This is a genomic window from Methylocaldum sp. RMAD-M (genome assembly GCF_017832375.1).
Taxonomy (GTDB): Bacteria; Pseudomonadota; Gammaproteobacteria; order Methylococcales; family Methylococcaceae; genus Methylocaldum.
In genome coordinates this window covers 57,128-287,813 of sequence record NZ_JAFIBZ010000005.1, presented here as the reverse complement: position 1 = coordinate 287,813, position 230,686 = coordinate 57,128, and the positions used below count along the sequence as shown (strand labels likewise).

Below are 230,686 nucleotides of genomic sequence, written 5' to 3'. Positions count from 1 at the left end.
GCGGCCATCGGATTCGATCAAGAGCCCGCTCGACACTGGCGGCGCGCTGCCGTCCTTGCGCCTCAGCTGGAAAAGCAGGAGCTCACGGCCATCGTCGAGCTGCAATTGATAGCGGTTCAGGACCAGTTGTCCGCCCGGCGGGGCTAGTTTTCCCCAACTGCGGCTGAGCCAGGCCTCGCCGGTTACCTTATGTCGATGCTCGCCCAACCGAACCGTTCCGGATATCGCCATACGGCTAAGCAAATATGCGCGAAGACGGCCTCCCGCAGCAGCCGGGAAGCTTTGCCCAGCCGGCACGACAGCGGGCTTTCGGGCCTCCAATCGGAGGTTGAGTTGCGTCCCGTCGGCGTCGGCCTGCAAGGCGAAGAACGTGGTTTCTCCCAGCGGCACCCTTAGCTTCCAGTCGTCCAGCCAGACCAGCCCGGAAACGGGATCATACCCGCTCATGCCCAGTGCCGCTCTTGCAAAACGCTCGGATGCCCGATAATGGCCATTGCTCGCATCGAGAAATGCAAACAGCCCCCGATACACGTCGCGGGTGGCCCAGGCCGATGGCCTTTCGGGCTGTTCCGGCTGAAGACCGAACCGCGTAAAGCTCAGTAGAAAGCCGTATCGGTGACCGTCCGGCGTGTTCATTTGGCCGGTGAATTCCCAGATTTCCATGGGGACGTCCGGATGAATCCCGTGATCGAACGGAAAAGATAAGGACCGGTCGGAACGGTCCTCCGGAAACCTGTCCGCAATTTTTCGCAGCGTTTTCGAGAAAGACGAAAAAGGCATCGCATCGCCGGACGAAACTCGCTCCGGGGGCTGCCGGAGTGTCGACGACGGTACGAGCGACAGCATGACTGCGAGCAGAACGGCGGCTATCCGCACGATAATATTGCCGCGGCCAGTTGCCATATCACTGTTTCCGGCTGCTCCAAACTGTCTAATGCCTAACAAAGATCGTGGTCAGCATGCAAATCAAGCTTTTCAACCCCATCAAGCAGGCGCGCCAAAAACTCGACTCTTTCCACCGGCTCCGCGGCTTGGCGGCTTTGGTGTCCGCCTGGATCAAAGCGCTAGTCGGAGCCGTTCGTAGCGAAGGCTTGGATTATCGCGCCACGAGTCTCGCCTACACCACGCTTTTGGCCATCGTGCCGGGTCTCGCCTTGTGCTTTTCGCTCCTGAAGGCTTTCGGCATCAACAATCAGCTCGAGCCGTTCTTGCTGCAAATGCTCGCTCCTTTGGGCGATAAGGCGGGCGATTTGACGAAAGCCATTCTCGGCTTCGTGACCAAGGTCAACGTGGGCGTGCTCGGCTTCGTCGGTTTGGCGGTGCTCATCTACACCATTATTTCGGTGCTGGAAAAAATAGAAGCCGCATTCAATCACATCTGGCGAGTCACACAGGCCCGCAGCTTCGCCCGCCGGGCCAGCGACTACCTCAGTGTGATTCTGCTCGGTCCGGTGCTGATTTTTTCGGCCATCGGTCTCACGGCCTCGATGCCCCATGCCAGCGCAGTCCGGCGACTGATCGCCCAAGAACCTTTCGGCACCCTGTTCTATCTGGGCGGCAAGCTCCTCCCTTATTTGATGATCATCGTGGCGTTTGCGTTCGTCTACATTTACATTCCGAACACGCGGGTACCTTGGCGGGCCGCGTTATTCGGCGGTACCGTGGGCGGCGTGGTATGGAAGCTGGCGGGCCTGCTGTTCGCCAAGTTCGTGGTCGGCTCGACCAGTTACCACGCCATTTATTCGAGCCTGGTCATCGTCATTTTGTTCATGATCTGGCTCGATCTCAGCTGGCTGATCCTCCTGCTGGGCGGGCAAGCCGCCTTCTATTTCCAGCATCCCCATTACGTGCTGGGAAAAAGCCGTTTCTTTCAGCTCAGCAACCGCTTGAAAGAGAGGGTCGGACTCGCCGTCATGTACTTGATCGGCGAGCGTTTCGTTCATGCGGATAAACCCAGGACCATCGACGAGTTGGCGGAGCGATTGTCACTGCCGTGGGAAACGGTAAAAGACAGCCTGGACATACTGCAAGCCGGCGGGTTGGTCGTGGAAGCGGGAAAAGGCGATGAAAGCTTCATTCCGGCCCGCGATATCGCCGGAATCACCGTCTGGGACATTCTGACGGCCATGCGCACGAAACGCGAGGATACCGCCCTTTCGTCCCATGCTGCTTTCACGTTGCCGGAACTCGCGAAAATCGCGGAGGATTTGGAAAATGCCTCGGCGACGACCGCTTCGGCCCGCCGTTCGCTGCGGGATCTCATCCTGGCTCAATCGCCGTCGACGCAGGGAGATTCAGAGCAGCTTCGTTCTTCGTGCTCTTAGCCATGCCGTGATGTCGAGAATTTTCTCGATTGACGTAACGCCCAGAGCGTCACGCCCTCCCGCACCGAATCGGCGCTCGGATAGCAGCGGACGGTCGTGACGCAAGGCATCACGGAGAGTAAAACGCGATAAATCCGTCACTGATCGGAACATCCGTGATTGCCCTCTGTCACAAGGCAGATACTGCCCATGAATCGTGCTCAGCGACGGCCAAGTCGCGGTACGGTTGGTAATCATCCTTCACGTAATGGAGTACGTCATGTGCCGTTTTCGCAACCCGCCTTTCATCATTTCCGCCTTAATCCTGTGGAGCGGCGCAGGCCTCGCTGCTCAGCCCGCCGATGCCGTGGCCACGATCACCGCCCACAATCAGGTGCGCTCCGCCGACGGGGTGCCGCCGCTCGTCTGGTCGGACGAGCTCGCCACCATCGCCACCGACTACGCCGCCACGCTGGAGCAGCAGGGCTGTCCGCGCGAACTGCCCCACAGCCCTGCCAGTGATCAGGGAGAACTGGGTGAAAACCTCTACTGGGCCGGCCCGGTGATGTGGTCCGATGGCCGCACCGAACCGCAGCAGCTTACCCCGGCTCAGGTTGTCAATTCGTGGGCAGCCGAAAAGGCCAATTACAACTACGAGACCAACAGCTGCGCCCCCGGCAGGATGTGCGGCCACTATACCCAGTTGGTGTGGGCCGCAACCACCGAAGTCGGCTGCGGCTATGCAGTCTGCACCAACAACGCCCAAGTGTGGGTCTGCAACTACCGCCCCGCCGGCAATGTTACCGGCCAGAGTCCTTACTGATCTCCCAGGCGCACACGCACCGCGCGATTGAACGTATTTCTCGCCTCCTACTTTGCGAAGGAGGCGAGACATGGTTGCGGCGTGCCGCCCGGATCGCCTGCGGTCCCACCCGCCACACTACATTGAGCCGTCGAGCGGCTCACCAAGGAGCCAGAGCATCTTCAGGATCGGTTTAGCGGTCCAGGGGATAGTAGGTCGGGAATCCTGTCCCAATCGCAAACGGACCTTTAGTCGGTCCCTTCCAATCGCAAACGGCCTGGCCAATCCGCCAAGTCGCGCTGTCGCTCGCATCACGATTTTTCCTGATGTCCTCCGAATTGCCAGCGCAAGGCGGACAGGAACTTGTCGGCAAACTCGCTGCGTCCGCGGGACGAGAACCGCTGAAACAGCGCGGCGCTCAACACGGGAGCGGGGACGCCTTCGTCGATGGCGGCGAACGCCGTCCACCGCCCCTCGCCGGAATCGGACACATGTCCCGAGAATCTCTCCAAATCCGGTGATTGCAGCAAGGCCGATGCCGCCAGATCGAGCATCCAGGACCGAACCACGCTGCCTCTCCGCCACAATTCGGCGATCTCGGGCAGATCGAAATCGAAACGGTAATACTCGGGATTGCGCAAGGGCGCGGTTTCGGCATCATGGGATTGGCGTTCGAAGCCGATTCCGGCGTTCTTCAGAATATTGAAGCCTTCGGCATAAGCGGCCATGAGACCGTATTCGATGCCGTTGTGAACCATTTTGACGAAGTGGCCGGCTCCATTGGGACCGCAATGCAGATACCCCTGCTCGGCGCTGGCCAACCCGGTGTTTTCGCGTTCCGGAATACGCGGGGCCGCATCCTGGGGCGGTGCCAAAGCCCGAAAAATCGGATGCAGTTTTCGAACGGGCTCCTCGTCGCCGCCGATCATCAGACAGTAACCCCGCTCCAGGCCCCATACGCCGCCGCTGACGCCAACATCGAGGTAATGGACGCCGCGCGGCTTCAAGCGTAGCGCTCTATTCATGCTGTCGCGATAGTGAGAATTGCCGCCGTCGACCAGGATGTCTCCGCTTTCGAGCAAGGGCGAAAGCTTGTCTATCAAATCGTCGACGAAGCCCGCCGGAATCATTAGCCAGACGACGCGCGGCTTGAGCAGTTTGTCCGCCAAATCCCGCAGGCTGTCGGCGGCTATGGCACCCTCCGAAGCCAACATCTCAACGGGTTTTCGCGAGTTGTCCCAAACCACGCAGGAATGATTGCCCCGCATCAGCCGGCGCACCATGTTGGCACCCATTCGCCCCAGACCGATCATACCGATTTGCATGGGCTGTCTCCTTTCCATTCGAGAGATATCGGTACGTATGCGCTACGAAATCTTCCTTGCGCGGAAGAACGAGCGCACGGTTCTCAATGCACGATCGCGTATCTCAATGTTGACAGTTCGGACACCAATAAGTTGAGCGCTGCCCTAGCCGCTGCGTTCGGATAAGCTCGCCGCATCGGCGGCATAGTTCGCCGGTCCGTCCGTAAATTTGCAGGGTTTGCTGGAAATACCCCGGACTTCCGGTTTCGTTGACGAAATCGCGTAGCGTGGTTCCGCCTTGTTCTATCGCTTCGGAAAGGACCTCCCGTATCGATACGACCAGTTTTTCGTAGCGAGGCAGAGCTATGCGGCCGGCCGGTCGGCGCGGATCGATGCCGGCCCGGAACAAGGCTTCGTTGGCGTAGATGTTGCCCACACCCACCACGATGCGGCTGTCCATGATGAAGGATTTGACGGACACGCTGCGGCCCCGGGCTTTTCCATGAAGATAGGGCGCATCGAAGTATTCACTTAAGGGTTCCGGCCCGAGTTCGGCCAGGAGGGGATGAGTCGAAGGATCGTCTTCCGTCCAGACGACGCAGCCGAAACGGCGCGGATCGTGGAAGCGGAGACAGGTTCCGTTGGCGAGGATGAAGTCGAGATGGTCGTGCTTTCTGGGCGGGCTGTCCGGGGCGAGGATGCGGAGGCTTCCGGACATGCCCAAATGAACGATCAGCGTTCCGCGGTTTGTGCCGATCAGGATGTATTTGCCTCGGCGCTCGACCGTCCGAATGGTCTGACAATCGAGCTTTTCCGGCAGATCCGGCGGAACCGGCCAGCGTAGCCGAGGCTGGCGAACGACTATCGCCTGAACGGTCTGCCCGGTTAGATGAGGCGAAATGCCGCGCCGCGTGGTTTCGACTTCCGGCAGTTCGGGCATGGCGGCGTTATCGGGCAGCGTCCGACAGCTTGAAGAAGCGTCAGTCCGCCGCCTCTTCCCCTTCTTCGCCCGGCTCTGCCGATTCTGCCGGTTCTTGCTGTTCTTCCGCGTCCGCTGGAGATTCTTCCTCGGTCTCCTCGTCTTCGGCTGGGGACAGTTTCGGCTCCTCGGGCTTGAGTTCCGGTTTTTGCAGGCTGAGCAGCTGTTTTGCGGCGTTTCCGGTCACTTCGTACTGAAGCCCCAGATCCGGTCGGACAAGAAGGAGATCCGGCTCCCGCTGCATGATGAAGAACTCGACCGGATTGCCCTCGGCCAGGGTAATTCGGATTACATCGCCTTGAGCGGGCTGTTCCACCCGCTTCACATCGATGGCTCTCGCCGTATTCCAGGCGTTGAGGAGATCCGAAATGCTTTGATTGGGTTCGGCCGACGGCTCCAGAATCCATTTGCCGTCCTGCCCCAAGGTAGCTTTCAAGCCCGGTATGAAAATCTCTTTGATTTTCGCGTCTTCGGGCAGGAGCTTCTTGTCCACGTAATCCGTAGCGGATGCGGTGAGGTGATGAAAGAAATCGTCGTTGACCAGGTGCAGGGTATCCCCGATTTGCACGTAACGCCGCATGTTGATGGGATCCGAGCCGCCGAACTTCATCGTGGTCGCATCCAGAATCAACGTGGCTTTCGGCTTGTCGAGCTCGAATTTGGGGAGGTCCTCGGCACTTACCGGGTACTGCGCTTCGCTGTTGGCCTCGGCGATGCCGATCAGCTGCCGGACGCGAATGTCGTTGGCCGGGGCATAAAACGGCTTGGTCAAGCGCCAGTGCCCGTTTTGCTTTTCGAAGGTGATGGCGTCCTTATTCTGCAAGGTGATGGCGGTAAGCGCATTTTCGTCGATAGCCGCGAGAGGCGTAGTCTCGGGCTTTTCCTTGCCGGGCTCGAAAAATGCAACGGCGGCAAGGACGGCTATGACGATCAATAGCGCTAGATTCAGGATCAGTCTCGATTTCATTAACGTCTCCGGCGTTTAAACCAAATGGCAGCTCCCGTGCCGATCAGCCCGGCGGGCAAGGCGATCAGGAAACCGATGGCGATCACGCCGGAAGCGACGGGCGACAGTTCCAGCTTCCGGTCCGGCGCCGTCTTGGCTGGAATATTGATCAAAGCCTCGTTTTGGCTCAGCCAATGAACGATGTTGAGGCCGAGATCCAGATTGCCGCCGTTGCCGAGAAAGGCATTCGACAGGAAGTCGCCGTCGCCGATCACGACGATTCGCTGTTCGGACGGCTTTTCACCAGCATCCTTGGCCGCCCCGGCTTCCGGTTGTCCGGCTTGTTCCGCCTTCGATCCTTCGTTCGGCTTAGCTTCAGACGGCTTTGCTTCGGACTTGCTTGCCGAAGCGGCCGGCTCCGTCTTATCCGTCGGTTTTATCTCGCGGGTCAAGGTGTAACCGATCTGGAGCGGGCCTTTGCGCTCGCCTTTGTCCGCGTCGAACTGGATTTTTCCTTCGATCGCTCCGGTCTCGGTCCAGGAGCGAGCCAGAGTGCTGAGCAGAGGTTCCCGCTGGAAATCTCCGTCTGCGCTTTTGTCCAGCGCCGCCGTGGCCGGGAATAGCGTCATCGTCTGAAAATTGAACGTGATCGGATGCGCCGGATATTCCGCGACAAGGGCGAAAGTGGGGTCGTCTATGCCGAAGAGCTGGGTGGATGCATCCACCACGGTTCCGGGCAGGAACTTGATTCCCAGCTGCTGGGCGAGCGGATCCAAACCATGCAGTTCGCCGGGGTCGGTCAGCCACAACAGATTTCCGCCGTTTTTCACATAGTTCTGGACCAGCGTAATTTCACCGGGAAGGAAGTTCGCTCGCGGCCCCGCCAGGACAAGCACGTTGGTGTTGTCCGGAATGTCGGGCGTCACCGCCAGATTCACCATCGACACCGTGATGCCTTTCCGCTCCAGTTCTTCGCCGAACTGGCCCAGATCATGGTTGGCCTGGCCTTGCGGCGACCGTTCCCCATGACCCTCGAGGAAGACCACGTGCCGTTCCTTGGCCACGGCCAAGCGCTGCAAGGCATTGGTCAAGGTGGCCTCTTCGGCGTTTTGAATTTTTTCGGTGCGGCCCTGGTAATCCACCATCATTTCGCCGTCCATGGTGATACCCAGTTCCCTGACTTTATCGGGCTGAGTATCCGGATTGACGAAATTCAGCGTCAGATCGTTCTTGTAACGGCTGTAGCGTCCGACCTGATCGCGAATCTGGTTTCGCAGCTGGGCGTTTTCCCGAGCGTACGCGGTAATCGTTACCGGTTCTTTCATCAGGTCCAAGACCTTGCGGCTGGCCTCGGAGAGAGTGTGGCGGCCGCCCGCGGTCCAGTCGAACTGGGCCGTGTAGCGCGTGCTCAGCCAGGCCACAAGGCCGACGACGGCCAGAAACAGCAAGGTGAAGAGAAGGTTTTGCAGGCGTAGTTCGAGGTGCGTCTTGCGGTTGATCTTCATTTTTGCAGGCGATCGTTATCCAGACGATGGACGCTCAGAACGAGAAACGTGAGCGTAAAGAGCAGGAAGTAAATCAGATCGGTCGTCGATACCAGACCTTTCAGCAAACTCTCGTAATGGCGCAGGATCGAGAGATATTCGAGCACGCCGCCCGCCGAGTTGCCGGTCCAGTCGATGATCCACAGCAGCAGCAATGCCCCGAACGTGCTGACGGCGGCGATGGTCGGCTGGCTGGCGAGCGCCGACATGTATAGCCCCACGGCGGCAAACCCGGCCAGCAGCAACACGAGGGCGATGATGCAGGCCGCCAGCTTGCCCATGTCCAGTCCGCCCCCGACCAGCAGCGACAGCGGCATCAGACCGATCATCGCGACCATGATGAGCAGGAAGGCGAACACGCCGAGATACTTCCCGAGAATGATCTCGGTCATCGACACCGGAGCGGTAAACAGAAGGCTCAGCGTGCGGTTGCGGCGCTCCTCGCTGATCAGCCGCATCGTCAGGAGCGGCGTCACCAATAGGAGAATGACGCCGGCATTGCCGAACAGCGGGACGGCGATCAGGTCGGTGACTCCGGGCGCATCCTCCATGCCGGCGATGCGGGCTTGCAGCATCACGTAGTAGTCGAGCTGCGCCAGAAACATGTAGCCCAGAATGATCTGGATCACGCCCAGGATCGACCAGGCCAAAGGCGAAAGAAACAGCGTGCGGAGCTCTCGCCCCGCGATGACTAAGGCCATCATGCGGCTTGCTCCTCCATAACGGGAGTGTGTTGGGTGATGTCTATGAAGATTTCTTCCATGCTGCGCCGTTCGGGGGTCAGTTCCAGCAGTCCCCAACCCAGCGATACCGCAGCTTCGGAGATCCGTTCGGCCGGGTTTTTGTCCTTGTCGTGAAAGATTCGATAGCGCCGCTCGCCGAGGTCGTCGATCTTTTGAACGCCGTCGATGGCATAAAGCTTCATGAGATCGGCCCCTAAACGGGTTTCCAGCACCACGCTGGACGCGCGCATCTGCTGTTCCAGGCCCTCGATGCTGTCGCTGAGCACCAGCTTGCCCTTGTGAATGATTTGCACGCGGGTGCAGGATTCCTGGACTTCGGGAAGGATGTGCGTCGAGAGAATAATCCCGTGCTGCTTGCCGAGCTCGCCGATCAGTTCGCGAATCTCCCGGATCTGGATCGGGTCCAGCCCCACGGTCGGCTCATCGAGAATGATGACCGACGGGGAATGGAGAATGGCTTGGGCGATACCGACCCGCTGCTGATAACCCTTCGACAGATTCCCGATCAATCGCTCGCCGACGTCAGTCAAGCCGCAGCGTTCTTTGGCGCTATCGACCGCTGTCGGGATTTTTTCCCGGGGAATCTGATGCAGTTTCCCGCAGTAGTCCAGGTATTCGTCCACCGTCAGCTCCCGATAAACCGGTGGTATTTCGGGCAAATAGCCCAGCTCCCGCTTGGCCTCCTTGGGATTGTCCAGTATGTCGATCCCGTTGATGAGGATCTGCCCGGAGGTAGGCGCGAGATTGCCGCAGATCATCTGCATGGTGGACGACTTGCCCGCCCCGTTGGGGCCGAGAAATCCCAGAATTTCGCCCTTTTCCAGGCTGAACGTAACGTTGTTGACGGCGCAGTGATCGCCGTAATAGCGATAAAGTTGTTCGACTTGAATGAGTTGAGTCATAGCGCGCGTAAGATACAAAAATTTTTCCGAAAGGCAAGATACGGGCCACTTGGGCACCAGGTGCCGCACGCCCGTAAAAAATAGCGGAACCCAATAACGGTACCACAGAGCAGTCCTCGCCGTCCTGATCGTGTTATTTGGAAGCGGCGAGTGCGCCGACTGGACTGAGTGTATCCAAAAGCAAGGCGAGCCTGTGCGCCATCGTTTCGGACGCAGCACGCAAGCCTATCGCAAATGCCGTTCAGGACGCTTGCGACCGCCCCTCTCGACCGCTTCGAGCCACTTATCCAGCAAATTCCGATGTTTTCCTCCAGCAAGCTTTTCCCGGACCTCTACACTCTTATGGAGCAACGAACTCCACAGCCTGACTTTTTGAACATTCGTCGGACAATTGATCATTGATGCAGCGGCGGAAAACCGAGCAAGTGAAGTCTATACGGCCTAAGGACAGTTCCGGCCGACGGGAAGCATCGCCGACCATCCGCGGTACCGGGGCCGCAACCAGCCGGGCGGCCGAGTCCTTTCTTCCCGATTTTTGCAGCCTCTCGACCGCCCTGATGCTAGTCGTTTCGGCCGAATTACTGGCTTTCGTTCTGACGCTCGCCGATTCGTCGTCCGATTACGGCTTCTGGTCCGACCTGGGGCTGCGCTCGCTATTCATCGTCTGGATCGCGCTGACCAGCGGAGTCGTCCTTTGCAGTATTCGCTCGCGGCTCGCCCGACTAGACGCCCTCTGGTGCGGAGTGGCGACCTTCTCCGTCATCCAGACCGCGACATTTCTGATTGCCTGGCTAGGCCATGACGGCCCGTTGAATCCGGGACATGCCATTTCCTTTGAAAACCTCGACGGTGTCTATTATTTGAAAATTCTCGGGGCCAGCAGTCTCATTACGGCGGCCTGGCTGCGCTACCTCTATATCCAATCGCGCTGGCGTCTGCAAATCCGGGCCGAAGGTGAAGCCCGGCTCGATGCACTACAGGCGCGGATGCGCCCCCACTTTCTGTTCAATAGTCTCAACACCATCGCCAGCCTCACTCGGAACGATCCGAAAATGGCGGAAGAACTTCTGCTGGATTTGGCCGAGTTGTTCCGCGCGGTACTCAAGAAAGAGACCAAATGGGTGGCGCTGAAAGACGAAGTGGGCCTGACTTGCCAATATCTCAACATCGAGCGGCAGCGTCTCGGCGAACGTCTGCGCATCGACTGGCGTCTGAAGGACGCTCCGGAGGACGCACTGATCCCTCCCCTGAGCATTCAGCCGCTGGTGGAAAATGCGATTTATCACGGCGTCGAGCCGTCTCAGAGTGGCGGCAAAGTGGAGATCGGCGGTCAACTCACGAAACGGCATCTCGTTCTGACGGTAAAAAACACTCTGCCGGAAGCGGATGCGCGCCGCTCGCGCCAAGGTGCAAGGATAGCTCTGGCCAATCTCCGCGCTCGTCTCGAAGCCTGTTTTCCGGGCGAGGCGCGTCTCCTCACCAGCGTGGTCGACAATTGCTACCAAGTTCGAATCGTCTTTCCTTATCTTCCGAAGAATCATGAAAATCCTGATCGCCGACGATGAGGCGCCGGCTCGAAGCCGTTTGCGGGATTTGCTCGGCGAGATCGACTCGTCATTGATCGTCGTCGGAGAAGCGGCCGACGGCGAACAGGCCTTGAGGCTCGCCGCTCAGATCCAGCCGGATGCGGTTCTGCTGGATATCCGAATGCCGTGGATCGACGGCATCGGAACCGCACGCGAACTCGCCCGATTGCCTCAGCCGCCGGCCGTGGTCTTTACGACGGCTTACGACGAACATGCATTGGAGGCATTCGAGGTCAGCGCGGTCGATTATCTCCTCAAGCCGGTGCGAAAGGACCGTCTGGCCGCCGCCTTGCGAAGGGCGGAACGATTTACCGAAACCGCGTGGAATAAACTCGAGACCGCCCTACCTGCCGGACAATCGACCCGTAGCCATTTATGCATCCACAGCCATGGCGACATACGATTGATTCCGGTCGACACGGTGCTTTATTTCCGCGCCGAGCAAAAATATACGACGGTGAGGACCCCCGACGGAGAAACCTTGATCGACGATTCGTTGAAGTCTTTGGAAGAAGAATTCGGAAAGAGCTTCATTCGGATTCACCGCAACGCCTTGGTGGCAATCGACCATATCGTCGCACTGGAAAAATCGTCCTCCGGCGGCACGGCGCTTCGTCTGCGCGGCATCCCCGAGACCTTGGAAATAAGCCGTCGACACCAGCCTTCCGTAAGAAGCCAGCTAAAACAACTCGCTACGATTGGTGAGGACGGCTGATTTGATACAATGGCTTAATTTACGCACGGTCGATACTGATGCCACAACGTATACGCATCGCCACCCGCAAAAGCGCCCTGGCCGTATGGCAGGCGGAACACGTCGCGGCGCGCCTGAGGGCCGCATGCCCCGATATCGAAGTCGAATTGGTGAAAATGGTCACGCGCGGCGACAAATTGCTCGACGCCCCGCTGGCCAAGGTGGGCGGCAAAGGTTTGTTCGTGAAGGAACTGGAGGAGGGGCTGCTGGCAGAAACGGCCGATCTGGCCGTCCACTCCATGAAAGACGTGCCGGCGGAACTGCCCGACGGCCTGCATCTCGCCGCCATTCTGCCGCGCGAGGATCCCCGCGACGCTTTTGTTTCCCTGCGTTACCCGTCCTTCGATGTGCTGCCTCCGCACGCGAAGATCGGTACCTCCAGCCTTCGCCGGCAATGCCAGATCAAGGTCCGTCTCCCCGAATGCGAAACGCTCAATCTTCGGGGCAATGTCGACACCCGCCTAAATAAGCTCGAGACCGAGCAGTACGACGCCATCATCCTTGCTGCAGCGGGATTGAAACGGCTCGGCCTGAGCCATCGGATTACGGAAATACTTTCGACTGAGACCAGCCTCCCCGCGGTCGGCCAAGGCGCCATCGGCATCGAATGCCGCCGGGATGACATTTGGCTGAACGAGTGTCTAAAAGCATTGCACCACGAGGAAACGGCTATCTGCGTCACGGCAGAGCGAGCGCTCAACGAGCGCCTGAACGGTGGCTGCCAGGTGCCCATTGCCGGATACGCGGAATTGTCCGGGGAACATCTGAGACTGCGTGGGCTGGTCGGCACGCCTGACGGAAGATCACTGATTCAAGGCGAAATCGAAGGTTCTTACGCCGATCCGCAGGACTTAGGGATAGCCTTGGCCGAAGATTTATTATCGCGCGGGGCCGATCGCATCCTGAACGCACTCTATGCCTGACATGGCAAGCTCGACGAATGCCCCTCTAGCCGGCATAGGCATATTGGTCACCCGACCGCGGGAACAAGCCGATGGCCTGTGCGCTCTAATTGAAGCCGCCGGCGGCCATGCAATGAGGCTGCCGTTGCTGGAAATCGTCGCTGTCGGCGATCCTACCGCAGCGGCGGAACTTTTATCGCGGCAAGACCGGTGGGATTGGTTGATATTCGCGAGCCCCAACGCCGTCCGCTTCACTCTGGCGATTCACGGCGGGTCGTTCAATCCGCCGCGGCCGGCGCGAATCGCGGCTATCGGCCAGACTACTGCGGAAGCGCTGACCAAGGCCGGAATTCGGGTAGACCTGATACCTAAACCGCAGTTTAATAGCGAGTCGCTCTTGGCGTCGCCGGAAATGACTGATGTATCCGGCAAATCGATATTGATCGTCCGGGGCGAAGGCGGACGGGAGCATCTTGCGCAAACACTCAGGGCTCGTGGTGCGGAAGTTGCTTACGCGGAAGTTTATCGCAGAATTCTTCCCGCGACGGATATCGGTTATTGGATTGACCTGAGGCGCCAAGGCGGTATCGACATTGTAACCATCACCAGCGGAGAGGCTTTGAATAATCTTACGCAGCTCTTGGGCGAGGCCATACACGAGTTCGCCGAGCATACCCCGCTCGTGGTGATCGGCTCGCGCGTCGAAAAACTGGCTCGCGATCAAGGCTGGCGTCATGTGATCAGTGCGGAGCCGGCCTGCGATCAAGCCATAGCGGAGACGATAATTCGTCATGTCGAAACGAAGAGAACCGCTCAAGACCGCCCGGCCAGCCGATAATCGGCCCGCTGATTTCGAGTCCTTTCTCCAATAAAAGCTATTAAGGTTCAATACTACGGGGATACAGCATTGGTTGACGTAAATAACGAATTGATGTCGGCCACCGGCCAGCCCGCCAATGGAGCGGAAACCGAGGCCGTAAAGACATCTGCCGCCCCCCCCAAGAAATCCCGCAGCTTCGCGTGGATCGGTTATCTCATCTTGCTCGGCATACTGGGTCTTACCGCCGGGGGCTGGTACTTTCTTCAAGAGCTACGCTCCAAGCAGGAAGGTCTGGGCGGCCAATTGACCAGCAAGGACCAGCAAATCATGGAGTTCACGCGGCAGTTGAGCGCGATGCAATCCGAGATGGCCACACTGCACTCCCAGCTCGCCACCCTTCAATCTCAGGTGACGACGGAGGATTCGAAATTCGAGCGGCTGATCGGCGATCAGTCCGCCCAGCTCAACGAGAGATTGAACCTGACGCGGAACGAACTGAATGAATCGGTTCAGCGCATCCAACGACAGCTCAACAAGACCCGTGGCGATTTGTTGGTAGCGGACGCCGAGTACCTTCTGAGCATCGCCAACCAAAAACTTCACCTGATCGGCGACGTGAAAGCCGTAATTGCTGCCATGGAGGCCGCGGACCAGCGCCTGCACGACAGCGGCGATCCGGCGGTGTTCAAAGTCCGGGAAGCGTTGGCCGAGGAAATCGAAACTCTCCGGCGGCTCAACGCTCCGGATATCGTAGGACTTTCCTCCAGACTGCTGGCTCTTGAAAGCAAGGCCAAGGATATTCCCCTGTTCTTACCCCATGCGGGCAAAGTCAGCGAACACGACGACACCCCCGAAACGGCCGAACCCGCCGCGGGGGCTGAAGGTGAAGGGCCGCTCGGTTCCGCGCTGGACAATATCAAGGACCTGGTAACGATACGCCGCACCGATCGGCCGGTAAATGCCGTTCTCCATCCGGAACAGGCGGAGGCGCTACGTCAAGTTCTGCTGCTCAAGCTGGAAACGGGCCGAGCGGCGCTCCTCCGAGGCGACGAAGAGATGTACAAAGCCAATCTGGCCTCCGCGCGCGAGTGGCTGAACGAGCACTTCGATCCCGACGCGAAAAAAACCCAGGAGGTCGCCGCGGAAATCAGCGCACTGGCGGACCAGCCGATTCGCATGCCATTCCCGGATATCAGCAAGTCGTTAACTCTCTTGCGGAACATCGAAAAGCTACGTCTGGAAGCCGAGCAGGCCGAGACGAAGGCCACTGGGGAAAGGCAATCCGGCGAGGCACAACCTGCGGGAGCACAGCCGTGAAAAAAGCCTTCATCTATGTGCTGATCGCCGTCTCGATCGCCGTCGGAGTGGGCTTTTTCGTTCACCGCCGATTGATCGCCGGCGACGCGGGCTATGTCATCATCGGCTACGATCGCTGGGTGCTGGAATCCTCGCTACTCGTGATCCTGGTCACTTTGATCGTCGCTTTCGTTCTGTTCTACTTTTTGGTCCGCGTCGTCTTGCAGGCGATGAGCATTCCCAAAGTCCTCAAAAAGCGCGGTGGCGAACTTCGTAACAAGCGTTCCCAGGAAGCCTTGATCACAGGGCTCATCGAAACGGCCGAGGGCAATTGGGAGAAGGCGGAGCGGAATCTGATCCGCCATGCCGCAGACAGCGGCGCGCCGCTCATCAACTATCTGACCGCCGCACGGGCCGCACATGCACGAGGCGCCGTCGAACAGCGGGACGAATATTTGAAGCTGGCCCGTGAAATCGCGCCCGAGTCGGAGCTAGCGGTCGGCCTGACCCGCGCGGAATTGCAGTTGTCCAACAAGCAATTCGAGGAAGCGTTGGAGTCTCTGACTCATCTGAACAAGATCGCCCCGAGCCACGCCGCTGTCTTGAGGCTGACTCACCAAGCCTATGCCCAAATGGAAGATTGGGAAAGTTTGCGCAGCCTGCTTCCCGCCTTGCACAAGAACAAGGTTTTGATGGAAGCGGAGGTCAAACTGCTCGAAACGGAAACCTACAGCGCTCTGATCAGACAAAAATCCGAATCTCGCGACGTTACCGCCTTGCGGGAGGTTTGGGCGACCGTTCCCGAGCACATTCGCGCATCCACGGGAATTCAGTCCCTCTATTTCGCCGCCATGATCGAAGCCGGTGCCGGCGAGGAAATCGAGGACGAGCTGCGCCGCGCTCTCGGCGATGAGTGGGACGAGACCCTTCTAGTTCTCTACGGTTGCATCCAGCTATCCGACCGGGAAAAGCAGCTCAAGCATGCGGAAACCTGGCTGGGACCGCATCCGAAAGATGCCGTTCTGTTCAGGGTACTGGGCAAACTCGCCATCCACTGCAAGCTTTGGAATAAGGCCAAAGACTACCTGGAAAAAAGCCTCAACGTGGAACCCAGCGTCGAAGCCTACCAGCTCTTGGGTGACGTGCTGCATCAGCAAAACGACTTCGCCGCCGCCTGCCATTACTATCGCAACGGATTGATGTTCGCTTCCAGCGAAGTGGTCGCTCAGATCGAGCAGAATCCGTCCGGGGAGGCTATGGAGCCGGTGGAGGAAGAGCTTGTTTCGAGCGCGGCTCAGTAAAAGAGATGTGTTTTGCGACCAACAGAGCAGCCATCCGGATTCCCTCCGTTGAGACACACGCATCTTGCTGCTTCGTAGAGTATACACAAGCGCGGCATGCTATTGTTCCGGCCGTTTAGTGGAATCCTGTTTTGTGCGGCTTTCCGTTTTCCAATGATGGCCGGTATAGGATGGGCTGGGCCTGCGAAGAACGATGCGTGTCCTGAGCCCTGTCGAAGCTGGTATAGGGCGGAATAGCGTACTCGCGTATTCCGCCGCATGGGGAGCCGTCCCATTCGGCGCATTACGCTAAAGCTAATGCGCCCTACACCAAGGTGCCCTAAGCGATCTGCAAGATGGGCGTAAGGAAGTGTACCCCATAGTCGGTACATCGAACTAGAATGTGCTCTACGATACGAATCGATATCTCTTGACCATCGCCTGCTCCCCCCGACATGGAAAACGTCATGAACGACATTCGAGTCGCGAATTGGTCCGAGCTGATGCGGGCTCTGTACGACATCCCGAAAAATGCTCTTCAACGTTATCGATCGGATCTCGTCTACCGAGGCTTGGCCGACGCCTCTTGGGGACTCGAAAACAGCCTGTTGCGGCTCGGGGGTGATTACATCAACGTCGAGAAGCCGATGTTGCGGGGCTTCCGGAAATATGCGGAGCCCGGATCCATACCGGCGGAAACGCTCTGGGTGCAGTTGGCCGTTGCTCAGCACTACGGCTTGCCGACCCGCCTTCTGGATTGGACCATTTCGCCTAAGGTCGCAGTGCATTTTGCCACGGCCGAGGAGCAATATTACGACCGGGATGCTGCGATCTGGTGCATCAATGTCGTCGAGGCCCGATCCCTGTTGCCGGAAAAGCTTCGCGAAGTGCTCAACCGCGAATCCGCATTTTTGTTCTCGGTCGAAATGCTGGAATTCATCCAGTCTCTAGACGAATTCGACCGCTTGGCCGAGAATGGCCGCTTCGTGCTGTTCTTCGAGCCGCCGTCGCTGGACGCCCGCATCGTCAACCAAGGCGCGATCATGTCGGCAATGCCCGGCGCAACCTTGGTCCTCAGCGAATTTCTTTTGAATCATCCAGCCCTTTATTACCGCATCATCATCCCGAAAGAAATTAAATGGGAAGTACGGGACAAACTCGATCAGGACAACGTCACCGAACGGATGCTCTTCCCCGGCCTCGACGGGTTGAGTCGATGGTTGAAACGCTATTACGGACCGGGTCCCTGCCGTACGCACTAAACGGACAGCCGGCTTAAGCATCGCGTTTACAGCCTTACATCAAGCCTTTAATCGCTGACGCCTTACTTGTTTTCACAATCCAGACCAACCGTGTCTCAGCCAGCAATTCTGTTCGATGGCGTCGGAAAAAAATTTCGCCGGTCACTGAAAGCCGATCTGCTCTATGGCTTCCAAGACGCATCCCGGAGCATGCTCCGCCTGAAACCGTTGGAGCGTTTGCGAAGCGAAGAGTTTTGGGCGTTACGCGATGTCTCCTTTGCCGGACGGGTCGGCGAATGCATCGGAATCATCGGCCCCAATGGAGCCGGAAAGAGCACGCTGCTGAAACTGGTGAATCGGGATTACCGGCCCGATCGAGGCCGCATAGCCATGCGCGGTAAGATCAAGTCCTTGATCCGCCTCGGCACGGGGCTTCAGCCCATGCTGACCGGCCGGGAAAACATTTATATCCAGTGTGCGCAACTGGGACTCGACAAACGGGAAACCGACGCCAAACTGGACGACATCGTAGCCTTTGCCGGACTGGAAAAGTCGATCGACGCGCCGGTCAAGCATTATTCCGACGGCATGTACGCACGACTCGAATTCTCGATCGCCACCTGCGTCCCGACCGATGTCCTGCTCGTCGATGAAGTCCTGGCCGTTGGCGACGTCGCCTTCCAGTTGCGTTGCCTGGAGCGGCTCAACAGCCTTAAACACAACGGGACGACGATTCTATTCGTATCCCACTCGGAAATGAATATTCGGCATGTGGCCGACCGCTGCCTGCTCCTCTTCGATGGCGAGGCGCTGGCGTTCGGGGAAACCGACCAGCTGTTTCTCAAGTATTACGAATCGATAGGCTATCTCAATCGGCAACTCAAGCCGTTGGAAAACGCTCCCGAGATGCCGGCGGATTTTACCGGAGCGGCTTCGATACGAACGTTAGCAGTCAAAGGACAGGAAAACACGGACAGCGTGAAGGTTTTCACCGGGCAATCCGTGGATTTTGAACTGAGCTATGCTGCCGCGGTACCGGTGGAATCCGCCGGCTTGGTGCTCCAATTTTGGACCCAGACCGGCATATTGCTCGCTTCCATCTATTCCGAAATGGAGGGCAACCGGGGTTCACTTAAACCGGCTGGCGGACAGTTACGGCTAACGTTGCCGTTCCTGTCGCTGACGCCCGGAATTTACCGCGTCGCGGGCGGCTTCGCCTCGGCCGGAGGCTGGCTCGGCTATTGCGGGAGTCTGCTGACGCTGACCGTCACCCAGAAAGACGAGCGAGCTTACGAAGGACTATTTGTGATGAATGCGACAGTCTCGGGTGCGGATGGGATGGGCTAGTACAATTTTCGCCGCAGCGGTGCGAATTGAGAACTCGGCGCGCCCCCCAGAAGTCAGGCCAAAATAAGTCGTAGGTCGGCAATCCTGTGCCGACAAACCTGCTGTCGACCTGCGGCTTACATCCAAAATGCACACATAGCCCGCAACAAGGGATTGCCGACCTACCTCCGGTGCGGCCTCTCAGGCAGCGACCGCCAACTGATCGGGCAATTCGACTTCCATCGCGATGGGCAGGTGATCCGAGCAGGCAAAATTGATCACCTGGACATTCGTCACTTGAAGACTCGGCGTTACCAAAATGTGATCGAGCATTTTATGCGGGCGCCAGCTCGGAAATGTCTTCAACTCACACATCGGGTCGCAGAGCTCGGTTGCGGAAGTTAAAAGATTGAGCTCCGGCGAATTCGGCTCGCAGTTCAGGTCTCCCATCAAAACGACATACGACAGATCGCGGATCAATTCGCTGATAAACGCGATCTGCTTGAGCCGGGCACGCCTGCTCAACGCCAGATGCAGAATACACAGATATAACGCATCGTCGCCCACCGCCCCGAAGCGGGCCAGCAAGGCGCCCCGACCGGGCAGGCCAGGGAGCTTATAGTCATGAATGAAGTCGGGCTTGATGCGGCTCAACAGCCCATTGCTGTGCAGGGCCAGATTGCCGATGCGTCGGTTGACCTGGTTGTGCCAATAGGCAAAACCGGCGGTTTCCGCGAGATATTGGGTTTGAACGATGTGATGGCTGCGTGCGCCGCCGCCGTCGACTTCCTGAAGACCAACGATATCGAAAGGCTTGAGAAGATGAGCGATTCGAATCAGATTCGGAAGTCTCTTCTGAGAGGGCCAGATGTGCCGCCAGCTTCCGGTGATATAGTCCCTATAACTGGACGTTGTGATGCCCGTTTGAATATTGAAACTTGCGAATCTGACACGCCGCTTGTTAATCGGCGCGGTAGCCTCCAAAGAACTCGCAACAGCCCGAGATGTCATGACAGTACTAAGTGACACGATACCCCCAACCTGCTCGCCGGTAACCCCGGCTGCATAATGTTGATTCTTTCATGTAAACACAATTATTGGGCACCCTTTGCCCCACTGGATTCCTTTTCGATTAAATCGTTCATAATAGCGATCATCCGAGGAAACGATTTGGCCTGCTGAGGAGCGATTCGGTATTTCCCGTTGACAATGACGTTGGGCGTTCCCGTCACACCGTAGCGCGCCGCCATGGTTTCGGCCTGCCTCATCTTCGTATCCACGGCAAACGATTTATAGGCCTTGCGAAAATCGCCGTCGGCGACGCCATGGTCGGCGAAGAACTTGGCCAACTCCGTCTCGCTCTCCAGAGCTTGCTTCTTGTTTTGGATGGCGTCGTACAAATCGGCATGGACCTTATCGAGTACCCCGAGCGCTTCGGCCGTATAGTATGCCTTGGCGTGAGCCGCCCAGCGTGCATTGAAAACGGCAGGTTGTCGAATAAAAACCACGTTATCCGGCTTCTTCTTCAGCCAGGCATTTAAATCCGGTTCGAAGTGATAGCAGTGGGGGCAGCCATACCAGAAGAACTCCATGACCTCGACCTTGGAGGGATCGACAGTTGTTTGCGGCGGATTCACCAACTCGTAATCGACGCCTTGTTTGAACTCCTCCGCCTTAGCCGCTCCAAAAGCCGTAGCCGAAAACAACACCAAGCAAGCCAGCAAACTCAACGCCGATTTCATTAAACAAGCTCCGCTCTGAAATGATCCGAACCGCAAAAATGATCGAGAATCGAGCCGAACTTTCGCCCGGACTCGCCCAATGGTAGGGATTTTAAACCGAAAACCATAAAAAATGTGCCGACAATACCGAAAAATGAGCGATTTCGACTGGCGGATCTCATCGTAATCCCGACGTATAACTGGACACAGCGGTAATTTCTTCGTCGCTCAACTTAGCCGCGATCGCGCGCATGATAGAATTTGCATCGTTGGCTCGAGCACCTGCCTTGAAATCACTCAAAGTCTTTTCGAGATAAGCGGCGTACTGGGCGCGCAGAGCAGGAAATTTCGCGGACGGATTGCCGGCGCCGTCCGGGCCATGGCAACCGGCGCAAGCCGGAACGCCGGACGAGGCATTGCCGGTGCGGTAAATCGTCTCTCCTAGCGGATTAGGCGCCTCTGCCTTTTCCAGCGTGGTCTTTTGCTGGGCATAGTAAGCGCTGATGTCGTCTATATCCGCGTCGGACAGAGGCTCAGCCATCGCGGTCATGGTCGGATTGGCTCTTTTCTCGCTTTTGAATTCGTGCAACTGCTTCGCAAGATATGAAGCATGCTGACCGGCCAACTTGGGAAATATAGGCGCATTGCTGTTTCCGTCGTCACCATGGCAACCGGCACAGGGCTCCGATTTTTCCTTTCCTGCCGCCGCATTTCCTTGAGCATAAGCGAGGGAATGACCACTCAACAAAATGAAACAAACCCATAATGCACACTTCCCCATCATTGACTCCTCGCTCTGGCAAACCAAATAAAGTTCTCTCACGCCGACCTGCGGCTCGTTTTTTAGAGCGCCAATCAAATACAGGTAGACTACAAAAGTCAACAGCTTTCCCGATTCGATTCTCATGAAAACCGCTTATCAAAATACCCGGTACCTGACGAGTGCGCCGAGCGTAAAAAATGCGCCACCGGACGAAGGCTTCGAAATCGCCTTCGCGGGCCGCTCCAACGCCGGAAAATCGAGCGCGATCAATGTCATCACGCAGCAGAAATCGCTGGCGCGGGTCAGCAAAACGCCGGGGCGGACCCAGATGCTCAATTTTTTCCAAGTGGACGATCAGAGACGATTGGTCGATCTCCCCGGCTACGGCTATGCCCAGGTACCCGAGGCGATCCAGAAGAACTGGCGCCAGGCTCTGGAGTCTTATTTCAGCGAGCGCCGATCATTACGCGGGGTATTTCTGGTGATGGACATCCGCCATCCTCTGACGCCTTTCGATCACCGCATGATCGAGTGGTGCCATCACTGGAAGCTTCCGCTGCACATCGCCTTGACCAAGGCGGACAAACTCAGCCGGGGGGCTGCGCTCCAAACCTTGCGCAAGGTTGAAGCCGAATTGAACGCGCAAGAGGGATTAACGGTCAGCCTTCAGCTCTTTTCGGCACTCAAGCGGTTTGGATTGGAGGAAGCCTGGTCCGTGTTGGACCGCTGGCTGGAGATACCTCAATCGCAAGAGGCCAAAGCCCCATAAAAAGAAAAAGCTCCGAGGCAAATGGGGGGACATACCTCGGAGCGAAGTCCCGGCTTGGGGGGGGATGCCGGGCGAATGACACTACTCAAAGGGAGGAGATGAGTAGTTCGCGTCGTTCCTGACACTTAATCGTTGTGACCGCCCCTATGGATAAAAGTTCAACCGCTTTGTCATGAGCTCTCACTTTTCGGGAGACGATGCGCCTCGTTTCGGACGCTAAAAGGTCTGGCGAAGCAGCAGACGCAGTTCCTTCAAGCTGCGGGAATTCAGCACGTCACGGGACTCCAGCCAGCCGCGTCGGGCCTGTCCGACGGCGTAGCGCAGATTCCTGAAGTCCAGGGTGCTGTGCGCGTCGGAGTTGAGACTGATCAGCACACCCTCGTCCTTGGCTAATTTGCAATGAGTATCGGCAAGATCGAGGCGCTCCGGATTAGCGTTGAGCTCGAGAAAACACCTTCGCTCTCTGGCCTTGCGGATGATGCGAAGCATGTCGACATCATAGGGCTCTCGGCGACCGATCAATCGCCCGGAGGGATGCGCCAGAATGGTGAAATAGGGATGATCCATCGCGCGAAGAATCCGCTCGGTCTGTTTGTTCCGGGGCAGATCGAATCGGCTGTGTACCGCACCGACGACGATATCGAGCCGGCTGAGCACATCGTCCGGCAAATCCAGATCGCCATCCTCCAATATGTCTACTTCGATGCCCTTGAGGAGAACGATGCCGTCCAAGGTTTCGTTCAGCCGATCGACCTCGTCCATATGCTTGAGCAAGCGGATCGGATCCAGCCCATGGGCTACCGTCAGCCGGCGGGAATGCTCGGTGATGGCGAGATATTCCAGGCCATGGCTTCTCGCGGCTTCAGCCATCTCCGGGATAGTATTGTGACCGTCCGATGCTTTGGTATGAGCGTGAAGATCGCCCTTGAGATCGGACAGTTCAACCAGCTTCGGCAAACTACCCGCTCGGGCCGCTTCGATTTCGCCCCGATCTTCCCGCAATTCCGCCGGGATAAAGGGCAATCCCACAGCGGCAAAGACCGATTCTTCGGTATCGCCCGCAACCCGCTCGTCGCCTCGAAACACCCCGTATTCGTTGATTTTTAGGCCCCTCTCCTGCCCCAAATGCCGAATGGCGATGTTATGCGCTTTGCCGCCGGTGAAATAATGCAGAGCCGCGCCGTAGCTTTCCGCCGGAACCACTCTGAAATCCACTTGCAGTCCGCCGCGCAGCAACACACTGCCGCGCGTGGGACCTTGTGACAAAACCTCCGCAACGTCCTCGTACTCGACGAAACGCTGCATTACGGGGCTTCCCGATTCCGCCGCCGCCAAGATGTCGAGATCGCCCACCGTCTCCTTGGCACGGCGATAGCTGCCGGCAATCACAACCCGCTCGACGCCGGGAACCCCGTTCAAATAATCGAGCAAAGGCGCCGCGTATTGCTCGGCGGCGACGCGCGTGTAACGCCCGGCTCCGCCACCATGAGCCTCCAGCGCGTCGGCGATGTGCATCTCGGTTTTTTCACCAAAGCCGGGAAGTGCCTGTATTCGATGATCGCGTACCGCACGCCGAAGCTGAGCCAGAGTTTGAATACCGAGTTCGCGGTAGAGCGCTCTGACTCGCTTTGGACCCAATCCGGGGATTTTCAAAAGTTCCGCGATGGCCGGCGGCAGCCGTTTGTGAAGCTCGTCCAGCGTCTTGCAGTGGCCAGTGTCGACGATTTCTTTGATCTTGCCGGCCAAGTCGGCGCCGATGCCCGGCAATTCGGTCAGGTCCTCGCCCTTTTGCACCATCGCGCGAACGTCCTTGCCCAATTCCTGGAGTATGCGGGCCGCGTTGTGATAGGCGCGGACCCGAAACACGTTCGCACCGTCGATTTCCAGAAGATCGGCGATTTCCTCGAAGATCGCGGCAATGTCGGCGTTACGGATGGGCATAGCGGGTACTCACGGATTCGGAAAGACGCGCACCAAACCGGCGGTGGCCGAGGTCGATATCAATTCGACTTCGGCGATACCGAAACGCTCCACCACCCACGCATTGGTCGAAAGATGCCGGGTCATCGGATCGACCGAAAAAACGGACTCGCCGTCGGCCAGAGCGCAAGGCAACACCAATTGATCCGCCAGATGCTCGTCCACCGAGGCATTCGTATGATGGTGCTCCAACAGTTTTGCGCAGGCATCTTCGGCGACTTGCTCCGCCGGCTTCCCCCGCTCGCCCAAGGCGCTGAAACCGGCCAGAGAACGCTCGTAGCGCGCGACGAGGAAAATCCCCGCCCCCGGACAGGCCGCCTGAACGGAAACCGCGTCGATCTCGCAAGACATGTTTTTTCGTCGCAGTATGGTCTCTGCTCGGTCCGCCATGCGTTTGACCACGTGCTCGGGAAGATTGGCGGCAAGCGCCCGGCCGGAAATCTCCACGAGTTCGCCTCGATCCGGCACATTAAGAGAGTGCAGCCTCTTTCTCGTTCCTACTCCGGTTCCTCTCGTCTCCAGCAGCACTTCACCCTTTCCGACCGGGTACCAGCCGGATCGTTCCAGACTGAGTTCGGCGCGTACGCCCATGAGCTTCAAATAAGGGAGCCACACGTCATGAAGATAATCGAACGGCGGGCTCAGGGGCACGTGCGTTCCGCCCCGCAACTCGACCCGTGAGCCGCCTTCGGTCAACGCCAAAGGCAGCAGCACCGTTTGTAGTACCAGCGACACTGCTCCCGCGCTGCCGCCTTGCCTCGCTTTCGCGACATCGAAGAGATAGTCGCCGGCCTTTGGCTTTGTCCGCGGCGTGAACGTCAGAGTCCTGGAACCCAATTCGGTCCCGCTCAGCTCGGCATCGCAAAGCTTAGCCGCCGCAAACACCGCCGTCAGATGCTGGGCAGCCAATCCCGGCTTTTTCCGCCTCGCACGGATGTTTTCGATACGTACCGGACGGCCGGTAATGGTGGACAGGCAGAGCGTGGTCCTAAGAATTTGCCCGCCGCCTTCGCCGTAGGAACCGTCAATAACGATGCGATCCATGGTCTCAGTCATCTATTCCTCAAGAATTTTGATCAATAGAACGAGCGTTCATCATTGCAATGAAATACTCCTCGGTGGCTTAATTAAGATGCTAGGCAAGGCGCCGCATACTTCCCGAGACTGCCGAGCGAATGCTGCCCAGGATAGAAACCACCGGGGCGGTGGTGGTTTATTAATCAGGCCCGTAAATACCCTCCTGGTATTTCGGGCCGCCGCCCAGGCCGGTACACGCCCGGCCTGGGCTCACGCGGCTTGTCGCCGCGCCGGGGCATCCCTGCCCCGGATTAACCCGGCCTATGTTTATAGGCCGGGTTAATAAGTCTCTAGGAATGAGGGTCACCGACCGATTCGGCCCTCACCGGACAGAACCAAGGAGGATTTTCCCATGTCCACAAGAAACTTCGTTATTCCCTTCTTCGCCTGCTTGTTGATGAGCAGCCTGCCCTTCAACGCCTCCGCAGCAGCACCCAGCATGTGGTGGGATCACCTGGACGGAGGAACCATGAGTCAAGCCGATTGCGTCAACAAGGGCGAATCGATATTAAACGCCGAGAAAGCAGGCAGAATCAGCAAGGACGAGGACTCGGTCCGCTCATGGAGCGAACATATCACCGGAGTGGTTGAATGTTTGAAGACGGACGGCGGTTTGATGATCATGGTTTTGGTAGGCAGCGATAACACGGTTGCAGGCAATGCCCTGTTCAACGCGCTGAAAAACGGAATGAAGCGGTAATTTCACTTGCCGGCCTGCCCGACCGCCGGGCGGGCCGGCGGAAACACGGATACCATTCTTTTCGGCCATCGCGCCTGAAAAAAATGGTTCGCGAATACCCGTCGAGTTCAGTAGCGCTTCCTTGAAAACGGACTCGGCGAAGCAGTCTGTCGCCCAATTTTCGCGTTACTCCGACCGCCTGTATACTTACCTCGGCTTCCCCCGGAGAACGCGTCATGCCCGACCAACTAAAGCGCTTCTACGGCAGAATCGGACTGGTCCTGCTGTTCGTCGCCGTGCTGTCCGCCTTCTTCGCTCTCGGAGGAAATCAATGGTTTAGCCTCGAATTCATCAAGGAAAATCGTGATCGGCTCATAGAATTTACCGAGCGGCATTACCTACTCATGCTGCTCGCCTCGGCATCCCTCTACGTCGCTTCGACGGCATTCAGCATTCCGGGTGGAGCGATACTGTCGCTGACGATGGGTTTGCTGTTCGGACGTTGGCTGGGCACTTTGGTGACGGTGATCGCGTCGACCCTGGGCGCTTTGCTGGTGTTTTTGGCGGCACGCTTCGTTTTTGCCGACCTCGCCCGCGCCAAATTGTCGAAGTCTCCGATGGCTACGAAAATCGTGAAAGGATTCGAGGGCGACGCTTTCCGCTATTTGCTTTTCCTGAGACTGGTTCCGCTTTTTCCGTTCTGGCTGGTCAATCTGGCGCCGGCCGTAACCAACATTACTGCCCGCACCTATTTCCTCGCCACGCTGATCGGCGTCATTCCCGGCAGTTTCGTTTACGTCAACTTGGGACAGGCTTTGGGCGAAATCAGCGACATCAAAGATATCTGGTCGCCGGAAGTGATTCTCAGCTTTACGCTCCTCGGCCTCCTGATCGTGCTTCCCGCTCTATTACGAAAAAACCACACTGAACCCGAGTAAACGACGCGGCCGCAACGATACGGCAAACGTGGTTCCACCGTCTTGACAGGGTCGGGAACTCATCGCCTTCCCGCTCTCTCGAAGGAACGAGCCATTCAACAAGCGATCGGAAAAATCCATGAACCGCGCGATCACCCTCAATTTCCATTTTGCCGTCTGGTTGTCGATCCTGGGCGGTATCGCTGTCCTCGGCAATCTCAACCTCGTCATTCCGGAAGCGGAGGGATTCTACGGCCCTATGCGGAACAACCTATTCATCGTCGTCGGCTATCTATTGATCAGCCAGATAGTGCTGTGGTACTTCCGTTATCGCCGGGGGAGCCGCATCGAAGCGCTGCTCATGGGACTCATCTTTCTTCTGACCGCAGGCGGCGTCGAGCTGTACGCCATGCTCAACGACCTGCCCATCAGCCAGATTTTCGTCTTCGCCTTGGTTTACCTGGGCGCCTCGCACATCCTGTATTATTTCGGCGAGCACATGATGGCCGAACCGCGCACGGAACGTACTTCCGAACCGAAGCGGCGGGGCTCAGGGATCTAAAAAAACTAAGGCGCGGGAGCACTCATGAATTGGCTGCTCATATGCTCCTTGAGTTCCTGACCGTCCCGGTAAATGAACAGGGCTTTAAGTCCCTCCGTTTCGGCAATCCGGGCTCCCTCGATTTCACCCACGCATAACAGAGCCGTCGACCAGGCATCCGCCAAAGTCGGATCGTCATGCAGAACGGTGACGGACAGCAGATTGTGGGTCACGGGACGACCGGTCTTCGGATCGATGATATGGGAGTAAGCTTGCCCGCCCGACTCGAAAAAGTTTCGGTACGTACCGGACGTCATCACGGCCGCGCCGTTTTCCTGATGGATGTCCAGAATGCGCTGGACCTCCCGCACCAGCGGCGTGGGCTTTTCGATAGCCACCCGCCAAGCCGCCCCGTTGGCTTTGCGCCCCTTGACCTTCATCTCGCCGCCGATTTCCGCGAGATAATTGTGAATCCCCCGGCTTTCGAGCTGATCGGCCACGGCGGCCACGGTATAGCCCTGCGCGATGGACGACAAATCGATGGTGAGTTCGGGATCCGATTTGCGGATACGCCCGTTTTCCGCATCGATTTCCAATTTGCTCATGCCCACATGAGCCAAGGTCCGGTCGATTTCGCCCTGTTCCGGCACCCGGTTTTCGTGCTTGGAAAAACCCCACAGATCGAATAAGGGCTTTACCGTAAGATCGTAGCAGCCTGCCGAGCGCTGGTTGATCTCCTTCGCGATCGCCGCCAGCCGGATGATTTCCGGAGAGACCGAAATCCAGTCGGTCGTTTTCTGCTGGTTCACTCGGGAAATTTCCGAGTCCTCGCGCCAATTCGACAGTTTTTCGTCGACCAGCTTGAACACGGCTTCGACGTCGGTCTTGACCTGTTCCGGCGCCGCCTCGACCTTATCCATCACCATCTTGATGTGGTAGGTCGTACCCTGAATCGCCCCGGAAAGCTCGGTTTCGGCCGCTCGTTCGCAGCCGGTAAAGCTTAAGATGATCAGCAGACAAGAGATGTATCGAAACGTCATGAGAAAAAACCGAATGAAACGTGCGGCCGGTGCTATGGATGAAACGGCCACACCCAGGGAATGATACTCAGCGCCACGATCCCCATCAGAATGTTCAAAGGAACGCCGAAGCGAACGAAATCGCTGAAATGATAACCGCCGGGACCGTAAACCATTAAGTTGGTCTGATAGCCGATCGGGGTAGAAAAGCCCATGGACGCCGCGACCATTACGGCAACGATGAACGGCCAAAAACTGACATCCAGTTTGTCGGCAATGGCCAAAGCCAGGGGAAACATCAATACCGCTACCGAATTATTGCTGAGCAGTTCGGTCAGCACGACGGTCAAGAAATAAAACAGCACCAGCACCAAAAGCGGATTGTCTCCGGCGAGATTCAGAAAACCCTGCGCGATTCCCGATGCCGCACCGGATACCTCCAGGGCTTTGCCGAGACCGAACGAAGCCGCTATGGCAAGCAACACCTGACCGTCCAGGCTTTTCCTGGCGGTCGGCACGGAGCAGCACCCCGTCAGCAGCATGGCGGCCGCACCGAGCAGGGCCGCTTTCAGCATGCTCAACCATTCGAAAGAAGCGCTCAGCACCACGGCGGCCAAAATCAACCAGGCCATGCCTGCACGCTCGTGACGAACCGGCAAATACTCGGATACCTGACTTATCAGAAGAAAATCGTTGGAATTCCGATGCCGCTCCAGGAAAGGCGGGCGGACATCGAGCAACAGCGTGTCCGCCGGCTCCAAGCGAATTTCGCCGATTTTACCGGAGATACGCTGACCGTTGCGCGCCACGGCGATCACCGAGCCGCCGTAGACCATGCGGAAACGGCCTTCCTTGATGGTTTTGCCTACCAGCGCGCATTGCGGCGAAACGACTACCTCCACCAATACGCGCTCGCGGTGCTTTCTGTCCTCCAGGGTAAACGACTTATCGGCCGACGGGAGCAGACCCTTGATCCGCTGCAATTCCACCACCGAATCGCTCACGCCCGCGAAAACCAGTTGATCGCCGGGCTGGAGGCGCTCGTAAGGTCCGACCGCCGCCAACACTTCATCGCCACGTTCGATTTCGACCAGATAGAGCCCTTGTAAATGGCGAAGACCGGCCTCTTCGATGGTTTTACCCACCAAGGCTCCATTGTCCTCGACCGACATTTCGACCGTATATTCCTTGGGATTTTCGAACACGGCGCTGGCGGGTTTGCGCTCGGGCAACTGCTTGGGCGCCAACAACAAAATGTAGATCATCGTGAGAATCGAACACGGAATACCAACCCAGGCGATGTCGAACAATCCTAGCCCCGGCCTATTGCTGTGCAGTAGAAGCCCGTTGACGATCAGGTTGGTGCTGGTGCCGATCAAAGTGATCGTTCCGCCGACGACCGCCGCGTAACTCAGCGGAATCAGCAGTTTCGAAGGCGAAATTTGCAGGCGCTTGGCCCAGGTGAGAACGGCAGGCAGAAAAACAGCCACCAAGGGCGTATTGTTCATGAAGGCGCTAACCGACGTGACCGGCACGATCAGCCTCAGCAACGCCCCCCGCAGGGACTTCGGACGCCCGAGCACATGCTGGACCAGCATATCGACGCCACCGGTCTCCCGGATACCGGCCACCACCACGTACATCAGCGCGACGGTAATCATGCCTTCGTTGGAAAAACCGCTCAAGGCTTGATCCGGCGTCAGTACACCGGATACGAGTAGCATCACGACTCCGCCCAGCAGTATCAGCTCAGGCGCGGCGGACGTGAAAAGCATTAAGCTTAAGCACCCCAAAACCACGCCGACCGCGAGCCAAGCTTGTCCACCCATAACCGTTTTTTTGCCTCGGGAAAGATCGTTGCCGTTGAAAAACGGCCCATTTTAGACGGGATTCAAATTACAAAAAAGAATAGAAACACTTTTTTTTATAACAGATAATCAGGCATTCAAGCGTTCCTCGATCTTCTCTTTGAATTTGAGAAAGTGAACGGTTTGCAGCTCTTCCGGCGTATCCACGCCCAGAATGGAAAGCGGCAGGTCGATGTCGGTGATATAGATGGGATAGCGTTCCCCGCTCTGACGAAGCCGCATGATATGGGCCGCCGCCATGGAAAATACGTCCTGTCCCGCATCCATGGAAGAAAACTCCGAGTCGTTGCAGAAAATCGTGTAGGCCACGCGGCCAGGCGCGGTCTCTTGAGCGAATACTCGAATTTCCAGCATGCAACTGGCGGGGTTGGGTTGGAAACCGGCGGATTTCACGCTGTATCCGCCGGACGCCTGATGTTCCACCACGTAATATTCGATCCCGCCGGCGGCCAGTACATAGCGCTGCAAGATGTCGCCGAGAAACGAGGCATAAGGCCCCAGCAAGAGTTGGGGTCCGACCGCCTCGTGGCTACGGTAGAACAACGAACCACGCTCGTCCAGAATGTAAACCTTTACCTGCGAGGATTCCGGTTGGCAAAAGATTTGAATAACTCCCGGCCGATTATGGACGTATATCAAAGGCAAAGGGTCATTTTCGAGGGCGGCGCGGTCGAAAATGACCGGCGAAAACATAGATCGGGGAGCGGACAGCTCGCTATACAAGCGATCCACATCGGGTACGCCCCAAAAACGGACGCTCGTTCCCTGATTATCGAATAGGTAGAATTCCGAACCGCCCCGCAGGATATAGCGTAGCGATCGGTCCGGACTCGAAAACGCCGCCCTCAAATCCCGATAAAGCTCCCGAACTCTCAGGGCGATGGTTCGGGCCCGTCCGGCAACGAAACAGAAGCACTCGACGTGCGATTCATTGGAAAGCGATTCGTTGATGAGATCCGCCAGACAATCGAGGAATCCGACCAAACCTTGGTAACGCTTGATCAGGGTTTCCCGCCACGACGTCAAAATGACGGCATCGACTTGATGAATCAGGTTCGTCCGCTCGTAGCCATAACTCAGCGCATCATGACGATCGCTGGCCAGTCTGATTCCGTCGCGGCGCTCGGCATCGACGTCGATCCCCAGGTTGACGAACAACGCTGCGGCAATCACGCGCGGGGCTCGGCCGTAGTCGTCCAGATGTTCCGGCTCGCTCTGGTGCGACGCGAGAAAACGGTTCAACGCACGCAAATTGTTCTTGAGTTCCAAAAGCGTCAATGCGCTTTCGACGGTTTCCAGAAAGAGGTTGGCGCTCCGATCGTAAAGTCCGTTGAACGACAGCCAGGCCAAAAGCTCGACCAGGCTGCGCGCCTTTTTCAGATATGGCGCCTTGCCCGCATCCGCAGATGCCACCCGTCCGGAGTATAAGATCCATCCCATTTCGCCGTCCGCCAGGCGGACTTCGTGCATTGAGAAATCTTTAGGTTCGATGCAGTCGCCGCTATCGAGGCTCAGCCTTTCCACTTTACCGGGTTTAAGCTCCAAAGCGGCTGAAAGTCTGCGCCCCAAAAGCTTGATTTCCTCTCCGGCCGGACCTCCGATCTCGGAATGCTCCGCCGCGAACTGCCTCACGGTTCGATAACTCCGGGTCAATTCGTGGCCGATGACTTTTTGCTCCTGCAAAGCCTTGACCACGGTCCAGTGACGCCGCTCGTCCAGATCCCGGATGCGTTGACGCGGCCATCCCCAGGCGTGGACCATGGCGGTCAAAATCTCTTGCCGACGGCGTTTCTCCGCTTCCGTGCCCCCGCCAAACCTCACCAATTCGTTGAGCTTGAGATAAAAGCATTGCCGCGCCAACTCCAGCCGCTCGCGCTCCCCCCCCGCCAACAAATAACGCTCGACGTCCCGATACATGAGGATATATGAGTCGAGCTCGCGGTCATCCAGACTCCCCTCATACACCGCCGCCTTCAACCGGGCGCAGAGCCATCGGGTGTGGGGATACTGGCTGGCGTAACTCTCCATCAGAAATAGCTTGAGCAATGACTTGTGCGGTGCATCGATCGCCTTGTGCAAATGCCACAGCGTGCCGCCGAGAAATTCGTCGGGCGGGATATATTCAAGCCCTCCGAAATCGATGAAATCGTTTTCGTTGACGAAGCGTTTTTCTCTCAAGTGGTTCAGATATTCTCCGTACCGCGCCTCCTGGTCGGGCGGCACCAGCCACCAGGCGGTGGCGCGACCGGCCAGCCAGACGCTGGTGCGGTAGAACTCTTCGAGCAACAGATGATGCTGCACGCTGCCGCAGCTTTCGGAAGAAATCGGGGTGCCGATGCCGAGACGGAACCGTTCGCTATCGATGAAGAAGATATGGGCCTCCAATCCAAGGGATTGGGCCCATTTTTCCACGCCGGCCGCTTTGCGACGCAATTCGTCCAGTTGACTTTCGTCCAACGAGCGCGAATGACACAGCCAGATATCGAGGTCGCTTTTCCTGGAATAGGCAACACTGCTGACACTGCCCATCAGGTATATGCCATGGATCGGATATTCGGTCAGCGCGCGCCGCTTGTATTCGAAACTCTTGGTTAGCCGCCTGACGGCGAGCAGCGTCCGGCGGGCGGGAACATAGTCCTGGATGCCGGCCGGCGTCTCGGACGAGACGTAACCGGGCAGCATCGGGTGATTGCAGTGAAACAAGAGCGGCAACAAATCGAGAAAATCCCGCTGACGCGGCGTTTGATATTCCTGAATGCGCTGCAACTGAAGCCGATGCAGGTTTTGGAAGCGCCGAACGATGGCGGCCAAACTCTTCCGATCGATTTCCTCGCCGGGTCCGCCGAGCCTTATCGCTCGCAAAGTGGTCGCTGTCACGATAATTTCGGTCCGTATGGCTCGGAATGAAGACGCTGCATGAGTTTTCGCGCGTCGTCTCCTTTTTGCCAGGAGGCGACCGCGCAATCGATCCGCCACATTTCCGCGCCGGCCAAGGCCACGCGTTCTGCGCCGAACTTGGTGGCAAGCGCTTCCGCATCGGTGCGGACGGTTTCGGGAAGAATCAAAAGGAAAGCCGTCTCATCGAGGCGGCCGATTTGGTCGGCCCATCGCAGCTGCGCATTGAATTCCTGAGCGATTTCGCGCAGCGTGGTTTCCGGCAGCGATGCGCCACGGGGCGGCTGCAGGGTGACGCGAATCACCGACAAGGCATTGCCATAGCGCCGGCTGCGGCTCACGTGACCTTCCAAAGCCTGAAGAATCGCGTTCCGGTTCAGAAGCCCCGTTTCCGAGTCCTTGGTGTGCAGGGTGTTGACCAATTCTTGAAGACGGCCGCGAGCCGTTTCGATCCGCACGTTTTCGGTCACATCCTGGAAAAAATAAGCCTCGCTGCCGTCAGCGAGAGCGGCGCACTCGCGCTGCAGCCAAAACTGCTCGCCACTGCGCGTGACGCAAAGCCTATCGTCGCCAGCGAACAGAACGGCCAGCCCGATATCCTCCGCAGTCTTCGGGGCCCATCCGTCCAAATGATGCGCCAATTCGAACCACTGGGCCAAACGCTCGTTCACCCATAAAATTCGCCGATCCCGCATAATCGCAACGCCCATCGGCGCCCGATCCAGCGCCTCGACCAAGGCTGTCTGCATGGGGTTACTCACTAAATTCGATTGAACAGGTTTAATTTTAATCGGCCGCGAAAGTTCTGCCCGCCACACGACCCGAGTAACGGTCTATTAACCCGGCCTATAAATATAGGCCGGGTTAATCCGGGGCAGGGATGCCCCGGCGCGGCGACAAGCCGCGTGAGCCCAGGCCGGGCGTGTACCGGGCCTGGGCGGCGGCCCGAAATACCAGGAGGGTATTTACGGGCCTGATTAATAAAGAGCGATCGAAACGACAGATTACGGCGATGCTTCCGATCCGAGATCTACTCAACCGCATCCGCTGGGATGAAGACTTCGCGCGGGCCGAATTCGCTATCGGCTACTACGACCGCATCGAAAAGACGATTGTGGTGACACCGTTAAAACGGATCGACTTTCCTGGGGATCGCCCCGGCGTATTCGAACTCACCGATTCCGAAGGTGAAACGCACACTATTCCACTCCACCGCATTAAAGTGGTATATCGAAACGGAGAGCTTATCTGGCAACGTACGCACTAATTCAAAGGGGGCCGCATGTCCGCGAATATGTCTCGTTACGCAGAACTTATCGGACGAATTTTCATGTCCATCATCTTTCTGTTGTCGGGCTTCAACAAGATCGGCGGTTTTGCCGGAACCCAAACCTACATGGAATCGATGGGGGTACCGGGCATGCTGCTGCCGCTGGTTATCGCATTGGAAATCGGAGGCGCGATAGCCATCATGATCGGCTGGTACACGCGGTGGTTTGCCCTAGCCCTCGCCGGTTTCTCCATCGCGGCGGCCTTGCTCTTCCACCTTAATTTCGGCGACAAGGTGCAAACCATCATGTTCTTGAAGAACATAGCGATCGCCGGAGGCTTCATGGTCATTTTTGCCCATGGCCCCGGCGATCTGAGTTTGGACAAGCGACAGGGCCGGTATTAAGATTTGCCCGGTCCCATCTGATCAGTGCGTTTTGTGCAGAGAGCTCGGCGCGTTCAGATCGGCGTCGTCGTCGACACCGACGCCCAGCCGGTCTACCAATTCGCCGCCCAGCCATCCGGTGATCAAGACCAATGCGAAACCGGCAAACGACAGAACGAAGGCCCAAGCTCCGGGGAAATCGATATTCCGCCGGAGCCACCAACTGGCGATGAAAAGCAGCAGTACCACCACATTGCCGACACCGTGCATCAGTCCGATATACTTGGCGCGGGTATTAGGCGGTATGGCCAGCCAGTCGATCAAGCCGAACGGCGCAGCAATCAGCCCGCCTATGATTCCTGCCGCGATCATCCAGAAGGCGACCGTCACAAAACTCGGCGAACCCGTCATCAGATAAATGATGTCGAAGACAACACCTGTGGACAGCAACCCGAGCGGAAATACGATCAGTATCGGATGGGCCGGGTGGCCGAGAATCTTAGCTTTGCTTTGCATACTGCCTCCTTGGAACTGGAACACCAGTCGCACGATTTGATGAGTTGAAAAGTCACCGCGGCAATCGCAGCCGTATCGAAGGCGGCTTGCGATACGCCCAAGCGACCCCTCGATTCATGATTTCCCCCAAACGATCTCCATGCCTTCCCTGTTACCCAAAGCCGTCCGCAGCAGACCGATCAACGCTCTATCGAGTCCCTGTTCCTCCAAAAACTCCAGCTGGGCTCGATTGACGAAATAGTCCCTGTCGATCGAGCTTTCTTCCTCCAATACATCCATCAACTGTTGAAGCTGTTGGTCGCTGATTTCTCCGACGAACGCGCCGGTTTCCTTGTCGTGAAGCTTCACCATGGCTGTTTCTCCAACCGCTCGCTGAGCCATTTAGCCGGCTCCGGTCGGCTTACTACTGTTTTTGACCAGCAAGGAACTGCGCCGTTACCGCGACCACGCGCCTGCCCTGAAATTTTGCCGCGGCCATGGCCACATCGTCCGGCTTGAGCTGCCCGTTGTTGCTCGTGAACGATACACCGTAAGGATTCCCGGCTTGGAACTGTATGGGATCGATGTAGCCCGGCGCGACGATGATGGCGCCCCAGTGATAGAAGGTATTGTTGAGGGCGACGATCGTCGTTTCCTGCCCGCCGTGAGGCGTCGCGGTACTGGTAAACGAGGAGACGATCTTGTTCACCAATTGTCCTTGAGTCCACAAAGGTCCCGTCCTGTCGATGAACTGCTTGAGTTGAGCGGTAGGCAGTCCGTAGCGGGTCGGTGTCCCGAAAACAATGGCATCGGCCCACACCAGATCGTCCAGGCTCGCCTCCTCCACATCCCGAGCTTCCTGCCGGTGCTCGGCCCAAAGAGGGTTGGACGCAATGGCATCCTCGGGAGCGAGCTCCTGCACCCTCCTAAAACGCACTTCGGCGCCCGATTGCTCAGCCCCTTCCTCGATACCGCGCGCCAATCGGTAAGTGGTTCCGGTGGCGCTGTAGTAAATGACCGCGAGCTTGACAGCCATGTTTCCTCCTTGACTGTGGGGTATATCCCTTAGAAACGAGGCGGGCCGGAGAGTTTAAGGAACTTGTTTCAAAAAGGGTGAATAGGTCTAGCCACGAAACGCCCGCTCGAACTCCTCCCTGAGTTCGTACTCGCGGTCGTGGTAGATCGGCGAGAAATGGAACGGCACGGGAAACTTGACCCCGGCGCGCTGAGCCAGGCTGCCTGCTTGGCGGGCGGTCAGGTGGTATTTCTGCGCGGCGCGCTCGACGAGTTCTTCGCCGAAAACCGCTTCGATGAAGAACTGGTCGGCGCCCTTGGCCAGTTGAACGATGCGCTCGGCATTGGCGTCGTGATAGACGGCATCGGTCACGTAAGCAATTTTCTGTCCGGTCGAGATGTGGGCGATGGTTCCGGCCAGATAGTCCAGGCGGAACGTAATTTCGCCCCGTCCGCGCCGCCGGGCGGTGATCGGCGTATCGCCGGGCAATCCGTCGAGCACCGAGCGCTTGAAACTTTGAAGCCAGGGCCCTGGCTCGAGATCCAGATCGTCGAGGCGGTTCTTCCAGATATTGACGTGCAGCTTTTCCTGGAGCGCAAAAGCGAGACACGGGATCTTATGATCCAACAGGCCAAACCGGACGGTGTGGTTCTCCTCGTCGAGCAAAACGCCGTCCCTGATAGTCCATTCGTGCTCATTTTCGCGGCGAAATTCGGCCCGACAGCGGAAACGGGCGCTTCGCGCCTCGGTTTCGCTCAAGACCTCGGTCGCATCCAAGGTAAAATCGGTGTCGTAGTTTTCCACCAGATTCCAGGTATAACCCGCGAGCTTGGCTTCCACCTGGCCGAGAAAACCGGCCGGCCCGAACAACCGGATGCGGATTTCCCGCCCTAGGCACAGGCGCAGCAACCAATCGAAACCGAAGAAGTGATCCATGTGAGCATGGGAAACGAACACATCCCGAACCCTGAGGATTTTCCGCGTCGCCAGATTTCGCAAATCGCCCAGATCGAACAGCAGAGCACGCTTCTCGAACAGAAAATCGACATAAACCGCCGGATCGCCGAACACGTCGTTCACCAGCGCGGGATGAAACACCGGTTTCATGGAAGTCTCTCTGTTAAAGCTTTAAAGCCGGCTACGGTATGATGGGTTTGGGGCACGATATTAGACTCACCGGTTCGATCTTTCTCATCCATGTATCTCATCGAAAAAAGTTCGGAAGCCAGCTTCACCGTCAATCACTCGCGCTTCATCGGCTACGCCCTGCCTTGCACCGACGAGTCGCAGCTGCGGTCGCGGCTGTACGAAATCGCATCGGCTCATCCGACGGCGCACCATCTCGCCTTCGCCTATCGGATCAAGACCGAGAACGGCATCATCGCCCATTTCAACGACGCCGGAGAGCCGAGCGGAACGGCCGGAAAGCCGATACTCGCGCATATGTCCGGCTTCGATCTCGTCAATGCGCTGGTCGCGGTCGTTCGTTATTTCGGCGGCATCAAGCTGGGAGCCGGCGGGTTGGTCCGCGCCTATGGCGGCACGGCCAAACTTGCCCTGGAGAAAGCCTCCCTCGTGCCCTATGTTGAATATGCCGAACTCAAATTGAGGATCGATTATCCAAAACTTCAGCCGCTCGCTTATCATGTCGAGAAAGCCGGAGGAAAGATCGTCTCGCGCACATTCGGCGAAAAGATCGACGTGGTCGTGCATTTGCCGGCTTCCGAAGCGCCTGCCATTGATCGGCAGTTTAATGATTCGTAATTTTCAGTGAGACAACGGCATTGTCACCCGACGCTCTGCTCGACCTTTTGGATGCACCGGACACCGTCGTCGCCGTGGTGGGCGCGACGGACGACGAACGAAAATTCGGCCATGCCATCTATCGCGATCTGAAAGGCAAAGGATACAAAGTTTATGCGGTCAACCCGAATCGCGCGTCGGTGGATGGCGATCCCGCATATCCGGATCTTGCGCAACTTCCCGGCACACCGACCCTAGTCAATTTCGTCATACCGCCCGAGGCTACCTTGTCCGTCCTGAAGCAATGTCTCGATCTCGGTCTAAGGAACGTGTGGCTGCAACCCGGAGCGGAGAATGCCGAGGTCCTGAATTTCCTGGCCTCCAACGACTTCAGCTATCTGGCCAACACTTGCATCATGATCAAGAGCCACATCAAGCGTTAACGCCGGAAGGCTCTTACTTCATCTCGACGAGTTTTCCGGAGTTACAGGATTAGCCCACGGTTCTTAGTAAATTTCCCTAGAGACTGGGAAACTACCGTGTGTTAACAATGACTTTCCCGGTCGCGCCGGGAACATGGAACGAACTTTGGTGCAAAGGAGGCACGCCATGCGCTCGAAATTTCTAATCGGCTTACTTTTAGGCGCATTTATCTCATTGCTCGGTCTGAATCCGGCCCTTGCCGCGGATCGACCCATAGGGATCGCCGCTTACGTTAAGGCAGAATTCCAAAACGGCACCATGAAAGGCGATGTCATAGAGATCGTCAGAGAGGCGGCCGGACGGGAAGGGAACGATAACGGCCAGTCGGGCGCCGGCAAGCGCCGGAATAACGAAAAAGGAATGTCCGGCACGGGCAAACGCAAGAATGGCGAACGCGGCACGCCGGAATCGGGCCAACGCCGAGGCACCGAGAGCGGAACCTCTGAACCGAGCCAACGCAAAACTCCCCAACGTCCGACGCCGGGTTCCGAGGAACCGTCGATGCCCGAAGAAATGCCCGAACCCGAAACCGGGAGCGGCGATTTCGAGTAAGCGCATCAGCCCTTGATTCCTGCCGCATTCCTTTCTCGTCCGAGAAAAGCGGCAACCGAGGGCTCCCCAATGACCGTGGAGTATAGGTATGGCCTGTGCCACGCCCGCTGATACGGCGATTTAGCCGTCCGAACATTTTTCACGGAGGAAAAAGCAATGTATTCCAAAATTTTGCTTTGTCTGCTTGCCGGCATAACTACGCAAACACTGAGTCCGGCTGCGGCCGCAGAACGATCCGGAGACAGCGCCGCATATTATGCGCAGTCGCAAACCGAAACCGGCCAAAGCGGAACAGGCGTTCGCGGGACGACCGGCGAAAGTAGCGGAGGCGGTCAACCCTATCCCGGCGGTACCGGGATGACCGGAACCGAAGGAAAAGGCAAGGCCGAAACGGAGGGTATGGAAAGCCATGTCAAGGAAGCGATGAAGCACGCAAAAGCCGCTGCCGACAGCGGCAAGAAGGGCGATGCCGCAGGCGTAGGCAAACACGCCGAAGCCGCAAAACCCCATGTCGAGGCCGCCATGCAGCAAAATCCCAATGAGCATCTGACCGCTGCGATGAAAAGTCTGGACAGCGCGATTCAGCACAGCCAAATGGGCCACGCCGATATGGCAGGGCAGGCCGCTGAGGAAGCGGTTACCCATCTCAAACAGGCCAAAAAATAGTTTTCATGCTGTCGCGACAAAACGGCAGACCGGATGGCATTCCATTCGTGGCTGCCGTTTTTCGTATTAACGATGGACTTGAAATTGACGTCGTGATATTTGTAACCCGCCCCATATTGGGGCATTCAAGAAGAACAACCCTTTAACGGAGAAATGGTTATGCGTGGAAAAATCTTGTCCGGATTACTCGCCGGCCTGTTCACATTGTCGCTAGGTTTCACCGCCGTTGCCGCCGAAGATCACAAAGGGGAAGCGATGAAGCATGCCCAAGCCGCCGTCGATAGCGGCAAACAGGGCGATGCCAAAGGTGTGGCCGAGCACGCGGAAGCCGCGAAAACTCACGCCACGGCGGCGAATCAAGCAAACCCCAATCCACACTTGGATGCGGCAATCAAAAGCCTGGACGGCGCGATCGAACACGGCAAGATGGGGCATGCCGATATAGCCGGAAAAGCGGCCGAAGAAGCGATGACCCATCTCAATGCCGTAAAACAGTAACAGCCACGCTTTCGTACTTTAAAGGAGCGGCAGCTATTTTCACTGCCGCTCCTTTTTTGCCCGATTGCTCCCGCCAACAACGCGGATTTTCTTTGATGATTCGACCTCTGATTCCAAGGTCGCTTTCGATAAAAAATTGGTTTTTGTAGGTTATTCGGCGGGTTACGCGGAGCCTGTCCTGAGCTTGTCGAAGGGCCTGTCCCGAGCGGAGCCGAGGGGCTAACCCGCCACCGATGGGTTTCGCTTCGCTCTACCCATCCTACGATGAATGTTCACTTGAATGTCGAATGGAATAAGCTCGACGTCTATTCATTCAGGCCGCTCAAAACCTCGTCGGATGTCAGTCGCCATTGGTCGCACTAAACTAAATTGCGAGAGCTCGATCCAAGCAAGATAGAAGACTCCGAGGCGGACACCGAACGATTATGAGTATTAACATCTGCCGTCACGGAACTGTCGATTGCCTCTCGTTAGCGATATTGTGGGTATTTAATATCGAAAAATCCTTCTTAGGCTCAAGGGATTCCTGAACGCTTCATCGGATGTTCATCCCGAAAATAGAAACCGAACCCCTTGCTTATTTTCACCCTATTCGGCCCTGGAATGATGAAAGTTATCGATCCCGAAGATTTACGTTCTGGAGTCGCTGACTTAATCTAAGTCTCTTTAGACGGAAGGGGTGACTTTTCCGCGCTAGGAGTCTTATAACGGTTGACTAGCAAACAGAAGACCAGCAGTGCAAGACAATAAATTGACGACCAAATATACCCTGCGTGCTCGCATCAGAGAATTCAAGATTCCGCCCGTTCACGAAGGCTTGGTGTTGGGGCGCCGCGCTACCATAGGCTGCAAAGCCATCCGAAAATCCCTGGAGCTTTTAATGACTTATCCGTTCGCTCACCTCGAATTGGAGGACGAGGTCATCAGCGACATTCTGGTACGCGAAGCGGTTCTGCGGCGTGTCCCCAAGGAACAACTCATCGAATTCGTGCTCCAGCGAATCAAGCCCTTCATGGACGACACCGAAATTCTTCACCTCGATGTCGAAACGGAATTGCACCTAGAGGAAACGTTTTAGTGCAACCGACCATCCTGGACGCTTTGGCGGACGGGCTGATCAAAGTCACTGACGAAGAACGCCCCAGACTCGGCCCAACTTCCACGCCGGCCCTCTTCGCCGTCTTTTCCTCCGGAAACGACCGTTTTCTGGGCTTTGTAACCAGTGAAGAAATCGCCCAATCGCCTCACCGAATCTTTGCCGATCTACTCCCGAGAACGATACCGCCGGCCATCGGACGGGATACATCCATCGTCGCGGCGCTCGCTCTCATGGAACGGGAGAACCACTGGATCTTGCCGGTTACGGACGATAGCGGCGCCTTCGTCGGAGCGGTTACCCGTCCGCGTTTGCTCGAGTTGCTGCTCGATCACTATCAAAAGCTGTCGGCCGAACTCGAAGAGGAGCAGCGGCAGCTTCGCCTGTGGTCGACGCGGCTCGGCGAACTGAATCAGGCGTCCCGCACGCTGATGGCTTTGATGGCTCATGTCGAAGGAGAGGAAAACATGGCGCAAAGCGGCATCAACGTGCTGGCGACTCTGCTGCGCGCACGGTACGGCGCCGTCGGGATAATTGACGAAAACGGAAAGCTGGACGGCTTTTTCGTCACCGGCGTCAGCCAGGAACAGATCGAACGAATCGGCCGCTGGCCGGAAGGGAAAGGACTGCTCGGCGTAGTGGTTCAAACAAACCAGTCGTTGCGGCTCGACGACCTGACCCGTGATCCGCGATCGGCGGGATTTCCGCCCGGCCATCCGCCGATGAAGAGCCTTCTCGCGGTGCCGATCGCCGACGATGGCAAGGTGTACGGCCGCGTTTATCTCTGTGACAAACTCAACGGGGAGCCCTTTTCCGAGGAGGACGAGGTTTTGGCCACCACTTTCGCGCATAGCCTGGCACTCGCTCTGATCCAGTCGCGCGAGCAAACGCAAAGGCGTAAAGCCGAGCAGGAAACCCGGCGGTTGCTGAATGAAAACCGCCAGCTGACCCGAAAATTGCTCAAGGCCCAGGAAGAGGAGCGCAAGAGAGTAGCGCGCGAACTGCACGACGAGCTTGGGCAATATTTGACTGCCATGCAGGCGGACCTCGCGATGATGTCCTCGCTCAGCGAACGAAGCCACCCGGAGATCCATCACAGCGCTCAAACCGTCGAAGCCTTGCTGATCCGCTTTCATGACACCGTCCGCAGCCTGATCGAGAATCTGCGTCCGCCCTTGCTCGATCAACTGGGACTGGCCGAAGCCCTCGAAGAATTAGTCAACGAATACCGATCGCATTATCGCGACATCAGTTGGAAACTGACCATCATCGGCGATCTCGGCGTCCTGGATGAAACGCTTAAGATTACGGTGTATCGAATCGTCCAGGAGTGCATGAATAACATCGGCAGGCATGCCCGGGCGACGCAAGCCGAAGTCATGGTCTGCGAGAGTATCGCGTGCCAGGGAGAATCGTGTCAGCGGCATTTTGGACCTGTGCCCGGCGAGTCGGTTTCCGTCCGCCTGTTGATCAAGGACAATGGCGTCGGTTTATCGTCCCGGGAAACGAAGCGGGGACTGGGATTGATGGGCGTCCGCGAACGGGTCGAGGCGCTTGGAGGACTCTTCAGCCTGGAGAGCCAGAGCGGACAGGGAACCTGCGTAGCGATCGAAATTCCTAGCCAAGCCAGACCATGATCTCCGTACTGCTAGTCGACGATCATCCGGTAGTGCGCAGCGGCTACCGGCGCCTATTGGAGCAAGCGCCCGATATCACCGTCCTGGCCGAAGCGGCAGACGGGGAAGAGGCCTATCAGGCCTATCTGAAACACCAGCCGGACATCGTCGTCATGGACGTGGCCCTTCCCGGCATCAGCGGACTCGAAGCAGCCCGCAAGATTCTGAAACGCGATTCCCGGGCGCGAATTCTGATGTTTTCCGCTTATGAAAGCGAAGTGCTCATCGAGCGCGCGCGGGAAACCGGCGTCCGGGGGTATATCGGCAAGCGGAGCGCGGCCAAATTGATCGTGGAAGCGACACGGATCGTCTTCAGCGGCGACTTTTTCTTCGACAAACATCTGAAACGAGCCGCGTCGACTCAATCGCAAAAGCCCGTAGAGCTCTTGACGCCGCGCGAATTCGAGGTTTTCCGCCATCTGGCCCAGGGTCGTTCCGTGGCGGAAATCGCCGAGCTCTTGCACACCAGCCCCAAGACCATCAGCGTGCATCAAACGCATCTCATGCGAAAACTCCGGCTTGCGAATGTCGTGCAACTCACCCATCTAGCCTTGCGCCACGGACTGATTACCCTTTAAAAAATAAGAATTTTCTTACTGCAACCGGCTTAAAATCACTTGATCGATTCACCGATCAAGGGTTTCTTACCATTTTCCGGGCATTTCATGATGGAATTCCTGCTGAAAAAAAAGAACTTCGGTGTATGGCTGGAGTCCTCTTTGGATGGCATGGCGATTACGGACATCAAGGGAAAAATCCTTTTTTCCAATCCCGCGCTGGAGAAACTTTTCGGCTATGCCCGCGAAGAACTGGCGGAACTCACGGTCGAAGACCTCATGCCGGAACGGTTTCGCGGGCGGCATCGAGAAGAGCGTGCGGGTTACGCCGAACATCCCCGCTCCCGCCCCATGGGGGAAGGACTGGATCTTTTCGGCTTGCGCAAGGATGGAACCGAATTTCCAGCGGATATAAGCCTAATTCTCCTAGAGGCCGAGCAAGGTCGTTTCGTATTGGCTACGGTTCACGACATCAGTCGCCGCAAACTCGCCGAGAAAGCCTTGGCGAACCAGACGGTGCGGTTGCGCGCGATTCTCGAGACCGCCGTCGACGCCATCATCGTGATCGACGAGCGGGGGCTCATCGAGACCTTCAATCCCGCGGCCGAGCGCATGTTCGGGTACACCGAAGCGGAGGTAAAAGGTCAGAGCATTACTCTCCTGATGCCCTCCCCTTACCGCGACGAACACAACGCCTACATTGCCCGCTATCTCAGAACGGGGGAACGCCGGGTCATCGGCATCGGCCGCGAAGTCCTCGGGCTGCGTCGGGATGGATCCACTTTTCCCATCGAACTGACCGTCGCCGAAACCCCTCTGGGCAACCATCGCCTGTTCACCGGAATCATTCGCGATGTGACCGAACGCCGAAAAGCCCAGGAACAACAGGCTGCTCTCCTCGAACAGCTGACAGAAAAAAATGCGGAATTGGAGCGGTTCATTTACACCGCCTCGCACGATCTCAAGAGTCCCTTGATTACCATCCAGGGATTTTCAGGCATGTTGGAACAAAGCGCGACGCGGGGAGATTTCGAGCGTATGCGCGGAGACATCCGGCGGATCCGTGCGGCGGCGAGCCGAATGCAGACCTTGCTGGAAGATCTGCTGGAGCTGTCTCGCATCGGCCGCGTCGCGAATCCGCCCGAAAAGGTCTCGATGCGCGCTCTCGTCCATGAGGCGGTCGAGCTTGTCAGGGACCGGCTTTCCGGGCGTAAACTGCGGACCGAGATCAGCCGCGGTCTGCCCGACGCGGTCGGCGATCCGAAGCGGATCTTCGAGGTGTGGCTCAACCTGATCGAAAACGCCGTCAAATTCATGGGTGACCAGGATGAACCCTTGATCGAGATCGGCGCGGAAGCAAGAGAAGGAGAAATCGTCTATTTTGTACGTGACAACGGTATCGGAATCGAGCCAAGCTACCATACGAAGATCTTCGGCCTGTTCGAGCGGCTCGATCCCAATACGGAGGGTACCGGAATCGGACTGGCGATCGTCAAGCGAATCGTCGAGGTGCACGGCGGAAGTCTCTGGGTAGACTCGGAAGGTCAAGGGCTGGGTTGCACGTTTTATTTTTCCCTGAGGGATCCAGCATGAAGGGAGAAGTCCTGAATATCCTGTTGGTCGAAGACAATCCGGATCATGCCGAACTGGTCATCCGCTGTTTTCAGGAACACCGCGTGGCGAACCGGATCTATCATGTCAGCCAGGGCGCGGAAGCCTTGGATTATCTGCTGCGACAGGGCGCGTATGCCGATCCGCAAACCAGCCCGAGGCCGCACGTCGTCCTGCTAGACCTCAACCTTCCCCGCATCAATGGCATTGAAGTCCTGGGTAGAATCAGGGCATCGCCGTCCATTGCGAATCTGCCGGTCGTCATTCTCACCACCTCACGAGCCGAGCAAGACATCGCCAGAGCTTACGGCCAGCATGCCAACAGCTATCTCGTCAAGCCCGTCGATTTCGAGAATTTCACCCGGATGATGGAAGATCTGGGCTTTTATTGGCTGGCCTGGAATCACTACCCCTGGTCCGACCGAACTGTTCATGAAACCTGAGCCATCCGCAGCCGCGCCGATAGCCGACACCATCCTTCACATCCTTTTGGCCGAGGATGATACTAGCCACGCCGAGCTCATACAGAGAGCATTCGAGGCTCAAGGCGAACCCGTTCGTCTGACGGTGGTACGCCATCTCCGCGAGGCGCGGGAGGCGCTTGCCGTCGCCCTACCGGATCTCGTGATCACCGATTTGCGGCTGCCCGACGGGAAAGGTACGGAGCTTTTGCCGCAGGAAGGCTCGAATACGTCTTATCCGGTCATCGTTATGACCTGCTACGGGAACGAGGCGATCGCAGTCGAGGCGATGAAGGCCGGGGCTCTGGATTATCTCGTCAAGTCCGAGGCCACCCTGTCCGCCATGCCGCATATCGTCAAGTGCACCTTGAGCAAATGGCATGAGATTATCGAGCGGAAGCGGGCTCAGGAAGCATTGCGCCAAGCTTACGCCGAACTGGAAACGCGGGTGCAGGAGCGCACCTCCGAACTGGTGCAAGCCAATGAAACCTTAAGGCGGGAGATCGTCCAGCGCGCGCGGGTGGAGCGGGCGCTGCGCGAAAGCAAGCAGCGATTCCGCGCCCTAGCCGAGACAGTGCCGGATATCGTCTTCACGGTTTGTCCGGATGGGCGGGTCGACTACACCAACCCGCGCTTTCATGAATTCACCGGACAGCCGTGCGACTCAGAAAAGGGCTTCAGCTGGATGCGGGCTTTGCATCCCGAAGAAGTGGAACTGGTCAATGAACGCCGAAAGCATTGCCTCCAGACCGGCGAACCTTACGAGATGAAGCATCGGCTCCGCCATCGAGACGGCGAGTACCGGTGGGTGATGTGTCGCGCCCAACCGATCCGCGACGAGGCCGGCCACATCATCAAGTGGTTTGGCTCATGCTCGGATATCGACGATCTGATACAGGCCCAAACATCACTCCAAGAAGCCGACCACCGCAAGAACGAATTCTTGGCCATGCTGGCCCACGAACTGCGCAACCCCTTGGGCCCGATTCGAAATGCGGTGGAACTCCTGCGGCGGATCGGTCCGCAACATCCGCAACATCAATGGGCGGAGGATGTAATCGATCGGCAGACGGCCCATCTGGTCAGGTTGGTGGATGACCTTCTCGACGTTTCCCGCATCACGCGCGGCAAAGTGGAACTCAAAAAAGACACGATCGAGCTGAGCGATATCGTGGCCCGCGCCATCGAGGTCACGCGACCTCTCCTTGATGAACGGAAACACGCCTTCACCGTCACTCTCCCCTCCGCTCCCGTATACCTGGAGGGCGACAGCATCCGGCTGATCCAAGTCTTGGGCAATTTGCTGAACAATGCCGCCAAATACACGCCGAAAGGGGGCGCCCTCTGGCTCACCGCAAATCGGGACGGCTCCGACATCGAGCTTCGCGTGCGGGACACCGGTCTCGGCATACCGGCCGAGATACTGCCCCAGGTCTTCGATCTCTTCACCCAGGCCGAGCGCACGCTTGATCGATCCCAAGGCGGTCTCGGCATTGGTCTCACGATCGTCCGCCGCTTAGTGGAATTGCACGGAGGAACCGTGTGCGTCTCCAGTCCCGGTCCTGGCCAAGGCAGCGAATTTGTGGTCCGCTTGCCCGTGCTGCCGGAACTCTCACCTACCGACACGCTGCCCAAAAAGCCCATACGCTTGTAGGGACTCCCGCTTCCCGTATCCCTCTCTGGTCGGTGTCAGAGAGCCCGATAGGTAGGTCGGCAATCCCTTCCCAATCGCAAACGGTCGCTTTAGTCGCGACCCTTCCAATCGCGGCCTGCCCGTTTCAACAAGGTCCGAGCCGCGACCAAAAAGAAAACCGGCAGACGGCTCCGTCGAGCTCATCTGCCGGCTTCGGGAAAATCGCCGGGAGTCTTTAAAAAAGCTAAAGCATCCCGGCCGAAAGGCTAAAGTCGATTACACCGTATTACTGCTGCGCCGGCTGCTGTTGGTCGGAGCTGCTGTCGGACGGAGATGCGCCGGAACCGGAAGGCACATGCTCGCCATGCCCGCCGTGCCCACCACGGCTGACGCCGCCGCCGCTCTGGCCGGGACCCGCACCGCCGCCGCCCGCTGCCGCGCTCGCGCCTTGGCGCTGGCGCAAGCCGATCGCGCCGCCGGACGCCTTGGCGATGTTCGCTTCGGTCAAGCCGCCCAAGGTCATGGCCGAATCGACCACGATGGTGGTGACGTCGGTGATGTCCATACGGTCGGCTAGTGAACTGGTTACCACGGCCTTGACCGGACCGCGACCCGGCGCCGGATTGTTCGGAGTGGCGGTCAGCACGATGGGATACGCAGTGCCCGCGGGGACGGTAATCGAGTACTGGTTCGAGGTGCTCGTAACCTCCGTCGTCGTCACTAACTGACCGTTCTTGTCCCGCACTTCGATCTTGGCATCCGTAACGGGACCGTGTTGATCCTGAACGTTCCCGCTGATTTTCGCTTCCGACATGGCCGGCGCAGAAGAACTGCCGCCGGGACCGGCATCGCAGCCGGCCAATAGCCCAGCCACGGCGATAGAGAAGGCGCAAAAACCATTTCTCAGAACAGAAAAGCGAGTCTTATCGAATTGTTGATTGGTCATACTCTGTAAACCGACTGTTTAGTTGAGTGGGTTCTAACTGTCCGCGTATTGAAACATCGGCGTGATAGCGCGGGGTTTATAGCATATAAGTTCTTTTTCTGTACATATTTCGGCCGCTTGACGAAAATCCGCGAAATTGCCTACGGCGGCCAAGGCGTTTGCTGGATCGGTTCACCCCAAAAGGCGGCATGAAAATCCATCATCTCCAACCCGATCAGGCCTTGACAAGCCTTCATACTCAACCCGAAGGGCTAAGTGAAACCGAAGCGGCCCGCCGGCTCCGTGAATATGGTGCCAACCGGCTTACGGAGTTCGAGCGGGAATCCGTCGCACTACGCTTCGCCAGGCAGTTCACTCACTTTTTCGCCCTGCTCCTCTGGCTTGCCGCGGCATTGGCGTTTTTCGGGGATTGGAAAGCGCCGGGGGAAGGCATGGAAACTCTGGGTTTCGCCATTATCGGCGTGATCCTCGTCAACGGGCTGTTTTCGTTCTGGCAGGAATACCGGGCCGAAAGAGCCATCGCCGCGCTGCAAAAGCTCCTGCCGCTGCAAATCAAGGTGATGCGCGAAGGCAGCGTGCGCCTTGCGGATGCTTCGGACATCGTGCCGGGCGATGTGATCCTGCTGCAGGAAGGCGACAACGTACCCGCCGACTGCCGGGTTCTGGAGGCTTTTGCCCTGAGGGTGAACAACGCCACGGTAACCGGCGAAGCCTTACCCCAAGCCAGAGACGCGCAGCCCTCGGCGACGGACGAGCTCATTCACGCTCGCAATGTCCTGCTGGCGGGCACCGCCGTCGTCTCCGGCGAAGGCCGGGCGGTGGTCTTCCACACCGGCATGCACACCGAATTCGGCAAGATCGCCCACCTCACTCAAACGGCAGGCGAACCCGTTTCCCCTCTCCAAAACGAAATCCTCCGCCTGAGCCGGATCGTCGGCATGCTTGCCGTCTCATTGGGCATCGTCTTCTTTTTCATCGGGCGGGCGGCCGGCCTGTCGTTTTGGCAGGATTTCATCTTCGCCATCGGCATCATCGTCGCCAACGTACCGGAAGGCCTGCTGCCCACGGTTACCCTCTCCCTCGCCATGGCCACCCAGCGCATGGCCAAACGCAATGCCTTGGTACGCCACCTGCCATCGGTCGAAACATTGGGCTCGGCCACCGTCATCTGCACGGACAAGACCGGCACCCTGACGCAAAACCGCATGGCGGCGAGACAAATCTTCTTCGGCAATGAAGTCTGTCATCCGGAAGATATCGACGAACAACTCGCTGCAACCTACCCGAGACTTTGGGAGTGCGCGCGCAACTGCCAGAACCTCAAGGAAACGAGCCGCGACGGAAAGCGGGAGCTACTCGGCGATCCCATGGAGATCGCGCTGGTGCGGATGGCGGAACGGTTCCTGAACGATACCGCCGCCTATCCGAAAATCGACGAGATCCCTTTCGACACGGACCGGAAGCGCCTTTCGATTTTGAGCCGCACGCCGGAGGGGAACCGGCTGTACGCCAAAGGCGCCCTGGAAACCGTGCTGCCGCTGTGCTCCGACGTGCAGATCGGCGAAGAAATCGTGCCGCTGACCGAGGAAATGCGCCGCCGGTTTGTCTATGCCCAAGAAACGATGGCGGAACGCGGACTTCGCATCCTCGCCTTTGCCGATCGCGAAATCCCCGAGACATACGCGCGCGAGCGGCTGGAAGAGCGGCTGACACTGACCGGCCTGGTGGGACTGGAAGATCCGCCCCGCCCAGAAGTACCGTCCGCCATCGAAAAATGCCTTCAGGCAGGCATCAAGGTCATCATGGTCACCGGCGATCACCCTCACACCGCCAAGGCGATCGCCCGGGAAATCGGTCTGCTCCGCGGCAATCACCCCCACGTGATCACCGGCGACGAATTGCGGCGGCTCTCCAACACGCAGCTACAGCTCGCGCTCGACAAAGAAGAAGTCATCTTCGCCCGGCTCGGCGCCGACCAGAAGATGCGCATCGTCGACGCCCTGAAACGCAAACGGCACGTAGTGGCGGTGACCGGCGATGGAGTCAACGACGCCCCGGCGCTCAAGACCGCCGACATCGGCATCGCCATGGGCATTGCCGGAACCGACGTGGCCAAGGAATCCGCCGACATGATTCTCCTGGACGACAATTTCGCGAGCATCGTCAGCGCGATAGAGGAAGGGCGGGCGGTATTCGGCAATATCCGCAAGTTCATGTCCTACATACTCACGTCCAACATTCCCGAACTCGTGCCTTACCTCGCTTTCGCCCTGTTCAGCATTCCGCTGCCCCTGACCATCATCCAGATTCTGGCGGTCGACCTCGGCACCGATATGGTGCCGGCCCTGGGACTCGGAGCGGATCGCCCGGACCCCGTCTGCATGAAAAAGCCGCCCCGATCGGCCAGGGAAAAACTGCTCACCTGGCCGTTGCTCACGCGTGCCTACCTGTTCCTCGGAGTTCTCGAAGCCCTCGCCGCCATGGCGGCCTTTTTCTACGTGCTCCATGGAGCCGGCTGGCAGTACGGCCAAACCTTGGCCCGAGACAACCCGATTTATCTCCGAGCCACCACGGCCTGTCTGTCGGCCATCATCGTCATGCAGGTGATGAACGTCTTTCTGTGCAAACATCCGGACCGCCCCCTGTTCCGCTCTCCCCTTTTCAACAACCGATTAATCCTGGTCGGCATTCTGCTGGAAATCGCCTTGATCCTGTTCATCGATTACACGCCTTGGGGCAACAACATCTTCGGCACCGCGCCCATAGAGCTCGACGTCTGGCTGTTTACTCTGCCGTTTGCATTGGGAATGTTGTTGATGGAGGAAATGCGGAAGGGACTGGCGAGATTAATGGCGGCGCCCTAAACCGGTGGCAGAATCGTACACCGTTTCGAAAGCGCGCGGGTTAGGCATGGATCTTATTCCATTCGGCATTCGAGTGACCATTAATTGTAGGTGGGTTAGCGGAGCGTAACCCACCGATTCGAGGTCGCTCGGTGGGTTACGGCCTCGCGGCCTAACCCACCATCTACAAAATGAATGCCTTATTGAAAGCGATTTGGAATTAACCCACCAAACAGCCGCGGTCTCTGCGGCTCTGCGGAACGAAATGCCGATTGCCCGGTAAATCAGAAATTCTTTCGTTGCCGTGAAGCGGTTTTTGCTCTACTGACTCTTTCGGAGCGATAGATGAAACGCATGCCCATAATGAATGCGCCGAGAACGATCAACAGTACGGCAAACGGTATCGCCAAGGCGGTCTGACTCATGACCACGGCGGCCCCGATCAGAATCAGCACCAAAGGCTTCACTTCGTAAAACATCTTAACTCCTCGTCAACTCTTCTATGGCCGCACGGATCACGCGGGTTCGTTCGGCGCCTCGCGAGAAGTCCCGGTCGGCCGAAACTGGCCGACCGGGACCCACATGTAAACTGAGCCGTCGTTAAGAATAGCCGCAAGCCGATATTTTTATTGCCGCCTGCCCGATAACGAGTTCGTAAGATGCACTGAGTGCCCGAAACGCATTGATCGCGAACGATGCGGTTCGTCCCTCACCGCATCCTACCTTTTGGTATACCTGATAACGTCCACCCTACCTTTTTCTTCCCGTCAAAGACCCCAGCACGCCCCTAAGAAGCTGCCGGCCGAGTTCGCTGCCTATGCTTCGGGCGGCGCTTTTGGCGAAGGCCTCCATCGCGGTTTGCCGTTGTTTGCCCTTACCGCGCGACGGAGTGCCCAGAATGCTCCCGAGCGTATCGAAAATGCCTCCGGCTGCCGAACCGGAAGCAGGACGGCCGGCTTCTTCGGTCCTTTGCTGGAGATCCTCGGCGGCACGCGCTTTGAGCATTTCGTAGGCCGACTCCCGGTCCACGGCTTTTTCGTAATGGCCCGCGATGGGCGACTCGCCGATGAGTTGCTTTCGTTGAGCGGCATCGATGGGGCCGATCTTGCTTTGAGGCGGCAGGATGAAGGCCCGCTCGACGATATGCGGACGGCCTTTTTCGTCGAGTAATGAAACCAAGGCTTCGCCGACGCCCAACTCGGTAATGACGGTCTTCTCGTCCAGGTCCGGATTGTCGCGCATGGTTTCGGCCGCCGAACGAACCGCTTTCTGATCCCGCGGCGTAAAGGCCCGAAGCGCGTGCTGGATGCGATTGCCGAGCTGTCCCAAAACCTTGTCCGGAACGTCCAGAGGATTTTGCGTCACGAAATAAACGCCCACGCCCTTGGAGCGGATCAGGCGCACGACTTGCTCGATCTTGTCCAGCAAAATCTCCGGAGCGTCGTCGAATAGCAGATGCGCCTCGTCGAAGAAAAACACCAGCTTGGGTTTGTCGCGATCCCCCACTTCCGGCAGATGCTCGAACAGTTCGGACAACAGCCAGAGCAGAAAGGCTGCATAGACTTTCGGTGCCTGCATGAGCTTGTCGGCGGCCATGATATTGATTACGCCCTGCCCGTCCGGCGCGGTTTGCATCAGATCGTCGATGTTCAGGGAGGGCTCGCCGAACAGCCGGTCTCCGCCCTGGCTTTCCAAGGCCATCAAACCGCGCTGGATGGCGCCGATGCTGGCGGCGGAGATGTTGCCGTACGAGGTGGTGAATTGGCCCGCATTTTCGCCCACGAACTGAAGCATCGCGCGCAAGTCCTTCAGATCGAGCAGCAGCATTCCGCTGTCGTCCGCGATCTTGAAAACCAGGTGGAGCACGCCCTCCTGGGTTTCGTTCAGATTAAGCATGCGCGAGAGCAGCAAGGGCCCCATCTCGGAAATGGTCGCCCGCGCCGGATGGCCTTGTTCGCCGAAAACATCCCAAAAGGTCACCGGAAATCCGGCGAATTCATGGCCCTGGATGCCGAGCAACGATAGCCGCTCGGCCATCTTCGGGCTGGCCACGCCCGGCTGGCTCAAACCGGACAAATCGCCTTTGATGTCCGATAAAAACACCGGCACGCCGATGCGGCTGAAACGCTCCGCCAGAACTTGCAACGTAACGGTCTTGCCGGTGCCGGTCGCTCCGCTGATCAGGCCGTGGCGGTTGGCCATGGACGGCAGCAGTGAAAGCGAATCCCGGCCTTTGGCGATTAACAATGCGTCGGTCATGAGTGGTCTCCGGCAAATGAAGTGATCCGTTAATAGTAATCGGCAACTAGCCGGTTGACCGGAAAAAGTCCGTACCCGGCGCGGGACAATGCTGTTGAACTAAGCCGTCATACCGGCAGGGAGTGCCGGTATCCAGTCGACAAGGACGTTACTCCGCAAGTCGTCCCGAACGTCTGGGTTCCGGCATTCCCTGCCGGAACGACGAGCCTGAGCCTTAACTCAAAACAGTATCGGCCGGCGGGAGCGGCCGAGCAAACTCAACCATCAATAATGACCGGATGATTGGCGAGCTCGTCGCCGTGCAGATCCGGTCCCGCGAAGTGCTTTTCCAAATGAGAGCCCACGGCTTGAACCCCGGCCACGATACCCGCCTCGAAGTCGCCTTTCCGAAAAGCCGCTTCCATCTCATGGCAGATACGCTCCCAAGCTTCCGCTCCGACCAGCCGGTCGATACCGCGATCGGCGACGATCTCCACGTCCCTATCCGCGAGCAGCAGATAAATCAAAACGCCGTTGTTCCGTTCCGTATCCCAGATGCGGAGATCGGAAAACACTTCCAAGGCCCTTTCCCTCGGCGTCTCCCGCCGCAGCAATCTCCGCCAATCGAGCGAAATTTCCACGGCGACGCGGATTTCTCCGCCGTGCTTCGTCTCGCTTTCACGGATCTCCTCGGCGATGGCTTTAAGCGCGTGGCGCGGCAGGACCCGCCGAAGCCGCCAGGGTCCGTAACACAGATGCTTTAGGATACGACCGAAATGCTTGAACATCACCAGCGCCCCGAAGCTCCGCCGCCGCTGAAACCGCCGCCGCCCCCTCGGAAACCGCCACCTCCGGAGGAGCCGCCGAATCCACCGGGCCCGCCGTACCAGCCGCCCGGCCCTACCCGACCCATGCCTCCGAACACCGTCATGAACACGAAGAAGCCGACGAAAAGCGAAAACAGGATCGGCAGACCGAAAAAGGCGACCAGCAGTCCGGCGCCCGCGCCGGCAATGAGCCCGCCGAGAAAGGGGCCGAACAGAAACCGGAGTATCCGCCCACCGAAGATGCCGCCCAGAATCGAAAGCCCGAAAACGCCGCCCAGATCCTCATCCGGAACTCTTTCGCCATCGGCAGGCGCGGGCAGAGGCTCACCGCGAATCAGGGCGAAAAGACTGTCGATGCCTTCGGACAGGCCGCCGTGAAAATCGCCTTGTTTGAAAAACGGGATCATCACGTCTTCCACGATCCGGTTGGCGACGGCATCGGGGATCACGCCCTCGAGCCCGCGCCCCACTTCAATCCTAACGGTACGGTCCTGCTTGGCCAGGAGGATCAGGACGCCGTCGTCGATCCCCTTGCGGCCTAGCTTCCAGGCATCCGCCACCCGTATGGAATATTGCTCGATGGTCTCGGGCTCGGTGGTGGGCACCAGCAAGATCGCGATTTGGCTGCCCTTTTCAGCCTCGAAGGCCGCCAGCCGGCTTTCGAGTCCCGCCTTTTCGTCCGGCTTCAAGGTCCCGGTCAGATCGGTAACGCGCGCCTGTAGCGCCGGCACCGCAACCTCGGCCCTAGCCTCGGACCCGACAAACGCCAGAAGGACGGCAAGAATCCAAACCGGAAGCATGTTCGGCATCGATATCGACGTTCGCCTACCGGGCCGGAGCGGGGGCGGGGGCGGGGGCGGGGGCGGGGGCCGGGGCCGGCGTGCCGAAATCGACCGTGGGCGGCCGAGAGATTTCGCGTTCGTTTTCCACCGTGAAATTCGGCTTGACCTCCATGCCGAAAATCCGCGCGGTAATGTTGGTGGGGAAGGAGCGGACCGTGACGTTATAGTCCTGAACCGCCGCGATGTAGCGATTGCGCGCCACGGTGATGCGGTTCTCCGTACCTTCCAGCTGCGCCTGCAGATCGCGGAACAAACTGTCCGCCTTGAGCTGCGGATAGTTCTCCGCCACCGCCATCAATCGCGACAAGGCGCCGGACAATTCGCCCTGAGCCGCCTGGAACTGGGAGAAGGCCTGCGGATCGTTCAACAGTTCCGGCGTGGCCTGAACGGACCCGACCCTGGAACGCGCCTCGGTCACCTGGGTCAACACCTCCCTTTCGTGCCCTGCGTAACCCTTCACCACGTTGACCAAATTGGGCACCAGGTCCGCCCGGCGCTGATATTGGTTTACGACCTCCGACCAGCTCGCCTTGATCTGCTCGTCTTGCTGCTGCAGGGTGTTGTATCCGCATCCGCTCAGCAAGAGCACGTGTAATAAGACCAAGCCCGCGATCAATGTGCGCATGTTTTTCTCCCGAAAAGGCTGTCGGACGATGTCCGGAAAACGAATCCATAAAGTGTGCTACGTACAACAGGCATAAGACAATCTGTCAAAAGGCTTATTCGGAGTATCCCGTTCAGGAGTCCCGGCAACTCGTGTTTGTTCCGAAGTACGGATTCGTAGGGTGGGTTAGGCGCGCATCGCACCGAGTCCGCAAAGTTCCTTCGGTGTTTCCGCGCGCCGTAACCCACCAGGGGGGCGTGGACCACACCTTTTGGTGGGTTACGGCGCGCTCGCGGCACAGTGACTAATACCAAATCTGTCGCTATGCGCGCCTAACCCACCCTACGAAATCCGGTTTTCAGGACAAAACGAGGATCGCCGACGAAGCCCGCGCCCATTTGCGGTACCGGCGAGTGCTTTAGTATCCTACAAGGTTTAATTCGGCGACCGAAATCCCCGCGTATGGAAGACATTTACAAGCCGCAGACCATCGAACAAGAAGCCCAGGACGCCTGGGAAGCCCAGGGCGTTTTCCGCGCCGTCGAAGACCCGGCCAGGGAAAAGTATTACTGCCTGTCCATGTTCCCCTACCCCAGCGGGCGGCTGCACATGGGCCATGTCCGCAACTATACCATCGGCGACGTGATCGCCCGCTATCAGCGCATGCAGGGCAAGAACGTGCTTCAGCCGATGGGCTGGGACGCCTTCGGACTGCCGGCGGAAAACGCCGCGATGCAGAACAAGGTCGCTCCGGCGGCGTGGACTTACGCCAATGCCGATTACATGCGCAAGCAGCTCAAGTCGCTGGGGCTCGCCATCGACTGGAGCCGCGAGATCGCCACCTGCAAGCCCGATTATTATCGCTGGGAACAATGGCTGTTCACCAAGCTGTTCGAAAAAGGCCTGATCTACAAGAAGGTCGCCCCGGTGAACTGGGACCCCGTGGACCAGACCGTGCTGGCCAACGAACAAGTGATCGACGGCCGCGGCTGGCGGTCGGGCGCGCCGGTGGAAAAGCGCGACATCCCCATGTACTTCATGCGCATCACCGCCTACGCCGAGGAACTGCTCGCCGGGCTGGACCAGTTGCCGGGCTGGCCCGAACAGGTGAAGACCATGCAGCGCAACTGGATCGGCAAGAGCCACGGCTGCGAAGTGCATTTTCCCTACGAGGACGGCAGTGACGTCCTCAAGGTTTACACCACCCGCCCCGACACCCTGATGGGCGCGACTTATGTCGCCGTGGCGGCGGAACATCCGCTGGCCCTGGCAGCCGCGGAAGGCCATCCGGAATTGGAAGCCTTCATCGAGGAATGCAAACACGGCGGCACGGCGGAAGCCGAGCTCGCCACCATGGAAAAGAAAGGCATGGCGACCGGCCGCTTCGTCATTCATCCATTAACCGGCGAAAAACTGCCGGTATGGATCGCCAATTACGTATTATGGGGTTACGGCGAAGGCGCGGTGATGGCGGTGCCGGCTCACGACGAGCGGGATTTCGAGTTTGCGCATAAATATGGACTGCCGATCAAAACCGTCATCGCGTCCAAATCGGACGCTTATGAGACGGTCGATCCGGAGGGCGAGTGGATAGACGACTATGCCGAGTACGGCGTGTGCGTGAATTCGGGAAAATACGATGGCCTCGATTTCCAGCAAGCCTTCGACGCCATCGCCGCCGATCTCGAAGCCAAAGGCCTAGGCCAGAAGCGCACCCAGTTCCGCCTGCGCGACTGGGGCATCTCCCGCCAGCGTTACTGGGGCTGCCCGATTCCCGTCATTCATTGTCCGAACTGCGGCGACGTGCCGGTACCAGAAGATCAGCTCCCCGTGGTATTGCCGGAAGACGTCAAGATCGATGTGGGCTCTCCGCTCAAGAAAATGCCCGAGTGGTATCAAACAACCTGCCCGAAATGCGGAGGCCCGGCTGAGCGCGAGACGGATACCATGGACACCTTCGTCGAATCGTCCTGGTACTACGCCCGCTATGCCTGCCCGGACAGCCACGACGCCATGCTGGATCAACGCGCCAAATACTGGCTGCCGGTGGATCAGTACATCGGCGGCATCGAGCACGCCATCCTGCATCTTCTGTACGCGCGCTTCTTCCATAAGCTGATGCGCGACGTGGGCCTGGTGGACAGCGACGAACCCTTCACCAATCTGCTCACCCAGGGCATGGTGGTGGCGCCGACCTTCTACCGGGAGCAGGCCGACGGCAAGAAGCACTACTACAACCCGGCCGAAGTGGACGTGCAATTGGACGAGCGGGGAAGGCCGCTGGGCGCGAGCTTGAAGGCCGATGGACAGCCGGTCACGATCGGCGGCACCGAAAAAATGTCCAAGTCCAAGAACAATGGCGTCGATCCGCAAGCGCTGATCGATCGTTACGGCGCGGACACGGCGCGCTTGTTCATGATGTTCGCGTCCCCGCCCGAGCAGTCGCTGGAATGGTCGGACAGCGGCGTGGAAGGTGGATTTCGGTTCCTGAGGCGCCTCTGGAAACAGGTCGCCGTCCATGTCGACCAAGGCCCCGCCCCTAGGCTCGACAAGACGGCGCTCGACGAGGCGCAAAAGGCCATGCGGCGCCAGACGCACGAGACCCTTCGCAAGGTCAGCGACGATATCGGCCGGCGTTACACCTTCAACACGGCGATCGCCGCCAACATGGAACTGCTCAACGCCTTGGCGAAGTTCGACGATGCGAGCGATGAGGGACGCGCAGTGCGCCAGGAAACGCTGGAGCTCGTGGTGCTGATGCTGTCTCCCATCGTGCCCCATATTTGCCACCGCTTGTGGCACGAACTCGGACATCCCGAAACGGTCGCGACCATGGCATGGCCAAGAGTGGACGAATCGGCGCTGGTGCAAAACACCGTGGAGCTGGTGGTTCAGGTGAACGGCAAGCTGCGCGGCAAAATCACCGTGCCGGTGGATGCCGCCAACGACGCCGTCGAGGCCGCCGCGCTCGGCGATCCCAACGTGCAGCGCTTCGTCGAGGACAAACCGGTCAAAAAGGTTATCGTGGTTCCGCGCAAGCTGGTCAACATCGTGGTGTAGCCAATGACAAGACGGTCTCTCGCAAAAGCGGCGGTTTCGGCAATTTTCGCCCTATTGCTCTCGGCTTGCGGATTCCATCTCCGCGGCAGCTTGCCGGCCACGATGGTCGCTAAAACCTTCTACATCGACGGTTTGGGGCGCGGAGACCTGTTCGTTCAGGAGTTTTCGCAGATTTTGTCTTATTCCGGGGGCAACCTCGCGGCGGCTCCCAGCCAGGCCGGCGCGGTGATCCACATCGTCCAGGCGAGGCAGGACCGCCGCCCGATCGGTCTGAGCAAGCAAGGCCGAGCCAACCTGTTCGATTTGAGCTATCGGGTCGTCTACGAGGTGTCGACGCCACAGGGCGAGATACTGCTGCCGCGCCAGGAGCTCGAGCTGAAACGGGATTATTTCAACGATCAGACCTCCCCGCTCAGTCAAACCCAGGAGGAATACCAAATCCAGCAGGAGATGCAGCGCGAGGCCGCCCAACTCCTGTTTCGCCGCGTCGCTTACGCACTGAGCCGCCCGCCTGCGGACAAGTCGTGAAACTATCCGCCGAGCAGCTGGGAGAGCAACTGAAGAAGCGTCTGGCTCCGGTTTATTTCCTGAGCGGAGACGAGCCCCTGCAGCTTGCGGAAGCGGCCGACGCGATACGGCAGGCGGCGCGTGCCGCCGGGTACGGCAGCCGTGAATTGTTCTACGCCGATACCGGCTTCGACTGGGGCAGCTTGCAGGAGGCCGCCGATTCGTTTTCTCTCTTCGGCGAAAAGCGCATTTTGGACCTGCGCCTTCCCGCGAAGCCGGACAAAGCGGCGGCGGCAGCCCTGGCGCGTTATGCCGAGCGGCCCGCGGAAGACGCAGTCCTCATCGTCAGCAGCGCGAAAATCGGGGGCGCCGAACAAAAAAGCCGCTGGTACCAGGCCATCGACCGCATCGGCGTGGTGGTCCAGGTCTGGCCCCTGGAGGGCGAGCAATTGCTGCGCTGGCTCGACCGGCGCTTGAACGCGAAAGGTCTGTTGGCCGACCGCTCGGGCATCCGCATATTGGCCGCCCGCGTCGAAGGCAATTTGCTGGCGGCCGCCCAGGAAATCGAAAAATTGCACATCTTGTACGGCAAGGGCAAGATCGACGACGACCAGATCGTCAAGACCGTCGCCGACAGCGCCCGTTACGATGTTTTCGATCTGGCCGAAGAAGTCTTGCGCGGTCACACTCAGAAAGCCTACCGCGTACTCACGGGACTCAAGGCGGAAGGCGTGGCGCCTGCGGTCGCGCTATGGGCGCTCACCCGCGACGTTCGCCTGATCGGCAACATCATGGCTCTGGTCGCCCAAGGCACCTCGACCGAATCGGCATTGGCGAAATGCCAAGTGTGGGACAAACGAAAATCGACCGTGCTCCAGGCACTGCAGCGCCTGAACCGCGACAGCATTCACCGGACCCTCTTGCTCAGCGCCAAGGCTGACAGAGTGATCAAAGGCATGGAAACGGGCGACCCCTGGGAAGAACTGTTGTCCGTCTGCGTAAGCCTCACGGCACCTTCGGGAACACGCATTACGGCGAAGCCTCATTGACGTTTCATAGCTCACCGCTTTCGATTATTCACCTTTCCTTGAACGACCCATGTTAAACGACCTTCAAACTTATATGCTTAGGGTGGGCGAGCAGGCTCGCGAGGCCGCCCGCTCGATGAGCCGTGCGGAGACCGCCGCAAAGAACAGCGCTCTCCTGGCCATCGCCGACACCCTGCAAAGCAATGCCCAATTGCTGATGGCGGAGAATCACAAGGATCTCGAGGCCGGACGCCACAGAGGACTCGACGGCGCGATGCTCGACCGGCTGGACCTCACCGAAAAGCGCATAGACGCCATGGCTCAAGGTCTGCGCGAAGTGGCCGCGCTTTCCGATCCGGTGGGCGAAATCACCGGCCTCACCTATAGACCCTCCGGCATTCAGGTCGGCCGGATGCGGGTGCCTTTGGGCGTCATCGGGATCATCTACGAGTCCCGCCCCAACGTGACCGCGGACGCCGCGGCGCTTTGCCTCAAATCCGGCAACGCCTGCATCCTGCGGGGCGGGTCCGAAGCCATACATTCCAACAAGGCCATCGCCGACTGCATACGGGACGGTCTTGAGCAAGCGGGACTGCCCCGCGACGCCGTGCAACTGATCGAAACCACCGACCGGGCGGCGGTCGGCGAGCTGATCCGCATGGAACGCCACGTGGACGTGATCGTGCCGCGCGGCGGCAAGAGCCTCATCGAGCGCATCACGGAAGAATCCCGCATCCCGGTCATCAAACACCTGGACGGCATCTGCCACGTCTACATCGACGACCGCTGCGATTTCGACAAGGCCATCAAGATTGCTCTGAATGCCAAGACCCAGCGCTTCGGTGTCTGCAATGCGATGGAAACCTTGCTGATCGCTGCCCCGATTGCGCCCGTTCTCCTTCCGGACCTGGCGCACCTCTTTCGGGAAAAGGGCGTGGAGCTCCGCGGCTGCCCTAGAACCGTGCAAATCTTGCCGGACTGTACGCCGGCAACCGCGGAAGACTGGGACACCGAATATCTCGCGCCCATCCTGTCCATCCGCGTGGTCGAGGGCCTCGACGAGGCGCTGGATCATATCAATCGGCACGGATCGCAACACACGGACGCCATCGTGACCGAGGACTACACCCGCGCGCGCCGTTTTCTCCGGGAAGTGGATTCCAGCTCGGTAATGGTCAACGCCTCCACCCGGTTCGCCGACGGTTACGAATACGGCTTGGGCGCCGAAATCGGCATCAGCACCGACAAGCTGCACGCCCGCGGCCCGGTAGGACTGGAAGGATTGACCACCCAGAAATTCATCGTTCTGGGCGATGGGCATATCCGCGCCTGACTTGCAACACCTAGGGCGGATTAGTATCGTAGGTCGGCAATCCTTTGCCGACGAATATGTCGGGAAAGGGTTCCCGGCCTACTGCTACGGCCTCTCCCCCCAAGAGCGCTCATGATCGGCATATACGGCGGAACCTTCGATCCCATCCACTACGGCCACCTGCGGACGGCCCTGGAAGTCAAAGAAGCGGTCGAACTGGACGAGGTCCGCTTCGTCCCCTGCCGTTTGCCGCCCCACCGCGCTGCGCCGGAGGCCGAACCCGAGCATCGCCTTAAGATGCTGGAGCTGGCCCTGCACGACGCCGAGCCCGGCTTCCGTATCGATACACGGGAACTAGACCGGCCCGGGCCGTCCTACATGGTGGATACGCTTGCGTCCATTCGAGCGGAGATCGGCGCTCGGCCGTTGTGCCTGATCGTCGGGCTGGATGCCTTCCTCGGCTTTCCCCGCTGGCACCGCTGGCGGGAGCTGTTCGATCTCGCCCATATCGTCGTCATGCAACGGCCGGGCGCAGCGCCCGATTTTGCGGGCGATTTGGCATCGCGCATCGCAGAACGCCGTACCGAACAGCCAGGTGCCATGCGCCCTCAGCCGGCGGGAGCAATCCATTTCGTCGATGTCACCCAGCTCGATATTTCGGCGACCCGCATCCGGGAAGCCGTAAAAACCGGCAAGAGCGCCCGTTATTTGATTCCCGAGCCGGTCCGGCGATTCATCCAAAGCGAAGCACTTTACCGGTAGCCCAGAAACGGCAGTCCCGCGCGTCCGCAGGCGCGAGCAAGGATGATTTCAAGCATATCGAACGAAAGCGACCGCAGGTCCAATCCCTTTGCCGCGGTCGGCGTGTGGGTCTTGCGATGCGTTCCCGCATCGAGGCGAAGAGCGGAATGGGCCCGGCCCCGCGCTACTTTTGGCCGAATTCCTCCCGTACCCAAGATACACGCGGCGCTTATCGGCCGATGATGTTTGTTATGCGCGTAAAAGCACGCTGCGGCGCTTCTTGGCGGCCGTCACGCCGCTCAAACCGGCGAGTCCGGAAGCCAAGAGCCACACGGCCGCGGGCAAAGGCACCGGGGCCGGTTCGCCGCCGGACAGAACCGCGCCGATGGTCACGCGGATCGAGTTCAGATCGATCCAGGCCTCACCCTGACTGCCCACCGGAACGGCCCCCAGCATCGTCGTCAATAGGACGTCCAGTTCTTCGCTCCGGGCAATCGACTGCTCGAACAGCGTGGTCCAGCTGCCCGCCTTTTCGCCGCCGCTGCCGCCGAGGCGGAAGGATTTTTCACCCGAGTCGCGGAACAGCTCGTCGTTGGTAAAATCGTCGAGCCGGAGCCGACTGCTGGCCGAAACGCTGCTGTTCTTTCCGGCGAGTGCGTAGTCGCCGCCCTCCGCCAAGTGAAACTGATCGATCAGAAATCCGTCCTTGGCGATGACCTGAAATTCCATGGTTTCCCTTAGGCGCTGGGAAGCCGAGGCGGCAGAACGATCGGAAAAGGCGAAGCTCAGGGTATCGCCGTCGATGGACGGTGTCCCGAAGTAATCCAGGTCCTCGTCCGCAAACTGGAAATAAACCGATTGGCCTTCCAGCAGGGCGGCCTGCGCGGCAGCCCCGCTGAAAAAGAAAAGAATCCCTGTGATCACACCGATAAATGTCTTCATGAGCAATCCACTCCCTAATCAGTCGGTTAAAAAGGCGAATCAGACGGCTTGCCGAAGCAAGCCGCGGATTGTTACAAGCACGTTTCATTCCACATACCGGATCAGCCAGAAATCGCATGCGCAAACGGATTATGGCGCGCCTTTTGCGGGAAATGCCTGGACCATAGGGCAAATGCCTCACCTGTTCGGCGTATTGTCACAAGAATTTAACATTCGTCGACTAGGGTTAAATATTTTTCGAATAATGCCAAGAATGAACGCTTTCACCGTAGCCGTTTCGTCAGCGCTCTCGCTGCTGACTTTCGCCGGTTCGGCCGACGCCGCCCCAACCGTCAAATCGGTCGAATTCATCGGGATGCCTGCTCCCGTCACCGCCGACGAGAAAACGGACATTTACAGCAAAGCCCGGATGAAAGTGATTTACCGGAACGGCAAGAGCCGGACTTACGATCTGAGTTATCACGAACTGATGGGCACCGCCGATTCGATCGCCGGGCATACCGTGGGCGGCTTGTACGACTACCATGATCACCCGCTGGCCGACACCTACGGACAAATCGCCTCGGATTCGCCGGACGGCAACTCCCTGATGGCGATACCGGGCATGAAGGCCCAGGATCCTCTTCGAAACGAAGCCCTGGCCCTGGTCACCCAGTACGAATACAAGGAACTGCCGCCCGCCGGGCAATCGGGACGCTTTTGGAGCAAGCTGCCGGCGACCGCGAGCTTTGCCAAGCTCGATCAAAACAAATCCACCGGCGCCCTGACGGTTGCGGATTACCACAACATCAGCTTCGGCAGCGTGAACGGCCTTTGGATAGCCTGCGCCGCCTCGCTTTCGCCCTGGAACACGCATCTCGGCAGCGAAGAATACGAACCGGACGCCAAGGTTCGCGGCGGCGGCGCCAAGACCGAGGACAGCGACGACACCACAGACATCGACTCGTTCAGCCGGTATTACTTCGGCGATGCCGCACACGCCAATGCCTATCACTATGGTTTGGTGCCGGAGGTAAAGATCGACGCCAACGGAACCGCATCGGCCGTCAAGCACTACGTCCTGGGCCGGTTTTCGCGGGAATTGGCCGAAATAATGCCCGACCGGCGCACGGCTTACATGGGCGACGACGGCGTCAATACCGGGCTGTTCATGTTCATCGCCGACCACCCCGAGGATCTGTCGTCAGGCACGCTTTACGCCGCCAAATGGAAACAAACCACGGCGTCGAAAGGAGGAGCGGCGAAGCTGACCTGGATCAAGCTGGGCTCGGCCGCGGATGCCGAAATCAGGGCCCTGGTCGATAACGGCATCAAGTTCGCCGACATATTCGACGCCAGCAATACCGACCCCCATGAGCATGGCTACAAGAAAGTCACCACCTACACCGGCACCGAATGGCTGCGGCTCAAGCCCCATATGGAAAAAGCCGCGGCTTTTCTGGAAACCCGCCGTTACGCGGCCTATCTCGGAGCCACGACCGAATTCTCCAAAATGGAAGGCGTCGCCCACGATCCGAGCGGACGCAAGGCGTATGTCGCCATCTCGCGTATCGAAAAAGGCATGGCCGACGGCACCGGCGATATTCGCCTGCCTCAAAACGACGGCGGGGCGGTTTACGAGCTCAAGCTGACCGACGGCCATGAAGCCGGAATCGATAGCCGCTTCGTGGCGTCCGCCATGAGATCCGTACCGGAACTCCTGGGCGGGTGGCTGGGCAAGAATGACAACGGCGAAGACAGAAAGGATGCCGAAGGCAACCGCTGCGAGCAGGACAAGGTTTGCGGACCGGACAATCTCAAGTTTTCGCCCGCGAGCCGCACGCTTTTTATCGGCGAAGACACCAGCCGCCGCAACAATAACTACGTCTGGGCCTACAACGTAGATAATCGCCGCTTGACGCGCATCCTTTCCACGCCGATGGGCGCGGAAGCGGCCGGTTTACAGATCGTGGAAAATGCCCACGGCTTCTCCTACATCATGAGCAATTTCCAGCACGCCGGCGAGGAAGTGAATAAAAACTACATGGGGCACGACAAGGATCTCGTGATCGCGAAGCTGAACGAGAAGTGGCACGCCCTGCATCGCGCGGTGATCGGTTACATCGGCACTCGCAAAGGCGCATTGCCCGCGTTGAAATAAGAGACGCAATCGGAGCGTTTTTCCGGTCGGTGCGGCAGTGTGTCGGCAATCCTTTGCCGACACACTGGGTCGACGAGGGCTTTGTCGGCAAAGGATTGCCGACCCACGCATTTCCCAATCCGCACCGCTAAACCGCGGGGAAAAACTCTAGGGCGGGCGCTTACGAGCATCGGAGCCTCAAACAGCGGAAGTTCGATGACTTCGCTGACCGGGATCGGCTCCGGTCATGAACGATTCGCACCCTTTGATCCAGGTCTTTTCACGCAATCGCTCCAAACGGCTCACCAGTTCGTGAACCAGACACGGATACGGGTGAACGTAATGCCGGGGCACCAGCCAGGTTTCCGGGAGTTCGCGCTCCGCAAGCCGGAAAAATTCGTCGCAGAACGCCAAACTGGCATCGGTAAGCCCGGTGAAATCCAATTCGATCCTGCGTTGAGGACAGCGGCGCAGCGCCGCGATGATGCGTTCGGCCTGGTATTCGGTTTCCAGCGCCTTGGTAAGAGGCTCGGCGAACCGGACCAACGGAATCGATAGCGGAGCGAGGGGTATGGCGGTCATTTCGTTCCCGGATCAGCTGCTCTTGACGATCTTGAAGACGATCCGGCGCCCCATGGGCCGCCGCCTTCGCCGTGCGGCCAAGGGATGGTCGGCGTAGGGTTCGTGGTTTTCGAGACCGGCAAGATGGCATTCGCCGCCGTGGTCGCGATAGTCGTGGCGGAAATGGTCGAGGAATTCCATCACCGTATGGTCGATGAGGTAAGCGTCCGCCAGATCGAAGATCACTGTCTGACCGGCGGGCAATTCCGCCGCCACGCGCTTGAGCGCCAGAAAATTGGAAAATATCGCCGACCCGCCGATTCGGACGTGATAGGTGCCGGGCGATGTTTGCTTCAACGCATAATCGAGCCTGGCCAGGTGCTTGAGTTCCACGCCGCGAAAGATGTGGATCATCAGCTTGGCGGCAATGCCGATTGCAACCCCCACCAATAGATCGGTCGTCAGAATGCCCACAATCGTGACGCAGAAGAGCGCCAACTGTTCCTTGCCGATGTCCATGGTCTTGGCGAACTGGCGGGGCGAAGCCAGGCGAAAGCCGGTGTACACCAGAAGCGCCGCCAAAGACGCCAGCGGAATCTCATGGATGACATGGGGAAAAAACACCACGAAGAGGCCCAGCAGGAGGCCGTGAAAAAAGTTGGCCCAGCCGGTCTTCGCCCCGTTGTTGATATTCGCCGACGAACGGACGATCTCGGCGATCATCGGGAGCCCGCCGATCAGTCCGGATAGCAGGTTCCCCACGCCTACCGCGGTCAAATCCCGGTTCAGGTCCGAACGGCGCTTGTAAGGATCGAGCTTGTCAACGGCCGTGGCGCTCAGGAGCGATTCGAGGCTTCCGATCAGGCCGATCGACATCACGGCTCCCCAGAACTCGACCGTCGCGATCTTCGAAAAGTCCGGAAAGTAAAAGCTCGCCAGAACGTCTTCCGGAATCGAGACCAGGAACCTCGGCCCTATCGTGTACTCGTGGTGCGGCAGGAACAGGAAGACATGTTCGTGCTCCAGGTCGAAATACCGGCCCAGGGCCATGCCGACGACGATGACGATCAGGGGGGCCGGGATCATCCTGAGATACGGATTTCTGACCCACGACCAGATTATCAAAATAACCAGCCCCAGCAATCCGATCAGGGCGATTTCAGGGTTGGCGGCCATCACGCTGCGCGGAATCCCGGCGATCGCGGAGAGTATTTCGCCGTCTTCCGGTTTCACTCCGAGCATCACGTGGATTTGCTTGGCCATAATGATGATCCCGATGGCGGCCAGCATGCCGTGCACTACCGCGGCCGGGAAATAGGCGTTGAGCTTCCCGGCTTTCAAGAGGCCCATGAGAATTTGCAGAACGCTGGCCATCACAATGGCGGCGAGAGTGTAGCGGTAACCCGCCATGGCATCGCCTTGGCCCAAGGATTGGACCGCCGAGAGGATCACTACGATGAGTCCGGCGGCGGGACCGTTGACGGTGACGTGAGAGCCGTTGATCCTGGACACCACAACCCCGCCGATCACGGCACTGATGATCCCCGCCATGGGCGGAAATCCGGAGGCCATGGCGATGCCGAGGCACAGAGGCAAAGCGATGAGAAACACCAAAAAGCCGGATACGAGATCCGATCGCCAATGGTCTCTAAGCCCCGGCAGACCGGTTCGGGGCACCCGGCGCAAAGCTTGGATCGAAACCATAGTCGCACTCACAAAACTGCATTAACCGAGTCCGGTGAAGCGACTTCCATGCCAGATGCAGAAAAATTCTATCTTATTGATTTTTCATATAAATGACTTATTTGGCGAGGTATTTGAGTGTGGACTGGTTCAAGACCACCCGCTTAGGCGGTGTATTTGAACCGCATCCGGGTCACCGAATGAACTTCTCCCAGTCGTTCGGGGCGAGAGTTTTCATCATGCTTGTGCGGACACGGCAACGGGCGGGATGAAAACCATTCCGCCCGCCCTCTTTTGCACAGGGGAATCGAGAGGGATTCAAGACGCTTGCCGAAAGCCGGCACTACGTCGGCTCCCTCACCGTACAATCGAACTTAGAGTGCTCCGGCAAACCGGCCAGCAGAAACCGGAAACGGAACGAAAACCAGTCAAAAATGCGATGTCCTGTACCGGCACTGGGACGCGTTAGCCTCGTGCCGGTGCTGAAAGCCGATAGCCGGATCAGCTCGATTCTTTCAACCCGTACTTCCGGATGCGATAGCGCAGCGTTTCGCGGGTCGTGCCGAGGGCGCGGGCGGCGGCGGTGACGTTGCCGTCGTGGCGCTCCAGGGTGGTTCGGATGATGTAGCAATCCATATCGTCCAACGCCATGCTCCCGTCGAGCGGAATGAACAATCCGTCCGCGCTCGCGGCATCGATGCCCGGCATTCCTTTTTCGCCGTGCCGGCGCAGCTGCAACCATTCGACCGGCAACAGCGGCCCCTCGGCGAACAGCACGCAACGCTCGATGACGTTCCGCAATTCCCGTACATTGCCGGGCCAGTCGTGCGCCCGCAATTCCGCCCAGGCCGCTTCCGGAACCACCTTGACGTGCTTGCCGGCCTTGGCGTTGAACTCGGCCACGAAAAGCTCCACCAAATCTTCCAAGTCCTCCTTGATGTCCCTGAGGGGCGGCAGGGTGAGCTTGAACACGCTCAAGCGATGGTAAAGATCGCCGCGGAATTCGCCGCGCTTGACCATGTCCTCCAGATCCCTATGGCTTGCCGCGAGGATTTGCACATCGACCGAGATTTCCTTCTCCGAGCCCAGCCGGCGGATTTTCCGGTCCTCGATCGCCTTGAGGAGTTTGGACTGAAGATCCGGAGCCATCTCTCCAATCTCGTCGAGGAACAAGGTGCCGCCTTCGGCCTGTTCGATCAATCCCCGGTGCCGTGACAGGGCGCCCGTGAATGCGCCGGCCTCATGCCCGAACAGTTCGGATTCCAGGAGCTCGCGCGGCAGCGCCGCGCAATTGAGCTCGATCAACGGGTTTTCCGCCCGTTTCCCGCCATAATGCAGGATGCGGGCCGCGAGGCCCTTGCCGGTGCCGGTTTCGCCGCCGATGATCAAGGCGCTGAAAGGCACTTGGGTCAAGCGCGTCAACATCTCGCGCACCCGCTGCGCCGCTCGGCTCTTGCCGACATAGGCCTCCGGCGAATAACGGCGATAGCGCTGGCGGACTTGCTGAGCCAGGCGCTTTTGGGCTTGGGCGCTGCGGGCGGCGGCGGCGATCACCAAGTCGAGCCGCGACATCTCGCACGGTTTTTCGAGGAAGTCGTACGCACCCAGGCGCAAAGCCCGCACCGAATCCGGCACGCTCCCGTACCCGGTGAGCAGCAGCCATTCGGTATTGGCGATCTGCCCTTGAAGCGATTCCATGAAATCCAGAGCGTTGCCGTCCGGCAGATTCATGTCGGACAGGATCAAGATCGGCTCGAATCCCTGTTCCAGCAGCAACTCCTTCGCATCCTTGAGGTCTTTGGCCCATTCCACTTCCCAACCCGCCTTGCGATAGTGGCGCGTCAGTTCGGAACCGAACAAGGCCTCGTCTTCGATGATCAGCAAGGTATTCAGCACGGCAAACTCAGACCCATTGACAAGGAAGCGTTAAACTCACCCGAGCTCCACGGGGCTCGACATTCGAAATATCCAGCTGCCCGCCCAGATCGCGCGTGAACCGCTGAACCATGGCCAGCCCGAGGCCGGTACCGCCGGGCCGCCCGGTTGCGAAAGGACGAATGCCGGTTTGCAGGATCTCCTCGGGAAACCCAGGCCCATCGTCGGTCACCGTGAGGAGAACGTGGTCATCTCCTCGACAGGCACAAATTTCTATCGTTCCGTTTTGATCTCCGATAGCCTGCGCCGAGTTCAGAATCAGATTGAGCAAGGTCTGGCGCAGACGGCATCCCGGCAGCCGGCAGACCAAATCGTTCGATGCGCTCCAATCGAGCCTGATGTTGGGCTGGATCTGATAACGGGTCAGTGTCACCAATTCGCGGATCAACACGCCGACGTCGCATTCGGCAACGGGCGCCGGGGTATGTCGGCCATTATCGAGCAGTTCGTTGAGGAGCCGTCCCATCCGCTTCAGCTCGGCGATGATCAAATCGACCCTCTCCGCCTGTTCGGTATCGTCGATCTCGTTGCGGAGATTGACGCAGGTCATCTGGATGCCGGCGAGAGGGTTGCGCAATTCGTGGGCGATACCGGCCGCCAGCTCGCCGACCGCCGCCAATCGTTCGGTACGGGACAGACTGGCCTGTTGCTCCAGCAAGGCCCGCGTGGCCGCGCGCACCTCCGCTTCGAGGGATTCCGCGTGGTGGCGCTTGACTTCCTCCAGCTCGGCCAGACGCTTGACCATATCGTTATAGCTATTGAACACCGGCAGCAAGAGCGGGTCGATCCGCGCGGTTTCGATCGGCGTGAAATCTTCGTGGGCGAGGCGCAGCAGCAGTTCCTTGAGATTGTTCAGCGGCGCCAGGATTTGGCGGCGGAAGAACACTCCCCCGAACAGCAGAATGGCCGCCAGTACTCCGAATACCAGCGAGATTTCGGTACGGGTCGCCTGGCCGATCTCCTCCACCAATCTTTCCCGCTCCAGTGTCTCTTGGTCCAGCATGGCGCTGGTTATTTTGAGTGCGCGCAGCAAGAGCGCTTCCTGGCTCTCCGGAGGCAAGCGCTCCCGGCTGATTTCGACGATCAGTCTGCTGACTTCGGTCAGTTTGTTCGGCGTATCGGCCGCGACGTGATAATCATGCCGCGCCAGTTCCGCAAGCCGGGTGGAAAGCTCGGAAAGCTGTTGCGCATGCAAGCGGCGGTTTGACCCGGTCGTAAAGTACCCCGTCAGCGCGTCCTGCAACTTGAATGCGACCTCCTGAATATGATGGGCGTAGCCGACGTAGGCGCGCACGGTTTCAAACCGCTCCAGGTTGCGCCAAATCATGCCGCCGAGGAGGACGAGCACCAACAGCAAAAGGCCGAGCAGCGCCCAGCCCCTTACTTGGGCATAGCGATAGGAAAATGGTTTCACGGTCTGATTCTCAAAGGCGCGAAGATACCCATGCTCTGATTCTGTCCCCCGGCCCATGATTCGGCGGCAGCCGGTCGTTCAGGCTGCGTATTCTAGCCCAGAGAGCGAGGCTCGCTTCAAAAAGCGATCTGTCCGCCAACGGCATTCAAGTGTCGACGCGTCTGATAACGCAAGAGGACAAACAGAAAGCACATCGACAAGGAGTAGCCGTAAGCCGCGCCCACCGCGCCGAATCGCTCGGACAGATAAAAACCGAGCACCAGATTGATGACTACCGCATAACTGGTGGAAACGAATACGCTGCGGCTCTGCTTCATAAACTGTAGGTAATAGGGCGAATCCGAGAAAATGGCGTTGACCGAGGCACCCACCGCAAGCACGCACAGCGCTTCGTAGCCATGGCTGAAATTGGGGCCGAACCAGTCGAGAATGGTTTGTCCGAGCACCACGACGACGGTCAGAAAAGCGATCGCCAGCCCGCCCACCACCATTAGCCTGTGCCGCATCAAACGCCGCAAGGACAAGCCGTCCGCGCGCTCCATGAACATCGACGTCAGCGGCAGATAAAACCGGTTCGCCGTATTGGCCAGAAGCACGATGAAGGTGCCGGTCTGCGCGGCGACGGCATAGGTGCCCACGATCGCGTCGGACGGATAGAGCAGTTCCAAAACGATCACTCCCGATCCGGCCATCACGCTCAACATCCAACTGTTCAGCAACAGCGGCACCGCCCGCCGCACCCATTTGGCCCTCAAAAAGTCGGGCCGAGCCCGCCACGTATCTTCCGGCATCGTGAGCCGGGCCAACTGGTGTATCGCACTCAGGGTCCATAGCCAGGCCAAGCCATAACCGCAGGCGACGCCGACCGCCGTCATCGGCAAATCGAATAGAAAAATCAGGTAGACGAAAAAAAGAAAGCTGGTCGGCAAAAGCAAGCGGTAGATCATGACCGCCTCGATTTGCCTGCCGTTCGCCGTAACCACCTCGACCAGAAACAAGGCGGGGGCGATGGCGGGCAAGAACAGGACGAGAATGACCAGGGCGATGGGAGAATTCGCTCCCGAGGCGATGCCGAGCATCAACCCAATGAAGGCGAGGAGTAGGCTGAAAAGTACGATCGTACGCAGGGAGAAGGTCCAAAACCCCAAGCTGCGCGTCCAATCTCCTCTCTCCCGATAAACCGGAATGCAGCGCAATGCGTACTTGTCGAGTCCGAGCGTGGCCACGGTGGACAAAATGGTGATGGCGGACAGCGCTACGCTGAAATCGTCGAAATCCCGAACCGAAAGGTTGCGCGCCAGCGTGATATTGATCACGTAAAACAGCAGATAATTCACCAACGCAAGAACGCACAAGATCAGAGAGCCGGAATAATCAGCGCGCGATAAGGACTGAGTCAGCATGAATGCGAGTGTGGGTTATCGTGGAGTTCCGGCCAATCCGTTCGAGCCGATTTTGTTCTTGGTCATCGATGTGGATGTTTTGCTTGTTTTATGACCGACTGATGAAATTCGGCAATCGACTGCCCTAAAAGAGCCGCCTTGGCGCATGGTCTCCAGGTTTCTATTATGCCAGTATCGGCTCGATAATTATTCGACATTCGACAAAATCATCGGGGCCTTCCCAGGTTTTCCCTAAAAGAACTTTTTCAAACATTCGTCAAAATCGAATCGCGCCGTTTCGGCGCCGTCTAAGTCAGGAAGACGTGATGAAACGACGCCGACATCCCCGAAAAACGGAGCATGATCATGAAACAGACAGGAAAAGCCCTGGCGATTATCCTGGGCTTGTGCGTCTTGAATCCACTCCTTCCGGCGGAAGAAAAACCGGCTCGACCACAGGCGGGTTCGCCTGAAATCCAGGGAGGAGAACAACAGATAAAACGTCTGAAAGAGCGGCAAGAGTATCTATTGAAAATGCACGACCTGATGCACCAGATTCGAGATGCCAAGACTGACGAGGAGCGGGAGCGTCTCAAATTGGAGCACCTCAAACTCCTCCAGATTCGGACGTCCCCGCACGATCCGGATATGATGCAGGAACATATCCAAAAACTTATGGAACAAGGTACCGAGATGAAGGAGCGATCAAACAAATAATCAAAACCTCGCGGCCGATCTATTCGCCGGAAACGTTCGGCTCTTTGTTCCGTCTGCTTGCCTCATTTCCTCACATGCCTGCCTCGACTGCCGCCGCACAGCTTGGATTTTATTATTATCATTAGTTATAAGTTTTATATTTTTTATTCTTTTTCGTTTTAACCTTCGCTGTTAACATGCCTCCAACGACGATTCGGAAGCATGGCCTTGTCCCTCACAAAGCACACGGAATCAAGGCGCCCGAACGCGGAACCGTAGGATAAAGACTAAACAGGAAAATAGCCAAGGCTTGCGCTATGACGCTCAACAACCGTTTGCCTTATCAAGCTTCACAAACATCGCTGACAACCCAAAAGATCCTGGAAGCCTTGCAGGGGCTACGTTTTGGCTCGGTCGAGATCATCGTGCATGACGGACGCATCGTCCAGATCGAACGCAAGGAAAAGCTTCGCCTCAATCTCGCCTGTCCCGCCGCGTCCGCGGACTAAGACAGCGATCAGCAGTACACATTCTTTTTTCCATTATCGAAATCAGCCCACCGGTTCACCGGAGGTTCAACAAGAAAAATACGACTCGGCACGCTGACCGGATCACCGGAACTGCCTGAATGTGATAAGGGGTCACGATCATGCAAAACCGATGGTCTTTACTGTGGGCGGCGGGGGTGGGCAGCGCCTGGCTGGGGTTCGCACCCGAAGCTTCGGCCATTACTGCCGAACAGCGTTTCGAAAAGCTGGAACGCCACATCCTGGAACTCGAAAGACGACTCGAAGCCTCAGAGGCGGAAAACCAGAAGCTGCGTTCGAAGAAGCCCGCATCCACATCAACGGCATCCGAGCCGGACGTGAAAGCGCTCGATCAAAAGGTGAAAATTTTGGAACGCAAACTGGAAGTCGAACACGAGGTCACCGAAGCCAACGCCAAGAAAACGCCGCGGGTAGAAGCCGGTTCCGCCGGTTTCAGAATCACCTCGCCGGATGGGGACCACCAACTCAGGTTACGCGGCTACGTCCAGGCCGACGGCAATATCTTCATGGACGATTCCTCGGGCGATGCCATCGCGGACAAGTTCACCATCCGCCGAGCACGCTTGAACTTCGACGGCACCTTGTTCAAATACGCCGACTTCCGCATTGCGCCTGACTTCGGCGGAGGTCAATCCCGGCTCTTCGACGCCTACCTGGATCTCCATTACTTGCCTTTCGCCAGTCTCAACGTAGGCAAACAAAAAGCGCCGATCAGCTTGGAGCGTTTGCAGTCGGCCACCGCATTGACCTTCGCCGAACGCGCTTACCCCACGCAATTGGCACCGAACCGTGACGTCGGCGTTCTGCTGCACGGCGAATTCGCCAAACCCGGCTACACCACCCAGTATGGCGGTCCGCACAATTTCAACGACTTCATCACCTATCAGTTGGGCGTATTCAATGGCGCTCGCGACAATGGATTCATCGACACCGATTTGAATGACGATTTCGAGTTTCAAGGACGGGTGTTCGCCCATCCCTTCCAGCACAGCGGCATCGGACCTTTGGAAGGACTCGGTCTCGGCGTTGCCGGCAGTTGGGGACACCCGCGCAACGAAACAAGCATCCCCGGACTTACCAGCCCCGGACAGCAAAGAATCCTGAGGTATAGCGAAGCCAACAGCACGGCCACGGCCACCTCGGTAAACGGCTATCACTATCGGGTCTACCCGCAGCTGTACTGGTATTGGGGACCGTTCGGACTGCTCAGCGAATATGCCATCTCATCTCAGGAACTCCGCCGATCCACAATCACCGGCCCTACCATCAATGCGAAGACGAGGCAGGACAATACCGCTTGGCAGGTGGCGCTCTCCTATGTCCTGACCGGCGAGGACAGCAGCTTCAACGGCGTAAAGCCCCGCCATGCGTTTAATCCGTTCAACGGCCAATGGGGCGCGTGGCAAGTCGCGGGACGTTGGAGCGAGCTGGATGTTGATGACGATACCTTTCGCGATTTCGATCCGCGTGCGACCAGCACGCTCTTTTTCGCCAACCCGGCCCAATCCGTCAGCAAGGCGACCTCCTGGGCGCTGGGCTTGAACTGGTATTTGAACAATAACGTAAAAGTCATGGCCGATTACGAGCAGACCCATTTCGACGGCGGCGCAGCCGGCAACGGCGACCGGCCCACCGAAAAGATCTTTTTCACCCGATTCCAGTTCTCTTATTAAAAGGAGCCAGCCTCATGACACTCAAAAATTTAAGAAACACCTTGAACACCGCTCTGCTCGGCATAGCCTTGGCCGCTTCGTCCACCACCGAAGCCGCCGCCGTCAGCCTGCTTAATGTCTCCTACGACCCCACCCGTGAGTTTTACGAAGAATACAACGCGGCCTTCGCCAAGTACTGGCGCGAGAAGACCGGGGACACGGTTACCGTCAAACAATCCCACGGCGGCGGCGGCAAGCAGGCTCGCGCGGTAATCGACGGGCTGGACGCGGACGTGGTGACGCTGGCCCTGGCTTACGACGTCGACCAGTTGTATCAAAAAGCCAAGCTGATTCCGGAAAACTGGCAGTCGCGTCTGCCCAATAACAGCGCCCCCTATACCTCCACCATGGTGTTCCTGGTGCGCGAGGGAAATCCCAAGGGCATCAAGGACTGGGACGACCTCGCCAAGCCCGGCGTTTCGGTGGTCACGCCCAATCCGAAAACATCGGGCGGCGCCCGCTGGATCTATCTCGCCGCCTGGGGCTACGGACTGAAAAAGCACGGAAACGAGGCAGCCGCCAAGGACCTGGTGCAGAAGATCTACAAGAATGCGGCGGTATTGGACACGGGAGCGCGCGGCTCGACCGTTACGTTCGCCGAGCGGGAAATCGGCGACGTACTGGTCACCTGGGAAAACGAAGCCCATTTGATACTCAAGGAATACAGCCGATCCAGCAGCACGGAACACGGCAGACAGAAGTTCGAGATCGTCACGCCGTCCCTCAGCATTCTGGCCGAACCGCCGGTTACGGTGGTGGATAAGGTGGCCAAGCGCCACGGCACGGAAGAGCTCGCAACAGCCTATCTGGAATATCTCTACAGCAAGGAGGGCCAGGATCTCGCCGCAAAGCATTTCTATCGGCCCGGCGATCCGGAGATCCTGGCCAAATACGGCAATCAATTCAAAAAGATCGAACTGTTCAGGATCTCCGACGTTTTCGGCGACTGGAACAAAGCCCAAAAGACACATTTCTCGGACGGTGGCGTGTTCGATCAGATTTACGGCTCAGGACGCTAAGCGTTTTCCGGTTTGCCTGAGTAGGTCGGCAATCCCTTGCCGACAACAGCGTCGGGAAAGGATTCCAGACCTACTTGCCGACCGCGGGAGCCCTAAACCCGCTGGCAGACCGGGACCGTCTGCCGCCTCTGTGGTTACTTTATGCAAAGGAGCTTTCCCATGCCTCTGCGACAACTCGTGGAATATTTCAATCAGCGCTTCGCCGAAGAGCAAGGACTTAACAGTCCGCCGCTCCGGCTTAAAGGCACGCGGGTCGAAGGATATCTCGGGGATCTGCATGTCGGCAGTATTCTCCAGCCGGTGCGGCTTGCCGAATCGCCGTCGCTGGTAATCGGCCACGACGCATCCTCGTTCGTGCCGGACGAGACGAATGGTTCGAATCGGCCGCTTCACGGCCCGGCCGCGGATGAAGCTCTCAACATCGTGAACCTCGACCGTCTGACCCGCACGGTTCACATGCTCAACTACCTGCCGGTCGCCCACCAGGACGGACACCTGTTCCTGCACGTGCACCCGCGCCATGTCCTCGCCGTGAAACGGGACCATGGCGCTTATTTCGAAGAGATCATCCGACGCTGCGGCCTCTCGACCCGCCGCGTGGTCATCACGCTGCAAGTCAGCCCGATCTACGACCGCCATCTGATTCTGTTGCTCGAAAGGCTGAGAAACTACCGCGACCGCGGCTACTCGACCGCGATCAAATTCGACGACCGCGCAGGCGAAAGCTTCCTCGAACGGTATTGCATCGAATTCCTCTACCGCTTCACGCCAGATTTCGTGCGGTTCGACACCCGATTTTTCCCGAAATTGGCCCGCGATGCCGAGAATTACCGACGGCGCTCTTCCCTGCTGTCGGCTGTTCGCCGCCTTGATACGCAGTTATTGATCGAGGGCGTCAACAGCGAGGCCGATGCCGATGTGGCGAAGCTGCTACAGGCCGATTTGGTCAAAGGAAGCTACTACGAACGGAATGCCGTTCGGGGGGTGGAGCGGAGCCTCGCCGATTGCACGGAATAGCGTCGTGCTCTCGTTGCGGTGGACGGCGTCGGCCATATCCTGTTTCTCGATCGCCTCGTAATGATCGAATCGGATATCCATGAAATCGGTACGGATGCCTGCATAACCCTCGTTCAGAAGCGGAGCGACCGGGGAGCCCGTATCTTCGACCTCGAGCACCTTGGTCCAGTCGGCCCCGAGTAGAGGATCATTCAGATAAAGCGCAATGATGACATTGCCGGCAGCATTGTCCGATATAACCGTTCTCAAACCAATCCATTGGTTGGTAGGAATAAGATTGGGTTTAGAAACGCGGTCATATCCCCCCTGATAGATCCCTACGGTTTTCAGCGTATAGTATTTCCCGTTGAGCTTTTTCTTGATTACCGCATAACCATCGACACGTATTCCGGCGTAATACAGATTATCGCCGTTCTGATATCGATGAAAAAACAATACTCCATTGGATTCGTTCCGATTCGGACTACCCGACGCATTGATCCGCTCGATATTGAAATAGACTTGTTGAGTAAAATTCTTGAATTTCGATCGTGTGACTAGGCGGAATATATTTTGTGGCCGATACCCATCATCGGTATCGACCGGATTGGTCGTGGCATACAGCAACCGCCACTGATCATCGTCGGCAAGCTTTCCCTGCACGGTCATTCCTATTCCGCCTGACCGGTAGAAATAGGCCCCGGAGTTCAGCCACCAATCGTTGTCGTTACTGTCGCTCATGTCGGCCGTCTCATAAAGCACGACATCGCTATCGAATCCGTCCGAAAATCCCGAGGCCGAAGGTGCAGCAATCATCCCGACCGCGGCAACGAACATGGTTAAAGGTTTGAACAAGCTCACTGCGTCCATGTCTGATTGATCCTATTCCTAGTCAATTGTCCCTTGAAGCCGATAAAAATCCTTCAGATACAGCCCGTCGGAATGAGTGTCAAAACTCGATCAAGGCGCCGGCGATGGCAGCAAAGTTAGAATAGGTCGCAGCCTCGTACCTCGAAGCCGTTACATACAAACTAAAGTTGTCGGCCACGTTCCATTTGACACTGCCACCCGCACTCAGCTGAAAACTAAAATCGGTGCCGGCTTCTTTGCCAACACCCGGAGCCACGGTGACCTCTGCGGAGACGGCATCGCCGAGCCGGGTTCTTAAGCTGAAAGGCGCCATCAATCCGAAATAGTTGTCCGGTGTCCAGAACAAGTCGCTCATTTTACGCGTATCGTCGAAGGTGAACTGTGCGCCTATGCTAAAGTCCGGATCTTTCCAAAACCTGTTTTCGATAAGAACTTCAGTCCGGTTACGCTCGTTGTTATCGCTATAAGAGAAGAAATAATGGTTGGCCGCTAAGCTGAGCGTATCCAAGGCCCTGAGCTTGAATCCGCCTACGGCCCTGAAAAACGAGATATGGTTGGCTATGGCACCCGCCGTGTTGACATAGCTGTGATCGGCTCCGATCGAGAAATCGACGTTATCGCCTATGCCGGTATTGAAATGAATCGAGCCCAACGGATAGGTCGGAGAGGAGTCTGGGGAACCGGCGGGAGACGATCGGCTCGAGAAACCGGCAGCCCCCGCCGAAAATGCGATCGCCGAACGCGGCCCCAGCTCGTTCAGCTCATACCGCAGTTTGCCCTCGAATTGGTGGCCTACCGCCTGAAAGTCCGTTTCCACCGGCGCTCCGCCCGTTCCTGACGGCCTCAAATCGACGGTCTGATCGAAATACCGTAATTCACGGATGGCGCAATGCTGAAGTACGACCGATCCGAGTTGTCTTCAAAATACAGTCCCTCGATTTGCATAATGGGTCTGAGACGGCGGTCTAGCTCGGCTAGCTCGTAGCGAATCACCGGGTCATTCGGACGAAGAACCGCCGCCTTCTCCAAACGCTCGCGAGCACCCGCATGATCTCCGCTCCACCGAAGCACTTTTCCCGTCCTGACGAGCAGTTCCGCATCGTCCATCGCCCCTTCCCGCCCTAACCGATCGAAGATCTCCATGGCTTGCGAATATCGGCCCGCACTGGCGTAAAGCAACGCCAACTCATTGGAGGTCGATGCGATAGGATCGATGGCCTTCAAGCGCGCAACAAGATCGTTTCCGGTGTACTCGCGCGGAACTTCAAACCGTGGGAGATAGAATCGAGGAGAATTCCTGGTCAGGAGATAGTCATTCTCCACGTGAAAGGCCATCCGAAAATATTTTTCCGGAAGCTGCCGGTTGAGCTTGAAAGCGGCAGGCTCATTGGACAGCGATTTATGTCCTTGGTCGCTGTAGGGAAACGAAAAGGCGATAATCTTCGAACCCGGCACTTCCCGACTCAGAACATCCCGGCAGTCGCGATAATCCGCTTCGATCCGAGCGGCGTACTCCTCATAGGTTTCCAGTCGGCCCTCCCCGTCCAGCCACATTCGGTTGACCAGAAACCTTCCCAAATGGCCGTCCTTATCGACGGGCACATAGTGCTGTCCTTCGGTACTGTGACATTGCATATCCCAACGTCCCGTCGCAAAGTAGCGCCTGATTTCCGGCCAGGCGACGGTATAGGCGCCGCGGGTGGCAACATCCGCCACCGGCACGAACATCGTTGCCTTGAATCCGGTCTCCGCGAGAACCGGATCCGCATTCCGAAAACTGTCCGAGCGAGCATCATCGAAGGTGATGAGTATCGGTTTAGGGGGCAGATTCACATCTTTTTTCTCGAGAAAATCGAGAAGCTGATCCATGGTGATGGATTGATAACCTTCTTTCTTGAGCGCGATCAGCTGGTCTCGGAATTGCCTCAGCGGCACCGTATCCTCTCGATTCGAGCCGGTGATACCGTGATAGAGAAGAACCGGAATGCTCGGCGATTCGGTGTTTTCATAAAATGCGTTCAGCGCCTCCAACGCGCGGCCCTGTTCGCCGCTATAAAACGTCAACTTGGCCAGATTCTGCTGTAGCGTGACTTTGCCCGGATATAGCGGTTCCATCACTTCAAGCATATCGCGCGCGGCAGAAAAATCGCCCAGCCCCCAATACGCATTGACCAGCTGTTGGAGCGTACGGCCAGAATTCGGATACTTCGCATGAAGCTGTTCGGCGAGCTCGACGGCCTCGGCGATCTGTCCCCGCAAACGTTTTGCCTCTATGAGCTCTATCGGCCCTCCGCTCTTGATCGGATCCAGTGCCACCGCATGCTCGAATTCCTGAAGCGCCACCGCGTAATGAATGGCAGAAGCCTCCTGCTTACCCTCTTTGTCGAGGCGCCCAGCCAGTTCAAGATGCAGATTTCCGAGCCGGATCAACCGGTCCGGAGATGGCGCGACGGCGGTCAGCCGCGTAAGCCAGCGAACGCCAGCCTCGGTGTCTCCGGAGTAGACGGCATCATCTGCAATCAGGCCTAAGGCATTTACATTGTCCGGTTCTTGCTCGAGGACCTGCTTGGCGAGCCGTACCGCGTCCTCATGACGCCCTGCCCAAACCAGAAGCCGAGCAAGCCTGATTGTCCATTTACTGTCTTCCGGATGCTTGGCAACGAGGAATCTCCACTCCGACTCCGCCCGCTCCCAATTACCGAGCGCGGTATAGTGCTCGGCGAGCCTCGCGCGGGCGACATCCTTCTCGGGATGGGCTGCCAAATAGCGTTTCAGGACTTCGACGGCTTCATCGTACCGATGCTCATTCCAATACGCGTGGGCAAGACCCAATGTCGCCAGATAATCGTCGGGCGAAGCCTGCAGACTCTGTTTCAGATAGGCAATCGACTCCTCATTTCTCCCGAGATCGGCCAATAGGGTGCCTAGGCGGCGCAAATGCTCGGGGGCGTGATCAAGTTCCACCAGCGATCGTAAAATGGCCTCCGCCTCCTTCCGATTTCCGGTAGAGGTCAAGTTCTCGACGAGAGCCAGTTTGGCTTCCACATTCTCGGGCGAGCGATCCAGGATGGACCTGATCTCTCGCTCGGCCGAAGCATAATCCTTCTGCGCCGAGAAAATCCTTGCTCTGCCGAGGTGCGCCGCTTCGTCCCCCGGTGCTTTTTGCACCACCTGCGCGTAATAATCGAGCGCCTGAGACAAAAGCTGGTCCTGCTCGCTAGCCCGGCCGAACGCCAAAAGAGTCGGTACGTCGCCCGGAAAATCCTTCAAAAGACCGCGCCAAATCTCATAGGCCCGCTGATGCTGTCCGAGCCGCCTAAGCTTTGAGCCCAACTGACGCCAACCCGCGACCAAATCATCGTCACGCTGAATCTGAAGACATTTTCTGTAATATTCGGCCGCTTCCTCATATCGGCCGAGCTCGGCCAGGGTGTGGCCAAGACGCCGCTGGTTTGCCGGCACCGGTTCCGCCTTTACCAAGGGTCTCAAGATCTCCTCGGCGTCTTTGTACCGCTGCTGGCCTATCAAGGCATCGGCAAGAAGCGAGCTCACTGCGGCATCCGCAGGAGCACGCTTCATCACGGCCCGAATCTCCCGCTCGGCAGGCTTATACGCTCGCTGGGCCAAAAAAATCCGCGCCCTTCCGAGATGAGCCTGTTCCTCTTCCGGATCGTTTTTCATTACCCGCGAATAATAATCAAGCGCCCGGTCCCAATGGCGATCCTGCTCACAGGCCTTGCCCAAAGCCAACAGAATCGACACATCGTCGGGAAAGGCCGCGAAAAGATCCGTCCAGATTTTATAAGCACGCGTCTTCTCGCCCAGCGCCCAATAGCTCCAAGCGAGCCCCCGCCAAGCCGCCACCGAGCCTTTATCGATCGCGATCGCCCGCTCGTACTCGCGGCGAGCGTCTTCATACTTCTTCTCGGAATAGAACGCATCGGCATGGTTCAAAACCGTGTCGGCGGATTCGGAAGTCGACTCCTCTGCCGTGACTGCGGCCGCGAATACGAGGGCGATCAGGCTGAGCAATACACGTTCGAAGATGAGGCTTGCGGCCGACGGGCCGAAGAAATGACAGTTCCCTAACATCACACGCTGACTCTTCTTAGTTTGAATTCGTATCGAGCAACGGAGCCGGATTCACCGCGCGGATACAGCAAGCATCACACAGCGATGAAAAGCCAACGGCAATCCGGCCGTTGTCATTCGCTTGCGCATCCGCGACGGCTAGCCGCCGCGGATGCGCAAGCGCAGAGATGGACTTCACTGAATCCCGAGCGCTGAAGTCATACAAGATCGCCGGGGGGATCGTCGCCGGACGCTGGCAATCGATGCATGAGGCGCCGCCCGGCAAGAGTCCCCGGAAACCGGACGCGCAGCGGCAGGGGGCGTGCGCTGAGGCAGCACATTGCGTGCCCGCCCGGAGAATAAGAATGGTAATGATGAGACGCCGCGAGAGGCATCGCGGGCGAGGAGTATGGCGGCTGCGATAGGCGGCAGCCCCGCCAGCGGTAGATCGAGAATCGACAGTACTTTCCTTTTCCTCCTTGGCCTGCCTACTGCTCCAACCGAAGTCTTCCCCACAGTCATCGTCCTTAAGATCGACAAGCTTTTCATTATTTGACCTCCTCTTCTTGGATAGCCGACACCGCTACCCTCATCCACTCGTACCGACAGCCCGTGTCCAGCCGACTGCCTATCCGATTATAGCCATACTTTACCGCTGGCTGTCCAATACGATGAATCCGATGATTTGTTTCATCTGCTTGCCAAGATCTGTGCCATTGGAAATTTTCTGCGCCACGTTTCCCGTGGCTCCGACTGCCGTCACGGCACAGAAGCCACGGTATATTCATCTTCAGAGACTATGTTGCCCCCATCCTTCACCAGCACCAAGTCGTCGCGGCTGAGAGAGAATACGTCCTGCCCTATGTCGCCAACCATGGTGACGGCCAAGATCTTGCCCTTCGCCGCCATGCGCGCGTCGAGATTGGCGAGAAAGTCTTTCGATTGCCGATCCCCGGCGGTGGAGCGTTTCGTGATGATGTTCAGGCCGTCGAATGCTGGGTCTGCCGCCCAATTCAATGCCTGCTCGGCCAGCGCGACGGTCTCGGATGACCGAATGTTGTCCTCAAGGATCAAGGCCGGCAAAAACTTGAGCCGATGATGGCGGGCGAAGATCTCCACGGCAAGGTCGCGATTCTCTACCTCTTTATGCGTGCCCCCGCTCGCCCAGGTGAAATACTTTGGGCTGAGCATGTAAAGATCATCGACTTCGCGGCGAAGCTTTGTCCAGGCGGCTGCCCCGGGTATCGCGGCCACGATCCCGTATTTTTGCGGCAACGGTTCTGCCTTTACCCAGTTCAGGCGCACGGATGCGCTGCCCGCGCCCGCCGGATCCTCATCGCTTTCGTTCCAGACCGCGAGCGTTAAGGGACCGTAATCGGATCCCGCAGGCATCTCGGCCGGCCGCTTTAACAGCGGACGTCCGTTTACCGATGCGACCACTCGGGAATCAACGACTCGCAACGCTAAGGTGATAGTCCCTGAAAGCACTTCCCGACTCGCGAGTTGATTGAAGCTACCGTCCTTATTGCGTGCCTGGAGCAGAGCCAGCCCCTCGGAAACGCCCAGCCGGACGAACGGCTCGCCTTGTCGTTGCCGCAAGGAAATCCAAAATTGACCTTGCGGTTGTCCCTCGAGTTGCACTTCCACGCCGGCATTTTGCCAATGCTCCGTGCCGCCGAGCATGACCAGCGTCCCCTGCTCTCCCTCCTTGCTGGCCACCCGGAGCGCGCCATCCTCGATGGCGATTTCGCCCCTGTCCACCACCCAGTCCGGGGCAGAACGAGCGGCTTGAAAGTGATCGATGAAAGGCTTCCGGCGCGGTGCATGGGCTTCGAGCCGAGCGAGCAGATCCGCTTCGCTCCACTCCTTCGACACCCGAATTCGTCTGAGACCGGACCAGGGGTCATCCCGGTAGTTGGCTCCCCAAAGACCGGTAACAAAACCCACGGAAAGAGACGCCGCTTTCAAGGTCTGGGGCCAGATGTCGGCTTCGCCGCTCTGATCCGCGTTCCAGGCACGCGAACAATCCGCGGCGATAATGGGCTGTCCGAGCCTCTGCTCCAGTACCTTGCGCTCTCGGGCGTATCTCTGCGCCAGAACTTCGGTCGATGTAAAGCCTCCAACACCGGAATCCTGACAGCCGGATACGCCCACTTCCCAGCGACCGCTCTTGACCAGCTGTTTGAGTCTGTGCCAAGAAACCATGTGGATATTGGCCTGATCCAGCAAGCTCGGATTGACGAATACGACTCCCGTCATGCCCACGGACGCGAACACCTCGTCCGCGGTCTCCAGGGTTTCCCTGTACGCTTCGTCGAATGTCAGCAACAGAGGTTTTTCCGGCAGCGCAGCCTCGTCATCAAGCTGCCACCGGCGCACTTGTGCGAGCCGCACCGTGGAATAACCGGCCTTTTTCAAAGCTGTCATATCAGCCCGGAATGACTCCGTCGGAATCGCGGAGTCGCGCGAGGAGCTGATCTTGCCGAACACCAGCGCGACGAACGCTTCTCTCTCCTGTCCAGCCATAATCGGGGCCGGCGGGGGTGAGGACGACGCGCTAGACATGTATTCCACACCTTGCAGAATCGCTGTCACCGTGACGGCCAAGGCTATCCACCAAAACAGATTGCGCCAATGTCCGACCGGGTGCGCGCTGCTGGGAAACTCGCTTACGACAACTGTTTGCTTCGTGGCCATCACCGCGTCCCCCATCCGTTGTTTCGCTGAGTGGCAATCGCATACGGCATCTGCCAAACCAAGAAGATCATGTAATAAATCGTAAAATAAAGGCCATAAATCCAGTTTCTATCGGATTTCCAGAAAAGGTAATAAGCCGAAAACATAAGCCCTATCATTACCGTGCCGAGAAAGTACACCATCGGCGATATGAAATCGTTATTGGCGATCGGCAGCCATAGACACATACGAAGTATCAGGATGGGAGCCACTATCGGGAACAGCAATTGGGCATAAAAAGCGACGGCTGCAAGCGGAGGTTTTTTCCACATAAAAGTCGCGGCGATTAAACTTTCTCGGAACCACGACTTTTTCCAGCGCAGCTGCTGTTTGAGAAATTTCCGATGCTTTTCGGGGACGATAGTCGTAGCAATCGCTTCTCCCGAGTAAATCACGCGATATTTGCGCAGCAGCATATTGGTCAAGCTGCGGTCATCTCCGAAGGTAGCGCGAACGCCGAGAAAATGCTGGTTGAGCCAGCGATCGAGAACCTCCATCACACAACTACGGCGGTAAGCGGAGAAACAACCGGGACAGCAGGTAACGGCGCCGAATATACTCTCAGCGGCCTTGATAACTCGGAATGCCACATAGTAGCGTGCCTGTTGCATCCGGGTGAGGCCATTTTCTGCGACGTTTGCGACCTCGGTATGTCCGGCTACCGCGGCGACCGTGGGATCGGCAAAGCCCTGGACGATTTTTTTTATCCCATCTCGCCGGACAAAACTGTCCGAGTCCACATAAACCAGGATTTCCCCGCTCGATACGCGGGCTCCGGCCGCCATCGCCTCGCGTTTCCCTTTATTGCGATCGAAGGACACCAGCGTGAGTTGCGGCCAGCGTTCTTGAGCGCGACTGACTTCCCTCAATGTACCGTCGGTCGATCCATCGTCGACGACAATCACTTCGAAATTCTCGGGCGGATAATCGACGGAATAACAGCATTCGACAGTTCGGTAAATCGCTTCTTCTTCGTTGAAAGCGGTAATGATGATACTGACTGTAGGCGCTATACCGACATCCTTCGGCGGTTTATAAAAAACGGAAAGCACGAAGCGCGAAATAATAAATACTCCAACCGTAATCGAGTAGGCATTCACGAACGGCTGGTACCAGTAATAGGTAAAATTGCTCCAGCGTACCCCCAATACGACCGCCATGCATAACGCTATCAATGCTATTGCGATCAGACGAATGAATGTGCGGTTAAATCCCGTAGATTCAGGATTAGTCGGGTGCTGAATATTCTGGTCGGGCAAACTTTCTAAAGACAGGAAATATTCCGTTGTTGACATTCGTTTTCTCCTTAAAACAGCTATTGACCGGCAGCAATAGCGGAATGTCGAAAGCCTCGATGTGGTGGGCCGAGGCCGATCAAAACCCGATCGGGAAATCGAGACAGCTTTTCAATAAGCTTGATTGAAACCTGGCGACGCTCGCGCTATTGAGGACCACCAGACTAGCCCGCATTTCTCACACCCTTTCGTCGCGAGGGCGTCGAGACGCCGCTGTGGCGCGCCGCACGGACTGAGCGACGGCGAAGGCGTAGCTGACACTACGTCGAGCCAGCGAGAGGGGCGAGGCGGAGAAGCCCATCCTCCGGTGAAGGATGGGCCCGCTGAGCGGGCGGCCAAGGAAGGCTGCCCTGGACTTTGTGCGCAGCCGGATGGCGTAGCGCAAAGACGGCGTGTCACAGTAAGTGGAAGGGTCGCGACTAAAGCGACCGTTTGCGATTGGGCGGCGTCCGCAGTAGGAAGGGTCGCTTCGGCGCTCCCGATGCGACCGTTTGCGATTGGAAGGGGCCGACTAAAGGCCCGTTTGCGATTGGAAGGGGTGTGAGAAATGCGGGCTAGTACTTTTCCTGCAATCGTTTTCATACGACATCATCCTTATCCTTGTCGGTATGTAGGCGTGAAGACAGCAAATGCCGATTATTTCGCCCGGCCGCGTCCTTGAGATCCGCGAGTCTCGCTCGACGAATGCCCCTCGCCGGGACGCAATCCTAATAAAAGATGAACGGCCGGATTGCGCACAAAGCGCCTTTTCCAGACGCTGCCACAGTTCAGTCAATTTTTGTGCCAGACATTCATCTATTTGTTCTTCAATACACTTTCTAGGTAACACGGAAATTGGCGCCGTAAAGTCCCTGAAACATCCGGATCCTTCGATGTTTCGTAGAAACCTGATATGCAGTTAGCTTTGAAAGCTCAGCCTTGCCAAAAACCTGACCTGATCTTTCGTAAAAGTTTGATTTTTCTTAATTTCGTGATAGCAAATGCGCTACCGGCGACCGGCCCATGACTTGTAAAATTTTCTGACACCGGGGCGGCGGAACCCTTGCTTTTTTTTATGATGCTTTGAAGACTCAGATCAATGCGCAAGCGGTGGCTCTTCCACCGCCGGTTCGCCTGTCACGAGAACATGCCCATAGGATCGTGCCGGTGGTGGAAGCAAACCAAGCCCGGACGGATCTACCGTCGGCACGAGGACCAGGCACCTGTGCCTGCGGTGACGAATCGCTCTCACCCGCTCGGTAGCGTGTCCCACACAACCGGCGGGCGAGATCATCGCGCTGCCAAGAATCTCTCATACGACCCATGCGGCTGCGTTGAGCCAAAACTGCTTCCGAAATTTCTGCGGCAAGGTGACACTCCAATTGCCGTGCGATCAGATAGCCAAGCCAGGTCGATTTCATTGAGTGACCTTGGCCGGTTGTACCTGCCCAATAATGACTTCTGGTTATAATAACAAGCATTTTTATTATTTTTGAGAATAACCGTGCGCTGTTATCGTACAAGCAAACAACCTCACACCTGATGGGAGCTCTCTTGGCGATGCTGAAAAAACATGGAGTATTGCCCGGTTTTTCGATAACCCTGGGATTCACGTTGACATACTTGAGTCTCATCGTGCTGGTGCCCCTCTCGGCAACGGTTCTGAAGAGCGCCACGCTGGGTTGGGACGGATTCTGGACAGTGATTACCGCCCCGCGGGTTTTGGCCTCTTACAAGCTGACTTTCGGGGCCGCGCTGGCCGGTGCCTGCATCAATGCCGTATTCGGGCTGCTGGTGGCCTGGGTTCTGGTCCGCTACGACTTCTTCGGCAAAAAGCTCGTGGACGCCTTCGTCGACTTGCCGTTTGCCTTGCCGACCGCCGTGGCCGGCATTGCGCTGGCGACACTTTATTCGAGCAAGGGCTGGATCGGCCAGATCTTTACTCCCTTGGGGATCAAGATCGCGTACACGCCGCTGGGCGTGATTCTCGCGTTGACCTTCATCGGCCTGCCCTTTGTCGTCCGCACGGTTCAGCCGATCCTGGAGGATTTCGAGACCGAATTGGAGGAAGCCGCGGCCAGCCTCGGCGCCAATCGCTGGCAGACCTTTCAAAAGGTTATCCTGCCGACGCTGCTGCCGGCGCTCCTGACCGGATTTGCCCTGGCCTTCGCCCGCGCCGTCGGCGAATACGGTTCGGTCATTTTCGTCGCCGGCAATATTCCTATGGTTTCGGAAATCACGCCGCTCCTCATCATCACCAAGCTGGAACAGTACGACTACGCCGGCGCCACGGCCTTGGCCGTGTCCATGCTGATCGTATCGTTCGGCCTGCTGCTGGCCATCAACGGGCTCCAGCGCTGGAGCCAACTGCGCCGCGCTTAACATTTGCAAGGAATACCAAATGTCTTCGATTGCCCTCCCTTCATCGATCAGCCGAACCCGCACCGCCAGCCGTACGAATCGCGAGCCGGCGCTCGTCCGCTGGCTGCTGACCGCTTTGGCCCTGGCTTTTCTGTTCGGCTTTCTGTTTTTGCCGCTGACCGTCGTATTCACCCAAGCCCTCGGCAAAGGCTGGGCTGCGTATGGAGCCGCGCTGATCGAGCCCAATGCGCTTTCCGCCATGTGGCTGACGGTCTTGGCGGCGGCCATCGCCGTGCCGCTGAACCTGGTGTTCGGCATCGCTGCCGCCTGGGCTATCGCCAAATTCGAATTTCCGGGAAAAAGCCTGTTGATGACCCTGATCGACCTACCGTTCTCGGTATCGCCGGTGGTCTCGGGACTGATCTACGTGCTGCTGTTCGGACTCCAGGGCTGGCTCGGCCCGTGGCTGCAAGAGCACGACATCAAGCTGATCTTCGCCGTCCCCGGCATTGTCCTGGCCACGATTTTCGTCACCTTTCCGTTCGTAGCCCGCGAACTCGTTCCGCTCATGCAGGCGCAGGGCACCGAGGAAGAGGAAGCCGCGATCGTCTTGGGCGCCTCCGGCTGGCAGGCCTTCTGGCGCGTCACCCTGCCCAACGTCAAATGGGGCCTGCTCTACGGCGTGATTCTCTGCAACGCGCGCGCCATGGGCGAATTCGGCGCGGTATCGGTGGTGTCCGGCCATATCCGGGGAATGACCAACACCATCCCGCTGCACGTGGAGATTCTGTACAACGAATACAACAGCGCCGCGGCGTTCGCGGTGGCTTCCGTGCTGGCGCTGCTGGCTTTGGTGACGCTGGCGGCCAAGAGCATTCTCGAATGGCGCATCAAACAGCAGACCGTCGATCGATCGTAGGTCGTAGGGCGGGTTAGCGCAGCGTAACCCGCCGAAAGCGTAACCCGCCGAATCAGAAGGTCCATCCCTGCTAAGCCGCTCTACAAAAATCCAGGAGCACTCCGATATGAGCATAGAAATCAACGACGTGGAAAAATCCTTCGGCCGATTCAAGGCTCTTAAGAACATTACCTTGAACATCGGCAGCGGCGAACTGGTGGCGCTCTTGGGGCCTTCCGGCTGCGGCAAGACGACCTTGCTGCGCATCATCGCGGGGCTGGAGGCACCCGATTCGGGCTCTATCCTGTTTTACGGCGAGGATGCGACCAACCGCCACGTACGGGAACGGCAAGTCGGATTCGTGTTTCAGCATTACGCCCTGTTCCGCCACATGACGGTATTCGAGAACATCGCCTTCGGTCTTCGGGTCCGGCCGCGAGGTCAGCGACCTTCGGAAAGCGAAATCCGGCGCAAGGTACACGACTTGCTGAACCTGGTGCAACTGGATTGGCTGGCCGACCGTTATCCCGGCCAGTTGTCGGGCGGCCAGCGCCAGCGCATCGCCTTGGCCCGAGCCTTGGCGGTCGAACCCAAGGTGCTGCTCCTCGACGAACCGTTCGGCGCACTCGACGCCAAGGTCCGCAAGGATTTGCGCCGCTGGCTGCGACGTTTGCACGACGAATTGCACGTCACCAGCGTGTTCGTCACCCACGATCAGGAAGAGGCTCTGGAAGTGGCCGACCGCGTGGTGGTGCTGAACGAGGGCCGGGTCGAGCAGATCGGGACGCCCGACGAAGTTTATGACCACCCGGAAACGCCCTTCGTCTACCACTTTCTGGGCGACGTCAACCTGTTCCACGGTCGCGTCCACGACGGCCATGCCCGCATCGGCGAAACCCAGGTGGACCTCACCGGCGGCTCCGATCATCCGGAATCGGCGATCTTCTACGTACGGCCCCATGAAATCGAGATCCTGCGAGACGGCGGCGGCACCGGCACCATCGCCGCCAAGATACGCGATATCCGTCCGCTGGGAGCCACCGTGCGCATCGAACTGGAACGCATCGACGATCGCGGGTCCGTGGAAGTCGAACTGACCCGCGACCAGTTCGGCCGCAAAGGCTTGAGCGAAGGCGATAAAGTTTACTTACAGCCGAAGCGCCTTAGGACATTCGACGGCAACACGAAGCGGGAAACGACGCTGGAAGCCGTCAATCGGTAGCCGGGGAATCGACATGGCTTATCGACCTGCGCCCATCCGACGAGACGTTGTACCGATAGTTGAGGTTCGCATTCAAAACCCGGTACTCATAGTTCCCGGTATCGGCAACTCCGGGTCCGAACACTGGCAAACCCGATGGGAAATCAAGCATCCCGAGTTCCGCCGGGTTCAACAAAAAGAATGGAATAATCCGGTTTGCGGCGACTGGATCGAGCAACTCGAAATCGCCGTATCGGAATCCGGACCGCACACCGTACTCGTTGCACACAGCTTGGGGTGTCTCCTCGTTGCCCACTGGGCCCAGCAGATGGGGCGTTCGATTCATGGCGCATTGCTGGTCGCACCTCCCGATCCCTCTTTGGCGACTTTTCCAAGTGGCGCCGTAGGCTTTTCGCCGGTGCCCCGCATGAACCTCCCATTCCCGAGTACGGTCGTCGCCAGTCCCGACGATCCCTACGGCAGCCCGGATTACGCTCGGCGCTGTGCGGCGGCTTGGGGCAGCCAACTTGTCGAGATCGCGCCGTGCGGACATATCAATGCATCGAGCGGCTTGGACGATTGGGAAGAAGGATTCGAACTGCTGCGCCGGTTGATTGACGGTTAAAATATGTCGCGGCCGTTATTGGGTCGCCCAAGGTTTCGGCACCAATAATCCTAGAAACGGCAGTTGACCGCTTCGATGCACCAGAAAAGCCCGATGAATCCTGAACGTCCCGCCCTGCATCAATCTCACCTTTTGGGTGAAGCCGCTACGCACCCGATTGCACGGCGGGCGGGCCACCTGGCGGCGTTGCTCCTTCTTGCGGGAGACTACCCCGCGGCGGCGTCGCGCCTTGCCAGGCGACCCGCCCGCCGCACACTCCGTCACGTCCAACTGCCGTTTCTCGGATAATAATGGATCAGCAAAACGGCCCGATCGAATACCTCGCTACAAACGAAAATCCCACCGTCAACTTCGGCGAAGCCTTGCGGTTCTGGCTGAAACTGGGCTTCATCAGCTTCGGGGGGCCAGCCGGGCAAATCGCCATCATGCACCAGGAACTGGTGGAACGGCGGCGCTGGATTTCGGAGCGGCGCTATCTTCATGCCCTCAACTACTGCATGCTCCTGCCGGGGCCGGAAGCCTTGCAACTGGCCACCTATATCGGCTGGCTGCTCCATGGCCTCAGAGGCGGAATCGCCGCCGGCGTCCTGTTCATCCTGCCCTCTCTGGCCATTCTGATCCTGCTGTCCTGGATTTACATGACTTTCGGCAGTCTGCCGGCGGTTGCCGGCGTGCTCTACGGCATCAAGCCGGCGGTGGTGGCGATCGTGGTTTTCGCCGCCTATCGCATCGGTTCACGGGCACTGAAAAACGGCGTCCTTTGGAGCATCGCCGTGCTGGCCTTTCTTGCCATTTCGGTGCTCTCCGTTCCTTTCCCCGCCATCATTCTGGCTGCGGCCCTGCTGGGTGCCCTGGGCGGACGTCTCGCACCGCGATTTTTCCGGGCCGCGGATGATCACGGCAACCCCGACAAGAACTTCGGTCCATCGATCATAGACGACCGCACGCCGACGCCGGATCACGCCAGGCTGTCCCGGCCGAGGCTGATGGCCCTGGCGATCGTCGGACTGATTTCGTGGGGAGGAATCCTGGCGCTCCTGGATCAGGATCGGGGCTGGCAGGGAGATGCCGTTCAGATGGGCTGGTTCTTCACCAAAACCGCCCTGCTGACTTTCGGCGGCGCCTACTCGGTGCTGCCTTACGTTTATCAAGGGGCGGTCGAGCATTACCACTGGCTGACCGCTCCCCAAATGATGGATGGGCTGGCATTGGGAGAAACCACGCCGGGTCCTTTGATTATGGTGGTTACCTTCGTGGGCTTCCTGGCCGGCTGGAGTAAGGATTTGATCGACGGCGCGCCCTTGCTCGGAGGTGCCGCCGGGGCGGTGATCGCGACCTATTTCACGTTTCTGCCGTCGTTTCTGCTCGTCCTGCTGGGCGGGCCGCTGGCGGAAGCGACCCATGGCAACATCAAGTTCACCGCGCCCCTGACCGGCATAACCGCCGCCATGGTGGGCGTGATATTGAATCTTGCCGTGTTCTTCGCTTATCACCTGTTCTGGCCCAACGGCCTGAACGGCCCTGTCGATTGGCTGTCCGTGGGAATCGCTCTAACCTCGGCGACGGCATTGCTCCGCTTCAAGCTGGGCGTTATTCCTCTGATCGGTATTTGTGCCATGGCGGGGCTCGTTTATCGGCTCGCGGTTCTTTGATCGGGTTTCGGCATTTCCGAGCGACCGTCTGCGATTGAAAAGGTGGCTCCGGCGCTCCTGGAAGGGTCGTTCTAGCGCTCCCAGAGAGCGTTTTCCGAATCGGTGTAAGGGATTCGGATATGTAGGTCGGCAATCCCTTGCCGACGTATCGGCTCGGCGAAGGGCTTTGTCGGAAGGGCAGCTCTGGCGCTCCCAGAGATGCCGTTTGCGATTGGAAGGGACCGACTAAAGGTCCGTTTGCGATTGGAAGGGACCGACTAAAGGTCCGTTTGCGATTGGAAGGGTGCGAGACGCAGGCCGGACACAAACGGCTTCCTCATTTGTTCGGGGTTTCCCTAGCTATCGGATGCTATTGTTCTCTATACTTTTCTGGATATTTTTTACCCATCCATCAAGAGAACTTCTATGCGCCGCGTTATTTTCAATCAAAAGGGGGGCGTCGGTAAGTCCACGATTGCCTGCAATCTCGCCGCCATCAGCGCCGCCGAAGGCAAGAAAACCTTGGTTGTCGATCTCGATATCCAGGGCAACTCCACCCATTATTTGCTGGGCCAGAAGGTGGCCGATCCGGACGCCAGCATCGCCCACTTCTTCAAGGACACCTTAAGCCTGAACCTGTTCGGCAAGAGCCCGAACACCGGGCTGGATAGCGCCATACACGAAACGCCGTTCCCTAACCTCTATGTGGTGCCCTCGCATCCCGAATTGGAACCGCTGCAGAGCCGGCTCGAATCCCGTTATAAGATTTACAAGCTGCGCGAGGCGCTGGATGCTCTCGGCGAATTCGAGCGCATCTATATCGACACGCCGCCGGTACTCAACTTCTACAGCCGATCGGCCTTGATCGCCGCCCGGCGCTGCCTGATTCCCTTCGATTGCGACGCCTTTTCGCGGGAAGCGCTGTACAACCTGCTGGCCGTGATCGGCGAGATCAAGGCGGACCACAACGACGCGCTGGAAATCGAAGGCATCATCGTCAACCAGTTCCAGGGCCGCGCCAATTTGCCTCAGCAACTGGTCAACCAGCTGATCTCGGAAGGCCATCCGGTATTGCAGACCAAGCTTTCGCCCTCGGTGAAGGTGCGCGAATCCCATAGCGAATCCAAGCCGCTGATCCATTACGCGCCGGAGCACAAACTCTCCGAGGAATACAAGGCACTGCACCGGGAAATTCACGAGAGGCATCACTAAGGTTTTTCCATAGCCCCATGAGTACGCTCGCATTTCTCGATCGAATCGCGGAAGAAAAAATCCGGGAGGCCATCGCGCGCGGCGATTTGAACGATTTGCCCGGCGCCGGCAAACCCGTACCCGACGAAGAGGAACTGGCCCTGGTGCCTGCCGATCTGCGCATGGCGTACCGGGTTCTCAAGAACGCCGGCTATGTTCCCGAGGAAGTGCGTTTGCGGCGGGAGATCGAAGACGTCGGCCGACTGATCGAGCTGTGCGACGATTCATCGGCGCAATACCGGGAGGGTTTAAATCGGCTGCATCTGCTCGTGCAGCGGCTGGGAGAAATGCGCGGCGGCAACCTGGCGCTGCACGACCGTTATTACAAGCAGGTCGCCGAAAAATTCGGCGAGCGGCATACCGCTTCGAAACGCGATGAATAGCCTATAAGGACCAGAGCCGGTGCAAACGGAGGACATTCAAAAGGCGACCGAAGCCGCCCAACTTTTACGCGCACGGGCCTGGTTTCTCGGGACCCGCATCGATATTCGGGATCTGGAGCGCGGCAGCCGGCTCGCCGTGGGACCGCTGACCATGCTGGTGGGTCCAAGGGGTTACAGCCTCATTTTTCGCTTCGGCGTCGTCGTGCTCGTCGGTCTCACCCGATCCGAAGAAACGGAAATCCTCGAGCGCCTGGCACCGTCGGTCCAAAATCCGTTTGCGCACCCCGAATCGGACGAGGTAGACATCATCATCGATCCCGACCGGCCCGAGCGCTTCGATACAAATGGGCGATTGAGTCTTACCGAAGCGACTACGGGCCGGCTGCAAGTCGTCGCCCACGTGCTGGCGAAAAGCTGCGTGCTGGGTTATTACGAACGCAGCGTCGGAGAGGTCTTCGACCGCGTCGAGCGGCTGGCGGAACGCCTGAGCCAGGGCCTAGGCCCCGCCCGGGACAAGAAAGAGATACTCAACGAAATCGGCAACGTCTTGTTGATTTTGACCCGGACCGTGGGCCGCGTCGAAGTCACCGAAAAGCCGGAAATCACCTGGGAAGACATCGAACTCGACCGCCTTTATGAGAGGCTGGCCTACGAATACGAACTGCGTGATCGGGATCTGGCGCTATCGCGCAAGCTGGAACTGATCTCCCGCACCGCCGAAACCTATCTGGACCTGGTCAACAGCCGCCAGACGCTCCGCGTGGAGTGGTACATCGTCATTCTCATCGTGATGGAAGTCATCCTGTCTCTGCACGAGAAGTTCTTCTGACCGTCCTGCCCCCGTTTTCCGATATTTCAGCGCGCGCAGGTTTTTTCCCGTACCTGCGTATATAGAGATATGAAAGCGTTTTCGCGAATTTCCCCGGTACCAATCTCTTTTGGTAGGTCGGCAATCCTTTGCCGATACATGCGTCGGCAAAGGATTGCCGACCTACGATGCTCGCCTATCGGGGACGCCGATCCACTCACCGCCGTTCCGATCGAATCGGCGTACCTAAACAGCAACTGGTCGTGAACGATTTGTCCTGCTCGATCATGACATCCGGAACCGGATTTCAGTCCCGCCGACAGGAGCAGAACGGCGATACCGCATCGATCCGCGACGAAATCCTCATGAGTCGGGTCGCTCAAGGCGATCACGACGCATTTTCGTTGTTGGTCCATCGCCATACTCCCCGGATGTATGCGCTGGCGCGGCGGATCAGCGGAGTATCGGCCGAGGCCGAGGAAGTTGTGCAGGAAGCCTTTCTGCGGGTTTGGGTAAACGCCGCGGCGTGGTCCCCGCAAAAAGGCACTTTCGCCGTCTGGTTGGGACGGATTGTCGTCAATCTGTGCATCGATCGCCGCCGCAGGGACCGATACGAGCCCTGGGGCGACGACGAACCGCTTATCCAAGCCGCAGATTTGGAATCCGTGCTGACTCAGCAACAGCAGGCCGAACAGATCGCCTCGGCGGTCGAGGAACTGCCGATGCGCCAGAGGAGCGCCCTGGTTCTGTGTTATTACGAAGGGTTCAGCAATGCCGAAGCCGCCGAAATTCTCGAGATCTCGGTGGGCGCTTTGGAAGCTTTGCTGGTCCGGGCGCGCCGCACACTACGCGAACGTCTGGCCCCATTGATCCGAACTTAGGAGGAGTCCGATGCTATTGACCCGCCTCAAACATCATTTCGCCGCCTTCGGCGCCGATACCCGGCGTTGGCCGACAAAGCCGCATGGGATCTGGCGCCGGCTGGCGGGCTCTTCGCGCTTTCGAGCAGAACGCACCGAGGCCGAGCGCATCGACCGTCTGCTCGATCTCTGGCGCATCGAAACGCCATCCGAGCAGCTTGCGCAACATATCTGCCAACGAGCCCTCGCATTGCCGCAGCAGCCCGTTTCCGCTATCGCGCCGCCGACCGACATCGTCGTTTGGCCGTTTGCGTCGTATTGGCCGGGCGTGGCCACCTTCGGTCTCGCGCTCATCATGGGTTGTCTTTTGGGTTGGTACGGCGGAATCAACGGCACGACCTCCGAGGACTGGCTCAACACGGCTGCCCTTACCCCCATGCAAGAGGATTTCAGCGATCGATGAAGCCTTTCAGCTTGTCGTCCCGAACCACCGCCTGGATTCTTCTGGGCTCGCTCCTACTCAACGTGTTTCTGTCAGCCTGGCTCGGCGTCGGCACCTATAAACACACGCACCGGCGTCCGTGGTTGTCGATCGAATCTTTCGAAGAACGGTTCACGTCACGATTGCCGGAGCACGATGCCTCGACGTTCCGCAGCATCCTGGATGCGCAGCGGCCGGAACTCGTATCTCGCATCGAGGCGGTGCGCGCCTCCCGCGACGAGGTCAGACGGACGCTCCAAGCCGAGCCGTTCGACCGGCACCTTCTCGAAGCGGCATTGGAGCGAAGCGACCATGCTATGACCGCCCTGCAAACCACGCTGCACACGGTGATCTTGACGGCCGCGCCCGAATTATCGGGTGAGGGACGCCGGCGCTTGCTCGAAAAACCCGAACGCTAAGAACGCATGAATGCCAGACCACGCCCCGCGTCCGGGCTGAGATTCTTATTGTTGGCCGGCATGCTCTTGGCCGACGATTTGCCGGCGGCGGAACGTCCGCCGTTTCTCGAAGATCCCCTGGACACTCGCAAAGCCGTGGCGCCGACTCCGGCGCGATCGGTCCGGAAACCCGGACTGGGCGATCCCTGCCCGGCGGATGCACGCGCCGGCCAAGCCTGGTCCTTGCTCGAAATCATCGACCAGGCGCTTTGCCACAATCCGCAAACCCGCCAAGCCTGGGCGAACGCACGGGTTCAGGCGGCCCAGTTCGGCGTGGCGGAAGCCGCCTACCTCCCTACCGTCAACCTGAACACCACGGCCTCATACGGCCAGACCGGCTCCGGAAGCGTATCCCAAAGCCAATTGCAAGGCTTCCCCCTGGGAACGGGGGTTAGTGGCGGAACCTTCGGGGGCAGGGAACAATTCCGGATCACGCCCTCGGTAAGCCTCAACTATCTGCTGTTCGATTTCGGCGGCCGATCCGCGCGACTGGAAAATGCGCGGGCGGCGCTCGATGCCGCCAACTGGAGCCACGCATCGACGCTGCAGAACGTGCTATTCACCGCAGTGCAAGCGTATTACCAGTTGTTCGCGGCCCGCTCGGCGCTCGAAGCCACCGAAGCTTCCGAACGGTCCAGCGAGGAAGCATTCGAGGCGGCGGCATTTCGTTACGAGGTCGGCGCGGCAGCTCTCGCCGACAAGCTGCAAGCTCAAACCGCCTACGCGCAAGCCAAACTCAACCGCCAGAGAGCCACCGGCGACGCGCAGAATGCCTTGGGAGTTCTGGCCAACGCCATGGGCCTCAAGCCCCATGCGTCATTGGACATCGAGCCGCCCGCCTTCATCGAGCCGGATGCGGAACGGGAACGCGACGTGCAAGCCTTGATCGAAGAAGCGAAAGCGTTGCGTCCGGATTTGGCTGCGGCCGAGGCCCAGGTCCGAGCGGCCGAGGCGAATGTGAGATCGGCGCGCTCGGGCAGCCTGCCGACTGTTTCGCTGGTGAGCAATTACGCCTACAGCGATTCCAGCATCTCGCAAAGCTTCCAAAGCTGGTCGGTCGGTCTGCAACTCAGCGTGCCGCTATTCACCGGATTCGCCAATACCTACCAGATTCGGAGCGCCGAGGAACAGGTATCGGTCCAGGAAGCCACCCGCGATCAATTGGATCAAACGATCGCTCTCGACGTGTGGCGCGCCTATTTCGATTTGAATACCACGCGGGAAACGCTGTCCAGCACGAACGATCTCTTGGCAAGCGCGACCCAGGCGGAAAAGGTAGCCTTGGGCCGTTATAAAGCCGGAGCGGGCAGCATTCTGGAACTTCTGAACGCCGAAGCCGATCTTGCCAATGCCCGCTTGCAGCACGTCCAGGCCCGCTATAACTGGCACATCGGCAAAGCCCGCCTCGCGCAGGCGATAGGCGCTCTGGATCCGACCGAGATCGGCGCCAGTTCGCGGGCGGTGGAAAAAAAGACCAATTTCCCTTAATCAAGGTTCATGATGTCGCGTTCGAAACTCTTAATCTTGTTGCTCATCTTGGCCCTGGTCGCCGGCGGATTCGTACTGTGGAACAAGAACCGGCATGCCGCCGATGCCTCCGCCTACCGCACGGCTCCGGTCGCCCGGGGCGATATCCAGCAAACCGTTTCCGCCAATGGAACCTTGAATCCCGTGGTGCTGGTCAACGTCGGCACCCAGGTGTCCGGTACGGTCCAGACGCTCCACGCCGACTTTAACGATCGAGTCCGCGAAGGCCAGGTGCTTGCCGAATTGGACCCGGCCCTGTTCCGCGCCCAGCTCGATCAGAGCCGCGCCAACGTGGCCAATGCCCGCGCATCTTTGCAGCTGGCGGAGGCCAACGAGCGGCGTGCTCGCGCCCTGTTCGGGCAGGACTATATCTCCCGCGCCGAATTGGATGCGGCGATACAGGCGTTGGGTGCGGCCAGGGCGCAAGTGGCCGCCGCCACCGCTCAGGTGCATCGCGACGAGACCAATCTGCGCTACAGCGTGATCGTCTCGCCGGTATCGGGCGTTGTGGTGTCGCGGAACGTGGATGTGGGCCAGACCGTAGCCGCGAGCTTCCAGACCCCTACCCTTTTCACCATCGCCCAGGACCTGAAGAAGATGCAGATCGACACCACGGTCGCCGAAGCGGACGTGGGCAAGGTGAGAGTCGGCCAAACCGTACATTTCGCGGTCGACGCGTTTCCGGGACGGGATTTCGTCGGAACCGTGCGCCAGATCCGTCTGAACTCGCAGGTTCTCCAAAACGTCGTGACCTATAACGTCGTAATCGATGTCGACAATCCTGACGAGATCCTGATGCCCGGCATGACGGCTTTCGTCACCATCGTCGTCGACGAGCGCAAGAATGTACTTAGGCTGCCGGTGGCCGCGCTACGCTACGAGCCGACGGAAGGCGCGGAAGACACGAAAACCCCCAAGCCCAAGGGGAAGGCGGTTTATCGCTTGGAAGAAGGAAATCCGGTGGCCGTCCCGGTGCGCACGGGAATCACCGACGGCAAGTTCGTGGAACTGGTCGAAGGCGATCTCAAGGAAGACGATCCGCTGGTCACCGAAGACCAGCGAAAAGACGCTGCCGATTCGGGCCGAGGCAGCGGCGGTACCGGCGGCTCCTTTAGGGTCAGGATGCATTAAGGGTATGCCTCCGTCACTCATCGAAGTCGTCGATCTGGTCAAGACATATCCTGTCGGCGATTCCGGAACCGTACCCGTGCTGCATCGTCTGAACTTCACGATCGATGCCGGCGAGTTCGTCGCCATCATGGGGCCTTCGGGCTCCGGCAAATCGACCTTGATGAACATCCTGGGCTGCCTCGACATTCCGAGCGACGGCCGTTACGTGTTGAACGGCACCGATACCGCCCGACTCGGGCCGGATGAACTGGCCGCATTGCGCAACCGCACCATCGGCTTCGTCTTCCAGGGCTTCAACCTGCTGCCCCGGAAGACGGTCGAGGACAATGTCGCGTTGCCGCTTCTCTATGCCGGCGTGGGACGCGAAGAGCGCGAGGCGCGCGCGCGGAAGCTGCTCGAAGAAGTGGGCCTCGGCCACCGTGTCGGCCATCGGCCGCCGCAACTCTCGGGCGGACAGCAACAGCGGGTAGCCATCGCCCGCGCTTTGGCCAATTCGCCGAAGCTGATTCTGGCGGACGAGCCCACCGGCAATCTGGACACCCATACCAGCGAAGAAATCATGGCTTTATTCGAACGACTCAATCGAAACGAGGGCCTGACCATCGTCCTGGTGACGCACGAGCCCGACGTGGCGCGCCATGCCCAGCGCCTGATTCATGTCGTGGACGGACATATCGCCGAGGACGGTCCGGTGGAAGAGATTCTGGGAGGAGTACATTCATGATGTTCGGCACCTTACTGGAAGAAGCGCTGCAGGCGATGGGCGCCAACCGGCTGCGGAGCGCGCTCACCATGCTCGGCATGATCATCGGCGTCGGCGCCGTGGTGCTGATGATGGCGATCGGACAGGGCGCCCAGGCCATGGTGAGCGAAGCGATCGCCTCGATGGGCAGCAATCTTTTCATCATATTGACGGGCTCGTCGACCTCGGGCGGCGTGCGCATGGGCGGCGGAACCGTGCCCACCCTCACCGTCACCGATGCCCAGGCCATCGGCGAACTGCCCGAGATCGCCTCGGTCGCACCCGCCTATTCCAACATCGCGCAAGTGATCTACGGCCCCAACAACTGGGCAACTTCCATCATGGGCACCACCCCGGCCTATTTCGAAGTGCGCGACTGGCATCCGGTTTCCGGCACCGTCTTCACCGACAGCGACGTACGCTCGGCGACGCGGGTGATCGTGCTCGGGCAGACCGTCGTTCAAAACCTGTTCGGCAATGAGGACCCGGTCGGCAAGACGGTCCGCGTCAAGAACAGCCCGTTCCTCGTTGTCGGCGTCCTGGAACCCAAAGGGCAGAGTCTCGACGGACGCGATCAGGACGATACCTCGATGGTGCCCTTGACGACAGCGCAGCGCCAATTGTTCGGCAATCCGTTTCCGGGGATGGTCCGGTTCATCATGGCGAAAGCCCGCTCCAGCGAAGCGATGCCGCGCGCGGAGAAAAGCCTGATCGAACTCTTGCGCACCCGGCACCGCATCCGGCCGGGCCAGGAAGACGATTTCACGGTCCGCAACCTGACCGCCCTCGCCCAAACCGCCGCCGGAACCACCCGCACCATGTCGGTCATGCTGGGCGCCATTGCCTCGGTATCGCTCCTGGTGGGCGGCATCGGCATCATGAACATCATGCTGGTCTCGGTGACCGAACGGACCCGCGAAATCGGCATCCGCCTCGCCATCGGCGCGCGGCGGCAGGATATTCTGCTGCAATTCCTCCTGGAAGCCCTGATCATCTCCCTGGCCGGCAGCCTGATCGGCGCCGCCATCGGGTTCGCCGGGGCCTGGCTCGCCGCCAGCCTGGGCGGCATGACCGTGGTCGTCACCCTCTGGTCCATCCTGCTCGCCTTCACCGTCGCCGCGGCAGTGGGCATCTTCTTCGGGTTTTATCCCGCCCGCAAGGCGGCCGAACTTCGGCCGATCGAGGCGTTGCGGTATCAGTGATGAACGTGGGTAAACCGCCTTAATTTTCGCGATCTATAGTAGGACTAAGTTCAGTTACGTTTACCAACCGGAAAATCCATGAATTTCTGTATCGAACACGAGCAAGAAGAGGATGGCCGTTGGCTTGCCGAAGTTCCTGAATTGCCGGGCGTGCTCGCCTATGGCGCAAATGCCGAGGAGGCCATGGTCAAGGTTGAAGCTCTTGCCCTGCGCGTCATTGCCGAGCGCCTGGAACAAGGAGAAAGTCGCCCAATTCCGATTCATTTCTCGCTTGCTGCCAACGCATGAGTCAATGGCCGTTTTGCGGAACCCCAGCTTCACTCTGCGTTCGCGGCCTATAAAAACTGGGGCTTGTTTCTCTGACCCAGCCTACAGGCGAATCAGGGCTTTCCCACCAAGCAATCCGACAAGCCGCCAGCCTTCTTGATAAACCGCTCGTCGAATGTTTTCAGGGACGAATACCGCTCGCTATTCGCCAAGTGGAAAGCATCGGCGAAATCCAGACCGGCTTCGTGCCAGTTGATCACCCGCGCGACAAGCTGGGCATTGTTTACATGAACGTTTTTGAGCCCGAATAGCTTTTTGAATGCGGAGCAGATTTCCGCGGGTTTAAAGTCGTACGCATAACGCAGCACCCATTCGGTTTCCAGGATCACCGTATCGGGTATGAAGATCTCGGCCGTCCGGAAGAGCTGGTAGCTGGCCTGGTATTGAGCCTGATCGTCCCGGGTGAGAAGTCGTACGACAATATTGGCATCAATCGCTATCACGCCATTCCTTCCTTACGTGCTGGCGTATCGCTTGATCGATTTCTTCATCGCTCTTGGCTTTCCCTTCGAACCGCAAGCAGCCCGCAACCTCGTCGAGAACGGTTTCCTCGAAAGGCACTTTCGGTTTGAGCAGAATGCCGTCGCCAACCTCGATGGCAACCAGCTCCAGCCCTGCTTCCCAACCGTGGGCCGCTCGAAACCCTTTGGGAATGATCACTTGGCCTTTGCTCGAAAGTTTGGTGGTCTCCATGGCGCATACCCAATGTAAGACAAACGTAAGATTTTGTGCTTAAGAACATCATCCGTCAATAAGCCAACGAAAAGAGATTCTTGCTTTTTGCTCCGATTGGACGAGTCAGTCCGTCATCCAGAATGCAACCGTGCAGAATCCGAGCTCAAACCGGCATCTACAGACCTTGCGAATGTCGGTCTCGTTCGCCGCCCCACTCTACCGAAACGTTTTCCGGAGCTGAATCCTCCCACTCTACCCGGCTTGAACGCTTGTCAAGACAATGACGTGCGGGCGTTCTGTCTTGCTTTCAGCTGTAACACATGCCGGACAGAAAGCCACTTACGTCATGCGAACAGACCGAATCTGGACCTTGACAGGTATCTTTCAGAAGCGCACTGTTGGGTCAAATCCCACGCCCCCTGCTAATTTCCATGGATCGGAGAACATCATGAAGGAAGTGGCCTCCTGCAATGTTTTGATGATCTATCCGCGCTTCAAAGCGGAATCGTTCTGGAATTACCCCGAAGCCTGCGAATTGGTGGGCGCACGTTATCCGGCCGCTCCGCTTGGCTTGGTTACCGTAGCTTCATTGCTGCCTCGAGAATGGAATATCCGTCTCGTCAACCGGAACACCGAGGAGCTTAGCGACGAGGATATCGCCTGGTCCGATATGGTGATGACGGGGGGCATGATTACCCAGCAGCCCGATACGCTCGACTTGATCGAACGAGCCCACATCATGGGCACGCCCGTGGTCGTGGGCGGGCCGGATGCGACCTCGAGTCCGCACGTTTACCGTTCGGCGGACTTCCTGGTTCTCGGAGAAGCCGAGGGCATTATGCAGACGTTCGTGGATGCCTGGGAGAGTGGACAACGATCGGGGATGTTCACCGCCCCCAAGTTCCAGATCGATGTCACGAAGAGCCCGATCCCGCGTTTCGATTTGCTCAAATTCGAGCATTATCTTTACGTCGGTTTGCAGTTCTCACGGGGCTGTCCGTTCACCTGCGAGTTCTGCGACATCATCGAGCTTTACGGACGGGTGCCGCGCACCAAAACCGCGACGCAGGTGTTCGCCGAACTCGATGCACTCTATTCCATGGGTTACCGGGGGCACGTCGATTTCGTGGACGACAACCTGATCGGCAACAAGAAGGTGGTAAAGGCGTTCCTGGCCGAACTCATAACCTGGCAGGAAGCCCATGACTTTCCTTTCGAATTCTCGACCGAAGCCTCGATCAATCTCGCCGAAGACACCGAGCTTCTCGAACTCATGAAACGGGCGAACTTCTTCCTCGTCTTCATCGGCATCGAGAGTCCGGACCCGGAGACTCTGATCGCGACCAAGAAAAGGCAGAACACCCGCCGCGACTTGGTCGAGAGCATCCACAAGATTTACTCCTACGGCATGATGGTTACTGCCGGGTTCATCGTCGGATTCGACAGCGAAAAGGACTCGATCGCCGATGCCATGGCGGATTTCATCGAGGCGGCGGCGATTCCGGTGTGCATGGTGGGGCTTCTGTATGCATTGCCGAATACACAGCTGACCCGGCGGCTACAGCGGGAGGGGCGCCTCCATCCGGGCCATGACATCATGCCGGACGTGGACGCCGGCGACCAATGCACCAGTGGTTTGAATTTCGACACCTTGCGCCCGCTCCGGGATGTGCTTGACGACTACCGGCGCATTCTCCAGCGCGTGTATGACCCGGTCGCCTACGTCGGACGGATCAATCGGCTGGTCAGCCTGCTGGACCGATCCGATCGTCCTCGCGACTTACCTAAAGGGGACGCCCGGCGAAAAGTCGGCGCCGTCGAAACGGTCAACAAGGTTTTCAACAAATTGCCGGAATTGCGCGACGCATTCTGGCAGACCTTCATGAACTGCGCCAAAACCAACCCGCAGGCCTTGCGTCTCGCTGTCAGTCTCATGGCGATGTACCTGCATCTCGGCCCGTATTCGCGTTACGTCATCGGCGCCATCGATCGTCGGATTGACGAACTCGACCGGGACACGAACCAAAACTGGCTTCGGTATCAATCCAGCATATCGGCCGAAGGCTGAGCCCGGCCTTGCAAGCCTTTCGCACGAGGCGACCAGGCCGGTTGTCATGGCTGTTGACTTAAGCAATTCCGCCCCCCTACACTTTAGTTTCGTCACGAAACTATATAACAACAAGACTTGCTGAGGAAACAACCATGCGCAACGTAAAATCCCTTACCTTGACCGTAGCTCTTGCGATCGCCGCCCATGCACCGGCCGGTCACGCGGACGGCTACTTTTCCGAGGTAGGCGACAAGTTCACGAGGGGATTTGCAAATCTGTTTACCGGGATTGGGGAAGTTCCGAAAAATATCGTAGGCGCAAGCAAGAAGACCAATCCCGTCGTCGGGAGCGCTGGCGGCTTGATCATGGGTACGCTGGACACGCTCGGCAGGACCGCATCCGGCGTTTTCGACGTCATCACCAGTCCGATTCCGACCAAGAGCCTGGTCGAACCGGCCTATGTGTGGGAGAACTTCGAAAAATCCACCTCCTATGGTGACGCTTATTTGTAATTCGTAAGCGTTTCGAACGATCCGTCGTCCGACTTCCAGCCAAGAGTCGCGGGATGTGGGTGAAAAACGAGCCACATCCCGCGAACTTCACCGCCTCGCTCCGTCGCTCCTGATCGGCCACCGTTCCGCTCACCGAGGTACCGCCTTGCCGTCCGCCCTTTTACCCTTTGATATACTCCGGCGGCTCGGAGAAGCGGTCGATCCGCGCCCGCATTCGATAAGACGTAAACAGAGGAGGCGTTCATGCCCACAGTCGATTCCCTGCTGAAAACGGTTCGAGAGATCGAACCGATCATCCGCCAATATGCACAGGCGGCCGAACGCGAGCGCAAACTGGCAATACCGGTGGCGAAGGCGATGCAGGAGGCGGGCCTCTATCGATTGTGGCGGCCGAAGGCATTCGGCGGACTTGAGGTCGAGCCGATCTCTGCTTTTCGCGTAATAGAGGAAGTCTCCCGTATCGACAGTGCGGCGGGTTGGAATCTGCAAATCGCCGTTGCCCACGATATGTTCGCCCCATGGTTCGGCGACCAGGCCGCGCAGGAGATTTTTGGGTTCGAGGCAATTCCGGTCGGCTCCTTCAACCCTGCGCGCAAGGCCGTTCCGGTCGCGGGCGGCTATCGCATCTCGGGACGCACGACCTTCGTGAGCGGCGCACACCATGCGACGGCCTTTCTCGGCTTTGCGAATATCTACGATGATGGCGAACTGCGCGTGGCCGCCGATGGCAATCCGGAAATGCTGTTGATCGCGGTTCCCGCGCCCGAAGCCGAAATCGTCGACAACTGGAACACGATGGGCATGCGCGGCAGCGGCAGCCATGATGTCGAGATGCGGGACGTATTCATCCCCGAGCATTGGGCCGCGCCATGGCGACCGTTAGAGAAACCGGGCAGCGCCTATCAGGGATCTCTTTACCGGCTGACGGTCTGGCCGGCGATCGCCGCCCTCGTCCCGCCGGCGCTCGGTATCGCACGCGCGGCCATCGATGAAGCGGTCGAGCTCATCACCCGGAAGACGCCCGCGTATGGAACGAAGACGCTCAAGAATCAGGCCGTCGTTCAATCACAGCTCGCACGAGCCGAAGCCAAACTCGGTGCCGGCCGACTCTATTTCTACCAGGCGTTCGAGGAAGCTTGGAAAGAAGCCGTCGCTGCGAGATCCGTCACGATAGAGCTCAAAGCCAAAATGCAACTCGCGATGACCCACGCCGTTCTCGAATCCGCGGCAGCGGTGGACCTCATCCACGAGATCGTGGGAGCCTCGGGAATCCGAGAAGAATATGAGTTCTCGAAGCACTTCCGCGACATCCACGTCATCACCCAGCATGGCTTCATCAACGCGGGCAAGCTGGAGGCAGTCGGACAAATCATGCTCGGACTCGAACCCGAGTGGCCGTTTTTCCAGTTCTAGCGCCATTGCTGACATCAAGAGGCAACGCTCTCGGGACAAATCCCGAGCACGCCTGATATATTAGAATTCACTAATTAAATAACACCGGAGCATACGTATGGATCAGAGCATGGGCGAACTGATGAACCACACGGCCGACATGGGTCAGGCCCAGATGTTTTCGAAAGCCTGGTACAACGAATATTTTCGGCGTGCAGCCGAAAGCCCGACCCATTCGCGCTTCTGCGAGGCGGTTTACGGCCGGGACTTGTGCCAGCACGGCATGATGGACACGGACGAGATGGATTGCCTGGCTTCGCTGCTCAAGCCGGGTGAGAAGGTTCTGGAAGTCGGCTGCTCCAACGGATACATCACGGAGTATCTCCATCAGCGCACCGCCTGCACCATACGTGGAGTCGATTATTCGGATGTCGCCATCGCTCAGGCGCAACGCAGAACGCAGGGAAAAACGCCCGCGCTGGATTTCCGATGCGTCGACCTGATCCACGACGAGCTCCCCGGCGGGGATTACGACGTCATCCTGGCAATCGATTCCATTTATTTCATGGGCGATTACGGTGCCACGCTGGCGAAGCTCAACGCCAAACTGGCCCCCGGCGGCCGGATGATCGTCGCCGCCTTTCAGGCAAAGGAAGAAAACGATCCCGACACGATCTTGCTCCCCGGTCACACGCGCATGGCCGAAACCTTACAAGGCTTGTCGTTCCGCTATACCCAGCATGACTTCACCGCAAACATCCGAAATCATTGGATAAAGAACTACGAGTTCTCCCGGACACTGCAACCCGAGTTCGCTGCCGAAGGCAACGAATTCCTTTGCGAAGCCCGTATGGCCGAAAACGGTTGGTTCAAGGACCACGCCGAACGGGGAACCTTGGTCCGGTTCCTGTACGTTATCGACCATAACCCGAATCTGGCACCACCCGGACTGCAAAGCGCCCGATAATATGGTGCGGAATCGGTAAAGGGAGAAGCGAAAAAGTATAGTTGATGAAATTCCAATAGTATTTAAATATTCGTTTAAATACTAAATCACTAAGGTAAACACGGGCATAACAAACAGAAACTCGATCGAATTCGACGAGGTTAATTCCGTGTGAGCCATTACGGATTTAGGAGGCAATAGATCCCCTACCATTAGAACGAGACGAGTATTCGCCTCGCTTCCGGGACTTTTAAAGCACGATTGTTCAGGAAACTCGTTTCTTCAAAAAGGTGAACTGAGGATGCAGCGGCAATAAAGCCGCATTCCACGAATCTTGCCCCGCCGCGGGCAGTCCAAAACCAATTCCCGACGGTTTTGTGCTCACCCCGTCCCTGAGGCTCGTTCTTCGGACCGAACTCCGCACTTCCCAATTGACCAAAGCCGTCCCCGGCTTTGGCCCGCTAGGCAAACTTCGTTTGCCCCATTCGGCTCCCGACCGAATGGTTGCTCCTGGCAAATTTGTGGCGGACCAATCCGCCGGGAACGGATTTGCGCATTTTCCCAATGGGCGTAGGATAGTCCGGCGTGATTCCCTGCCGGCATGATGGCTTAACCTATTAATCAGGCCCGTAAATACCCTCCTGGTATTTCGGGCCGCCGCCCAGGCCGGTACACGCCCGGCCTGGGCTCACGCGGCTTGTCGCCGCGCCGGGGCATCCCTGCCCCGGATTAACCCGGCCTATATTTATAGGCCGGGTTAATAAAGGCATTGCCTCGGATCTAGGGAAGCAAATGCACGCCGGCGACCCCATCCTATCTCGAACAGCGCATCGCTAGCGGTTAGCTCTTGCGGGCTAGCCCGTGATCCGGTGCGCCTGCCAATCGCGGGCTGAAGCCTACTCACAAGCGTATAGCCCATTTAGCATGGAAGCGGCCGCAAGCCGACAGAATTCATGCGGCTCATAGATATGCCGCACTTTTCAGTGTTCCGCTCGCGCCAAACCGCTTCCGGCTGATACTTAATGTCCGGTGGGATAAGGGATAAAAAGCACTGGCACAAACCAAGGGTTCGTTGTTTACAAAGGCCTTTTGCCTTGTCAGGCCAATTATCTTCAATATTTAGATGTCGTTTTTCGTAAGGCGGACTATTATTCATTTTTTTCAGGAGAGTTTTGAATCGTAGATCGTGTGACGGACTCGGGGGTTAAATCGGATTACCCTTAATACCGAAAAAGCATTTCCGGGCCGACCTATAACAATACATTCATCATCCATAACGAGAAGGAGAATAATGATGACGATCTTATCCTTGACCTTTAAGGAAACCATGTCGGGGTATTTTGCTTTGGGGGCGAGCGATACCGCGGAAGGCGCGCAGCGGGGAAAACAGGACGGGACCACTCTGGCCATGCACGCGGAGGTCGGTATCGACGATTTGGACCGTTTCGTCAGCGATCCCGATCATTTAGGCTCTCTGAAAGGCACCATCGATTTCGCGCCGCTCGGCATGGGCATCGAGGCGCCCACCGGGGTCTTCAACCTGTTCAAGCCCACCGACAATCCCGACATGACCTATATGGTCTACGAGCTGGCCTTCCATCATCAGGGCGAAGACTACTACCTCGCCGGCCATAAAGACGTCAGGGACGATTCCGGTTTCGATCTGTGGTCCGACACCACGACCCTCTATACCACGCTGCATCAGGGCAAGGACAAGACCGGCCCGGTCATAGGCGCGGGCATTCTGACCTTGGGCATCAAGCAGTTGGCCGACCTGTTGTCGACCATCGAAGTGCCGAACGCCGAAAACCTGGCCGAAAAGGCCGCCGCGGTCGAAAAGTTCGGCCGATTCTTCGCCGGCAAGCTGTGGGATGCCTACGTCATCCCGAAATTCGGTAGGCAGGTCTTCGACAAGAATGTCGACGACACTTTGCATTACGATGTGATCGTGATCGGCAGCGGCTTCGGCGGCGCGGTCACCGCCTGCCGTCTGGCGGAAAAAGGCATGAAGGTCTGCATTCTGGAACGCGGCCGCCGCTGGGATGTGAAGGATTATCCGCGCGGGCCGAAAGATGCTTGGTGGTGGTCCCACGAAGAACCCGAAAAGGACAACGGCTGGATCGACATCCGATTCTACAAGCACATGGCCGTAGCCCAGGGCTGCGGCGTCGGCGGCGGCTCGCTGATTTACGCGAATATCTTCGTCGAGGCCGAACCGTTCGCGTTCGAATCAGGCTGGCCGGCGGAAATCACTTATGACGCACTGAAGCCCTATTACGAAAAAACCGGCAAGATGCTCAACGTCCAGGAAGTGCCGGACAATCAATGGCCGCCGAAAATGAAGCTCATGAAAGAAGCGGCGGAAAATTGCGGCTATAGGGCGCGTTTTCGCAAAATGCCGCTGGCCGTCAATTTCGATCCCGAGTTCAGCTACGACAAGCCCGACGCCTTCGACGACAAGCACTCGAAATCGCACGTCAACGCATTCGGCCTGGAACAGGGGACCTGCGTTCACTGCGGCAATTGCGACATCGGCTGTCAGGTCAAGGCCCGCAACACACTGGACCTGAACTACATCCCTCTCGCCGAAAAGCACGGCGCGGAGGTCAAGCCCCTGCACCTGGTTCAGCGCATCACCCCCCTGCACGGCAACACGGGCTACCGGGTCGACTTCGACGTGATCGACACGAAGAAGAAAAAACTGGTTCCCGGCCATTTGAACGCAAAGAAAGTGATCGTCGCGGCCGGTACCATGGGCAGCAACGAGCTTTTGCTGCGCTGCCGCGATCAGTACGGCACCCTGCCCGAGCTGAGCCCGATGCTCGGCGTCGGCTGGAGTTCCAACGGCGATTTTCTGACTCCGGCAATTTATGAGAACCGCCAAATTTCGCCGACCCGCGGCCCCACCATCACCAGCGCCATCGATTTCCTGGACGGCTTTTTCCGTAAACAACGCTTCTGGGTGCAGGATGGCGGTTTCCCCAACCTGCTCAAGGATTCCCTTCAGGATTTGAGCAAGGATCACCACTTTGGCCATTTCTTCTCGGTTCTGAAATCCCTCAACAAAGGCAGCGATCCGCTGTCTGCGGTCATGCCCTGGTTCGGCCAGGCGGTCGACGCCTCGGACGGTGTGCTGAAACTTTCCCGCAGCTGGATTCCGCCGTTCCGCCACAAGATGGACCTGGAATGGAACATCAAGAAATCGGAGGGCGCGGTTCAGGCGCTGATCGACATGCACAAGACGCTGTCGGAAGCCACCGGGGGCACGGCCATAGTCCCGGCGACCTGGGAAATCCTAAAAGATCTCATTACGCCGCATCCTTTGGGGGGTTGCCGCATGGGCACCAGCATCGCCGACGGCGTGGTCGACCACAAGGGCGAGGTATTCGGCTATCCGGGGCTGTACGTAGCCGACGGCGCCATCATTCCGAGGGCGGTGGGCCTCAACCCGTCCCGCACGATTGCCGCGCTGGCCGAACGCATCGCGGATTTCATCCAACCCTGAACCCCGCCTTCGGGGAAGGAGCGTCCCATGTCTTTGACGGAACGCATCGTACCGTTCACGGCCGGCGACGGGCTGGCCCTCAACCTCATCAACGTCCGCTCGGCGGACCGGGCTCCCACGCGGGAGCCCGTCATCGTGGTGCATGGCGCAGGGGTGCGGGCGAACATTTTCCGCGCGCCCGGCCAGACCACCGTCGTCGATGCGCTGGTGGAAGCCGGATATGACGTCTGGCTGGAAAATTGGCGCGCCAGCATCGACTTCCCTCCCAACGAATGGACTCTGGATCACGCCGCCCTCTACGACCATCCTCACGCGGTGCGCAAGATCCTGGAAGAGACCGGGCAGCGGAAAGTCAAGGCCATCATCCACTGCCAAGGCTCGACCACTTTTACCATGTCCGCTATCGCCGGACTGGTGCCGGAAGTCACCACCATCGTCAGCAACGCCGTGTCGCTGCATCCGGTGGTCCCGGACTGGTCGGAATTCAAGCTGAATTTCGCCGTGCCCGTGGTCAACGCACTAACCCCTTACGTCAATCCGCATTGGGGCGTCGAGGCGCCGACCCTGATCGCCAAAACCATTACCGGCCTGGTGAAGCTGGTCCACCACGAGTGCGACAGCACCGTGTGCAAGATGGTCAGCTTCACCTACGGCAGCGGATTTCCCGCACTGTGGCGGCACGAAAACCTGACCGACCTGGTCCACGAGGATTGGATCAATCAGGAGTTCGGCAACGTGCCGCTACGCTTTTTCAAGCAAATGGCCCGTTGCGTCAAAAAAGGCAACCTGGTCTCGGTCGACGGCCTGCCGGATTTGCCGTCGGATTTCGCCGCTTCACCGCCGAAAACCGACGCGCGCTTCGTATTCTTCGCCGGCGAGAAGAACCGCTGTTTCCTGCCGGAAAGCCAGAGAAAATCCTGGCAATACTTCGACGCGCTGCGGCCGGGTTTTCACGCGCTGCACGTGCTGCCCGAATACAGCCATTTGGATGTTTTCATGGGCAAGAACGCCGCCACCGACGTATTTCCTCTAATGATTCAAGAACTAGCCAAATAACGAACAACAACAAGGTAATCACAATGGGTATTCCAAAACGCATCAAAGCCATCTCGGGGCAACACTCCCTGGTCGACAACATCCCTTTCCAACTGCCCGTTCAATGTGCGCCCTCGCCCGTCCTCATGGCGGTCTTTCCGATCAACCCGGACAAGGCGAAGGCTCTGCTGCCGGCGGAAGTCCATCCGCTGCGGGTGGGCAGCAAGGGCTTTTTGGTCGTCACCGTCATCAATTATCTCGGCACCAATATCGGCACCTACGTCGAATACAGCATAGGCATCGCCTGCACCCATGGCCTGAAACCCGCGCCGTCGCTGTTGCCGCTGCTGTTCATGAACTGGTTCGGCAGCGGGCAGTACGTGGTCGACTTGCCGGTATCCACCAAGATTTCGGTAAAGGGCGGCAAGGGAATCTGGGGCATGCCGAAACATCAGGCCAACCTCGATTTCAAGATCGGCGACGACACCGTCAGCAGCCAGTACGATCTCGACGGCAAACTGGTGACCTATATCGAAATCGGCCGGCCCTCGTCTACGCCCCTCCCGCTGAACATGAACACGGTCAATTACTGCGCGTTCCGCGGCATGCTGATGAAGTCCTACATCTATTTCCAGGGTAAAGCGGGCCTATGCCTGTTCAACTGGGCCAAAGCCCGACTGGTGCTGGGCGACCATCCGCGTGCGGAACCCTTGAAAACCCTGGAAATCGCAGACAAGCCGCTGATGACGGCGTTCATCCCCAATGCCGTCGGCACTCTGGACGATCATATGGATTGTTGGTTCTTGCACCAAGACCAGCCGCCGACGACCGCACCCGAGGGTATGGAAAGCGTCATCAACCTGCCCCTGGACGAAACCTGGCCGCCCGCCCCCACCGCTCCCATCGTCGGACAGACCTTCGGCAACCTGAACCGCTGAGGAGGCCGGCCATGAACTCAGCCAACACGGTTCCGCTAACCGCCCCCTTGAAGTCCGGACAGCCGAAACGGGCACTGGTCCTTCCGGGCGGCGGTCTTCGATTGTCTTATCAGGCGGGCATCCTGCTCGCTCTGGAAGAGGCGGGCCTGGAGTTTCAGTACTTCGACGGCACGTCCGGCGGCAGCCTGAACATGTCCATGCTGCTGTCCGGGCTGAAGCCGGCCGAAATCTGCCAGCGCTGGCGCACGCTCAATCTCAAGGACACCATCGCCTTCCTGCCGCTCAAGGATTATCTGAATGTGGAAAACCTGGAAGGACTGGGGGATTCGAAAGGGTTTCGCACCAAAGTGCTGCCACATTTCGGCATCGATACCGCCCGTATCCGCGTCGTCGACTCGCTCTCCGCCAGCTATAACGTCCTGGATTACGCGAACAAGGCGGTCAAGGTGATATCCCACCGGGACATCGACGAAGACATGATCATTGCCGGCATGTCCCTGCCCGGCGTTTTTCCCCCGGTGCGGAAGGACGGCGGCATCTACCTGGATACCGGCTTCGTGCAGGACGCGAACCTGACGGAAACGGTAAAAAACGGCGCGGAGGAAATCTGGGTCTTGTGGGGTTTGGGCAATACCGGCACCTATCGGGGCGGCCCCTTGCATCTGTACGTCCAGATGCTGGAAATGAGCGCCAACGCCGCCCTGAACAGCCAGTTGGAGGCCGTCCGAGAGATCAACCGGCGGATCGAACACGGCGACAGCCCCTACGGCCAAACCCGTGCGATCCGGGTTCATGTCGTCAAGCCGGAATATCCCTTGCCGCTCGACCCGGACCTTTATCTCGGCAAGATCGATCACGCCACTTTGATCGAAATGGGCTATGCCGACGGAAAATCCTATCTGCGCGCGATACCCGGAACGACCGCCGAAGCGCAGAGCAATCCCTCGCGCATGAAAGATCCCGTGCCCGGAATCCGCTTCCGGAAGTGTTTTCAGGGAAAAATCTCCTTGGCGCAGCAACCGGAATCGAAACAGGATTTGAAGATCGAGCTGTGCATCCACATCGCCGACCTCGAGGCTTTTCTCGCCGATCCCGAGCATGCCGCGCGGATCACCGGCCATCTGAGCAGCCCCGCTTTCGGGCCGATGGTGTTGCTCGCCGATAGCCGCTTTTCCCTGACCAGCCTGCCGAATCGAACCCGGCGCATCGGTTACGAACTCCGCTTCGAGAGCGAAAACCGGCGTTACGGGCTAGTTGCGGAGCAGATTCTGCACGACGATCCGGGTCCCGACATGTGGCGGGATTTGTCCACCGTTTCCGCGCACCTGTTTGCGGCGGACGGGAGTCCGCTCGGCACCGGAACGCTGTGCTTGTCGATGGGCGGCGTCAAGGATTGGCTCGGCGGCATCCGGGCGACGGAAACCCAGACCGTGACCGACGAACTCAAGGTCGTCGCCCGCTTCGCCCGGTTCGTTCTCGGCGAATTGTACGACGTGTACGGATAGCCCCGAACCGCTCCGCCCGCGCCAGGGAAAGCCAGGGCCATCCCTCAGGGACTGAAAACGAATAACAACAAACCCCGGAGGACCGATCATGAGCCAATCCGAAGCGCTCGAATTCTTTCACGAAATCGATATCAGCGACCCGACCAGGCCGAACCGCCTGTGCGTCTGCATCAGCGACGTGCATTTCACCGACGGCACGGTGGGCGTGCAAAGCCGCGACGACTGGGACGATTTCTTCGGTGAGATCACTCTCCTGTGCGAAGACCGAGGAATCGAGGAACTGGTGTTCGTCCTGGATGGCGACGTGGTGGACATGATCCGCACCAAGCACTGGGCGGAGCGAGGAGTCTACCCCTGGGAACGCGATCATCCGGACTTTCCCGACATCGTGAAAACGATCATGCAGGGCATCGTCGACCAGCACGACGGGCATGCCGGCGGGCATTGCAAGTTTTTCCGAATGCTCCAGGAATTGCCGGCCGCGCTCACGGCCAAAGGCGTCAAAAAGGTCGACGTCCTGGTGCTGCTCGGCAATCACGACAAGGAAATCCTGTCCGCGCCCGAAGCGCTCAAGCTCTTTTACGAAGAATGCCTGGGCTGGACGCTGAAAGACATTCCGGCAGACTATCGACTGAAGGTCGGACGGATGTACGGCGACGAAAACCTGTTCAAGAGTCCCGACAGCGCCCCTTGGTTTCCGTTCTACTATGCGGACCTCGGCTTCCGCCTGTTCGTCACCCACGGCCAGTGGCGCGATGGGGACAATTGCCGCGCCCTTCCGGAATGGTCCATCGAGAACGGCTGGCAGATCGAGACCTGGCGGCAACTCCGCTATCGGCCGTTCACCGATCCCTGCTTCGGCGATACGGTCGCGGCGGGCGTTCTGTCCGGGTTCATCTGGAAAGCGAAGCAAGCCTTGGCCGAGGAGGACAGGAAACGCATAGCACGGGCGGAAGCGAAAAGCCTCGGGGTGACCCGTTTGGAACAAGTCCTCGACGAACTCGATCTTTACCGGCCGAGCTATGCGGCGGTTTCACGCATCATCGAAGAAACCCGGAAGCTCAAGGAGCGGCCCGACCTCGCCGACACCATAGAAAAGCTCCTGCAAGACTCGGTATCCGAGTGGCTGAGCTGGGACTTCACCTATGAAAGCTCCCCCCGGAAACGGCGCATCGGCCTGAAATTTCTGCGCTGGTGGCTAGGTGTCGCGAGCAAGCTGCACCGCACGCTCGAACTCAAGGCGATCGAATGGTTCATGAAAATACTCGCCTGGTTCCGCAGCCACCACCGGGAAGAGGCGGTCACTTTCGAAGAGATGAAGAAATTCCCGGCTTTCCTGCCCGAAAATCGAATCTACGGATTCCACATCCACGGCGAAGGCCACACCCATAATCCCCTGGAAGAAGAACCGGATGTCGACAAGGGCCGAAACTATACCTACATCAATTTCGGCACCTGGCGCGACCAGGTCGTGGAAAAGAACGCCGGACATTGGCTCCTCAAGCTCCTGAGAAGAACCAAACCCAGCTACCGCCGCCGCAGCGTCGGCCGCGCCCTGTTCGTCCTCGACCTCAAACCCGCCCCCGGCGACGACAAAAGGATTTTCGGCTATTGGGTCGACGACAACCTGACCTGGAGCGACAAGCTGGATTGGAAGTGAATCATTCGGCGGAACGGGCATCCAGGCGCTCCCTGGATGCCCGTTTGCGATTGGAAGGGTCGCTTCGGCGCTCCCGAAGCGACCGTTTGCGATTGGAATACGCGGGTAGGCTATTCCGCCTTACTAGAGCGTTTTTCATCCCGGTGTACGGATTTGTGTAGGGCGGGAAGAACGTAGGTCGGCAATCCCTTGCCGACAAAGCCCTTTGCCGAGCCGGTACTTGAATCATCGTCTGTCGTTGTCGAGTGGATTGGCACTAACCCATTCGTTCATAACGATCCACGGTATGCCCCGGTAGGTAACTACATGTTCACTACTGTAGATGAGTGGGTCAGACGAGATGCCTAACACTTCGCTCGAGAGGGACGCTCCGCCAGCAAGCTTCGCTTGCTGTCTCCGCGCCCCTCAACTCAAACGTTGGGCATCACTGAATGCGCTGTGATACTTACAACGATCTGCATCAGGTAGTCGCTGCTAGGACGGCTTCTGCAACCGGCGTTGTCGTGATTGATGGTGCCAGTTGTTCGGGAAAATCTACGGCCACCATGCATCTGGCACGTGACCTAAACGGATTCCGAGTGAGTGCGGACAGCTATGTCGAAGCGGGACGAGGTGGTTCCTTCGTCGGTCGGCTGGCGCTCGAATTCTTAAGAGACGATATCGAGCGACTCCAGAAGTACTTTCGTCTCGTATTCTTCGAGGGGATCTGTGCGCGAGATATTCTTGGCGAAATAGGCGTTAAGCCAATAATGTCGATCTACGTTCAGACGATCGCAACCAGCGGTCTTTGGCATTTCCAGTTCCATCTTGAGGACTTCATGAACGGGGCTGAAAATCGAGAAGAGGAGCCCTCCCGCAGTGACTACGAATATCACGCCCGAGTGCGGCCTTACGAGAACGCGGATGTAACGTATGTGCGCGTGGCTGACTGATGTGACGCCCAATCGGGTAACCGGGGGTTTCTAACCCCCAGCTTGTGTATGCTGCATGAGATTTAGCGTAATGCGCCGAATGGGTTTCAAACCCGCTCGCCCACATCGATATCGGATTCCACCCCACCCGCCCAATTTAACGGATACACACCTCGTTCGACGTACCGGTGAAACGTCGAATACGGCCACTCCGACACGCATTGGACATAACCGTGTTTCACCGGATTGATGTGGCAATAATCCACATGAGCCGAATAATCCTCCTCGTCGCGGATGGCGTGTTCCCAAAACCGGCGTTGCCATATCCCACGTTCGCCACGGGCAACGCGAACCTTTGAGCGCCGTTCGGTCGATGGCAAGGCTTTGGAGAAGCCTTGTTTGATCAATCGCCATCGATTGGTGAAATCGTCATCGCCGGGTGGCAGCGTCCACACGCCGTGCAGGTGATCCGGCAAGACTACCCAGGCGTCGATATGGAATGGCCATTTGATTCGAACCGCCCGTATCACAGATCGAAGCAGGTCGATGTGCCGGACGAGCCAATCATTCGGGTAACGTTCGAGCAGATTGACGGTGAGGAAATAGGTTCCACCGGGTACACGATAACGTCGATAATCAGGCATCGGGATTCATCATCCGAAAAGCCAATAACCCAGGGAACAATAGCAGACCGTGGGAACATCGGATTTACGATGGCTTTTCCAATCATCGCTTCATGCGGCGCAATACGCGGGACCGCTATTGCGCCCTACTCGCCGGCGTTAGAGATACAACGGATAACGGACTGTACGCCACGCCATACTTGACTTTTCGCCATTCCGGGTTGCCTTATCTTTTTCCAATCGGCACAATGTAAAACCCGACGATTCCGGGGGCTACTCGATTTACTCGCCCGCCATCCTCGTCTCACGCCTCGCAAGAAGCCGCTTAGCCCCGCTTTCATCTGCACTGCTATGCCACAGAATATGCGCCAGAATGCACTCAATCCAGGCTATCGCCTGCAGTGGTTTTCCATAGAACAAGTTCTGGGTCAGGGCAACTTCGGAATCACCTATCTCGCCCACGACTCCATTCTTGAGCGTCACGTTGCCATCAAAGAATATCTCCCGGTAAAGCTTGCCGTTCGAGACGGCGCCGCTTTGATCCGGCCGGCAACGGAGGATTGCGGCGAGCAGTATCTCGCGGGACTGGAGCTTTTCATCAACGAGGCGCGCATGCTGGCGAAGGTGGAGCATCCCAACATCGTCCGGGTGCTCAACGTTTTCGTCGCCAATAATTCCGCCTACATGGTGATGAGCTACGAGGAGGGCGAAAGCCTGCACGCCGTCCTCGAGCGCCGCAGGACCCTGGAGCAAGGCGAACTCCTCAGGTTCTTGATCCCTATCCTGAATGGCCTGGAGAAAATACATAACGCCGGCTTTATCCATTGCGACATCACGCCGGCCAATATCTTGCTCCGGAAGGACGGGAGTCCCGTGCTGCTGGACTTCGGGTCTGCGCGTCAGTCGCTGGGAGAAAAAACACAGGCCCTCCCCAGCATGCTTTCCCCCGGCTACGCCGCCATTGAACAGTACTATGGGAAAGGCGATCAGCTGGGGCCATGGACCGATATCTACGGCCTTGGTGCGACGCTCTATCGGAGCATCGCGGGCATTGCCCCGCCCGATGCGCTCGAACGCAGCCAAAGCATCATCTTGGCCTCGAAAGAAATTTTCGTTTCCGCCAAACAGGTCGGCGGACCTCGCTACAGCGAAGGCTTGCTTCGCGCAGTCGACCACGCCCTGAGCTTGAATCCGCCTAAGCGCCCGCAGAGTATCGCCGCATGGCGGCGGGAATTTTCCCTGGCGCCGGAGCTTCCCGTCGAAGATGCGCCTGCGCCTAAGCAGCCGGAGGTGAAAGCCGAAACCGTGGCCGCCAACCCGGCCGATGCGCCGGCGCGCCGGCCGACATCCGATGCCGCTCGCTCGCGCATTCCGGCCATCTCGGCAATCGTGCTGATCGTCGCCGCCGGACTCGTTTGGCTGAGTCGCGGCCTATTCTCGGAGCACGAGCAAGCAACCGCATCGTCGGACGCCGAGCAAACCGTTCGCGAAAACGATCCGGCCGGTATTGATCAATTTGCGGAAAGCGCGCCGCAAAAGATCGCTCCGGCCACTCCGCCTTCGCCGCCCGAGGAATCGACTGTCGAAAAAAATGCCGGTGCCCAAGCGGGCTCCGAGCAGCACGCGGCTGAGATCGACGCGCTGTTCGAGCTATTGGCTCGGGCCGGCGAGGACATCAGGGCGGGCCGCCTCATCAGCCCCAAAGACAACAATGCCCTCGCCAAATATCGCTCGGTGCTCGCGTTAGATCCCAACCAGCCGCAGGCCAAGCAAGGCATCCAAGAAATCGTCGATCGGTTCGCCCAGCCGGCCCGCGAAGCCATGGACCGCCGGGACTGGAAGCTTGCGCAGACGCGTATCGACGAAGTCGCCATTGTTCTGCCGGAAGCCGAAAGCTTGCGCCAAGAGCTCGACACCCGCAGAGCCGAAGCCGAAAAGGGGCGCTCCAAAGCCAGTGCCGAACAAAAGTCCGCCGAGCAGACTGCGGCGATTTCTCCCGATCACAAGCAAGCCGCTCAATCGCCGAGTGCTCCAAAAACCCCTGAAGCACAGGGTGATGCCGAGATATCCGACGCGGAGGAAAGCGACCGGCGCAAGCAAGCCGCCGGCAGAACCGTCGGACGCGCATGGCGAGCCCTCAATCGAGAAGAATGGGATAAGGCGCAAGTCTATATCGATCAAGCCGCGGCGACGCTGGGCGATACCGAAGAGGTGCAAACCCTCAGGCGACAACTGATTTCGCGCAAAGCCCAGGCCGCCCAAGCAAAAGAGACCACGGCGGAGGGTGCTCAGGCGACGAATGCAGGAGCAGCCGAACAACCGGCTCCGGTAGCGGATAAAACAGCGGTCAAGATCGAAAGCGCCAGGTCGGCTCCACATCAGGTCAGCCCCGGCGAACGGGTGGAATTCATCACGACGTATGAGTTGACGCTTCCCGCCGGCACCCGAGATGCGGAAGTCGAACTCGGCTGGGTGCTGAAAGCGGGCGGCAGGCAAATCGGCCAGGAAGGCTCCGATTTCAAGCTGGCCAGAACCGGTACCAACACGGCCACGAATGAACTGACCGTCCCTTCGTATATGAAGTCCGGCACCTACACGGTCGAACATAGAGTGCGCGCCGGCGATAGCAGGGCCGTCGCCAGGTCGCACTTTTCCGTCGTTCGCAAGCCTCGACAACGGTCGGACGAAGCCGCGCCAAGCGATGCCCAGCAAGGCGAGTAGGAGGGGCCGGCCGCCTGCCCTCTCGGTAAGAACATCCGAATCGAACAACAAAAGCCCCGCCCTTCACGCTATTTCCGTTCACGATCTCCGAAAAAGCGTCCGCCGCGGCCAGAACGACCTTCGGTCACTCGCTCACGGCCGCTTCGGGTCGCCGTCGTCAAACTCCGAAACTTGTCGGAAACTTGGGCACCCGTTCCCGCTCATATTGGAGGCAGGAGCCGTAACCGGCAATTCGGACCGCCCTGTTACAATCCTATAATTGTGATTCCGTGTTACGCCTTGAGGAGAAATAACGTTGCCGACTTTCGTCCCTGGACAGCGCTGGATTAGCGAGACCGAGCCCGAGCTGGGCTTGGGCATTGTGTTGAACGTCGAAAACAACCGTGTGACTCTGCTCTTTATCGCCAGCAGCGAACGCCGCACTTATGCGGTCGACAACTCGCCGTTGACGCGGGTGAGATTTTCCAAGGGCGATTCCATCGAAAGCGCGGACGGCTGGAAACTCAAGGTTACGGAAGTACGGGAAAAAAATGGCCTGATCACGTACGAAGGCGTGGCCGAGGACGGCACTTCGCGAACCCTGGACGAAGTCGATCTCAACCATTTCATGCAGTTCAACAAGCCTCAGGATCGGCTTTTCACCGGCCAACTCGACCCTTCCGGGCTGTTTCGATTGCGCTATGAAACGCTGCGAAGAATCGGCCAACTCGAGCAGTCTCCGGTGCGGGGCTTGTTCGGCGGGCGCACCAGCATCATTCCGCACCAGATATACATCGCCCACGAAGTCGCTCATCGCCAAGCTCCGCGCGTATTGCTGGCCGACGAGGTCGGGCTCGGCAAAACCATCGAAGCGGGATTGATCATCCACCATCAGCTATTGACCGGACGCGCCGAGCGCATCCTTATCATCGTGCCGGAGCCCTTGCTGCATCAATGGCTGGTGGAGATGCTGAGGCGCTTCAATTTGCGCTTCGCCCTGTTCGACGAGGAACGTTTCTGGCAAGTCGAAGACGGCAATCCCTTTCTAAGCGAACAACTGGTACTGTGCAGCCTCGATTTCTTCATGGACGACGAAGAACGCCAGGAAGCCGCGCTCACCGCCGGGTGGGACATGTGCGTGGTCGACGAGGCGCACCACCTGCAATGGTCGGAACAGAAAGCCAGTCCGGAATATCAGTTTGTCGAGCAATTGGGCCGATCGGTGCCGAGCCTCCTGCTTTTGACGGCGACACCGGAGCAGCTCGGCAAGCGCAGCCATTTCGCCCGCTTGCGCCTGCTCGACCCCGACCGCTTCTACAGCTACGACCGGTTCCAGTTCGAGGAAATGCAGTACGAATCGCTGGCCGACGTGATCAACCATCTGCTGGACGATCCGGAGCTCGACCGGGAGACCCTGAGCCAACTGAAATCCCTCATCTCGCAGGATTTGGCGGACGATTTACTGGACCGGCTGGACGATCCGGAACGCACGGAGAATGCGCGCAGCGAGCTGATTCAGCTCCTTCTGGACCGCCACGGCACGGGCCGGGTCCTGTTCCGCAATACCCGGGCCACGGTCAAGGGTTTTCCCGGGCGGGAGCTGATCGCTCATCCCCTGCCGCTGCCCGAGGCCTACAGCCGGCTGCTGACCGAGACTCAACCCCAGATCGAGGACCTTCTGCACCCGGAAACCCTGTACGCCCGGTGTCGCAAGGATGACGCCGAGTGGTGGCGTCTGGACAGCCGGGTGGAGTGGCTGGTCGAAACCATAAAGAATCTCAAGTCGGCCAAGGTGCTGGTAATTTGCGCAAAAGCCAAAACCGCGACCGATTTGGAGGACGCGCTTCGAGTCCGGGGCGTGCGCGCGGCGGTTTTCCACGAGCAGATGAGCATCGTCGCCCGCGACCGGGCAGCGGCGTGGTTCGCCGATACCGAGAACGGCGCTCAGGCGCTGGTATGCTCGGAAATCGGCAGCGAAGGACGAAATTTTCAATTCGCCCATCATCTGGTGATGTTCGATTTGCCGCTCAACCCCGATCTGCTGGAGCAGCGAATCGGCCGTCTCGACCGCATCGGGCAGTCCGAAACCATTCGCATACACGTCGCGTATTTCGAGCGCAGTGCTCAAAGCATCTTGTTCCGCTGGTATAACGAGGGACTGAATGCGTTCAGCCAGCCCAGCCCGGCGGGACTTCCCGTGTTCGGCCGACTCGGAGGACAGCTTACCGCCTTGTTGCAGGCGCCCGATCCCGAAGGCGAAATGAAACTGGTCGAGCGGGCTCGGAAGCTGGCCGATGCGATCCAGGAGGAATTGCATCAGGGCCGTGATCGGCTTCTGGAACTGAACTCGTGCCGCAGGGACGCCGCGGAGCGGCTGGTCCGGCTCATCGAAGAGACGGATCGCGAAAACGATCTCTGGCCTTATTTGGAAGATGTGTTCGACGCTTACGGGGTTGCCGTCGAGGAACATTCGGATCATTGCCACATCCTCAGGCCCGGCGAGCACATGCGCACCCAGTTCCCGGAATTGCCCGAAGACGGCGTGACGGTCACGCTGGACCGGAGTATCGGTCTGGCGCGAGAGGACATGCTGTTCCTGACTTGGGAGCACCCGATGGTTCGGGGCGCCATGGACCTCATCCTCAACAGCGAGCACGGCAACGCCGCGCTGAGTCTGGTCCGGAACCCCGAACTGGAGGCCGGGCAACTGCTGCTCGAAACCGTCTATCTGGTCGAATGCACCGCACCGAAACGCTTGCAGATCGGCCGATTCTTTCCGCCCACGGTGCTGCGTTTCCTGTTCGACCAGGACGGCAACGATCTCAGTGCCCTACCCTTCGAAAGTCTTGCCGAACAGCCCCAGCAGTTCGATCGCGAGCACGCGCTGGGATTGGTTAAAAGCCGACAAAAGCTCATCAATCGGTTAATCCAGAATGCCGAAAAGAAGGCGCGAGCGCAAATGCCCGGCGTCATCGGCGAAAGTGCAAAAAGAATGCTCGATACGATGACGACCGAACTCAAGCGCCTTGCAGCCCTGCGGCGGGTCAATCCGAACGTGCGCCAGGAAGAGCTGGATCAGCTCAAGGAGAACGCCATCGAGATGAACAATTGCATCCAAGGAGCGCATTTGCGCTTGGATTCCGTACGCCTTCTGATCACGGTCTGAGGGCTTTGGCCGGATGCGCCGCTAATCAACGGAAAAAGCCTCCGCATTCGGCCTTCGCTCGGACCGAAACGTTCCATCGCGACAAGCACTTGCACGAAAATCCCGGCTTATGCCTGCAATGGGATGTCGGTGAAATTTCGCCATTCGCTGCCATACTTCTAAAGCCCCATCCTTTTCAATCCCAGGACAGGTTTATGATCGAAGATCTCAAAGGCAGCGAATCGTGGCGCATGTTCAGAATCATCAGCGAGTTCACCGAAGGCTTCGACAAGCTTTCCGATATTCGCTTTGCCGTATCGATTTTCGGCTCCACCCGGATCAAGCCGAGCAGCCCGTACTATCAGGCCGCACAAACCGTGGCCGAGGTTCTCGCGAGCCACGGCTACGCGATCATCAGCGGCGGCGGACTGGGTATCATGGAAGCCGCCAATAAAGGCGCCCGTCTCAAGAAAGCGCGCTCGATCGGACTCAACATCGCCGGCGAAGAGAAATCGAATTCTTATCAAAACCTCAGGCTGGAATTTCGCTACTTTTTCGTGCGTAAACTCATGTTCGTGAAACATTCCATGGGCTATGTCTGCTTTCCCGGCGGATTCAATACCCTGGACGAACTGTTCGAAGCGCTCACTCTGATGCAAACGCACAAAATCCATCCCGTGCCTTTGATTTTGTTCGGTTCGGATTATTGGAAAGGACTGATCGATTGGATCAATAACACGGTCCTCGCCAATCAACTGGTCGACAAAGCCGATTTGACCCAAATCTCGATTACTGACGATCCCCTGGAAGTCGTCGACATCATGAACAAACACCGCGAATGGAAGCTCAAAAAGATTGTCGAGGCGACATCCGCCGCGTCTCCGGAAAGCTGACGACCGTGCCGTGATCGCTCTCGCCGGTCAGTTTTCGCGCCTGACTTCGATATAGCGAAAAACCGATAACGCGATGATGCCAAGCTGAAGCCGATCGTGCGACCGGCGTCGGCACGTTGATGCAAACGGCGGTGGAATGGAGCCGAAAGATCAACCCGCAGCTCGTGATCGGCATCCGCCGCGGCGAACAGGGCGGCCATTCCACCTCCATCCGGTTTTGCCGACGACACCGGACTGGATTCCGTGTCCTCATCCCCCTCCGCATTCCCATCGCCCGTCTTGCAGCGGTCTATGCCGCGCTGGCAGTACGACGCCAGTCGGCAGTCATCTGACGAAGAGTTCACTCGTTGCCCTTTGGCAGAATCTGATATGTGGCGAACATGCCGGCATCGATGTGATCCGCCACATGGCAGTGGAATAGCCATTCACCGGGGTTGTCGGCTTTCATGTCGGCGGTCACCATGCCGGCCGGGAGCAATTGAACGACATCCGTCCGTTGCGCGGCCGAGCGGCGGCCGATCGTGACGGTCTTTCCGTGCCAGTGCGGCGTGTGCAGGTCCACCTCATTGCCCATCCCGAGCAAGTGCCAGCGCACCTTTTCGCCGTCGCGCATCGTCAATCCTTTCAGGTTGCCGAAGACGTACCCGTTGATGCTGTGCATCAGGCCCGGCTCCTCCCCACCGAGTTTGTCGAAGATAAAGTAAGCGGTCACGAACTCCTGATCGACGTCTTTCGGGCGGCCGTCGCGGCGGGCCTCGCCCTTGCGGGTGACGATGATTGGACCCAACAGCCCCTTGTTGGTATCCGTGGGTTCGCCGATATGGGAGTGATACCACCAGACCTTGGAGCTGAGTTCGCCGCCCGCCGGGCCACTGTCTCCGTCCGCAATCCAGGTGTAGTCGAAGCACTGACCCGGCATGACTTCGGCCCCGCTGCCGGGCTCGGCGCCGGAATTCGCTCCGAAGTAATGGGCCCCTTCCTGATCCTTGGTATAGCGCAGGCCGTGGGGGTGCATGCCGGCGGCTCCCTGAGTGCGGTTGCAAAAGCGGACGTTGATCGTGTCTCCGACTTCCGCGCGGATGATCGGTCCCAGGATGCCCAGCCACTCCGGCTGCGGCACCGGACTTTTGAAGCCGGCGTCCCGATACTGGATGAACCGGGTGACCGGAAAGCTGTGACTGTTGGTCCATGGCTCCGGTATCTCGCAGGGCGCAGCATCGGGATGACAGTGGACCAGATTTTTCCCTGACGGCGCGAAATCCCAGATACCGTCTTCGGCAGCAATAAAGTACTGACGGGTCTGGGCGAAAGCGGCGGTCGCGATCATCACCACCAACGGAAGCGCAAGGAAGCCTATCGGGTGCATGCAGATGGTTTGGCCATTCATGAATTTTTCTCGGAGGAATCGTTTACGGCAGTAATTGCAGTTCCTATGCGACTTTAATAATAATCATTCTCAATCATATTTTCACCATTTAAATATGCCGCGACGAGCCCCGAATTGTCCGTTTTGAGTGGAACGCTCATTTGCTCTGCGCCGTCGGCAGTACAGATAGAGTCCACTCCCGCTCAATCCGAGCAGTACCATCCCGAACAAGGCCGTGAATTTGGGACCGTACGTTCCCCACAGCCGACCGCTGTGGAGCGGATACAAAAGATGGGTCCAGTGAGAAAAAGGCGTGGCGATCTTGAGCACCCGGCCGCCGGCATCGAGATAAGCCCAGCCGCCGTCACGAAACCGGAACTGCCAAGGCGTGCTTCCGTCCGCCGGGAAATAGATCCGCTCCAGCGGCGCCGCGGGATAGGCGCTGGTGGCGCTGGACACGTGGCGGGCAAGAGTTTTCGTCGTCACCGTCGGCTCGCTGCCGGCAAGCCGGGGCGGCGGGTCCAGCCATTGTTTCAAGGGCCCGGCAAAATTGAGAAGGCTTCCCATAACGGCCAGCACGGCGAGGAAACCACCTACGATCAAACCCAGTCCCCGATGCAGGCCCCGGATCGTGAGCGAGTCCCACCTCCCGGTACGATAGGTCGGGCGCCGTTGCCGGAGCAGGAGGCCGACACCCCAGAGGATGGGAACCAAAACCCCGGCGGCGCTGGCAAGGATTTGCCCGGTCAGTCCCAAGGGCTTGCCGCGATGCAGGGCGTAAAGAAAATCCAGCCCGTCCTGTTCGGCGGCATCGCGCATGGCCAAGGTTTGACCGGTTCCGGGATGGATGAAGGCCAGACGCCGGTCCGGCCCGACCAGTTTGGCCCGGGCGGCGCGCTCCGGAGCCGTAGGCAAATAGAGCACCTCCAGCCGATAGTCCGGATAATCGGCCGCGATGCGCTGCTCCAGGACAGCAGGGGGCAAACCCGCTTCGACCGCCCGGTTCAGGCGATACGGCGACTCCGCGTAGCGAAGCTCGTCGTAGAAGCCCAGCAGGATGCCGGTTGCGGCAATGATCATCAACGGCAGCGCCAAAGCCGTCCCCAGGTAAACATGGGTCTTGAACAGCCATCGAATCATTCTGCACCTTTCGTGGGATTACGCTCTGAAGCCTTGCAAATGCGCTTTGAGCGCTCGAAAGGCGACGCCGCGATCATCGCCCAGCAGGAAGGCGCGGACGCCGCGCTCGCTCCAGTATTCACGCTGCCCCGGCAGACGGGGAACCGCGCAGAAGGCGACGCCATGACTTCGGCAGGATTCGGCGATGCGCTCGATGGCCGCCTGTACCGATGGATGCTGGGGCTGGCCGGGCACGCCGTAAGATTGGGAAAGATCGACGGCGCCTTCGAGCACCAAGTCTATGCCGGGCATGGAGAGGATGTCGTCGATCCGCTCCACGCCCTCGCGGTCCTCGATCATGACCGCGACCAGAATCTCGGCGTTGGCGCACTCGAAATAAGTCGGCAGATCCAGGCGGCCGAATCCGGTCGTTCGTCCGCCGCTGATGCCGCGCGTCCCCAAAGGGTGATAGCGGCTGGCCTTGACGATAGCCTCGGCCTCCGCCGCATTTTTCACATGGGGCACGACGATGCCTTGCGCGCCACAGTCGAGAACGCGCAGGATGACGTCCGCCGCGATGCCGGGCACCCGCACCAGCGGCGTGATGCCGGCGCACTCGGTCGCCCGCACCATGTTTTCCAGCGTTTCCGGATTGGTGGAAACGTGTTCCAGATCGAGGATGACGAAATCGTATCCGGCGTATCCGAGCATCTCCGCCAGGAGCGGCGATGGGATCGAGTTCAACAGACCGAATACCGTCTCGCCTCCTCTCAAGGCCTGCTTGAGCCTATTGGTTTGCAGCATGGTGATTTTCCTCTAAGGGCAGATAAATGTGGGCCGGATGGGGGTGACGCAGAAAGTCATGATGGGAGATATGCCAGGCGTAGGCCCCCGCATAGGGAAAGATCAGCAAGTCGCCGACGCGGACGTGCGACACGGCAGCATCGGTGGCGAGCACGTCCTTGGGCGTGCACAGCTGCCCCACCACCGTGATTTTGGCGTCCCTGATCTCGGGACGCGCAAACGGATACGGCCAGCGCTCCACGGGCAGCACGAAAAAGGGATGACTGTGCCCGTGGGCATAAGGCGTCCGGAAGTGATGGGTCCCGCCCCGCCCGACCACGAAGTAGCGGCCGAGGCATGGCTTGATATCGATCACCTGCATGACGTAATTGCCGCAGAATCCGCTGACGTAGCGGCCCAACTCGAAACGGATGCGGTAGCGCTCCATCTCCTTGTCTTGAACCAGGCGCGCAAGGCCGGTGCTGAAGGCGGTCCAATCGAATTGTCTATCCGGCTCCCGATAATTGATGCCGATACCGCCCCCGACGTTGAGGTGCCGGATGTCCAATCGGTGTTCTTCCTGCCACTGCCGCACCTGATAGAAATAGGCCGCGAGCAGACGCAAATGGGCTTCCGCGTCCAATTGGTGGGACAACAGATGAAAATGGAAACCGCGGAGACGGATCTCGGGATGAAGGTCCAGCCAGGCCAGGCACTCGGACAGCCGGCCGGCCTCGATGCCGAATTGGGTGGCGCGGCCGCCCATGGCGAGGGAGGTCGCCGGCACTTCGTCCAAGGGTAGATTGAGGCGCAGCAGCACCGAGGCGGGTTGCCCCGCCTCGCGCGCCAGCCAAGCCAGCCGTTCGAGCTCCCACAGGCTCTCGACATGCAGCAGTTCCACTTTGCCGCTCAGGGCGGCGGCGAGTTCCGAATCCAGCTTGCCGGGTCCCCCGAAGATCACAGGGATTTCCCGGAAGTGTTCACGCACGAGAGCGAATTCGCCGCCCGAAGCCACTTCGAAGCCCGCAACCCAAGGCGCCAGTGTCTCCAGGATCGGCAAATCCGAATTGGCTTTGACGGCATAGAACAGCTCGCAACACGAGGGAAGCGAGGACACCAGATGAGCGACATGGCGGCGCAACGCCTCCAAGTCGTAGACATAAGCGCAGCAGGGTTCGTCGGCTTGATACGTGAAGCGCCGGACGGCGGCGACGACCCGGTCGTGGTTGATCGCCATCCTACGGCTCCCCGGCTTGGGCCAAGAGATGCGGAAGCGGCACATAACCTGCGTCGCGATCGGGACGCTTGAGAAAACGGTTGATGAAGTTGGCCTTGGCCGGCAGCGGCTGGCCCGCCAGAAGGGCGTTGATGCGCCCGGCGGAGCGAAGATCGCCGTAGCGCCACTGATACTCGCGAAGATGATGGCGCAATACGGTCCACAGCCGCCTTTCCAGGCTAGGCCCCATTTCGCCTAGCTGTGCGATGGCTTCGCAGAAATTGTTGACGAACAGGCAATAGGCGATCCGGTTCCACCCTTGCTCTTCGGAATAGAAAAGCGCCTGCCGCGCCCGCTCGCTGACTCCCTCCAGTTCCTGAAAAACCCGCCGTTCCCGCACCAGCTTGACCCCTTCGAAATCGCGCAGCCACACGCGGCAGGGCCTCCCGCCCCGGATGCCGGCCAAGACGTTTTGCAGATGCGGTTCGAAGACGAGCCCAAAGCTAAAGAAACAGTGGAAAACGGGATAGAGGAGATGTTCGACATAAGCATCGAACCAGCTTTCCGCGGCGGCAGCTAGGGACAGACCTTCGCGTTCGGCCAGGCGATTCACTGTTGCCATGAGCCGCACTCGGCCCAAGGAACGGTTGCCGAACAGGGCTCCCGCCAAAAGCGGCGTTTCCCCTTCCGCCAAGCGGTCTAGCCCCTCCCGCAGGATCAGTCCGAAGCCTTCGGTCACGGCCCGGTTCTCCTGCCTATCCGAGCCGTGAAGATCCAGCGAAAGAAAAGCCGGCTCTTCGAGCACCCTGAATTCCGGAAAGAGCCCCCGAATGGCGGGCAGGTATTGCCGCATGATTCGAGTCACGGCAAGGGCTCCCTCCAACTCGTAATGAGCATTCTTGCGCACGCAATTGGTGATGCGGACGTTCAGCGACAGCTTGTAGAAGTAGGGGTTTTCGGGATGGAACAGCGTGCGGATCGAAGAAGTCGGAAAATAGGCCGGCCCTCCTATTCCAAGGTCGCGCAGCCGATCCTCTCGAAGCGCTGCCCGCACCAAGGGATGATCGAACAGGTAGCGCGCCTGCCAGGGATGGACGGGCACCACGGCGAAATCGTCGTCGGTCCTCGACTCGGCAGGCGCCCGGAGCCGTATCAATTCTTCCGCGGATTCGGAGAGCAGCGACTCCTGGACCAAATGCTCGCGGCGTACGGCGAAGTAGTACAGCGGAAACGAGGTCCCAAGCTCCGGCGAATAACGCTGCAGATCCTCCGGCGAAAAGCCTTGGCGGCTCTTGGGCGCGGGATGGAAGGCGTGACCGAAGGTCAAGGATTGTTCGGATTCCAGGTAGGCTGCCAGCGGTTCGGCCGAAAACGCCTCGGGCTGAGATTTCGCGAGAATCGTTGCCGTGACGGCGACGCTATCCCGGATCTGCTCCATCAGCTCGGCATTGAAAGGCAATGCATGCCGCAAGGCCATTTCCCTGAGCAGCAAACTCGAGAGCATTGTCCAATCGAGGAGCGTCCAGGGTCTTCCCGGCAATTTGTAATAGGGTTGGGAGCGGTAGCGGTAATTGCCGGTAGGCGACGGCGCATCGACGACCACGAGCAGGCGGCTTCCGATCGAGGACAAAAGGACGTGCATCACCTGCCCTCCGGTACGGTGCAAGGCGGCGCGCAAGGCCAGCGGCCAATCGCTTTGGCCGAACAGGGGTCCGATGCCGATCTGTCCGGACGGTCCCGCGACTTCTCGACAATAACAGTTCAGCAGATTTTCCATGCAGCGCCGTCCGGCCTGATCTTCGGCGGACAGGATGCGATAGACGCTTTGCAGAGCTCTTTGCGACATGATCATCTCCTTTAGGTATTGCCGCTGGTTAACGGGGAGCAGGCCCGGCCTGTCGAGCAAAAGGCGGCGACGGCGACCACCGCCGCGCCGAGCAAAAACGGGGCATGCAAATTCAAGGATTGAGCGACGAGGCCGGCGGAGAGACCGGCGGCCACTCCAGCCCATTTGGAGCTGCTGTCCAGGCGACCGAAGGTTCGGCCGGCTGTGCGGTGATGAGCCGCACGGGCCATCAGGCTGTGCAGGGCGATGAAACAGGCGGTCATGGCCAGCCCCATCAAGAGCCGCCCGAGTCCCAAAAGGGCCGGCGTCGGGGCCAGCGCCTGCCCGATCAGGGAGACGGCCAGGAGAATAAACCCCGGCATCAGCGTCCTTTCCGGACGAACCGAATCGAGCCGGCGGCTCATGGGAGCGGCGCTCAGCAGGTAGACGAAGTGGGGCAGACCGAACAACAGCCCGGCGAGCGTGGCGGTCAGATCGGAAAACGACGCTTGGGCAAATGGGATGAAATAGGGAAAGGTCACCACCGTGGCGAAGATCAGGGCGAACTGCAAGGCGCAAAGCCGGAATAGCGCACCGTCGCCGGGCATGGAGCCCGATGTGTCCTTCGTCCTGGCGGAAGCTGCAGTCGAGCCGTCCGGAAGCCGCCACAAGAGCAGCGCCGCCGAGAGCGGCAGCAGGGCCAGATAGCAATAGATCCGAACCGGCGAATCCCACGCCATGAACGGCCCGAACACCGCCGGAGCGCCCGCCAGGGCGGCGCGCGCCGAGCCTTGCGTCCAGGTCAGGCAGCGGCTCAGCTGATTGCCGCTGACCACGGTCGCAAGGTAAGCATTGGAGGCGGCGAAGGTGCCGCCCAACACGCCTTGCAGGATGAGCGCCACGAAGAATGTCCAAGGGTTATCGCTGAGGCCGGCGAGCAGGAAACTTGCCGAGAGACCCAACTGGGCGCGCAGCAGGGAGATTTTCTTGCCGACGCGGTCGGCCAGCGCCCCCCACCAGGGACCGGCGAGCGCCGCAAACAGGGCGGGCACGATGTAAAGCCCGCCCACGAGGTAAGTCTCCTCACTGTGGAACGACTTGCCGAGGATCACCGCGAAAAAGGGCGGCAGCCCCAGGGCGGCGAAGGCGGACACGAAGTGACAGGCGAGCACCGCGGTCACCGTACGGCGCTGAAGCGGCGTCATGACGGATCCCGGAGAAAATTGGGGGCGGTTTTCCCGTAGAACTTGTTGACGTCGGCAGCGCCGGTCGCTTGCCTGGTTTGCAGGCTTGCGGCGGTAAGCAGATATTTGAGGTAGTGCCGGTCGTCTTCCAATAGAACCCGGCGGGCCAGGCGGGCGTCTTCCCCCTGCCCCTCCAGCTCGGTCAGGATAGCTTCCAGCTTGCCGCGCACCCCCACATAGAGCTCGCCGGCGGTCCATCGCCCGGTGGCGGTCAGCCCTTCCAGCGGGGCGGCGACGTTGAGCTGAAGAGTGATGGTCAGAAACATCTGTGCCAGCGCCAGCTCCTCGTCGACCACGATGCGGCGGTCCTGAAGACGCTCGACGAATTTCCCGAGTTCGGGCCAACGCCTTTTCAGCATGTCGCCGTGAATACGCGGGGCATCGTTGTCCTTGAGCAAAATCCGGAGCCTTGGGGCCTCTCGGCTTATTACCAGGATCGAATTCTGCTGGTTGGATTCGAGGGCTATACCGTAACGCAGCCACAGCAATAGATGCACGCGCAAGGTAAGATCCCAATACGCGTTCAGAAAATCTTCCAGACGACCGTCGAAAAAGCGCTCCGCCACTTCTTCGGCCACCAGCCGTCCGTCGGGCGTCGCGGCCGCCAAACCCGCGACCGGCAGCAAGGTGGCGTGCTCCAGTCCCGCGGGATAACGGCGGAGAATGTAGCCGAGGAACGGCAGATGATCGACATGGGCGCCGCGGCTTTCGTCGGTCAATAAAAGCAGGCCGGACAGCCAAGGCTCCCGTTCGGCGATGCGGCCGAGCAGCGTCTGCACCGTGTGTCCGTCGGCGATGGTGCTGGGCTTGATGGTGCGGATGTTTTTGCCGCCCAGGGTGCGGATGGTAAGGGGCAGCTTGATGTGGGTATCGGGCTCTTCGCGCACGACCACGGTGCGCACCGAGAGGGTCGGCAACACCGAAACGCGGCTTTCCGGAGCGGCGATGACTTTCGAACGAAGCCCATGCTCGTCCAGCAGACCGTCCAGCCGCCGGTTCCACAGGAACGGATGGACCGGCAGCAGCGCGTAGTCGGCCTCGAGACGGGATGCCAATCCCACCTCCTCGAAAGAAGGCCACCAGATTTCCCTGCCGGGAAACGAGGTTTCTTGGCAGAGATCCTTGGCGACCGCCAGCCAGCGCAACGGGAACGGACGCTGAAATTCAGGTCCGTAAGCCGAGAGATCGGCCGCTTCGAACCCCAGCTTGGCCCGCGCCGTCGGATAAAAGGGGTGATCCAGAAAGGAAGCGAGGCGCTCGTAATAGAGCTGACGCTCCGGCCAGTAGAGGCTATCCGCCGGTGTGCGCGGTGCCGCGCGCAGCTCGGCGAAATAGCGCTTCCGCTCCGCTTCGCACAAGACGCCGTGCTCGATCGCCGCACGGCATTCCGTTTCGAAATCGGCGAACAGCGCGGAGGCCTCCTCATCCAGACCTTGACGGAAACATGCCAGGATGTCGGCGATGTCGGACAATCTTTCATGCCGTCCGTCTCGCCGCCGAATAAGGGGCAATTCGTCCAAGGTCAACTCCTGAAGAAGACCCTCGCGGCGCACCGGAATCCATAAGCTGCCATCCCCGAGATGGTCCGCGACCAGCCATTGCTTCGGCCGTCCGCCTTCCGGTAAGGAGGAAAACGGAGTGGGGCCGGAGCCGACCAGCCGGCCTCGGCTGACAATCTCCCGGAGGTTCTCCCGCAGCAGGGCATCCACGACCCGGCGGCAGATGTAGTCGGCCAGGGAAGACGGCGCCAGCGTTTGCGGTGCCGCGCTCATTATTGGAACTCCCAAACCAGGGAAGCGGCCGCCCGATCCATCGTTCGCCGTATCAGCTCGGCCTTGGGACCGACACCGCTGAGAACTCCGAGATAGTCCTTGTTCGAATGGCTCAATGTGACGGCATCGCCGGTTCGGCGCAAAGGCCGGAAAGCGAGATGAACGCCCTCCTCTCGCCGAGTGAAATCCTGCGGCGCGCTTATCAGCCGGCCCTCCTGTCCCGCCGGAAAATAGCGGATCTCCGCGCTCCGGGCGGTCGGTTCCAGAGTCGGCAGAGCTTCCCCCAGATGCAGACGCAGCACGATCTCGAAGAGCGAGATACCGAGAATCTCCTGAAGCAGAAAATCGCGCCGATCGCCGATGCAACGGTAGTTGATCTCGATCAGGCGCGGACCCTCGGGCGTGGCGACGAATTCCGTATGGCAGGCACCGAAGCCGATGCCGAAGCCGCGGATCTGATCGCAGACTTCCCGTAGCCAAGGAATGGAGCGGCTTTCGTTCCAGCAGGCTTCCAGCTCGATGAAATGGGGCGGCGGCGAGAGACGTACGCGGAATCCGCCGAGCACGTTCAGGTTCTGTCCATCGCCCAGCGTTTCAAGGGTATAAAGAGGGCCCTCGATGTATTCTTCGAGCAGGATGGCCTGGCCGGGCTGAGATTTCCAGAGCGCTCGGCAGTGCCGTTCCAGCTCGCTCGCATTCCGCACCAGACCGACCTCGAGGCTCGCCACCCCGTCGCGCGGCTTGGCCACGCACGGGAAAGGGGCGTCGGACATGCGGCGTGCCAAACCTTCCTCGTCCCATACCACGGCATGCCAAAGCGGATCGATGCCTTTCAATCTCAGAGCGCACCGCATCTCCGCCTTGTTCTTGGCCCGATAAGCGACCCGCCAGTCTTTGCCGGGCAGGCCGAAATATTCCGCCGCGATCGCGGTGCTGGTCTGTAAATGGTCGCTATTGGAAAAGATCGCCGCCGGTTTTTTTCCGCGCCGCGTGATCGCCTCGATCACGGCGATGGGATTGAAGACATCGCAGGCGACCACGGCATCCGGATAGGCCGGCAGCTCGCCTCCTCCGAAATGCTGCCGATGCGCTTCGGCTTGGTCGGTCAGAAGCACGACCGGTAGACCCAAGGCGCGTGCCGCAGGTAAAAAGCCTTCGTTCACCGAGTCCGTTGGGACATGGGCTAGCAGAATCAATTCAGACATGGATGTTCCCTTTTTTCCAAAAAATTAAAGATCGAGCTGCAGGCTGAGCATGACGGAGCGCCCTGGCCCCGGCACTCGGCCAAGGCTGGTGTCCACGCCACGGAAGTAGTAGTTCTCGTTGAACAGGTTATTGGCTGCCAGCCCAGCCCGAAGGTTAGTCCCGTCGATACGGAAATCCTTCGTCACCTGAGCGTTCCAGACCCAATAGGACGGAATCTCGCCCCGGCTGCCCGTGGCGTCCTCCCGCTCGGTGTTGGCGGCATCGGTGAAGGCGGAACTGAGATACAAGCCATTCACGTTGAAGTTGTAGGTACCGATTCGGTAGTTGCCCTGCAGGGTGAATTGATGCGTGGAACTGAAGGGCACCCGGTTGCCTTTGAAGGCGACCTGGGTGGCTCCGCTGAACACGTTGTTGAGCTGCTCCGTATCCACGTAGGTGTAGCCCGCCTTGAGATCCAGCCCCGGCAGAAGCGAGGGGGTCCAGCCTAATTCCGTTTCGTAACCCTGGTGACGGGTTTTGCCGAGATTGCGGAATTTCGTGGTGCCGTTCTCCACGACGGCGACGATCTGGTTTTCGAAATCGAATTGGAAAAAGGTGAAAGCGGCCGAAAGCTCCGGCAGCGGCGTTAAACGCATGCCCGCTTCGTAGTTCCAGGCTTCTTCCACCCCCGTATCACCCTCGAGGGTAATTTGGGTGAACTGAACCGGCTGCAAGGATTTGTGCAGGTTGCCGAACAGGAAAACCTTGTCGGGCCAAAGATGAAACCCCACATCAAGGCCCGGCAGAAGCTCGTCGTTTCGGCTGCCGGCCTCGGTTCCGTTAAGCCGGTTGTGGCTGGTTTGATCAATCCACTCCACGCGCAGCCCCGGCGTGGCGCTCAGACGTTGGTTCCAGACGCTTAGCGTATCGCTGGCGTATAGCGCGACGGCATCAGTGGTAAATTGGAAATCCTGGGCACGATTGACTCGACCGGTGCTCAGACGGCGCCGATCCACCGCTTGATCGACCTCCTCGCTGACGTAACGTCCGCCCAGGGTGAACTTGTGATCCAGCCAACCGGTAGTCGCCCCCACGGTCAATCGAGGCTCGGTACCATAGGCGGTGAACGTGCGCGGACTGGTTTGCACGCCGTTGGACACCCTGGACGGATCGAGACTGCACGAAGTCGCGGTGCTGTTCAATAGGCAGCCGACGGTAAACTCGCGGTCGCTGGTATGGGCGAAGTTGCTCCAATTGAATTCGGCCGGCGCGCCGAAAAAATCGAAATTTTGGTTATAGATCAGGTGCCCTCGCACGGTGTGGCCCTGGAACTTATCAAACGGCCGCTGCGACTGGAAGCGGTCGTCACGATAGGCCTCGGGCGACAAGCCTCCGGGCAGTTCCGTGTCGGTGTTGTAGTATTGCAAACGGGCTTTGATAGAAGCGTTGTCCGTGAGGAACCAATTGGCGTCCGCGATCAGGTTCTCGACTTCGGTGTCGGAATGGGACCGAAAGGAATCGCCTAACACGGTGTTCGCCTGGAACTGCAAGCCCAGCCTGTCGTTCACAAATCCGCCGACCCGAAAATAGCTGTCGGTGAGAACGTTTCCGGTTTCGCTGGAGATCGTCAGCGCTTCCTTCAGCGTGGTACTGAATGTTTCCGGGATCGGCTTGCTGACGAAGTTGATGACACCGCCGACGTTGTTGGGCCCGTAGCGCACCGCCACCCCGCCCCGCGCTACGTCGATGCTCTCCACCGTTTGCATGGTCAGGGGAAACATCGACAGTCCGGTCTGCCCGTAAGGTGCCAGCGCGATGGGTATGCCGTCGACCAGTACCAGCGTGCGCTGGCTGCGCCGGGGATCTAGGCCGCGCACACCGATATTCGGCAGAATACCGGTCCCGCTTTCATCCTGTACGCGGACACCCGGGACCAGCCTCAAGGCATCCTCGACGTTACGCATGCCGGCTTGGTGAAGCTCCCGTTCGGTAATCGCCGTGCGGGCGCCGGGATAGGTTTTGACCGAATCTTCCGTGGGGGCTCCCAGCCAATCGCCCGTAACTTTCACTTCTTCGAGCTCGGTGGTTTCCAAAGCCGCGATAGACCGATTCGAGTCCGCCTCCTGCCCTCCGGCTCCCTCATCGGCAACCCGTTTTTCGCCCTGGAGATCCTGATTGGATTCCTCGCTAAGCGCCGGGAGCGCAAAGGCGGCGAGCCCAGCGAGAATAACGGTGGTAATTTGGCAAGACCCACGCTGCATAAATAAAGCTCCTTTGTTGTTTTTGTAAGCCCGGCAGATCGCCTCATCCCGAGGATGAGGTTTCGTCGCTCTCTGCCGTATTAGTAATGTGAATGCGAACGATTCTCATGTCAATAAAATTTAAGAAAGCGGCATGCCAGACCCCGTTTGGGCGCCAGCGACGCCGTCTAATCCGTTGAAACCTTGAAACTCAGCGGCGTTAGCAGGATATGAACTGTGCTATGCTGGGCGGGTCATGCGCCCCGGACTTGATACATTGCGGCGACTGAATCCTAAACCGTATACTCCGACCAACAACTAGAAATGGAGCGATCTGTGGAAAAACCTTTTATCCTGCATATGTTCACCCCGGAAAAGAACCTCAGCCCGTTCGACGTTAACATGGCTTTGGACGCCGGCTGGATTTCCGCCATTCCGTACCTCCATATCGAACTGGGCGAAGTCACCGCCCTCGTGCAAGATGCGATTTTCTCCAGAAGTCCGAGCGGCGTGAAACGAACCGGCATTTTCATCGGCGGAAGAGATGTAAAGATGGCCATGGACATGCTCCGCACCGCTCAGAAGTCCATGGTTCCGCCCTTCGTGATCTCCGTGTTTGCAGACCCTAGCGGCGCCTTCACCACGGCCGCAGCCATGGTCGCCATGGTGGAGCGGGAACTGGAAAAGCGCCATCAAACCAACTTGCAGGGCAAGAATGTACTCGCTTTGGGAGGCACGGGTCCGGTCGGACAGATTGCCGCGGTGTTGGCCGCCAAGGCCGGAGCCAACGTAAAAATCATCGGCCGCCAGCTGGAAAGAGCCCAGAAGATCGCGGAACTATGCAATGCCGAATTCGGTAACGGTCAAACCGATATTCAAGGCGATGCAGACGCCAACAAACCGGAGCTGATCAAAACCGCCGATGTGGTATTTGCTACCGCCGCAGCCGGAATTGAAGTGCTGAGCGCGGAATTGGTCGCCTCTGCTCCGCAACTCAAAGTCGCCGCCGATGTCAATGCGGTTCCGCCGTCCGGAATCGCCGGTCTCGGCCCTCACCACAAGGGCACGGAAATTGAGGGTTCCCGTAGCGGCGCCGTCGGCGTTGGAGCCTTGGCTATCGGTAACGTGAAATACCAAACCCAGCACAAACTGCTGAATATAATGCGCTTTCAGTTGCGACAATCGGATAAGCCGGTTTTCCTAGATTATAACGATGCTTTCGAAGTGGCTCGGGAATACGCAAAGAAGCTTTAAAGCGTCAAAGCAGAAATTCATTAATATGCTATTTCTTACTATGGATTCAATGGCCACATACTGAGTGGCCATTATCCGGTTGGTAATTAATTATTCGACCATCCGATGGCTAGGGACAATTATCGGGTTCGAGGGTATTTAATTATCCATATAAAAACAATAGTTAACTGGATCAGCCAAGAGGAGCATAATAATGAATAATACCGCCGAAGCCATTAAAATCACGGATGCCGATAATGATCGATTGCTCAAGGAAATGGTGGACAAAAGCTATACACGATGCCGACTAACCGGGACCTTTATAGATGACTTTTATAATGCCTTTATCGCAACATCGCCCAGAATTGCGGAAAAATTTCGGAAAGCCGACTGGGAAGCTCAGAGGCGTTTGCTGGATCACGGCATCAGGCATTTGATTCTGTTTTTTCACGAGCCTAGCCCCGTCACGGCGGAAAAGATGATTCAGCTCGGCGAATCCCATTCAAGAAGCAGACTTAATATAGAACCTGATCTTTATGATTTTTGGGTTTCTGCCCTGATATCGACCGTCGCCGAAAGCGATCCAAAATTCAATCCCGAACTCGACGCAGCCTGGAAAACGGTTGTCGAGCGCGGTATTGCCGTCATGAAATCCATGCATGACGACTAAGCTACCTAAGACCAAGTATCTTTATTACTGACGTAGAGAAACCAACACATGTCCAAACGCAGTGTTTTATACATGCTCGATCCGATGCCCCATAACAGCCCGTTCGATATCAACATGGCGGTCGATGCGGATTTCGACATGATTATTCCGCTCAACAACGTAAAGCTCGAGGAAATCAACGGCCTTACGCAAGACGCCATCTTTTCGCGCGGACCGGAAGGCGTAAAAAGAACGGGCATGTTTATCGGCGGACGCGATATCGGTTTGGCCGTGAGTATGTTGGAAGCTACCCAAAAGGCCATGGTGCCGCCCTTCCAGTTTTCCGTCCTGGCCGACCCCAGCGGAGGTTTTACCACGGCGGCGGCTTTGGTCGCAGTGGCTGAAAAACAGCTCAAGGAGAAACACGGCATGGAGCTGAAAGGGTGCAATGCCGTGGTGTTCGGCGGCACCGGCCCGGTGGGCATAGCCACCGGGGTTATTGCCGCTTTGTGCGGAGCGGAAACGACGATCATCGATCACGCGTCGCTCGACAATGCACTGGAAAAGGCCGATACCTACGGGCGCCTGTTCCAAACTCGCCTGGAAGGCACATGTGCGGCATCCGAGGCCGACAAGGCCCACTTGCTTCACAAGGCGGATGTCGTGTTCTGCACGGCCAAGGCCGGAGTGCAGGTTCTAAAAGCCAGCGCCCTGGCGGAAGCGAACCAACTCAAGGTTGCGGCGGATGTGAACGCGGTTCCGCCATTGGGTATCGAGGGCGTCAAGCGGACTGATTTGGGCACTCCGCTCAAGCATGCAGTCAACTCTCCGGGTGCCGTCGGCATCGGTGCATTGGCGGTCGGCGATTACAAGTACAAGCTGCAACAGCATTTGCTCCGCTCGCTCCTGACCCAGGAAGAGCCCGTTTTTTACGATTTCCGCGAGGCATTCAAAATCGCCCGGACCATGGTCTGACGCGTCGGCTTCGCAGCTTTCCCGAAGTCGAGCAAACCGCCACAAGGGATGCCAATCGGCATCCCTTTTTTCAGCCGACATTCGAAAGTCATCGAAGCTTGTCCGACGTTCCTTTAGAGCGCGTTCATCTCGCTCATACGGCATAACGGGCTTGGCGGAAGTCGTTGGCGCGTTCGGCTAGGGTAAATCGACTCAAGTATTTGTAGGTCGGCAATCCTTTGCCGACGAACCCGTTGCCCTAACGGCGGCGTCGGGAAGGGCGGCTTCGGCGCTCCAATCGCAAACGGTCATCCCAGGAGCGCTGGGATGACCCTTCCAATCGCAAACGGCCTGGCCGGGAGCGCCGGCCAGCCCCTTCCCGAAGACGCCGTTTGCGATTGGAAGGGTCGCGGCTAAAGCGACTGTTTGCGATTGGAAGAGTCGCGACTATAGCGACGTTTGCGATTGGGAAGGGATTCCCGACCTACTCGCGAGTTCCCGTACGGTAGATATGAAAATGCTTTAGTTTTTCCAAACCCGGCGACCGAAACCGCAGCAAAAGGGCTTCCGGGAAGTCCCGAGCCTGGGAGGGTGGATGAACCCCGCTGCGTTTACCGCGGTCTATTCGATATAGGGCCATCCGCCCCCGACCTAGATTATTTACCTCACGCCGAGCGATTCTCCAAAACGCATGAAAATCTATAACCTCTTCCCGCGGCTCGCGGGTCCTTTGAATCGTTGGAAGCCGCATCTGGAAAGAGCGGCGGATATGGGATTCAACTGGATCTTCGTCAATCCCGTCCAGAAGCTCGGACGATCCCGCAGCCTTTATTCCATCAAGGATTATTTTCAAATCGATCCGTGGTTGCTGAATGCCCGCTCTTCCAAATCGCCGGAAGAACAACTGCGCGAGATCGCAAGTCAAGCCGAAAGCCTGGGGCTCGGCATGATCGTCGATTTGGTCATCAATCATTGTGCCTATGATTCGGCTTTGCTCAAGCAGCATCCGGAGTGGTTCGTCAAACAAGGCAGGCGCATCGCCCACCCGTTCTGTATGCATGAAGGAGAAAAGGTCGTCTGGCGCGATCTCGCGCAATTCGATCATCAGCATACGTCCGATCCGGAAGGTCTGTACCGTTACTGCCGCGAAATCGTCGAATACCTGGTCGGCCTGGGCTTTAAGGGACTGCGCTGCGATGCGGCTTACCAGTTACCCAGCCGTTTCTGGGCACGGCTCATCGAAGAAACCAAACGGGCGCACCCCGAAACCGTATTCCTGGCCGAGACCTTGGGCTGTAGTGCCGATCAAACCCGGGAAACCGCGCAAGCCGGTTTCGACTTTATCTTCAACAGCTCGAAATGGTGGGATTTTTCCGGCTCCTGGCTGATGGATCAATACCGGCTCACACGTGAAATCGTACCGTCCGTCAGTTTCCCCGAAAGCCACGATACGGCACGCGCATTCGCGGAGTTCCAGCAGAATGTCGATGCGGTCAAACAGCGCTATTTCTTCTCGGCGCTGTTTTCCGCCGGTGTGATGATACCCATGGGATTCGAATTCGGCTTCCGAAAGCCGCTCCACGTCGTCGATACCACGCCTGATGACTGGGAAAAAACGGATATCGATTTGACCGGCTACATCAAACAGATCAATGGAATCAAGAGTCGGCATCAGATATTCGATGAGGAGAGCGCCACGCAAGTGCTCGACCATTCCAATCCGGAAATCTTGCTGATGCGAAAAACCGCCAGCCGGAAGCGTAGCGAGGCATTGATCATTATGAACAAGGACGCTTGGAATCGGCAGAATTTCTTCTCCGACAATCTGTACCATCTTGTTCAAAGCGAACCGCCGCTGTTCGATGTCTCGCCGGAATGGCCCCTGGATTACTTGCCGACGCCTTTCCAGTTCGAGCTGACACCGGGAATGGGACGGGTCCTGGTAACGCAGTGACGCTCTCTGCCCGCATCGAAAGTGCAACCAAAGTAACGCAAAATGCGGGCTGACCGGTGGAGAGGCCGATCTTCGGCAATCATTCCATCCAATAATCCGTGGCCGTCATCACCCCGATTTCGCGACGCACAGGCCACCCGAGTAAATAGGCTAACTCCTAACTTGAGCCGACATGGCGTTTTTTTCGAAACCCTGGATCGCTTAAACTAGCCTTGTCGAGTTCATGTTAGGCAACCGGACGCAACCTCATGACCCAAAAGACCCCGCCTCAAGATAAGAAAGTAAACGCTTCCGAGTCCCAAAAAGGAAAACCCGGAAAAGCCATGGAGAAGCCCGCGACAAAGGAAAAATCCCAAGCCAAGGCCACTCGATCCAAAGCTGCAAACGCGCGTTCGCCGTCGGAGACCTCCGTTGTTCGCGCGAAGCCTTCTACGAGGTCCAAGACTCCGGCATCCGAGAAAGCAGTTCGCCACGAGCCGGAGAAAGAAACCGTTTCCCTCGCGGCAGCCATGGCGCCGGCCGAAAAAATCGCGCCCAAAGCTTCAGGGAAAAAGCCGGAAAAAGCCGAACCGGAAGTGAAGCTGGTTAGCGCGAAGCTCGGTCGGGCGGATCAAAAGAAGCCGGTCGAACTCGCTTCAGCCGAATCTCCCGCGAAAGTTACGGAAGCTGAGGCATGGTCACGACATTCAAAGAAATCAGAGGACTCTGACGAAATACCGCCCGCTCCGATTTCTGCCGCCGATTCGCTGTCAGCACCTGAGCCGATAGCCCCCGAACGCCTAGAGACTGCGGAGCTATTGCCCTCAGAGACAGCTAGTGCAATTCCGGCTCCGACGCCGACGCCAGAAGAGTTCCGTCCCTTGGAGAAAATGCCCCCGCCCGAACCGGAATCCGTGCCGGTGGAACCGGAACCGCGATCGGCGTCGCAGGCTCAGCTCGCGCCTGAACCCGAACCGATGCCACACCAGCCTGTTTCAGCGATTCCGTCGATGTTTATCGTTCAGATCACGCCCGAGCTCGCGCCCGTCGCCAAAGTCGGCGGCCTCGCCGATGTCGTGTTCGGACTCGGCAACGAACTGGAAATCCGCGGCAATCACGTCGAAATCATACTGCCCAAATACGATTGCCTACGTTACGACCATATCTGGGGCCTGTGCGAAACCTACAAAGACTTGTGGGTGCCCTGGTACGGCGGCGCCATTCATTGCACCGTCTATTTCGGATTCGTGCATGGCCGCAAGTGCTTCTTCATCGAGCCGCATTCCAGCGACAATTTCTTCAACCGCGGCTGCATTTACGGCTTCAACGACGACGTTCTGCGCTTCGCGTTCTTCACGCGGGCGGCCATGGAGTTTCTCTGGAAATCCGGCAAGAATCCCGACATCATTCATTGCCATGACTGGCAGACGGCGCTGGCGCCGGTGTTTCTGTTCGAGATCTATAAATTCCTCGGCATGACCCACCCGCGGGTGTGCTTCACCATCCACAATTTCAAGCACCAGGGAGTCACCGGCGCGCAAGTGCTCCACGCGACCGGCCTCAACCGGCCCGAATACTATTTCCATTACGACCGGCTGCGGGACAATTTCAATCCCCATGCGATCAATCTGATGAAAGCCGGCGTGGTCTATTCCAACTTCGTGACGACCGTTTCCCCGCGCCATGCCAACGAAGCCAAGGACCAAGGCCAGGGTTTCGGCCTTGAACCCACGCTGCATATCCACCACGTAAAATACGGCGGCGTCGTCAACGGCATCGATTACAACGTGTGGAATCCGGAAATCGACCATCATATCGCGCAGCGCTACGGCGTCGACAACATCGAGGAAAAATACAAGAACAAGAAGGCGCTGCGAGACCGCCTGATGATCGCCGACAACGAAAAACCGATCGTCGCCTTCGTCGGCCGGCTGGACCCCCAGAAAGGGCTGGAACTCATCCGCCACGCCATTTTTTATACGTTGCACCGGCGCGGCCAGTTCGTGCTGCTGGGCTCCAGTCCGGACGGACAGATCAACAGCTATTTCTGGAGCCTGAAACACCAACTGAACGATAACCCGGATTGTCACATCGAAATCGGCTTCAACGAGGAACTGTCGCATCTCATCTACGCCGGCGCGGATATCATGCTGGTGCCGAGCCAGTTCGAACCCTGCGGTCTCACCCAGCTGATCGCCATGCGCTACGGCACCGTGCCCGTGGTGCGGGAAGTCGGCGGCCTGGCGGACACGGTATTCGACAAGGATTATTCGTACAAGCCGCTGAACGAGCGCAACGGCTATGTGTTCAGGGATTACGATTACAGCGGGCTGGAATCGGCGCTCGGACGGGCGTTGAGCTGTTACTACGACTATCCCGATCACTTCCGGGAACTGATGAAGAACGCCATGCGCTACGATTTCTCGTGGAAGAATCCGGGACAGGATTACCTCAATATCTACGACCTCATCCGCGAGAAATAAGACTCGCTCGGCAAGACCCGGACGATTATTAACCCGGCCTATAAATATAGGCCGGGTTAATCCGGGGCAGGGATGCCCCGGCGCGGCGACAAGCCGCGTGAGCCCAGGCCGGGCGTGTACCGGCCTGGGCGGCGGCCCGAAATACCAGGAGGGTATTTACGGGTCTGATTAATAACTCAAGATCGCGAAAGCTCGAGCGGCTTGATCAATACCTTGGAGGCGCGTTGGAGGCTATAAGATGCCCGACGCGCCTCGGGCAAATCGGCAGTGTTCGCCGGTTCGAAACCGCGTTCCCGGAACCAGTGCGCCGTTTGAGTGGTCAGCGCGAATAGCCGATCCAGATGCAGGGTGCGGGCCTTCGCCTCCAGATATTCGAGCAAACGCTCGCCCCGCTTTTCGCCGCGGTAGTCGTCATGGAGCGCGAGGCAGGCCAATTCTCCCATCCGTTCTTCCCGGAACACATGCAACGCGGCGCAGCCGATAATCAGTCCGTCCCGCTCGATCACCACGAAATCGTGGATATCGGTTTCCAGCCGTTCGCGGGAGCGCGGCACCAGTACGCCGGCTTGCTCGAGCGGCGCGATAAGATCGAGTACCCCCGCAACGTCCTGAACCTTCGCCGGGCGCATGGTTTCGAACGGCGTTCGGCTAATCAGCGTTCCGATACCGTCTCGGGTGAACAATTCGAGCAGTACGGCGCCGTCGATGTGGCGATCGAGCAAGTGAGCGCGCTGTACACCTTCGCGACACGCCCTGACCGCAGCTTTGAGGTGCGGAATAACCTCCTTGTTCGCTAAGGCGCTTTCGTCTTTCAGCAATTCCTCGGCCTCGCCGGTGGTAAGCTGCCGAATCAGCTTCCCGTCGGAACTGGAGATGCAGTCTTGTTCCGTCAACAGCAGCAGCTTGTCGGCCCTGAGGGCGATGGCGGCCGATGTCGCGACCTGTTCGGCATTGAGGTTGAACACCTCGCCGGTGGGCGAGTAACCGATCGCGGAGAGCAACACGATATCGCCCCGGTCCAGTGCTCCGCGAATCCCGTCGACATCGATGCGCCTCACTTCTCCGGTGTTCTGGAAATCCACGCCATCCCGAACGCCCACCGGCTTTGCCGCGACGAAATTGCCCGAGGCTACCCGGATACGCACACCGGCCATCGGCGAATTGGCTAGGCCTTGCGACAACAATGCCTCGATTTCCACCCGAACCGTTCCCGCAGCCTCCTTGACGCATTCGAGCGCCGTTTTATCGGTGATGCGAAGTCCTTGATGATAATTCGCCTCGACGCCACGGAATCTCAGACGGGCGTCGATTTGGGGGCGAATCCCGTGCACCAGAACCAGGCGCACACCCAGTCCGTTGAGCATGGCGAAATCGTGGATCGCGTTAGGGAATCCGCTATCGGCAACGGCTTCCCCGCCGAACGACACGACGAAGGTTTTTCCCCTATGAGCATGGATGTAGGGCGAAGAATCGCGAAACCAGCGAACGAAAACGTCGGGAGAAGTCGATGAAGGCATTTTCCGCTCAAGCCTCGGGCCGGATGCAAAACCGTTCGATCAAACGGCTCAGGATATCGGTTCCTGCACGGATATGAGTCATCGGAAGATACTCGTCGGGTTGATGGGCCTGTTCGATATGGCCCGGCCCCATGACGACGGTTTGCAGCCCGAGCCGTTTCAGAAACGGGGCCTCGGTGCCGAACGCGACGGCGCCGGAATCGTAGCCGCTCAATTCCTCGCAACACCGGACGATTTCCCCGTTGGCATCGCTCTCGAACGGCGGCAATCCCTCGAACATGCGGCGGATTTCGAGGGAAAGCCCATTGGCTTGGGCCAATACCGGCTCCAGCCGTTTTACCAGCTTCTCGTGCAAATCCTCGAGCTCCATTCCCGGCAACGGGCGAATGTCGATCTGGGTTTCGCAGTGCGCGCAAATGCGGTTGGGATTGTCTCCGCCGTGGATAGAACCGAGATTCAGCGTCGGATAATCCACTTTGAACGCCGGATTGCGGTGCCGAGCCCTGAGCTCGGCACGGAAAGCCAGCAATTCCGACAGTACGGCGTGCATGCCATCGATCGCGTTCGCGCCCAAGGAGGGATCGCTCGAATGCCCGGCCTTTCCCCTCACCACGATGGATTCGAGCATGACGCCCTTGTGCATGCGGATCGGCTTGAGACCGGTAGGCTCCCCAATGACGGCGTAACGCCCGAGTTTCACATTGTCCGCTACCAGGGATTTCACTCCCGACATCGAACTTTCTTCGTCGGCGGTCGCGAGAATGACCAACGGATGTCGAAAGTCCTTGGCTTCGAAGCGGTTTGCCGCCTCCAAGGCCAGCGCAAAGAAGGATTTCATGTCGGCGCTGCCGAGGCCATAAATACGACCATCCTTTTCCACGGCCTTGAAAGGGTCCGAAGACCATAATTCGGGATCGCAAGGAACTGTATCGGTATGGCCTGACAGGACTAGTCCGGTGGGATCCTCGCGACTGCCCAGGGTTGCGATCAGATTGGCTTTGCGATCGCCGATAGCACGGATTTCGACAGAAAAGCCCAGTCCGCCCAGCCACTCCGCCAAAAGATGGATGACCGCAAGATTGCTTTGGTCGTAATGGGGATCTGTGCAACTGACCGAGGGGCGCTCGATGAGCGCCCCGATCATTTCGAGCGTTTCCGGAATGGCCCGGTTCACGACCTTAGATGTCCTCCAGATTCATATCGGTTACCGCACCTTGGGAGGCGGACGATACGAGCTTGGCGTACTTGGCGAGCACCCCTTTGGTATAGCGCGGCTTGGGCTGGCGCCACTCCGCGAGCCGAGAGCGTATTTCGTCCTCGCCGAGGTGCAATGTGATTTCGCGCCTTTCGGCGTCGATGGTAATGGTGTCGCCGTTACGAACGATCGCCAGAGGGCCGCCCGCATAGGCCTCGGGCGTAATGTGACCGACGACGAAACCGTGGGTGCCGCCGGAAAACCGCCCGTCGGTGATGAGCGCCACATCCTTGGCCAAGCCTTTGCCCATGACGGCGGAAGTAGGCGAAAGCATTTCGCGCATGCCGGGACCGCCCTTGGGTCCTTCGTAGCGTATGACGATGACATCGCCTTTCTGCACCGTCCCGTCTAAGATCGCCTTCAGGGCCAATTCCTCACAGTCGAAGACCCGCGCCTGCCCGGTGAAGGAAAGCCCTTCCTTTCCGGTGATTTTGGCAACGGCACCCTCGGGCGCGAGATTGCCTTTCAGAACCACCAAATGGCTGTCCTTTTTGATCGGGTTATCGAGGGGACGTATCATCTCCTGCCCATCGGGATACGGACGCACGTCCGCCAAATTTTCGGCGAGTGTTTTACCCGTTACGGTGAGGCAGTCACCGTGCAAAAGTCCCGCGTCCAGCAACATCTTCATCAAAGGTAAGATGCCGCCGATTTCGATCAGTTCCGCCATGGCGTAGCGTCCGCTCGGCTTGAGATCGGCCAGCATGGGTACTTTCTCGCCGATGCGGGTGAAATCGTCCAGCGTCAGATCGACGCCGCAGGCGTTGGCCATGGCCAAGAGGTGCAACACCGCGTTGGTGGACCCGCCCAACGCGATGACGACCGTAATGGCGTTCTCGAAAGCCGGTTTGCTCATGATGTCGCGGGGGCGGATGCCGAGTTCCAGGAGCTTGAGCACCTGCTGGCCGGCTCTTTCACAATCCGATTGTTTGTCCGGCGAAACCGCCGCCTGGGCGGAGCTGCCTGGAAGACTCATGCCCAGCGCCTCGATGGCCGAAGCCATGGTGTTTGCGGTGTACATGCCGCCGCACGAGCCCGCACCGGGAATGGCCTTGGCCTCGATCTCTTTCAATTGAGCGTCACCGATCTTGTCATTGGCGCGAGCACCGACCGCCTCGAATACCGACACAACGTCGAGTTTCTTATCGCCAAGACAGCCGGGCAGAATGGTGCCGCCGTAGACGAATACCGCGGGACGGTTGAGGCGCGCCAGCGCGATCAGGCAACCCGGCATATTCTTGTCGCAGCCGCCTATGGCCACGACACCGTCGAAGCCCTGACAGCCGACGACCGTCTCGATGGAATCGGCGATGACTTCTCGGGACACCAGCGAGTACTTCATGCCCTCCGTGCCCATCGAGATGCCGTCCGAAATGGTGATGGTATTGAAGATCACGGCCTTGCCGCCGCTTTGATCCACACCGCGGGCTGCGTCGTCCGCCAGACGGTTGATGTGCATATTGCACGGCGTCACCATGCTCCAGGTGGACGCGATGCCGATCTGGGGCTTTTTGAAATCGTCATCCGAAAAACCGACCGCGTGCAGCATGGCCCGGCTCGGCGCCCGTTCCATACCGTCGACGACCTGGGATGAAAAGGAACGGGTTTCTTTATCGCTCATCAGTAATCTCCAACAACAGGACTTAGCCGATTTACGGCTTGTAACACAGTAACAAATCGACTGGCGGCTTAGAGGCCATTATGAACTTTCAAGGATGATCCGAAGAATCGAGCATTCGGCGCAAACGTGGGTAGTCTCGACAGGTTTGCCTGCTTCTGTAATTCAATCCGTTAAGCCGAAATCATTACAGGCGCTAGAACGAACCCCAAGCACTTTTCTTGCGCCAGCTCATGCGCGGCAGGACCACTCCGAGCACGATGCCCCCGAAAAGCACTCCGGCGCCGATCATAAACCAATCTTGACGATGATCCTCATCCAAAGCCTGCTTCTCCCGGCGAATCGTATCCAATTCCCGTTCAAGCTTGATAACGCTTTCCCGCAGCATATCGCGCTCGGCCTGGATTTGGAGAACATTGGCAGAGGCCTGACGTATCGCCATCAGTTCGGTGTTCAGGCGGGTAGTCTCTGCTTGAAGTTGTTGGGCTGTCTTATCGGTACTTTGTTTCCCTGATGTTACGGTAGACAGTTCACTTTTCAGCCGTTTGTTTTCTTCCAATGCTGTCTCGAGTTTTTTGGTCATTTCGTCCAGCTGGTTGATAGCGATTGGCTGATCAGAAAGATACCGACTGAGTATCCATCCCTCCTCACCGCTGTCCAACCGCACGAAGGAATAACCCGTCTGGGGATTTTTCTCGAGCACGTTAACCGCCGTGCCCGAAGGCACCATTCTTACAATCTTGTGTTGTAAGCTCTGACCCCGGCGCAACTGAACTTCCAATCTGTCGGTGACATAGGCCTTCTCGGCGGCGTAAATCGTGACAGGGGCAGAAAGAATAAGTACGAAGAGAATCGTTGTTAACGTATTTTTTTGCATCAGCAGAGCCACTTAACGTTCTAGCAATAGTTAAAGGGTGAGATTTGATTTCTCGCCACGACCGACCCTAGCATGAAAAGCCACAGCGCAGAAGAATTCTCTCGGGCAACATTCGGGCCGGCCCGTATCGCTCTCGCCCGGGCAACGCACATTCCGGCACCGAGAAAGTGTCGCGCTTTTTTTTACCCGCTCGGTTGCGACACTACATTCCCTTGAGCAGGATCTCGGCTTTTTCCCGTTCAGCAAAATTTTTCTTCTCCTTCAACAGGCGCTCCAGTTCCTTGCGTGCCTCGTCTTTCCGCCCAGACTTAGCCAAAGCCTCAGCCAAATGAATACGAATCTGCGCCACATGGGGTGCATGCACGGCAGCGTCCTGCAGTAAATTCAGGCCTTCTTTCTGTTTTCCGTTCTGGACGAAAATCCACCCGACCGTATCCATGACTTCCGGACGATTCTCGGATGCCGGGAGCAATTTTTCGGCTAAAGGCAAAGCCTTGTCGCTGCCCAATTCTTGATACAACCAGGCCAGGTTATTTTGGACGAGCGAGTTTTCCGGCTTCAGGCTTTGAGCTTTTTCGTAAGCCTCCACGGCTTCTTTCCGTCTCCCGGCCTCCTGATAAGCCATAGCTAGCATCATCCAGGACTCGACGTCGTCTTGGGACGATTGCAGCCAATGAGTCAGCCCGTCAAACGCCTCGGTATCCTGCCCCAAAGCATGGCGCGTCTGAAACAACCGCCGCGCCAAGGCCGAGTTCGGAGCCAATTGGAAAGCCTTTTCATAAGACGCGAGCGCTTCCTTGAACAGCTTCTGAGCGAACCGAATGTCGCCATCCATTTGGAAGCCCACAGCTAACTTCGGGTGCTTGGCCTTGATATCTTCCGCTATTTTTAATGCTTCTCGGTAATTCTTGTCCTGAAGGTTGAACTCCGCTTTAGCTAAGAGGGCCGGCATATAATCGGGAGCTTGCTTCAAAACACTTTCCCATTCGACCCTAGCCGCTTGCTTTTCGCCCTTTTTATACAGGACTTGGGCCAATTGATGGCGATATTCCGGATTCCCCGGAACCTTGCTCACCAATTTCTTAAACGTGGCGATGGCACTTGCTCCCTGGTCGTTGGCCGATTGAGCCAAGCCCAGACTTTGAAGCGCCAATGGGTGATCGGGATTATTGGCTTCGGCATCGCGAGCAACCTCCAACGCCTGCAAAGGCTTACCCTGTGCCAGGAAGTATCGGGACAGCAACACCGACGGCTGCAACACCTTTGGATTTCTTTCGCGGGCCTCCTTGAGATGTTTCTCCATATTTTGATAGTCCTTACGCATTTCGGCGATCTGAGCCAGACCGATGAGCGCCGCCAAGTTTTTCGGGTCGCGTTGGAGAATCTGTTGATAACGTTGGGACGCGGCATCATGGTTGTTGCCCCTGAGTTCAAGCTTCGCCAAATTAAGCGCGGCGGTAGCATAATCGGGATTGAGCTTCAATGCCGCCGTCCAGTGCTCGCGCGCCTTATCCGTATCGCCCTTGGACATATAGGCGGTGCCAAGCAAATTATCCGGCATTGGGTCGCCCGGCATCTTGCTCATCAGTTTTCGTGCCGCCTCGATCGCTTCATCCGGCTTCTTCTGCTGGATCAAGGCTAGGACCAACATGACGTCCGCTTGCAACAGGTTTTGATCCAGGTCGACGGCGGATTTGAGATCGACCACGGCCTGTTCCATTTGCCCGGACGCGATACGCCCTAGGGCCAACTGCGCTTTGACCGCCGCTACATCGGGAGCGAGTTCGGAGGCTCGATCCAGATACTCCGTAGCTGAGTCGTATTGTTTGCCCTGGAGGTAAGCGCTGCCGAGAAGAGCGAGAAACTGTGGATCGTTGGATGCCTGATCCTCGACTCCCTTCAATAGTTCGATGGCGTCATGGGCGCGTCCCAATTTCATCCGTGTCGCGGCCAGCAGCTTTGCCGCAGGCAGATGCTTTGGAACGGCTCCGAGAAATTGAGAAAGATTGTTCTCCGCGGACTCGTATTTCCCCTGTTGGTAAGCGATCGTGCCCAAAAGCAGCCTGCTGGGCGGATGATTCGGAAGCGCGTTGGTTACTTTGACGAGGGCGTCTTCGGCCTCTTGAAATTCCTTATTCTGAAAGGCTATGACCGCATGAAGATACAGCGCCAACGGCACATCTCCCGCCGCTTTTCGAACCGCATCGACATCTTTTTGCGCATCGTCCGCCTTACCCGAGGCGAGATAAACCGTAGCCCGCCCGAGCCGTGCCCGTATGTCGAAAGGCTGGACCTCGAGCGCCCTGGTGAAGGCATCGGCCGCCCCGGTCAGGTCGCCATCCAGCCGCTTGGTTTCTCCCAAAATAATCCATCCGCTTACATTCTTGGGATCCTTGACAATGGACTGATTGGCGTATTCGATCGCCTTCTTGTACTGTTTTTGCTGCACCTCAAGCATGGCAAGTCCCAACAAGGCGTCGCTCGCCATCGAGTCGAACTTCAGGGCGGCATCGAAGCTTTCCTTTGCCTGCTCCGGCTCCCGCAGGGCGATTTGAGCCAAACCACGAATGCCGTACACTTGAGCGCGAATCGTACCGGTCAAATCGTCTTCCGGCTTGATTTGGTCCAGAACGGCTTTCGGCTTGTCCTGCAACAGATAGGCCCGCGCCAGAGGAATGATCCACTTTTCTTTTGACGCCCCCAAGTCTCGGGCTTTTTCCAACTCTTTGACCGCCGACGGGCCATCAGCCAACTTGAGATACGACTCCCCGATCAATATGCGCGCGTCGGCATTTTCCGGGTCGCTCTGCAGCAAGTTTTTCAGCTGAATGACCGCCGCCTTAATCTCACCCTTTTGGATGTAATCCTGAGCCTGCTTGAGCAGGTCCACTTCGGCTATCGCCCAGTCGTGACCGATGACCGACGTTAGCAGGATAAGCGCCTGAAGCGTGCGGACCATATCAACCTCCTAAATCTTAAGATTGAATTTGCTCAAGAGTGCATAAAGCGTTGGGCGTGTAATCTCGAGGATTTCAGCCGCTTTGGTGACGTTTTCGCCGGCTTCGCTCAGGGCAGCGCAAATCGCTTGCCTTTCGGCCATGTCGCGAGCCTCCCGCAAACTCCATAAGCGCCGTTTGAATTCACCCGGTGCAAGCTCCATATCCTTGGCATCAATGAGAGGACCCGAGGCCATCACCACCGCTCTCTTGACCTTATGCTCCAACTCCCGAACATTTCCGGGCCAGTGATAGGTTTCCATGGCGGCCAGCGCTCCATCGCTGAAACCGAGGATGTTTGCACGACGCATTTGCTGCGCAAACTTGTCCAGGAAAGCGCGCGCCAAAACCGCCACATCTCCGGTTCTTTCCCTGAGCGGCGGAATGTTGATGATCATTTCGTTGATGCGGAAATAAAGGTCTTCTCGAAACTTTCCTTCACTGATCAGCTTCGAGAGATTTTGGTGGGTGGCGCAAATCAAGCGCACATCGACTTTGATCGGCTGCCGTCCTCCGACCCGCTCGACGACCCGTTCCTGCAGCACGCGCAAGAGCTTCGGTTGTAGCGATAGAGGGATATCGCCGATTTCATCGAGAAAAAAGGTTCCGCCATCGGCCAATTCGAACTTGCCCTTGGTTTGTTGAGTCGCGCCGGTATACGCCCCCTTCTCGAAACCGAACAGTTCGCTTTCCAATAAGCTATCCGGGATCGCAGCCGCATTGACGGCAACAAAAGGCTTTTTCGAACGCGGGCTCAACGCATGAAGCGCGCGTGCGAGTACCTCCTTGCCGGTACCGCTCTCACCCAACAGCAGCACAGTAATATCGGTCGGCGCCAGACGCTCGATCATGCGACAAACTTCGTGCATCTCGGGACTGGCCGCGATGACGCCTTCCAACGGGTTAGTGATGTGCATCCGCCGAAACTGCCGGTTTTCTTCCTCGAGGCTGTAAAGGCGAAATGCCCGCTCCACCACGAAAGACAAGGTTTCCGGATCGATCGGCTTTTGATAGAAGTCGTAAGCGCCGAGCCCGATGGACTTGACCGGATTGACTTGATCGTCGTTACCGGTAATGACGATGACCTTGGTTGTCGGCGCGATGGATAGAATCTCGCTGAGCACCGCGAAACCCTCGCTCACGCCGCCCGGATCCGGGGGTAATCCAAGATCCAGCGTAACAACCGCCGGTTGATTACGCTTGACCGCCGCGATTGCGGATTCTCGGTCGTCCGCCATCAGAACTTTGTATTGCTCGAAGTTCCAGCGAAGTTGACTTTGTAGCCCAGGATCGTCTTCGACGATCAACAGCGTTTGCTCGCTCAAGCGGAATTCACCTCGTTTAAGGCAAGCTCGTCGGAATTGGAAACGACGGGAATCGAGAAGCTGAACAGCGTGCGCTTGCCCGGTTCGCTTGTCACGCTGAGTTCCCCACCCAAAGAACGTATATATTCGCGGCTCTCGTACGCACCGATGCCCATTCCGGTCACTCCCTTCGTGGTTTCGAAAGGCTTGAACAGGCGAGTACGGATAAACTCTTCGTCCATGCCTCGTCCATTGTCCTCGATTTCAACGGCAGCATGGCCGGTCTTACTCATCTTCATTCGAATATGCACCCGACCGTTCTTGCCGGCGGCATCCTGAGCGTTCTGGATAATATGCTCGAAAGAAGACGCCAGGCGGTCGCGATTGGCTCTAACCAGGATCGACTGCCTAAACATATCACACGTGGGAATTGGCGCCTGAGCCTTCCGCGACTCCAGCACCTCACGAACAAGCGCCCCGAGGTCAATCACCTTTTCCGACTGCGCTGAGCCGGAGTTTTTCAATTGGGACATCAGCCGGCTCATTTTCCCGACCGCATGATCCACCGTTTTGATGGCATCTCGCATAAATTCGGGATTGTTGTGATGTCGCTCCGCATTGCGCACCACCAAGCTTAGTTGCGCAATAAGGTTTTTCAAATCATGGATGATAAAAGCGGAAAGCCGGTTGAAACCTTCGAACTGTCGAGCTTCGGCCAGAGCCCGGCCGGCATCCTCGAGCGCCAGATAGCTTGCAGCCAACCGACTGGAGGTCTTCAATAGGTCTATGACTTCCCAATTCCAGTGTATCGGAGTACGAGGACGAGTCAGCAGCAACAGTCCCGACATACACCGTTTCTGCTGAAATAACGGCACCAGCAACCATGCGTCGGAAGCGGGTTCGAGCCACATAGGCCGGTTGAGTCCGTCATAAGCCTCCGGCATCGTCACCATCTCGGGCAAATTGACGATCCACTCCTTATCTTCCATGTAGCGAATTACCGCATCGCCCCCATCGACCAGAGGGACATCGAGCTCCGGTTCTCCGAAGCTCGCCCGCCAGACTAAATGCCCGTTCGATTCCCGGACCCAAAGCACACCGCTAGGACTCTCCACGGCTTGCCCCAAAGCCACGATTATGCGTTCTTCGAGCGCTAACCCGGAGCCGGTATCCGAGAGCATCGTAATGATTCGAAGCCACTCCTCCCGGTAATCGTAGGCATAGTTAAAGAAATTCTTGCTTAGAAAAACTCTCGTGCGGGCCCGCATCTGCCCCGAAAAAAGCAGCAATGCGAGTAACAAGAACGCCCCGACCAGAAAAACGATTTGCGCGACGGTTCCCCATTCCCCGCCGTAAATCTTGATGTAATATCCGGCAGTCGCCATGAGCAACAAATAAATGCCGGCCCCGAGCAGAGTCGCGGAATGAAAGACGACCTGACGGGAAACGAACACATCCACCGACCACTGCGGGTTACGGGCGGCAGAAACGATGAAGAGGGGAGGCAACAGGGCTGAGACAGCGCCGCGCGCCAGCCATAGATCTGGATTGATGCGCTGGAACAACAAGGCGTCCGAGTAAAGATAAAAGTCGTAGGCGAACATTCCTCCCAACGCGAAACACAGGAATTTGATCCGCCACCGAAGATCGGTCCGGATATTGCGAAAATATTGTTCGACCAATACCAGACCGATCAAGGCCAAGCCGACGTGGCCGCAGAGCTGAAACGCAGGCTGAAAAACGTCCGGATAGTATCGTTCCAACCCCGGAGAAATCCAGACATAAACCACCTGGAACCCTACCGCCAGATGAACGCCCCGATTGATGATTCTCGACGTTGTCGAATTCGAATCGGCGCCGGCATCTTTAAGCGGGTTGAACAGCTTGCTGAGGAAGAGCAGCCAGACATAGGTGCGGACGATTTCGACCGACCAAACGACTGCCGCGGGGAAAAAGTGAAAGATTTCCTGTATCGCCAGAACGCCGGACCAGGCCGTGGTCACGAATGATGCCAGGACCAGCCAACGTCCGGTAACATTGCCGCGCCAGCTGACGAGCAATAACGCGCTTAAAAAAAGATAAGCGAAGAAACCTGCCAGATAGCTGGCGGCGCCGACAGTCATGCGTCCTCTGCGTTAAATAAGAATGTTCCGCGAATAAGCGTAGTCAGAATATCCGGAACCAACTTTTCTAAGCGGGCATTCAGCGAGCGCCCTTCCCCCAAACAACCACTTCGATCGTCTGCAACATAATAAGAAAGTCGAGAAAGAGACTGTAATTCTTGACGTAATACAAGTCGTACTGCAGCTTCTCGATGGCATCCTGATAATTCGACCCATACGGATAACACAGTTGCGCCCAGCCGGTAATGCCCGGCTTCACCCGATGGCGTTCCGAATAATAAGGAATGGTTTCTGCGAACTTTTCTACGAATTCAGGCCGCTCCGGACGAGGTCCGACGAAACTCATTTCACCTTTCAGGACGTTGAACAGCTGCGGCAATTCATCAATGCGAGTCTTTCGGATAAATCGCCCCACCCGGGTGACACGATCGTCGTTCCGTGTTGCCCAGCGCGCTTTGCCGTCTTTTTCGGCATCGGTGCGCATGCTCCTGAACTTTATCACCTTGAACAACCGCCAATTTTTCCCAACGCGCACCTGGTGGTAAAACACCGGCGCACGCCAACCGCTCTCGAGCACAATCGCCAAAGCGGTCAGCAACATGATGGGCCAGCTTACCGCGAGTAAAGCAAGGCTTGCCAATACATCGAATGCGCGCTTGGAAAGCTGCTGAAAGCCGCTGTACCGGAACCCGTCGGAAAAAACCAGCCAACTGGGATGCAGACAGTCGACTCGAATCAGCCCCGCCTCACGCTCGAAGAAGTGCAAAAGATCCACCACTTCCAGACCATTCATCTTGCAGTCCAAAATCTCGTCTACGGCAAGCCCTCCCCGGCGATCATCCGGCGCGACAACGATCTCATCGATATCGTGCGCGATGGCGAATTCGTTGAGAGGCATTTCCAACGCACATAGGCGGTGAGGTTCTATCCGACTGACATCTCCACCCATTTGCACAAAGCCGATAACACGAAAGCTCGGATTGGACGCTTTGTTTTCGAACTCTTGAATCATGTTCGCGTTGTAACCGGCCCCTAAAACCAACACCCGGCGCCTAAGCTCCTGCCGGTCCACGAACTTTAGAAACAGGAAACGCGAGAACAGCGTTAAAACCAGGGCCGATAGCAATGCATAGCCGAATACGCCTCGCCCCACGAAAATCGTCGGAATGGCATAAAAGACCAAACCCATCAGAACCGTACCGAGCACAAAACTGGCCAATACGCGAAGCAGCAAACCCGCATCGCCTCCGTGCTGTGCTCGTTGATAAAGCCCCATGCCGGTAGTGCTTGCCAGCATGAACGTGCAGAACAGCGCGGACGGATTGGTCAGTTCGATCGCCGAAAGGCTGCTTTGGAAATCCGGAAAAAATCGTAGAACCGACCCCATATAAAAGGCCGAAAAGAAAATACCGCAGTCCAGCAGGAAAATAACGACATAAATGCTTGAAATATAATGGCGAAAAACGCGGATCATAAATCTTGCCGATTCCTAATCAGATAGTTGCTGCCAGAGCGTACGAAGCTGCCTTATTCCGACAGAGCTACGGGATGAGAATCGGCCGATCAATTTCGAAGAAAAATTGTATCGAGGTCATACTCAAGCAATGTTCAAGACTGCGATTGCGCGGCAAATCAGTGCTGGCTTACTCGATGAATATCGAGTGAACTGTTCTTATTTATGCTCGCCCCCTAGCGCACGGATTTCTCTTATGCCTCAACACTCACCCCAAAGACGAATGCACTCGAGACTAGTCCGGGCTACGCTCGGCGGAGACCTTAAAGTGCATTTGTCTCCGCGATCTTCCAAACCCCAAGTCGACAAGCCGATAGATATTCGGCTTGCGGTCGTAATCGGGCCACAACTTTAACACATTCGCTTCGTACTAAAAGCGCACCTGATTTTGGATTTTTCATTCAGGAATTCGAGCTTACGATGCATGCCAGCCTTTTAAGGCTACCGCTCGGAAACGATGCTTACCGCAAACGGCCGAACAAGAACAATACGTCAACGTCGCCAGTCATTTCCCAATTTCATCTGCATCCCCACAATGCAGGGCGCTTATCGAACGACTCGAAAAACTTCCCGCTTCGATGACCGTCCTTTAGAATTGAAGGCGACATTGCGTTATCGGCGTCGCAAACAGTTCCGTCTTTCATGAAATCGTCTCGCTTTAAATCCGATACCGGCCGACCATGGGACTGAATGCGCGTTGTCAAGGCTTAGTCGTCACAAGACTCCCAAAATATAATCTAAGCTTTCGCTGAATTTCCATGATTTCTCACTCATTTGGAGGCATGATGCGCTCGCTCGCTGAAACGAAGATCGGCATAATCGGACTGGGCTATGTAGGACTTCCGCTCGCTGTGGAATTCGGCAAGCACTTCGATACCGTAGGCCTGGATATCAACGCCCAGCGCATTGCGGAATTGAAAGACGGACTCGACCGATCGCTCGAAGTCGACGCCGAAGAACTCGCCAGCGTAAAACGACTGAGCTATACGGCCAATCCCGCCGATCTCTTGAGCTGCAACGTCTATATCGTTACCGTCCCGACCCCCATTGACGAACACAAACGTCCGGATCTGACTCCCCTGGAAAAAGCCAGCGACACGGTCGGCAAGCTTCTCTCGAAAGGCGATATTGTCATTTACGAATCCACGGTTTATCCGGGAGCAACCGAAGAAGTCTGCGTACCGATCCTGGAGGCTCGATCGGGATTGAGCTTCAACCGGGATTTCTACTGCGGTTACAGCCCCGAACGCATCAATCCCGGCGATAAGGAACACCGCGTGACCACCATCAAGAAAGTCACGTCGGGCTCGACCTCGGAAGTCGCCGACTTCGTCGACGAGCTTTACCGAAAAATCATCACGGCCGGCACTCACAAAGCCAGCAGCATCAAAGTCGCCGAGGCGGCGAAAGTCATCGAGAACACGCAGAGAGACGTGAACATCGCGCTCATCAACGAGTTGGCGATCTTGTTCAACAAGTTGGGCTTGAACACGTTAGAGGTTCTCGAGGCCGCCGGAAGCAAGTGGAACTTTCTTCCCTTCCGTCCAGGTCTGGTCGGCGGGCACTGTATCGGTGTCGACCCGTATTACCTGACCCATAAAGCCCAAGAAATCGGGCATCACCCCGAAATCATCCTGGCCGGTCGCCGCATCAACGACGGCATGGGCGAGTATGTCGCCAGTCGATTGGTCAAACTAATGACTCGGAGGCGCCTTCAAGTCTGTCAATCAAACATTCTCATCATGGGATTGACCTTCAAGGAAAATTGCCCCGACATTCGGAACACACGGGTAACGGACATCATCAAAGAACTTGAGAGCTACAATGCTCGGGTCGATGTTTACGATACGTGGGCGAATCCCGAGGAAGTCAAGGAAGAATACGGCATCGATCTCGTCAGGGAGCTTCCGGCCGGAAAGTACGATGCCGTCGTGATTGCCGTCGCCCACCGGGAATTCAAAGCCATGGGCGTCCAAGCCATTCGGGCGTTGGCAAAACCCGACGGCGTCTTGTTCGATGTCAAGTACGCACTGCCCCACGACATCGTAGATGATTACTTATAATTCACAGGGACATCGCCAATGAAAGTATTGGTCACAGGAACGGCGGGATTTATCGGCGCAGCGCTGGCGCAGGTGCTATTGGCACGCGGGGACGAGGTTATCGGCATTGATAACGTCAACGATTACTACGATGTCGGTCTCAAGGAAGCGCGGCTCGCCCGGCTCAAAAGTCACCCCGGCTTCACGGAAATCCGCATCGCCCTGGAAGACCGCGAGCGTCTGAATCAGGCGTTTGCGGATCACCGGCCGCAGCGCGTGGTGAATCTTGCCGCTCAAGCCGGGGTGAGATATTCGCTGACGCATCCTCATGCATACATCGATGCGAATCTGGTGGGTTTCTGCAATATGTTGGAGGCGTGCCGGCATCACGAGATCGAGCACCTAGTCTATGCCTCGTCCAGCTCCGTTTACGGTGCCAATACCGCCATGCCGTTTTCGGTCCACCACAACGTCGACCACCCGGTGAGCCTGTACGCGGCCACGAAGAAAGCCAACGAACTGATGGCGCACACTTACAGCCACCTCTATGGCTTGCCTACCACCGGCCTGCGCTTTTTCACCGTGTACGGCCCTTGGGGCCGCCCGGACATGGCTTTGTTCATGTTCACCCGGAACATCCTGGCCGGTAAGCCGATAGACGTCTTCAATTTCGGACATCACCGCCGCGACTTCACCTATATCGACGATATTGTGGAAGGCGTAGTCAGAGTTCTTGACAACATCGCGGCGCCCAACCCGAATTGGAACGGCGACCACCCCGATCCCGGCACCAGCAAGGCGCCGTACCGCCTTTATAATATCGGCAATCACCAGCCGGTCGAACTCATGCGTTTTATCGAAGTTCTGGAGGATTGCCTCGGCAAGAAAGCCGAAAAAAACCTTCTTCCCATGCAAAGCGGCGATGTACCCGACACCTACGCGGATGTGGACGATCTTATCCGTGATGTAGACTATCGGCCGGCAACGCCCATAGAAACCGGGATTTCCAATTTTGTCGGGTGGTACAAAGATTACTATCGTGTGTCCTAGCCGGGCGATGAGGAAAACAGACCCTGAATCGCACTTCCGAAGCGGACACCCATTGGAATGTGAGAGTCTGTGCACTGGCGCCCGGCAAAATCGTCGACTTGCCTCTCATCTCATTTGCGATCCGTCTATCGCTCCATCTGAATGCTGAATTTCCGCAATGCGCAGGTGCCGATACTAGGCTTTGCAGCTTTCAGCGGCACCGGCAAGACCACGCTTTTAAAGAAGATCATCCCGCTGCTCCGATTGAACGAGCTTAGCGTCGGACTTATCAAGCACAGTCATCACAGCTTCGAAATAGATTATCCCGGCAAAGACAGCTACGAGTTGCGGAGGGCCGGAGCAAACCCGGTCATGCTGAGTTCGTCGCACCGCCGCGCCATCATCACGGAACACCGGGTAATCCGAGAACCGACGCTAGCCGAGGAACTGGCCTATTTCGACCAGACCGGCCTGGACCTGATCTTGGTGGAAGGATTCAAGCGAGAACGCTTCCCGAAAATCGAGTTGCACCGTCCTGCTCTCGGCAAACCTCTTTTGTTTCCCGCCGACGACACCATCATCGCGATCGCAACGGACGCCGAACCGGCGGTTGAGCCCAACATACCGAGACTCGATATCAACGATCCGGAACAAATTACCCGTTTCATTTACCAGGAATTTCTTGCCCATGCGCGAGTGTGATTGCTGCTCCGAGAAACAGTCGCAACCCTTGGCATTGGACGAAGTGCTGAATCGGATGCTCAATGCCATATCGCCCGCGGCGGGAATCGAACAGATCCCTTTGAAACAGGCGCTCGGCCGTATCTTGGCGGAAACGGTCTACGCATCGACCGACCTTCCTCCTTTTTCCAGCTCGGCTATGGATGGCTACGCGTTAAGAGCCGATGAAATCCAGGAAACACCCGTGCTTCGCGTCGTCGGTACCGCTTGGGCAGGCCAGCCTCATTCGGCTCCGATCTCGGCCGGGGAGTGCGTGCGGATTTTCACCGGCGCCGCGCTCCCGGAAGGCGCCGATGCCGTGATCATGCAGGAGCACGCGCACCGCGACGGGGATCGAATTCGAGTCACCGAAAAAACCAAGCCGGGCGAATGCATTCGGTCTCGCGGGGAAGAAATAAAATCCGGCGACCGGCTTCTTGACGAGGGACAACGTCTCGGCCCCGCCGAATTGGGACTATTGGCGTCGATCGGCAGTCCCTCGGTTTCCGTCCGCCGCAAACCGCGCGTCGCTTTTTTTTCCACCGGCGACGAGCTCCGCCCTATCACCGAACCGCTGGCATTCGGCGAAATTCATGACAGCAACCGTTATGTGCTGGATGCATTGTTAGCCGGGTTGGGGGTCGAAACGATCGATATGGGCGTGACGGGAGATAACAAGGAAGAAATCCAACGCGTTCTGCTGGAAGCATCGAACCAAGCCGATGCCGTCATCACCTCCGGTGGCGCCTCGGTGGGCGATGCCGATTTCATCACTGAAGTCGTAAAAGAAATCGGCCACATCGATTTCTGGAAAGTCGCCATCAAACCCGGAAAGCCCTTCGTTTTCGGCCGGATCAATTCGAGCTTTTTTTTCGGTTTGCCGGGAAATCCGGTATCTATGATGGTGACGTTTCAACAACTGGCTCGCCCCGCACTGCTGCGCCTGATGGGCGCATCGATCGTCGAACCCTTGCGGCTCCGGGCCGTTTGCACCAATCGTCTTCATAAACAGCCCGGGCGACTGGAATTCCAGCGCGGCATTTATCGCCGCGACCCGAACGGCATCTTCACCGTGACCGGCCTGGGCGGTCAAAGCGCTTCACAGATGACCTCCATGAGTTCGGCCAACTGCTTCATCGTTCTTCCCGTCGAAAACGCGGGAATCGAAGCCGGCCAAACCGTGGACGTAGAACCTTTTCACGGCTTCCATCAAGCGATCGGATCCTGAGAAGCGCGCCGTTCACCATGATCACAAACCCCACCAATCCACCAACGAGGAGCACGATATGGAAAGAAAAGGCGTTTTAGTCACGGGCGGTGCCGGTTATATCGGCAGCCATTTGGTCAAGCAATTGGGTGAAATGGGGGAAATGGGGGAACGCCTGGTGGTGCTCGACAATCTCTCCACCGGCTTCAAGGAAGCCGTGCTGTATGGAGATTTCGTCGAGGGCGATACGGGCGACACGAACTTGGTATCGCGAATTTTGCGCGACTACGAGGTCGATTCGGTACTTCACTTCGCCGCCCACACCATCGTTCCGGAGTCCGTATCCGATCCGCTGAAATATTACGGCAACAATACCTGCAAGACGCGCAATCTACTGGAATGTGCCCGCGATGCCGGCGTTAAACATTTCATTTTCTCTTCGACCGCCGCCGTATACGGCATTCCTAACGAACCCTACGCATCCGAGTCGTCGCCGACCGCACCGATCAATCCCTACGGCGCATCGAAGCTGATGAGCGAGTGGATGCTTCGGGACCTCTCGGCGGCAACGGACCTGAAACATGTCATCCTGCGGTATTTCAACGTGGCCGGTTCCGATCCGGAAGGCAGGATCGGCCAATCGACCCGCAAAGCGACCTTGCTGATCAAGGTCGCGGCGGAAGTAGCCGTCGGCAAGCGGGAAAAATTATGCGTTTTCGGTACCGACTACCCGACCGAGGACGGCACCGGTGTGCGGGATTACATTCACGTCAGCGATCTCGCCGACGCTCATATTCAAGCCTTGACCTATTTGCGCAACGGTGGCGACTCGGCCACGCTGAATTGCGGCTACGGACACGGCTATAGTGTCCGAGAGGTCATCAACGCGGTGAATCGAGTAAACGGAAAGCCGATCACGGTGGAGGAAATGCCAAGGCGTCCCGGGGATCCGCCTCAGTTGGTGGCGGCGGTCGGAAAGATCCGGGAATTGCTCGACTGGACACCGCGCTACGACGACCTGCCGTTCATCGTAAAGACGTCCCTGGACTGGGAAAAGAAACTTATCGAACATCCTTGGGGCAATTAGAAGCAACTTGGGCTTGAATACCCTAAACACCGATATTCCCCGCTCCGTTCTACTCTATTGCCGCGGCGGATTTGAAAAGGAATGCGCCGCCGAAATTTTGGAGCGAACCGGCGAACTCGGGGTATCCGGCTATGTAAAGGCGAAGCCCGACAGCGGCTTCGTGGCATTCATACCGCATGCCACCGAAGCCGTTTCGCTACACGACAGAGGTCTTCGGCTCAAAGATCTAATCTTTGCACGGCAACTGGTTTTTGCGTTGGGTCCCTTTACCGAGCTTCCCGTCGCCGACCGCACGCAGCCCTTGCTGCAAGCGGCCCGGCACTTGGGAGACCGGTTTTCAGAGGCATTCCTCGAAACCGCGGACACCAACGAAGCAAAATCGCTCGCGGTCTTCTTGCGCAAATTCGCAGCACCCTTCGATCGCGCATTTAAAGACAGCGGATTGCTCGGCAGCCCATCAGATCCCCGCCTGCACCTCTTTTTTCTTAGCTCTATCGCCGCCTATGTCGGTATTTCGATACCCGGCAACTCTTGTCCCTGGTTAATGGGCATTCCCCGCCTGAAATTTCCCCGCGGTGCACCAAGCCGATCCACGCTCAAGCTGGAAGAAGCCTTTCTGACTTTTCTCGACGATCCGAAAGAGAGCCTTAGCCCCGGCATGACGGCGGTCGATCTCGGTGCAGCACCGGGCGGCTGGACTTTTCAGTTGGTCAAGCACCATATCAAAGTCACCGCGGTCGATAACGGAAAACTCGAACCCGCCTTGCTGGACACCGGTCTGGTGGAACACCTGCGGATGGACGCATTTCGTTATCGTCCTCCCAAGCCGGTAGACTGGCTGGTTTGCGACGTGGTGGAACAGCCTGCCAGAATCGCTGCCCTGATCGGCGAGTGGACTGCTCTGGGCTTATGCCGAAGAGCCATATTCAACCTGAAGCTGCCGATGAATAAGCGTTACGAAGAGGTCAAGCGCTGTCGCGAAATCATCGAAGCACGATTAGGAAGAACACTTAACGATTATTCTCTCGCGTTCAAGCAGCTCTACCATGATCGGGCCGAAATTACTGGCTACATTTCGCGGCATATCCGATGAAAACTGGATTTTCCCATTTGGCGCTTAGGGATGGCAGACCGTGGCGCACGAGCTTTCATGCGCCGGAATGAGTTGATAGAATGCGGGACGGAGACATCTCCGCCGTCGATAACCCCGATCACCCAGCACGATGACCAATTTCTTCGATACCGACAACTTGCATCAGCATATTTCCAAGCAGTATGACCACGAGCTGCTGGACATCCGCAATCGGGTGCTCACCCTGGGCGGGCTGGTCGAGGAACAAGTCGAGTCGGCCGTAACCGCACTCGTGAATAACGATGTAGAGCTGGCCGAACGTGTCATCACCGACGACTACAAGGTTAATTCCCTGGAAGTTTCGATTGATGAGGAATGCACTCAAATCATCGCCCTACGCCAACCCACCGCCCGCGACTTGCGGTTAGTGGTAGCGGTCATCAAAACCATTACCGACCTCGAGCGGATCGGGGACGAAGCCAAGCGCATCGCCCGGCTGTCTATCGATCTTGCCAGCCATTATCCGAAGAAGAACCAGTTGACCGAGGTCGAGCAACTGGCGAAACATGTGCGCGGATTGCTTCGAGAGGCGTTGGACTCTTTCGCGCGCATGGACGTCGATGAGGCCTTGCGCGTCGTTCAGGAAGACAGGATGGTGGATCGGGAATACGAAAGCATCATGCGCCAGCAGATCACGTATATGATGGAAGATCCCCGAGCCATTCCGGTGTCGCTCGATATCATGTGGTCGGCCCGGTCGCTGGAGCGCATTGGTGACCGCTCCTGTAACATTTGCGAATACGTTATTTACTATGCCAAAGGCAAGAATATCCGGCACATCAGTATCGAGCAGGTGGAGAAAGACTTGCGGGAAGCCTGATGTCATCGCCTTGGACTTCAAGGATTTTGGATTCCCTTCCATCAGCGAAGATTGAACTCGCCAGGATCGTCATGGATTTGATCGCAAGCGTGTAATGGGCCATATCCATTAGATTTTCCGAGCTACTTATACCAACCATCCCCTGCGATCCCAACTCCCCTAATCCATGAACCGCTACAAACTAGCGAAATTGCTGTTGTTAGGGATTTTCTGTTCCTTCTCTGCCTGGGGGCTCGAACCGTTCGTGATCGAAGACATACGTGTCGAGGGGTTGCAGAGAGTTTCAGCCGGTACTGTGTTCAATTACCTCCCGGTCAAAGTCGGCGACCTTTTCGACCAGCGGCAGTCGGCGGAATCCATCAAAGCCTTGTTCAAGACGGGCTTCTTCAGGGATGTTCGACTGGAACAGGACGGAAACGTCTTGGTCGTCGTCGTCGACGAGCGTCCTTCCATCGCGAATGTGAAGATCGAAGGCAACAAGGACATCAGCACGGAAGACCTCACAAAAGCCTTAAAAGGCGTAGGACTTTCCGAAGGAAAAGTATTCGATCGCCAAATCCTCGATAAAGTCGAACAGGAACTCCGCCGACAGTATTACAGCCGCGGAAAATACGGGCTGAAAATCGATTCGGTTGTGACCGACCTTCCGCGCAACCGAGTCTCGGTCAACATCAAGATTTCCGAAGGTAAGGTCGCCAAGATCAAACAGATCAATATCGTCGGCAACAATACCTTTGACGATGAAGAGCTCCTGGAACAATTCGAGCTCAGCACGCCGAACCTGCTTTCGTTCTACACCAAGAACGACCAATACTCGAAGCAAAAACTCTCCGCCGACCTGGAGCGTTTGCGATCGTATTATTTGGACAGGGGCTACATCAACTTCGAAATCGAGTCCACCCAAGTTTCCATTACGCCCGACAAGAAAGAAATCTATATTACGATCAATGTCAAAGAGGGCGAGGTCTACTCGGTCAACGAAGTCAAACTGACAGGCAAACTGATCGTTCCGCCCGAAGAGTTGACACCACTGGTCAAGATCGGCCCGAGCGATACCTTCTCGCGCAAGCTGGCTACGGAAACCTCCAAGGCAATATCCGATCGCTTGGGCGATGAAGGGTATATATTTGCGAACGTCAACATGGTGCCCGACATCAATGAGGCGCAAAAAACCGTTTCGATTACCTTCTTCGTCGATCCCGGCAAACAGGTTTATGTTCGCCGCGTCAATTTTCACGGCAACACCAAGACACGGGACGAAGTACTGCGGCGCGAAATGCGCCAAATGGAGGCGGCTTGGGCTTCCACCAGCAAGATCGAGCGATCCAAAACCCGACTGGAGCGGCTGGGCTATTTCCAGGAGGTCAACGTCGAAACGCCGGCCGTCGCCGGAACCACCGACCAGATAGACGTCAATTACAATGTCGTGGAAAAACCGTCCGGTAACCTGATGGCGGGCGTCGGCTTTTCCCAGGCGCAAGGCATCATTTTTAATGCCAACATTACTCAGGACAATGTCTTCGGCACCGGCAAAAGGATCAATTTCACATTCAACAACAGCAGCGTCAATACGATTTATCGACTCGGTTATTTCAATCCGTACATGACCCTGGACGGCATCAGCAGCGGTTTCGATCTCAGCTACAGAAACACCGATGCGTCGCGAATGTACCTTGCTCGTTACAACACCGACGTCGCCTCCGCGGGGGCCAACCTCGGTATTCCGCTGAACGAATTCGACAGTCTGCGCTTCAACCTGGATCTTGAACACACGAAGCTCGATGCCGCATCCAGATCGTCGCAGGAGATTCTCGACTTTATCGAAGAAAACGGCGACAAGTACAACACCTTGACGATGGCGGCCGGCTGGGTTCACGACACCCTGAACCGAGCCATCTTTCCGACGAAGGGTGGATCCCAGCGCCTTTCAATACTGGCATCGGTGCCTATCAGCGACCTGAATTACTATAAAGCCAGCTATAAGCTTCAGCACTATTTCCCGATCGCGAAGGATCTGACCTTCATGCTGGAGGGTGAAATCGCTTATGGCGATGGTTACGGCGATACCGGAAGCCTGCCGTTTTTCGAACATTATTTCGCGGGAGGTCCTCAGTCTGTCCGGGGCTTTCGACCCAATACACTGGGTCCGCTCACCAAGCCCAACAACCAGGGGCTCGGCGGCAACCTCCCTTTCGGGGGATCGAGCAAATTGGTCGGCACCGCCGAACTCTTCTTCCCGGTGCCCTTCATGCAAGACAGCAAGAACCTCCGTCTGGGGACATTCATCGATGCCGGCAATGTTTTTGACGGTACCTATGATTTAGGTGAAATCCGCTACTCCGCGGGACTTTCGGCCAAGTGGCTGTCACCTTTCGGCGCTTTGGGTTTCAGTATCGCGCAACCTATAAACGCTAGTGGCAGAGACGATGTTCAAAACTTTCAGTTCTCGTTCGGCTCCGGATTCTGACGATCCCGCCACGGCACAAGACGATGTCGAGAGTCGCTGGGCGCTGAACAGTTCTTGTATAATCCGTGAGAGACAACTCGGCGAATTTCAATTCCAAGACTATTAAGCTTCAATATTTCTTCCATCAATAACCTTTCCATTAACCGAATTTTCGAAGTGAGACTTAGAACATGTTAAAGAAAAGCATTGGTTTTGCACTGCTTGGCTTATTGGCGAGCATGAGCCTTGAGGCCGCCGAACTCAAAATTGGATTTGTCAATGTCGCTCGGTTATTGGAAAAGGCACCGCAGGCGGAAAAAGCCAAGAAAGAGCTGGAACGGGAATTTGCACCGCGCGACAAGAAACTGGTTACCGAGCAGAAAGCGATCAAATCGATGGAAGAAAAACTCGCCAAGGATGCCGCGATAATGAGCGATTCCGAACGGCAAAAAATGGATAAAGAAATCATCAGCCGTAAGCGCGAAGCCAAGCGCTTGCAAGACGAGTTTCGAGAAGATTTTAATCTCCGCCGTAACGAAGAATTGACCCAATTGCAGAAAGAGATCTTCGAAGCCATTCAATCCCTGGCCAAGGACGAGAGCTTTGACCTCCTTTTGACGGATGGGGTGGTATTTGCCAGCGAAACGGTTGACGTGACCAGCAAGGTCGAGAAAAAACTCAGAGATAGCTATAAAAATTAATTCGGCTGAGCTGTAATCTCATCCATACCCGAAAAAGGAAAAGCGCCTTTGGATATTCAAAAAATAAAAGAGTATCTACCTCATCGATATCCTTTTCTTCTTGTGGACAGGGTTCTTGAGGTAGATCCCGGCAAGCGGCTCTTGGCTTTCAAGAATGTGACCTATAACGAACCTTTTTTTACTGGACATTTCCCGGAACTGCCCATCATGCCCGGGGTTTTGATTATCGAGGCGCTAGCTCAGACGACCGGCCTGCTTGCATCGGAAACCGCACCGGATGTCTTGGGAAAAGGGATGGTTTACTACCTTGTCGGCCTGGACAAGGTTCGTTTTAAGCGCCCGGTCGTTCCAGGCGACCGTCTGATGCTGGAAGCGACTTATCTGCGTCACAAGCGGAATATCTGGGCGTTTTCCTGCCGTGCCGAGGTCGACGGGGAATTCGTAGCCAGTGCGGAAATCATGTGTGCGGCGGCGGAGCAGGAGTCTTGATTCATCCCACAGCTATTATCGATCCTTCCTGTGAGCTAGCGAACGACGTCCGTGTAGGAGCCTACGCGATCATCGGACCCGATGTCCGAATCGACTCCGGCACCGAAATTGGTCCTCATGCGGTTATCAAAGGGCCGACCCGTATCGGAAAACATAACCGGATCTTTCAGTTCGCTTCCGTGGGGGAAGACCCACAAGACAAAAAGTATCATGGTGAAGTCACCTATCTCGATATCGGCGATCGCAACGTCATTCGCGAGTACGTCACGATTCATCGCGGCACTGTTCAAGATCAAGGAACTACCCGTATCGGTGATGACAATTTGCTGATGGCATACACCCATGTCGCTCATGACTGCGTCATAGGCAGCCATGTCATCATGGCCAATGCCGCTTCGCTCGCGGGCCATGTCCGCGTGGACGACTACGCCATATTGGGTGGCTTTTCGCTGGTACACCAATTTTGCAAGATCGGGCAACACAGCTTTTCCGCCATGGGCAGCGTCATTACGCGCGACATTCTGCCTTATGTCATGGTTGGTGGCTGCCCCACGAAACCCCACGGGATCAATACGGTGGGACTGGAGAGACAAGGTTTTAATCCCGAATCGATTCGGCAGATTCGCAAAGCCTACAAGACTGTGTACAAGTCCCGGCTAAAACTCGACGAGGCAATCCAGCAACTCGACGAGATGACTTCCGAAACGCCCGAGATTCAAAAAATGGTGGACTTCCTCAAGCAAACCGGCCGGAGCATCATCCGCTGATAGACGGCGGATAGGCTCGTTCCGAATCGAATGCCATGGCACTGATTGCCGGTTGCGACGAAGTGGGCCGCGGATGTATCGCCGGACCGGTAGTGGCGGCGGTGGTGATCATCGAAGATCGTTTTCACATCTCGGGGCTGGCCGATTCCAAAAAGCTGACGCCGCAGCGCCGCCAAGATCTGGCCGCAGCCATCAGGACCAAAGCTTTCGCTTGGGCAGTAGGCCGAGCCGAAGCAAGCGAAATCGATCGAATCAACATCCTCCAGGCGTCGCTCTTGGCGATGCGCCGGGCCTTTGACGCTCTACCGATAAAACCGGATTGGGCTATGGTGGACGGCAACCAATATCCGGCATTCCCTTGTCCGGGCGAAGCCATTATCGGTGGAGACGCCACCGTGCCGGCGATTTCTGCCGCATCGATACTGGCCAAAGTGTTTCGGGACCGGGAAATGCAAATTCTCGACAGCCTGCATCCCGGCTACGACTTCGCCGTCCACAAAGGCTATCCCACGGCGGTCCATATCTCTCGCTTACGCGAATTGGGACCGACTCCGAGCCACAGGCGATCTTTCGGACCGGTAAGGCGAGCGAGCGTCCCGGGATCGGATTAGCATCAGTCCAACTTTCAACGAGGTGCCGATGGAACTCTTGGCAATCAGCCTAGCCGAGCCGAAACAGGTCGAACATGACGGCCGCCGGATTTTCACTGGCATTTACAAAGAGCCCACGAAGGGTCCGGTCAAAGCCGGCGCCTTCGGGCTAGAGGGCGATGCACAAGTCGATCTCAAGAACCATGGCGGCAAGGACAAAGCGATATATGTTTACACCGTAGAAAACTACCGCTTTTGGGAACGAGAATTGGAGAAGCCGTCCCTGCCTTTCGGGCAGTTCGGCGAAAACTTCACTGTCAGCGGAATGCCCGATGAATCCGTTCACATCGGCGATGTCTTTCGAATCGGCAAGATTGTGGTTCAAGTCACCCAACCGCGCGTCCCTTGTTTCAAACTGGGGATCAAAATGGGCGATCCCTCGTTTGTAAATGTTTTTCTCAGCTCGGGCCGAACCGGATTTTATTTTCGAGTACTTGAGGAGGGCGAGGTGCGTTCCGGCGACACGATTGTTCGCCTTCGGGAGGACGAGGAGCAATTGAATATCAAGGATGCGATGCTCGCTATCGTAAAAGGACCGCGCCAACAAGAGATTATCGAGAAAGCCCTCCGGGTCGAGGCGCTGTCGCAGTCCTGGCGGGAAAGTTTGGAGAAGCGCCGCTCGCGGCCATAAAAAACCGGCTCACGGCTCACGCATCCCGCCCCGCCGGGATCGCGTGCCCGATGGACGGCAGCCATGCACGGAGCCCCGGCGCCGTCATGATCGTACTGGCGATCGCCATGAGCACCAGCATGGTGAAGACCTGAGGAGGAATCACGCCGAGCTCGAATCCTAAATTTATGACGACAAGCTCCATCAGCGCCCTCGTATTCATCATGATGGCGATGTTCCGCGCCTCCGGTCTCTTCAAGCCGGAAATCCGAGCCGCGACGTAACAGCCGCCGAATTTACCCAAAACCGCTAGAAAAACCAGCGCTGCGCACCAAAACCAGAGCTCAGCGGTTTCCAATCCTCCCACATCGGTACGCAGGCCGGTATACGTAAAGAAGATCGGCAGGAAAAACACCGTCACCAAATCCGCGACCTTATGCTTCCATGCCTCCACGAGTTCATGCTGATCATGCAACAGCACGCCCATCATGAATCCGCCGAAGATGGCAAAAATTCCGAGCTTGCTGGTCAACATGGCCGAAGTGAACACAATAACCAGGAGAATCGCCATCAGGTCTTGCGGCAACGCCTGATGATTGAATTCGAAACGACGTACGATGAACCGCAGAGCTTGCCGCACCACAGACCAGCACACAATGACGTAAAGCAGAAGCGAGCCGACCTGCGCCAACATGCCGATAATGGAAAAATGCGCGGTCACCGCAGCGGATATGAACGCCAGCAAAGTCCACCCGACCGCGTCATTGACGGCAGCCGACGAGATGGTGATTACCCCGATCCGCGTGCGCGTCAGATCGAACTCCATCATGATGCGCCCCAAAATAGGCACCGCCGTAATCGAAAACGCAGTGGCCATGAATAAGGCGTACGCCGACGCCGAAATTCCGGAGGCGAGATGGGGAGCGGACCCATAGCCGAATACCAGTCCGAGCGTGAATGGCGCCGCAATTCCCATCACGCTGATTAGGCCGACCGCCCGCTGGTTTTGTCGCGATTTGAGCTGTGAGAAATCGAATTCCAGACCGACTTGAAACATCAACATAATCAGTCCGATCTGACTCATAATGCTGATAGGCGTCGTGTCGGCAGTCCGAAATATCAGCTGGAACGTTTCCGGCGCGAGCACGCCGAATAGCGAAGGACCGAGCAAGAGCCCGGCGACGATCTCGCCCACGGCCCGAGGCTGGCCGACCCGCCTGGCCAAATAGCCCGCCACGCGCGCCGCAATAATGATGATTGCGACCTGTACCAGGGTAAAAAAGAGCACCTGCTCGGTCGTCTGAACACCACCCTGAACCGAATCGATCGCCATTATCCGATATTCCGCTTCCGTAAAATCCGCTACGAGCCACACTGCTCGCAGCTTATCGGGCGCATGGTCAAGCTGCGCCAAAGTCCCTTTAAATAAAGTCCTTTCGTGATCAGCTTCCACGCCACCATGCGCGTAATTCTGAGGATATCCGTCACCGGGCGGAAATGGCTGGGACGCGCATTAGCGCGATAAACGGTACTGACCCGCACCGGCATGGCATAAAACCCCATGCGAGCCCCCTCGATCAGAATTTCGCTCTCAAATACAAAACTCCTTTCTCGAGTACAGGACAATTTCACCGAGCGGATCAAATCGGCGGGATAAATCCGAAACCCCGATTGGCTATCCTCTATCGGTTGCCCGGAAGCCCAAGCGATCCAAAAATTGGCGAAACGGTTGGCGCGGTAGCGTGCCGACGGTATGGCTGCCCTATTCCACAGCCTGGATCCGATCACGATATGGTGCGGGAACCGATGCGCCGCCGAAAGCAGCCTGGGAATTTCAGCCGGATCATGTTGACCGTCGCCGTCCATCGTCATTACGGCAAGGATGCTTTCATCTCGCAATGCGTGCTGTAAGCCACGCCAAAGACTAGCCGCTTTGCCCTGATTCGTTTCGTTCCGGAGCAATTCGATATCGAGCCCGTCCAGTGTCGAGGAAGTCCCGTCGGTCGAGCCGTCGTCCACGACGATGATGCGCGGCACGTACCGAAGCGCTGCGCCCACGACCTCCCGGATGGTCGCCGCCTCATTGAACGCCGGAATCACCAGGGCATATGCCGCGTTTCTGCCGCCGGTCCGATCCGGATTCATGCCATGCCGCCATTGACGGAGAACACCTGCCCCGTAATATAGGACGCCTTGTCCGAGGCCAAAAAGCCGACCAGATGCGCCACCTCCTCTGGCGTTCCGGCGCGCTTCATGGGCACCAGTTGCTGGATCAATTCGGGATTGAAGGCTTCTGAAATCATCGGACTTTCGATAATTCCCGGCGCAACCACGTTCACCGAGATTCCGCGAGATGCAACTTCCAGAGCCAACGACTTGCAGGCACCTATCAATCCCGCTTTCGCGGCTGCGTAATTGGCCTGCCCCCGGTTCCCCATGAGTGCAGCTACCGACGAGACGCTTATAATGCGCCCCCACCGAGTTCGGATCATAGGCAGCAGCAAGGGCTGGGTGACATTGTAGAAACCGGTCAATGAAACCTCGAGAACGTTCCTCCACTGCTCCCTGCGCATACCCGCCAGCGGCGCGTCGTCATGGATGCCGGCATTATTCACCAAGACCTGGATAGGGCCGGCCTCCAAGAGCGTCTCCAAAGCCCGTTTAGCCGATTCGTCATCGGCAACGTCAAAGAAAACGGCTTCTGCCGATCCGCCTTGCGCCATGATGTCTTCGACCACGCGGCACGCTCCGTCGCGATTTCCAAAACCGTGCACCACCACATGCAGACCGTCAGCGGCCAATTGTCGAGCAACCGCCGCGCCGATGGCGCCGCTACCGCCGGTAATGAGTGCTCTTCTCATCGATCAAGCCGCCTCAGTCCAAAAGCACGGCCCAACCGAAATTCAGTCCGGTATAGGCTCATTTTTTCTTAATCTATGCTTTACGTTAAGATTTCGGAATTCCAATCGTACGGCTGACATCTAAAAAACGAGCCGACGAGTTCGCAATGAGGAGCGAATTTTAAGTTTTGCCGGCCGTGAAAGCCATCCCGAATCCCGGACCGTTCGAAGAAAGCGAACTCCAATACGCGAAAATCAAGTTCGAAACGGTTATAGATGGACTCCAGCCGCTGGTTACTCCGTAACGCGGCTTTACCCGACCAACTTGCACATAATGAATTCCCGAATCGATGCCATCGCGCATCCTAAAGGCAAAGAAATCCACGTTTGGCACCTGAATCTCGGCGTTATGCCCGTTAATCGTGATGCGTTTTGGAAGGCGCTCGCTCCAGCCGAACGTGATCGCTGTTCGCAGTTCCGCTCCGATATTCATAAGCAGCGCTTCATTGCCACGCAAGGGGCATTGCGATGCTTGCTGTCTTGCTATTTAGGCATTGCACCGCATACCGTCCAGTTCGAACGCAACCAACACGGCAAACCCCGTCTCGCAGGGACAGAACCCGACCGAGGGCTAGTATTCAATCTTTCCCACTCGGGAGACCAGGCCCTCGTTGCCGTGGGCGTGGACATGCCACTTGGGGTGGATCTTGAAATCAGGCGTCCGCTTACCCACATAGAAGGTCTGGTTGAGCGCTGTTTTGCTCCTTCCGAACGCAACCGCTGGTGTTCGCTGCCCCCCTCTCACCGGTTGGCCGCATTTTTCAATGTTTGGACGTGTAAGGAAGCGTTTATCAAAGCGGTAGGCCGGGGCTTGGGACTCGGACTTACCCGATGCGTCCTCGCTTCCGGCGAAGTTCCACGCTGGGAAACGATTCCGGAATCGTGCGGTAATCCCGATGAGTGGTCCCTTCGAAGTTTAGATCTCGGCGAAAATATCAGCGCCGCGCTCTGCGCGCGGGCAACGGACATCCATTGGCGATTAAACGAGCTCGACCCATTCCCGCGCTGAGGCGCGCGGCCCCGGCTCTTTGATGACAGAAAACCTTGAATCACGGATAGGCTTTTCAGTAAGTCGAGGCCTAACGTATCATCCGCCTACCCGTCAATCTTGTGAGGCATTTCGATTATGCAGCAGATCCTTCGTTTTCCGCCTCCCGTCATCGCCTTGGCTCTTGTCGGTCTAGGTTTCGGCTTAGTCCCGATAACCTCCGGATTCCCGTCCTTCAGCATACCCAGCCTGGGAATCATACTTATCGCCGTAGGCATCGTCACTAGCGCTTCGGCGCTGTTTCAATTCCGCCTTATCCGAACCACATTCATCCCCACCGACGATCCTACGGCGCTCGCCAAAGATGGCCCTTATTGCTGGACCCGTAACCCCATGTATCTAGGGATACTAACGGCCTTAACCGGACTCGCCTTTTTTGTCGGCTCGCTATCGATGTTTATCGCTCCGATAGGCTTCTATTTCGTGATCGACCGGCACTTTATTCCTTACGAAGAAACCAAGTTAGCCGGCCTCTTCGCGGAGAACTATCTGGAATACCAACGCCGAGTACCGCGCTGGCTGTAAGCAAAGGGAAGGCGGCGTTCTGCGCCCGCGGCAAAAACTGCCTCGCAGGAATGAGTCAGGATAGATAAACAAATCTAAAGAAGAAGAAATAGAAAAAGGCCGGCGGCACTTTGGCTCAAACCTGTGCCGCCGGCCTATGTAAGAGAAATCAGTCGATGGCTTGGATGCGGATGGCCGGCCGCGCTTTGGCGCCAACCGTTTCCACATCGTACTCCGGCACCGGCTCGGGCGCCATCGGTCCATCGCTACGCGGCCCGAATAGAGCAACCCACGCCGCTTTCAAGGGATTTCTGACGGCATCTTCCACGGCGCTCGCCTCGTATCCGCAATGGGCCATGCAATTGGCGCATTTCGGATTCTTGGAGTTGCCGTATTTATGCCAGGGCGTCTCTTCCATCAATGCCTTGAAAGATGGAGCGTAACCCTCGTCGACCAACAAATAACAAGGCTTCTGCCAGCCGAATACATTGCGGGTGGGGTTACCCCAAGGAGTACAGTTGTAGGCTTGGTTGCCCGCCAAAAAATCCAGATACAGGCTCGAATGGTTCAGCTTCCACTTGCGGCCGCGGCCTAGTTTGAAAACCTTGCGGAACAATTCCTTACTGTCGCGCATCTTGATGAAGATATCCTGCAACGGCGCATGCTCGTAGCTGAAGCCCGGCGCGATGGTCGTGCCTTCGACTCCGAGTTTCTTGCAGTAGTCGAGGAATCCGGCAATTTCTTCGGCGTTCTCGCCTTGAAACAAAGTACAGTTGATGGTGACGCGGAACCCGCGCGCAATGGCCATTTCCACGGCTTCGGTAGCCCGATCGAACACGCCGTTCTGGCAGACTGAAGCATCGTGGCGTTCGCGATTGCCGTCCAAGTGTATCGAGAAAGTAAGGTAGGGGGAGGGTTTGTAATCGTCGATTCGTTTCTTGAGAAGCAGCGCGTTCGTACAGAGATAGACGTATTTCTTACGCTGAATGATGCCTTCGATGATCTGCGGCAACTCCTTATGCAACAGAGGCTCGCCGCCGGCGATGGAAACGATGGGCGCGCCGCATTCGTCAACAGCTGCCAAACACTCATCGATGCTCAGCCGACGATTCAGGATATCATCGGGATAATCGATCTTACCGCAACCGGCGCACGCCAAATTGCAGCGGAACAGAGGTTCGAGCATCAACACTAACGGATAACGTTTGTTTCCATTTAATTTTTGTTGTAGAAGATACTTAGCTACGCTGAGTTGTTGCCTTATTGGAACGCTCATTCACCTTCCCCCGATTTAACAAGTTCGATTCACTTAAAATTAGCCTGTATTCGTGTTTCCACCACAACGAGCACAGCGCCGCAGACTATAAACCATAACTAAATTCCTGACCAATGCACTTTGGAATTCATCAGACCACCTGTCATGTTGATAAGCAGGTTAATTCGGGTTGGTCCAGGCATTAATTCTAATGCAACATCCTAGCTTGTAGTTGTATTTTCCTCAACTAAATTTCGTTAAAATACAACACATCTTGACGATCGGGGCAATCCGGCTAGAATTTGCTGCTTTCCCAGCGAACCGTTGCTGCCTTATCTCAAGACGAACTGGCCGGAACATCGCATCTAGAAACTGGTTGGAATTTCAGAACTTGAACGGAGCAACACTCGTCCGCACGAGCGGAAGCTTTTCCTCGGATCCAAGCGTGATGAGCGACGACGACGCGTTGCAGTCTCACCTACTGGAAGGTGTCTCCCGCACCTTTGCGCTTACTATCCCGCAATTGCCGCCGGTCTTAGCCAAGCCGGTCTCGAATGCTTACTTGTTATGTCGCATTGTCGACACCATCGAAGATGAGACGGCACTTTCATCCACGGAAAAGCGCAAGTTCTGTCAGCAATTCGTGCGCGTGGTCCAAGGCAACGAGGCCGCCGAACTGCTTCGAGACGAACTCGGCCCTCGCCTTTCGACAGTCACCAGTCCGGCCGAGCACGAACTTATCCACTTGATTCCCCGGGTCATCGCCATTACTCACAGCTTCGATCCGCCGCAACGGGAAGCACTGGCCTCCTGCGTCGAAATCATGGCGAATGGCATGGCAGAATTCCAGGACCGAGACCTGCGATACGGTCTCGCAAACATGGAGGAAATGAGCAACTACTGTTATTACGTGGCCGGCGTGGTCGGGGAAATGCTGACCAAGCTTTTCTGTCACTACTCCCCCGAGATCGCCGCCCATCGCGACGAGATGATGAAGCTCGCGGTATCGTTCGGACAAGGTCTGCAAATGACCAACATCCTCAAGGACCTTTGGGATGACCATGCCCGCGGCGTTTGTTGGCTGCCACGCGATATTTTTGGCCAGTGCGGATTCGATTTACGCAAGCTTAAACCGGGCCATAACGACCCCAAGTTCTGCGAGGGATTCAAGCATCTGATTGGAATTGCACACGGACATCTGAAGAATGCGCTTGCCTATACCTTGTATATACCCTCGCGCGAGACCGGTCTTCGCGAGTTCTGTCTGTGGGCGCTGGGGATGGCAGTGCTGACCCTGCGCAAAATCAACAAAAACCTTTATTTCAGCGACTCATCGCAAGTCAAGATTACACGCCGGGCAGTGAAAGCGACCGTTCTGACAAGTCGTCTGCTGCGTTCGAGCGATATCCTGCTCAATACCGCATTTTTCCTTGCAGGATCCGGCTTGCAACGTAGCAGCCGTCAGCTCCCGGCCCTCGGTCACCATACCGACACGTGAGAAGCCAACCACAAACAGGGGATTCCTTGCTCATGTTGAAAGAAGCGACTGCACTTTCCGCTCTCGATACGGCTTTCCTCCAGCCTTATAACGAATCACCCTTGGATAACGCTATCCGTCGCGCCAAAAAGGAGTTGCTCGGATTGCAGCACCAGTCCGGCTACTGGGTGTTCGAGCTCGAAGCGGACTGCACGATTCCATCCGAGTACATCTTGATGATGCACTACATGGACGAAATCGACGCAGCATTACAGGCCAAGATCGCCAACTACCTGCGCGCCAACCAGCAGGCAGACGGCAGCTATCCGTTGTTCTTCGGAGGTCCTGGCGATATCAGCTGTACTGTCAAAGCCTATTACGCACTGAAACTGGCCGGCGACGACATCGACGCTCCGCATATGAAGAAAGCCAGAGCATGGATTCTGGCCCAAGGCGGCGCGGCACGCTCCAACGTCTTCACCCGCATCATGCTGGCCATGTTCGAGCAAGTGCCGTGGCGCGCCGTGCCGTTCATTCCGGTGGAAATCATGCTGCTGCCGCGCTGGTTTCCGTTCCACTTGGACAAGGTCTCCTATTGGTCGCGCACAGTGATGGTTCCCTTGTTCATCCTGTGCAGCTACAAGGTTAAAGCGCGCAACCCAAGAAAGATCGGCATTCGCGAACTCTTTACTGTCGATCCGGAAAAGGAAAAAGGATATTTCAGCCACGTCAAGACGCCGCTCGGCAAGAGCATTCTGGCGCTGGAACGCATCGGCCGCCTGATGGAACCGCTCATCCCAAAAGCGATGCGGCGAAAAGCCACCGAGAAAGCACGCGATTGGTTCATGGCACGATTGAACGGGGTAGACGGTTTGGGCGCCATCTTCCCCGCCATGGTCAACGCTTATGAAGCCATGGACTACTTGGGTTTTCCACCGAAAAACGAGCATCGCCGCATAGCCAAGGAGGCCATCGAACGCCTGCTTGTCGTCGGCGAAAACAGCGCTTATTGCCAGCCGTGCGTATCGCCGATTTGGGACACTGGGCTATCCAGCCTGGCACTGCAGGAAGTCAACAGGTTCGAGAAGGATCCCGAGATCGACGACGCACTAACTCGCGGGCTACGCTGGCTGGCGAGCAAGCAGTTGACCGACGAGCCGGGTGACTGGCGTATCAACCGGCCGAATTTGGAAGGCGGCGGATGGGCTTTCCAGTTCGAAAACACTTATTACCCCGACGTGGATGACAGCGCCGTAGTCGCCCAAGCCTTGGCTCAGGCCGAAAACCACGAGTTCGACGAGAACATTCGCCGCGCCACCAACTGGATTGCCGGCATGCAATCCGACAACGGCGGATTTGGTGCGTTCGATGCGAACAACACGCATTATTACCTGAATCACATTCCGTTCGCGGATCACGGCGCCCTGCTCGATCCGCCCACCGCCGACGTCAGCGGACGCTGCGCGATGTTCTTGGGCAAGATGCTGGAACAACGCCCGGATCTTAAACCGGCGCTGGATCGTACGATCGAATATCTGAGAAAAGAACAGGAAGTCGATGGCTCGTGGTTCGGTCGCTGGGGCACCAATTACATCTACGGCACCTGGTCGGTACTCGTAGGCTTCGAGGCGGCAGGCATCCCCAAGACCGACCCGAGCATACAGAAAGCCATCGCTTGGCTGAAGAGCGTACAACGCCCGGACGGCGGCTGGGGCGAGGACAACTTGACCTATCACGACGCCAGCCCGGAACGGCGGGGCCGTTTTCACACCAGCACGGCCTTTCAGACCGGATTGGCCTTGCTCGCGCTGATGGCGGCAGGCGATACCGATTCGCCCGAAGTCGAGGCCGGCATAGATTACCTCGTCAGAACGCAAAACGCCGATGGTTTCTGGAAGGACGAATGCTTCACCGCGCCGGGCTTCCCGCGGGTCTTTTATCTCAAATACCACGGCTACGACAAATTTTTCCCGCTGTGGGCGTTGGCGCGTTATCGTAACGAGCGCTACGGCACGGCGTGAAGTCCCTTGGGTTTGTGATTGCGCTGCCGGCCGAGGCTCGTACCCTCGTCCGGCAGCGCGTCTGCTTTGACGACCTGCTGGAACTGCCGGACGGTCATCGGTTGGCCGTCTCCGGCTCCGGTCCGAATCATGCGCGCAGTGCCGCATTCCGACTTCTCGAACACAAGGTCGATGCCTTAATCAGCTGGGGCTGTGCGGCGGCCCTCGACGGTTCCATGAATGCAGGCGATCTGGTATTGCCCGATCGAATCTTAAGCCCGGACGGCATCGAGCATGCGGTCTGCCCCGAATGGCACGACCGGGTTCGGCAAGCCTTAGCCCCGATGCTGCCGGTCACGACGGGCCTTCTGCTGGGAAGCCCCAAGGTCGTCGCGAACGCGGCGGAAAAACGAGAACTTCATGCCAGCAAAGGCGCAGTTGCACTCGATATGGAAAGCGCCTCCGTAGCCTCGGTCGCAAACGCCCGGGGCGTACCTTTTCTAGCAGTTAGAGCCATCGCCGATCCGGCATGCATGAACCTTCCCAACTCCGTGGCCGTCGCCGTAGATGAACGCGGCGACGTCAACATTCCGAAGCTCCTGAGATATGCCTTGGCTCATCCTGCCGAATTCGTTGCCTTGGCCCGACTGGGGAAGGCTTTTTACGCAGCCGCAAATACACTTCGCCGAACGGCGCATCTTTTGAGAACCGACATCTCTCTTACGCCGTCCGCCGACCGTTAATTCTCGCAACTAAAACGTCGATGAGCAGAACCGCCGAGAACCTTTTTATTCGTGTCGTCCACTGGTGGGAAGAAAACTTCCTCAACCGGCCGTGGTTAGTCACATTGCTGTTCCTGATCGCCTCCGGCTTTACGCTCCAGTACACCATGGAGAACCTGAAGTTCGACACGAACACGGCGGACATGATTTCGACGGAGCTGCCATTCCAGAAAAACCGCATCAAGCTGGAAAAAGCATTCCCTCAGGATGTCAGTACCATCATTCTCCTGGTCGAGGGAAAAACGCCGGAGGAAACCGCCGACGCCGTCAAACTGATCGGCGAGAAACTCAGACAAAATAGGACCGAAATCAAGTCGGTCCATATTCCGGACGAGGGAGAATTTTTCGCTAGGAACGGCTTGTTATATTTGGATTTAGAAGAATTGGAGGATTTGTCCGCCCAACTCGCAAATGCCCAACCTTTTATCGGCCGGATTTCCGAAAACAACAGTCTCGGCGGTCTCCTCGATATCTTGGGCGAGGCCTTGAAGGCTTCGGAAGAAGGCTTCGAAATCGAACTGAATCCTTTGCTAGAGAAAATTCGCGAGGCGGTCGTTGCAACGAGCGAAGGCAAGCCTTACCGGCTGTCGTGGCAGCAATTGATGCTCACCCGAGATGAGGGGCTCGGGGTCACCAAGCGGTTTATTAATATCACGCCGGTCCTCAATTTCGAGGAATTGCTGCCCGCCGAAAAAGCAATCGGGGCTATCGATAAAGTTTTGGCAGAAGTACTGCAGGGCGATCTTGCCGATGTCAGCGTCCGCAAAACCGGCGAGGTGGTGCTGGAGCACGAGGAAATGCAGACCGTCGGAACCGGGGTTTCGATCGCCAGCGTCGCATCCCTTATTCTCGTGTCCGCCACCTTGTGGGTCGCTTACCGATCCTTCAAGCTGATGTTCGCCACTTTCGTCGCGTTGACCATGGGGCTGATTTTTTCGCTCGGTTTCGCTACCGTCGCCATCGGCCAGCTCAATCTGATCTCCATCGGCTTCGCAGTCTTGTTCATCGGCATGGGCGATGCGTATTCCTCCCATTTCTGTCTGCGTTACCGGGAATTGGTCCTGCGCGGCGTCTCCCAACGGGAAGCGTTGCGGGAAACCTTGACATCCACCGGCTCCTCGCTCGTTCTCTGCTCCATCACCGCGGCAACCGGCCTCTATGCCTTCATCCCCACCAACTACTCCGGAGTCGCGGAACTCGGTATTATCGCCGGCACCAGCATGTTCATCGCTCTGGCGACGACCTTCACCATACTGCCGGCGCTGTTGAAGATCATGCCCTTGAGGCCGCCACGTCGGCGCAAGGAAAAGAAAGGCGCATCGTTCCTGTCCTCGAACTGGCCGATCCGCTATGCCCCATCGATTCGCACGGCCACGGTTGTTCTTGGCTTGATCTCCGTGGGTCTCCTCTGTGACGTCACCGTGGACTTCAATCCGATCAACCTGCGCGATCCCAATACGGAATCGGTCAAGACCTTTAAATATCTGCTGCAATTCGAAGACACCTCCCCCATGACATTGGCTTCCCTGGCACGGAGCGAAGCCGAGGTCAAAGCCAAGAAAGCCGCATTCGAGTCCTTGCCAACAGTCGACAAGGTTGTCAGCATTTTCGACTTCATTCCCGAGAATCAGGACGATAAGCTCGCGATTATCAGCGATCTGTCGCTCATCATGGGTCCTCAACTCGAGAGTTTCCCCCCGTCCACGCGAGAGAAAGTCGATCCCCAGGTCATCGAGAATTTTCATCAGGTGTTGCGGGACCGTGCTGCGGCAGGTGAAAACGGCGTAATCAAAGCCTTGGACGAAGCTCTGACGCAGTTGCACGCCCGCCTGGAAACCGCCGACGAAAGCACGCGTCAAGCGATGCTCGGCCGGCTTCAGGACAGCATTTTAGGCCCGCTTCCGGCTACCATCGCCAATCTTCGCGAAAGCCTTCAGGCCCATCCGATTTCCATGGGGACCTTACCTCCCGACCTGAAAAATCGCTGGGTCAGCGCCGACGGACTGTACCGTCTACAAATCTTCCCGAATAAAGACTTGAACGATCTCGAGAACTTGCGCGAATTCATCCTTGAGGCGCAAAAAGTCGACAAGAATGTAACCGACGTGCCGGTCGCTTATCTCGAATCCATGAACGAGGCCATCAACGCCTTTCAGCAAGCGTTCGGCATTGCCTTCGTCGCCACCACGATCCTGTTGCTGCTGATCGTACGAAATCTGAAGGACACGCTGTTGGTCCTGCTGCCGCTGCTGCTGGCGTCCCTATTTACCGCCGCCTCGACGGTGCTGTTCGATATCCCGTTCAACTTCGCCAATATCATCGCCCTGCCCTTGCTTTTCGGCCTGGGAGTCGACAACGGCATTCACATGGCGCACCGTCTACACTATCTGCATTCGAACGATGAAAACCTGCTCAGTACCAGCGAAGCACAAGGGATATTCTACGGCTCGCTGACGACCGTATTCAGCTTCGGCAGCCTAGCCTTTACCGCTCATCAAGGCACCGCCAGCATGGGAATGATCCTGACCATCGGCCTCATGCTCACCCTGATCTGCGCGTTGGTCGTGCTGCCCGCCTTCAGTACGCTGAGAGTCTCCCACCGGCGTTGATCCGTGTAAAATTCGAGCGTCTTTTTAGCCCTAGATAATTCCCGAGGTCTTGATGTCCACCTACATTGCGGATTTGCTGGCCACCCATCGCGGCAAGAACTTCGAACTCCACGAAAATTACTTGAATACCCAAATGGTGCGGGTGCTCAAGGCCATCGGCTATGACCGCATCTACACCAGAGCCCGTGGCCCGTATCTTTATGACGATCAGAATAACGAATATTTGGATCTCTTGAGCGGCTTCGGCGTGTTTGCCCTAGGCCGCAATCATCCCGAGATCATTCAGGCGCTTCAGGACGTACTGCAAAGCGAATTGCCAGACATGGTACAGATGGACGTATCCGTGCTGAGCGGTCTCCTCGCGGAGCAAATTCTGAAGCGCTGCCCGGACAATCTCAGCAAGATGTTCTTTTGCAATTCCGGTGCGGAAGCCGTCGAAGCGGCGATCAAATTCAGCCGCTATACGACCAGGCGGGAAAAAATCGTCTACTGTGATCACGGGTTCCACGGCCTCACCATGGGCGCGCTTTCACTGAACGGCGAAAAGATTTTCCGCGAAGGTTTCGGTCCTTTGTTGCCGGAATGCGTCACGGTTCCGTTCAATGACATCAAGGCTTTGGACGAGGCCTTGCGCAACAAAGATGTCGCGGCCTTTATCGTCGAGCCGATTCAGGGAAAAGGCGTCAACCTGCCGAGCGACGACTACCTGCCGGAAGCGGCTCGCTTGTGCGCCAAATACGGAACGCTTTTTGTCGCCGACGAGATCCAAACCGGCATCGGCCGCACCGGCAAGTTTTGGGCTATCGAGCACTGGGGCGTGAAACCCGACATGATTCTGATGGCGAAGGCACTGTCCGGTGGTTTCATCCCGGTGGGCGCCGTGGCGATGACCAAGAGCATCATGGATGCCGTCTTCAGCCGTATGGATCGCGCCGTAGTTCATGGTTCAACCTTCTCCAAGAACAATATGGCCATGGCGGCGGGGCTCGCTGCACTCAAGGTCATCGATGATGAAAAGCTGCTGGAGAATGCCGAACATCTCGGGGAAAAACTTCTGGCCGGAATGCAGAACCTGGTCGACAAGTACGAGTTATTCCAGGAAGTCCGCGGAAAGGGACTGATGATCGCTCTGGAGTTCGGCTCTCCCAAGAGCTTCTCCTTAAAGGCCGCATGGAACCTCCTGGAAACCGCCAATAAAGGGCTGTTTAGCCAAATGATCACGATTCCGCTGTTCAAGAACCATCGTATCTTGAGCCAAGTCGCCGGGCATGGCATGAACGTGGTGAAGTTTCTCCCTCCGTTGGTGATTAACGAAAACGATACGCAGTGGGTCCTCACTGCTCTCGACGATGTCATCGCCGATTGCCACAAGGTTCCCGGAGCCATCTGGGACCTTGGGAAAAACCTTACCAGCCATGCACTTAAGTCCAAAGCGGGCTGATTTCCATCATCCACGACCAACACCGGCACCACCATGCACCAACCACTCTCTTCTCGCAGCCGTAAATTTGCCGTTTTGCTGTTTTCCATGTCTTTGCTGCTGGCCTATGGCCAACGGCCTTGGGCGCACGCCGTCGTCACCGAATCCTCTCTGACCCAAAACCCGATTCAGCCGAATCACGCGACGACGGTAGTACTCTTTTTCAATTCCAATGTGGAATTGCCTTTGTCCCGAGTTTTTCTGGTCAGCAAAGGCGATGTCTTCCATCCGGTACAAATCGAAAAAGGCAAGAAACCGGGCGAGATGCGCATCCAGGTGCCCGCACTGACGCCAGGCGAATATGCCTTGAAATACAAGGTATTCGCTGCGGATGGACACTTCACGGAAAATGTCATTCGTTTCCACGTCTCTGAACCGCGGTAACCCCTATGTACATGCAAGGTTTGGCCAATTTCATCGATGATTTCCTCGGCGGGCTGATTTTGATCAGCTACGCGTTAGTAGTGGGGAGCCTGCTCTGGAGTGCGTTTATCCTCAGAGTATGGTCGCCCGGATTCGCCGCGCATGAATCCGTGGTCCGCCGAGCCGTTAGCTTGCTGCGCGCCGGCGCCATCGCCCTAGCTATCACCCAAGGGCTCAAATTGATCATCAAAGCCGTGGTTCTGGCATCGGTCTTGGGCGATTTTCCGGCCGACGCTTATATGGGCACCGTTCAGTTCCAGGCCGGTTTGATACGTTTCCTGCTTGCCTTGGGTCTGATCTACATCGCCGGCCAGTTGCGCCAAATACCGGATAAGCGGTTTTTGTGGAATCTCGCTGCGATTTCGATGATTCCCATGGTGATTGCCGGCGCCTGGCTGGTGCATGGCGTGGGCCGCTTCGAATATCGGGAGCAGCTCATGACCATGACCGTTCTCCACCAGTTTGCGGCGGCCGTGTGGTTCGGCGGCGTTGCGCAACTTTTGTCGCTCTGGCACATGAGCCGGGAATCTCAAGAGGCAAAAGCACTATGGCCCATCGCGATCACCCGTTTTGCGCTGCTCGGCGTCAGTTCCGTCGTCGTTCTTCTGTTGACCGGGCTTCCCCTGGCCTGGACTTACGTCGGCAGCTGGGATGGCCTTTTCGGCACCGGTTACGGCAGCCTGGTCGTCACCAAAGTCGTTCTTCTCATGGTCGCGCTCGGCTTCGCCTATCTGAATCACCGGGCCGGTCGGCAGTGGTTGAGACACCGCCAAACCGAAGGACTGAATAACAAGGTTCCGCATTACATCGAGGCCGAGACCTTCATACTGGTAGGGATACTTTTCATCGCCGCCACCCTGTCCTCGCAGCCGCCGTCGGAAGATATCAAGGAACTGTCCGCGACCGTCTCCGAAGTCGCCGAGATGTTCACCCCGCGCATGCCGCGCCTGACCTCGCCCACGCACGAGCAACTCCTGGCCGGTGAGCCGGGGCGTGTGGCGGTGGTCGACAAAGTTCCCTCACCCGCGGCCACGGAATGGTCGGATTACAATCACAACGTGTCCGGAGTCTTCCTGACCTTGATGGGATTGGTCGCTATGCTTTCCTACTACAGGCGGTTCGAATGGGCGAGGTATTGGCCGCTGGGCTTCGTAGGATTGAGCATTTTTCTCTTCTTCCGTAGCGACGCCGAGACTTGGCCCTTAGGCCCGATCGGCTTTTGGGAAAGCACCTTCGGCAACGGCGAGGTGTTCCAGCATCGTATCGCCACCCTTCTGGCTTTCGCATTGGGGGTTATGGAGATGCGCGCGCGCACCAATCGGAACGCCGACCGATTACGCTATACGTTCCCGGTCTTGTGCGCGTTCGGCGGCATTTTGCTGCTCACCCATGCCCATGCGGAGTTCGAGCTGAAAAGCGAATACCTCATCCAGTCCACGCACACCGCAATGGGGCTCCTGGCCGTGATCATGGCGAGCGGGCGCTGGCTGGAACTGCGCTTGGCGGAACCCAACGTGAGTTACGGCGGGTATGTGGACGGAAAGATTGCGGGATTTATATCCATCGTGGCGATGTTCCTGATCGGCGCGATATTGCTGGTCTACCGAGAACCGTTGTTCTGAAGCCGAAACAGGAAAAGCACTCTATTCTAGTTGCGTGGCTGAAACGCCTTAGGGACAAACGAAAATGCCCGCCACTCACGTGACGGGCATTTTTTGTTACGAACTGTAATCCAAGATAAGAAAGAACCGCCTCGAACGCATTTGCACGGCCTGCGGCGGCGCCTCATTATCCGGACGTCGCATTATTACTCGAGTAATCGGCGATCTTTTGGGACAGTTTGTTCAGAAGACTGTCGAATCCCTCGCGGTCGATGACACTGGTATATTGGGCCTTCTTGAGCGCCAAATCGCTGATACCGTCCACGATGATATTGATGATGTGCCACTGCCCGCCGAACTGGTTCACGATGTATTCGAACTTGATGGGCTTTTCATCCGGCGAAGTAAGAAAGTAGCGTAGCAGCACGCGATCGCTCTTCATGTCTTGGGCGGAATCGTATTTGAATTCTTCCCCCGAGTAGCCGTTAAACTGAGCGGCATAAGTGGCAATACTTAGATCGGTCAACTTCTCAATAAAAGCCTTTTTCTGTTCTTTATCCAGTTTCTTCCAGTGATTTCCAAGCGCGATCTGGGAAACAGCCTCGAACTCGAACACTTGCTTGACCACCGGCTCTAGCTTTTTGTAACGTCCTTGATATCCCAATTGTTTCGCATCCTTCATAACGTCAATTAACGTGTTGTTGAGCAAGTCTACGGTTTTCTTGGCTTCCGTAGGGGCCTCCGCTGCAACGGACAACGGAGCTAAAGCAATTAGAAACAATCCCAGGAAAAATTGAAGAAACATTGTCTTTCCCATAAGTCCGAAATCGAAATCGTCGCGACTATATCATAAAACGCCAATCAGAACGCTACGCTTAGTTGCGATCGCGCTACGTTTTTGCGTCTGAGCAACACATAATCTTCGAATCGAGCTCCTGGTATTCGATTCAGAAGCGTGAGAATCGTTCTCGAAAGCCGGCTCGACTTATTGACCCTGTCGCTGCGCATAAAGATGCGCCAGCAAGTTTGCCTCGGATAGGGAAAGGCCCAACTGGGACACCAGCTCCTGGGGAGCGACGCCGTCCTTAAGTCTTTCGATTGCAGCTCGATAGGATTGGTAGCCGGTATCCTGCGACGAGAGCGACGCCAGTCTCTCGTCGCACTCTCGAAGCCGGCGTTCTTGATCCAGCATACGCCGATCCACTTGCACGGCGGCTGCCGACAGCCCGATCAAGTCGTTTTGCTGCTGTACGAGCCGTGCGCCCAGCGTTGCATAATCGCGCCTGAGGGCCAGGCAAGCACGGGTCAGCATGAGCATTCCCGCCACCAACGCGACGATCAGCCCGACCAGAATAAAATAGGGGAGATGCCAATCCATCAGGCGTATTCATCGATATGGGGCAGCGAATCATCACTCGCCGGTCCCGGTTTTTTCTTTTCTTGTGAATCGGGCTTTTGCTGTTTGCGATTCTCGTCGCCTTTGACCTTGTTCGCCGCCGGCAAAGGTCCGACGTGTTCGACGGGATGAATCTCGACCATAACCCTATCTCGCCATTCTTCGAAAAAGCTCTCCCTCCCAGGGTGGGCGGGATCAAAGCAGATCGAGCTGCGCCTTGTCTTCGTCGTTCAAGAACTGATTCAGGTCGACCAGAATCAGCAAGTCGCCATTATGACTCGTCACGCCCTGAATGTATCGGGCGCTTTCTTCATTGCCGACGCTGGGAGCCGATTCGATTTCGGAGGCTCTGAGTTCGACCACCTCCGCGACACTATCGACCAAAATACCGATGACTTGATCGTCCGCCTCGATAATGACGATCCTCGACGCATCGTCCGGCTGCTTGGGAGGCAGCCCGAAGCGCCGCCGGGTATCGATTACCGTCACCACGTTTCCGCGCAAATTGATGATACCCACCACATAATCCGGCGCTCCCGGAACCGGCGCAATTTCGGTGACACGCAGCACCTCCTGTACCTGCATTACGTTGATGCCGTAAGTTTCTTCGCCCAAACGGAATGTGACCCACTGATTCACCGGGTCGCTGCGTCTTGCCAACGCTTCGCTCATATTACCCTCTCGCCTCTAGCATTATCGTAAAACTCTCAGATTTTTGGATCGGCCGGCCGGAATCAGGCTGTGCGGATCCACCAGCACGCATAAGCGATCGATAATCGTGCCGGCCGCCCATGCTCGCCGGGATCGGTTTACGCGCCAGCGGACATCGCTTTCGCGCAGCCGGACCATATCGACGATCTCGCCGCACACCAACCCCCACCGCCCTTCATTAAGTAATAAGGCATGACGATGGGAATCTTCTAAGGAGATGGAACGCTTGCCGCCTATGAGAAGCTCCGTGTCCGCCAGTTGAATGATCTCGCCCTGAAATCGGGTCAGCCCTTGAAACCAATCTGGCTTTCCCGGCAAGACCGTCACTCGCGTCGAATCGTCAAGGCGTTCGATTCTCCTCACCTCGGTCAACGGCGCGGCAAGAACCGTATGACCGATTCGAAAATAAACCACTTGAAATTCCGATTGCGCCCAGTCGGGCAAAGCCGCGGGAGCAGACAGGACGGGCTGGGATGCCGCTACCGAGTCGGAATCCGTGCGCTCGGCCGGCAATGCTTCCGACTGGCCGTAGGTTTGATTCAGCAGGTTCCGCAGATAGAAAAGGAGTACTTGATCCTGCCATCCCGTAGTGCTTCGGGCTAGGCGATCGGCTTTCATGCGGTTGCCAGAGCCGGCTCGACCGAGCGTGATCGATTTTGCGACAACATATGCTCGAGCAGTTCGGTGTAGGCGATGACAGCCTTGGCCTTGGGCATGTAATAAGACAGCGGAATTCCGGCGTCGCTCGCTTCCCGCACCTGGGTATCGACCGGAATCACGGAATCCCAGACCTGATCCCCATAACGCTCGCGCATCACCCTGAGGGTTTGTATCGACGCGCGGGTACGCCGATCGAACAAAGTGGGAACGACCGTGTAATCCAATCGCGTTTTCCGAGACTTACCGATCATTTCCAGGGTGTGCAGCATGCGCTCCAGCCCTTTGAGCGCGAGAAACTCGGACAGCACCGGAATGAACAAATGTTCGCAGGCGGCTAGTGCGTTCACCATCAGCACACCCAGCATGGGTGGGCTGTCGATCAGCACGAAATCGTACTGCTTCCGAACGGCTGCCAGACTATTGGCAATTACCAGCCCCATGCCGCCGGCGCCCCCCTGCCGCTCTACGGTCGCGATAGCGGTCGAGGCCGGCAGTACCGACAGCCCTTCGAAATCCGTAGAGGCGATATAAGGACCCGGAAGCAAGCTTTTCTTGGCAATTGCGTCTTGAAACAGGTTGTAGACGCTGACATCGATTTGATCCGGGTTCATTCGGAAATAGCTGGTCAGCGAACCGTGCGGATCGAGATCGATCAATAAAGTTCGGTACCCCCGCGACGCGAGAATCCCCCCCAAGGTAACGACTGTCGTGGTCTTGCCGACGCCGCCTTTCTGGTTGGATACGGCCCAGATTCTCATGGCTTCGAAACCTCCGTCGGAGTGATGGGCGCTTCCGTAGACACCGGCTTTTGCGAAGCGCCGAAATCCTCAATTCGGTCCCCGGAAGAAAGCTTGTAACGAGCCGCTCCGTGGGACATCAGAACGATGACCACTCTCCGATTTTGGTAGCGTCCTTCCTCCGTCCTGTTGTCGGCAATCGGATGATGCTCGCCGTAGCCTATCGCCGCCATGCGGCGCGGATCGATGCCGTTGCTCATCAATTGGTTGACCACCACGGCGGCGCGGGCGGACGACAAGGCCCAGTTGGAAGGAAATTCGGGAGTGTTGATCGGCAGATTATCGGTATGACCCTCGACGTGAATGGTGTTGTCGATTTCGCGGAAAATTTCGGACATTCGGTAAAGTATGGGCAGCGATTCCTTAGAAAGTTCGGCTTTGCCGCTGGAGAAAAACATCCCGCTCTTCATTTCGACCTCCACCCACAGCTCATGGCGTTTGACGGCAACTAAATCGTCCTGAATATACGGCGATAAAGCCGCTTCGATCTGATCCGCCAGGCTCTCGAGCTGGGCGTATTCCGCATCGAGATTCTCCGGCATCGGCCGAGTCTTGTCCTGGGACGATGCCGAACCGTCCGACGCCGCGGGTTCGCCCAAAAGGTCTTGTCCTTTCTTCAACTGGCCGAATTGAATCGGCTCCAGCGTATGCCCGAGGTTGTGCTCCTTCCCCGGCTCCTTGAACACCGCGGAAAGCGACTCCGACAACACCCGATACTTGCCTTCGTTGACCGAAGAAATTGCATACATGACGACAAAAAACGCAAACAAAAGCGTAATGAAATCGGCATAGGAAACCAGCCAGCGCTCCAGGTTCACATGCTCTTCTTCCGAATGCTTCCGCCGCGACATACGTTAGTCATCCGTCTAGGAAACCGGTCAGCTTCATTTCGATATTCCGCGGGTTCTCGCCTTCCGCGATCGAAATGATTCCTTCCAGAATCAGTTCCCGCGCCTGGTTATTGGCCTGTGCTCGGGATTTCAGTTTGTTGGCGATGGGAAGAACGATCAAATTGGCGAGACCGACGCCGTAAATCGTCGCCACGAATGCCGTCGCGATGCCGCTCCCCAGCTTGCTGGGGTCGGACAAATTCTGCATCACGTGAATCAACCCCATGACCGCGCCGATGATTCCCACGGTCGGCGCGTAGCCGCCCATCGCCTCGTATACCTTGGCCGCGCCCAAATCCCGCTGCTGGCGAGCGAATATTTCCACCTCCAAGCTGTCCCTTATGGCCTCGGGCTCGTTGCCGTCAACCAGCAACTGAAGCCCTTTCTTCGCCAGCGGTTCTTTCTCGGCGCTGATGAAGGTCTCTAAGCCGAGCAGACCTTCCCGCCGCGCCAAGGCACTCCAGCTGACGATTTTCTTGATTTGTTCCTTATGATCTATCGGCGGCGTCATGAAGACCCATTTGAGCATTTTGACGGCATAGAAAAACGCTGCCGGCGGCGTCTGCAGCATGGTCGCACCCAGCGTACCGCCGAACACGATCACTATCGCCGGGCCGTTCAGCAGTGACTGGATATGCCCACCCTCGAGCCAATTGCCGCCTAGAACGGCGGCGAGCCCGAGAGTGACTCCGATAATGCTTAAAGGGTCCATGCCTAAAGATTCTTCAATTCGCCGGCCATTTCATCGAGATCGTAGATGCAATCGGCCAGGTTAGCTTCGACGATCGCTTTCGGCATGCCGTAAACGACGCAACTCTGCTCGTTCTGGGCCCAGATGGCCGCGCCCTTGGCTTTCAATTTTTCCGCTCCGAGCTTTCCGTCCGATCCCATGCCGGTCAGCACGATGGCGAGAACCTTGCCGGGCATGTTCTTGGCTATGGAGCTAAACGTGACATCGGCACTGGGACGAAAATGTTCCCCGCTTCCGCTCTCCCGAACGACGACGGTTTTCCGCGCCCCGTGCTCGCTCAGCTCCAACTGAAAGCCGCCGGGCGCCAGAAGAGCGACACCGGGTCGCAGTTCGTCGCCGTTCTGGGCCTCCTTGACCCGAATTCGGCAAAGCTGATCCAGGCGTTCGGCAAAGCTGCCGGTGAAATTTCCCGGCATGTGCTGGACCAAAAGAATGGGGACCGACGCGGTCTCCGGAATTTGCGTCAGAACTTTCTGGATAGCCACCGGGCCGCCGGTAGAAGCGGCGATGACCAGCAAACGGAAATCCCGAAGTTGCGCTTTGGCGGCCGGAGGCCGGGCAACGACCGGAGCGGCGACAGGCCTCGATGGCCGACGGAGCCGCCTCAGCCTCCCCGCATGCTCGGCCAAATCGCGAACGCGCCGCCGCAAAATGCGCTTGGCCAAGTCCTGGTCTCCGCTGATTTCCTGCAATTGTTTGGGCATGAAGTCCATTGCGCCGGCCTCGAGAGCATCCAAGGTAGCCTTGGCGCCCGCTTTGGTGGACGCGGAAAACATCAGAATCGGCGTGGGCCGATCTTTCATGATCTCGCGCACCGCGGTAATACCATCCATTACGGGCATATCCACGTCCATGGTGATGACGTCCGGATTCAAGGATGCCGCCTTTTGCACGGCCTCGGCGCCGTCGGCGGCGCTTCCTACGACCTCCATGTCGCCATCGGCGTTGAGGATTTCGGTCAGTCTGCGGCGTATGAAGCCCGAGTCATCCACCACCAAAACCCTGATTGTCATTAAAACCTCTTAGTTGTCATAGACTTAATGCAAGGAGGCGTACCGTTTCATCAAACCGGGTATATCCAGAATGAGGGCGATTTTTCCGTCGCCGGTAATCGTCGCACCGGCCATTCCGCATACCCCTTGAAGTTTCGCCCCCAAAGGCTTGATGACGACTTCTTCCTGTCCGACCAAATGATCGACCACGAAGCCGACATGTCGTCCCCCGACATTCACCACCACTACATGGCCGCATTTCCCGTCCTGATTTCTATCATGCCGGTAGCCCGGAACCAGCCATTCCTTGAGATAAAACAATGGCAACGCACGCTGCCGGACCAGCACCACCAACTGCCCATCGACCGTATTGGACTTCGTGAGGTCGAGGTCCAGGATTTCGACGACGTTCGCCAACGGAAGAGCGAAGGGTTGATTGTTCAGCTTGACCATCAAAGTCGGCATGATGGCCAAAGTCAGCGGCAATTTGATGGTGATGCGGCTGCCCTTCCCCTTGCTCGAATCGATGGCTACCGAGCCGTTCATCTGGGCTATTCGGGTCTTTACCACATCCATGCCGACACCTCGTCCGGAGATATCGGAAATCTCGGACTTGGTGGAAAAGCCGGGCATGAAAATCAAGTTGTAACAATCCTTGTCGTCCAGACGGGCGGCGCTCTCCTGGTCCATCAGTCCCTTTTCCACGGCCTTGCGCCGGAGCACGTCCGGATCCATGCCTTTGCCGTCGTCCTCGATGGTCAATTCGATATGATTGCCCTCCTGAGACGCGGTCAGAACGACCGAGCCCTCGCGCGGCTTACCCGCTGCGATCCGCTCCTCGGGGGTCTCGATGCCGTGATCGACCGCGTTGCGAACCAAATGCACCAATGGATCGGCCAAGGCCTCGACAAGATTTTTGTCGAGATCGGTTTCTTCGCCGCGCAACTCGAGCTGCACCTCCTTGTTGAGGCTTCTGGCCAAATCCCGCACCACGCGGGGAAAGCGGCCGAATACCTTTTTGATGGGCTGCATGCGCGTCTTCATGACGGACAGCTGGAGATCCGAGGTCACCACGTCCAGGTTGGCGACCGCTTTGGCAATCTCCTCGTCATTGAGCGCGATCTTGAGGGTTTGAAAGCGGTTGCGAACCAAGACCAGCTCGCCGACCATGTTCATGATCTCGTCGAGACGCTGGGTATCGACGCGGACCGTGGTTTCAACTGCCGCGGCCGCCTGTGGCTTGACGGTCTTGGCCGGTTCCCTTGTCGCGCTGCGCGCTTCCATAGGTGCCGAAGACAGAGCCGCTGGACGCGCGCTCTCCTGCTTCGGTACACCACCATGCTGGCCTTTGCCATGAAGCTCGTCCAGCAGGCGATCGAATTCTTCCTCAGTGATGCGATCACTTTCGGCTACAGGTTTCGGCGCCTCGGGAACCACGGCGCTCGGCATGCCGGTGTGCTTGCCCTTGCCATGGAGTTCATCCAGCAAGCGCTCGAATTCTTCCTCGGTGATGTCATCATGCGATTTGGCATTCGGAGTGTTTAGCGCTGGCGCATCGGGCACACCGCCATGCTTGCCCCTTCCGTGAAGTTCGTCCAGCAGACGCTCGAATTCTTCTTCGGTGATTTCATCCGAAGTCGAGCCGTTCGAGTCAACCGCCGAGACGGGCGAGGGCCGGCTCGGCTCCTCCGCCGCATCCGGCAACGGTTCGAATTCCGCCCCGGCCGGATCGTCGTCTTGGCCGGGTTCCAGCATCGCCGCGAGCGCCTGTTCCACAACATTCATCGCGGACGGAAACCTCTCGGGTTCGACCGCCGAAACGGATTCGGGCTCCACCGACGCCGGAGCCGGCGGGACAAGAGTAGAATCGCTTCCCGGCTGGGCGAGAACTTTCAGCCGATCGATCAGCGACGGGTCGGCCGGTTCGGGATCGTGTCCGGAGCGGATGTCCCGAAACATGGCGTTGACGACGTCCAATACTTCCAGAATGACGTCCATCAAGGCCGGGTCGGCGCGCCGCTCGCCTTGTCGAAGCACGTTGAATACGTCTTCGGCGTTGTGGCAAACGTCGACCAAGGCGACAAGATTGAGAAACCCCGCTCCACCCTTCACGGTGTGAAAACCGCGAAAAATGGCGTTCAATAAATCGTAATCGTCCGGTGACTGCTCAAGCTCGACCAGTTGAGCATTGAGCTTTTCCAGTATTTCCCCGGCTTCTACCAAGAAATCCTGAACGATTTCGTCATCGAGATCGATCGCCATTGCGCCTTACCTTCAGAAACCCAAACTCGACAGCAAACTGTCCACGTCGTCTTGATTCTGCACGGTATTCTTGTCCACCCCCGGAACAGCCGGGCCGAGTGGTTCCGATTTGGTTTCCGGCACGCTATCGCCGGAGGGCTTGAAGCGCCGTCCCGAAATTCGGATCAATTCGACCAGACTGTGCTCGAGATCCTGAACGAGCTTGATCACGCGCCGAATGATCTGGCCGGTGAGATCCTGAAATCCCTGCGCCATGAGCACTTCGGTGAGACTATGCTGAATGGTCTGCAAATGCCCCGCGGAAACGTCGAAATACTGCGCCAGGTCTTGAGTCAGGGACTTGAATTCCTCATAAGGCATTTCCCGCTGGCGAAAGCGTTGCCACTGGGCGCTGAGTTCGTTCGACTGCTCGCGAAGACTTTCGGCGAACGGCAAGATGGATTCGACTGCATTCAAGGTGGTGTTCGCCGCCTGCTCGGTCATGGTGATGACGTAATTGAGGCGCTCTTTGGCGTCGGGAATTTCGTTCTCCGTGAGATCCGCGATTCTTTCGTCCAGGGAAAAATTCGCCAGCGTGTCGTGGAGCTGGCGGGTCAACTTGCCGACTTCCTGAAACATCAGGGTTTCCCGGACGCGGCCGATATCATCGAGGATACGGTCGGCCGACTCGTCGTCGCCGCGCTCCAATGCCGCCAGAAGTTCGCGGGCCTGTTCGATCCGCCCGTCGGCGGACGGTTGCTTGTCAATCATTAGCCGCCCCCAAAGGTTCGATCAGGCTTCCAGGCGTTCGAAGATCTTTTCGATCTTCTCTTGCAGAGTGGCCGCGGTAAACGGCTTGATCACATAGCCGTTTACGCCGGCCTGCGCCGCTTCCACGATCTGGTCACGCTTCGCCTCGGCGGTCACCATCAACACCGGCAACTGAGCCAGGTTCGGATCGGCGCGTACGGCGCGCAGCAGATCGATACCCGTCATTCCGGGCATATTCCAATCGGTGATCAGAAAATCGATTCCCCCCGACTGCAATTTGGGCAGAGCACTCTGCCCGTCGTCGGCTTCGAAAATATTGTTGAACCCGAGCTCCCGCAGCAGGTTTCTGATGATCCTTCGCATGGTGGAAAAGTCATCCACAACCAGGATTTTCATGTTCTTGTTCAAGGACGCTCACCTCGTTCCGGTTAACCATTTTTTATTATCGATTCATCGGGGCCTCAGACTTGCGCGGCTTTTCGCCTTCCCTTCGAACGGGCTCCGGCGGATTGCTCCGCATCCAGCCAGCCTTGCATTCTCGCCCTAAGGCGCAACATGGCCTGGCTTTGCAACTGACACACTCGGGACTCGCTGACCCCCAGCACTTCGCCGATTTCGCGCAGGTTGAGTTCCTCTTCGTAATAGAGCGAAATCACCAAGCGCTCGCGCTCCGGCAATCCCGCGATCGCGTTCGCCAAAGCCTCGGCAAATCCGGACTGGGTCAATACCTCGACCGGAGGCGCGGCCGAATCCGCACAGTCGTCCAAAGCCGAATCGCCGGCCTCCAACAACTCTTCGAAACTGAACATGCGACAGCTCAAACTATCGTGAAGAACCTGATGGTATTCGGAGAGCGACAGTCCCAAATGCTCGGCGACTTCCGCATCTCGGGCGTCGCGTCCGGTCCTGGCCTCGATGCTCCGCATTGCTTCAGCCACATCACGCGCCTTGCGATGAACCGAGCGCGGCGTCCAATCGTAGCGCCTCAGCTCATCCAGCATCGCGCCGCGGATCCGGATCCCGGCATAGGTTTCGAAACTCGCGCCCTGAGCGTGATCGTACTGGCGGGCTGCTTCCAGCAAGCCCACCATGCCGGCCTGGATCAAGTCCTCCACTTGCACGCTGGACGGCAGCCGGCTCATGAGATGATAGGCAATCCGTTTGACCAGTGACGCGTGCTGCCCCACGATGGCGTCCAATCCGGGCGCCTGTACCGATGCGTACAAGGCGATGCCGCTCATAAGGCTGCTGCGCTGTGGTACTGAATCATCCGCTCTACGAAAAACTCCAGCCGCCCACTGGCTTGGCCGGAAATCGGCAAGGCATCCATTTTCAGCGCCAAGGCGCGAAACGCCCGCGCCGCTTTGCTGTGCGGATAGGCGACGACCACCGGAGTTTGCTTTTGAACCGCCTTTCTCAATTGCTCGTCGCGAGGAACCACGCCCAATAGATCGAGCGTCACGTCGAGATAGCGGTCCGTCACCCGGCACAGCTTGCCGAACAACGCCTGACCCTGTTGATAGTCCTGGACCATATTGGGCAGGATTTGGAACCGATGAACGCCGTAGTCCCGGTTCAGCAATTTGATGAAGGCATAAGCGTCGGTAAGCGACGTAGGCTCGTCGCACACCACCAGAATGATGTCCTGGCAGGCGCGCGCGAAGTTGACCACCCCCCCCGAAATACCCGCTGCCGTGTCGACCAGCAGCACGTCGATGTCCTGGTTCATCTCCCCGAAGGCGCGAATCACGGCGGCCTGTTCCGCAGTGGTAAGCTCCGACATGCGCTGAATACCGGACGAGGCCGGCACGATCTTCAGCCCCGACGGCCCTTCTACGAGGATTTCGTCCAAACTGCGCTCGCCGCTCAACACATGGGACAGATTGAATTTGGGCTGCAAACCTAGGAGCACGTCGACGTTTGCGAGTCCCAAATCGGCATCCAGCAGGACCGCGTGCCGACCGAGCTCGGATAGGCTGACCCCGAGATTGACGGCGACATTGGTTTTGCCGACCCCGCCCTTGCCGCTGCTCACCGCCAAGACACGCACCGGCCTGGGCTGTGCCATACGTCGAATTCCGTCGGCCTGATCAGTATCAAACATTCGCATGGACTATCCAGTCTTCGTAGGTAGGCATCGGAGCGCCGACAGTCTCCGCTTCGGACCTTTCGGCAAAACACCGGTTTAATAATAGATGAGTTCTCGCCACGTGCAGGTCTTCCGGGACCTGCTGTCCGTCGCACACGAAGGACACCGGCAAGCGGTTCTCCACCACCGTGGACACCGCGGCGCCGAGTTGGCCGGTTTCGTCCAGTTTGGTCAGAATGCAGGCTTCCGGGGAAAAGACCTTGAAGGCCTCCACCGCCTCTTGCATCACGCGTAGCTGGCTGGCCGCGGACATGACCAGATAGGATTTGACGGGCATGTCGGTGCGGCTGAACAGTGCGGCTTGCTCGGCCAGGCGCCGGTCGCGCTGCCCTATGCCGGCGGTGTCGATGAGTACCAGGCGCTTATCGTAGAAACTCGACAGCAGCTGACGCAGATCCTCGATACTGGAAGCCGCCCGGACCGGTACGTCGAGGATGCGGCCGTAAGTCCCGAGCTGCTCATGAGCCCCGATGCGGTAGTTGTCGGTGGTGATCAGCGCGATTTGGCGCGGTCCGTGCTTGAGTCTGAACCGGGCCGCCAGCTTGGCAATCGTCGTCGTCTTACCGACGCCCGTAGGCCCGACCAGGGCGACGACGCCGCCGTAATCGAGCAGGTTGTCTTCGGCCAGCGGGATCTGCCGTGCCAAGACATGTTGACTCGCTTGCCACGCGACGTCGGCGTCGGCGACGCCGCCCAAGCGCTCGGCCAGTTCCAGACTGAGTTTCTTGGAGAACCCGAGCGCGCCGAAACGACGCAAGAGATCCAGTCGGGTCGGATTTCGGCCCGACGCGGCCTGCCATCCGGTTTCACTCAAATGGGCGTCGATCACGCGCCGCATCTGTTTGAGTTCCCGTTGCATTTCCTTCAGCGCGTCGGCATCGACGCTCGGTTTGGCAGGAGCCGGCTGGGAAACGAAGGCTTCGACAGAAGATTCTCGCTCGGGCCGGGAAGCCGGCTTTCCGGCAGCGGGTTCGACCGCAGGACCGCCCTGTTCGCTCCGCCCTGATATGGCATGGGTATCTACACAAGCTCCAAGATTGTCATTCCGGCAGGGAGTACTCGCCCCTTCCCTGCCGGGGTGGCGATTTGTGCGAATATCTTTGCCCGATACGGAAGGAGCCGGCTTGCGAAGGCTCGTCGCTGCCGAACCTGCTCCCAGTGCGGCCGAGCTCTTTCCAAGAGCCTCGCGAAAGGCGTCCTCGGCGCGCCGCCGGGTATCCGTTTCGGCTTTCGCGACCGGTTCGGCATCGCCCGTCTCCGATTCGCCGCGCGACTCCGATTTCGCACGATCCAATAACAGCTGCTCGTCGAAGTCCCGAGCCGCGACGATCTCCACCCCGCCATCCACTTTGCGGTTGGACAAAATCACGGCGTCCGGCCCCTGCTCTTCGCGGACCATGCGGATCGCTTGACGAATATCGGGTGCGAAATATCGTTTGATCTTCATGCCTATGTCCTAGTCTTTCGGAAGCCGTCCCCAAAACTTTGCTAACGACTCCGGCAAGCGCAGCGGGACTGTGCGCGGCGGCTCAACCGCGCTGGCCGATGCTGGCCACCACCCTGACTTGCCGGTCTTCCGGGATCTCGTTGTAAGCCAAAACATTGAGCCCAGGGATGGAATGGCGCACGAAGCGCGCCAACCAGGGCCGCACCGGCGAGGACACCAGCAGAATGGCGGGATGTCCTTCCATTTCCAGCTTCTGCGTCTTCTCGTCCAAGGATTTGTGAAGCTGCTCCGCCAAGCCCGGCTCGATGCCGGCGCCCTCGTGTCCGGCCGTTTGCAGTATTTTTTGCAACAACTGTTCCAGGTCGGGATCCAGGGTCAAAACCGGGATTTCCTTCTCCATGCCACTGATTTTCTGGACGATTAGCCGTCCGAGTGCGGCACGCACCACCGCCGTCAAAACGCCGGGATCTTGGCTTCTGCCGCCGAACTCCGCCAAAGTTTCGGCGATGGTCCGCATATCGCGAATCGGCACGTTCTCCTGAAGAAGGTTTTGCAGCACCTTGACAATGACGCTGAGAGGCAGGGTTTTCGGCGTGAGATCCTCGACCAGCCGCGGCATCGATTTGGCGAGCAGGTCGAGCAACTGCTGCGTCTCCTGATGTCCGAGCAGCTGGTGGGCGTGGGACTGCAACAAATGGCTGAGATGGGTGACCACCACGGTACCGGGATCGACCACGGTATAACCGAGCGTCTGGGCGTGGTCGCGCTGATCCGGTTCTATCCAGACGGCCTCCAGTCCGAAAGCCGGGTCCTTGCCCTCGACGCCCTTCAGCGTTCCGTAAACCCGCCCCGGATTGATGGCCATCAGGCGATCCGGAAACACTTCTGCCTCCCCGACGGTGACGCCGAGCAGGCTGATGCGGTAGGCGTTGGGAGTCAGGTCCAGGTTGTCCCGGATGTGCACCGAGGGGATCAGGAATCCGAGATCCTGGGACAGCTTCTTGCGCACGCCCTTGATCTTCGACATGAGCTGTCCGCCCTGATTCTTGTCGACCAGCGGGATGAGCCGATAGCCCACTTCCAGCCCGATGAGATCGACCGGCACGACATCGTCCCAGCCGAGCTCTTTCACTTCGGGCGCGGCGGCCGAGGGCCTGGCCGCGACGCGCGCTTCCGCCAATTCGCGCTCGCGCCGCTGACGCTTGGAAATGGAATAGGACGACGCGCCCATGGCGCCGGCCAGGAGCAAAAAGGCAAGATTCGGCATGCCGGGAATCAGGCCCAAGAGTCCGACCACGCCGGCGGAAAGCGCAAGAGGCCTCGGATCGGCAAAAAATTGAGCGCTGAACTGGGCGCCGATGTTCTCGTTGCTGCTGGACACACGGGTCACGATCATGGCCGACCCGACCGACAGCAACAGCGAGGGGATCTGAGCCACCAAACCGTCGCCGATGGTCAGCAGCGTGTAATTGTGCAGGGCTTCGGAAAACGCCAGATCGTGCTGCAGCATGCCGACGATCAGCCCGCCGACCACGTTGATGAGCAAGATGAGGATGCCGGCTATGGCATCGCCCCGGACGAACTTGCTGGCACCGTCCATCGATCCGTAGAAGTCCGCCTCGCGCGAGACCTCCTGGCGTCTCGTCCGGGCTTCATCCTGATTGATAAGACCGGCATTGAGATCGGCATCGATCGCCATCTGCTTGCCGGGCATCGCATCCAGGGTGAACCGCGCGCTGACTTCCGACACGCGCCCGGCGCCCTTGGTAACGACCACGAAATTGATGATGACCAGAATGATGAACACCACCAGACCCACGGCGTAGTTGCCGCCGATCACGAATTCGCCGAATGCCTCGATCACCTTGCCGGCCGCGTCGGGACCCTTATGCCCTTCCAGCAGGACCACGCGGGTCGAGGCCACGTTGAGGCTCAGTCGGAGGAGCGTGGCGACCAGCAGGACCGACGGAAACACGGCGAAATCCAGCGGGCGCAGCGTATAAATCGTCACCAGCAGGATCAGCAGCGAAAATGCGATGTTGAAGGTGAACAGCAGATCGAGAATGAACGGCGGCAGCGGCAGCACCATCATCATCATCATGAGAAGAATGACGAGAGGAGCCCCCAAGCCGAGTTTGCCGGCGACTTTGATTCGTTCCAAAACTGTTGCGGCCATGACGAAACCCGTGCGTAACCTTCAGTGACAGCGACAGCAATCACGTTTCGTGCCGACCGGCCGCAGAGCCGGACCCTCCGAAAAAAAATACAGGCAGTATGCGGCTTACGCGTCGGCAGCCTTGCGCAAGAATTCTTCCGGGATCTTGAATTCGGTCGGCGGCGTCGGAATGTCGCCGCCGAAAACCCGGGCCGCCTTGAGTTGATAGACGTAAGCCAAAACCTGGGCAACCGCGAAATAGAGACCGGCGGGAATTTCGCGGTCGAGATCGGTGGACGCATAGAGCGCGCGGGCGAGCGGCGGCGCGGACAGGAGCGGCACACCGGCACCCACGGCCAAATTCCGGATTTGGGCCGCCACCAGGTCCGCGCCCTTGGCGACGACTTTGGGCGCTTTCATGCCGGCCTGGTCGTATCTCAGGGCCACCGCGTAATGGGTCGGGTTGGTCACGATGACATCGGCCTTCGGCACCTCGTCCATCATTCGGCGCCGCGCCAGTTCCATCTGCAAGCTGCGAATCCGGCTTTTGACTTCCGGTTTGCCTTCGACTTCGCGCATTTCGTCCTTGACTTCCTGGCGCGTCATTTTCAGCTGGCGCTTGTGGTTCCAGAGCTGAAAGGGCACGTCCACGATCGCGATCAGCCCCAGCGAAGCGCACAGCCAGAAAATGAACGTCATGACGAGGCGCGCGGTTTGATTCGCCGCCGGAAGCAAAGCCTCGCGGCCGAGACCGACGAGATCGTCGAAATAAGCCGTCAGCAGTCCGGCGGTCACAAAACCGATCAAGAGAAATTTCAGAACCGACTTCACGACTTCCGCGAGGGCCTGAACCGAGACCATGCGAGCCAGGCCCTTCATGGGATTGAGCTTTTCCGGCTTGGGCATCAGGTTCTCGCCGCTGAAATTCCAGCCGCCCAGCGCCATGGGAGCGGCCAGGGCAGCCAGAACGGCAAGACCGAGGATCGGGAGCAGAACCTGGCCCGCGGCCAGCAAGTCTCGGCCGAGATGGGCAAGCGGCGCCGCAGGATCGAAAAGGTCGCGGCGACTCAGACGAAAGTCTCCCTCCATGATTTGCCACAGGCTTTGCGCCATGCCGCCGCCAAAGACGAATATCGCTACCGAACCGGTCAGCAGAAGAACAAGAGTGTTCAATTCGCGGGAACGCGGAATCTGACCTTTTTTCCGAGCATCGCTCAGGCGTTTACTGGTAGGGTCCTCTGTTCGTTCCTGATCGGATTCCTCGGCCATGACACCTTATTTCAAATCGCTTTCAATTACGGAATTAACTTTTGTAAGGGTGGGTTATTCCAAATCGCTTTCAACAGGAATTCATTTTTGTAGGATGGGTAGAGCGAAGCGAAACCCACCGAGCGACCTCGGATCGGTGGGTTACGCTGCGCTAACCCACCCTACGATTAATGCCCATTCGAATACCGAATCGAATTAGTCCTACTGCAGAATCGCGCTCATCAGTAGATAGCCTTCATCGAGAAAACCGGAAAAAAGGCCTAGGACGTCCGGCACGGTAATGCCGATCAGAAACAGTCCCAACCCCAAGCTGACCGGGAATCCGACCGAGAAAATATTGAGCTGGGGCGCCGCACGGCTGGCTACGCCGAACCCCAGATTAACCAACAGCAAGGCCGTTACCAGCGGCAAGGAAAACAGAACTCCCGCAGCAAACAAGCGGCTCGCCCAGAGCGCCAGCCGCCGCATTCCGTCGGCACTCAAACCTTCGAACCCGACCGGCAGCATTTGAAAGCTGTCGACCAGCAGCCGGATCAGTATCAGATGTCCGTCCATGGCCAGGAACAGCAGCGTCGCCAAGATTTGGTAAAACTGGGCGATGACCGGAACCTGCACGCCGGTCTGCGGATCGACCATGGACGCAAAACCCAGTCCCATGCTGTAGGCGACGCTCTGCCCGCCGAAAACGACGGCTTCGAAAACCAGGTGCAGAACGAGACCGATTGCGAGACCAATCAGGAATTGCTGAACGGCGATCCAGAAACCGGACAAGCTGAATAGTTCCGCATCGGGCATGACCGGCAACATCGGCGAGATCAGCCAGGTGACGGACGCCGCCAGCATGACGCGGACACGGACCGGCACCATATGGCCGGTAAAGACCGGTATCGCAAGAAACAGCGCGCTAACGCGCAAGAAAGGCCATGCGATGCCGGCGACCAGAGTCAGGAGCTGGCTTTCGCTGAACTGCACAGACTTCAACCGATCAGGCTGGGTATGCTGCGAATCAACGACCGGGTGTAATCGATCAGCAGTTGCAGCATCCAGGGTCCGGCCAGCATCAGCACGATGGCCATGGCGATGAGCTTGGGCACGAACGTAAGGGTCATCTCGTTGATCTGGGTGGCGGCCTGGAACAGGGCGATCACGAGTCCGACGGCAAGGGCCACCAGCAGCATGGGCGCGCTGATCTGCATGGTGACGGTCATGGCTTGCTGGCCCAGGGCGGCAATGGTTTCGGGTGTCATTTACTGTTCGTAATGAAAGTCAAACCATATCGTCACCCCGGCAAGGAATGCCGGGGTCCAGGTTACAGGGACGTAGACGCCTCGCCATCCTTGGCCTCTGGATTCATGCCGCACAGTCCCTGTGCGGCACCCTACGGGCGCTTCGCGTGCAAATCGGCAATCCTCTGCCGATTTGTCATGCCGGGCCATCCTGTGCGGCACCCTACGGGCGCTTCGCGTGCAAATCGGCAATCCTGCCGATTTGTCATGCCGGGCCATCCTGCCCGGCACCCTCCGAGCGGCTCTCGCCGTGCAAACCGGCTGTCCTGCCGGTTTGTCATACCGGGCCATCCTGCCCGGCACCCTCCGAGCGGCTCTCGCCGTGCAAACCGGCTGTCCTGCCGGTTTGTCCGGCACAAATTTGCCTGGAGCAAATTTGGACGTGCGGAGCACGGTCCGAAGGACGAGCCCCAGGGAAGGGGCGAGCAATCCGTGCCGGAATGACGGGTAATCCCGGCATCTCTTCCCTATAGCATTTTCTGATTCGGTGTAAGGGAGCCCCATAGGTAGGTCGGCAATCCCTTGCCGACGTACTGGCTCGGCAAAGGGCTTTGTCGGAAGGGCAGCTCTGGCGCTCCCAGAGATGCCGTTTGCGATTGGGAAGGGATTGCCGACCTACGCTCTTCCCACCCCACACGAATCCGTACACCGGGATGAAAAACGCTCTAATACCTGCTGTAAAGACCTACTCGACGAAAAAACTCGCCGCGAGCGTCTCGACCACCAGCGCCCAACCGTCCACCAGGACGAACAGCAAAAGCTTGAAGGGAAGCGAAACGATCATGGGCGACAGCATCATCATGCCCATCGACATCAGTATGGTGGCCACCACCAGATCGATGATCAGAAACGGCAGGAACAAAAGAAATCCCATTTGAAAAGCCGTCTTCAGCTCGCTGGTCATGAAGGCCGGCACCAGCAAGGAAAATGGCGTCGCCTCGGGACTGGCGATGTCCTGCTTGCCGGATATGCGCGCGAAAAGCTCCAAATCGGTTTCCCGCGTCTGCTTGAGCATGAACTGGCGGAACGGAACCGCGGCTCGTTCGAGGGCCGCGCCCGGCGCCAGCTGTTCTTTCATATAAGGCTGCAGGGCCTGTTCGTTCACCTGCTCGAACACCGGCAGCATGGTAAACAGGGTCAGAAACAGCGAAATGCCGAGCAGTACCTGATTGTTGGGCGTCTGACCGGCGCCTAGTGCCTGCCGCAAGATCGCCAGGACGATCATGATGCGGGTAAACGAGGTCATGCTGAGCAACAGCGAGGGCAGCACGGTCAGCGCCGTCATCAGCGCCAGAACCTGTATCGTGACCGTGTAGGTCTGGCTGCCCTGGCCGTTGGCGGCCACGGTGAAAGCCTCGATGCCGGGAGCGCCTTGCGCCGAGGGAATCGACAACGCAAATAGAGCCGCGATCATCCCGAGAAACGTCAGAGCGAAGTACGGCCGACGGTTCATGATCGCCGCCCCGTCAACTCGTGCAAGCGTTCGGCGAACGAGGCCCCGGCCGACGGCATTCCGCTCTCGACCGGGATGATTTCCGAATTTTCCAGGATGCACAGGGTCTCGACCCGTCCTGGCGCTACCCCCAGCACCAGTTGTTTCCCACCTGCCTGCAACAACACGACCCGCTCCCGAGATCCCAGCGAAACCGCGGCCAACACGCGAAAGCTTCCCGGCGCGAGCCGGGAAAAGCTGCCGAATCGCCGCAGCAGCCAGGCCAGAGTGAAAATGACCGCCAATACCGCCAGCAATCCGGTCAGACTCTTCGCCATATCCACCGAAGGCAAGGCCTTGGGTACGGCGGAAGCGGTGTCGGCCAGCAGAACCGGCGACATCAGCGACGAAACCACCGCAAAGACATGGGCCTTCATTTCAGCTTTCTCACCCGCTCCGCGGGACTGATGACATCGGTGAGACGAATACCGAACTTGTCGTTCACCACCACCACTTCGCCGTGAGCGATCAGCGTGCCGTTCACCAGCACATCCATGGGTTCGCCCGCCAGCCGGTCCAACTCGACGACCGAGCCCTGGGTCAGCTGCAACAAATTGCGGATGTTGATCTTAGTGCGCCCTATCTCCATCGCGATGGTCACCGGAACGTCCAGCAGCACGTCCAGGTTGATGTCCTCGATTTTTGCCACGTCCGCCGCCGGCGGAGATCTCCCGAGATCTTCGAAGGTCGCGGGTTCGGGTTTCGGAGCCGCCGGCTGGCGGGGAGGCTCCGCCATTTTTTTGGCAGCCTCTTGCTGCTCCAGCAGGGCGGCGGCCCAATCGTCGGCTAGATCTTCGGATTCGTCGCCCCCGTCAGCGCCTTCGATCGATTCTTCCAATTCGTCGCTCATGCTCGTTCAACTCCGCTTCCCAATACCCCGATTAAGCGTTCTTTATCCCCGCTTGCGCGGCTGATCTTCTCCAGAATCTGCACTGCGTAATTGCCCCGCGAGATCCCGACCTTGCCGCGAAATACGGGGATGTCGTCGACGACGACCGTAATGGTCTCCGGCATTTCGATCGGAATCACGTCGCCGGCTCTCAACCGCAACATGTCCTCCAACGACAAGGTCTTTTCGACCAAGGTGCTGTGCATCTCGATTTCGGCATCCAGGATTTCCGCTTGCAGAGCCGTGCGCCAACGGTCGTCCGAATCATCGCTTCTATCCCCCTGAATACCGGCATCCAGAAGTTCCCTGATCGGCTCGATCATGGAATACGGCAGGGTAATGTGCAGATCGCCTCCCCCGCCTTCCACTTCGATATGTATGGTGGAGACCACGACGACCTCGGCGGGACTCACGATGTTGGCGAACTGCGGGTTCACTTCCGAACCCAGATACTCGAACTCGATCGGCATGACCGGCGCCCAGGCTTCTTTCATGTCCTTGAAAATCAGCTCGAGCAGCATCTGAATGACCCGCATCTCGGTCGGCGTGAACTCGCGTCCCTCGATCTTGTTGTAGAACTGACCGCTGCCGCCGAAAAAATTGTCCACGACGGTGAACACCAGGGTCGGCTCCATGACCATCAAACCACGCCCACGCAAGGGGTTGAGCCGGATGACGTTCAGATTGGTCGGAACGAACAGGCTGTGCACGTATTCCGAGAACTTCAGGACCTGAACGCCCAATACCGAAATCTCCGCGGAGCGCCGCAGCAAATTGAACAGACTGATGCGGAAATGACGGACGAAGCGGTCGTTGATCATCTCCAGAGTGGGCATCCGCCCGCGCACGATGCGGTCCTGACTGGTGAAGTCGTAGGTCCGTACCTCGCCGCTTCGAAAATCGATCTCCGATTCGGTTCCGATATCTCCGTCGTCGACGCCGTGCAGAAGCGCGTCGATTTCTTCCTGAGTCAAAAGATCATGAACGGCCATGGCTATTGCATGATGAATCCGGTGAAAAAAACCTCTTCGGCGCCTTCCTTGTGGCCCGTTTGCTTAGAAACTACCGCGTTGATTTCCTCGAGCAGCTTGCCCCTGAGCGCCTCTTTGCCTTCGGCCGTCTTGAGCCCCGCCGGCTCCTGGCCGCTCAGCAGCAAAAGCACGTTGTTGCGGATCATCGGCGAATGCTTTTTCACCGCGTCGATCACGGCTTGATTTTTCGAAGCGACGCTAAGGCCAACCTGGAGCAGGCGGGCATCCGGATTGCTCTTGAAATTGACCACGAAAGCCGGGTCCATAGCGAAATAGATCAACGGTAGCGCGTGTGCTCCGTCGTCATGGGATTCCGCAGCCGCCTCATTCTCGTTCTGCTTCGGTGGAAAGATCCCCCAAAAATAAAGCGCTGCGAACACGGCAAGGAGCGTTCCCAGCATCGCTCCGAGAACGATAAAAATAACGCTCTTGGATGACTTCTTCTTTTCTTCGCCTAAATCCAGTTTGTCTTGTTGCGCCATCGCGGTTTTCCAAAGTTTTCTGCTGCCTTCAGCAACAATGATGCCCACAAAAAAAGCTTAGCACCGACAAGGCATTAGCAAGCCCTGAACGCTTTTCGTCGCACTACGGCAAGACAAAAGCCAGCAAGGCGCCAAAATTCGGACGCTTGGAAACGAAAGGAGACTGATGGCTGAATGCTCCAAGAGCGAGATCAACGCCGGCAGCACTACGGCCGATACGCGGAGAGAGCAACTGCGGCAAGGGAACGGGTATTCAGATACAGAGCCAGAAAAGGGGGGATCGGCATAATCTGTATCAGCCGGCTAAGCCGATCCCTTAGGCATTATGAAATCGAGATTAGTAATCCATGCTTAATTGGCAAGCGTTCCGGTAATACTCGTGAATACATTTTGGCCGGTACAGGCATTGATCGTACCCTTTACAGTAAGGGTGCCGCCTGTAACGCCACTGAACATTCCAGTATTTCCGGGAGCGGTAATTGGCCCCACCGTGAGCACGGGCGCCTTGACATACATGATTTCCGTGACCGCCCATTTACAAGGATATGCTACCGGAGAAAAGCTGACAGGCGTATCGCCATCGGTGCTCAACCGCGACAGTTCCGAACCCGACGAATCGGTACACGTGATGACATGGCGAAGATGGCCGGGCACCACGAGAGGCTGTCCTGTCGGAAGCATGACGGGCGCTCCGGAGCCGTCCGTAAAAACCTGTAGATCGTATCCTTTCCCCAAGACGGCGCATACCAACGTAGTCTTGTTATCTACTTTTACGGCCATTTCTCCGAGCTGGGTATCTCCCTCGTAATTCGGCGCTATCGCCGGCCAATCGATATCGTCATTTCCCAAATCGTCGTAATGAATCGAGGCTTCCATAACCGTTTGAGTGCGCCCTACTCCCGATTTGATCACGATATCCGCAGAAGCAGAGGCCGAAATGATCATCCCGGTAGCGACGCAAACGGTAATTACAGACGGTTTCTTAAACATTATTGTTTCCTTGTAATTGATGAACAAACTAAAGCGCGACTGAACTCCCAAAGCGTGTTGTTCCTCCGCCACATGAAGATAGCAGGTTAAATTGGCCTCAGCCATTACAAAGACTTACCTAATCCGGGCGGGGCGACGTTCGCGCAGGCCGACAGCCGGTCCAAAACCGGAATACATTGTCAAAGGACCTCCATGCAAGGCAGAATTGGGCGGACAAGCCAAATCATTGAGAATGAATCTGAAAATAAGAAATCTCGATTAATAAATTCTAAAACTCATCCACCCAAGAGGAAGACCCCATGGATAGCAAGATTCATCATCGTGTCGTAGTGATCGGCGGCGGCGCCGCCGGGCTCGGCATCGCCGCCCGTCTGCTGCATGCCGGGATAACGGATGTCGCCATCATCGAGCCGTCCGAGAAGCATTATTACCAGCCCTTCTGGACGTTCGTCGGAGGCGGCGTCGTCACTCGCGAGCAGTCGGTCAAACCGATGGCCGAGTTGATCCCCAAAGGCGCCACCTGGATACGCGATGCCGCCGCGGAGTTCGATCCCGCCAACAATTCGCTGAAAACCGAGGGCGGCAAGGAAATCGGCTACGACTACCTGGTCGTCTGTCCGGGGCTACAGATCGACTGGGACAAGATCCCGGGCGTAAAGGAAGCGGTAGGCAAGGACGGGGTGTGCAGCAATTACAGCTACGACACCGTGAACACCACCTGGGAAAACATCCGGAACTTCAAGGGCGGCAACGCCGTGTTCACTTTTCCGCCGCCGCCCATCAAATGCGCCGGCGCACCGCAGAAAATCATGTATTTGGCGGAGGATTATTTCCGCAAGCACGGCCTGCGTGACAAATCCCGCGTCGTCTACTACTGCGCCACGCCCACCATCTTCAGCGCGCCCAAATACGCCGCCAGCCTGATGGAACAGGTGGTGAAACCGCGCAATATCGAAGTTCATTTCAAGCACAATCTGGTGGAACTGCGCCCGGCGTCGAAAGAGGCCGTGTTCAAGAATCTCGATACCGGAGAGAGCGTCGTTCAGCCCTACGACATGATCCACGTGGTTCCGCCCATGAGCGCTCCCGACTTCCTCAAGAAAAGTCCGCTCGGGAACGAAGGCGGGTGGGTGGACGTAAATAAGGACACCTTGCAGCACGTCCGCTACCCCAACGTGTTCAGCCTGGGCGATGCCAGCAGCCTGCCCACGTCCAAGACGGCGGCGGCAGTCCGGGCGCAAAGCCCGATCCTGACCGCGAATCTCCTGTCGGTCATGAACGGCGGACAGCCGGTAGCCAAATACGACGGCTATACTTCGTGCCCGCTGATCACCGGTTACGGCAAGCTGATCCTGGCCGAATTCGACTACGACCTGAAGCCCAAGGAAACCTTTCCCTTCGACCAGGGCAAGGAGCGCTACAGCATGTATCTGTTGAAGCGTTACATCATCCCGGTGATTTACTGGCAAGGTCTGGTCAAGGGTTATCAATGGCCTCACTTGGGCAAGGCGTAAACCGGCATCCCCGCGCCGCAGGAATGGCAAAGTCCGTAGGCTGGAATGGAGCTTTGCGTAATCCCAGTTCGATCTCGCATCTGATCTCCTGAAAATGCTGGGTCTCGTTCCTGGACCCAGCCTACGGCGCTGCACCTCGTAAGCCGGAGCCTTTCCCACGAGGCGGGCCCAAGCGCAATCCGCTATTTGCATGGCAATACCGATCTTTCCCTCTCCCGCTGGGAGAGGGCTAGGGTGAGGGTATTAAGAACGAAACCTAACTGACCGCCCCGTGCTTCGCCTCTACCACTCCGACAAGCTGGAATTTCTCGCCGAACTCTTGACGGCGGACAGCACACCGCCGGCCTCCCCCTTCGAACCGGAAATCGTCATCGTTCAAAGCCTTGGCATGGGACGCTGGCTGTCCCTGCGCCTTGCGGACAATCTCGGCATCTGCGCCAACGTCCGTTTTCTGCTGCCGGCCTCGTTCATCTGGGACCTGCTTCGGCAATTCCTCGGCGAACTCCCGAGGCGTTCGGCATTCTCTTCCGAGGTACTCACCTTCCGCATCTTCGACTGGCTGGGACGAACCGCGAATCTGGAGCGAACTCCGCGCCTGTCCGGGTATCTCCAAAACGGAGACGAACTCCGCCGGTTCCAACTCGCTAAGCGGATCGCCGATCTGTTCGATCAATATCTGATGTACCGGGCCGACTGGATAGCCGCCTGGGAACGCGGCGAAACGCTCGCCTTGGACGGCGACGAGGACTGGCAAGCCCTATTGTGGCGCGACCTGAGCATGGGGGAAGCTGCGCCCCATCGCGCCCGTTTCATGAACGAACTGCTGACGGCGCTCGAATCCGACTCGGCGGCCGATCGGCTTCCGCGGCGCATCGCCATCTTCGGCGTTTCCTCGCTGCCGCCGGCCTTTCTGGACGTGCTGAATGCGCTCGCCAGGCATACCGAGATCAATCTATACGCGCTCAATCCCTGCCGCGAATACTGGGGCGAAATCCGGGATGAACGGGAAATCGGCCGCGTGGCCGGAGAACGCTCGCCGGAAGATCTGTACCTGGAAGTGGGGCATCCCTTGCTGGCATCGCTAGGGAAACAAGGCCGCGAATTTTTCGATTCCGTGGCCGAGCATTCCGAGCTGCACAGCTTGTTTCGGGCGGAACCGCCGCGCGATTCGCTGCTGCACATACTCCAGGCCGACATCCTGGAACTGATCGACCGCCGCAGCGCCGGGCGCTTGGCCGTACGGCCGGACGACCGCTCGCTGCAAGTCCATGCCTGCCACAGTCCGATGCGCGAAGTCGAAGTCCTGCGCGATCAGCTTCTGGCACTGTTCGACGCCGATCCTGAATTGAAACCGAGCGACGTGGCCGTGCTGACGCCGGACATCGAGCAATACACGCCTTACATCGAAGCGGTATTCGCCGAAAGCCACGATGCGCCGCAAATCCCCTTCAGCATCGCCGACCGCGGTTTGACCCACGAACAGCCGCTCCTGGAGACTTTTCTCGCGCTGCTCGATTTGCCGGAGAGCCGATTCGCGGCGGACACGACGCTCGGCTTTTTGGAGCAACCCGCCATACAGCGCCGTTTCCGGCTATGCGAAGACGATCTTCCCATGATCCATCACTGGGCGCGGTCGGTCGGCACCCGCTGGGGACGGGACGGGACCCACAAGACCGAATACCGGTTGCCGGACATTCCCCGCCACACCTGGCGCGACGGCCTGAAGCGCCTGATGCTGGGCTATGCCCTGCCGCAGGAACTGGCGGGCGACGGCTTTCCGCTGTTCGCCGAAACCCTGCCTTACGACGACATCGAAGGCAGCCGGGTCTTGATCCTGGAGCGGTTCGCGGAATTTCTGGAAACCCTGTTCGAATGGGCGGACCGGTTCAAGGCGAAGCAGCCGGTGACGGAGTGGATCGAACGATTGAACGCGTTCATCGATCGGCTGTTCGATCCGCGGGACGAGGACGAAACGCTGCTGCTCCAGCTGCGCGGCACCCTCGATCTGCTGCGGGAACTCTCGGAACAAGCCAGCTTCCGCGAGCCGGTCGGGATACGGGTGATCAAGCGCTGGCTCGCCGATCGCCTGTGTCAGCCATCGAGCACCGGCGGCTTTTTGACCGGCGCGGTCACCTTCTGCGCGATGGTGCCGATGCGCAGCCTGCCGTTCAAGGTCATCGCCGTGCTCGGCCTGAACCACGACAGCTTTCCGCGTCAGCGCCATCCCCCCGACTTCGACCTGATGGCGAAGCATCCCCGCCGGGGAGACCGCTCGCGCCGGCTGGACGACCGCTATCTCTTTCTGGAAACGCTGCTGTCGGCGCGCGAGGTACTTTATCTCAGCTATGTGGGCCGCAGCGTCCGCGACAACGCCGAACTCCCGCCTTCCCCTTTGGTGTCCGAACTCATCGACGTCGCGAAACAAAGCTGCGAACTGGCTGAGGGCAACATTGAGAGACATCTCGTGACCGAACATCCGCTGCAACCGTTCGATCCCGGCTATTTCAAGGACGATCCCCGGTTGCCCGGCTTTTCGTCGACCTGGCGGGCCGCGGCCCGCCTGATAGGACGGGGCGACAAGGAACCCGCGCCCTTGTTTGCCGGCCCTCTACCGGAACCCGAAGACGAGTGGCGAACCGTCGATCCGGAGAGCCTCGCTTATTTCTTCAGCAACCCCGCCCGCTATCTTCTGCGGCGGCGGCTGAACCTCATTCTGGAGGACGCCGCGGCGGAATTCGAAATCCGCGAACCTTTTGCGCTGGATTACCCGACGAGAAACCAGGTCCGCCAAAACCTGCTGAACGCCTTGGCACAGGATCGAGAACCGCAGAGCGCGCTGTTGCTCGCCGACGCCCAGGGCCTTTTGCCCCACGGCCGCTTCGGCGAAGCGCTGCACGGCAAGGAGCAACGGTTGGTCGAAAGCTTCGCGGTTAAACTGCTCCCGGAGCTCGTCAAACCCCGCTTCGAGCCGATGCCGGTGGATTTCGAAGCGAACGGGCTGCGCCTCATCGGCTCCCTCGCCGAAGTCGGCACTAGCGGCCTGACCGACTACAGCTTCGAAGAGCCGAGCCCCCGCCAGCTCTTCGACCTCTGGCTCCGGCACCTGATGCTTTGCCTGATCGCCCCCGAAGGCGCGACACTCCAATCCCTGCTGCATACCCCTAAGCAAACCCTCACATTCCAGGCCGTAGCCGAGCCCGAAAACGAGCTTGCGAAACTCCTGAACGCCTACTGGCAGGGACTATCCGCCCCGCTGCCCTTCTTCCCCAAATCGAGTTATGCCTACGCCCGCTGCATACACGATCCGCCGGCCAGACTCGGCGGTGATCCGGAGGCTATCCGGCTCAACGCGCTAAGGCAGGCCTGGAGTATCTGGGAAGGCTCCGAATTCCAGTCCGGCGAAAGCACGAATCCTTATTACCAGACGGTCTACCGGGGTAGTGGTCCGTTGAATCAAAACTTCGAGGTATTGGCCGTCGAGCTTATAGGCCCAATGTTGGCTTCGATGGTGAAAGAGGTATGTCCGTGATTGTCGATAAGACACCGCAATTCGGTGAATTCATGCTCATCAATTTGAGATCAATCTGATTAATAACATTAAGATATCAAAATTGACGCAAAGAAAGACGTTATTGTCCCGGCAATTAAATCAGAATCATCCGGCCGCGGCCGCATAGGTTATGTTCGGGTGTTTGAAATAGCGCCTGATGCGCTCGGGCCGTTTCTGTAACCGGTGCAGATGGGACCGCGCTTTGCGTTTCAGCTCCGCCTTATTCTTCGCCGGTCGCCCAGCGTGCAGGACGCCCTTTAAATCGCTGTTCAACAGCTCATCCGGATTCAATTCGGGTGAATAAGCCGGCAAGTAAAAGACTTCGATCCGGTCCCGACGGGCCTCCAACCAGGTTTGCACCGCCTGGCTCCGGTGCACCTTCAGGTTGTCCAGGATTAAGAAAAGCTTCTTCGGCTGGCCCTGAATCAAACGGCTCATAAACTCAATCAAAACCTTCGCTGTCAACGTCTGCTCGTAAACCCTAAAACGCATTAGTCCCTGATTCGTGATACTGGAAATCAGATTCAAGCGGAGCTTCTTCGCCGGTTTTCGCACCACCGGCGTATGTCCTGGTGGGGCGTAACCGCGCTCGCGTTGCCCGTCCTGTTCAATTCCGGTCTCGTCCCCCCAGTGGATTTCAGCGTGTTCCACCCAGGCACGGGCAGCGATCGCCGGGTACTCCTCCCGTAACCACCGGGTGACCGCCCTCGGATCTTGCTCGTAGGCTTTCTTCAGCGGCTTTTGTGGGGTTAACCTCCACCGTTTCAAGTACAGCCCCACCGTCCGGATCGGTAGCCAAACTTCGGTCTGCTGGACAATCAAGAACTGCACTGCTTGCCGGGTCCACAGGGCAAACGGCAAACCCAACGCGTCCGGTGTTTGGTGACAAATCAGCGCCTGGAGGGCAATTTCCTGCCCAACACTCAGGCGCCGCTGCTCACCCTTGCGGCGCCCACGTCGTTGCACTACGAGGGCCGTGTCGCCCCCGTTCCGGGCCTGACTGGCCCACCGGTACACCGTGTTCGGATGCACCTCCAAGATCGTGGCAATGGCCTTGGCGGTATAGCCTTCAGCCCGCATCCGCACGGCCGTTTTCCGGGCCTCGGTCAGCGCCTGATCGCTCCGTTGTTTCACTGGACGTCTGCTCATCCTTCTCAGACGTCATAATCTCGCTTTAGTTACCGAATCAATAACTACGTTCATGTTTCAGATTTGACCTTGCTTTTGAGGTCGACTTACGTTCGAGACCAAATAATGCCCTTAGCCACTCCCTTCTATGAAGACTGGTCTTTCTGGTCCATGCTGATTGCTGCGGCTGCACTTACTCTGTCACAGCTACCGCCCCTGCACATCATGTTCCGTCGCGCCAGGCTGGGTTGTGAAGCCTATAGCCTTCTTCATATTACACATAAAGTCGGCAATCCCAATGCACAGTGGCACTTGATTATTGAGAACAAGGGCGGTCGTGTGGTTCGTGTGAAGGGGTTGACCCTCGAGTTTCGACGGAAAGGCGCAGTGCCCTTCACGCTTCCTGCTCAAAACTACCTGATGACCCCCGATGCGAAAGAAACAGTAATGTTCACGCCGTTCCGACTCTTACCTAGAGAAGAACGGGCGCACATCATCAATTTTTTCCAGCTTTTCGCGCGAGACGAAGATAAAGAATATCGGTTTCTAGAATCGGCCGTTCGTTCAGATATCCTTCAACAAAAGCAAGAGCCCGAAAATCGTGAGAAATTATGCGAGGCGAGCCCCACTGTCGTTGCTGGGCTGCTTAATTTCTTTCGCAGGAAATATCAGTGGGTGCCAGGTGAATATTCTTTGACTCTTTCTATCCATACGGAGCCCGCTGCCGCTGGACTTAAGAAGCAATACCGTTTCACGCTGTTCGAGTCAGAGGCCCGCGAACTAGAGGAGTACTCACAAGGATACAAATACGGGGCGGGCGTTTATTGGATTTCAGATGCTCAGCCAGGGTTGCTTGTCCCAATATATGAGGACTAGCCCGCGTATGGCATATATGCGAGTAGGGGGCAATTCTTTACTTTATTGGCTAAAAGCAAAATGAGAGTGCGGTAGGATGCGGTGAGTATCCGAACCGCCCTTCGACTAGGCTCAGGACAGGCATCGACCGCGAACGATGCGCCTCCTATCGTCGGCACATCCTACGAACTGCCGCTGAACAATCAGTCACCGCACAAATGATCTAATCTTGTTTTCAACCGGACGAGGACGGCGCCGACCAAGGCTTGGATTTCATGCTGGTGGCGGCCATTTTTGCCGGCGGATGCGCTGGAAACTCGGATAATTACAAATGCCCGATCGGGCGGAAAAAATCGAGGTGAACTCATGAGATTGCAATTGGGGATTTCGTTTTTGTTTTTGGCGGTTCCGGCCCTCTTTGCCGGGACGGTGCAAGCCGAGAAAACCGATCTGGCCGGTTCCGCCGATCATGCCCTGGTCGGACGTTACGAGGGGTCGGTCATCACGTTTTACGAAACGAAAGCCTACGAAGAATTGAAGCTGCCGTTCAAACCGCTGGAGCGTGGCCAAAAAGACAAGCCCGAGGCATGGCAGATCGGCGTGTCCGGGAAGCTCACTTCGATCCGATATGAAGGCCCCGCGGATCGCTCGATCCTGGAGGTCATGCGCAACTACGAGGCGGCATTGAGCTCGAAGGGATTCACGATTCGTTTCTTCTGCAAGGGCGCGAAGGAATGTTCGCCCGGCGGATCGGTCCCAACCTTCTGGGAAGCCGGGAACGGCCAGATCGGCATGCCGACGACCTGGGATACCACTGTCTATTTGCTGGCGGAGCGGGATGCGCCGGAAGGCCGGGTTACCGTCGGGATGCTCGGGGTCGAGACCAAGGCGACCAAATCCCGGCCTCTGACGCCGCATGTTGCCGTGACGGTCGTCGAATCGAAGCCGATGGAGGCCGACAAGATCGCGCTGGTCAAGGCCAGCGAAATGCAGCAGGCGCTGGAGCGCGACGGCCGGATCGCGATCTACGGCATCTACTTCGATTTCGACAAGGCGGAGATCAAGCCGGAATCGGAACCGCAAATCGCGCAATTGGCGGCGCTTCTGAAAGAAAACCCTAAGTTAAAGGTCCTCATCGTCGGACACACGGACGGCAAGGGCGCGTTCGACTACAATCTCTCGCTGTCCCAGAAACGAGCCCAGGCCGTGGCGGACACGCTGGTGTCGGCCCATGGCATCGCTCGCGACCGCCTGACGCCCGCGGGCGCCGGCATGATAGCGCCTGTCGCTTCGAATAAGACGGAAGAAGGACGTGCGAAAAACCGGCGCGTCGAGATCGTCGAACACTACTCCGGCGGTTAAAGGCAAATACTACCCTCCTTCCACACGGCGTCAGCTTTCCCGGTCGTCTTGGGGACACCAAGACGACCCTTCTAATCGCAAACGGTTGCTTTAGAGCGTTTTCATCTCGCTCGTCCGGCAAAACAGGCTTGGCGGAAGTCGTTGGCGACTTCGGCTCGGGTGAATGGATTCAAGCACTCGTAGGTCGGCAATCCTTTGCCGACGAAGACGCTCGGCCGAGACGTGGTGTCGGGAAAGGATTCCCGACCTACTCGCGAATGCCCGTACAGTCGGTATGAAAATGCTCTAGCCGCAATCTTTCTCGTCGTTGCCGGAGAAGTGCTTCGTGGCGTAGGATGCGGCTCGTTCCTCACCGCGCTCTACGGCATTAAACGAAATCGCCCATGCTCCCTTCCAGCCAGCTATCCACCGACCATACCCCCGAGCTCGACATCTACGACGCCGAGCTCGCCGGGCTGAATCTGGTCGAAGCCAGCGCCGGGACGGGCAAGACCTGGACGATTTCGGGGCTTTACGTTCGGCTGATTCTGGAGCTTGGCCTCAGCGTCGATCAGATTCTGGTAGTGACGTACACCAAGGCGGCGACTGCCGAGCTTCAGGACCGCATCCGCAAGCGGTTGAGGGAGGTCCTTTCCGCCTTCGAAACCGGCGAAAGCGACGACGATTTCTGCCGCCGCATCATCGAACTGTACGGCGACCGGACCGAGACCGCCAGGCGCCTTCTCGGCTATGCGATCAGCGGGTTCGACGAGGCCGCGGTCTACACCATCCACGGATTCTGCCAGCGCCTCTTGAACGAAAGCGCCTTCGAGTCGGGAGCGGATTTCGATTGCGAGCTGATGCCGGACGAAACCGATTTGCTGCTGGAAATCGTCGACGATTTCTGGCGACGGGAGGTCTATCTCGCCTCCGCAGCTTGGGCCGATTATCTGGCCCAAACAAATCAATCGCCCGATGTCTGGCTGAGCGAAATTCAGCCCCATGTAGGCAAGCCGTTCCTGAAAATCGCCGGGCCCGTCGAACCGGCTGACGAGGAGGACGACATCGCGCGGTTCGGGCAGGCGGTGCTCGAAGCGGCGGAAGTCTGGTATGCCGAAAGGACTGCCATCGAGGCGCTGCTGCTGGATTATCCGAATTTCAATCGCACCCGCGCCAAACCCGAAAGCTTGCGGAACTGGCTAGCCGAAACGGCCGAATTTTTCGGCCGATGGCCGGCATCGGAACAGACTCCGCAGCCGGTCGTTTTACCCGAAGTCCCGCCCTTGCTCGATCTGCCGGAAGGTCTTCAACGTCTGACGCCCGAAGCCCTTGCCTCTGCCGTCAAGAAAGCTTGCGAGCCACCGCGGCATCCTTTTTTTCAACGTTGCCGGTCCGTGGTCGAGGCGGACGAGGCCCTGCGCCGAAATTTCGAAATCCGGCTTCAGTGCCTCAAGCGGCGCCTGATCGAGTTCTGCGACGCCGAACTGGACCAGCGCAAGAGCGCGCTGCAAGTCGTCTGCTACAACGACCTGCTGAACCGCCTGGCCAGCGCGCTGGATTCGGAACACGGCGAACGCCTGGCGGAAACCGTCAGCCGCCGCTACCGGGCCGCCCTGATTGACGAATTCCAGGACACCGACCCGATCCAATACCGCATCTTCCGCCGCATCTACGGAGACGGCGGCTCGCCGGTGTTCTTCGTCGGCGATCCCAAGCAGGCGATCTACGGGTTTCGCGGCGCGGACATCTTCAGCTACCTCGAAGCGCGGAGCAACGAAGGCATCACCCGCCGCACGCTGAAGACCAATCAGCGCTCCGAGCGCGATCTCATCGCCGCGGTCAATGCCTTGTTCGTCGGCCATCCGAAGCCTTTCCTGCTCGACGAGATCCCCTATCCGGAGGTAAGGCCCGCCGCACGGCAGCGTGCAGTATTGGATATCGAAGACGACGGCGAGGAGCCGTTCCGCTTTCTTTTGCTGCCGCCGGAGCAAGACGACAAAGGAAAGGAAAAGCCCTATTCGAAAGGCGCGGCAAGCCGGTTGACCGCCTCGGCGACCGCCTTCGAAATCGCCCGGCTGCTCAACGCCGCAAGCGAGGGCAAGGCGCGCCTGGGCGAGCGAAGCCTCGACGGGGGCGACATCGCTGTACTGGTCTCCACCCACGTCCAGGCGCGCTTGATCGAGGACGCGCTGTCGGCCTGCGGCATACCCAGCGTGCGCCAGGGGCAGGAGAACGTGTTCTCGACTCCCGAAGCGGCGGAACTCGAACGGATCTTGCAGGCGGTCGCCCAGCCCGGGCGGGAGCCGCTGATCAAGGCCGCGCTGGCGACGGAACTCATGAATCATACTGCCAACGCGATATTGGAACTGCAAAAGGACGAGAATGCTTGGGAAGCGATCTTCGACCGCTTCCAGACCTATCATCACGTCTGGCTGAGCGAAGGCTTCATGCCGATGTTCCGCCGCTGGTTCGAAGACGCCCGCATCACCGATCATTTGCCGCAATTCCGAGACGGCGAGCGGCGGCTGACCAATCTCCTGCACTTGGCCGAACTGCTGCAGGTAGAGAGCCGCAAAAAATCGAGTATCGATACGCTGCTGGGCTGGTTCGGCCGCGCTATCCGGAGTCCCTCTAAGAACGACGAAACTGCGCTGTTGCGACTGGAAAGCGACGCCAAGCGCGTGAAGATCGTGACCATACACACCAGCAAGGGGCTCGAATACCCGATCGTATTCTGTCCGTTTCTCTGGGACGGACGGCTGCGGCAGCGAAAGGCTCAGTCGGTGCTTCTGCACGCCGACGGCGAATCGGTACTGGACCTCGGCTCGGCGAAGCTGGAGGAAAACCGCCGTCAGGCCGTTCAGGAAGAAATGTCGGAAAATCTGCGTCTTCTTTACGTGGCGCTCACGCGCGCCGTTTACCGCTGCTATGTCGTCTGGGGCAATGTCCGGAACGGGCGGGACAAAAGCGAAGGCTTTCACTCGACCGCCATGGCCTGGCTGCTGCACGGCGGCTCGACGGCGCCGGAGGACGATCCGCTGGCGGCATTGGAGACAAGACTGCTGGAAGCTGATACCGGGTTTATCGCCGCCGACATCCGCGGCCTCGCGAAACGGGCGCCCGGCTGCGTTAGCCTAGGCTCCGTCGAAACCCGTCCGGTCCGCTACCGCGGCTCGGAACGGGAGGACGATTCAACCCTGGCCGTTCGCCCCTTCCGGCGTCCGCCGCTTTACCCGAACTGGCGCATGAGCAGCTTTTCGGCCTTGACCACCGGGCGGCACAGCGAAGCGCCGGATTACGACGTTCTGCCGGAATCCGAGTTACCGGAAGCGCCGGGCGATTCGATATTCGCCTTTCCGCGTGGCGCTCGGGCCGGATCTTGCCTGCACGCGATTCTGGAGGAGTGGGATTTTGCCTGCCGGGATTCCGAACGGCTAGCCGAACTCGTCCGCCGCAAATTGAAAGCTCACGGCATCGGAGATGGCTGGACGCCGACCGTACGGCAGACCATCGAAACCGCCCTCGAAACACCGCTCGACGACAGCGGGCTCAAGCTGTCCGATGTGCCGGAAGAAAAGCGCCTGGTCGAAATGGAATTCACTTATGCGTTGCGGGGGGGCGATTCCGAAGCTTTGCGGAAACTTCTCGCCGATCCGCGATTTCAACGCGACCGCCGCTATGCCGAAGCCGCCCGGCTGCTCGACTTCAAGCATATCGAAGGCTATATGAAAGGCTTTATCGATCTGGTGTTTGAAGCGTCCGGCCGCTATTACCTGCTCGACTGGAAATCCAACTGGCTCGGCAACACCCATGCCGATTACGCTCCGGACCGCCTCGCCGCCGCCATGACGCGCGAGCATTATTATCTCCAGTTCCTCATCTACACCGTCGCCCTGCACCGATATCTCAAGCAAAGGCTGCCGAGCTACGATTATGAAACCCATTTTGGCGGAGCGTATTACCTATTTCTGAGGGGTATCGCGCCGCAGAAAAAAACCGGAATCTTTTGGGACAAGCCGACGGAGGCATTGATCGAGGCTTTGGACAGCCTCTTGATGGGGACGTCGTAGCGCAAAACTGCGGCTCGATAACATCCCCGTCTAGTCACTTGGCCAACGCCGATACTGTTCATAAAGAAAAATACGGCGAAAATAGGCCATCTCCCCATTTCGAATAATAAGGTCATGAACTCCGAAGCCCGCGCTGCCTCGTTGCGTTCTTCCGCACGTTCCTTACCGGCCGCACCGGCCTCGGCCGCCCAGAAACTCTTGAAGCTTTCGACGCTCGGAAAGCAGTTCGCCACTTACTTGGGCCGGCTCGACGGCAATCCCGACGAAGCGGTCATCTGGGCGGCACAGCTGGCTTACCAGGCCGTCGCGGAAGGTCATATCTGTATTCGTCTGTGCGACTATGCCGGCTCCGAGGTAGCCCCCGACGACGGCGAAGGCGTCGTTAGGCTGCCGGGTCTCGCCGATTGGCTGGCGCTGCTCCGAAAGTCCAAGCTGGTCGGGACTCCCGGCAGCTTCGCGCCGCTCATCCTCGACGAGAACAACCGCCTCTATCTGACGCGTTACTGGCATTACGAGAAGACATTGGCGGACAACTTGATATCTCTCGCAGAAAGCCCTTGCCCGGAAATCGATCTGGCCAAACTTCGCGCCGAACTGGACCGGCTTTTCGCGCACAACACCGAGGTGCCCGATCGGCAGAAGCTGGCTGCGGCCGTGGCGACGTTGCGGCGGTTCTGCGTCATCTCCGGAGGCCCCGGAACGGGAAAGACCTCTACCGTGGTTCGCATACTCGCCGCACTCCAATCCCAGGCCGGAGAAAAGCCGCTGCGCATCGCGCTGAGCGCGCCCACCGGCAAAGCGGCGGCGCGGCTTCAGGAATCCATACGCGAACAGAAAGCGAAACTGCCGGTGCCGCAAGCCGTACTCGACGCTCTCCCCGAAACCGCCTCCACGTTGCATCGGCTGCTGGGCGCCAAGCCCGACTCCGTTTACTTTCGCCATAACCGGAAAAATCCGCTGCCGCTGGACGTATTGGTGGTGGATGAGGCATCGATGATCGACCTGGCGCTGATGGCCAAGCTGATCGACGCCTTGCCGAAAGGCGCGCGGCTGATTTTGCTGGGGGACAAGGATCAATTGGCGTCGGTGGAACCCGGCGCGGTGTTCGGCGATCTGTGCGAATCGTCCGGCTACAGCCCGGCATTTTGCGATCAACTTTACGCAGCCTCGGGTGTCAAGATTCCGTCGGGCGATCTGTTCACACCGGCCCTGTCCGATTGTATCGCGCTCCTCACCCACAGCCATCGCTTCGGGTCGGAGAGCGGCATCGGCCAATTGGCGCGAATGATCAATGCCGGGCGCGCGAAAGAAGCGGTCGCGTTGCTCGCCGGCGGCCGCCATCCCGAGATTCATTGGGAGCGGACACGGGTCGGCGGAGTGGATTTGGTCCGAAGGATGGAAGGCGGCTATCGAGCTTTCTTCGAAGCCGTCGACTCGGGCGACGAAGCAAAGGACGTTCTGCGCCTTTTCGGCCGTTTTCGGGTACTGACCGCTCATCGGGAAGGCGATAGCGGAGCGGCGGGCATAAACCGCAGGTTCGAGGAACAACTTTACGTGCAACGGCGATTGCGCCGGGGAAGCCGATGGTATCCCGGTCGTCCGGTGATCGTGACCCGCAACGATTACGACCTCCGGCTGTTCAACGGCGATATCGGCATCGCGCTGGAAACCGGCGCAGGACTTCGGGTCTTTTTCGAGGATGCGGACGGCCACATCCGGGGATTTTCGCCGACACGCCTTCCCGAACACGAAACCGTGTACGCCATGACCGTTCACAAAAGCCAGGGTTCCGAATTCGACGAGATCGTGCTGGCGCTACCGGACCTTGAAAGCCCGGTACTGGACCGCCCGTTGATTTACACGGCCGTTACCCGAGCGCGGCATCGAGCGGAAATACACGGCTCGCAGAAAATTCTGGAAGACGCCATCAAGCGCGTTCCCGGACGATTCTCCGGACTTCGCGAGCGGCTTTGGACCTGTATTTAGCCCACATTTCTCATACCCCTTCGTCGCGAACTCGGGCTGCGAAGCAGATTTTCTCAACAATCTCTGAGAAATCTTCCGGATTGAGCCGGCCCATCGGGACGACTACAATGGCGAGCTTTGCTGCACGGCAGACATCATCCATGCACGACGAATTCCAGCAGCGCGCCAGCGAACTGATCGAAGCGGGGCGCTATATTCACGGCAGGGGGTGGGCCCCCGCAACCAGCGGAAACTTTTCCGCCCGGCTCGGCGACGGGCGCATCGCCATCACCGTATCCGGACGCCACAAAGGCGAACTGACCCCCGACGACATCATGCTGATCGATGCCGACGGCCGATCGCTGGACGGAAAAAAACCCTCCGCCGAAACCTTGCTGCATACCTCGATCTATCGCCGCTATCCGGATGTCGGTGCCGTGCTGCACCCGCATACGCCGAGCGCCACCTTGCTTTCGCGATTCTTTCGCGACGAACTAGTGCTGGAGAACTACGAACTGCTGAAAGCCCTGCCGGGAATCGACACGCATGAAACTCGAATCGTTATCCCGATATTCCCCAATGATCAGAACATTCCGCGGCTGGCGCTGAAAGTGGACGAATACATCGAACTCCATGGCAACATCTACGGTTATGTAATCGCAGGTCACGGATTTTATACCTGGGGAGCCTCGGTGAAGGACGCTCTGCGTCATGTCGACGCGCTGGAATTTTTATTTGATATCGAGAGTCGCTTACACGGAGTAAGAACGCCATGAGCTTACTGACCATTCATCCCGAAAATCGGCCGGAAAATGCCGAGGTGATCCGAGAACCGGAAACCATCGCCACGAAGCTTTGGGAAATCGGTGTGCTGTTCGAGCGCTGGACCGCCGACCAGGAACTGTCTCCCGACGCCGATCAGGAGTCCATTATCGCGGCCTATCGTCCATCCATTGATCGGCTGATCGACCGCTACGAATTTCGCTCGGTCGACGTCATCAGCGTACGCCCGGACCATCCGCAGAAGGCGGAACTGCGCACCAAGTTTCTCAGCGAACATACTCACGACGATTTCGAGGTGCGTTTCTTCGTCGATGGAAAAGGCCTCTTTTATCTGCATCCCAACGACAAGGTATACGTGCTGCTGTGCGAGCAAGGCGACCTCATCAGCGTCCCGGCGCATGTCAAGCACTGGTTCGACATGGGCGAGAATCCGAATCTGAAGGCAATCCGCTTATTCACTTCTCCAGAAGGCTGGGTCGCTCGATTCACCGGCGCCAATATTGCCGACACCTTTCCCAAACTCGAACAATTTTTGACCCAGTACGTATGATTAGCGCGATTTTGACTGACATTGAGGGAACTACATCATCGATATCCTTTGTCAAAGATGTATTGTTCCCCTACTCCCGCGAGCGTATGATGAGTTTCGTCGCTCATCATGCCGATAATCCGGATGTAGCGAAGCTGTTCGACGAGGTGCGTTCACTCTGCGGAATGGAGTTGAGCACGGTACAAGTCGCAGAACAGCTGATTCGCTGGATCGATGAGGATCGAAAGTCACCGCCCCTCAAAGCATTGCAGGGGATGATATGGGAAGAGGGATACCGCAAACGGGATTATTGCGGTCACATCTATGAGGACGCCGTGCGCAAGCTAAGGGAATGGAAAGCTCAGGGCATCGATCTCTATGTATTTTCCTCGGGATCCGTCCACGCCCAAAAACTCCTGTTCGGACACACCGAATACGGCGATTTGACGCCGCTGTTTTCCGGTTATTTCGACACTCGGATCGGCCCCAAGCAAGATGCCGATTCCTACCGGGAGATTGCTCGGCAGATTGGCTTGCCGCCCGCCTCCATCCTGTTCCTCTCGGACGTTGAAGGGGAATTGGACGCTGCAAAATCCGCCGGTTTTTTGACGTGCCAGTTGGTTCGTGAAAGCACTGATTCGGGTCGGACTGCCCATGATCGGGCAGCGGATTTTGATGCCATCAATATTTCTTTATGAGAAAAGAAGCATTTAACGACCAGACCGGGACAGTATCGACAGAGCCGCCGAGCTTTGAATCACAGGCACTTAGCGGCTACTCACGAATGGCGCGATTTATGCTTTAAATGAGGAGGTAGTTTTAAAGCTTGATTCCGTAAGGCACGAAAAGTAAAGTTCGCGTTTTTCGGTGGGCGGGTTGCCGTTCACCCGGGCATCGACGAGTTCCCCGCCTCCGCGCATTGGTGGCGGAGAAGGGACTACGGAGAATTCTTCGATGCCTATGCGAAGACCTTATTTAAAAAAGGGAACTTAGCATATGAGCACTAACACAAATTCTCATAATAGGCATCGAATATCCGACGCCAGCATATCCCGGCGAGCATTTTTGACGCGTGCCGGAATGGCTGCTGTCGGAGCTTTGCTTTTACCCTCGACCGATGCGCTTGCGAAAATCTTCAGTAAAGATCGCAAGCTCTCATTTCATAATTTAAATACCGGCGAAGAACTGACGCTCCTTTGTAGCCCGCAACAGTATTACGACCGCCGAACTTTGAGGCAGTTCAACTATTTTCTGCGGGACCATCGTACAGATAGCGTCCATCCGATGGATTCCGGCCTGATCGATTTGCTCTATGCGGTTTCGGTATTCACCGGGAGCCGCGGCACGTTTCAGGTGGTATCGGGATACCGTTCTCCGGAAACGAACCGGATGCTGCGCAAGACCAGCCATGGCGTGGCCGAACACAGCCTGCACATGGAAGGCAAGGCGATCGATATTCGCATGAGCGATATCAGTACGCGCACGATCCAGAAGGCAGCGCTCGCCCTACAACAGGGCGGCGTCGGCTATTACCGCCGCTCCGATTTCGTTCATTTGGATACCGGCAGAGTCCGTTCCTGGTAGCCTTGCCCGATAATAGATTCAGCGCTCCAAATCCGATTTAGAGCGCTTTCTCCGCTCGCTCCCCTCCTCGTCATGAGGGGTAAGGGAAGCCCTTCGCCAGCAGGTCGCTGAGAATCAGGTCGTGGCCGTAGATGTCATCGTAAAAGCTCACGGTGCCTGACTCGTCCGCCAACACCGTCGAATAGAAGATGTAAACCGGTACGGCCTGCTTCAAGGTGACGGTTTTCGGCTTGTCTCTAGTCATGGCCGATTCGATCCGTTCGCGGGTCCATTCACCCTGGTCTGCCAGAATGAATTCCGCCAGAGCAACCGGATCTTCCACTCGGATACAGCCGTGGCTGAAATCGCGCCTGGCTTTCTTGAACAATCCCTTGGACGGTGTGCTGTGCAGATAAATGTTATTGTGGTTAGGGAACGCGAACTTGACCAAACCCAAGGCGTTTTTGGGGCCCGGCTTCTGCCGCAACTTGAGAGTACCAGTCGTCAGCATCTCGATATTTCTGAAGCTTGGCTCATAAACGGGCGCATTCGGCGAGAAATTCGGGACCAGCTCCAGGCTGTTCTTCGCCAAGTATCCGGGGTTACTGAGAATTTGCGGCAGCATTTCCTTGACCGTGATCTTGTACGGCAGATTCCAGTACGGCCGAAAGACGATATACGTCATATCCGAGTGAAAGACGGGCGTATGACGTCCGTCGACGGACTCCCCGACGATGACGTTCATCTGAAGATCGGACGTTCCGAAAGCGGAGCCGTTTCGAAAACCGAACAGCTGGAATGACGGAATGTTGACGACAAGATAGTTGCCGCGGATTTGTTCGGGCAACCAGCGAAGACGCTCCAGCCCGAGCTGAATTTGCCGCAATCGGTCGGCCAGCGGGAAATTAAGCTGATTCAGCGTACCTTTTCCGATAATGCCGTCCGCCGTCAACCCGTGGCGCTGCTGAAAACGCTTGACCGCTTGCGCAAGCTCGGGTCCGTAAACCAGGGAGCCGGCGGAACCCTGTTTGATTTCGTTCAAATCCCCAAGAGCGAGCAACAAATGTCTCAGCGCCGGCACATCCTTATGGCGATCTCCCGGACTGAATTTCGCCGGAAAAGAAAACTGGACCGGGGTCATTTCCTTTGCTAACCGCTGATACTGAGGCAGCGCCGCCTTGAGCCGCTCATAGATAGGAAACTTGGGCTCCAAAGCATCGATCATCGCCGCCGGTTGCTGGCTCTGAGCGATTTTCTGAATCAGATTCGGCAGATCCACCCTCTTGGGCTCGACGTTGAGTCCGTAATCGATGTTATTCGGATTGATGCGCCCGACATACAGATTCGATACGTAACGCATGGCCACGAGGCTCAGAGCCACATCAAAGGAAGCGACTTCCCGCGGATTTGCGGCCGTCGTATCGAACTCGCTCAACCACTTGCCCAACAGCTCGGCGTCATAATCCGCAGCGTTCAACCCTTTGCTGTCCGCCTCCGCCAAGCTCGCCACCAGCGTCTCTGCCTGCGGCGTCGGCCTTCCTTCGTTCAGCCATAAAGGCGTAAGGCCGTTCTGGTAATACAACTGCTCCAGTTGCGCCTTGTAGTCGGGAAACTTGCCCCAGCGCAGCTTGGGATGCGTACCCTCCTTGAGAAGACTTTGTATGTGGACGGCGGGCGTATCCGGGATGAGCTCAGGAGCTTCGGCCTGAACGGCGGACGCAGCAACGGTGCCGAGAGCTAAAACGGTTACAGCAAACTGAAAAAAAATCCCCAAGGTTGGGCAAACTTTGTTCATCTCATTTTTTCCTTGCTGGCAATAAAAGTGCCTTAATGGCGCAATTACGTGCGGGTTCGCAACAGTATAACGCCGAATGATGGCGCCTTGAGCTCCAACATTGTGCAACCGCAATCTGTATATCCTTCGAGGTCCAGGAAACAGCCGGGTTCAACAAAAGCCTACTACTTTACTTGGGATTTATATAGGACTAAAATGGTCCTTAATTAGAAAGGTAGCGCCATGCTTCGCATCAGCAAACTAACCGATTACGCCATCATCGTTTTGGGACATATGGCCGGAGAACCCGAACGCACTTATGCCGCGACCGATTTGGCCGATTCGACCGGAGTCGCGATCCCGACGGTGAGCAAGATTCTGAAGAGTTTGACCAAGGCCGACATCCTCAAATCCACGCGCGGCGCCAAAGGCGGATATCAGTTGACCCGATCGCCGGCCAAGACCAGCGTGGCGACTATCATTTACGCCCTCGAAGGACCGATCGCCTTGACAGAATGCGGCCTCGACCACGATCAGTGCCAGCAGTCGTCGTCATGCCAGATTCGAGGCCATTGGGGCGTTATCAACCGGGCGATCCGAACCGCCCTGGAGTCGGTCAGCCTGGCCGATATGGTCATGCCCTTGACTAAAGCGTCCGAGGAAATCCATATCCCGGTCAGCACCCTTCACTATCAGCCGAGATAAAGGCGCGGAGTAAACATCATGTCTGCGACAGCGAAAACCCTGGATAAACTCATCAAAAAGGACTATGCGCCGGGCTTCGTCACCGACCTGGAGGCGGATACCCTTCCACCCGGCCTCAACGAGGACGTGATACGCGCCATCTCGGCCAAAAAGAACGAGCCCGAGTTCATGCTCGAATGGCGGCTCGAAGCCTACCGTCACTGGCTGAACATGGAAGAGCCGACGTGGGCTTTCGTCCACTATGGACCAGTCGATTATCAGGCCATCAGCTACTACTCGGCGCCAAAGTCCCAGGAACAGCCGAAGAGCCTGGACGAGGTGGACCCGAAGCTGCTGGAAACCTACAACAAGCTCGGCATCCCGCTTTACGAGCAGGAAAGGCTGGCCGGCGTCGCGATCGACGCCGTGTTCGACAGCGTGTCGGTGGCGACGACTTTCAAGGAAAAGCTGGCGGCAGCGGGCGTGATTTTCTGCTCCATGTCGGAAGCGATCCAGAATCATCCCGACCTGGTGCGCCAATACCTCGGCAGCGTAGTGCCGCCCGGCGACAACTTCTTCGCGGCGCTCAATTCGGCAGTGTTCTCCGACGGCTCCTTCGTCTACATCCCGAAAGGCGTGCGCTGCCCGATGGAACTGTCCACCTATTTCCGCATCAACGCCGCGAAAACGGGCCAGTTCGAACGCACCCTCATCATTGCCGAAGATAGCAGCTACGTCAGCTATCTCGAAGGCTGCACCGCTCCGATGCGGGATGAGAACCAACTGCATGCCGCGGTGGTGGAATTGGTGGCCCTGGACAACGCGGAGATCAAATATTCGACGGTGCAGAACTGGTATCCGGGCGACGAAGAAGGCCGCGGCGGCATCTACAACTTCGTCACCAAGCGGGGCGATTGCCGGGGCCGCAAATCCAAGATTTCCTGGACCCAGGTGGAAACCGGGTCTGCCATCACCTGGAAATACCCGAGCTGCATCCTGCGCGGCGACGAATCGGTGGGCGAGTTCTATTCGGTTGCGGTCACCAACCACTGCCAGCAGGCCGACACCGGCACCAAGATGATCCATCTCGGCAAGAACACCAAGAGCACCATCATTTCCAAGGGGATTTCCGCCGGCCGCGCCCAGAACAGCTATCGCGGACTGGTGA

General features: G+C 57.8%; 197 protein-coding genes (2 of these 197 cut by a window edge). 107 read left to right on the top strand and 90 right to left on the bottom strand.

Annotated elements, in window-relative coordinates:
* A protein-coding gene (locus JOD69_RS07850; RefSeq protein ID WP_086133076.1) for a lipocalin-like domain-containing protein crosses the window boundary here: on the bottom strand, positions 1-903 show its 5' portion. The gene continues 258 nt to the left of window position 1, outside the view; only the first 903 of its 1,161 coding nucleotides appear in the window; the start codon lies at positions 901-903; its stop codon lies beyond the left edge, outside the window.
* Between the two features lie 56 nt (positions 904-959).
* On the opposite strand from JOD69_RS07850, the gene JOD69_RS07845 reads away from it, so the two are divergent.
* Positions 960-2,324, top strand: a complete 1,365-nt coding sequence (locus JOD69_RS07845; protein ID WP_086133075.1) for a YihY/virulence factor BrkB family protein — start codon at positions 960-962, stop codon at positions 2,322-2,324.
* Positions 2,325-2,571: 247 nt separating this feature from the next.
* On the top strand, positions 2,572-3,126 hold the full coding sequence (locus tag JOD69_RS07840; RefSeq protein WP_139840986.1) for a CAP domain-containing protein: 555 nt from the start codon (positions 2,572-2,574) through the stop codon (positions 3,124-3,126).
* Positions 3,127-3,416: 290 nt separating this feature from the next.
* Here the strand turns inward: JOD69_RS07840 and gnd are convergent, their stop codons facing one another.
* The 6 genes from gnd to JOD69_RS07810 all read right to left on the bottom strand — a co-directional run bounded on the left by gnd (position 3,417) and on the right by JOD69_RS07810 (position 9,523).
* Positions 3,417-4,430, bottom strand: coding sequence for a phosphogluconate dehydrogenase (NAD(+)-dependent, decarboxylating) (gene gnd, locus JOD69_RS07835; protein ID WP_077727928.1), 1,014 nt, complete (start codon positions 4,428-4,430; stop codon positions 3,417-3,419).
* A gap of 103 nt (positions 4,431-4,533) precedes the next feature.
* Complete coding sequence (gene mutM, locus JOD69_RS07830; RefSeq protein WP_077727927.1) at positions 4,534-5,349, bottom strand: bifunctional DNA-formamidopyrimidine glycosylase/DNA-(apurinic or apyrimidinic site) lyase; 816 nt, start codon at positions 5,347-5,349, stop codon at positions 4,534-4,536.
* A gap of 40 nt (positions 5,350-5,389) precedes the next feature.
* Positions 5,390-6,355 carry a DUF4340 domain-containing protein gene (locus tag JOD69_RS07825; protein WP_077727926.1) on the bottom strand — a complete coding sequence of 322 codons (966 nt, stop codon included), beginning with the start codon at positions 6,353-6,355 and terminating at the stop codon, positions 5,390-5,392.
* Positions 6,355-7,839 carry a DUF4350 domain-containing protein gene (locus JOD69_RS07820; protein WP_077727925.1) on the bottom strand — a complete coding sequence of 495 codons (1,485 nt, stop codon included), beginning with the start codon at positions 7,837-7,839 and terminating at the stop codon, positions 6,355-6,357. Before JOD69_RS07820 ends, JOD69_RS07825 begins: the two co-directional genes overlap by 1 nt.
* A complete protein-coding gene (locus JOD69_RS07815) occupies positions 7,836-8,582 on the bottom strand; it encodes an ABC transporter permease subunit (protein WP_077727924.1) in 747 nt (248 codons plus the stop codon). Before JOD69_RS07815 ends, JOD69_RS07820 begins: the two co-directional genes overlap by 4 nt.
* The gene (locus JOD69_RS07810; protein WP_077727923.1) at positions 8,579-9,523 is read right to left on the bottom strand and encodes an ATP-binding cassette domain-containing protein; all 945 of its coding nucleotides are present in this window, start codon (positions 9,521-9,523) and stop codon (positions 8,579-8,581) included. Before JOD69_RS07810 ends, JOD69_RS07815 begins: the two co-directional genes overlap by 4 nt.
* A 401-nt stretch (positions 9,524-9,924) precedes the next feature.
* On the opposite strand from JOD69_RS07810, the gene JOD69_RS07805 reads away from it, so the two are divergent.
* The 8 genes from JOD69_RS07805 to JOD69_RS07770 all read left to right on the top strand — a co-directional run bounded on the left by JOD69_RS07805 (position 9,925) and on the right by JOD69_RS07770 (position 18,749).
* Positions 9,925-11,088, top strand: coding sequence for a histidine kinase (locus JOD69_RS07805; RefSeq protein WP_077727922.1), 1,164 nt, complete (start codon positions 9,925-9,927; stop codon positions 11,086-11,088).
* Positions 11,063-11,824, top strand: coding sequence for a LytTR family DNA-binding domain-containing protein (locus tag JOD69_RS07800; RefSeq protein ID WP_077727921.1), 762 nt, complete (start codon positions 11,063-11,065; stop codon positions 11,822-11,824). The genes JOD69_RS07805 and JOD69_RS07800 overlap by 26 nt, the downstream gene beginning before the upstream one ends.
* A gap of 38 nt (positions 11,825-11,862) precedes the next feature.
* Positions 11,863-12,786, top strand: coding sequence for a hydroxymethylbilane synthase (hemC, locus tag JOD69_RS07795; protein WP_077727920.1), 924 nt, complete (start codon positions 11,863-11,865; stop codon positions 12,784-12,786).
* A gap of 1 nt (position 12,787) precedes the next feature.
* On the top strand, positions 12,788-13,603 hold the full coding sequence (locus tag JOD69_RS07790) for a uroporphyrinogen-III synthase (RefSeq protein WP_077727919.1): 816 nt from the start codon (positions 12,788-12,790) through the stop codon (positions 13,601-13,603).
* 69 nt (positions 13,604-13,672) lie between these two features.
* Complete coding sequence (locus JOD69_RS07785; protein WP_133717001.1) at positions 13,673-14,902, top strand: uroporphyrinogen-III C-methyltransferase; 1,230 nt, start codon at positions 13,673-13,675, stop codon at positions 14,900-14,902.
* Positions 14,899-16,182, top strand: a complete 1,284-nt coding sequence (locus tag JOD69_RS07780; RefSeq protein WP_077727917.1) for a heme biosynthesis HemY N-terminal domain-containing protein — start codon at positions 14,899-14,901, stop codon at positions 16,180-16,182. Before JOD69_RS07785 ends, JOD69_RS07780 begins: the two co-directional genes overlap by 4 nt.
* Positions 16,183-16,628: 446 nt before the next feature.
* Positions 16,629-17,423, top strand: a complete 795-nt coding sequence (locus JOD69_RS07775) for an FRG domain-containing protein (protein ID WP_077727916.1) — start codon at positions 16,629-16,631, stop codon at positions 17,421-17,423.
* 90 nt (positions 17,424-17,513) lie between these two features.
* On the top strand, positions 17,514-18,749 hold the full coding sequence (locus JOD69_RS07770; protein ID WP_086133071.1) for an ABC transporter ATP-binding protein: 1,236 nt from the start codon (positions 17,514-17,516) through the stop codon (positions 18,747-18,749).
* Positions 18,750-18,929: 180 nt separating this feature from the next.
* On the opposite strand, the gene JOD69_RS07765 is transcribed toward JOD69_RS07770, so the two are convergent.
* From JOD69_RS07765 to JOD69_RS07755, 3 genes are all read right to left on the bottom strand, one after another.
* On the bottom strand, positions 18,930-19,739 hold the full coding sequence (locus JOD69_RS07765; RefSeq protein ID WP_077727914.1) for an endonuclease/exonuclease/phosphatase family protein: 810 nt from the start codon (positions 19,737-19,739) through the stop codon (positions 18,930-18,932).
* Positions 19,740-19,822: 83 nt separating this feature from the next.
* Positions 19,823-20,470, bottom strand: a complete 648-nt coding sequence (locus JOD69_RS07760; RefSeq protein ID WP_077727913.1) for a thiol:disulfide interchange protein DsbA/DsbL — start codon at positions 20,468-20,470, stop codon at positions 19,823-19,825.
* Between the two features lie 157 nt (positions 20,471-20,627).
* Positions 20,628-21,230, bottom strand: coding sequence for a c-type cytochrome (locus JOD69_RS07755; protein ID WP_077728115.1), 603 nt, complete (start codon positions 21,228-21,230; stop codon positions 20,628-20,630).
* A 124-nt stretch (positions 21,231-21,354) separates the two neighbouring features.
* On the opposite strand from JOD69_RS07755, the gene yihA reads away from it, so the two are divergent.
* On the top strand, positions 21,355-21,981 hold the full coding sequence (yihA, locus tag JOD69_RS07750) for a ribosome biogenesis GTP-binding protein YihA/YsxC (protein WP_086133070.1): 627 nt from the start codon (positions 21,355-21,357) through the stop codon (positions 21,979-21,981).
* A 216-nt stretch (positions 21,982-22,197) separates the two neighbouring features.
* Here the strand turns inward: yihA and polX are convergent, their stop codons facing one another.
* Both polX and rtcA read right to left on the bottom strand, forming a co-directional pair.
* The gene (polX, locus tag JOD69_RS07745) at positions 22,198-23,922 is read right to left on the bottom strand and encodes a DNA polymerase/3'-5' exonuclease PolX (RefSeq protein WP_086133069.1); all 1,725 of its coding nucleotides are present in this window, start codon (positions 23,920-23,922) and stop codon (positions 22,198-22,200) included.
* 9 nt (positions 23,923-23,931) lie between these two features.
* Complete coding sequence (rtcA, locus tag JOD69_RS07740) at positions 23,932-25,005, bottom strand: RNA 3'-terminal phosphate cyclase (protein WP_077727910.1); 1,074 nt, start codon at positions 25,003-25,005, stop codon at positions 23,932-23,934.
* Between the two features lie 385 nt (positions 25,006-25,390).
* On the opposite strand from rtcA, the gene JOD69_RS07735 reads away from it, so the two are divergent.
* The 3 genes from JOD69_RS07735 (at position 25,391) to JOD69_RS07725 (ending at position 27,196) form a co-directional block, all read left to right on the top strand.
* The gene (locus JOD69_RS07735) at positions 25,391-25,738 is read left to right on the top strand and encodes a hypothetical protein (protein ID WP_240502352.1); all 348 of its coding nucleotides are present in this window, start codon (positions 25,391-25,393) and stop codon (positions 25,736-25,738) included.
* Between the two features lie 215 nt (positions 25,739-25,953).
* On the top strand, positions 25,954-26,655 hold the full coding sequence (locus JOD69_RS07730) for a TVP38/TMEM64 family protein (protein WP_086133068.1): 702 nt from the start codon (positions 25,954-25,956) through the stop codon (positions 26,653-26,655).
* 118 nt (positions 26,656-26,773) lie between these two features.
* Complete coding sequence (locus tag JOD69_RS07725; protein WP_077727908.1) at positions 26,774-27,196, top strand: hypothetical protein; 423 nt, start codon at positions 26,774-26,776, stop codon at positions 27,194-27,196.
* A gap of 5 nt (positions 27,197-27,201) precedes the next feature.
* On the opposite strand, the gene JOD69_RS07720 is transcribed toward JOD69_RS07725, so the two are convergent.
* The 4 genes from JOD69_RS07720 to JOD69_RS07705 all read right to left on the bottom strand — a co-directional run bounded on the left by JOD69_RS07720 (position 27,202) and on the right by JOD69_RS07705 (position 33,706).
* Positions 27,202-28,215 carry an FAD:protein FMN transferase gene (locus tag JOD69_RS07720; protein ID WP_077728113.1) on the bottom strand — a complete coding sequence of 338 codons (1,014 nt, stop codon included), beginning with the start codon at positions 28,213-28,215 and terminating at the stop codon, positions 27,202-27,204.
* 32 nt (positions 28,216-28,247) lie between these two features.
* Complete coding sequence (locus tag JOD69_RS07715; RefSeq protein ID WP_077727907.1) at positions 28,248-30,023, bottom strand: SLC13 family permease; 1,776 nt, start codon at positions 30,021-30,023, stop codon at positions 28,248-28,250.
* A 108-nt stretch (positions 30,024-30,131) separates the two neighbouring features.
* Entirely contained in the window at positions 30,132-32,939 is a 2,808-nt protein-coding gene (locus JOD69_RS07710; RefSeq protein WP_168183707.1) for a class I adenylate cyclase, read from the bottom strand.
* Positions 32,936-33,706 (bottom strand): GGDEF domain-containing protein, encoded by a 771-nt coding sequence (locus JOD69_RS07705; RefSeq protein ID WP_086133066.1) that lies wholly within the window; start codon positions 33,704-33,706, stop codon positions 32,936-32,938. The genes JOD69_RS07710 and JOD69_RS07705 overlap by 4 nt, the downstream gene beginning before the upstream one ends.
* 131 nt (positions 33,707-33,837) lie before the next feature.
* On the opposite strand from JOD69_RS07705, the gene JOD69_RS07700 reads away from it, so the two are divergent.
* Positions 33,838-34,224: a DUF504 domain-containing protein gene (locus JOD69_RS07700; protein ID WP_240502351.1), complete on the top strand. Its 387-nt coding sequence runs from the start codon at positions 33,838-33,840 to the stop codon at positions 34,222-34,224.
* 15 nt (positions 34,225-34,239) lie between these two features.
* The gene (locus JOD69_RS07695; RefSeq protein ID WP_346425827.1) at positions 34,240-34,632 is read left to right on the top strand and encodes a DoxX family protein; all 393 of its coding nucleotides are present in this window, start codon (positions 34,240-34,242) and stop codon (positions 34,630-34,632) included.
* Between the two features lie 21 nt (positions 34,633-34,653).
* On the opposite strand, the gene JOD69_RS07690 is transcribed toward JOD69_RS07695, so the two are convergent.
* From JOD69_RS07690 to JOD69_RS07675, 4 genes are all read right to left on the bottom strand, one after another.
* Positions 34,654-35,127 (bottom strand): DUF2231 domain-containing protein, encoded by a 474-nt coding sequence (locus tag JOD69_RS07690; protein ID WP_077727902.1) that lies wholly within the window; start codon positions 35,125-35,127, stop codon positions 34,654-34,656.
* Positions 35,128-35,241: 114 nt separating this feature from the next.
* Positions 35,242-35,508 carry a hypothetical protein gene (locus JOD69_RS07685; RefSeq protein WP_205780628.1) on the bottom strand — a complete coding sequence of 89 codons (267 nt, stop codon included), beginning with the start codon at positions 35,506-35,508 and terminating at the stop codon, positions 35,242-35,244.
* Positions 35,509-35,530: 22 nt separating this feature from the next.
* A complete protein-coding gene (gene wrbA / locus JOD69_RS07680; protein ID WP_077727900.1) occupies positions 35,531-36,142 on the bottom strand; it encodes an NAD(P)H:quinone oxidoreductase in 612 nt (203 codons plus the stop codon).
* 87 nt (positions 36,143-36,229) lie between these two features.
* The gene (locus JOD69_RS07675; RefSeq protein WP_077727899.1) at positions 36,230-37,228 is read right to left on the bottom strand and encodes an MBL fold metallo-hydrolase; all 999 of its coding nucleotides are present in this window, start codon (positions 37,226-37,228) and stop codon (positions 36,230-36,232) included.
* Between the two features lie 90 nt (positions 37,229-37,318).
* Here JOD69_RS07675 and JOD69_RS07670 point away from each other — a divergent pair, with 90 nt between their 5' ends.
* The 11 genes from JOD69_RS07670 to JOD69_RS07620 all read left to right on the top strand — a co-directional run bounded on the left by JOD69_RS07670 (position 37,319) and on the right by JOD69_RS07620 (position 47,118).
* Positions 37,319-37,885: a YigZ family protein gene (locus JOD69_RS07670; protein WP_086133065.1), complete on the top strand. Its 567-nt coding sequence runs from the start codon at positions 37,319-37,321 to the stop codon at positions 37,883-37,885.
* A gap of 20 nt (positions 37,886-37,905) precedes the next feature.
* Positions 37,906-38,307, top strand: coding sequence for a CoA-binding protein (locus tag JOD69_RS07665; RefSeq protein WP_168175305.1), 402 nt, complete (start codon positions 37,906-37,908; stop codon positions 38,305-38,307).
* 166 nt (positions 38,308-38,473) lie between these two features.
* Entirely contained in the window at positions 38,474-38,899 is a 426-nt protein-coding gene (locus tag JOD69_RS07660) for a hypothetical protein (protein WP_077727896.1), read from the top strand.
* Between the two features lie 156 nt (positions 38,900-39,055).
* Complete coding sequence (gene smbP / locus JOD69_RS07655) at positions 39,056-39,565, top strand: small metal-binding protein SmbP (RefSeq protein WP_077727895.1); 510 nt, start codon at positions 39,056-39,058, stop codon at positions 39,563-39,565.
* 159 nt (positions 39,566-39,724) lie between these two features.
* Positions 39,725-40,063, top strand: a complete 339-nt coding sequence (gene smbP, locus JOD69_RS07650) for a small metal-binding protein SmbP (protein WP_240506766.1) — start codon at positions 39,725-39,727, stop codon at positions 40,061-40,063.
* A gap of 736 nt (positions 40,064-40,799) precedes the next feature.
* Positions 40,800-41,141, top strand: coding sequence for a hypothetical protein (locus JOD69_RS07645; RefSeq protein ID WP_240502350.1), 342 nt, complete (start codon positions 40,800-40,802; stop codon positions 41,139-41,141).
* Positions 41,141-42,796, top strand: coding sequence for a GAF domain-containing protein (locus JOD69_RS07640; RefSeq protein ID WP_086133063.1), 1,656 nt, complete (start codon positions 41,141-41,143; stop codon positions 42,794-42,796). The genes JOD69_RS07645 and JOD69_RS07640 overlap by 1 nt, the downstream gene beginning before the upstream one ends.
* Positions 42,793-43,413, top strand: a complete 621-nt coding sequence (locus tag JOD69_RS07635; protein ID WP_077727892.1) for a response regulator transcription factor — start codon at positions 42,793-42,795, stop codon at positions 43,411-43,413. Before JOD69_RS07640 ends, JOD69_RS07635 begins: the two co-directional genes overlap by 4 nt.
* A gap of 39 nt (positions 43,414-43,452) precedes the next feature.
* Positions 43,453-44,985, top strand: a complete 1,533-nt coding sequence (locus JOD69_RS07630) for a PAS domain S-box protein (protein ID WP_210023840.1) — start codon at positions 43,453-43,455, stop codon at positions 44,983-44,985.
* A complete protein-coding gene (locus JOD69_RS07625) occupies positions 44,982-45,446 on the top strand; it encodes a response regulator (protein WP_086133062.1) in 465 nt (154 codons plus the stop codon). The genes JOD69_RS07630 and JOD69_RS07625 overlap by 4 nt, the downstream gene beginning before the upstream one ends.
* Positions 45,436-47,118, top strand: coding sequence for a PAS domain-containing sensor histidine kinase (locus JOD69_RS07620; protein ID WP_086133061.1), 1,683 nt, complete (start codon positions 45,436-45,438; stop codon positions 47,116-47,118). Before JOD69_RS07625 ends, JOD69_RS07620 begins: the two co-directional genes overlap by 11 nt.
* Positions 47,119-47,383: 265 nt before the next feature.
* On the opposite strand, the gene JOD69_RS07615 is transcribed toward JOD69_RS07620, so the two are convergent.
* Complete coding sequence (locus tag JOD69_RS07615; protein ID WP_205780626.1) at positions 47,384-48,043, bottom strand: hypothetical protein; 660 nt, start codon at positions 48,041-48,043, stop codon at positions 47,384-47,386.
* 188 nt (positions 48,044-48,231) lie between these two features.
* Between JOD69_RS07615 and JOD69_RS07610 the strand changes: the two genes are divergently transcribed.
* Complete coding sequence (locus JOD69_RS07610; protein WP_086133084.1) at positions 48,232-50,907, top strand: cation-transporting P-type ATPase; 2,676 nt, start codon at positions 48,232-48,234, stop codon at positions 50,905-50,907.
* 263 nt (positions 50,908-51,170) lie between these two features.
* Here the strand turns inward: JOD69_RS07610 and JOD69_RS07605 are convergent, their stop codons facing one another.
* The 5 genes from JOD69_RS07605 to JOD69_RS07585 all read right to left on the bottom strand — a co-directional run bounded on the left by JOD69_RS07605 (position 51,171) and on the right by JOD69_RS07585 (position 55,418).
* Positions 51,171-51,365, bottom strand: coding sequence for a hypothetical protein (locus tag JOD69_RS07605; RefSeq protein ID WP_077727889.1), 195 nt, complete (start codon positions 51,363-51,365; stop codon positions 51,171-51,173).
* Between the two features lie 271 nt (positions 51,366-51,636).
* The gene (locus JOD69_RS07600) at positions 51,637-53,145 is read right to left on the bottom strand and encodes a helicase HerA-like C-terminal domain-containing protein (RefSeq protein WP_086133060.1); all 1,509 of its coding nucleotides are present in this window, start codon (positions 53,143-53,145) and stop codon (positions 51,637-51,639) included.
* Positions 53,146-53,402: 257 nt separating this feature from the next.
* Positions 53,403-53,912, bottom strand: coding sequence for a TPM domain-containing protein (locus JOD69_RS07595; RefSeq protein ID WP_077727887.1), 510 nt, complete (start codon positions 53,910-53,912; stop codon positions 53,403-53,405).
* On the bottom strand, positions 53,912-54,751 hold the full coding sequence (locus JOD69_RS07590) for a YgcG family protein (RefSeq protein ID WP_205780951.1): 840 nt from the start codon (positions 54,749-54,751) through the stop codon (positions 53,912-53,914). Before JOD69_RS07590 ends, JOD69_RS07595 begins: the two co-directional genes overlap by 1 nt.
* 25 nt (positions 54,752-54,776) lie before the next feature.
* Entirely contained in the window at positions 54,777-55,418 is a 642-nt protein-coding gene (locus JOD69_RS07585; RefSeq protein ID WP_086133058.1) for a LemA family protein, read from the bottom strand.
* Positions 55,419-55,859: 441 nt separating this feature from the next.
* On the opposite strand from JOD69_RS07585, the gene leuS reads away from it, so the two are divergent.
* The 5 genes from leuS to nadD all read left to right on the top strand — a co-directional run bounded on the left by leuS (position 55,860) and on the right by nadD (position 62,066).
* Positions 55,860-58,457, top strand: coding sequence for a leucine--tRNA ligase (gene leuS / locus JOD69_RS07580; protein WP_086133057.1), 2,598 nt, complete (start codon positions 55,860-55,862; stop codon positions 58,455-58,457).
* Between the two features lie 3 nt (positions 58,458-58,460).
* Positions 58,461-58,985: an LPS assembly lipoprotein LptE gene (gene lptE / locus JOD69_RS07575; protein ID WP_086133056.1), complete on the top strand. Its 525-nt coding sequence runs from the start codon at positions 58,461-58,463 to the stop codon at positions 58,983-58,985.
* Positions 58,982-60,013 (top strand): DNA polymerase III subunit delta, encoded by a 1,032-nt coding sequence (gene holA, locus JOD69_RS07570; protein ID WP_086133055.1) that lies wholly within the window; start codon positions 58,982-58,984, stop codon positions 60,011-60,013. The genes lptE and holA overlap by 4 nt, the downstream gene beginning before the upstream one ends.
* Positions 60,014-60,062: 49 nt before the next feature.
* Positions 60,063-61,325, top strand: a complete 1,263-nt coding sequence (locus JOD69_RS07565; RefSeq protein WP_086133054.1) for a glutamate-5-semialdehyde dehydrogenase — start codon at positions 60,063-60,065, stop codon at positions 61,323-61,325.
* 111 nt (positions 61,326-61,436) lie between these two features.
* Entirely contained in the window at positions 61,437-62,066 is a 630-nt protein-coding gene (gene nadD / locus JOD69_RS07560) for a nicotinate-nucleotide adenylyltransferase (RefSeq protein ID WP_086133053.1), read from the top strand.
* A gap of 228 nt (positions 62,067-62,294) precedes the next feature.
* On the opposite strand, the gene JOD69_RS07555 is transcribed toward nadD, so the two are convergent.
* Positions 62,295-62,987, bottom strand: coding sequence for a VPLPA-CTERM sorting domain-containing protein (locus tag JOD69_RS07555; RefSeq protein ID WP_086133051.1), 693 nt, complete (start codon positions 62,985-62,987; stop codon positions 62,295-62,297).
* 253 nt (positions 62,988-63,240) lie between these two features.
* Between JOD69_RS07555 and JOD69_RS07550 the strand changes: the two genes are divergently transcribed.
* On the top strand, positions 63,241-65,127 hold the full coding sequence (locus tag JOD69_RS07550; RefSeq protein WP_168183706.1) for an alkaline phosphatase PhoX: 1,887 nt from the start codon (positions 63,241-63,243) through the stop codon (positions 65,125-65,127).
* Between the two features lie 177 nt (positions 65,128-65,304).
* Here JOD69_RS07550 and JOD69_RS07545 read toward each other — a convergent pair whose 3' ends face one another.
* The 5 genes from JOD69_RS07545 to JOD69_RS07525 form a co-directional block, all read right to left on the bottom strand.
* Positions 65,305-65,688 (bottom strand): hypothetical protein, encoded by a 384-nt coding sequence (locus tag JOD69_RS07545; RefSeq protein ID WP_086133049.1) that lies wholly within the window; start codon positions 65,686-65,688, stop codon positions 65,305-65,307.
* A 12-nt stretch (positions 65,689-65,700) separates the two neighbouring features.
* Complete coding sequence (locus tag JOD69_RS07540) at positions 65,701-67,371, bottom strand: SulP family inorganic anion transporter (RefSeq protein WP_086133048.1); 1,671 nt, start codon at positions 67,369-67,371, stop codon at positions 65,701-65,703.
* 480 nt (positions 67,372-67,851) lie between these two features.
* Positions 67,852-69,246, bottom strand: a complete 1,395-nt coding sequence (locus tag JOD69_RS07535; RefSeq protein WP_077727874.1) for a sigma-54 dependent transcriptional regulator — start codon at positions 69,244-69,246, stop codon at positions 67,852-67,854.
* Positions 69,247-69,253: 7 nt separating this feature from the next.
* On the bottom strand, positions 69,254-70,699 hold the full coding sequence (locus JOD69_RS07530) for an ATP-binding protein (protein WP_240502349.1): 1,446 nt from the start codon (positions 70,697-70,699) through the stop codon (positions 69,254-69,256).
* Between the two features lie 116 nt (positions 70,700-70,815).
* Positions 70,816-72,102, bottom strand: coding sequence for an oligosaccharide flippase family protein (locus JOD69_RS07525; RefSeq protein WP_077727872.1), 1,287 nt, complete (start codon positions 72,100-72,102; stop codon positions 70,816-70,818).
* A gap of 345 nt (positions 72,103-72,447) precedes the next feature.
* Here JOD69_RS07525 and JOD69_RS07520 point away from each other — a divergent pair, with 345 nt between their 5' ends.
* The 5 genes from JOD69_RS07520 (at position 72,448) to JOD69_RS07500 (ending at position 77,073) form a co-directional block, all read left to right on the top strand.
* Complete coding sequence (locus JOD69_RS07520; protein ID WP_210023839.1) at positions 72,448-72,798, top strand: hypothetical protein; 351 nt, start codon at positions 72,448-72,450, stop codon at positions 72,796-72,798.
* A 296-nt stretch (positions 72,799-73,094) separates the two neighbouring features.
* A complete protein-coding gene (locus tag JOD69_RS07515) occupies positions 73,095-73,286 on the top strand; it encodes a YezD family protein (RefSeq protein ID WP_077727870.1) in 192 nt (63 codons plus the stop codon).
* Between the two features lie 140 nt (positions 73,287-73,426).
* Positions 73,427-74,998: a porin gene (locus JOD69_RS07510; RefSeq protein ID WP_086134948.1), complete on the top strand. Its 1,572-nt coding sequence runs from the start codon at positions 73,427-73,429 to the stop codon at positions 74,996-74,998.
* A 14-nt stretch (positions 74,999-75,012) separates the two neighbouring features.
* Complete coding sequence (locus JOD69_RS07505; protein ID WP_086134949.1) at positions 75,013-76,056, top strand: sulfate ABC transporter substrate-binding protein; 1,044 nt, start codon at positions 75,013-75,015, stop codon at positions 76,054-76,056.
* Between the two features lie 159 nt (positions 76,057-76,215).
* A complete protein-coding gene (locus tag JOD69_RS07500) occupies positions 76,216-77,073 on the top strand; it encodes an EAL domain-containing protein (protein ID WP_086134950.1) in 858 nt (285 codons plus the stop codon).
* Here the strand turns inward: JOD69_RS07500 and JOD69_RS07495 are convergent.
* From JOD69_RS07495 to JOD69_RS07475, 5 genes are all read right to left on the bottom strand, one after another.
* Positions 76,987-77,922 (bottom strand): hypothetical protein, encoded by a 936-nt coding sequence (locus JOD69_RS07495; RefSeq protein ID WP_077727866.1) that lies wholly within the window; start codon positions 77,920-77,922, stop codon positions 76,987-76,989. The two genes, JOD69_RS07500 and JOD69_RS07495, sit on opposite strands and share 87 nt — an antisense overlap.
* 79 nt (positions 77,923-78,001) lie before the next feature.
* Positions 78,002-78,739 (bottom strand): hypothetical protein, encoded by a 738-nt coding sequence (locus tag JOD69_RS07490; protein ID WP_086134951.1) that lies wholly within the window; start codon positions 78,737-78,739, stop codon positions 78,002-78,004.
* Positions 78,740-78,765: 26 nt separating this feature from the next.
* Positions 78,766-82,014 (bottom strand): tetratricopeptide repeat protein, encoded by a 3,249-nt coding sequence (locus JOD69_RS07485; RefSeq protein ID WP_086134952.1) that lies wholly within the window; start codon positions 82,012-82,014, stop codon positions 78,766-78,768.
* Positions 82,015-82,752: 738 nt separating this feature from the next.
* Positions 82,753-84,690, bottom strand: coding sequence for a polysaccharide deacetylase family protein (locus JOD69_RS07480; protein WP_168183866.1), 1,938 nt, complete (start codon positions 84,688-84,690; stop codon positions 82,753-82,755).
* Positions 84,690-86,024: a glycosyltransferase gene (locus JOD69_RS07475; protein WP_077727863.1), complete on the bottom strand. Its 1,335-nt coding sequence runs from the start codon at positions 86,022-86,024 to the stop codon at positions 84,690-84,692. Before JOD69_RS07475 ends, JOD69_RS07480 begins: the two co-directional genes overlap by 1 nt.
* A gap of 1,539 nt (positions 86,025-87,563) precedes the next feature.
* On the opposite strand from JOD69_RS07475, the gene cysT reads away from it, so the two are divergent.
* The 4 genes from cysT to JOD69_RS07455 all read left to right on the top strand — a co-directional run bounded on the left by cysT (position 87,564) and on the right by JOD69_RS07455 (position 91,088).
* Positions 87,564-88,385 (top strand): sulfate ABC transporter permease subunit CysT, encoded by an 822-nt coding sequence (gene cysT / locus JOD69_RS07470; RefSeq protein WP_086134954.1) that lies wholly within the window; start codon positions 87,564-87,566, stop codon positions 88,383-88,385.
* A 19-nt stretch (positions 88,386-88,404) separates the two neighbouring features.
* Complete coding sequence (gene cysW, locus JOD69_RS07465; RefSeq protein WP_077727861.1) at positions 88,405-89,283, top strand: sulfate ABC transporter permease subunit CysW; 879 nt, start codon at positions 88,405-88,407, stop codon at positions 89,281-89,283.
* 106 nt (positions 89,284-89,389) lie between these two features.
* Entirely contained in the window at positions 89,390-90,484 is a 1,095-nt protein-coding gene (locus JOD69_RS07460) for a sulfate ABC transporter ATP-binding protein (protein WP_077727860.1), read from the top strand.
* A 13-nt stretch (positions 90,485-90,497) separates the two neighbouring features.
* The gene (locus tag JOD69_RS07455; protein ID WP_077727859.1) at positions 90,498-91,088 is read left to right on the top strand and encodes an alpha/beta hydrolase; all 591 of its coding nucleotides are present in this window, start codon (positions 90,498-90,500) and stop codon (positions 91,086-91,088) included.
* Positions 91,089-91,103: 15 nt separating this feature from the next.
* On the opposite strand, the gene JOD69_RS07450 is transcribed toward JOD69_RS07455, so the two are convergent.
* On the bottom strand, positions 91,104-91,352 hold the full coding sequence (locus JOD69_RS07450) for a hypothetical protein (protein ID WP_210023838.1): 249 nt from the start codon (positions 91,350-91,352) through the stop codon (positions 91,104-91,106).
* A 26-nt stretch (positions 91,353-91,378) separates the two neighbouring features.
* On the opposite strand from JOD69_RS07450, the gene chrA reads away from it, so the two are divergent.
* From chrA to JOD69_RS07390, 12 genes are all read left to right on the top strand, one after another.
* Positions 91,379-92,740, top strand: a complete 1,362-nt coding sequence (gene chrA, locus JOD69_RS07445; protein WP_077727857.1) for a chromate efflux transporter — start codon at positions 91,379-91,381, stop codon at positions 92,738-92,740.
* Positions 92,741-93,145: 405 nt separating this feature from the next.
* The gene (locus JOD69_RS07440; RefSeq protein WP_077727856.1) at positions 93,146-93,931 is read left to right on the top strand and encodes a ParA family protein; all 786 of its coding nucleotides are present in this window, start codon (positions 93,146-93,148) and stop codon (positions 93,929-93,931) included.
* Positions 93,932-93,948: 17 nt separating this feature from the next.
* A complete protein-coding gene (locus JOD69_RS07435) occupies positions 93,949-94,353 on the top strand; it encodes a DUF1992 domain-containing protein (RefSeq protein WP_077727855.1) in 405 nt (134 codons plus the stop codon).
* Positions 94,354-94,372: 19 nt separating this feature from the next.
* Entirely contained in the window at positions 94,373-95,182 is an 810-nt protein-coding gene (locus JOD69_RS07430) for an RMD1 family protein (protein ID WP_240502348.1), read from the top strand.
* Positions 95,183-95,424: 242 nt separating this feature from the next.
* Entirely contained in the window at positions 95,425-96,042 is a 618-nt protein-coding gene (locus JOD69_RS07425) for an RNA polymerase sigma factor (RefSeq protein ID WP_210023837.1), read from the top strand.
* 10 nt (positions 96,043-96,052) lie between these two features.
* Positions 96,053-96,484, top strand: coding sequence for a hypothetical protein (locus JOD69_RS07420; protein WP_077727854.1), 432 nt, complete (start codon positions 96,053-96,055; stop codon positions 96,482-96,484).
* Positions 96,481-96,921, top strand: coding sequence for a periplasmic heavy metal sensor (locus JOD69_RS07415; RefSeq protein WP_077727853.1), 441 nt, complete (start codon positions 96,481-96,483; stop codon positions 96,919-96,921). The genes JOD69_RS07420 and JOD69_RS07415 overlap by 4 nt, the downstream gene beginning before the upstream one ends.
* Before the next feature lie 6 nt (positions 96,922-96,927).
* Positions 96,928-98,448: a TolC family protein gene (locus JOD69_RS07410; RefSeq protein ID WP_086134955.1), complete on the top strand. Its 1,521-nt coding sequence runs from the start codon at positions 96,928-96,930 to the stop codon at positions 98,446-98,448.
* Between the two features lie 36 nt (positions 98,449-98,484).
* Positions 98,485-99,618 (top strand): efflux RND transporter periplasmic adaptor subunit, encoded by a 1,134-nt coding sequence (locus JOD69_RS07405; protein WP_240507085.1) that lies wholly within the window; start codon positions 98,485-98,487, stop codon positions 99,616-99,618.
* Positions 99,619-99,622: 4 nt separating this feature from the next.
* The gene (locus tag JOD69_RS07400; protein ID WP_077727850.1) at positions 99,623-100,342 is read left to right on the top strand and encodes an ABC transporter ATP-binding protein; all 720 of its coding nucleotides are present in this window, start codon (positions 99,623-99,625) and stop codon (positions 100,340-100,342) included.
* Positions 100,339-101,562: an ABC transporter permease gene (locus JOD69_RS07395; protein WP_205781123.1), complete on the top strand. Its 1,224-nt coding sequence runs from the start codon at positions 100,339-100,341 to the stop codon at positions 101,560-101,562. Before JOD69_RS07400 ends, JOD69_RS07395 begins: the two co-directional genes overlap by 4 nt.
* A gap of 78 nt (positions 101,563-101,640) precedes the next feature.
* The gene (locus tag JOD69_RS07390; protein ID WP_077732749.1) at positions 101,641-101,850 is read left to right on the top strand and encodes a type II toxin-antitoxin system HicB family antitoxin; all 210 of its coding nucleotides are present in this window, start codon (positions 101,641-101,643) and stop codon (positions 101,848-101,850) included.
* Between the two features lie 92 nt (positions 101,851-101,942).
* On the opposite strand, the gene JOD69_RS07385 is transcribed toward JOD69_RS07390, so the two are convergent.
* A complete protein-coding gene (locus JOD69_RS07385; RefSeq protein ID WP_086134956.1) occupies positions 101,943-102,332 on the bottom strand; it encodes a type II toxin-antitoxin system VapC family toxin in 390 nt (129 codons plus the stop codon).
* Positions 102,319-102,582, bottom strand: coding sequence for an AbrB/MazE/SpoVT family DNA-binding domain-containing protein (locus JOD69_RS07380; protein WP_086134957.1), 264 nt, complete (start codon positions 102,580-102,582; stop codon positions 102,319-102,321). Before JOD69_RS07380 ends, JOD69_RS07385 begins: the two co-directional genes overlap by 14 nt.
* Before the next feature lie 430 nt (positions 102,583-103,012).
* Between JOD69_RS07380 and JOD69_RS07375 the strand changes: the two genes are divergently transcribed.
* The 10 genes from JOD69_RS07375 to JOD69_RS07330 all read left to right on the top strand — a co-directional run bounded on the left by JOD69_RS07375 (position 103,013) and on the right by JOD69_RS07330 (position 117,039).
* Positions 103,013-104,632, top strand: a complete 1,620-nt coding sequence (locus JOD69_RS07375) for a B12-binding domain-containing radical SAM protein (protein ID WP_086134958.1) — start codon at positions 103,013-103,015, stop codon at positions 104,630-104,632.
* Positions 104,633-104,766: 134 nt separating this feature from the next.
* On the top strand, positions 104,767-105,126 hold the full coding sequence (locus tag JOD69_RS07370) for an exosortase system-associated protein, TIGR04073 family (protein WP_077732753.1): 360 nt from the start codon (positions 104,767-104,769) through the stop codon (positions 105,124-105,126).
* 243 nt (positions 105,127-105,369) lie between these two features.
* The gene (locus tag JOD69_RS07365) at positions 105,370-106,539 is read left to right on the top strand and encodes an acyl-CoA dehydrogenase family protein (protein ID WP_077732754.1); all 1,170 of its coding nucleotides are present in this window, start codon (positions 105,370-105,372) and stop codon (positions 106,537-106,539) included.
* A gap of 97 nt (positions 106,540-106,636) precedes the next feature.
* Positions 106,637-107,485: a class I SAM-dependent methyltransferase gene (locus tag JOD69_RS07360; RefSeq protein WP_240502680.1), complete on the top strand. Its 849-nt coding sequence runs from the start codon at positions 106,637-106,639 to the stop codon at positions 107,483-107,485.
* Positions 107,486-108,758: 1,273 nt separating this feature from the next.
* Positions 108,759-110,969, top strand: a complete 2,211-nt coding sequence (locus JOD69_RS07355; protein ID WP_210023836.1) for a GMC family oxidoreductase — start codon at positions 108,759-108,761, stop codon at positions 110,967-110,969.
* 27 nt (positions 110,970-110,996) lie between these two features.
* Positions 110,997-112,025 (top strand): alpha/beta fold hydrolase, encoded by a 1,029-nt coding sequence (locus tag JOD69_RS07350; protein ID WP_156879629.1) that lies wholly within the window; start codon positions 110,997-110,999, stop codon positions 112,023-112,025.
* Between the two features lie 23 nt (positions 112,026-112,048).
* Positions 112,049-112,942 (top strand): acetoacetate decarboxylase family protein, encoded by an 894-nt coding sequence (locus JOD69_RS07345; RefSeq protein ID WP_077732756.1) that lies wholly within the window; start codon positions 112,049-112,051, stop codon positions 112,940-112,942.
* Between the two features lie 11 nt (positions 112,943-112,953).
* Positions 112,954-114,447: a patatin-like phospholipase family protein gene (locus tag JOD69_RS07340; protein ID WP_210023835.1), complete on the top strand. Its 1,494-nt coding sequence runs from the start codon at positions 112,954-112,956 to the stop codon at positions 114,445-114,447.
* 88 nt (positions 114,448-114,535) lie between these two features.
* Complete coding sequence (locus tag JOD69_RS07335; protein ID WP_210023834.1) at positions 114,536-116,107, top strand: metallophosphoesterase; 1,572 nt, start codon at positions 114,536-114,538, stop codon at positions 116,105-116,107.
* Positions 116,108-116,538: 431 nt separating this feature from the next.
* Complete coding sequence (locus JOD69_RS07330) at positions 116,539-117,039, top strand: hypothetical protein (RefSeq protein ID WP_139841133.1); 501 nt, start codon at positions 116,539-116,541, stop codon at positions 117,037-117,039.
* A gap of 86 nt (positions 117,040-117,125) precedes the next feature.
* Here the strand turns inward: JOD69_RS07330 and JOD69_RS07325 are convergent, their stop codons facing one another.
* A complete protein-coding gene (locus tag JOD69_RS07325) occupies positions 117,126-117,662 on the bottom strand; it encodes a transposase (RefSeq protein ID WP_210023833.1) in 537 nt (178 codons plus the stop codon).
* Between the two features lie 330 nt (positions 117,663-117,992).
* Here JOD69_RS07325 and JOD69_RS07320 point away from each other — a divergent pair, with 330 nt between their 5' ends.
* The 4 genes from JOD69_RS07320 (at position 117,993) to JOD69_RS07305 (ending at position 124,711) form a co-directional block, all read left to right on the top strand.
* A complete protein-coding gene (locus JOD69_RS07320) occupies positions 117,993-120,362 on the top strand; it encodes a serine/threonine-protein kinase (RefSeq protein WP_210023832.1) in 2,370 nt (789 codons plus the stop codon).
* Positions 120,363-120,657: 295 nt separating this feature from the next.
* Positions 120,658-123,507 carry an RNA polymerase-associated protein RapA gene (gene rapA / locus JOD69_RS07315; protein WP_210023831.1) on the top strand — a complete coding sequence of 950 codons (2,850 nt, stop codon included), beginning with the start codon at positions 120,658-120,660 and terminating at the stop codon, positions 123,505-123,507.
* 194 nt (positions 123,508-123,701) lie between these two features.
* Positions 123,702-124,379, top strand: a complete 678-nt coding sequence (locus tag JOD69_RS07310) for a TIGR00730 family Rossman fold protein (protein ID WP_077730405.1) — start codon at positions 123,702-123,704, stop codon at positions 124,377-124,379.
* A gap of 119 nt (positions 124,380-124,498) precedes the next feature.
* Complete coding sequence (locus JOD69_RS07305; RefSeq protein WP_086134964.1) at positions 124,499-124,711, top strand: hypothetical protein; 213 nt, start codon at positions 124,499-124,501, stop codon at positions 124,709-124,711.
* 8 nt (positions 124,712-124,719) lie between these two features.
* Here the strand turns inward: JOD69_RS07305 and JOD69_RS07300 are convergent, their stop codons facing one another.
* The 9 genes from JOD69_RS07300 to JOD69_RS07260 form a co-directional block, all read right to left on the bottom strand.
* Positions 124,720-125,766, bottom strand: coding sequence for a multicopper oxidase domain-containing protein (locus JOD69_RS07300; protein WP_245245497.1), 1,047 nt, complete (start codon positions 125,764-125,766; stop codon positions 124,720-124,722).
* An 81-nt stretch (positions 125,767-125,847) separates the two neighbouring features.
* Complete coding sequence (locus JOD69_RS07295) at positions 125,848-126,885, bottom strand: PepSY-associated TM helix domain-containing protein (RefSeq protein ID WP_133716729.1); 1,038 nt, start codon at positions 126,883-126,885, stop codon at positions 125,848-125,850.
* A gap of 18 nt (positions 126,886-126,903) precedes the next feature.
* Positions 126,904-127,668 carry an aldolase/citrate lyase family protein gene (locus JOD69_RS07290; protein ID WP_133716728.1) on the bottom strand — a complete coding sequence of 255 codons (765 nt, stop codon included), beginning with the start codon at positions 127,666-127,668 and terminating at the stop codon, positions 126,904-126,906.
* Positions 127,652-128,884: a type III PLP-dependent enzyme gene (locus JOD69_RS07285; protein WP_210023830.1), complete on the bottom strand. Its 1,233-nt coding sequence runs from the start codon at positions 128,882-128,884 to the stop codon at positions 127,652-127,654. The genes JOD69_RS07290 and JOD69_RS07285 overlap by 17 nt, the downstream gene beginning before the upstream one ends.
* 1 nt (position 128,885) lies before the next feature.
* The gene (locus JOD69_RS07280) at positions 128,886-130,709 is read right to left on the bottom strand and encodes an IucA/IucC family protein (RefSeq protein ID WP_210023829.1); all 1,824 of its coding nucleotides are present in this window, start codon (positions 130,707-130,709) and stop codon (positions 128,886-128,888) included.
* 11 nt (positions 130,710-130,720) lie between these two features.
* Complete coding sequence (locus JOD69_RS07275; RefSeq protein ID WP_210023828.1) at positions 130,721-131,893, bottom strand: MFS transporter; 1,173 nt, start codon at positions 131,891-131,893, stop codon at positions 130,721-130,723.
* On the bottom strand, positions 131,890-133,704 hold the full coding sequence (locus JOD69_RS07270) for an IucA/IucC family protein (RefSeq protein ID WP_210023827.1): 1,815 nt from the start codon (positions 133,702-133,704) through the stop codon (positions 131,890-131,892). Before JOD69_RS07270 ends, JOD69_RS07275 begins: the two co-directional genes overlap by 4 nt.
* Complete coding sequence (locus JOD69_RS07265) at positions 133,704-134,909, bottom strand: hypothetical protein (RefSeq protein ID WP_210023826.1); 1,206 nt, start codon at positions 134,907-134,909, stop codon at positions 133,704-133,706. The genes JOD69_RS07270 and JOD69_RS07265 overlap by 1 nt, the downstream gene beginning before the upstream one ends.
* Before the next feature lie 24 nt (positions 134,910-134,933).
* Positions 134,934-137,150, bottom strand: coding sequence for a TonB-dependent siderophore receptor (locus JOD69_RS07260; RefSeq protein WP_210023825.1), 2,217 nt, complete (start codon positions 137,148-137,150; stop codon positions 134,934-134,936).
* Positions 137,151-137,465: 315 nt separating this feature from the next.
* Between JOD69_RS07260 and JOD69_RS07255 the strand changes: the two genes are divergently transcribed.
* The 5 genes from JOD69_RS07255 (at position 137,466) to JOD69_RS07235 (ending at position 144,381) form a co-directional block, all read left to right on the top strand.
* Positions 137,466-138,383 carry an NADP-dependent methylenetetrahydromethanopterin/methylenetetrahydrofolate dehydrogenase gene (locus tag JOD69_RS07255; protein ID WP_077730404.1) on the top strand — a complete coding sequence of 306 codons (918 nt, stop codon included), beginning with the start codon at positions 137,466-137,468 and terminating at the stop codon, positions 138,381-138,383.
* Between the two features lie 193 nt (positions 138,384-138,576).
* Entirely contained in the window at positions 138,577-139,032 is a 456-nt protein-coding gene (locus tag JOD69_RS07250; RefSeq protein ID WP_210023824.1) for a globin, read from the top strand.
* A gap of 48 nt (positions 139,033-139,080) precedes the next feature.
* Entirely contained in the window at positions 139,081-139,986 is a 906-nt protein-coding gene (locus JOD69_RS07245) for an NAD(P)-dependent methylenetetrahydromethanopterin dehydrogenase (protein ID WP_077730402.1), read from the top strand.
* A gap of 670 nt (positions 139,987-140,656) precedes the next feature.
* A complete protein-coding gene (locus JOD69_RS07240; protein ID WP_156879636.1) occupies positions 140,657-141,919 on the top strand; it encodes an alpha-amylase family glycosyl hydrolase in 1,263 nt (420 codons plus the stop codon).
* A 989-nt stretch (positions 141,920-142,908) separates the two neighbouring features.
* Positions 142,909-144,381, top strand: a complete 1,473-nt coding sequence (locus tag JOD69_RS07235) for a glycogen synthase (RefSeq protein ID WP_240502513.1) — start codon at positions 142,909-142,911, stop codon at positions 144,379-144,381.
* A 176-nt stretch (positions 144,382-144,557) separates the two neighbouring features.
* Here JOD69_RS07235 and argA read toward each other — a convergent pair whose 3' ends face one another.
* The 8 genes from argA to JOD69_RS07195 all read right to left on the bottom strand — a co-directional run bounded on the left by argA (position 144,558) and on the right by JOD69_RS07195 (position 157,545).
* The gene (argA, locus tag JOD69_RS07230) at positions 144,558-145,898 is read right to left on the bottom strand and encodes an amino-acid N-acetyltransferase (RefSeq protein WP_210023823.1); all 1,341 of its coding nucleotides are present in this window, start codon (positions 145,896-145,898) and stop codon (positions 144,558-144,560) included.
* A 7-nt stretch (positions 145,899-145,905) separates the two neighbouring features.
* Positions 145,906-147,072 (bottom strand): acetylornithine deacetylase, encoded by a 1,167-nt coding sequence (gene argE, locus JOD69_RS07225; protein ID WP_086134977.1) that lies wholly within the window; start codon positions 147,070-147,072, stop codon positions 145,906-145,908.
* 4 nt (positions 147,073-147,076) lie between these two features.
* Positions 147,077-148,774: a dihydroxy-acid dehydratase gene (ilvD, locus tag JOD69_RS07220; RefSeq protein WP_077730397.1), complete on the bottom strand. Its 1,698-nt coding sequence runs from the start codon at positions 148,772-148,774 to the stop codon at positions 147,077-147,079.
* A gap of 193 nt (positions 148,775-148,967) precedes the next feature.
* A complete protein-coding gene (locus tag JOD69_RS07215) occupies positions 148,968-149,660 on the bottom strand; it encodes a TIGR04211 family SH3 domain-containing protein (RefSeq protein ID WP_133716720.1) in 693 nt (230 codons plus the stop codon).
* Positions 149,661-149,850: 190 nt separating this feature from the next.
* A complete protein-coding gene (gene prsT / locus JOD69_RS07210) occupies positions 149,851-152,607 on the bottom strand; it encodes an XrtA/PEP-CTERM system TPR-repeat protein PrsT (protein WP_210023822.1) in 2,757 nt (918 codons plus the stop codon).
* 9 nt (positions 152,608-152,616) lie between these two features.
* Positions 152,617-153,969, bottom strand: coding sequence for a PEP-CTERM-box response regulator transcription factor (gene prsR, locus JOD69_RS07205; RefSeq protein WP_205780766.1), 1,353 nt, complete (start codon positions 153,967-153,969; stop codon positions 152,617-152,619).
* Positions 153,966-156,071: an XrtA/PEP-CTERM system histidine kinase PrsK gene (gene prsK, locus JOD69_RS07200; RefSeq protein WP_210023821.1), complete on the bottom strand. Its 2,106-nt coding sequence runs from the start codon at positions 156,069-156,071 to the stop codon at positions 153,966-153,968. Before prsK ends, prsR begins: the two co-directional genes overlap by 4 nt.
* A 79-nt stretch (positions 156,072-156,150) precedes the next feature.
* Positions 156,151-157,545, bottom strand: coding sequence for a TIGR03013 family XrtA/PEP-CTERM system glycosyltransferase (locus JOD69_RS07195; protein ID WP_077730393.1), 1,395 nt, complete (start codon positions 157,543-157,545; stop codon positions 156,151-156,153).
* An 824-nt stretch (positions 157,546-158,369) separates the two neighbouring features.
* Here JOD69_RS07195 and tviB point away from each other — a divergent pair.
* The 13 genes from tviB to JOD69_RS07130 all read left to right on the top strand — a co-directional run bounded on the left by tviB (position 158,370) and on the right by JOD69_RS07130 (position 171,305).
* Positions 158,370-159,647, top strand: coding sequence for a Vi polysaccharide biosynthesis UDP-N-acetylglucosamine C-6 dehydrogenase TviB (gene tviB, locus JOD69_RS07190; protein WP_077730392.1), 1,278 nt, complete (start codon positions 158,370-158,372; stop codon positions 159,645-159,647).
* A gap of 18 nt (positions 159,648-159,665) precedes the next feature.
* Positions 159,666-160,676 (top strand): NAD-dependent epimerase, encoded by a 1,011-nt coding sequence (locus JOD69_RS07185; protein WP_077730391.1) that lies wholly within the window; start codon positions 159,666-159,668, stop codon positions 160,674-160,676.
* Positions 160,677-160,817: 141 nt separating this feature from the next.
* The gene (mobB, locus tag JOD69_RS07180; RefSeq protein ID WP_086134981.1) at positions 160,818-161,357 is read left to right on the top strand and encodes a molybdopterin-guanine dinucleotide biosynthesis protein B; all 540 of its coding nucleotides are present in this window, start codon (positions 160,818-160,820) and stop codon (positions 161,355-161,357) included.
* Complete coding sequence (gene glp, locus JOD69_RS07175; protein ID WP_086134982.1) at positions 161,344-162,603, top strand: gephyrin-like molybdotransferase Glp; 1,260 nt, start codon at positions 161,344-161,346, stop codon at positions 162,601-162,603. The genes mobB and glp overlap by 14 nt, the downstream gene beginning before the upstream one ends.
* Before the next feature lie 58 nt (positions 162,604-162,661).
* Positions 162,662-163,669, top strand: a complete 1,008-nt coding sequence (gene galE / locus JOD69_RS07170; protein ID WP_086134983.1) for a UDP-glucose 4-epimerase GalE — start codon at positions 162,662-162,664, stop codon at positions 163,667-163,669.
* Between the two features lie 13 nt (positions 163,670-163,682).
* A complete protein-coding gene (gene rlmM / locus JOD69_RS07165; protein WP_240507086.1) occupies positions 163,683-164,762 on the top strand; it encodes a 23S rRNA (cytidine(2498)-2'-O)-methyltransferase RlmM in 1,080 nt (359 codons plus the stop codon).
* Between the two features lie 130 nt (positions 164,763-164,892).
* Positions 164,893-165,621 carry a phosphate signaling complex protein PhoU gene (phoU, locus tag JOD69_RS07160; RefSeq protein WP_077730387.1) on the top strand — a complete coding sequence of 243 codons (729 nt, stop codon included), beginning with the start codon at positions 164,893-164,895 and terminating at the stop codon, positions 165,619-165,621.
* Positions 165,622-165,787: 166 nt separating this feature from the next.
* Positions 165,788-168,088, top strand: coding sequence for an outer membrane protein assembly factor BamA (bamA, locus tag JOD69_RS07155; protein ID WP_077730386.1), 2,301 nt, complete (start codon positions 165,788-165,790; stop codon positions 168,086-168,088).
* 170 nt (positions 168,089-168,258) lie between these two features.
* Positions 168,259-168,768 carry an OmpH family outer membrane protein gene (locus JOD69_RS07150; RefSeq protein ID WP_077730385.1) on the top strand — a complete coding sequence of 170 codons (510 nt, stop codon included), beginning with the start codon at positions 168,259-168,261 and terminating at the stop codon, positions 168,766-168,768.
* Positions 168,769-168,816: 48 nt separating this feature from the next.
* Entirely contained in the window at positions 168,817-169,257 is a 441-nt protein-coding gene (fabZ, locus tag JOD69_RS07145) for a 3-hydroxyacyl-ACP dehydratase FabZ (RefSeq protein WP_077730384.1), read from the top strand.
* Positions 169,254-170,024 (top strand): acyl-ACP--UDP-N-acetylglucosamine O-acyltransferase, encoded by a 771-nt coding sequence (gene lpxA / locus JOD69_RS07140; RefSeq protein WP_086134984.1) that lies wholly within the window; start codon positions 169,254-169,256, stop codon positions 170,022-170,024. Before fabZ ends, lpxA begins: the two co-directional genes overlap by 4 nt.
* Before the next feature lie 35 nt (positions 170,025-170,059).
* Positions 170,060-170,635 carry a ribonuclease HII gene (gene rnhB, locus JOD69_RS07135; protein WP_086134985.1) on the top strand — a complete coding sequence of 192 codons (576 nt, stop codon included), beginning with the start codon at positions 170,060-170,062 and terminating at the stop codon, positions 170,633-170,635.
* Positions 170,636-170,663: 28 nt separating this feature from the next.
* On the top strand, positions 170,664-171,305 hold the full coding sequence (locus JOD69_RS07130; protein WP_086134986.1) for an MOSC domain-containing protein: 642 nt from the start codon (positions 170,664-170,666) through the stop codon (positions 171,303-171,305).
* Between the two features lie 16 nt (positions 171,306-171,321).
* On the opposite strand, the gene JOD69_RS07125 is transcribed toward JOD69_RS07130, so the two are convergent.
* The 4 genes from JOD69_RS07125 to JOD69_RS24565 form a co-directional block, all read right to left on the bottom strand.
* Positions 171,322-172,617, bottom strand: a complete 1,296-nt coding sequence (locus JOD69_RS07125) for a cation:proton antiporter (protein WP_077730414.1) — start codon at positions 172,615-172,617, stop codon at positions 171,322-171,324.
* A gap of 29 nt (positions 172,618-172,646) precedes the next feature.
* Positions 172,647-173,429, bottom strand: a complete 783-nt coding sequence (locus JOD69_RS07120) for a glycosyltransferase family 2 protein (RefSeq protein ID WP_077730380.1) — start codon at positions 173,427-173,429, stop codon at positions 172,647-172,649.
* Positions 173,426-174,145: a 3-oxoacyl-ACP reductase FabG gene (gene fabG / locus JOD69_RS07115; RefSeq protein ID WP_077730379.1), complete on the bottom strand. Its 720-nt coding sequence runs from the start codon at positions 174,143-174,145 to the stop codon at positions 173,426-173,428. The genes JOD69_RS07120 and fabG overlap by 4 nt, the downstream gene beginning before the upstream one ends.
* 160 nt (positions 174,146-174,305) lie before the next feature.
* Positions 174,306-174,641: a hypothetical protein gene (locus tag JOD69_RS24565; RefSeq protein ID WP_168183869.1), complete on the bottom strand. Its 336-nt coding sequence runs from the start codon at positions 174,639-174,641 to the stop codon at positions 174,306-174,308.
* Between the two features lie 669 nt (positions 174,642-175,310).
* On the opposite strand from JOD69_RS24565, the gene JOD69_RS07105 reads away from it, so the two are divergent.
* Positions 175,311-175,757 carry an isoprenylcysteine carboxylmethyltransferase family protein gene (locus JOD69_RS07105; RefSeq protein WP_077730377.1) on the top strand — a complete coding sequence of 149 codons (447 nt, stop codon included), beginning with the start codon at positions 175,311-175,313 and terminating at the stop codon, positions 175,755-175,757.
* Between the two features lie 148 nt (positions 175,758-175,905).
* Here JOD69_RS07105 and hpnH read toward each other — a convergent pair whose 3' ends face one another.
* The gene (gene hpnH, locus JOD69_RS07100; protein WP_077730376.1) at positions 175,906-177,012 is read right to left on the bottom strand and encodes an adenosyl-hopene transferase HpnH; all 1,107 of its coding nucleotides are present in this window, start codon (positions 177,010-177,012) and stop codon (positions 175,906-175,908) included.
* A 427-nt stretch (positions 177,013-177,439) separates the two neighbouring features.
* Between hpnH and JOD69_RS07095 the strand changes: the two genes are divergently transcribed.
* Genes JOD69_RS07095 through JOD69_RS07065 form a run of 7 tightly spaced genes read left to right on the top strand, consistent with a single transcriptional unit; the run spans position 177,440 to position 187,384 of the window.
* The gene (locus tag JOD69_RS07095) at positions 177,440-178,489 is read left to right on the top strand and encodes a phytoene/squalene synthase family protein (protein ID WP_077730413.1); all 1,050 of its coding nucleotides are present in this window, start codon (positions 177,440-177,442) and stop codon (positions 178,487-178,489) included.
* A gap of 32 nt (positions 178,490-178,521) precedes the next feature.
* Positions 178,522-180,489, top strand: a complete 1,968-nt coding sequence (gene shc, locus JOD69_RS07090; RefSeq protein ID WP_086134988.1) for a squalene--hopene cyclase — start codon at positions 178,522-178,524, stop codon at positions 180,487-180,489.
* Positions 180,486-181,211 (top strand): hypothetical protein, encoded by a 726-nt coding sequence (locus tag JOD69_RS07085; RefSeq protein ID WP_086134989.1) that lies wholly within the window; start codon positions 180,486-180,488, stop codon positions 181,209-181,211. The genes shc and JOD69_RS07085 overlap by 4 nt, the downstream gene beginning before the upstream one ends.
* Before the next feature lie 20 nt (positions 181,212-181,231).
* On the top strand, positions 181,232-183,859 hold the full coding sequence (locus JOD69_RS07080; RefSeq protein ID WP_077730373.1) for an MMPL family transporter: 2,628 nt from the start codon (positions 181,232-181,234) through the stop codon (positions 183,857-183,859).
* A 52-nt stretch (positions 183,860-183,911) separates the two neighbouring features.
* Positions 183,912-185,300 (top strand): aspartate aminotransferase family protein, encoded by a 1,389-nt coding sequence (locus JOD69_RS07075; RefSeq protein ID WP_077730372.1) that lies wholly within the window; start codon positions 183,912-183,914, stop codon positions 185,298-185,300.
* A gap of 33 nt (positions 185,301-185,333) precedes the next feature.
* Positions 185,334-185,723 carry a copper resistance CopC family protein gene (locus tag JOD69_RS07070; protein ID WP_240502511.1) on the top strand — a complete coding sequence of 130 codons (390 nt, stop codon included), beginning with the start codon at positions 185,334-185,336 and terminating at the stop codon, positions 185,721-185,723.
* Between the two features lie 5 nt (positions 185,724-185,728).
* On the top strand, positions 185,729-187,384 hold the full coding sequence (locus JOD69_RS07065) for a CopD family protein (RefSeq protein WP_086134990.1): 1,656 nt from the start codon (positions 185,729-185,731) through the stop codon (positions 187,382-187,384).
* 166 nt (positions 187,385-187,550) lie between these two features.
* Here the strand turns inward: JOD69_RS07065 and JOD69_RS07060 are convergent, their stop codons facing one another.
* From JOD69_RS07060 to JOD69_RS06940, 25 genes are all read right to left on the bottom strand, one after another.
* Complete coding sequence (locus JOD69_RS07060) at positions 187,551-188,168, bottom strand: HpnM family protein (protein WP_077730369.1); 618 nt, start codon at positions 188,166-188,168, stop codon at positions 187,551-187,553.
* Between the two features lie 180 nt (positions 188,169-188,348).
* A complete protein-coding gene (locus JOD69_RS07055) occupies positions 188,349-188,741 on the bottom strand; it encodes a DUF2802 domain-containing protein (protein WP_086134992.1) in 393 nt (130 codons plus the stop codon).
* Complete coding sequence (locus JOD69_RS07050) at positions 188,741-188,902, bottom strand: hypothetical protein (RefSeq protein ID WP_156879648.1); 162 nt, start codon at positions 188,900-188,902, stop codon at positions 188,741-188,743. The genes JOD69_RS07055 and JOD69_RS07050 overlap by 1 nt, the downstream gene beginning before the upstream one ends.
* Positions 188,903-188,954: 52 nt before the next feature.
* Positions 188,955-189,431 (bottom strand): chemotaxis protein CheW, encoded by a 477-nt coding sequence (locus JOD69_RS07045; protein WP_086134993.1) that lies wholly within the window; start codon positions 189,429-189,431, stop codon positions 188,955-188,957.
* Positions 189,432-189,452: 21 nt separating this feature from the next.
* Positions 189,453-190,088, bottom strand: coding sequence for a chemotaxis protein CheW (locus tag JOD69_RS07040; RefSeq protein ID WP_086134994.1), 636 nt, complete (start codon positions 190,086-190,088; stop codon positions 189,453-189,455).
* Positions 190,085-190,888, bottom strand: a complete 804-nt coding sequence (locus tag JOD69_RS07035) for a ParA family protein (RefSeq protein WP_077730365.1) — start codon at positions 190,886-190,888, stop codon at positions 190,085-190,087. Before JOD69_RS07035 ends, JOD69_RS07040 begins: the two co-directional genes overlap by 4 nt.
* Positions 190,885-191,778 carry a flagellar motor protein MotD gene (motD, locus tag JOD69_RS07030; RefSeq protein WP_077730364.1) on the bottom strand — a complete coding sequence of 298 codons (894 nt, stop codon included), beginning with the start codon at positions 191,776-191,778 and terminating at the stop codon, positions 190,885-190,887. Before motD ends, JOD69_RS07035 begins: the two co-directional genes overlap by 4 nt.
* A gap of 7 nt (positions 191,779-191,785) precedes the next feature.
* Positions 191,786-192,529, bottom strand: a complete 744-nt coding sequence (locus tag JOD69_RS07025; RefSeq protein WP_086134995.1) for a flagellar motor protein — start codon at positions 192,527-192,529, stop codon at positions 191,786-191,788.
* A 2-nt stretch (positions 192,530-192,531) separates the two neighbouring features.
* Positions 192,532-193,581 (bottom strand): chemotaxis response regulator protein-glutamate methylesterase, encoded by a 1,050-nt coding sequence (locus tag JOD69_RS07020; protein WP_086134996.1) that lies wholly within the window; start codon positions 193,579-193,581, stop codon positions 192,532-192,534.
* A gap of 24 nt (positions 193,582-193,605) precedes the next feature.
* Complete coding sequence (locus tag JOD69_RS07015) at positions 193,606-195,822, bottom strand: chemotaxis protein CheA (RefSeq protein ID WP_086134997.1); 2,217 nt, start codon at positions 195,820-195,822, stop codon at positions 193,606-193,608.
* A 12-nt stretch (positions 195,823-195,834) separates the two neighbouring features.
* Positions 195,835-196,572 (bottom strand): protein phosphatase CheZ, encoded by a 738-nt coding sequence (locus JOD69_RS07010; protein WP_086134998.1) that lies wholly within the window; start codon positions 196,570-196,572, stop codon positions 195,835-195,837.
* Positions 196,573-196,593: 21 nt separating this feature from the next.
* Entirely contained in the window at positions 196,594-196,980 is a 387-nt protein-coding gene (gene cheY / locus JOD69_RS07005) for a chemotaxis response regulator CheY (protein ID WP_077730359.1), read from the bottom strand.
* Between the two features lie 53 nt (positions 196,981-197,033).
* Entirely contained in the window at positions 197,034-197,813 is a 780-nt protein-coding gene (locus JOD69_RS07000) for an RNA polymerase sigma factor FliA (protein ID WP_077730358.1), read from the bottom strand.
* Complete coding sequence (locus JOD69_RS06995; RefSeq protein WP_077730357.1) at positions 197,810-198,640, bottom strand: MinD/ParA family protein; 831 nt, start codon at positions 198,638-198,640, stop codon at positions 197,810-197,812. Before JOD69_RS06995 ends, JOD69_RS07000 begins: the two co-directional genes overlap by 4 nt.
* Before the next feature lie 28 nt (positions 198,641-198,668).
* Positions 198,669-200,168 carry a flagellar biosynthesis protein FlhF gene (gene flhF / locus JOD69_RS06990; RefSeq protein WP_086134999.1) on the bottom strand — a complete coding sequence of 500 codons (1,500 nt, stop codon included), beginning with the start codon at positions 200,166-200,168 and terminating at the stop codon, positions 198,669-198,671.
* An 82-nt stretch (positions 200,169-200,250) separates the two neighbouring features.
* Entirely contained in the window at positions 200,251-202,344 is a 2,094-nt protein-coding gene (gene flhA / locus JOD69_RS06985; RefSeq protein ID WP_086135000.1) for a flagellar biosynthesis protein FlhA, read from the bottom strand.
* A 105-nt stretch (positions 202,345-202,449) separates the two neighbouring features.
* A complete protein-coding gene (gene flhB, locus JOD69_RS06980; protein ID WP_086135001.1) occupies positions 202,450-203,592 on the bottom strand; it encodes a flagellar biosynthesis protein FlhB in 1,143 nt (380 codons plus the stop codon).
* Between the two features lie 201 nt (positions 203,593-203,793).
* Positions 203,794-204,564, bottom strand: a complete 771-nt coding sequence (gene fliR / locus JOD69_RS06975; protein WP_086135002.1) for a flagellar biosynthetic protein FliR — start codon at positions 204,562-204,564, stop codon at positions 203,794-203,796.
* A gap of 5 nt (positions 204,565-204,569) precedes the next feature.
* Positions 204,570-204,839: a flagellar biosynthesis protein FliQ gene (gene fliQ, locus JOD69_RS06970; RefSeq protein ID WP_077730352.1), complete on the bottom strand. Its 270-nt coding sequence runs from the start codon at positions 204,837-204,839 to the stop codon at positions 204,570-204,572.
* 724 nt (positions 204,840-205,563) lie between these two features.
* Positions 205,564-206,292, bottom strand: coding sequence for a flagellar type III secretion system pore protein FliP (fliP, locus tag JOD69_RS06965; protein WP_077730412.1), 729 nt, complete (start codon positions 206,290-206,292; stop codon positions 205,564-205,566).
* A 35-nt stretch (positions 206,293-206,327) separates the two neighbouring features.
* A complete protein-coding gene (fliO, locus tag JOD69_RS06960) occupies positions 206,328-206,747 on the bottom strand; it encodes a flagellar biosynthetic protein FliO (protein WP_077730351.1) in 420 nt (139 codons plus the stop codon).
* On the bottom strand, positions 206,744-207,220 hold the full coding sequence (gene fliN, locus JOD69_RS25205; RefSeq protein WP_086135748.1) for a flagellar motor switch protein FliN: 477 nt from the start codon (positions 207,218-207,220) through the stop codon (positions 206,744-206,746). Before fliN ends, fliO begins: the two co-directional genes overlap by 4 nt.
* Complete coding sequence (gene fliM, locus JOD69_RS06950) at positions 207,217-208,251, bottom strand: flagellar motor switch protein FliM (protein ID WP_077730349.1); 1,035 nt, start codon at positions 208,249-208,251, stop codon at positions 207,217-207,219. Before fliM ends, fliN begins: the two co-directional genes overlap by 4 nt.
* A gap of 2 nt (positions 208,252-208,253) precedes the next feature.
* Positions 208,254-208,772: a flagellar basal body-associated FliL family protein gene (locus JOD69_RS06945; protein ID WP_086135749.1), complete on the bottom strand. Its 519-nt coding sequence runs from the start codon at positions 208,770-208,772 to the stop codon at positions 208,254-208,256.
* A gap of 351 nt (positions 208,773-209,123) precedes the next feature.
* Positions 209,124-209,762 (bottom strand): hypothetical protein, encoded by a 639-nt coding sequence (locus JOD69_RS06940; RefSeq protein ID WP_210023820.1) that lies wholly within the window; start codon positions 209,760-209,762, stop codon positions 209,124-209,126.
* 299 nt (positions 209,763-210,061) lie between these two features.
* On the opposite strand from JOD69_RS06940, the gene JOD69_RS06935 reads away from it, so the two are divergent.
* Together JOD69_RS06935 and recC are read left to right on the top strand one after the other, a co-directional pair.
* Positions 210,062-211,276 carry an FAD/NAD(P)-binding oxidoreductase gene (locus tag JOD69_RS06935; RefSeq protein ID WP_086135751.1) on the top strand — a complete coding sequence of 405 codons (1,215 nt, stop codon included), beginning with the start codon at positions 210,062-210,064 and terminating at the stop codon, positions 211,274-211,276.
* Positions 211,277-211,547: 271 nt separating this feature from the next.
* Positions 211,548-214,805, top strand: coding sequence for an exodeoxyribonuclease V subunit gamma (gene recC / locus JOD69_RS06930; protein ID WP_086135752.1), 3,258 nt, complete (start codon positions 211,548-211,550; stop codon positions 214,803-214,805).
* Positions 214,806-214,931: 126 nt separating this feature from the next.
* Here the strand turns inward: recC and JOD69_RS06925 are convergent, their stop codons facing one another.
* Positions 214,932-215,975, bottom strand: a complete 1,044-nt coding sequence (locus JOD69_RS06925; protein ID WP_086135753.1) for an IS630 family transposase — start codon at positions 215,973-215,975, stop codon at positions 214,932-214,934.
* Positions 215,976-216,125: 150 nt separating this feature from the next.
* On the opposite strand from JOD69_RS06925, the gene JOD69_RS06920 reads away from it, so the two are divergent.
* The 8 genes from JOD69_RS06920 to JOD69_RS06885 all read left to right on the top strand — a co-directional run bounded on the left by JOD69_RS06920 (position 216,126) and on the right by JOD69_RS06885 (position 227,081).
* Positions 216,126-216,830, top strand: a complete 705-nt coding sequence (locus tag JOD69_RS06920) for a hypothetical protein (RefSeq protein WP_210023819.1) — start codon at positions 216,126-216,128, stop codon at positions 216,828-216,830.
* Positions 216,831-217,175: 345 nt separating this feature from the next.
* Positions 217,176-218,171, top strand: coding sequence for an OmpA family protein (locus JOD69_RS06915; RefSeq protein ID WP_210023818.1), 996 nt, complete (start codon positions 217,176-217,178; stop codon positions 218,169-218,171).
* A gap of 383 nt (positions 218,172-218,554) precedes the next feature.
* Positions 218,555-222,220, top strand: coding sequence for an exodeoxyribonuclease V subunit beta (gene recB, locus JOD69_RS06910; RefSeq protein ID WP_086134260.1), 3,666 nt, complete (start codon positions 218,555-218,557; stop codon positions 222,218-222,220).
* Between the two features lie 114 nt (positions 222,221-222,334).
* Positions 222,335-224,206, top strand: coding sequence for an exodeoxyribonuclease V subunit alpha (gene recD / locus JOD69_RS06905; protein ID WP_086134259.1), 1,872 nt, complete (start codon positions 222,335-222,337; stop codon positions 224,204-224,206).
* 140 nt (positions 224,207-224,346) lie between these two features.
* Positions 224,347-224,961 carry a methylthioribulose 1-phosphate dehydratase gene (locus JOD69_RS06900; protein ID WP_240506964.1) on the top strand — a complete coding sequence of 205 codons (615 nt, stop codon included), beginning with the start codon at positions 224,347-224,349 and terminating at the stop codon, positions 224,959-224,961.
* Positions 224,958-225,518, top strand: a complete 561-nt coding sequence (locus tag JOD69_RS06895) for a cupin (RefSeq protein WP_077730340.1) — start codon at positions 224,958-224,960, stop codon at positions 225,516-225,518. Before JOD69_RS06900 ends, JOD69_RS06895 begins: the two co-directional genes overlap by 4 nt.
* The gene (gene mtnC, locus JOD69_RS06890; protein WP_086134257.1) at positions 225,515-226,195 is read left to right on the top strand and encodes an acireductone synthase; all 681 of its coding nucleotides are present in this window, start codon (positions 225,515-225,517) and stop codon (positions 226,193-226,195) included. Before JOD69_RS06895 ends, mtnC begins: the two co-directional genes overlap by 4 nt.
* A gap of 382 nt (positions 226,196-226,577) precedes the next feature.
* Positions 226,578-227,081, top strand: coding sequence for a DUF882 domain-containing protein (locus JOD69_RS06885; RefSeq protein ID WP_240502509.1), 504 nt, complete (start codon positions 226,578-226,580; stop codon positions 227,079-227,081).
* A gap of 70 nt (positions 227,082-227,151) precedes the next feature.
* Here JOD69_RS06885 and JOD69_RS06880 read toward each other — a convergent pair whose 3' ends face one another.
* Positions 227,152-228,855: a L,D-transpeptidase family protein gene (locus JOD69_RS06880; protein WP_086134256.1), complete on the bottom strand. Its 1,704-nt coding sequence runs from the start codon at positions 228,853-228,855 to the stop codon at positions 227,152-227,154.
* Positions 228,856-229,077: 222 nt separating this feature from the next.
* Between JOD69_RS06880 and JOD69_RS06875 the strand changes: the two genes are divergently transcribed.
* On the top strand, positions 229,078-229,539 hold the full coding sequence (locus JOD69_RS06875) for an SUF system Fe-S cluster assembly regulator (RefSeq protein ID WP_086134255.1): 462 nt from the start codon (positions 229,078-229,080) through the stop codon (positions 229,537-229,539).
* An 18-nt stretch (positions 229,540-229,557) separates the two neighbouring features.
* On the top strand, positions 229,558-230,686 hold the 5' portion of the coding sequence (gene sufB / locus JOD69_RS06870) for a Fe-S cluster assembly protein SufB (protein ID WP_086134254.1). Its footprint extends 317 nt past the window's final position; only the first 1,129 of its 1,446 coding nucleotides appear in the window; its start codon is at positions 229,558-229,560; its stop codon lies off the right edge, out of view.

What these genes read in the sequence shown, in the direction of transcription:
- JOD69_RS07845 (WP_086133075.1), top strand. Translation starts at nt 960, where the DNA reads ATGCAAATCAAGCTTTTCAACCCCATCAAGCAGGCGCGCCAAAAACTC.
- JOD69_RS07840 (WP_139840986.1), top strand. Translation starts at nt 2,572, where the DNA reads ATGGAGTACGTCATGTGCCGTTTTCGCAACCCGCCTTTCATCATTTCC.
- gnd (WP_077727928.1), bottom strand. Translation starts at nt 4,430, where the DNA reads ATGCAAATCGGTATGATCGGTCTGGGGCGAATGGGTGCCAACATGGTG.
- mutM (WP_077727927.1), bottom strand. Translation starts at nt 5,349, where the DNA reads ATGCCCGAACTGCCGGAAGTCGAAACCACGCGGCGCGGCATTTCGCCT.
- JOD69_RS07825 (WP_077727926.1), bottom strand. Translation starts at nt 6,355, where the DNA reads ATGAAATCGAGACTGATCCTGAATCTAGCGCTATTGATCGTCATAGCC.
- JOD69_RS07820 (WP_077727925.1), bottom strand. Translation starts at nt 7,839, where the DNA reads ATGAAGATCAACCGCAAGACGCACCTCGAACTACGCCTGCAAAACCTT.
- JOD69_RS07815 (WP_077727924.1), bottom strand. Translation starts at nt 8,582, where the DNA reads ATGATGGCCTTAGTCATCGCGGGGCGAGAGCTCCGCACGCTGTTTCTT.
- JOD69_RS07810 (WP_077727923.1), bottom strand. Translation starts at nt 9,523, where the DNA reads ATGACTCAACTCATTCAAGTCGAACAACTTTATCGCTATTACGGCGAT.
- JOD69_RS07805 (WP_077727922.1), top strand. Translation starts at nt 9,925, where the DNA reads ATGCAGCGGCGGAAAACCGAGCAAGTGAAGTCTATACGGCCTAAGGAC.
- JOD69_RS07800 (WP_077727921.1), top strand. Translation starts at nt 11,063, where the DNA reads ATGAAAATCCTGATCGCCGACGATGAGGCGCCGGCTCGAAGCCGTTTG.
- hemC (WP_077727920.1), top strand. Translation starts at nt 11,863, where the DNA reads ATGCCACAACGTATACGCATCGCCACCCGCAAAAGCGCCCTGGCCGTA.
- JOD69_RS07790 (WP_077727919.1), top strand. Translation starts at nt 12,788, where the DNA reads ATGGCAAGCTCGACGAATGCCCCTCTAGCCGGCATAGGCATATTGGTC.
- JOD69_RS07775 (WP_077727916.1), top strand. Translation starts at nt 16,629, where the DNA reads ATGAACGACATTCGAGTCGCGAATTGGTCCGAGCTGATGCGGGCTCTG.
- JOD69_RS07765 (WP_077727914.1), bottom strand. Translation starts at nt 19,739, where the DNA reads ATGACATCTCGGGCTGTTGCGAGTTCTTTGGAGGCTACCGCGCCGATT.
- JOD69_RS07760 (WP_077727913.1), bottom strand. Translation starts at nt 20,470, where the DNA reads ATGAAATCGGCGTTGAGTTTGCTGGCTTGCTTGGTGTTGTTTTCGGCT.
- JOD69_RS07755 (WP_077728115.1), bottom strand. Translation starts at nt 21,230, where the DNA reads ATGGGGAAGTGTGCATTATGGGTTTGTTTCATTTTGTTGAGTGGTCAT.
- yihA (WP_086133070.1), top strand. Translation starts at nt 21,355, where the DNA reads ATGAAAACCGCTTATCAAAATACCCGGTACCTGACGAGTGCGCCGAGC.
- polX (WP_086133069.1), bottom strand. Translation starts at nt 23,922, where the DNA reads ATGCCCATCCGTAACGCCGACATTGCCGCGATCTTCGAGGAAATCGCC.
- rtcA (WP_077727910.1), bottom strand. Translation starts at nt 25,005, where the DNA reads ATGGATCGCATCGTTATTGACGGTTCCTACGGCGAAGGCGGCGGGCAA.
- JOD69_RS07735 (WP_240502352.1), top strand. Translation starts at nt 25,391, where the DNA reads ATGTCCACAAGAAACTTCGTTATTCCCTTCTTCGCCTGCTTGTTGATG.
- JOD69_RS07730 (WP_086133068.1), top strand. Translation starts at nt 25,954, where the DNA reads ATGCCCGACCAACTAAAGCGCTTCTACGGCAGAATCGGACTGGTCCTG.
- JOD69_RS07725 (WP_077727908.1), top strand. Translation starts at nt 26,774, where the DNA reads ATGAACCGCGCGATCACCCTCAATTTCCATTTTGCCGTCTGGTTGTCG.
- JOD69_RS07720 (WP_077728113.1), bottom strand. Translation starts at nt 28,215, where the DNA reads ATGACGTTTCGATACATCTCTTGTCTGCTGATCATCTTAAGCTTTACC.
- JOD69_RS07715 (WP_077727907.1), bottom strand. Translation starts at nt 30,023, where the DNA reads ATGGGTGGACAAGCTTGGCTCGCGGTCGGCGTGGTTTTGGGGTGCTTA.
- JOD69_RS07705 (WP_086133066.1), bottom strand. Translation starts at nt 33,706, where the DNA reads ATGCAGACAGCCTTGGTCGAGGCGCTGGATCGGGCGCCGATGGGCGTT.
- JOD69_RS07700 (WP_240502351.1), top strand. Translation starts at nt 33,838, where the DNA reads ATGCCCCGGCGCGGCGACAAGCCGCGTGAGCCCAGGCCGGGCGTGTAC.
- JOD69_RS07695 (WP_346425827.1), top strand. Translation starts at nt 34,240, where the DNA reads ATGTCCGCGAATATGTCTCGTTACGCAGAACTTATCGGACGAATTTTC.
- JOD69_RS07690 (WP_077727902.1), bottom strand. Translation starts at nt 35,127, where the DNA reads ATGCAAAGCAAAGCTAAGATTCTCGGCCACCCGGCCCATCCGATACTG.
- JOD69_RS07685 (WP_205780628.1), bottom strand. Translation starts at nt 35,508, where the DNA reads ATGGCTCAGCGAGCGGTTGGAGAAACAGCCATGGTGAAGCTTCACGAC.
- wrbA (WP_077727900.1), bottom strand. Translation starts at nt 36,142, where the DNA reads ATGGCTGTCAAGCTCGCGGTCATTTACTACAGCGCCACCGGAACCACT.
- JOD69_RS07675 (WP_077727899.1), bottom strand. Translation starts at nt 37,228, where the DNA reads ATGAAACCGGTGTTTCATCCCGCGCTGGTGAACGACGTGTTCGGCGAT.
- JOD69_RS07670 (WP_086133065.1), top strand. Translation starts at nt 37,319, where the DNA reads ATGTATCTCATCGAAAAAAGTTCGGAAGCCAGCTTCACCGTCAATCAC.
- JOD69_RS07660 (WP_077727896.1), top strand. Translation starts at nt 38,474, where the DNA reads ATGCGCTCGAAATTTCTAATCGGCTTACTTTTAGGCGCATTTATCTCA.
- smbP (WP_077727895.1), top strand. Translation starts at nt 39,056, where the DNA reads ATGTATTCCAAAATTTTGCTTTGTCTGCTTGCCGGCATAACTACGCAA.
- smbP (WP_240506766.1), top strand. Translation starts at nt 39,725, where the DNA reads ATGCGTGGAAAAATCTTGTCCGGATTACTCGCCGGCCTGTTCACATTG.
- JOD69_RS07635 (WP_077727892.1), top strand. Translation starts at nt 42,793, where the DNA reads ATGATCTCCGTACTGCTAGTCGACGATCATCCGGTAGTGCGCAGCGGC.
- JOD69_RS07625 (WP_086133062.1), top strand. Translation starts at nt 44,982, where the DNA reads ATGAAGGGAGAAGTCCTGAATATCCTGTTGGTCGAAGACAATCCGGAT.
- JOD69_RS07620 (WP_086133061.1), top strand. Translation starts at nt 45,436, where the DNA reads ATGAAACCTGAGCCATCCGCAGCCGCGCCGATAGCCGACACCATCCTT.
- JOD69_RS07615 (WP_205780626.1), bottom strand. Translation starts at nt 48,043, where the DNA reads ATGACCAATCAACAATTCGATAAGACTCGCTTTTCTGTTCTGAGAAAT.
- JOD69_RS07610 (WP_086133084.1), top strand. Translation starts at nt 48,232, where the DNA reads ATGAAAATCCATCATCTCCAACCCGATCAGGCCTTGACAAGCCTTCAT.
- JOD69_RS07605 (WP_077727889.1), bottom strand. Translation starts at nt 51,365, where the DNA reads ATGTTTTACGAAGTGAAGCCTTTGGTGCTGATTCTGATCGGGGCCGCC.
- JOD69_RS07600 (WP_086133060.1), bottom strand. Translation starts at nt 53,145, where the DNA reads ATGACCGACGCATTGTTAATCGCCAAAGGCCGGGATTCGCTTTCACTG.
- JOD69_RS07595 (WP_077727887.1), bottom strand. Translation starts at nt 53,912, where the DNA reads ATGTTCAAGCATTTCGGTCGTATCCTAAAGCATCTGTGTTACGGACCC.
- JOD69_RS07590 (WP_205780951.1), bottom strand. Translation starts at nt 54,751, where the DNA reads ATGCTTCCGGTTTGGATTCTTGCCGTCCTTCTGGCGTTTGTCGGGTCC.
- JOD69_RS07585 (WP_086133058.1), bottom strand. Translation starts at nt 55,418, where the DNA reads ATGCGCACATTGATCGCGGGCTTGGTCTTATTACACGTGCTCTTGCTG.
- leuS (WP_086133057.1), top strand. Translation starts at nt 55,860, where the DNA reads ATGGAAGACATTTACAAGCCGCAGACCATCGAACAAGAAGCCCAGGAC.
- lptE (WP_086133056.1), top strand. Translation starts at nt 58,461, where the DNA reads ATGACAAGACGGTCTCTCGCAAAAGCGGCGGTTTCGGCAATTTTCGCC.
- JOD69_RS07565 (WP_086133054.1), top strand. Translation starts at nt 60,063, where the DNA reads ATGTTAAACGACCTTCAAACTTATATGCTTAGGGTGGGCGAGCAGGCT.
- nadD (WP_086133053.1), top strand. Translation starts at nt 61,437, where the DNA reads ATGATCGGCATATACGGCGGAACCTTCGATCCCATCCACTACGGCCAC.
- JOD69_RS07555 (WP_086133051.1), bottom strand. Translation starts at nt 62,987, where the DNA reads ATGAAGACATTTATCGGTGTGATCACAGGGATTCTTTTCTTTTTCAGC.
- JOD69_RS07550 (WP_168183706.1), top strand. Translation starts at nt 63,241, where the DNA reads ATGAACGCTTTCACCGTAGCCGTTTCGTCAGCGCTCTCGCTGCTGACT.
- JOD69_RS07545 (WP_086133049.1), bottom strand. Translation starts at nt 65,688, where the DNA reads ATGACCGCCATACCCCTCGCTCCGCTATCGATTCCGTTGGTCCGGTTC.
- JOD69_RS07540 (WP_086133048.1), bottom strand. Translation starts at nt 67,371, where the DNA reads ATGGTTTCGATCCAAGCTTTGCGCCGGGTGCCCCGAACCGGTCTGCCG.
- JOD69_RS07525 (WP_077727872.1), bottom strand. Translation starts at nt 72,102, where the DNA reads ATGCTGACTCAGTCCTTATCGCGCGCTGATTATTCCGGCTCTCTGATC.
- JOD69_RS07520 (WP_210023839.1), top strand. Translation starts at nt 72,448, where the DNA reads ATGAAACAGACAGGAAAAGCCCTGGCGATTATCCTGGGCTTGTGCGTC.
- JOD69_RS07515 (WP_077727870.1), top strand. Translation starts at nt 73,095, where the DNA reads ATGACGCTCAACAACCGTTTGCCTTATCAAGCTTCACAAACATCGCTG.
- JOD69_RS07510 (WP_086134948.1), top strand. Translation starts at nt 73,427, where the DNA reads ATGCAAAACCGATGGTCTTTACTGTGGGCGGCGGGGGTGGGCAGCGCC.
- JOD69_RS07505 (WP_086134949.1), top strand. Translation starts at nt 75,013, where the DNA reads ATGACACTCAAAAATTTAAGAAACACCTTGAACACCGCTCTGCTCGGC.
- JOD69_RS07500 (WP_086134950.1), top strand. Translation starts at nt 76,216, where the DNA reads ATGCCTCTGCGACAACTCGTGGAATATTTCAATCAGCGCTTCGCCGAA.
- JOD69_RS07495 (WP_077727866.1), bottom strand. Translation starts at nt 77,922, where the DNA reads ATGGACGCAGTGAGCTTGTTCAAACCTTTAACCATGTTCGTTGCCGCG.
- JOD69_RS07485 (WP_086134952.1), bottom strand. Translation starts at nt 82,014, where the DNA reads ATGTTAGGGAACTGTCATTTCTTCGGCCCGTCGGCCGCAAGCCTCATC.
- JOD69_RS07480 (WP_168183866.1), bottom strand. Translation starts at nt 84,690, where the DNA reads ATGGCCACGAAGCAAACAGTTGTCGTAAGCGAGTTTCCCAGCAGCGCG.
- JOD69_RS07475 (WP_077727863.1), bottom strand. Translation starts at nt 86,024, where the DNA reads ATGTCAACAACGGAATATTTCCTGTCTTTAGAAAGTTTGCCCGACCAG.
- cysT (WP_086134954.1), top strand. Translation starts at nt 87,564, where the DNA reads ATGCTGAAAAAACATGGAGTATTGCCCGGTTTTTCGATAACCCTGGGA.
- cysW (WP_077727861.1), top strand. Translation starts at nt 88,405, where the DNA reads ATGTCTTCGATTGCCCTCCCTTCATCGATCAGCCGAACCCGCACCGCC.
- JOD69_RS07460 (WP_077727860.1), top strand. Translation starts at nt 89,390, where the DNA reads ATGAGCATAGAAATCAACGACGTGGAAAAATCCTTCGGCCGATTCAAG.
- JOD69_RS07455 (WP_077727859.1), top strand. Translation starts at nt 90,498, where the DNA reads ATGGCTTATCGACCTGCGCCCATCCGACGAGACGTTGTACCGATAGTT.
- chrA (WP_077727857.1), top strand. Translation starts at nt 91,379, where the DNA reads ATGGATCAGCAAAACGGCCCGATCGAATACCTCGCTACAAACGAAAAT.
- JOD69_RS07440 (WP_077727856.1), top strand. Translation starts at nt 93,146, where the DNA reads ATGCGCCGCGTTATTTTCAATCAAAAGGGGGGCGTCGGTAAGTCCACG.
- JOD69_RS07435 (WP_077727855.1), top strand. Translation starts at nt 93,949, where the DNA reads ATGAGTACGCTCGCATTTCTCGATCGAATCGCGGAAGAAAAAATCCGG.
- JOD69_RS07420 (WP_077727854.1), top strand. Translation starts at nt 96,053, where the DNA reads ATGCTATTGACCCGCCTCAAACATCATTTCGCCGCCTTCGGCGCCGAT.
- JOD69_RS07415 (WP_077727853.1), top strand. Translation starts at nt 96,481, where the DNA reads ATGAAGCCTTTCAGCTTGTCGTCCCGAACCACCGCCTGGATTCTTCTG.
- JOD69_RS07410 (WP_086134955.1), top strand. Translation starts at nt 96,928, where the DNA reads ATGAATGCCAGACCACGCCCCGCGTCCGGGCTGAGATTCTTATTGTTG.
- JOD69_RS07400 (WP_077727850.1), top strand. Translation starts at nt 99,623, where the DNA reads ATGCCTCCGTCACTCATCGAAGTCGTCGATCTGGTCAAGACATATCCT.
- JOD69_RS07395 (WP_205781123.1), top strand. Translation starts at nt 100,339, where the DNA reads ATGATGTTCGGCACCTTACTGGAAGAAGCGCTGCAGGCGATGGGCGCC.
- JOD69_RS07390 (WP_077732749.1), top strand. Translation starts at nt 101,641, where the DNA reads ATGAATTTCTGTATCGAACACGAGCAAGAAGAGGATGGCCGTTGGCTT.
- JOD69_RS07380 (WP_086134957.1), bottom strand. Translation starts at nt 102,582, where the DNA reads ATGGAGACCACCAAACTTTCGAGCAAAGGCCAAGTGATCATTCCCAAA.
- JOD69_RS07375 (WP_086134958.1), top strand. Translation starts at nt 103,013, where the DNA reads ATGAAGGAAGTGGCCTCCTGCAATGTTTTGATGATCTATCCGCGCTTC.
- JOD69_RS07370 (WP_077732753.1), top strand. Translation starts at nt 104,767, where the DNA reads ATGCGCAACGTAAAATCCCTTACCTTGACCGTAGCTCTTGCGATCGCC.
- JOD69_RS07365 (WP_077732754.1), top strand. Translation starts at nt 105,370, where the DNA reads ATGCCCACAGTCGATTCCCTGCTGAAAACGGTTCGAGAGATCGAACCG.
- JOD69_RS07360 (WP_240502680.1), top strand. Translation starts at nt 106,637, where the DNA reads ATGGATCAGAGCATGGGCGAACTGATGAACCACACGGCCGACATGGGT.
- JOD69_RS07355 (WP_210023836.1), top strand. Translation starts at nt 108,759, where the DNA reads ATGACGATCTTATCCTTGACCTTTAAGGAAACCATGTCGGGGTATTTT.
- JOD69_RS07350 (WP_156879629.1), top strand. Translation starts at nt 110,997, where the DNA reads ATGTCTTTGACGGAACGCATCGTACCGTTCACGGCCGGCGACGGGCTG.
- JOD69_RS07345 (WP_077732756.1), top strand. Translation starts at nt 112,049, where the DNA reads ATGGGTATTCCAAAACGCATCAAAGCCATCTCGGGGCAACACTCCCTG.
- JOD69_RS07340 (WP_210023835.1), top strand. Translation starts at nt 112,954, where the DNA reads ATGAACTCAGCCAACACGGTTCCGCTAACCGCCCCCTTGAAGTCCGGA.
- JOD69_RS07335 (WP_210023834.1), top strand. Translation starts at nt 114,536, where the DNA reads ATGAGCCAATCCGAAGCGCTCGAATTCTTTCACGAAATCGATATCAGC.
- JOD69_RS07330 (WP_139841133.1), top strand. Translation starts at nt 116,539, where the DNA reads ATGCGCTGTGATACTTACAACGATCTGCATCAGGTAGTCGCTGCTAGG.
- JOD69_RS07325 (WP_210023833.1), bottom strand. Translation starts at nt 117,662, where the DNA reads ATGCCTGATTATCGACGTTATCGTGTACCCGGTGGAACCTATTTCCTC.
- JOD69_RS07320 (WP_210023832.1), top strand. Translation starts at nt 117,993, where the DNA reads ATGCCACAGAATATGCGCCAGAATGCACTCAATCCAGGCTATCGCCTG.
- JOD69_RS07310 (WP_077730405.1), top strand. Translation starts at nt 123,702, where the DNA reads ATGATCGAAGATCTCAAAGGCAGCGAATCGTGGCGCATGTTCAGAATC.
- JOD69_RS07305 (WP_086134964.1), top strand. Translation starts at nt 124,499, where the DNA reads ATGCAAACGGCGGTGGAATGGAGCCGAAAGATCAACCCGCAGCTCGTG.
- JOD69_RS07300 (WP_245245497.1), bottom strand. Translation starts at nt 125,766, where the DNA reads ATGAATGGCCAAACCATCTGCATGCACCCGATAGGCTTCCTTGCGCTT.
- JOD69_RS07295 (WP_133716729.1), bottom strand. Translation starts at nt 126,885, where the DNA reads ATGATTCGATGGCTGTTCAAGACCCATGTTTACCTGGGGACGGCTTTG.
- JOD69_RS07290 (WP_133716728.1), bottom strand. Translation starts at nt 127,668, where the DNA reads ATGCTGCAAACCAATAGGCTCAAGCAGGCCTTGAGAGGAGGCGAGACG.
- JOD69_RS07285 (WP_210023830.1), bottom strand. Translation starts at nt 128,884, where the DNA reads ATGGCGATCAACCACGACCGGGTCGTCGCCGCCGTCCGGCGCTTCACG.
- JOD69_RS07280 (WP_210023829.1), bottom strand. Translation starts at nt 130,709, where the DNA reads ATGTCGCAAAGAGCTCTGCAAAGCGTCTATCGCATCCTGTCCGCCGAA.
- JOD69_RS07275 (WP_210023828.1), bottom strand. Translation starts at nt 131,893, where the DNA reads ATGACGCCGCTTCAGCGCCGTACGGTGACCGCGGTGCTCGCCTGTCAC.
- JOD69_RS07270 (WP_210023827.1), bottom strand. Translation starts at nt 133,704, where the DNA reads ATGAGCGCGGCACCGCAAACGCTGGCGCCGTCTTCCCTGGCCGACTAC.
- JOD69_RS07265 (WP_210023826.1), bottom strand. Translation starts at nt 134,909, where the DNA reads ATGTCTGAATTGATTCTGCTAGCCCATGTCCCAACGGACTCGGTGAAC.
- JOD69_RS07260 (WP_210023825.1), bottom strand. Translation starts at nt 137,150, where the DNA reads ATGCAGCGTGGGTCTTGCCAAATTACCACCGTTATTCTCGCTGGGCTC.
- JOD69_RS07250 (WP_210023824.1), top strand. Translation starts at nt 138,577, where the DNA reads ATGAATAATACCGCCGAAGCCATTAAAATCACGGATGCCGATAATGAT.
- JOD69_RS07245 (WP_077730402.1), top strand. Translation starts at nt 139,081, where the DNA reads ATGTCCAAACGCAGTGTTTTATACATGCTCGATCCGATGCCCCATAAC.
- JOD69_RS07240 (WP_156879636.1), top strand. Translation starts at nt 140,657, where the DNA reads ATGAAAATCTATAACCTCTTCCCGCGGCTCGCGGGTCCTTTGAATCGT.
- JOD69_RS07235 (WP_240502513.1), top strand. Translation starts at nt 142,909, where the DNA reads ATGTTTATCGTTCAGATCACGCCCGAGCTCGCGCCCGTCGCCAAAGTC.
- argA (WP_210023823.1), bottom strand. Translation starts at nt 145,898, where the DNA reads ATGCCTTCATCGACTTCTCCCGACGTTTTCGTTCGCTGGTTTCGCGAT.
- ilvD (WP_077730397.1), bottom strand. Translation starts at nt 148,774, where the DNA reads ATGAGCGATAAAGAAACCCGTTCCTTTTCATCCCAGGTCGTCGACGGT.
- prsT (WP_210023822.1), bottom strand. Translation starts at nt 152,607, where the DNA reads ATGGTCCGCACGCTTCAGGCGCTTATCCTGCTAACGTCGGTCATCGGT.
- prsK (WP_210023821.1), bottom strand. Translation starts at nt 156,071, where the DNA reads ATGACTGTCGGCGCCGCCAGCTATCTGGCAGGTTTCTTCGCTTATCTT.
- JOD69_RS07195 (WP_077730393.1), bottom strand. Translation starts at nt 157,545, where the DNA reads ATGATCCGCGTTTTTCGCCATTATATTTCAAGCATTTATGTCGTTATT.
- tviB (WP_077730392.1), top strand. Translation starts at nt 158,370, where the DNA reads ATGCGCTCGCTCGCTGAAACGAAGATCGGCATAATCGGACTGGGCTAT.
- JOD69_RS07185 (WP_077730391.1), top strand. Translation starts at nt 159,666, where the DNA reads ATGAAAGTATTGGTCACAGGAACGGCGGGATTTATCGGCGCAGCGCTG.
- mobB (WP_086134981.1), top strand. Translation starts at nt 160,818, where the DNA reads ATGCTGAATTTCCGCAATGCGCAGGTGCCGATACTAGGCTTTGCAGCT.
- glp (WP_086134982.1), top strand. Translation starts at nt 161,344, where the DNA reads ATGCGCGAGTGTGATTGCTGCTCCGAGAAACAGTCGCAACCCTTGGCA.
- galE (WP_086134983.1), top strand. Translation starts at nt 162,662, where the DNA reads ATGGAAAGAAAAGGCGTTTTAGTCACGGGCGGTGCCGGTTATATCGGC.
- phoU (WP_077730387.1), top strand. Translation starts at nt 164,893, where the DNA reads ATGACCAATTTCTTCGATACCGACAACTTGCATCAGCATATTTCCAAG.
- bamA (WP_077730386.1), top strand. Translation starts at nt 165,788, where the DNA reads ATGAACCGCTACAAACTAGCGAAATTGCTGTTGTTAGGGATTTTCTGT.
- JOD69_RS07150 (WP_077730385.1), top strand. Translation starts at nt 168,259, where the DNA reads ATGTTAAAGAAAAGCATTGGTTTTGCACTGCTTGGCTTATTGGCGAGC.
- rnhB (WP_086134985.1), top strand. Translation starts at nt 170,060, where the DNA reads ATGGCACTGATTGCCGGTTGCGACGAAGTGGGCCGCGGATGTATCGCC.
- JOD69_RS07130 (WP_086134986.1), top strand. Translation starts at nt 170,664, where the DNA reads ATGGAACTCTTGGCAATCAGCCTAGCCGAGCCGAAACAGGTCGAACAT.
- JOD69_RS07125 (WP_077730414.1), bottom strand. Translation starts at nt 172,617, where the DNA reads ATGGCGATCGATTCGGTTCAGGGTGGTGTTCAGACGACCGAGCAGGTG.
- JOD69_RS07120 (WP_077730380.1), bottom strand. Translation starts at nt 173,429, where the DNA reads ATGAATCCGGATCGGACCGGCGGCAGAAACGCGGCATATGCCCTGGTG.
- fabG (WP_077730379.1), bottom strand. Translation starts at nt 174,145, where the DNA reads ATGAGAAGAGCACTCATTACCGGCGGTAGCGGCGCCATCGGCGCGGCG.
- JOD69_RS07105 (WP_077730377.1), top strand. Translation starts at nt 175,311, where the DNA reads ATGCAGCAGATCCTTCGTTTTCCGCCTCCCGTCATCGCCTTGGCTCTT.
- hpnH (WP_077730376.1), bottom strand. Translation starts at nt 177,012, where the DNA reads ATGAGCGTTCCAATAAGGCAACAACTCAGCGTAGCTAAGTATCTTCTA.
- JOD69_RS07095 (WP_077730413.1), top strand. Translation starts at nt 177,440, where the DNA reads ATGAGCGACGACGACGCGTTGCAGTCTCACCTACTGGAAGGTGTCTCC.
- shc (WP_086134988.1), top strand. Translation starts at nt 178,522, where the DNA reads ATGTTGAAAGAAGCGACTGCACTTTCCGCTCTCGATACGGCTTTCCTC.
- JOD69_RS07080 (WP_077730373.1), top strand. Translation starts at nt 181,232, where the DNA reads ATGAGCAGAACCGCCGAGAACCTTTTTATTCGTGTCGTCCACTGGTGG.
- JOD69_RS07075 (WP_077730372.1), top strand. Translation starts at nt 183,912, where the DNA reads ATGTCCACCTACATTGCGGATTTGCTGGCCACCCATCGCGGCAAGAAC.
- JOD69_RS07070 (WP_240502511.1), top strand. Translation starts at nt 185,334, where the DNA reads ATGCACCAACCACTCTCTTCTCGCAGCCGTAAATTTGCCGTTTTGCTG.
- JOD69_RS07065 (WP_086134990.1), top strand. Translation starts at nt 185,729, where the DNA reads ATGTACATGCAAGGTTTGGCCAATTTCATCGATGATTTCCTCGGCGGG.
- JOD69_RS07060 (WP_077730369.1), bottom strand. Translation starts at nt 188,168, where the DNA reads ATGTTTCTTCAATTTTTCCTGGGATTGTTTCTAATTGCTTTAGCTCCG.
- JOD69_RS07055 (WP_086134992.1), bottom strand. Translation starts at nt 188,741, where the DNA reads ATGGATTGGCATCTCCCCTATTTTATTCTGGTCGGGCTGATCGTCGCG.
- JOD69_RS07050 (WP_156879648.1), bottom strand. Translation starts at nt 188,902, where the DNA reads ATGGTCGAGATTCATCCCGTCGAACACGTCGGACCTTTGCCGGCGGCG.
- JOD69_RS07045 (WP_086134993.1), bottom strand. Translation starts at nt 189,431, where the DNA reads ATGAGCGAAGCGTTGGCAAGACGCAGCGACCCGGTGAATCAGTGGGTC.
- JOD69_RS07040 (WP_086134994.1), bottom strand. Translation starts at nt 190,088, where the DNA reads ATGAAAGCCGATCGCCTAGCCCGAAGCACTACGGGATGGCAGGATCAA.
- JOD69_RS07035 (WP_077730365.1), bottom strand. Translation starts at nt 190,888, where the DNA reads ATGAGAATCTGGGCCGTATCCAACCAGAAAGGCGGCGTCGGCAAGACC.
- motD (WP_077730364.1), bottom strand. Translation starts at nt 191,778, where the DNA reads ATGTCGCGGCGGAAGCATTCGGAAGAAGAGCATGTGAACCTGGAGCGC.
- JOD69_RS07025 (WP_086134995.1), bottom strand. Translation starts at nt 192,529, where the DNA reads ATGGACCCTTTAAGCATTATCGGAGTCACTCTCGGGCTCGCCGCCGTT.
- JOD69_RS07020 (WP_086134996.1), bottom strand. Translation starts at nt 193,581, where the DNA reads ATGACAATCAGGGTTTTGGTGGTGGATGACTCGGGCTTCATACGCCGC.
- JOD69_RS07015 (WP_086134997.1), bottom strand. Translation starts at nt 195,822, where the DNA reads ATGGCGATCGATCTCGATGACGAAATCGTTCAGGATTTCTTGGTAGAA.
- JOD69_RS07010 (WP_086134998.1), bottom strand. Translation starts at nt 196,572, where the DNA reads ATGATTGACAAGCAACCGTCCGCCGACGGGCGGATCGAACAGGCCCGC.
- JOD69_RS07000 (WP_077730358.1), bottom strand. Translation starts at nt 197,813, where the DNA reads ATGAGCGGCATCGCCTTGTACGCATCGGTACAGGCGCCCGGATTGGAC.
- JOD69_RS06995 (WP_077730357.1), bottom strand. Translation starts at nt 198,640, where the DNA reads ATGGCACAGCCCAGGCCGGTGCGTGTCTTGGCGGTGAGCAGCGGCAAG.
- flhF (WP_086134999.1), bottom strand. Translation starts at nt 200,168, where the DNA reads ATGAAGATCAAACGATATTTCGCACCCGATATTCGTCAAGCGATCCGC.
- flhA (WP_086135000.1), bottom strand. Translation starts at nt 202,344, where the DNA reads ATGGCCGCAACAGTTTTGGAACGAATCAAAGTCGCCGGCAAACTCGGC.
- flhB (WP_086135001.1), bottom strand. Translation starts at nt 203,592, where the DNA reads ATGGCCGAGGAATCCGATCAGGAACGAACAGAGGACCCTACCAGTAAA.
- fliQ (WP_077730352.1), bottom strand. Translation starts at nt 204,839, where the DNA reads ATGACACCCGAAACCATTGCCGCCCTGGGCCAGCAAGCCATGACCGTC.
- fliP (WP_077730412.1), bottom strand. Translation starts at nt 206,292, where the DNA reads ATGATCGCGGCTCTATTTGCGTTGTCGATTCCCTCGGCGCAAGGCGCT.
- fliO (WP_077730351.1), bottom strand. Translation starts at nt 206,747, where the DNA reads ATGAAGGCCCATGTCTTTGCGGTGGTTTCGTCGCTGATGTCGCCGGTT.
- fliN (WP_086135748.1), bottom strand. Translation starts at nt 207,220, where the DNA reads ATGAGCGACGAATTGGAAGAATCGATCGAAGGCGCTGACGGGGGCGAC.
- fliM (WP_077730349.1), bottom strand. Translation starts at nt 208,251, where the DNA reads ATGGCCGTTCATGATCTTTTGACTCAGGAAGAAATCGACGCGCTTCTG.
- JOD69_RS06945 (WP_086135749.1), bottom strand. Translation starts at nt 208,772, where the DNA reads ATGGCGCAACAAGACAAACTGGATTTAGGCGAAGAAAAGAAGAAGTCA.
- JOD69_RS06940 (WP_210023820.1), bottom strand. Translation starts at nt 209,762, where the DNA reads ATGTTTAAGAAACCGTCTGTAATTACCGTTTGCGTCGCTACCGGGATG.
- JOD69_RS06935 (WP_086135751.1), top strand. Translation starts at nt 210,062, where the DNA reads ATGGATAGCAAGATTCATCATCGTGTCGTAGTGATCGGCGGCGGCGCC.
- JOD69_RS06925 (WP_086135753.1), bottom strand. Translation starts at nt 215,975, where the DNA reads ATGAGCAGACGTCCAGTGAAACAACGGAGCGATCAGGCGCTGACCGAG.
- JOD69_RS06920 (WP_210023819.1), top strand. Translation starts at nt 216,126, where the DNA reads ATGCTGATTGCTGCGGCTGCACTTACTCTGTCACAGCTACCGCCCCTG.
- JOD69_RS06915 (WP_210023818.1), top strand. Translation starts at nt 217,176, where the DNA reads ATGAGATTGCAATTGGGGATTTCGTTTTTGTTTTTGGCGGTTCCGGCC.
- recB (WP_086134260.1), top strand. Translation starts at nt 218,555, where the DNA reads ATGCTCCCTTCCAGCCAGCTATCCACCGACCATACCCCCGAGCTCGAC.
- recD (WP_086134259.1), top strand. Translation starts at nt 222,335, where the DNA reads ATGAACTCCGAAGCCCGCGCTGCCTCGTTGCGTTCTTCCGCACGTTCC.
- JOD69_RS06900 (WP_240506964.1), top strand. Translation starts at nt 224,347, where the DNA reads ATGCACGACGAATTCCAGCAGCGCGCCAGCGAACTGATCGAAGCGGGG.
- JOD69_RS06895 (WP_077730340.1), top strand. Translation starts at nt 224,958, where the DNA reads ATGAGCTTACTGACCATTCATCCCGAAAATCGGCCGGAAAATGCCGAG.
- mtnC (WP_086134257.1), top strand. Translation starts at nt 225,515, where the DNA reads ATGATTAGCGCGATTTTGACTGACATTGAGGGAACTACATCATCGATA.
- JOD69_RS06885 (WP_240502509.1), top strand. Translation starts at nt 226,578, where the DNA reads ATGGCTGCTGTCGGAGCTTTGCTTTTACCCTCGACCGATGCGCTTGCG.
- JOD69_RS06880 (WP_086134256.1), bottom strand. Translation starts at nt 228,855, where the DNA reads ATGAACAAAGTTTGCCCAACCTTGGGGATTTTTTTTCAGTTTGCTGTA.
- JOD69_RS06875 (WP_086134255.1), top strand. Translation starts at nt 229,078, where the DNA reads ATGCTTCGCATCAGCAAACTAACCGATTACGCCATCATCGTTTTGGGA.